The following is a 230,686-nucleotide window of genomic DNA, read 5'->3' as shown; positions in this document are numbered from 1 at the left end:
CTCTTGCTTTTTACTGGTTCCTGAGAGGTTATCAACAGGCAGTAATAGTGGATGCATTGGCGTAACCGACATCAACATCCGGTTAGCAACAACCTTTAAGTCAGGCCGTACTTGCGCCAGCACTTTGATTAGTGCCAGTGCATCTAAAGAGCCAATAGGGTGGTTTGCGACGATCACCACCGGACCTTCGCTTGGGATATGCTCTATTTGCTTTGGTTTAAAGCGAGCGTCAAAATCTAACTCATCGAGCACTTGTTCAACAAACTCGAGCCCCTGCAAATGGGGGTAGGTGTCAGCAAACGCGACAAACTCTTGCTCATGCAAGAGATAACCAAGCCCTTTTTTTACTAAACCTTTTACCTTTGGGGAGTTTTCAAGTTGTGGAAGATTTGCTTCAATGACTTTATCTACACTGATCATTTTTCATCACCTGTTGGCGCTTTTTTGCAAGAGTAAAAACTATTAATGACAAGCATGTTGCATTGGTATGTCATTTATTTTGCAGTGATAGCGTGTAGCGAGAATAAAGGAACAATATGGCTTTACTTATTTGTGTTACTGGTCGTAATAATGACAAGTTAGTTGCTAAGTTAGCAGCACTGTTGCCGCAGCAAACCTTGCTTGAATGGCCCGTTGATGATGTTAGCTTATTAAAGGAGGTCGAGTTTGTGCTGGCATGGAATGCGCCAGAGACGTTATGGTCACAGCTTCCTAATTTAAAAGTAGTGCATTCCTACGGTGCCGGTGTTGATAGCATTCCGATGCAGCTATTACCACCACATGTAGAAGTTGCGCGTATCGTTGACCCAAATTTAGCGGATGATATGGCTGAATATGTATTAGGCCAACTATTAAGCCATAAGCTTAGAGTTAGAGAGTACGGGGATAACCAATCTCAGCAAATATGGAAGCCAAGGCGCGCAAGAGCAGGTCGCACGGTTGGTATTATGGGGATGGGGCAACTTGGCCTTGCGGTCGCGCATAAGCTACACGTAAATGGATTTAACATCAAAGGTTGGTCCGGCTCTGCAAAACAACTCGACAATATTGAGCACTTCAGTGGGCAAGATGAGCTAGCTGCTTTTCTTTCAGGTATTGATTATCTTGTGTGCCTGCTACCATTGACTGAACATACCAAGGGGATATTGAACGCCAAGCTGTTTGCACTCGCGCCAGATCATTGCGTACTCATTAATGTTGCAAGAGGTGGTCATCTTAACGAGACGGATTTACTCAATGCGCTAGCGGCTGAGACGTTTGGCGGAGCTATTTTAGACGTATTTGACACTGAGCCGCTCCCTACATCACATGCCTTTTGGCAGCAGCCAAACATTAGTATTACTCCCCATGTTGCTGCATTAACCAGTTTAAATACGGCTGCTGAGCAAATTGCTAACAACTATTTAGCCATGCAGGAGGGCAAAACACTTGTTCATTTAGTTCAGAAAAAGCAGGGTTACTAATTGATTACATGGTTGTAATTAACCACAGAGCAAGGTGTAAAGAGAATAGTGTAAACTACTGTATAAAAAAACATCTTGAGTGTTTATGAATGATGCATTAATTTAACAAAAAAACAATAATAAAAAGGTCTAACCCATGAAGCAAAGTCAAGGTGGCGCGAAATTATCACTTGTTGTGGTTTCGGTTATTTTGTTAGGTGTATCGGCTTGGTTTAATCAAGCTAGTGCAAGTGAACTTCAGGGGACGACACCCACCGCAAATAGCAAATAAGCCGAGTGTTACTCGGCTTTTTGTTTTTTTAACGTTTAGCGTGACGCTCTCTATTTTCATGTTTTTTCTCTTCGCTCTTTCTTAGTAGTACGTAAGTAGAGCCGCTACCACCATGGCATTTTAGTGCAGAGTGAAATGCCAACACTTGCGGCATTTCTTGCAGCCATTTATTTGTATAGCTTTTCAGTACAGCGGGAAAGGGTTTACTGTTTAAACCGATACCATGCCTTAATAACAACACTCGGATGCTTTTTGCATGGCAATCGGTAACAAAGTCAAACAAGGCTTTACGGGCATCATGAAAGGGTTTGCCATGTAAGTCTAAGGTAGCATCAACTTGGTATTTACCTAATCTGAGATTTTTGTATACACCATCTTGGACGCCACTTTTTTTATAGGCGAGTAGATCGTGTGGATCTAATAGATCGACGTACTCTGTAGATAAGTAATTAGGATCAAACTCAAGTTCTTGCTCGGCGGCCTCGCGTTTTGCGAGTTGCGAAATAGTAGGTTCGTTTTTGTGACGGCGTAATTCTGCTTTTTTGTCTTGGGCGAGCGGAGTGACGTCGCCCATTGAAGCTAAAAATAGCTCTTCATCAGTCATGGCCATACTGCTTCTCCATTAACAAGCAATGATGGCCATGATTTTAGCGCACCGAAGTGAAATAGGGAACTAGTCGCTGGGAACTAGTCGCTAGGAACTAGTGAACTTCCAGCTGACCAAAGGTATAGACTTTGAATAGATAAAAAGTATTTATCAAAATCAAGCTAAGGTTAGAAATTACACTGGTGTTCATCAGATCAAGGCTAAACGAGATAAAAAGTACGCCACATGCGCACACAGCAGCTACTCTTAGTAGCGTTTTATGGTTAATAAAAAAGGCACCAAAACCTAAAGTAAGTAATATTAAGTTAAGTAGCCAGTCGAGCTCGTTTGCCATTGTCTGTTTGGTTCTCCAAATGCGTTTAAAGGATCGCCATTATGGTGATCATTTATGCTTCATTCAACTGATAAATTTTATGATTTTCACATTAGAAATTTTAATGGATTAATGGTGGCTGAATACTTATGTAGCAGCGCTTGCATAAGTCGTTACAAATACCCAGACGCACTTTTTATTTCTTTGCGAATAGTCTCAGCTATAGTTAAGTATCTTCATGATTATCATAAACAAGTTGATGAATCAGCGCAGATTAAGAAATGCATACCTATACTTACTTACATATGTACAAACCTAAGAGAGTTCCGCATAAGGCGATAATAAAAAGCCGTAGGCGACAAAAATAATTAAGGAAAGGCAATGAAAATGCTCAAGTACTACCTGTTTGCAAGTCTCTGTTTAGCCGCACTTACGATCCACAGTATTGGATCTTGGCTAATGTTGCCGCTTGCGTGGTTTACCGTCTCTATTTCTTTAGTTACTTTTGCTTATGCAACCAACTATCCGCACATATTTAGAAAGCACGGTACAGGCAAAATTCCTTGGTATATAACCTGGCTATTTTGGCCTTACTTAGGCTGTGTACATTTATACAATGCAATTGAAAGAGGTAGAGATGTTGTTGATGCATTTCAGCCGCTTACAGATAATTTATTTGTTGCTTGTCGGTTATTTCCAAGCGATGTGGATATGCTTAAGGCGGAAGGGATTGAAGCTATTTTAGACGTAACTGCTGAGTTCGATGGGTTAAACTGGTCTGCAGAACAGCAAGGCTTACACTACCTCAATATTCCAGTGCTAGATCATCAAGCGCCTACCTCAGAGCAGTTAGCGCATGGCATGGCATGGATAGCGGCGCAGCACGAGCTAAAGCGAAAGGTTGTGGTGCATTGTGCGTTAGGTCGAGGACGCTCAGTGTTCTTTTGTACTGCTTATTTACTCGCGACCAACCCCGATTATACCGTCCGAGAAGCACTCGAAAAAATTCAAAACCGCCGTGAAACGGCAAGGTTAAACAAGCATCAGCTAAAAGGGCTGACAAAGCTACATCACAGTCAAAACTTTACCCATAGTGAGCAGGCGGCGTTAGTTATTAACCCTGTATCAGGATCAGGTAAATGGTTTACCTATGAAAATGACATTGTGGGTATGCTGACGGAAAAATATAACTTATCGATTCACTTTACAGAGAAAGAGACAGATGTTGCAGCTTTGGCTAAACAGATCATGTCTGATAAACAGCCAAATATCATCATCGCAGGGGGCGGTGATGGCACATTAGCAAGTGTTGCTCATGGTGTTCATCAACACGATGTACTGTTTGGTATATTGCCTTTAGGTACTGCAAATTCCTTAGCGACCGTGTTACTCGGTTCATTGTCAAAAATAGATCCCATTAACCGTGCCTGTGAAGCAATTTTAGCGGGTAAAACTAAGCCTATTGATATAATGAACTGTAATGGCCGCACCGCGCTTTTAGCGGCAGCCGTTGGCTTTGGTCAGGAAATGATAGAAAAGGCTGGGCGTGAAGAAAAGAATAACTCGGGGCAATTAGCCTATATTCGAGGCCTTTGGCAGGCGGTAAGTGAGAATAAGCCCCTTAATTTTAGAGTGAGCTTTGATGGCGCTGAGCAATCTCAAATAGAATGTGTTAGTCTGGTTGTAGCGAATGCAGCACCAAAAACCACAATTCTTGCTCAAGGTCATGGAGAGCCAATCTATGACGATGGCAAACTAGATATTACGATTTTACCGGTTGAGCCGGATGGTGCGCAGAATCTTACGGTAGCCGAACTTATTTTACCTAAATTAGACGGCAAACCTTCTAATATTCGCACCGAGCAGTGCGAAAAGATAAACATAGAATTTGAGCAAGAACAACACTTTGCACTAGATGGTGAAGTGCTTAGTGCAAAAAGTATTGAAATAGTGATCCAGAAACACGCACTGAACGTAATGGTTCCGAATTAGGTATTTCTCGGTCATTCATTAGTGTGTAGTGTGTGAGATAAAAATCAAAAGTGGAAACACTATTGGAGTATTGAGAGAGGGACTCAATTGAAAACCGTTTTATTAGTAGATGATGATCATGATTTTGCAGAGCTGGCCTGTCGCATTGTCGAATACTTAGGCCATGACGCGTGTTTAGCGAATGACTTAGCGTCGGCCAGACAATGGCTAGAAACACAAAGTTTTGATCATATCTTTCTTGATTTTATGCTGCCAGATGGCAGTGGTTTACATTTAGTTGATGAAATCAGAGCAGCAGGGATCCGTACACCAATAACTATGGTTACGGGACATCCATCAGTAAAGTCAGCATTGTCGCAGCTTTGTCATGATGGGTTAAATTATCTCACTAAACCAGTTGATGCAGACGATTTTAGAAACGCATTAAGCCCTTCTAAGAACAAAGCCAAGCGAACCGAGAGTCAAGCACATTTTGGTGTGTTGCTGGGCGAGTCTACCAAAATGAAACATCTATATAAGATGATAGAGCGCGTTGCGGGTACTGATGCTAATGTGATGTTGATGGGGGAAAGCGGTGTAGGTAAAGAAATGTTTGCCCGCGCAATTCACAATGCCAGCACAGTGACAGGGGACTTGGTTAACGTAAACTGTGGTGCAATTCCGAAAGACTTGATCGGTAGCGAACTATTCGGTCACGAAAAAGGCGCGTTTACGGGAGCAAATGCTCAAAAAGTCGGAGTATTTGAACAAGCAGAAAATGGCACTTTGTTTTTAGATGAATTAACCGAAATGCCAATAGAGCAACAGCCAAACTTGTTACGTGTACTTGAAACGCATACGGTGACACGGGTCGGTGGCACAAAGCCGATAAAAGTAAACTGTCGGGTAATATCAGCGACTAACCGTAGCGTTGAAGATATTGCTACCAATGATGTACTGCGAGAAGACATTTATTTCCGATTGGCGGTATTTCCAATCCATATTCCACCGCTGAGAGAGAGAAAAGAAGACATTCCATTACTCGCCGAGCATTTTCTCCAGGGTTTGAATAAAAAAGGTAATAGTCAGTATGTAATTAAGGCGGCAGATATGAGCCGCTTGGTTGAATATGATTGGCCCGGTAATGTACGTGAACTCAAACACACAATCCATCGTGCCTATATTATGGCGGATCACGATGACCATAGCTTAGTATTTGATGCGAACTTCGCCTCACCATTCGCACAGGCGAAACGCATGGTGGAGCATGCGCAGTTAAATCGCGCTTCAATTCCACCACAGGTGGGCACGTCAAGCAGAGCAAATGCGATTCAAGTACCAACGCCTGAAATGAAGCCAGGTAAAACGATTGAAGAAGTAGAAAGAGAATTGATCTATCAAACGTTAGAATCAGTAGAAGGAAATAAGACGCTGGCCGCGCGAATGCTTGGGATCAGTACAAAAACGCTCTACAACCGTTTAAACGCCTATGAGGGAGAAACACTATCATAATTTCGGGGAGGAACAATGACACAACATGATCAAGGTACGCTCGCGAAGTTAGTGCATGACGCACGCAAGCCTTTGAATCAAATTTCAATGAATTCAGAGTTGATTAAACTTATCGCTGAACAACCTGATTCTCAACAACAGATAATCGAGATAGCAAATACGATTATTAAAGCAACCAAAGAGTGTAGCGAGCTGTTACAGACGCTGGTGGAGCAAGGAAATGATGAGTGAACAATGAGTCCAAGTTTAGTTATTTTATGAACTTAAGTAATAAACTTAACTTTATCTGGTTTGCGGTTGTTGTGAGTGTTGGCCTTGTAGCGTCCAATGCCCTAATCGGTTTTAACAATGTTAAAGAATTAAACCAAGTTCAAGAGAGTATCCGAAACACCAGCGAAGTAATGATGTCTCTGGATCAGCTGCATATTGCGATGTTAAATGCGGAGGCAGGACAACGAGCATTTTTAATCTCAAATAAAGAAAGCGATTTAGCACCTTTTATAAAAGCATTGCAAAACCTTGATGAGAGCATAGCTAAAGTTGGTCAGAATCACTCTGAAAGCGATGTACAGCAGCAAAAAATTAATCGTTATATCGAAGGGGTAAAAGCGCGATTTAAAACTTTGCAAAGTACGGTGATTGTTGCACGTAATACCGATACAGGTAATGAAGCTTTATTACTTGACCGAGCTGCGGACTCTGGAGGGGATCTACGAGAAGAGTTCACTCAGATCATGGCCGCAGAAGTGGACATCCGGACTATTCAGCTGAATCAGTTAAAACGTGTCCGCAAAGAAGCGCAAGTTAATATCGTTGTATTTACTTTGCTGAGCGCCGTGATGATTTTTGCTATTTTGCTACTTTTGGTCGTCAATCTACGCAGCGCAAAGAAAGCAAAGAGCGAGTTAGAAAAAGCAAACGATCATTTAGAAGAAAAGGTGCAAGCGCGTACCGAAGCACTAGAACATTACGCTGAAGAGCTAAACCGTAGTAACCGGGAGCTCGAAGACTTTGCGTTTGTTGCCTCTCACGACCTGCAAGAACCACTAAGAAAGATCCGCGCTTTTGGTGATCGCATCGAAAAGAATTATGGCGAGCACCTTGATGACAAGGGCAAGGATTATTTGGCTCGAATGACGAGTGCCGCACAGCGGATGTCAACGCTTATCACTGACTTGCTTGAGTTATCCCGAGTTACCACCAGAGCAAAGCCTTTTGAAGAACAGGATCTCAACCAAGTTTTACAGTTTGTGTTGGACGATTTAGAAATTGCAGTTCATGACAGTAGTGCGAGCGTAAACTCGGACGTGTTACCGACAATAAAATGTGATGCTAGTCAAATACACCAGCTGTTTTTAAATCTACTTTCCAATGCTATTAAATTCAGAGTAGAAGGGCGCGATCCGATTATTACAATCGCGGTTGAAAGCAGCCAATTGATGAGTCAAGATGCTTATACTTTTGTGGTAGAAGATAATGGCGTTGGCTTTGATGCTGAATATGCTGAGAAAATATTCTCGCCTTTTCAACGACTACATGACAGAAAAAAATATGCTGGTACTGGCATTGGTTTAACCGTGTGTAGACGTATTGTTGAGCGACACGGCGGAACGATTTCAGCGACCAGTGAAGATGGTAAGGGTGCTAAATTCACGATCACATTACTCGCTGAACCAACACCAATTATTCAGGAACTGAAGAATGAACTATAAAAAAACTCAGCCAATCCATATTTTGATGGCGGATGATGACGAAGATGATCGCTTGTTGGCTCAAGACGCTTTAGAAGAAAGCCGAGTACTCAATGCATTTCAGTTTGTTAAGGACGGGGTTGAGCTTTTGGAATATTTGAGAAATGAGGGAGAGTTTACTGATAAACAACGATATCCAAGACCGAACCTCATTTTACTTGACCTGAATATGCCAAGAATGGATGGTAGAGAAGCGTTACAAGAAATCAAAAAAGATCCAATACTACGTTCTATACCCGTGGTTATCTTAACTACTTCCAAAGAGGAAGAAGACAAACTGAGAGGGTATGACTCAGGCGCTGCATCTTATATTACTAAGCCCGTGGATTTTGATGGTTTAGTTGATTTGATGAAACATTTAGGCAAGTACTGGATTGAAATAGTAGAGCTGCCAAATTAATCCCATAGCGCTTGTGCAAACAAGCGCTACCTCACCGCAAGTCGTCCTATACTTGTTTCAACATAACGTGACGACCCAAACGAATTAATATCACTTCATTTGTGGAGGCTAGTATGACAAAGGAGTCGGTCAGTGAAGTCAATGTGCTGCTCATTGAAGATGACGAAGACGATTATATTTTAACCTTAGATTATTTACAGTCTATTCCTAACTTTAAATTTAATCTCGTTTGGCAAAGCCAATACCATCAAGCGCTAGAAGCACTGGAGAGTAATGGCTTCGATCTCTGCTTATTGGATTATCAATTAGGCCCACAAACCGGTTTGAGCGTGTTAAAAGAAGCCAGAGCAAGACAGGTTCATACGCCGATAATCATGCTGACGGGGCAATCAGATGAAGTGTTAGATAACGAAGCCCTAAAAGCGGGTGCTGAAGACTTCGTGCTTAAGTCAGAAATAAGCAGCGCTCGATTTATTCGTTCCATTCGCTATGCTTTGGCACGCAAAGAACTTGAACGTGAACGCCTGGAGCGATTGCGAGTCGAGTCTGACAGTCGAGCAAAAGACCGCTTTTTGGCACATTTAAGCCATGAGTTGAGAACGCCGTTAACGTCTATTCTAGGTTACACCAATCTCCTCTTATCTCGGGAAGAGTTGCAGAATGTTAAGCCCGAGCTTTCTATAATCAATAACAATAGCGAGCACTTACTTAACTTATTAAATGATGTACTCGACCTATCCAAGCTAAATGAAAATCGGTTACAGCTAAATAAACAAAGCACGTGTTTGAATAGCTTTCTAAGTGATTTATATAGTCTGTTTAAAATGGCCGCAGCCAAGAAAGGCTTGAGTTTTAGCATTGAAGCTAAAACACCACTTCCTCAAGATGTAAAGGTTGATAAAACACGACTAAAACAGGTACTTATCAACATTATTTATAATGCAATTAAGTTCACAAGCTCCGGTTTCGTGAAGGTTGAGATCACGTTACAAGCTGATGCAAAACTTGAGTTCAAGGTGATTGATACAGGTATTGGTATTCCTTGCGAGAAGCTTAAACGTATATTTAAACCTTTTGAACAAGTACAAAACGTCACAACGCGCACGGATGAAGGTGCTGGTCTTGGTTTAGCTATTAGCTCTGCACTCATTAAACTGATGGGAGGCGAGCTTGCGGTTGAGTCAACCTTGGGAGAGGGGAGTGAGTTTGGTTTTAGTATTGATCTTGGTGCTATCGATGAAATGACTCTGGCGCCATTGATGCTAGATAAAACCCAAAATGCGACCGATAACTCGCTTCCACCTGATTTGCAAGGGCATATCCTTATCGTTGAAGACATTAGTGAGATCCAGATGTTGTTGCGCACCCTGATTGGTCAAACCGGCGCAACCGCTGAAATTGCGGGCGATGGCATTGAAGCGCTTGCGATGCTTAAGGATGATCCAGATAAGTATGACTTAGTCTTTATGGACTTGCACATGCCAAGAATGGATGGTCGAGACACTATTGTTGCGCTCAGAGAGCGTGGTATTGACTTACCTGTTGTCGCACTAACAGCGGCCGCTCAAAAAGGCACAAAAGAAGAATTAATGGCGCTTGGCTTTAGCGATATGATGAGCAAGCCTGTTAATGTCTCTGAGTTAGGAGAATATTTAGCTCACTACTTGAGTGACGAGTTGGCAACATCTAGCGATGATGTGGCGCAAACTACCGGTACTTTGCGGTTTTTAGTGGTAGAAGACGACGCAGATACACGCAACCTGCTTAAGCTGTTACTTAATTCACTGCAAGTGAATGTGGTTACGGCAGAGTGCGCGCAAACTTGTTGGCAGCATTTTGTTGGTCCTGAGCGCTTTGACACGATTTTACTGGATATAGGTCTGCCCGATAAGTCTGGGCTTACGCTTGCGCGAGAGATTAAAGCACAAGATCCTAATCAGCATATCGTGATTGCAAGTGGTTTTGATCCAGAGCCGGAAAAATTGGCCGAGTCACAAGTAGATGACGTGTTGTTAAAGCCTATAACACTGGTGGATCTGAAAGAAATTAAAGAAAAGCTGGTTTAGATAAGAACCAAAGAATAGCGCACGGAATTAAATGATACCTTGCGCTATTCTTTGTAGAAGTACGATTTTTCTTAGTGCACCAAACTTGCCATATTTAGCGCTGAGTGCGCCAAACATAAACATGAAGCCCAACCCTTGAGGAGAGCTAATCGCGCCGGTAAATACTTTTTTGGCTTTCACTTGGGTAAGGTGATTAAAATGTCTAGCGGTAATGAGCTTTTTCTTCTCTATCACCACTTCTTGGTGCAACTTATCAGTGATGAATTCAGCGAGCTTCGTCATTACTGGCCTCCTGCTTCGCAACTGAAGTATAAAACCCAGACGTCAGGTCATTTATGCTGTTGTTAAAGAGCTTTAGCCCGGTGACGATCAGGTAATAAATCATTGCGATATTGATAGTAAGTACAATACCGGCAGAAATAAACCAGCTTAGGCCTGCGTAGGTTAAGGCGTAAGCAAATAACACGTGCAAGCTGCCCCATACCATTGCCGTTAAAATTAAAGAAAACAGAATTAACCCGAGCGCGATACATAAAGTTTTTAAATTAGCTCTGAACTTCGCACCTAATAGGTTAATTTGTGCTTCAGCGATTTGCTGATAACTGTCGAATAATAGAGACACAGAATCTTTAAGCTCAGCGAGCGCAGGCGTGCGCTCGTGAGCTGCTGCTTGACGGTCTCTTACTTGAGCTTGGTCTTGCATGATTACTTATTCCTTAACAGCATAGTTGCCAACATACCGAGTGAAAATGCGATACCAGCCGTTTTTACTGGGTTTTCCGTTGCATACTTTTTCACACCAGATGTATTCCACGCACGTTCCCACTCTTTACGCTTGGCACCAATGGCTTCGCTTGAGTTATGACCTTTTTCACGCAGCGAGGTTTCAGTGCGAGATGCTGAAGCGTGCAGTGAATCTACTGACGCATGTAATGTATCTGCAATTTGATCCGTAACTGGGTGACTAGAATCATGGCCATTTGACTGTGGTTTTGCTGTGTTACTTGTCTGTGTTTGGTTTGCTTGGTTACTCATAAACTACTCCTTATTCGTTTAGTTCACTGTATTCGTTGCAAACCCTTTGCCAACTTAAAAATTTAGTAATATCAGTCTATTACCTTTGTCTCATGTTTTGTGTCGGTAGATGCGATACGAAGAGTGTAAATGTTACATAGCAGAACCTACAGGGTGTGGAGTTTAAAAAAGTGACAGATTTCATTTCTAGTAGTGAATGGCAAATATTACATCTAGAGGTTTTCTATCTTTAAGTTCTGTTTTCTACAAATAAAGGAATAGCGAGAATGCACTCACATTATTCAATATGGGAGCCATACGCTGAAAACAAAAAAGGCGCTACCAAGTGGTAGCGCCAAAACCAGACTCTTGTGAAAGAGCCAGGACTGAGTCAAAGGGGAAATAATTGGGAGGCTATAGAGCCAAAACTACTGTTTAAAATTGATACTCGATCGAGACTGCTGCTACGTCCATATCTGGGTCGATATCGTCCTCAAGTTCGTAGCGCGTATATTCTAAACGCATGTTAATGTTTTCGTTTAGGTGGAACTCTACACCAGCACCATAAAGCCAGTCGCCACCTTCAAGGTTAGATGAAACACGACCTACAGCTGGAATATCAGCATAGATATCTGCATAGATATCTGCATCCCATTCAAGCCAACCACCTTTTGCGTAAACTGAAAAGTATTCGTTTAATGGGGCTGAGAGACGTGTAGATAAAGAAATACCGTCGATTTCAGCAGAGTTGTCAATGTCACTTGCTTCGTCGAAGTTTTCATAGGCAAGTTCAAAGCTCCAATATGGATTGATTTTTGTACCTACATACGCTTTTAACATAGACGAGTCATCGTCGAACGAGGTGTCGTTCTCACGATCTTCCCACTGAAAAGAGTATTGGCCGTAACCGATACCTGTATAAATTTTATAATCTTCTAGTCCAAAATCAGACTCCGCGTGAGCAGCGGTAGATGCAAGACCTAGAGAAGCTAGTAGCGCAGCGGCAATAGTTAATTGTTTCATCTTTACTCCTTAAATCAATATAAATATGGGAGGGGGGAGTGCCCCCTCAAATCAAAACTGCTTATGATTTTTTAGTAACGCGAAGGTTATCTTTTACATCTTTAACGTCATTGGCGTTTTTCGCGATTTGCACAGCAAGTTTGCGCTCAGCTTCGCTACCAACATGGCCGTTTAGTGTTACGACTAAACCTTCCACATCAACATCGATGTCAGTACCATCTACATCTGTGTCAAACAGGTAGCGAGACTTAATTACTGTTGCGATTTTTGCGTCAGTAAAGCCGCTATCGCTTTCGTAGTTACGCTCTTTTTTGCGTTCATCTGACATATCAACGATAGTCAGGTCGTTTTTCACTTCTTTTACGCCATCGATACCTAGTACCAGTTCTTCAGCTAGCTTTTTGTCTACTGAGTGTTCAACTTTACCAGTTAGCACTACAACGCCATTTTTCACATCTGTGTTAATGTCAAAGTTGTTCAGCTCACCGTTGAAAAGTAGCGTTGCTTCTGCTTTACCGTCTATCCAAGCATCGCTTGCTTCTTTTTCCCAAGAATTATCAGCAGCAAAAGCTGAAGCAGTAGTAAGTGAAGATACAAGTACAGTTGCAATTAATGTCTTTTTCATAATTAAACTCCTTTAATTTCGTAGTCGAATTACCTATTGCAGCTGTTGTGCCATGTTGTAAGTTACTGAATTTTATGTGTTTTTATTTTATTGGTAAGTTTTAAGGAAGAATTTACCGAGAAAATGTTTACATTACTTTGTAATAATTACCTTTTTCATGAATGGCTAATTAATATCAGTAGGAATGATTACTGCATTCGATCGTTGTTGCGTACTTATATAGGAGTTAGTAATTATGAATTTAGAAAAGTTTTGGACGTTAATTAATGATAAGTTAATCTCTTGGCTTGAATCCGGTGTGCAGTTACTACCGAATATGATCCTAGCCTTAATGATACTAATATTCTTTACAGCGCTGGCTAAAATGTCATCTATTTGGTTTTCTAAAGCGATTAAAAAAGCAATAAAGACAGAACAAGTTGCTTCTCTTATTAGTTCCATATTTAAAGTCTCTATTATTGCCATTGGGATTTTCTTCGCTTTAGATATAGTAAAACTATCAGGTGCCGTAATGTCATTGTTGGCTGGGGCGGGGATCATTGGCCTTGCTATTGGCTTTGCATTCCAAGACATGACTGAGAACCTCATCGCTGGATTTGTGATGGGAGTCAGAAAGCCCTTTATGGTCGGTGACATTATCAGAACCAAGGATTGCTTTGGCACGGTAAGCAAAATCAATTTGAGAAATACTTTGGTGGAAAATTTTTATGGCCAGCTGTCTTATATTCCCAACAAAATTCTCTTTAAGAATGAGTTACAAAACTACACCAAGCTTGGTAAGCGAAGAATAGAAGTACCAGTTGGTATCTCATATGCGGATGACCCAGAACAAGCCCGCGAGGTGATTGTTGAGGCCATTAATAAGCTTGATTTCGTAGTAAACCAAAAAGAAACGGATGTCTATGCTGAGTCTTTTGGTGATAGTTCTATCAATCTATTAGTGTGGTTTTGGATAGACTACCCAGCGGATCCCGGCTTTATGGTGGTCAGGCACCAAGCAATTTGTACAATTAGCCGTGTTTTAGCTGATAACGATATCTTAATTCCTTTCCCTATTAGGACGATGGATTTCAATGCAAAAGGCAGTACGACCTTAAGTGCGCAATTATCACAGGAATAATTTACATCTAGTTTGTAATATTTTCACCGCTCTGAAAGTTCTTATATTAAAAATCCTTGTAAAATAATGGTTTATAATTTGGCATTTAATCTGCATTAACGAAAAGGACAGAAATAATATTTGCAAAATGCACTTATTAAATATTTAAGCGAAAGGAGTTATTTATGGCAGATTCAAATTACGACATGGAGCCGGTAAAAGAGCTCATTAAAGTATTAAATGGTGGTGTAGATTTTTACACCGAAGCTAAGAAGAAGCTAGATAATATCGAATTAAACCGCGTATTTGACCAAATGATTGTAGATAAAGCGCAAGCAATCTCGGATCTACAACCATTTGTTCTTATCGACGAGGGTGAAATAGAGACTGATTCAGCACTTAGCATCGACATTCGTGAATCGTACACCAAGTTGGTTAGTATGGTGAGCACCGACAAAGAGCACACCTATATTTCTCAGCTAGAAGAAGTGGAAGACAAAGTGTTGAGCAAGCTTGATAAAGCGCTAAGCAAAGATCTTCCACCTAAATGCAAGAGTGTATTACTGCAAATCCAAACCAGAATGCAAGCTTGTCACGATCAAATGAAGCAGTTGCAAGAGCTAACTGCCTAAGGAGAATGTTATGTTGAGTTGGGCTGTAATGTTTTTATTCCTAGCACTTGTCGCAGCCGTGTTAGGTTTCACCGGAATCGCGGGCGCTGCGGCAGGTATGGCGAAAATTCTATTCTTTGTGTTTATCGCCTTTATGATTATTTCGTTTATTTTTGGCAAAGCACGAGCTCCCAGGTAAAAGGGATTTAACGTACTAAAACGGTTTTAGGAGATAGATTATGAAATCAGCAATTACATTAGCGAAAGCATTTGGTTTTGTTTCAATTTTAGCACTTTTTGGCTGTAGTGAAGGCCCAGCGGAAGATGCGGGTGAGCGTTTCGATGAAACGGTTCAGGAAGTGGAAAACAGTGTAGAAGATGCCTGTGAAGATGTAAAAGAGAACCTGAACGCTGAAAACGAAGAGTGTTAAGTAGAAACAATTTCGACGTGGAATGTAAGAGGAGAAGCTGATAAAAGCTTCTCCTCTTTTTTGTAATAGGTTTAAAAATCAATACTCTAAAAAGGTGAGACATAGTAAAGAAATATGATGCACATCAAGACCACGCTGCTTAATCTGCAATTAATATTGTAATCTACGAACTTTGAGTAATACTTTATTTCTATGTTTACTCAATAAAAATCAGATTATGCTAAATAGGGTTTCAGTTAAAAGCAGATTGTTGTCGCTTTCGGGCATACCTGCGGTGTTTTTTATTCTTGCAACCATCTTCACAATCGGAACATTATCAAACCTTATCAATTACATTGACCGTATTTATGACGACAGAGTTGTACCGCTTAGACAAATAAAAGTGGTGTCAGATAACTATGCGGTGGTTATTGTGGATACGTTTCACAAGTTACGAGGCCATCAACTATCCAATGGTGCTGCGTTAAAGCAAATCGACGAAGCTAAGAAAATTGCGGAAAAAGAATGGCGACAATATTTATCGACCGATTTGACAAATGAAGAACGGGAACTTGTCAAACAGGTTGAGGCTGCAGAGCTTACCGTTAAACAGTTGTTGGCTAATTACACCAGCAGAGTAAATGCCAATACATTTGAGGAAATTCCCTACGATAAATTTGTCCATGACCTTTACTCCGTATTTGACCCATTAAGTGAAAGTTATTCTGCGTTGATTGAATTACAGCTTGCCGAAGCAAGCTCTCTGAGAGATAAAGGTCGCTCAGAAGCCAGTGCGACAAAAACGGCGATGATTATCTCTTCTGTTGTTATTGTGATCGTAATGGTACTAATTGGCATGTTGATATTTAGGTCAATTAATGAACCGCTCAGCCGCTTACGTATGCGTATTGGTAATATTGCAAGGGATGCAGATTTAACACAACGAGTAGTTGTTGAGGGGCAAGATGAGTTAAGCCAGATAGGGAATGACTTCAATACCATGGTGTCTAGCTTACATGAGCTAGTTACCAATCTAGTCACAATCGTGAATAGCCTTTCTTCGACCTCTAACGAGTTGAATGGTATCAGTCAATCGATTGCGGGTACTTCACAAGAGCAAGAGCAGCAAACAGTGATGATTGCAACTGCAGCAACAGAAATGAGCAGTGCGATACAAGAAGTGGCACATAATGCGATGAATACCGCGAACAAAGCTGAGATGTCCGGTAAGCTTGCGAAACAAGGAATGGATGTTATTTCGCAAAATATTCAGGCCATTGAGCGCCTTGCTAGTGAAGTAGGAGATAATGCGCAGCTAATTAAAGCGTTGAACGATCAGTCTAATGAAATCAACCAAGTGGTGTTAATGATCCAAGGTGTGGCTGAGCAAACAAACCTTTTGGCGTTAAACGCTGCAATAGAAGCTGCGAGAGCTGGGGAATCAGGCCGAGGTTTTGCGGTTGTTGCCGACGAAGTCAGGCAATTGGCACATAATACGCAAAAAGCCACGGAATCTATCCGAGATATGATCAGTAAGTTACAGGGCATGGCACAAAACGCAGTATCGTCGATGGAGAACGCGCAATCAAGTGCTGCTGCGGGGGTAGATAGGGCCAATGAGTCAGCTCAAATAATGACCGATATTGATAAGGCGGTGGATGAAATCGTTGGTATGAATATTCAGGTTTCAACGGCGACAGAAGAACAAACAACGGTGGTTGCGGAAATCAGTGAAAATATTAATGATTTCAGTAGCAGCATTTCTGAAATTACCCGAAATGCGCAAAGTAATGCCGATGTAAGTAACGACTTAGAAGCGTTGGCCGAGCAGCTAAATAGCCAAGTGCTAGTGTTTAAAGTTTAATGGTACCCATTTGGTAATTAACTTGAGATGTTCTGCTCTAAAGCTAGAAAACACGGTTAAGCTGCTTGATATGGGATAGGAAAGAGCGGGTTTCTAGTCAGAAGCCCGCACTATATTTTAGGCATTTTTCTGTGGCGGCTAAGTTTTAAAGGAATTGTTAACCCTATCACGCCACAGCATTTGCATAGTGCTTTACGTTAAAACAGATATTCCATACTTAAATTGTATGCTCTAGGCTCGCTGTACTTTTTCGGCACGAAACCGTATGTATCGTAATAGCTTTCATCTGTGAGATTACTGATATTCAGTTTAACGCTCAGCTGGCTAGAGAATTGATATTTGACGTGCGCATTTAGCAAAAGCTGGCTATCTTGCTCTGCGCGCACTGCGCCCCGACGACCACCTGCTGGAAGTCCAAGGTCAACACCCGGGACGTTTAAAATATCGACTTTTCTGTCCGTATCCCAAGTTGCATTTAGGCCTAAACGCCAAGCCCCATAAGTATACCTGGTGCTTGCATTGAGCGTTTGTCTTGGCGCATACAAATTAATATCTTCGCCATGCTCATCGACAACATCAAAATCACTGTACCCAAGGTTTACTTGCCAATCATCTGTCAGCTTTGCTTCTAATTCAACTTCAAATCCATCGGCTTCAGCACCATCAACAGGTCGATACCTAGCAGGTCTTTCGTCTGCATATTCGGGAATAACAACACCGAAGTCCTCTTTTAAACTATCAAAGTAAGCGACGTTTAGACGTAGTTTGTCATCCCAAAGTGTGGTTTTGATGCCGACTTCTAAGTTCTGGGCGGTGATTGGTGCTAATTGATTTAAATTGGCATCCACTTTATCCAGTTGCGGCTCATAAGCATCGGTATAACTTGCATACGTGCTGATCTGGTCATTGAGATCATAAACCAGTCCCAAGTATAAGCTCTCACCGGTTTCTTCACCTTTATCGCTTGAGAACCCGCTCCAAGCAAAGTCACGCTCATTGGTACGTTCATAATCAAAAAATTTGACACCAAGAATGGCGTGAAGGGCATCCGTTAACGTTAACTTACTGCTAAGGGCAATGCTCTGTTCTTTCGTCGTTTTGTCCCAATAGCCAATGAATTGCTTATCTGTCGCGGTTAAATGAGCGGCCGGATGAAGGTTATTAATCGATTGAAGTGGATAAAATATTGTTCTCGCGTTTTCATCGAGTTCTTCGAAGCGATCGTCAGTGGACTCAAAATCTGCATTTAAATAGGTGATATTTACCTGATGTGCGCGGTCAAATAATTCAAACCGACCAACCAGTCCCAAAATGAAATTAGTCCCATCAACTGTTTCAATCCAGCGTCTGTCACCGCCTTGAAGGCCAAGGCCTGTTTCTTTGTCTGGGTTTCCACTAAAGTAGGTTAAAGTAATGTCAGCTTCTGTTTTGCTGTATTGTGCGCCAAAGTTAAGCTCCCAATCTAAATTGATTTGGTGAGATAATTTTAAATGGTAACTTTGGTGGGTATTGCCGTTGTAACTGTCTGGTGAAGATAAATTTGTTTTCTTGTCTATTTCAACGGAACTACCATCAGAGTAAAAAATTGGTAATCCCCAGGGTGATAGTGTCAGTTCATTGTCTTGGTAATGAACACTAAACGAGGCTTCGGTATCTTCGGAGAAATAATGATGCAATTGGGTGTATGCAACGATCTTATTACTATTTTCTTTGTCGACAAAGCTATCTCTTTCCTCATAGGCAAGAATAACTCGTCCGGCCAATGCTTCATCTTTCGTTAGGGAGCCTGTTGCATCTATGTGTGTACGCACTTTATTCCAAGAGCCAATCTCGGCACCAACTTCAACAAATCCACCTCGGTCTGGTTGTTTTGTGATGACATTTAATGTTGCCGATGGTTGTCCTGCACCCGCCATTAACCCCGCAGCGCCCCGAAGAACCTCTACTCTGTCATAGACAATAGTGTCTAAGCGACTCTCTTGTGGTCCAGCAATTGAGGTCGGTAAGCCATCTTTAACCAATGCATTGACGAGATACCCACGAGAAGTAAACTCAGTATTATCACCCGCTCCAAATTTGTATCTTGAGATGCCTGTTGCCTGTACCATGATGTCCTCAAGATCATTCAGTTCGAAGTCTTCTATGTAATCGTGGCTTAACACGGTAACAGACTGGGGGGTTTCTTTAATGGTAAGGTCAAGTCCTGTGGGACCCGAGTTACGCTTGATTGGCTTGCCTACAACACTGATCCGTTCAATATTGTCGCGCTCGGCTTTTGCTGCCGCATTTGGAGAAAAATAAAGGAGTGATAACATCAGAGCTAGTGCTGTAGATTGATGCGCTTTGGTTTGCATGGGTGTTTCCTTTCCTAAATTGTTTTTTCGTCACAAGAGATAAAGATGAAAGTTCCTATGAAATGTAGGAGCTATTTTTCTGAGATTGAACCAAGCTCTTGAATAGTTCTAACTGAAAACAGAAATTATTTTCAATTCTAAATGATAATTCTTTTTGTTACCATAAGGGGTAATGCAAAAAATGAATTATTGCCAAAATAATGGCTTACTCGAATCTCAGATTTGTTAGGTTCTGATTGTTAGATTGGGTGTCAATTAGGTTGGATAGCGCTGTCACAGGGCTTATCTATGTTTGAATATTAATACAAGGCAAGGAAGTGAAGTCGTTTTATGTCTTCGCTATTAGGTGGTCCATGACGGCAAAACAATGGTTCAACTGGCATAGTTTGAGTGGCGTGTGGTTTGGGGTGTTGCTGTTCATAATATGTTGGACTGGCGCGTTTGCGAGTATTGCCCACGAACTAGATTGGCTATTCAACGACCAGGTGAGGGCAGTAGAGGGCCAATCAAACATAAGCTTAGCAGCAGCTTACGAGATGGTACAAAAGGCGTATCCTGACGCCCGAATAGGGATTGCCTTTACAGGTCCTGATACTTATTTTGCGCATGACATCGTGATGCGAATGCCTGATAGTCCATGGCAACATGTTTATGTCGATCCGTATTCAGGAATTATCCTAGGTGAAAGTAGTTTTTTTAATATTCAGCGTTTTTTTCGTGATTTCCATATGCATTTTTTCGGCGTATTTGACAGCATCATTTCATACTATCTTGTGCTTATCTTTGCAGTTCCGTTGTGTATTTCGACCGTGAGTGCGCATTATGTATATCGCGGCTGGTGGAAAAAGTTATTTGCATTTACGTTTAGCGGGGATGCACGTGCCAAGATGGCAAGTGTGCATAAAATAAGTGGGGCGTGGGGCTTATGGCTTGCGGTTGTTATTTCGCTCACGAGTATCTGGTATCTATTTGAGTTTGTTCGCATGGATATGGTCGATGGTAAAACAGCTTTTACTGATGTTGGGGATTTTGCCGTTAATCCTTTGGCCGAACTGCCGCGACAGGATAAACCACAATTGTCGGTTGTGGAATTATTCGCAATAGTAAAAGCGGCGAGGCCTGACCTTGAGGTGAAAGCCATTCGCTATTCTGGAGGTTATTTTTATGCTGAAGGGCAATCGCAGGATTGGATAGTTCGGGATAGGGCAAACAAGATCTATGTTAACCCTTACACGGGGGAAGTTGTTTATAGCCAAACGGCATCGAGCCAAGGGCTGTATTGGCGCTTATCCGATACCGCGGACCCCCTACATTTTGGCAACTTTGTAGGGATATGGGGGAAAATACTGTGGTTTATATTTGGGATTGTACTTTCATTTTTGGTTCTCAGTGGTACTTACATGTATATTAAGCGGCAATTTAAATTGCGTCGCAAAGATGAATGCCGAGGTGTCGTGGTATCACTAGTGTTGGGTTTCGGATTGCTCTTATGTATTTGCTTTTACGCGCAACACACTATTGCGGGTTATGGTATGGCAGGAAAGTGGCCGGAGTTACCGACTGCTTCATTTACTTTTTTAGTAAGCTGGGTGTCACTCACTTGCTTGATTATCTTGTTTTGGAGCGCCGCTCTGCTCAATTTATGCCTGAAGCATCGGGGGGGGTCGTGATTGCTGCAGACCAAAAAAAACCTCGCAGCTGCGAGGTTTCTTCACTCATGAAACTGTGATTAAACAACACCACGAGGTAAGCGGCAGTCGTGATCTTTTGCTGCTAGTTCAGCAATCCACTGTTCTTCCGCTTTGAAGCCTTCTTCGTTTTCTGTAACGATAGTAAAGCTCGCTGATTTTACAGCTGCAGCCTTAGGCGCTTTCTTAGTCGTTTTCGCTTTTTTGGCAGGCGCCTGCGTTTTATCACTTGCTACAGCTGACCCTGAAGTTAGCTCTTCGGTTAATTCGGCTACCTCAGCAAGACGCATGTTTTTGCCACCATCGATGCTATACCAACCTGGCTTTGCAGTGATCTCAGGCTTTTTGCCATGTGCAGCTTCGTACGCAGCTTCGAAAGCGCTTAGTACTTCAGTTTTATCTAGTTTACTCATCGTAGATCCTAGTCGTGTTGTACGCGGATACGCGGGTTAAGATTAAACTCTATTTATACCCATATTTGCGCAAATTTTCAATTTTTTACGTTTTTCAGCGCTAATTTATCGAACTTTAGCCTGATTTTGGTGTCTTTTTCGGCGCTTAAAGTGCCTCAGGGTCAATAACACGACGGATCGTGATCCACATACTTCCAAGCTGTTCATGCCAAATCCGAGTGACTACTTCTAAGGCCTTATGGTTTGGAATAAATTGTCTGCTCGGTGGGTATTGCTTGAAGTTATAAAACTCCGTCGGTGCAGCGAACACTTCTATGCCTTGTGCTTCAAATAGGTTTTTTGCTCGCTGTATGTGCGAAGCCGATGTGACCAATGCGACGTCATAATCGACTAGTAAAGGTGCTAGCATTTTTGCTTCGTCCGCGGTGTCTTTGGCATTGGGGTTTTGCTTAATACGTGTAGCGGAAATACCTAGGCTCTGTGCGGTTCTTGCCATGAGTCCCGCGCTTGTTGCATGGCCATAGCCGTAACCAGAGACATACAGCTGAGCCTTTGGGTAAATATTAGCAAGTCTTACGCCTTCAACTAGTCTGGCTAGACCGCAGCTGCCAAGTTGGGCGTTGCTGGGGAGAGATTTATCTGGGTATAAATCACAGCCAAGTACCACGATTTTATCTATATTGTTGTGCTTGCTTGGATTGAATGCGGCGAGAGTGCCTGTATCCCACTCAATAATATGTTGTGCGACATAAGGAGTCGATAACGCCCATGTCGTGAGTAAGACGAACCAGCTTGCGATATACGGCCCTTTGCGTGTTTTGGCGATAAAAAACATGAGCCCCATAAGTGCAACCAAAGATAACGGTAACGGCATCAGAAGTTGACCGATAACCTTTTTGACTTCAAACATTTAAACATGCCCTAGATTAAGATAAGCCTAACGCAATGCTAGCATGAGATGGGAGTTGTAGAAATGTCTAACAGTTAGGGCTCAAAAAAGAGCCCAGTCATCTATCTTGCAGTGGTTTTTCGGCAAGTATTGAGGAAATGACGATAAACAGGGTTATCTTTCATGCTTTTCTTCATTGCTAAATACATTGGACGATTTAGCCCAAGTGCGCCTAGAGGAATCGATTTAATTAGCCCTTGGCTCTCATAAGGTGTCACTAACCAGTCTGGTAATGCCGCAACCCCCATGCCTGCACTTACCAGTTGGAAGATTAATAAACCTTGATCGACGGTTTTTAGCGTACCGTCAAAGCGTGCATTTTGAATAAAATGCTTAAATATGTCTTGACGCTCGCGAGGAATAGGGTAAGAAATGATGGTTTCATCTTTTAGGTCGAGTGCTGTGACATAGGCCTTCTTGGCCAATTCGTGATCTGGTGCAACGATTAACTTTAACTTAAAGTCAAATAGGTGTGCGTATTCCAGTTGCTCTGGTTCGCGAATGTCTGAGGTAAGTACTAAGTCCAGCTCATCTTCAATAAGGTCAGGAATTGCGTCGTAGCTAAAGCCACGTTCGTAATCGACTTTAATGTCAGGCCAAAAGGTATTGAATTCTTTAATTGTTGGCAGCAACCAGTGAAAACAGGCATGACATTCCACGCTTAATCTGAGTTGCGAGATAGGCTGATTAAGGCTTTCCTTCAAACGACACTTTGTTGCTTCAACTTTAGGTAAAACATCGTTGGCAAGTTCCAATAATAACATCCCTTGAGGGGTAAAACGTACCGGCTGCGTTTTGCGCTCAAAGAGTTGGCAGTCAAGTTTGCTCTCAAGATCTTTGATCTGATGTGATAAAGCTGATTGAGTCAGGAATAGCTCTCGTGCTGTATTCACAAGAGAACCAGTTTCTTTCAAGGTGGAGATAGTCTTTAGGTGCTTTATATCAATCATTATCAACAATTCTCATATTTGAAGTGAGCAAATCTCAGCATTACTCAATATTACGATTCTATTTAGTTATTATCAATGTCTAGACGTCTAAATACCTACGGTGAATTGTTCAAAAATTCACAAATCCACTATAACACTAAAAATGACAGCGTTGTCACTACTTCTGTAAAAATTTTGCAAAAAATTACAATTTAATTTTATTCATATGAAATCTGAGAAAGCATCAATTGTTGTTTTTGATCATGAGAATTATATTTTGGACATCCATACATCTAGACGGAATTAAAATCATGGCATTAACACATAACTTGGGTTTTCCACGCGTAGGCAAAAAGCGTGAACTTAAATTTGCAGTAGAACGCTATTGGTCAGGCGACTTAACACAAGTCGAATTAATCGCGGAAGGAAAACGCATTCGTGCAGAAAACTGGGCATTGCAAGCTGACGCTGGTGTTGACCTTCTCCCTGTAGGCGATTTTGCTTGGTATGATCACGTGTTGAATATTTCATTGCTTGTCGGCGCTATTCCTAGTCGTCATAAAAATGATGAGTCGGTAAATCTCGATACTTTGTTTCGGATTGGCAGAGGGCGAGCACCTAGCGGCTGTGCGTGTGCTGCAAGTGAAATGACGAAATGGTTCAACACCAATTATCATTACATCGTCCCCGAGTTAACTCAAACGCAGGAATTTTCCCTAACTTGGACGGAGTTGTTTACTCAAGTAGAAGAAGCACAATTACTTGGCTACCAAGCAAAGCCCGTATTGATCGGCCCGGTAACCTATCTCTACTTAGCTAAATGCGTTGGTCAAGAGTTCGATAAATTGGCTTTATTAGATAAGTTATTGATTGTATATCAGCAGGTACTCGGCAAGCTTGCTGAGCAAGGCGTTGAGTGGGTACAAATTGATGAACCTATTTTAGCATTGGAAATCGATGATGCTTATCGCAACGCGCTGCGCCGGAGTTTTGATGCGTTGAGCGGCCAAGGAGTAAAAGTGTTGTTGGCCAGTTATTTTGACTCCGTACAAGCGCATGTTGAAGATATCCGGTCTTACCCTGTAGAAGGCGTACATTTTGACTGCGTAACGGCAAACTACGACTTGGCTGCGTTAGAGAAAGTAGTTGGAAAGGATAGCGTACTGTCTCTCGGGGTTGTGAATGGTCGTAACATTTGGCGCTCGGATCTTGAAGGTGTATATCAGCAACTTGCTCTGGTTCATGAACGTCGTGGTAATAATCTCTGGCTTGCTCCTTCATGCTCATTATTACATACGCCAGTCGACTTAGATCAAGAGCAAAAGCTTGACAGTGAGTTAAAGTCTTGGCTCGCATTTGCCAAACAAAAAGGGCAAGAGCTGGCATTATTGAAAAATGCATTGGAGCAGCGTGATATTACCCAGTTGGTCGAATATTCTAAGCCTGTAAAAGCGCGTTTGACCTCTACTCGGGTGAATAATAATGAGGTGCAGCAGCGTGTTTCAACGCTTACAGCAAAAGACGGTCAACGCAATAGTGAATTCGCAACCAGAATTAAAAAACAAGCACAGTCGCTAAATTTACCCTTATTGCCAACCACAACGATAGGCTCTTTCCCACAAACCCAAGCGATCCGTAAGGCACGACGTGATTATAAAGCGGGTACGTTGAGTGTTGATGCTTATCAAAGCCAGATGGAAGCGGAGATCCGTTATGCCGTTGAAGAACAAGAAGCGCTTAACTTAGATGTGCTGGTTCATGGCGAAGCAGAGCGCAATGATATGGTTGAGTACTTTGGTGAATTACTCGAAGGTTTTGCCTTTACTCAGTTTGGTTGGGTGCAAAGTTATGGTTCGCGCTGTGTTAAGCCCCCTGTGATCTGGGGTGATGTCTCGCGTGCGGCACCAATGACAGTTAATTGGACGAGTTATGCACAGAGCTTAACCAAAAAACCGATGAAGGGCATGCTAACAGGACCTGTGACTATTTTATTTTGGTCGTTTGTCAGAGATGACTTAGACAAGCAGAGCATCGCGAATCAAATCGCATTAGCACTGAGAGATGAAGTGGTAGATTTGCAAAATGCAGGGATTAAGGTGATCCAAATCGATGAACCTGCATTTAGAGAGGGGATGCCACTCAAAGCCAGTCAGTGGCAAACCTACTTAGCGTGGGCGGCGTATGCGTTTAGGGTATCTGCAAGTGGTGTGAATGACGAAACACAGATCCATACGCATATGTGTTATTCGGAGTTTAACGATATTATCGCCGCCATAGCGGATATGGATGCGGACGTGATCACAATTGAAACGTCACGTTCAAATATGACCTTACTTGACGCCTTTGAAGATTTTGACTACCCCAATGACATCGGACCTGGTGTTTATGATATTCACACGCCAAACGTCCCTGAGGTGGCATGGATAAAAGATTTAATTCACAAAGCAGCGAAGAAAATCCCGGTAGAAAGATTATGGGTGAATCCAGATTGTGGGCTAAAAACCCGAGCATGGCCAGAAACCCGAGCTGCACTTGAGAATATGGTGACAGCAACTAAGGAGCTTAGAAGCGAATTAGGGGAAAGTTAATCTAAACCAGTCTAAATACCTCACTGTTTATAAACAATGAGGTATTTGCTAGGGCCTGTTGACCTTTGCTGTTTGATTTTTGTTCTTCTGAGTGTGTTTTGGTCGCGACGCTCGACTTGCCGCCTAGTAATCTAGGCAAAAGTTGAGCAACAATGAACAAAGCGCACTCAGATGAACCCAAAGGGCAGCGCTTGATTAGCATTTCTTCTGTGTAGCCCCACAAGGATGTGGGGTAAGGTGACTTTGCAGGAGCACAAAGTCTTTATCGCCAGACTTACATAGAATGACTATGCTACGCTGGCTCTGTCTTGTATAAATACCAATCAAACTGCTGCAAAAACAAACTTGAAAGATCAACAGGCCCTAGTTTCTACTCAGTAAAAATGCCATCGCTTGATCTGCGGCTAATGGTTTAGAAACAATATAGCCTTGACCAAACTGACAGCCTTTTTGCTTTAATAGCTGCCACTGGGTTTCGAGCTCGATACCTTCAGCGACAACGGTTAGGTTAAGTGATTGTGCAAGTTTCAAAATCGCATCAACTAGCGGGTTTTCTCTTTCAGTTAGTTGGTCAATAAAGCTCTTATCAATTTTAAGCACATGAATGGGGAGCTGGTGCAAATAACCTAAAGCAGAGTAACCAGTACCAAAGTCGTCAAGATAAAGCTTCACTCCAAGGGATTCTAATCCTTGAATAATTTTGGTTGCGAGGGCGAGGTTTGCTATCAATCCAGATTCTGTGATTTCCAAACATAAAGAGCCAGGTGCAAGCTCATAATGATGATAAAGTTGCTGGATCGTATCAACGAACTCTAAGCTTGCGAAATGTCGCGACGAAACATTTACCGTAACACGAGTCTTCGGCAGCTTTTGCGCTTTCCAGCGTTTGAGTTGTTTGGCTGCTAATTCCAACAAATGTAAGTCAAGCTCAATGATCTGTCCGGTTTGCTCTGCAATTGGAATAAAAGCATCTGGAGAAACGAGCCCGTTTTTGGGGTGAAACCAACGGACAAGGGCTTCAAAGCTCACAATAGCGCCAGTCGTGAGAGAAAATATCGGTTGATAATACAGCGCAAATTCATTGTTTTTTATGCCATGTTGCAGATCATTTTCAATATCGGCTTGCTGTTTCAGGCGCTTGCGCATGGCATTATTAAAATAGCAGACTTGACCCCGACCCGAAGATTTTGCTTCGTACATGGCGGCATCTGCTTGCTGAAGTAAATTAATTGCGCTATCGGACTCGTTATCAGTGAACGCAACGCCAATACTGCCAGACGCTTGCAGAACATGACCATCTATATGAAGGGGCTTGGTTATAGCCGTGGTGATCCTATCAAGCAGCAGAGTGACTTGTTGCCTGTCTTGGACATTTTCCATAAAAATCGCAAACTCATCACCCCCGAGCCGTGCAAAGGTATCGGTTTTGCGAATACAGCCATTTATCATCTCGACAATAGCAATCAAGAAATGGTCGCCAACATCGTGGCCAAGTGAGTCATTAATGCTTTTAAATCTGTCTAAATCGAGATAGATCAGGCAGTGCAAATTAGAGGACTCCACTCGCGCTAGTCTCAAAATGGCATGTTTGATCCGCTCTAATAATAAATAACGATTGGCAAGGCCCGTTAAATCGTCGTGCAAGGCTCGATGTTCTAGCGCCTGCCTTGAAAGCTGCCGGTCTATGGCCATGCTGACTTGACGACTTATATAAGTCAAAATAGATAAATCATGATTCACGAAAGCTTGGTCGTTATTGTAGCTTTGCAGCACAATCACGCCCTGATATTGATCATTAACCAAAAATGGTACGCCTAACCAAGAGCGTGGCGAGCGACCCACCATTTTAAAGTCCCCCCGCGTGATATGCATTCTAAATTGATCGTTATCACACAGCAGTGGTCGTTGATTCTTCAGAATATAGTAGGATGCAGTATGCTTAATCTGATCTTTTGATACTTTTTGGTGTGCATTACATTTTTCGCCTCCCTCAATCAAATAATCGATTTCTAAAATATCCTGTTGAGTATCATAAAGGCCGATAAAGAAATTCTCGGCGCAAAGCTGAGAGGCAATGATTTTATATAAGTCATCATAAAAAGCTTCAAGGTTCTCAAAGCGGTAAGTAATATTCGCAATTTTAAGCAGGGACTTTTCTAAATTCTGTGCTTGGTGTAACTGGGCAATCGTGGTTTGGAGGTTTTCTAAGGTGCGTAACTGATGGATTTTGGCACTGAGCAGATGTGCGACCGTCGATAATATTTGTAAATGCGCGGAGGTAAAATAATCAGCCTCTGGATGCTCACAGTCAATCACACCGATTAAGTGGTCGTCATACTCAAGTGGTACACAAAGCTCTGACATCGCTGGACGTAAATCTGCAATATACATAGGATGAGCGGCGACGTTTCCAGAAATAAAGGGCTCTCTAGTCGTTGCGACTTGCCCGGTAATACCTGAACCAATTTTTATCTTAGTTTGTTCAACACGATAATCCCCATTAGCATGGGAAACGCCCATACTCGCAGCGACTTCTAGATACTCTTGATAAGGATCAGCGAGATAGATAACACAATCTACAAACCCCAGTCGATTAACGACCTGTGTTGTAACGTATTCAAATAATTCGTCAAGTTTGGTTAGATGCAGCAGCGAGGAAGAAAACTGGTTAATGATGCTAAGCTGCTCAGTTTTTGATTCTAATTTTTGGTTCTCAGATAGCATACATATTTCTCATGAAAAGATGCTACTAAGTTAACTTAAATTGTACATATTTACCAATATTGTGAAAAATGAAAACGAGCTAAAAGTAAACTTACAAAATGAAATAATCTGCGGTTGGCCTGAAAAACTTTACTAACACCCATGTGCAGCCTATGATCGGGCAAATTCAGCAGTGGAAGAGAGCAATGACGAGCAAACAAACGCTAACGATTACACGACCAGATGATTGGCATGTACACCTACGTGATGGTGATGTCTTGGTCGACACGGTAAGAGATATTAGTCGCTACATGGGCCGCGCGATTATCATGCCAAACCTTGTACCACCAGCAACTTGCACAGAGACTGCTTTGGCTTATCGTGACCGCATTATGGCCGCTAATCCTCAAGGTAACTTTCAGCCTCTAATGGTGTTATATCTTACGGATAACACGACTCCTGAAGAAATCAAAAAAGCGAAAGCAACTGGTCATATTGTTGCTGCTAAGTTGTATCCAGCCGGTGCAACGACAAACTCAGCATCGGGTGTAACGGATATTGAAAATGTATATCCAGCGCTCGAAGCGATGCAAGAAGTTGGCATGTTACTACTCGTGCACGGTGAAGTGACGGACTCTTCTATTGATATTTTTGATAGAGAAAAAGTATTCCTTGAGACGAAACTAGCCAAAGTCGTTGATAACTTCCCGACGTTAAAAATTGTACTCGAACATATCACAACAAAAGACGCAGTTGATTTTGTTAATCAAGCGCCTGACAACGTTGCTGCAACTATCACAGCTCATCATTTGCTTTATAACCGCAATCATATGTTGGCTGGTGGCATTCGTCCTCACTATTATTGCTTGCCTATCTTAAAGCGTAATACGCATCAACAGGCGTTAATTGAAGCGGCGACAAGCGGAAGTAAAAAATTCTTCTTGGGCACAGACTCAGCCCCTCATGCGAAAGATAAAAAAGAAGCTGCATGTGGCTGTGCCGGTGCATACACTGCACATGCCGCAATTGAGCTATATGCAGAGGCATTTGAAGATGCGAATGCGCTTGATAAGTTAGAAGGTTTTGCGAGTCACTTTGGTCCGGACTTTTATGACTTACCGCGCAATACGGATACCATTACGCTGACTAAGTCTCCATGGCAAGTGCCTGATACATATAAATTAGGTGAAGGGACGGTCGTGCCAATTAAAGCTGGGTCGACAATTGATTGGAAAGTTGAATAAGATTTAAACAAAATGTAATTAAATCTTCTTAATTCTAACTAAAAAGCGCCATTATGGCGCTTTTTTAGTAACAAAATTAAAATTCATAGAATACAATTTGTTTTTTATTAATTTTAATATAGTATTCAATATAAATATTAAAACTAAGCTTAATTGAGAGAGTATCAATGCGTGAGATCAAGTCTTTTATTAAAAATGCAAGCTACGGTGATTTGGAAAAAGCATTAGAGCTTATTCAAAAAGCACTGGACGAGCAAAAGGAACAACAGCAGGCTAAAGAAGAAGTATTGGCTATGCTGAAAGAAAAAGGACTTACGCTTGATGATTTAGTAGGCTCTACGCCAGCTGACCGTCGTTCTAAAGTAAAAGCAAAATACCGTATTGAAAAAGACGGTGAAGTAATTGAGTGGACTGGCCGTGGTAAAACACCTAAAGTATTCCAAGGTGTTAACCTAGATGATTATCTAATCTAACAATACTTTATTATGAAGGTTGTTCGGTATTGAACAGCTTTTTAAAATAGCCTAAATAAAAGGCGTATCTTATGGATACGCCTTTTTTGACTTAATTATTTATATCCTGAGGTGCTTATTTACGTTTTAAGACCTTACCAACAAGAAGCGGTACAAAATACGCTGAATCACTTTCGCAAATCAAGCGAGTCAGCTGTCATTGTGTTACCTACAGGCGCCGGAAAGAGTCTCGTGATTGCTGAGCTTGCACGACTTGCGAAGCACAAAATATTAGTATTGACTCATGTTAAAGAGCTCGTAGAGCAAAATGCACAAAAATATAAAAGCTATGGATTACAAGCGAGTATATTTTCTGCTGGATTAAAAGAAAAGTCGTTACAGCACCAGGTGACTTTTGCCAGTGTGCAGTCATTGTCTCGAAACTTATCACAACTCAATCAATTTTATTCATTAGTTATCATTGACGAATGTCACCGAGTGAGTGGGGAAGATAATAGTCAGTATCAGCAAATTTTAAACCAACTGGCTCAGTTTAATCCTGAACTAAAGTTACTGGGCTTAACAGCAACGCCTTATCGATTGGGGATGGGGTGGATATATCATAAGCATTATCACGGTTTTGTTAGAGGAAAAGCTGAATCACCATTTAAGCAGTGTATTTACGAATTACCACTTAGATATATGATAAAAAATTCGTATCTGACGCCGCCTAATAAAATTGATCCTGCCGTTGAGAATTATGATTTTTCTAGTTTAAGTACAGATTCATTTGGACGTTATTCAGAATCTGATATGAATACATTATTACAAGCACAAACCCGTGCAACAAAGAGCATTATCACTCATTTATTGGCGCTCAGTGAAAATAGGGCGGGAGTAATGATTTTTGCCGCGACGGTTATGCATGCAAAAGAAATTCTTGGCTATTTACCCACGCAATATAGTGCGCTGATCACGGGTGAAACCAAATCTGCCGTGAGAGATGCACTTATCGTCCAGTTCAAAAATAGAGAAATTAAGTATTTGGTTAATGTTTCTGTGCTGACTACCGGGTTTGACGCGCCCCATGTTGATGTTATCGCTATCTTGAGACCCACGGAGTCCGTGAGCCTCTATCAGCAGATTGTAGGCAGAGGACTTAGGTTAGACGAAAACAAAGAAGACTGTTTTGTCATTGATTATGCAGGCAACGACTTTGATTTATTTGCACCTGAAGTGGGCAGTAAAAAGCCAAACTCAGACAATGAGCCCGTACAGGTGTTATGTCCAGGTTGTGGCTTTGCCAATATTTTCTGGGGCAAGGTAGACGAGCAAGGCAAGCTTATTGAGCATTTTGGTAGGCGCTGTCAGGGATTGCTTGAAGACGATGAAGGTCACTCGCAGCAATGTGATTATCGTTTTAAGTTTAAAGAGTGTGAGCAATGCGGTGCAGAAAATGATATTGCTGCAAGGCAATGCCATCAGTGCGGCGGAATAATGGCAGACCCAGATGATAAGTTGCGTGCAGCACTGAATTTAAAACATGCAATGGTGCTGCGCTGCAGCGGACTATGTGGCGAAGTGCTCAGTGGCAATAAATTAAAAATTACTTACTTTGATGAGGATGGGGCAAGTTGTAGTGAAGTCTATGACTTTTCTAATCAAAAGAGTCTATTTATATTCCACCAGCAATTTGCAAAGCGGCGAAAATCTACGTCGGCACCTGCAAAATGGCAGTCAGCTGAAGAAGTGATAGATACAGATTTGATTGCACCGGATTTCGTGATTGCTAAATTACACAAGAAGTTTGGTTGGCAGGTTTCTGAAAAGTTGTTTGATTATCAAGGTAGCTACAGAAAGGCTGACAAAAGTTAGCCTTTCTGTATAAAAATCGGATTTTCTGTGGCAGTTTATTCTTTCGAGGCCATTAAGCCCCAGCCGTCACCATATCCTTCATAACCATTGGCTATGCTTTCAAGGTATTGCTCCGTCTGACTCAGTAGCTCGTGCATCGGGACCATAGTCACCGTGGTGATCACTTCCCAAACACCAGTGTCAGGACATTGTTGTAACTGGGTTTTCGGTGCTAATTCGTCTTTCTCAATCGCACCAATGAAGCGCTTAGCATCATCAGCTTGCTCGAAAAGAATATAAAAATCGATATTCTGCATTTGCGTCAGATCAACGCCAGCAGCGGCAATCTCAGCTAGAAGCTCACCGTTATCATCATTTGGGAATTGCATAATTTCACTCTGCAGGTTCAATTGCTGCTATTGTCCGTCATCTTCAAGAAAATAAAAAGGATGAATGTAAATAAATGTGCGATAAAACCCACTGCGTTACAACAAAATACACCCTATGTTCAGCTTAAGCTCAGTAAAATTGCACTTTCTCTGAAAAGTCGTTTTACAGTATCCATTTTCACAAGCACAATGGCGTTATCGATGCCCATAAGTCGCGATATTTAGGTCGTTTTATTTTAATGAAGCCGTATTTCTCTTGTTTAACACTAGCGCTTTTTTTGTGCTGCTTTTCCTCGTTTAACGCAGGTGCTGAGTCTCGTCCTGCATCAGTAACAATCTCCAACATTGAAGTCAAAGTCGAAAACGGCGATGTAGAAGACAACATCACTGGTTTTTTAAAATCTTACAAAGGTAAGCCAAAAGTCCCTCGGGTGATGAAAGAGGTGCGTGCGGACATACGTCGCGCTTTGCATGCTTTAGGTTATTATCATTTTGATATTCAACTCAGTGGAGAAGGGCAAAACGTCATAGCCGAAGTCAAACTTGAAGCACCTCTGAAATGGAAAGATATTAATATTGAGCTTGTGGGTGCGGGTAGGGACAATGCGGATTTAGTTTCGCTTATCAAAGATGTACCGATCCAAGTTGGCAAGCAAGTCAATCATAGTGATTATCAGGCAACGAAAAGTCGCTTTGAAAGCGAGCTACTAGAACTTGGATATTTTGATTATCAATGGCAAGAGTCCAAATTGCTTGTTCACAAAGCGAATCGCTATGCTGGCGTGCGACTGCTGCTCAACACTGGTAAACGTTATCAATTTGGTGACCTTGCTATTGAGGGAAACACCAAAGCGGCTAACTATATACGTTCGCTAAGCCCATTTTCGAAAGGGCAGCCGTTTGAAGCGAGCCTCTTGTCCGATTTTAATCTGTCTTTAAATGCCACTCCTTATTTTAGTGCGATAAAGGTTTATCCGCTGTTAAAGGACCGGACGAGCGATCAGATCCCAGTTCGGGTGAGTGTTGAAGACAAACCCGCAAATAGCTTTGAAGTGGGTGCTGGCTACAGTGATGATGTGGGGGCAAAAACCCGTTTTAAGTGGACTAAACCTTGGATCACCGAGGATGGTCATTCCTTTGAGTCCAATCTGAGGTTGTCGCAAAAGCAACAAGATATCACTGCCAGTTATACCATTCCCGTAGACAATCCTAACGACGATTTGTGGCGTGTGTTAGGCGGTTATAAGGTGCAGGATGAAGTAACGGAAGGGATCAACAGTCGGATTTGGAACGTACAGGTACAGCGACAATGGCTAACGGATGACGAGTGGGTGAGAACGGCGTTTTTGAAACGTGAACACGAAACTACGGAACAGCTAGGCGAAAAACAACGCACGGAAATGTTGATCCCAGGTATTAGCTACTTAAAGAAAGAAAGTAAAGGTGGCGCGTTACCTTATTGGGGGAACGAGCGCCTGATCTCCATTGAAGCTGCAGCAGATTCTGTACTATCGTCTGCAAATATGTTGAAAGTGAGATGGAACAATGAATGGCTAAGAAGCTTTGAAACCAAGCATTTATTTTTTGGTCGCTTAGACTTAGGGGCGATCGTGACAAAGGATATTGACCAAATTCCGTTTACCCACCGTTTCCTTGCTGGAGGAGATCAAAGCATCCGTGGTTTTGCCTATGAATCCATCGGTCCTCGCGATGACGAAGGGCGCATACTTGGCGGCAGATATTTAGCCACAGGCACAGTGGAATATAACTATCAATTCCACCCAAGTTGGCGAGCCGCTTTGTTTGTTGATGCAGGTACTGCAACGAACGATTTCTCGGACGCTTGGGAAGTTGGAGCTGGGTTTGGTTTTCGTTATTTAACCCCCGTTGGTCCAATCCGGCTCGATCATGCTTGGGGGCTGACCAAAGAAAGTAAAAGCACCCGTCTTAGTATTGTTATAGGACCTGAAATCTAATGCAGTTCAGAAGCTTAAGAATCAAAATCATTACTGCCATTATTAGCCTATTTTTACTGTTGGTTTGTTTATGTTTTACCTTGCCGGGGCAACAGTTGCTGGTTTGGGTAGCGAATAAAACGGTTTCAGGGTTAGCAATCGATGGCTTAGACAAGCGCTTATTATCTGGCGCCAATCTTACGTTGCGTTATCACAATGACGATATCGATATTCGCCTTAGAGACACCAAAGTCACTGTTGAGTGGTTGACCTGTGCCAGCGTTTGCATTGCGCTAGATGCAAAAGCGATAGCGATTGTACAAAAGCAGAAAAGTGTCAGCGAAGCGGAAACTACGGAAAGTGGCCAAGTTGAGTTACCACTGCCAATTGCAATAAAACGTGCGCAAGTTCAGCAATTTTCGTTGGAAACGCCGGATATTACTGTGCAATTGCAAGGCTTAGACACGCAGCTTTCAGGTTCTGGTTCACATTTTAATGTCCCTTTTTTGCTGTTAGACAGTGTGAAGTTGACCACAAAGGCAACCGATCAGCCCGTGTCTGCAAAATCGCCAGCACCACTTAATGCATTAGCGCCACTCCAACTACCTAAGATAGACCTGCCGCTAACCGCTGAGCTCGGCGAGTTAAAGATTAACAACCTCGCGATAGATGAGCAGACGCTTGAGAATATCAAGCTTTCTCATGCTGTAGTGGCTGAAAATGTGGACGTGGAGCAGGTTCAGCTTAACTATCAAGAATGGTTTATATCAGCAGCGGCAGAAGTCTTGCTTAACGACTGGACGATTGATCTTAGGTCAACCTTGAGTGCGCCACAGGGGTTAGCCAGTTTAACACTGGCGGGTCGCCCTCACGATCTTACGCTTACTTTGAATAGTGAGGGAATGGCGTTTGCAAAACTGCAAGCCCATGCGGATTTGACAGCGACAAACTGGCCTTTTGAGTTACAGGGTCAAATAGATAAATTAGTTATTCCTTCAGAGCCCACGACTTTAAAAGGTGCCACACTAGGCTTGAGCGGGGATGTCTCAAAATACCATTTGTCAGGCTCAATCGCTGTTAATACTGTGCAATTTGGTGATGTTACCGCGACACTTGAAGGGCAAGGTGGACTACAAGCGTTTACACTCGCTAAAGCAAAGCTTCAGCTAGAAAAGGCGCAAGCGCAAATAGCAGGACAAGTGAACTGGTCGCAAGGGGTGAAGGGTAAAGTGGACGGGGACTTTTCTCAGCTACCAGTCGATAGATTGCTAGGGCTAGTGCAATACGATGCTGGCCTGACGGAAAACGATATGCTGGCAGGGCAGTTCGCGCTTGATTTTGTGAGTCAAGGTGAGCAGTGGCAGGTTAATGTTGAGCGCTTTAAGCTCGATGGTAAAGTAGCTGGTGCCCCGCTTAATGCGGACGTTAAGGTCGTTGTGGATGAGAGCCTACTAGGTGAGTTTAGCCACGCACGCCTGAATTATGGCAAAAATAGCCTGACGGTAAGCGGTGAGCTTGGTCAGCAGTTAGATCTCGATATTGACTTTCAGTTTGAGCAAGCGGCAAATACGCTTATTCCAGCTGACTTAAAGGGCAGTGGTGAAATCTTTATTCAGGGCGACCACCTTAAGCCGAGGATTCAGACCGATATTAAGTTTGACTCGGTGCGCTACCAAAATATTGCACTACATGGCTTAACGACGAAAGGCACGGTTGATATTGCCAATGAAGTGACTGGGCAAATTAAACTGGCACTAGACCGTTTGATTGTTGACTCTGAAATGGTTGAAGACATTCGTTTAGCTATGAAAGGCAACCAGCAGCAACATAACGCGACATTGGATATTCGTGATAAACGAGTGGTTGCAAGCTTTGAAGTCAATGGCAAGATGCAACAGTCAACCTGGCAGGGAGAATTATCGTCTGGTGAGGTAACTTCTCAAGGGCAAACAATTGCATTGCAAAGTCCTGCCGCAATCGTGATCAGTGATGTCAGTCAGCGCATTGCAAAGCAGTGTTGGCAGATGGGTGATACCGATTTGTGTTTTGCAGCCGAGCAACAAGGCACACAAGGGCAGGCCGATGTTAAACTGGAGAAATTGGCACTGGCTAAACTACAAACTTGGTTGCCAGCAGAGCTCAAAATAACAGGTGAAACTCAGGCCGTGGCTAAACTTGCGTGGCAAAATGGCCAAGTAACGCGAGCCGATGGCGAGCTGAACATTGTTGATGCCGGCGTTACGACTCATGGGCAAACATTTTCAATTTCTGAATTTAAAGCGTTACTAAAAACCAATAACAAGCAAATCCACGCTGATTGGCGCATGACCTCCGATACCTTAGGTAAGTTCAGTGGTGATACACGCGTGCCGCTAGATAAACAATCCCCACAATTAGCTGGTAATGTAAAAATAGAGTCAATTGAGCTGGCTAAGTTGTCAGCGCTACTAAACCGAGTAACGGAACAAAGTTTTGACCTGCAAGGGGAAGTGTTAGGGGATATAAATATCTCAGGCAGCCTCGCAGCCCCTGAAGTGAACGGTAAACTAACCGCTCAGCGCTTATTTATGTCTTCGGACTCTTTGCCTGTGGAAATCGATAAAGGTCACATCAATCTTGATTTTAATACCACTTCCGCTCAACTAGAGGCTGAGTTAACTGCAGCAAAAGGCGGCAAGGTGGCACTCACTGGCGAAGCCTATTGGTCGCCCGAGCTCTCTGCTGAAATCAAAATAAAGGGCGAAAATATTTATGTGCAACCAGACTCACAGATTGAACTAACCGCAAGCCCGGATTTAACACTTGCCTATAAAGATAAGATTGCGCGAGTACTTGGAGAAATTGTGGTGCCGTTTGGCCGAGTAAACATTGAATCTCTGCCTGAGGGAGTCACCTCACCAAGCGATGATGAGGTCATTGTTGATGCCAAGGTGCAAAAGCAGATGTCGGTGCCAATTCAACATGAAATAGACTTAAAACTGACCGTTAAAGATAATTTTAGGGTGAAGGCGCTTGGGCTAGATAGCTTTGTTACCGGTGCAATCGAAATTGATAAGCAAGTTGAGTCGCCAATGTTAGCAACGGGTGAGTTGCAATTGCGAGAGGGGAAATACCGTGCATTTGGCCAAGACTTGTTGATCCGCACAGGACAAATTGGCTTCAATGGCGCATTAGATAAACCTTATTTGAACATTCGAGCTATTCGAAATCCAGCGACAACCGCCAATGATGTAATAGCGGGTGTTGAGCTCACGGGCAATATTGCTAAGCCGCGTTTGACTGTGTTTTCAGAGCCTGCAATGGACCAAGCCAAGGCGTTGTCATACCTACTTAACGGTCAGCCTTTAGGGGAATCAGAAACCTCTAACAATGCGCTACTTACACAGTTTTTACTCTCACAGGGAATTGACCGCAGTGAAGGATTCTTTAGTAAGGCGGGGGAATCGCTTGGACTTTCGGATGTTAACCTATCAGCAAAAGGCAGTGGTGACGATACACAAGTTGAGGTGTCAGGCTATATCACTCCCAATGTTCAGGTCAGTTATCGTGTTGGGGTATTTGAGTCTATTAATGAAATTGCGCTGCGTTATCGTGTTTTTTCGAAGTTTTATGTTGAAGCCACGAGCGGTTTGTACAACAGTATAGACTTCTTATACAAGTTTGATTGGGATGACAAATGAAACTGCTCTGGCTCGCTCTAGGTTTTGTGATATTTCCTCTCAAAGCACAAGAAACGACGGAAATTAGAATTAGCGCAGGTGCCGATCCGTACATTATAGAGTTGCTTACTTTAGCTCTGTCTTACCAGATAGAGTCAGCGAGGCTCGTATCAGTGAGAAGTATTCCTTCGCAAGACAGAGCGGTGCGCCTACTTGGAGAAAAAGGGGGACTGGATGTCAGTTGGTTAGTGACTAACTCACAGCGCGAAAAGGCCGCGAGCGCAATTCGCATTCCCCTAGTGAAAGGGATTTTGGGTTATCGCATTCCTTTAGTGCATAAACATAATCAAGCCTTACTGAGTGGAGTGCGCTACATTGGCGACTTGCGCCGAGTTACTTTTGGTTTACGCAGAGATTGGCCTGACCATCAGATTTTTGAGCGTAATGGCCTCAGTGTGACTTCTTTCTCACAAGAAGACAGTGGTTACGACATGCTGTTGAAAAAACGTTTTGATGTGCTACCAAGCGATTTAGTGAGTATTGAAGCTGCACTGAGTGACACGGACTTGGTCGCAGATCAGCACGTGGTGTTTTACTACCCTTCGGCGGTATACTTTTTTGTTTCTCACGACAACCCGTTGCTCCATAGCCAAATTGAAAAAGGACTCAAAAGCGCACTGCAAGATGGCCGATTTGAGGCGTTATTCTTAAAACACTTTTCCGCTCGTCTTGAAAAGCTAGATCTTAAAAACAAAACAGTCATAGAATTAGACAATCCAAACCTGCCACCCAGTGCGCCGTTGGAGGTGCCATTTTATTGGTATAAACAAGGAAAATAAGAATGAAAAAAACCTTACTACTTATTGCGCTTGCCATAAGTACATCCCCTGTCTTAGCAAAACCTTATACAAAGTCACCATCGGAAGTCGTTGCTGAGGCCAAAAGCAGCGACTGGCAGCAGTTGGACCCTGAAAATATTCTTAAAATAGAACTACAAACAGGGCCGGTCTATATCGCGCTTAACCCTGAACTTGCGCCCAATCATGTGGCAAATATTAAAGCGTTAGCGCGAGAAGGATTTTACACTAATTTGAGTATGTATCGGTTTGTGGAAAACTTTGTGGCCCAAGGCGGCGATATGTCGGACAAGAAAATGCCACAAAAAGGAAAAAAAGCGATTGCCGCCGAGTTTTTTCATCACACGGATTCAACCTTGAAGATCACGTCGCTAGATGCTGTGGACGGCTACGCGCCACGTACCGGGTTTTTAAATGGTTTTGCCGTAGGACAAAATGAAGCTGGAACCAAAACCTGGATGACACACTGCGTTGGTTCGTTTGCCATGGCTAGAACTAACGATACTAACAGTGGTGGTACTGAGTTTTACATCACGTTGACGCCGCAGCGATACCTAGACAAAAACACCACCGTATTTGGACAGTTGTTATCGGGAATGGAGCATGTTCAGCACCTAGATCGTAAACCTGTTGCTGGACAAGCGTTCAATGTTATCAAAGGCATTACGGTACTTGCTGATGTAAAAGGTGCGCCTTCGTTTAAAAGGCTAAAGACAAATACGCCGATTTTTGAGTCGCTAATTGCTGCGCGTAAAAATAGAGCGGGAGATTGGTTTGTTGATACGCCAAATCACACCGACATATGTTCGGTCCCCGTCCCAGTTGAAATGGAAGACGTGACAGGGGAATAAATAACCTGAGCTGCGGATAATTAATGCCTTTCTAGCAGCTAGTTTTAGCGCTAACTGCGTTGAATTCACTTCCAATAGCCAGCTATTGGTGCGTAAATTCGCCTTGTTTTCCCTAAAACTCTCTGGCTAGACAAGGAAGAAACTAAGTTTTGCTTTAGCAACAATGAGTTGGAACATTCCTTATCCAAACCTCAGGTTAAATAGCAATACTTAGATGTGATAAAAAGCCAAGCCATGTGAGAACATGGCTTTTTACGTTTTACTGTCGGTTAGTTCTTACCGTATACGGAGTTTGATCTTGTTCACTCGAACGATATGGGTTGATATCTAACCCGCCACGGCGAGTATAGCGCGCATAAACCGATAATTTTTCAGGGCTAAAGGTGCGCCAAAGCTCACAGTAAATACGCTCAACACATTGCTCATGGAACTCGTTGTGGTCACGGAATGAGATCAGGTACTTAAGCAGCGATTCTCGGTCGATTTGCTTACCACGGTAACTTATCACCACGCTTGCCCAGTCTGGCTGTGAGGTGATCAAGCAATTTGACTTGAGTAAGTGGCTGTGAAGCGTCTCGTCAACCACATCCTCAGAGGCAAGTTGTAGTAAGTCACTGTTTGGTGTGTAGCTATCAACTTCAATATCCAGCTCGTCGATACACTCACCAGGGAGGCGCGAGAAAGGAATACAATCGAATTCGTCTGCGCCAAATAATGTCACGCTAACTTGGCTATTTGATGCCGTGGAAAGATCCGCAGCTAGCGTTTGGCGTACGGTTTCCATCGTATCAAAGCGACTTTGGTTAAAGCTATTCAAGTAAAGTTTGAACGATTTCGACTCAATGATATGTGAGCTTTGGCAAGGAAACACAAAAGTGGCAACCGCAACTTGAGGTTTACCTTTGTTATTGAGCCAAGACAATTCGTAGCCTGTCCAGGTATCTTCACCTTTGAATGGTAAAGCGGACTCATCAACATTGATTTGGTCACGATTGAGTTTACGTGCAATGGGGTGCAGCAGGCTTGGAGTATAAACACTGGCGTATTCTGTGGTTTTACCAAGCACAGAAGATTGCAGCTCTGGCGAGTTACTGTAGTCTGTCATGTTAATTCAAATCTCGTTACAATGCGGTCATTATAACGAATGTTCACCTCGGGATTAATAGCAATTTGCTTAATTACACGAAACAAGTATTCAGCCCGCAGTGAGAAAAATAAAGAGAGCTTTATATATGACTCAGCCCGTAAATATGGCGCGCTTGCATCAAGCCTATGTAGATTATCATCAACAGACCTTTAAAAATTTACCGAGCACCGAGCACGATGAAAGTTGGCCGAGCCCATGTGAGCAGGGTGAGCCGAACAAGCTTAACGAGATAAAATGGCTAGCGGTAGAGCGCTCGCCAGCGGGACATTTAAATGATTTAGCCAGAGCGTTGGAAACGCAATTTCCTGACGGATTGAACGGACTGTATGGTGACTTCTTCGCTGGTAATATCGTGGCATTCATAGAGGGTAAGCAAATTGAGCTATTGCAAGTATGGAACGAAGATGACTTCGAGCGCTTGCAGCAAAATATCACCGGCCATATTTTAATGAAGCGCAGGCTCAAACAACCTGAAACCGTGTTTATTGGCTTAACAGAAGCAGATGACTTATTGGTGTCGGTCGATATCGCTACGGGTCAAGTTGGGTTAGAGTTTGTCGGTAAGAAGCAGCATCATGTTTTGGCTGATTCTATCGCAGAGTTTGTGGAAAAACTGACAGTCAACTACCCAATATAGCTAATTGATATAAAGGAGCTTGCGCTCCTTATTGAAAGTCCCACGAAATATTCGAGACCAATTGGCAAGTTTCGCAGCGAAAGTCGAAAAGGCCGAACCAAGGCTCTTCAAGTAACCAGTCTCCCTGGCAGCTTGGGCATTTTCTTGCTTTTTCTGCGGCGAGGTTTTCGCCGCCAACACGATACAGATAATAGTAAACCGGTTTTTTTGTGAGAAAGCGAATACGTTTGCTCAAATCCATGCCACGTCTAAACAAATCGCTACTCGTACTGGAAATTTCTTCCAATGCAGCAAATTCGCAGCGAGTCGCGCCATTGATCTGTATTTGATCGCAGGCTTGCCAATCTTCTTTCCATTTGATCAGTGCTTTATAATCACCGTTGGCAATAGCTGGGATTTTATATAAAGGCACTGGTAAAAAGTCGTCGCCACAATACAGTGGACTACAAGTGTGCACGTATGTGGTGTAGAGAATGTAGCTTGACGGTTCATGACAGGCATCAGCGCTGTTGGCATGTATATCTTGCCCAAAAACTTTGACCTTAGGTGCAAGCAAGCCTGATTGCTGTAGCTGGTCAATCGCAAACTTCACAAAAGGACTATGGTTTAATGGGTGCAAAGCGTCTTCTTCTGGACACATCACACGAGTAACGAAATAGCCATCTTTAAGTACAGTTGGAAATTCGTCACCAATGATTTGACCATTAAAGCGAAGCGCGTTGACCACACGGTTAATGGCCTGCTCGGCAGCATCTAAGGTGGTTTCCTCATAGCAATCAAAAGTTAAGTCGACAACAAACACTACGACTTCTCCAATAAGGCAATGAGCTTATCAAGCTTAGCTTCAATTCTATCTAATTGGCTTTGTGAACTTGCTTTGACGACCTCTTCAACCTCTTGAAAGTGATCAATACAGGTAGGGTCTTGTTTGTACGCAGCAATGCCTGAGATGACGTCTGGCATTGCGACGCTTTGAGTTAATTTGCTTTTTGTTAGCGCGACGGTTGGAGTCTTTCCACTATCGACTAATTTTTTGATAGCTCTGGCAACAGCAGGGTGCATAGAGGTTCCTAAACGCCTAAATCATAGGAGTGGATCATAGCACCAAGTTACGCAAGGAGCGATTGCTTTAGCTATCTTAACATCGCATCTAGTTCGTCAATGATTTCACTCCAATCGGCGTCCTCTTTCAGTGATTCTTCAATAAAGTGACGCTGTCCTTCATTCCAAAATGGTGCTTGGCTTAACAGCATATCGTCAGGAAGGCGGTGTTGTTTGACAAACCCTTCAATCGCCTTGGGATTGTTGTCGAGTCCAAGTTGGGCAAATAAAGTACTCATAGTGTGGCGACTAGTATCCATTTCGTTCTCCCTCGTTTGCTTGAATTTTACTCACTAACTATAGTAAAGGTGGTTGTAAAACCTTTAGCAAGTCATCATCGATAAAAACCATAATGACTAATGCGATGATAAATATACCTGTCCACGACTGAATAAATTGTGACTTGTATCAATATCTATCACAAGCGAGTAGCCGTACATTATTAAAGTACACAGAAAAAATTCTGAGGTTTTGATATTAAGTAGTATTTCGGCATGATTATCAGAAGCTTGGGGCAATAACAATAAGGAACCGTGATGTCAGTAGAAACTTCTCAACATGAATTAATAGTTAGATATTTAAATCCAGAAGATATCAATGTAGCCGCGAGTGTGTTGTATCAGGCTTACCACGATGATCCGCTACTCAAACAGGTATTGGAGGCAAAACAAGAAGCAATTTTTGAAAAAAAACTCAGAGCCTTAATACGAGAAGAGTTGTCGGCATTTGGCCAAACGGGTCAGCCTATGGTGGGGTTATATCATCAAGATAGATTGGTCGCGGTAGCATGCGTTATTGCAAATGGCGATGAATTGGACGCAAATCGGCAATGGCATTGGCGATTACGACTCATGATGAGTGCGGGATATTTGCAAACGCAGCAGCTTATCGATAAAGAAAAGTCGATTAGACAAGCGTTGCAAACGCAAGAGCCGTGTCACTTTTTATCCCTAATTGCCGTTGACCCACATGTTCAAGGGCTTGGCTATGGTCACTATTTACTCACCGCGCTGGATGATTTAATTGCACAAAGTGAAGAAACGAAAGGGATGGCAGTATTTATTACTAAGCCAGAACACGCGCAGTTTTTTTCGGGTCACGGTTATCAAGTTTTACAAAAGATGGCGTTTAGCTCAGTAGAAGGCACATTGTTATTTAAGAGCAAATAGCAACAATGGAAATTACCCTGTGAGATATCTCCTACGAGAATGTGGGTTAAGGCGCTTTGTAGTACCGAATTTGTAGTGTTATTTTTGCTTATCTTGTTGTTTTTAAATGAATTGTTTTACTTTTCTTTTAAATGACAGCAAAAAGATTGTTCCTAGCTATCTAACAAAAATGCTCAATCCCCGTAAACTTAACAATGTAAGGAAACACAAGAGCAGGAGCTCAGCGTCAAAGGATAAGGAATTTGACAACAAGAGAAGGATGTATTGCATAAGGCAAGGAAGAGCAGGAACTCGAGGAAGCGAGTGTGAAGCGGAGCTTCACTAGGGATAAGGAGACACATGGAGTGTCAAGGAGCGCGGGAAGCGTAGTGGAGCAAGGAAGAGTAAATAGGGATGAGCAAGGCTCTAGGATGAAGGAGCGCAATCTGGATGGTTGCGAAGTGGATGGGTTACACTGGACGTAACAATGTATAGGGAGCACATAGGGAATATGTGAAGCGGAGCCAAGATGGCGTAGGAGTGCGGGAAGCGAAGTGGAGGCCAAGGGGGCTAAAATGGAGATGCACTGGAAGTGCTAATGGATGACACAAGGATGAGAGCCGGGTAAGTCGGAGTACATACCCGTTCAGGGGAAGAAGAATTGGCGGATTGCTTTTGGGTTGTAAAGCAGAGGGATTGGATACCTCTTGGGATAATCGTCAGGATTGAGGCGCAGCAGATAGGCTAGCGCCTTAGTTTTTTGTGGCGTGTGTAAATTTGATATTTATTTTCCTATTAACTTAGTTGAAGCTTTCAAAACTTTCCGCTTGCAGTTTCATTATTACCTTTCGATCTCATTGCTAGATTATTCCACTCTCATTTTAGTCTTATTTTTTAGTGCACGATGTTGGCGCAATAGCTAAGGAAAAAGAAATGGAATGGTATCTAACAGTATTAAAAAGATATTCCGATTTTAGTGGACGTTCAAGACGCAAAGAATATTGGATGTTTATCTTGATAAATGCGTTGATAGGCTTTGCAATTGGGATTGTCGACGGGCTTTTTGGAACCCTGTTTTTGACAGGTATCTATTATTTGACGGTTTTAGTACCGACGGTTGCCGTATCTATTCGTCGTCTTCACGATACTGGCCGCTCGGGCTGGTGGCTGCTAGTGAGCTTCGTGCCTATTGTCGGTTTATTAGTGATGATATATTTTACCACTATGGATAGTGAGGTTGGTGAAAACGACTACGGACCAAGCGTTAAAGGATATGTTTAAAATAGTCGTACTATAAATTCAGAGTAGGCACTTGTATTCATATGAATTTAAGTGCCTACTTTCGCACTCACCGAATTAACTTGCGATTTTATAGGCGGGCAATTCTTTTTTGACTAATCGTTCATTTTCTAAGTAAAGCTTACCTTGATAGGCTGACTCGCCATCTGAACTAAACTCAAACATAAATTGGCTTTTTATTCCAAGTTTACCGTCTTTTAATACCCCAAAGCGGCGCTTAATACAGGCAACACTTAACAGTTGCACTTGCAAACTTTCAGCTTGATGCTGTGCATGCCTATTTGCCGCTTCTGCGATCTGGCGGCTATACCAAAATAGCGCGATAACAGATGAAACGATGATAAAAAGCCAAAGCGTTGTCATTTAAGAAAATAACCTTCCAATTGCACGAGACAGAGTTTCACTGCGATTTTCTGCTCTAATAATCCCTAAAACATGTGGGCGTAACATAGGTATTGCAACTAAGTCTGCGAAAATACTGCTGAAAAGTCCATCGATTTGATTATTCTCAGCGGCTTTTTCCATATAGGTAAAGAGCCTTTGCTGGTCGGTTAGTGTCTCCCAAGCTCGCCCGGCAATCGTGAGTAAGCAATCTGCATCTGATCCCAACTCGGATGCTAAAATGGCGTCTACGGCATGTGCGATGAGACCAAGCGCGTGACTTCCCGACATTGCACGTAAATTAGTGACGACGGCGTCCTTATCTTGCTGTTGGCATGCATGGGTTAAAGCGGCTAAAAAGTCTTCGGTTTGAGATGTTGAGATGGTAACGTGTTCAAGCATTGCGGCTAATGGTGTCTTAACTTCTGCTGGCAAAACAGACCAGGCCAGTTGCAGGTTGCTCGCGTTATGACCGTGGTCTAGACGTAGGGCAAAGTCAGCAATACCTTGTAGTGCTATTTCTTGCCAGCGCTCGAACCCAAGCTTGCCCGAAAAGTAGAGTTCGGCGTGCTCGTAATATTGAGAAGCCGGACGATTAAGCTCACGCTTTAATAGCGCATTGAACGCAGCGAGTTTGTTCGCATTTGGCGTGAAGACATAAGGGTTGTTATCAAGTTTCCCTTGAGCAGCTTCACCCGTGAGTTGTGTACCTAATGCCTCGAGTACCATGGAGGCAAAGTGATCACGGCTGGCGATAATGAGCTTGCTTTGCTCATCCAGTGGAAATTTTAAAAACCAAACATAAGGATCAACTGTCGCCTCATTATCCCAAAATTGAATTGCCATGATGGCATGACCACCAAGCGGATAAGGATAAGGGACTTGAGTATTCTCGATTTGCGCAAACTGCTTCTTATCTATTTTTGTGATACGTCGACCCAGATCATAGACTCGCCACTGCGTACCGGCGTTTGTTAGTAATTCACCTAAAGTTGAAATTTGCGCTGTCATGAATGCTCTATATGTTACTTATATTTTCAATAGCGGCAATTATAGCTACTTTTGGGTGCGCTGATAAGCCTATGAAAAAGGTGCACTTGAGAGAATTGGCTAGCTCCTAAATAATGCAAATTGCTATAATGTAAAAAATTGAGAAAGAGACGGAACCGATGAACTCGGAATTATTGATTCAGTTAGACGAACTAGAGGCTTGTTTAAAAGCAACGGGTCTTTGGCAAGACGAGCCACTTTCGGCTAAGGCACTTACCTCAACAGAGCCATTTTGTTGCGATACGATGACCTTCGCGCAGTGGTTGCAATTTGTATTCTTGGGCAAAATGCGAGCAATGGTAGAAAGTGGTGAAGCATTACCGGAAAATATGGCGATTGCGCCAATGGCTGAAATGGTGCTGAGTGAACACCTTTATTTTAATGCGGTGCATCAGTGCTTAAAAAACCTTGATAATACAATTGCAAAGAGCGCGTAATGCTTGAGATCTTATATCAAGATGCGCATTATGTAGCGATAAATAAGCCGTCAGGGTTATTGGTTCATCGCTCATTTTTGGATAAGCGAGAAACACAATTTGCGATGCAAATGCTGCGTGATCAACTTGGTCAACATGTTTTCCCAGTTCACCGTTTAGATAGACCAACATCAGGCGTGCTGCTGTTTGCGCTAAGCTCTGAGGCCGCACGAGACATGAATGAAGTCTTTATTAGCGGTAATATTCAAAAACGCTATTTAGCGCTTGTTCGCGGATTTGCTCCTGAATCTAGATTCGTCGACAGACCACTCAAAGAAGAACTTGATAAAATTGCTGATAAGTTTGCCTGTCAGGATAAAGCTCCGCAGGAAGCGCAAACACAGATAAATTGTTTATTGCAGGGTAGCTTGCCAATTCATTTTGGTAAGTATCCAAGTATCCGCTACTCGTTGGTGGAGTGCTTTCCTAAAACGGGTAGAAAACACCAAATCAGGCGCCATCTCAACTATTTAGCACATCCGATTATTGGTGATGTCAATCACGGTGATAACAAACACAACCACTTTTTTGTCGATCATTTTGGCTTACGTCGATTGATGTTATTTGCAACTAAATTGGAATTTGTACATCCTTATACCAACACGACGATTTCAATTACCGCGGATTTGGGGGAGGAAGCACTGGCTGTCTTCGCTCAGCTCGGCTGGTCAGACAACGAGAAGGATTATAAATAATGGCAAAAGTTTCCATTTTTGTGGGAAGTATGTACGGCAATGCTGAAAACTTGGCAAACGACAGTGCTGAGTTTTTGAACAAATCGGGTCATGAGGCAAGTGTTATTGAACCAGCTTCCATCGCTGATGTAGCGCAAGCTGAAAACATCTTATTTATTTCTTCTACCACCGGCTCTGGTGATATTCCCGATAACTTGTTGCCTTTATTTTTGCAAATGCAAAGCGAATTTCCGATGCTAACGGGCAAGAAAGTAGCGGTCATCGCATTGGGGGATTCTAGTTATGGTGATACCTATTGTGGTGCTGGAAAGCAAATTGATGCCCTGATTGAAGAGTTGAACGCCACTCGAGCACAACCGCGCTTAGACATCGATGCATGTGAATATTTTGAGCCTTGGGAGCCTGCTGAGCCTTGGCTTCAAGCATTGGCAAAAAACCTTTAGGTTTTATCTTCTGTTCAGCATTACCTTTCAATTTACGCGGCTTAATAGGTCGCGTTACCTGCTTAAATAGCAAACTCATCGGCATAGTCATAGTAACCAAAAAACATAAATATTTACATTCCGGTTACGTTGTGTGACATTAGTCTTGGTTGTATGAAAATTGACCAATATTATAAAGTTCAAAATAATGAAAAGGAAAAAATAATGATTAAACCGATTCTATTTGCTGTATCTGCTATTTTTGCCACCGCGATGTCGTCTAATGCTACCGCATTCGAAGAAATTTACCTTGAATGTTACAAAAATGGTGAGTTGTTATGGGCTGACTCTTTTACTGATTATCGAGACGCGGATAACGCATCGAGAATTTGCAGGAGAATTGGTGGTACGCCAATAATGTATTAACGATATCAGTTCTTTATGAAATTTCCTTTAATTAGTACTGAAGTCTAACCAAATTTTTGGGTTTAAATCAGCTGTAAGCGACGTTGAAACACTGTGTATTTAAACGATAGTACTGTCGTAATTTTTAAGGAAAAGTGAGTAAAAAGTGCTGCTTTAATATGTAAAAACCCAATATCATCACTGATATTGGGTTTTTATTTTTAAACTTTATTTCTTAGCGCTAAACACGTTTAGTCTGAACTTTCAGTTTTAACTTCTGACCAGGCTGCAGGTACTTCTGTCCAGTCAGGTTGTTCCATTTGACTATTTCATTCACGCTAACGTTAAATTTAGTGGCGATACGTGCTAGTGAATCGCCTTTACGCACTTTATATGTGATTGTGCGCTCGGTGTTGACGAGGACGGTTTGAGTCGCTGCCTTTTCAGCTTTAAAGACGGTAAGCTTTTGTCCAAGGCGCAAAACGGCGTTGGTTTTTAACTTATTCCAGCTAGCTAATTGCTTAACCGTCACATCGTATTCGCGGCTGATATCCCACAATGTATCACCTGATTTTACTGTGTGGTTGAGCTTTTTCTTAGTTACTTTGTTGGCGTCAAGGCGCACTTCTGGTGGTAAGTGTTCACTTTGCAATTCGCCATCACTGAGTGGTACCAGTAACTTCTGACCAACACGGATCATATTGCCATCAATACTATTGAGTGAGCGAATAGCACCTACGCTGGTATTAAACTTTGTCGCAACGACCGACAGGCTATCTCCTTTTTGCACCGTATAATATTGCCAACGAAGCCTATCTTTTACTTCAGTTTTAGCTAATTTCTCTTGAAAAGCGTCAACCTTTTCCATGGGTAATAATAACTGGTGTGGACCATCTGGATCGGTGGCCCAACGGTTAAATCCTGGATTTAGGCGATAGAGTTCAGTTAAGGATATATCAGCCATTTCAGCGGCAAGCGCTAAATCAATTTGTGACCCTACTTCAACGGTATCAACAACTTGGGCATTGATGATAGGCTGCCACGCGACCCTAAACTCATCTGATCGTTTTAAGAGGTCGGATAAGGCAAGTAATTTAGGCACATACGCGGTGGTTTCGCGAGGTAAATCGAGAGACCAAAAATCGGTAGGCAAATGCTTTTTACGATTTTTGCGGATTGCATTGAGCAACCTGCCTTCACCTGAGTTGTAAGCTGCAATTGCGTTTAACCAATCGCCTTCCAGGGTTTTATGGAGATAGGTGAGATAATCAAGTGCCGCTTGCGTTGAAGCGATAATATCGCGACGACCGTCATACCACCAATTTTGTTTAAGGTTAAAGCGTTCACCGGTTTGTGGCATAAACTGCCAAATACCGGAAGCGGTACGGTGTGAATAGCCAAATGGATCGAATGCACTTTCCACGATAGGTAACAATGCGATTTCAACAGGCATATTGCGCTTCTCTACTTCTTCAACAATATAGTAGAGGTAAGGCTCTGCACGTTTTGCGATACGGTCTAAATAGGCTTGGTGACGTTGATAGTAATTACGTTCGGCGACAACCGGTCTATTTTGTGGTACTTCGATAGATAACTGATAACGGATCCGCTCCCATACGTCATCAAATACAGGCACAGCATCTTCATCTTCGTCTTGCCATGAGGTACTGAGTGTTTGAGAGATATCATAAGGGCTCGCGTGATCTAAGTTGGCCTGTTTCACTTGTTCAGTTGCAGTTTCCAATGGTGTTTCTTGCGTGATTTCACAACCACTTAATATTGCTGATGATGCAACAATAAAGGCGAGCTTTTTCATAAATGCGTTCTTTTGCTTGGGGGTTCGGACAAAAACTCGGCAATATTACCGAGTTTGTATCAGCATTTAAAGCTTCTTTATTATTTTATTTCGACTTCCTAAAAATCGTTAGATATGCTTATCTTTGGCTGTGTCGCAAAGAAAATGGATAATTTATTCAATACTTCCCATGCAAGTACGGCAAAAAAGCGTCATTTTTGCGTTACATTAGGTCACTATTGAATATTTTAGAAGTTATCCTTCCATTTTCTCAGTGCACTAAAGCGAGCTTCTGGTGTATTTTCTGGCGCGATAAATTGCGTTGGTACTTGGGTGAGAATGGCTTCATTTGCGGCTCGCACAAACGGATTGATTGCTTTTTGTTGCTCAATAGTTGTAGGTACTGTGCGCTCGTTATTGGCACGTAATGATTTTGCTTGTTGGTGATACTGGGTTAGTGCTTGGTTGGTGGGCTCTACAGCCTCAGCAAAAGCAAGATTCGCGAGCGTGTACTCGTGTGTGCAATACACTTTACATGTGTCAGGTAGGGTGAGTAGCTTTTCAAAGGAGCGCCACATTTGACTTGGTGTTCCCTCAAAAAGCCTGCCGCAGCCTGCATTGAATAAGGTATCCCCCGTAAAAGCCAGCTCATCATTTACATAACAGATATGGTCTAACGTGTGTCCTGGGGTGGCGATAATGTTCAGCGTGGTATCAAAAAGTGTGATCTTATCGTGTTCACTAAGGCCATGAGTAATGCCTTTATATTTACCATTTTTAGGCCCGTAGACTGTTAAGCTAGGAAAATGTAATAAAAGCGGGGCAATGCCATCAGTATGATCCCAATGGTGATGGGTAACTAATATGCCTTGGAGTGTTAAATCAAATTTGGCGAGGTAATCTAAAACAGGTTGTTCGTCACCTGGGTCAACTACCCAACAGTTTGAACTTAGAGGGTCTTTTATCACCCAGATATAATTGTCATCAAATGCTTTGATTGCATCGACTTGCACCATAACGCAATGCTCTATAAAGTGATTAATAACACCAGTATAACGAGCTTAGTAAATGAAACCAGCGTTAAGTTTTTTACAAGGACCCAAACCCGATGAGTGGCAAGACTTTCCTCACGGTGAATATTTAAAAGTGGGGATCCAAAAACGACTGGATGAATGGCTACCAAGAATGTTTGGTTACCACATGCTAAAACTCGGCTGTTTGAGCGGTCAAATGAATACCTCTGCCAGCCCGATTAAGCATCAAGTTTGTGTTGCCCCACAAGGTAAACATGTCGGGGTATTTGCTGAAATTGACGAGCTACCTTTTTACGAAAGCTCAGTCGATGCTTGTATTTTAAGCCAGTGTTTAGAATATCATTCTGATCCGCATCATATTCTACGCGAAGCCCATCGCACACTTATTCCCGGTGGTTATATTGTGATCTCAGGTTTTAATCCCTTTAGTTTATGTGGTGTGGCGCAAATGCTTCCCTTTAGTAAAGAAAAACTACCTTGGTCAGGGCGCTTCTTTACTCCATCGCGGGTGAAGGATTGGCTAGATTTACTCGGGTTTGAGATTGTTGGTGACGAGCGCTTTATCTATGCGTCTTTAGCGCGAGGCTCGAGGCTTTCTCGTTTTGCGCCATGGCGCCGCTTTTGTCGTCATTACTTAAAGCCGATGGGAAGCGTGTATATGTTGGTGGCAAGAAAGCGGGTGATGCCGCTCACTCCAATCAAACCCAAGTGGCATGTAAAGCCTAAGTGGACACCCGCTGTTAAAGGGGCTGGACTCAGGCAAACCTGTCAAGATAAAGATTAGCTTTGTGACTTAAGGTAACCATTGATGGAGTAGGTACAGGAACGCTGTTCCTAGAGGCGTATTAAATACTGGCTTCGTAACCTTCATCTACAAGTAGATTTGAACCTGAAGCCGCTTCACGCGCTAAGTCATCAACAAGCTCATTGTATTTATTTCCAGCGTGGCCTTTTACCCAGCGCCATTGGATCGTATGTCGGCTGGTGGCAGCGTCCAGTCTTTGCCATAAATCGACATTTTTTACCGGTTGTTTGGCTGCGGTTTTCCAATTGCGCTTTTTCCAATTTTCAAGCCAAGACTCAATGCCTTGTTTAACATATTGGCTGTCGGTATACAGAATAATATCGCAGGGACGCTTTAATGTTTCGAGTGCAACAATGGCTGCAAGCATTTCCATTCTGTTATTGGTTGTGAGTTTATACCCTGCACTCATTTCTTTTTCATGTCCTTGATAGGAGAGGTAAACACCATAACCACCTGGACCTGGATTGCCTAAACACGAGCCATCGGTATAAATCTCTACGGTTTTTTGCACTGAATTGCCTATTTTTATGTAAAATGTGCGAATAGGGCAAAATAATAGCAAAGTTAAGCGGGCAACGATATGCACACACGGCAAATAGTACTGGATACAGAAACCACAGGTATTGATCCTAAAGCAGGGCACAGGATTATTGAAATTGGTTGTGTTGAGCTGGTCAATCGCAGACTAACGGGGAATAACTTCCACGTATATATTAACCCTCAGCGCGACATTGAAGAAGAAGCCATTGATGTTCATGGTATCACCAACGAATTTTTACGTGATAAACCTTTTTTCCATCAAATTGCGCAAGAGTTTTTTGACTACATTAAAGGAGCTGAGCTTGTCATTCATAACGCGCCGTTCGACGTCGGCTTTATGGACCATGAGTTTGCTAAGTTAAACCAAGGCTTTCCGGCGACCCATGACTATTGCCAAGTGCTAGATACTTTGGTGATGGCAAGGGATCTTCATCCGGGCCAGAAGAACAGCCTAGATGCGCTTTGCCGTCGCTACGATATCGATAACTCAAAGCGTACGCTGCACGGCGCTTTACTGGATTCTGAGATCCTTGCTGATGTTTACCTGTCGATGACGGGAGGCCAAAAAAAGCTGAATTTGGCGAATCAAAATAAAGGTGATCAGGCTAACTCAGCCGGTGGCATTATTCGTTTAGACAGTAATCGTCCTGCACTTAAAGTTTTACGTGCTTCTGCCGATGAAGAACAAGCACATACAGAACGTTTAGAGCTTGTAAACAAAGCTTGTGGACAAAGTCTGTGGCAGCAATAATGAATATAATCGGTATCGTTGGGGTGGAATAGACGCTTAACTAGGGGCTTTATCCCAAAAAAAGATCACTCAGGCCATCAACGCAATGTGTAGGGTTAATGCATGAATCTAAAACAGCTTATCTTGGGGTTTGTACTGCTAGTAAGTACGGTTGTTGGCGCTCAAACACCACAGATAACGATGTTGCAGCGGGACGGTAAGGTAAATGAAATCCCTCTTTTAGATAACCGTTTTCGCATTGATTATAATATTGAAGAGATCACTTTACTGTTTTTTCGCGCTCCTGGCGCTCCCGCCGTGGTACTTGTGAAGCCTGATGGTAGTAAATATTATGCGACCAGTTCGCTGGATAATGATGCACTGCAATGGTACGACGAAGTCAGTTATGACTTGATCATTCTAAAGAACCCAACGCCAGGCCCTTGGCAAGTCATCGGACAGATCCAAAAAAATAGCCGCATAATGGTGCTTGGTGACATTGAGCTCGAAGTTGAAGCTTTGCCCCCGCTATTATTCCGTGGTGAAGTGTTGAAGGTAACAGGGCGCGTGACTAATGATGGCAAACAGATAGATGTGGGTTACTTCCGGGATGTTGTGACTTTGTATGTGGAGTTCTCTAGTACCAATAACGATGAATATGCCAACTTTGGTGCAGGTACGCAAAGCGTGACCGACTTTAAAGATGATGGCCGAGAGTTTGATGAAAGACCCTTGGATGGAATTTTTACTGGTGAGTTTAAATTAAACTTTCCAGCGGGAGAGTGGCAGCCTGAATTCTTCATTGAAACGCCCATTCTAAAAAGGAGAGTGATCAAATCACCTATTGTTATCGCTGAGCCGCCATTCAACTTTGAATTGATGCTAGCGGGTGAAAACGAGCTTGAACATGGCCTTACTATTACGATAGACGACACGGTTGTGAAACCTGAGACCATATTGCTACAGGGCAAAATTTTCTACCCTAATGGTGAAGAGCAGATGTTTACCTTAGATGCAGAAGAGCGGCTTTATCGTCAGCTGCCAATCAAGAATTATGATTGGGGGCGTTATAGTGTAGAAATCTCCGCATTTGGTGAAAATATCAATGGCCGTGAGTTTATGGCAACGCTGCCAAATTACAATTTTGAAATTGAAAGACCCATTGAAAAAGTGCCTGAATTGGAAGCCGCTGCGTTACCAGCAGTGAAACAACCTGAGCCAGAACCAGAGCCGACAATAAGCACAGCGCTATTAGTCAGTATTATTGTTGCTGGTAACTTAGTTGTATTATTGCTCGGTTGGTTAGCCATTCGTATTCTGGTGCAAAAAAAGCCAATTAGACTAAAAGTACCAATGCCAAAGAATCCATTTAAGAAAACCGAAGAAGTCATTGATCTTGATGATTTAGGACCATCTGAAAATAACGCAGCAGGGAATGGTTCAAAAAATGACAAATCAGGTGATATTTTGAACCTTTCAATGAAAGATAACTAAAAAACACGGTTTTTTTTCAAAAAACGGTTGACTCATGAGGGGGTCATTCGTATTATTCACGCCGCTGTCAGGGAGCACACCTTACAGCAAACACTGCAAGAATATGACGCGGAGTGGTAGTTCAGTTGGTTAGAATACCGGCCTGTCACGCCGGGGGTCGCGGGTTCGAGTCCCGTCCACTCCGCCAAATTTCTTCGTAGTATCAATAAGTCGCGCTGGAGTGGTAGTTCAGTTGGTTAGAATACCGGCCTGTCACGCCGGGGGTCGCGGGTTCGAGTCCCGTCCACTCCGCCAATACTTATTACAAACGTGCATTTGCTTCTTATGGAGTGGTAGTTCAGTTGGTTAGAATACCGGCCTGTCACGCCGGGGGTCGCGGGTTCGAGTCCCGTCCACTCCGCCAACACTTCGAAGCAAAAAATGCGAATACTCAGTGGAGTGGTAGTTCAGTTGGTTAGAATACCGGCCTGTCACGCCGGGGGTCGCGGGTTCGAGTCCCGTCCACTCCGCCAATGTATCGCATAACTATATTCAAGCTTTATGACAGCTTGTTTACTCGCTGGAGTGGTAGTTCAGTTGGTTAGAATACCGGCCTGTCACGCCGGGGGTCGCGGGTTCGAGTCCCGTCCACTCCGCCAACACTAAAACGAGTAAAATAATGTCATTAAGATATCTCTGCGGAGTGGTAGTTCAGTTGGTTAGAATACCGGCCTGTCACGCCGGGGGTCGCGGGTTCGAGTCCCGTCCACTCCGCCATTTAAGATATCTTGCAAATCTATCACTGCGGAGTGGTAGTTCAGTTGGTTAGAATACCGGCCTGTCACGCCGGGGGTCGCGGGTTCGAGTCCCGTCCACTCCGCCAGTTTGCATTTTCTTCTAAGCAAGCTTCCTTTACAAAAATCAAAATACCAAAAAGCTCATTTACCGTTAGTCTTCCCTTTGTCATCACTATCAAGTAAGTTATTTTTCAACATCAGCTTATAATAATGTCGTTATAACTTTGCCAGTTGCAGCGAAGTGGTAGTTCAGTTGGTTAGCTGTTGACTAAGAGAAAGCGGTCTGTTGCGGCGGTTCGACGCTTCGATTCGAGTCCCGACTACTGGGCCAGTTTTCATTTTCTCTTCTTAGCAGTCTTCCTTTTGTCATCACAATCAAGTCACTTATTTTTCAGCATAAGCTTATAATAATGTCGTCATAACTTTGCCCGTTGCAGCAAAGTGGTAGTTCAGTTGGTTAGCTGTTACCTAAGTGGGTAGCATTCTGCTAGGTCAAAAGACGGTTATCTACGCGCCACACTCATTGTTTTACGTCTCAGTTCTTGTCGCCTTTTATACAAATAGACTAGGGCCTGTTGACCTTTGCTGTTTGATTTTTGTTCTTCTGAGTGTGTTTTGGTCGCGACGCTCGACTTGCCGCCTAGTAATCTAGGCAAAAGTTGAGCAACAATGAACAAAGCGCACTCAGATGAACCCAAAGGGCAGCGCTTGATTAGCATTTCTTCTGTGTTGCCCCACAAGGATGTGGGGTAAGGTGACTTTGCAGGAGCACAAAGTCTTTATCGCCAGACTTACATAGAATGACTATGCTACGCTGGCTCTGTCTTGTATAAATACCAATCAAACTGCTGCAAAACAAACTTGAAAGATCAACAGGCCCTAGTTGTAGACCTCATTTCTCCTAAGCAAAACACGATTAACTTAAAGCGCAAACTATGGTTATTTTTAACTCGCCTCTTTTCTAGCGATCTACTTGCGATCTGCCTTTATTTAAATATACTGTATATATAAACAGTGTCTGGTGATATATGGCGAATTATATAGATCTTCTTGAACGTAAAAACCTGCTTTGGCGTGGACGTGGACAGGCCTTGCAGCATGATGTCGTCAGTACTCGCTTTGCTGCACTTGATGATTTACTGTGCGGTGGTTGGCCGCAACAAGGTGTGATTGGTGTTAAAACTGCAATGGGAATAGGAGAGTTAAGGTTGATATTGCCCCATTTTGTGGATGATAACCGTTTGAAGGTATTAATTAATCCTCCAGGGCAAATACATGCCGCGGCATTGCATTATTTATCGTTAGATCTGAGTGAATTTATGATATTGCAGCCACCAAGTGAAAAAGAAGCACTGTGGGCTGCGGAACAATGTGTAAAAAGTGGTGCGTGTAGTGCGCTTGTACTTTGGCACGAAGCGCTTTCTATTGCTGCTGTAAAGCGTTTGCAGTTAGGTGCACAGGCGGGAGATTGTAGGTTATTTGCTTTGTACCAAGCGCAGTACGCCCAGACTTTACCATTTACACTTTCAGTGGTTTTACAAGCACAGCACAGCGGCTTGGATGTGATAGTAAAGAAGCACAAGGGGCACTTTGCACATCGCAGTCTTAAACTAGAGAATCCCCACTATTGGCCAGAGCTTGAAAAGCCGAATCTACCTCATGTTAGCGATAATATAGTTGCATTTTCGGGCTATGAGCGGCGTTTAACGAGCTAGTTATGTGGTTATATCTCTATTTTCCTATGCTGCAACTAGAGGGAATGACAAAGCAAACGGTTTCCGGTGATTTTGTTACACCCGTTGTTATTATTGATGGCCGCAAAAACCAGATAGTGCAGTTAAATGATGCAGCGCAGCAGCGAGGTATAAAAATAGGAATGGGCCTTGGGACTGCTTGTGCATTGTGTACACAGCTTCATGTTTTGCCCTACGACGACTTGCTAGAAAGACAGCAGCTATTAGAAATTGCCAATATGCTTTATCAAGTAAGTGCAGATATTGTAATCGATGAACCTAATGGCCTTGTGCTTAAAGTCGATTCTATGCTGTCGCTCTATCATGATTTGCCAAGTTACTGGCAAGTAATATCTGGACAATTAGCGCAGCTTGGCAAGAGTTATTATTACGGCATGGGTGAGTCCACAATAATGGCTAAACTCTTGGCGCGAGAGTATTGCAATGCGCTTGTGTTAACTCCGTGCCAAAAGCGTCATTACTTGGGGAAAATAGGACTAACACGTACAAGTCTAGACAGTCGGGTGGTTGAGCTGCTTGCTCGCACCGGAGTTAAAAACGTGGCGCAGTTAGAGCTGTTTGCACTCAGTGAGCTGGCTAAACGTTTTGATACTGAACTCGTACATTATGTCGGCTGCTTGTTTGGAAAACTAAAGGAAACCCTTAACTATTACCAACCTGCGGAAACCTTTGAGCTTACTGCACCTTTACTTTACGAAGTCGAAGTAATGGCTTGGTTAGAAAAGCCAATCGAGCATTTGCTATCGCGTTTAGCATTATTCCTACAGCAACGTAACTTAGTAACTCGAACGCTTTATTTTACCTTAGCACTTCGAGATAAAGAGGCTTTAGAGATCACATTAAACAGCGCGGAGCCTGAATATAAGGCAGAAAATTGGCAGCGCCTGTTAAACCTCAAGCTAGAATCCATAACCTTAGATGCACCCGTACAAAGTGTTTCACTCAAAGCTGATGCACTAGAAACGCAGCATGTCACAATAAAAGATCTCTTCTCAACGCAGCAAAGTGCGATGTCTGCGCAAGGACTGCGGGCTATTCTATGTGCTAAGCTCGGTGAGCAGGCTGTGCAATATCTACAACTTACAGGCGATCCTCGTCCTGAAAAGGCCAGCACTTATAGCCACGAGCCACATTTCACGACACTCAAGAGTAAATTAAGACCTACCATTCTATTTCCGAAGCCACAGCCTTTATGTGAAAGAGTCAATATTATTTCTGGTCCAGAGCGTATCGCTTCGGGGTGGTGGGACGGTGAGCCGGTCCAGCGAGACTATTTTATTGTACAAAATGAACAAGCGCAGCGGTTATGGGTATTTCGAGAGCAAAATAATCATTGGTATATTCATGGAGTATTTAGCTAATGTCTTATGCCGAGCTTTTTTGCCAGAGCAACTTTTCGTTTTTGACTGGCGCATCGCGACCAGAAGAGTTGGTCAAACAAGCAGATTTTTTAGGTTATAGCGCAATAGCCATTACTGACGAATGCTCTTTGGCTGGTATTGTCCGTGCCCATGCTTACATTCGTGATCATAAACTCAAGATAAAACTGATAGTTGGGAGTTTGCTAAAGTACAACAATATTGAATTGGTTGCTCTTTGTCCTTGCCAGCTCGCTTATACAGAGTTATGTCGAGTGATCAGTAATGCTCGCCAGCGAACGGAGAAGGGACAATATCAGCTTAGTGAGTGGGATATTATGTCGCTTAAGCATGTTTTATTGTTGTGGTTGCCAAAGGGGAACAATCAAGATGTTCAAGCATTGCAATGGCTGTGTAAATACCACCAAAATAGAATATGGATTGGCTACCGACGTAACTTGAGTGCAGAAGATGTACATTACTTTACCCATTGTGTAAAGCTGTCAAAAGCGTACCAAATACCTATTTGCGCTGTTGGCGGGGTGCTTATGCACTGTTCATCTAGGCTTGCGCTACAGCATACACTGACAGCCATTCGACAGAATCGTGTGATAAGCGAGATCCCTGAGAAAATGATTAGTAATAGCGAGTCGGCACTTAGAGCTATCTCTAAGCTTAATAAGTTGTTTTCACCTACCTTTCTTGAAGAAAGTGTCAATATCGCGAAGCGATGTGTATTTAATTTAGACGCATTGCATTATCAGTATCCTCAGGAGTTAGTGCCTACAGGATTTACTCCAATGGCTTATTTACGTGCGTTGGTCGAAAAGGGTAAGCAAGTTCGCTTTTCTGATGGCGTGCCGCCAGATATAGAAGCCATTATTGATAAAGAGCTAGCGCTTATTGAAGCGCTTGATTATCCGTTTTTCTTTATCACTATTCATGACATTGTGATGTATGCAAAACAGCATCAAATCTTATACCAAGGGCGAGGCTCAGCCGCTAACTCTGTGGTCTGCTATTGCTTAGAGATAACCGCGGTTGACCCTCGGCAAGTGGGTGTATTGTTCGAGCGTTTTATTAGTAAAGAGCGTAATGAGCCACCCGATATAGATGTGGATTTTGAACACCAACGTCGTGAAGAGGTGATCCAATATATCTACAAGAAATATGGCCGTAAACGCGCAGCATTAGCAGCAACGGTGATCACGTATCGTTTAAAAAGTGCCATGCGTGATGTTGGCAAAGCCTTGGGCATTGAAATGGCGCAAATAGAGTACTTTATTAAGCATCTCAATCGCCGTGATAAAGGACTTAACTGGCAGGCCCAATTAGTGGAGCTAGGGTTAGAGCCAAACTCATTAAAAGGTCAGCACTTTATTCAGTTGGTTAATGACATTATGGGGTTTCCAAGGCATTTATCGCAGCATGTTGGTGGTTTTGTTATCTCAGAAAGTCCATTACATGAATTAGTGCCCGTAGAAAATGCAGCTATGCCAGAGCGCACAATTATTCAATGGGATAAAGATGACCTTGAAACCCTTAAGTTACTCAAAGTCGATATCTTGGCCTTGGGTATGCTAAGCGCTATCCGTAAGTGCTTTGGTTATATTGCAGCGCATACGAAGCGAAACCTGGATCTTGCCCAATTGACTCGTATGCAAGACGACCCTTTGGTCTATAAGATGTTGCAAAAAGGGGATAGTGTTGGCGTGTTTCAAGTAGAGTCTCGCGCACAAATGAGTATGTTGCCAAGGCTGAAACCCGCGAATTACTACGACTTAGTGATCCAAATAGCAATTGTACGTCCCGGCCCTATTCAAGGGGATATGGTGCATCCATTTTTAAAGCGACGGGATGGTGAAGAGCAAGTGACTTATCCATCCGAAGCGGTTAAATCGGTATTAGAGAGGACCATGGGGGTTCCCATTTTCCAAGAACAAGTAATAAAACTGGCTATGGTTGCAGCTGGGTTCACTGGAGGAGAAGCAGATAGCCTACGCCGAGCCATGGCATCATGGAAGAAAACCGGAGAGCTGATGCAGTTTAGAGAAAAGCTTATTCGAGGTATGCTGGCTCGGGGCTATGAAGCACAATTTGCTGAGCGGATTTTTGAGCAGATCTGCGGTTTTGGTGAATATGGCTTTCCTGAAAGCCACTCAGCTTCTTTTGCTGTGCTGGCTTATGCCTCTGCGTGGTTGAAATACTACTACCCCGCAATGTTTTATACCGCTCTACTTAATAGTTTACCAATGGGGTTTTATTCGGCTTCACAGCTGTTGCAAGATGCATCAAGGCATAAGGTTAGCATTTTACCTATCTGTGTTAACCAGTCCGATTACGAACATCAAGTCGTACAAGAGCCAAGACAAGCAACGTTTGCGATCCGTTTAGGACTTCGGCTTATAAAAGGGTTAAGTGAAGAAGAAGCACTGCAATTATTACAATGCAGACCTCAAGAGGGGTTTGGTAAAATCGTGCAGTTACAACAAGCTGGTATTACCAACAGTACTATTGAAAAGTTGATTTCCGCAGATGCTTTACATCACTTTGTGGATAGCCGTTATGCTGCTAGGTGGTCGCTTGCAGATCACAGTAAAACCTTGCCACTATTCAGTGATATTGAAGAGAAAGAGTCGCAATATAGTCACTTTAGCGCCACAGAGTTCGAAAACTTACAGGAAGATTATAATAGCACTAAGGTCTCTTTACGCACTCACCCAATCAAGCAACTTGAGCAAGCAAAGCTTATAGTCCGAACGGTTAAGGCTAATGAACTGCTTTATCGACCGCATAAATCGTTAGTAACAGTGATAGGATTGGTGACAGGGAAGCAAGCCCCGGGTACCGCAAAAGGCGTGACTTTTTTTACTTTGGAAGACGAAACAGGCAACATCAATGTGATTGTGTGGTCTGGTACTGCTCGAGCACAAAAACAAGCCTATATGGGCTCACAGCTATTAGAAATAAAGGGTATAGTAGAGAAAGAGGGTGAAGTGGTACATGTTATTGCTGGTAGGTTAATCGATAGAAGTGAGTTGTTAGAAGCGATGATAATTAAGGCTCGCGCTTTTCATTAATTATACTACGACAGAGCCGAAGTTCGTTGATTCACGGTGATATTGTGTAGCTCTAGATTATTTTTAATGGTTAACTAAGGGTTTTAACTTTTTGTTTGTTCTGTTACTTTAATGGGGCCTTAGGTTGGCTAAGGGAAACGTAAAAGGATATTATTGTGAAAAAATTATCACTTAAAGTTGCAAAATTAAAAAACCTATCGACTGATAAGCAAATTCCAAAAGCACAAACGCCTCACATTGGAGGTGGAACAGGTGTGGTAAAGGATCCGATTACAGATAACTGTACTAAAATTTGTACTTCAGCATGTAGCTGGCGTGGCTGTAATTAACTAATCTGCCTAACAAAGTAAAATGCCTCAATAATGAGGCATTTTTAGTGAAGTTCTAACCGCTTATTAACTCCATCATGGCCGCTATAAAGCCTTCTTGCTTGATTATTTGGTACTTTTGACAGGTGTCTGGGTTTTTCAAATCGTGGCATAGGTATAGTGTATTGCGCTCAAGCGCTGGCTTTGGATGTAAATTTGAGTCAAATAGCACAGGATCAATACCAGGAAGACCCGGCCAATATACACTACTAGCCACAAGTCCTAATTTCTCATAAGTAATCAGTTGTGGTTTTGGCAAGACAACAAATAGTATTCCAATGACTGCAAGAGTTATCCACTTACCTTTTCCCTTAGGTCTATCATTATCTGTAGCAGTTTGTGCTTGCTGTGCTTGTGCGGTTTGCTGAGCCTTCATCGCTGCAATTTGTTGTGGTGATGGTCGACGGTTTTTTGTTGTACTAGTGCGTTTCTTTTGGTTGGACTGTACTTGACCTAAAAGCGATTGTTTTTTTGATGGTTTTGCCATGCTTTAAGTAGCCTTTTAGTTGCAGGTCTCTATAATGCTTCTATGCTAAGTATAATAGCTTATTTTTACACTACAGCCTACGGGAAAGGACTATGGATCAAAATATCTCTATTTTAATCGTCGATGATGTAGGGACAGTTCGCAGCTTTTTACATCAAACCTTAATGCACTTAGGCATTGATCATGTAAGAGAAGCCTCCACTGCAACGCAGTGTGTAAAGTCATGTGAAGAGCAACATTTTGATATTGTCTTTTTAGATATTGAGCTGCCCGATGGTGATGGTAAAGAGTTAATTGCAACCCTAAATGAAATAAACCCGAATATTAATGTCGTTATGGTGTCGGCACACTCAACGGTAGACAATGTTAAAGATGCTATTGAGCGTGGTGCTAAAGGTTTTGTTGTTAAGCCATTTTCGCCGAAGAAAATCGCGGCTATGCTGAAGAAGTTTTACCCAGATTTAGAATTGGTTTAAAACGGCACTGATTTTATCTTTTGATACCAAAGTATATAAATTACAGACATAAAAAAACCGACATAATGTCGGTTTTTTCAATCCAGCAACAAATTAAAGTGCTTTGATCTTAGCAACTAAACGGCTCTTATGACGAGCAGCTTTGTTTTTGTGGATTAGACCTTTAGTTGCGTAACGGTCTAGGATAGGTGCAGCAACAGCGAATGCTTGAGTTGCAGCTTCTTTATCACCAGCTTCAATTGCAGCGATTACTTTTTTGAAGTATGTACGCATCATTGAACGACGGCTTGCGTTGTGCTTACGACGCTTTTCGCTAGTGATAGCGCGTTTTTTTGCAGACTTGATGTTAGCCAAGGTTTGCTCCTAACAATCTTAAAATAAGCTTAATTTAAAGGCCGAGGAATATGCCTGTTTTAATCGCAAAAGTCAATATAAATTAACAAGCGCGGCCTAATGTTCAACACCCAAGACTCGACTTGGGCTATTCTCAATTCTTAACCTGTACAAATCAAAACGTTGCTATGCGACATTTTTACTTTTATAGCAGGCAAGTAAACCCGTAATATCCCAAGTTGCACTAATAATTTGCAAAGCGTGGCTTCACAAAGTGCCTTGAAAATCTCAGGTCTGAACCAAAGTAAACAGTCAAATTTCACAAGGTGAAACAGGCCTACCAAGGTTAATGGCGCGTATTGTATCAAAGCTGAAAGGGCACGCCTAGTGCTAAATGCACAACGACTGTGGCATAATCTGCCGCGATTCACTGAATTTAGGAGTTAAGGTGGCAAAAGGGTTATTTAAATCGGGTATGATTGTCAGTGCCATGACTATGATTTCGCGGGTTCTGGGGCTAGTTCGAGATGCCGTCGTGGCAAACCTATTAGGCGCAGGATTGGCCGCCGATGTCTTTTTATTCGCCAACCGGATCCCTAATTTTTTACGTAGGTTATTTGCAGAAGGCGCGTTTGCTCAGGCGTTTGTTCCTGTACTTTCAGAAATTAAAGAAAAGCATGGAGACGATAGAGTAAGATTATTCGTTGCACAAGCCGCTGGGACACTCGGGACCGTATTACTTATTGTTACTATTTTAGGGGTGATAGGCTCGCCTGTGATCGCCGCATTATTTGGCACAAGCTGGTTTCTCGACTGGTGGCAAGGTGGTGCAGATGCCGAAAAATTTGTGCTTGCAAGCGCACTATTAAAGCTCACTTTTCCTTACTTATTTTTTGTTTCATTAGTTGCACTTAGCGGTGCGGTACTGAATGTTTATAATCGCTTTGCCGCAGCGGCCTTTACGCCAGTTTTACTCAACGTGTCGATTATTGGCTGCGCTATTTTTCTCCATGATAAGTTTGCACAAGGTGCGTACGCTCTAGCACTCGGTGTATTTATTGGTGGTATTGTTCAACTATTATTCCAGATCCCATTCTTGCTGCGCTTAAAAGTCTTGAGTCGCCCTCAATTTGCATGGCGAAGCCCTGAAATAACCAAAGTCAGAACATTAATGATCCCTGCATTATTTGGTGTTTCTGTTAGCCAAATTAACTTACTACTGGACACCGTCATTGCCTCTTTTCTCGTGACGGGATCGATTGCTTGGCTTTATTATTCAGACAGATTAATTGAATTTCCACTCGGCCTATTTGGTATCGGTATTGCGACCGTGATACTGCCTGCACTTTCTAAATTACACGCAGGAGAAAAAAGTGAAGATTTTCAGAAAACTCTAGATTGGGGTGTCCGTTTTGTCATCTTCTTGGGGTTACCTGCGATGCTAGGGCTGATGGTGACAAGCCCACTTATCATTTCTGTATTATTTGGCCATGGTGAGTTTGTTTCTCAAAATGCAGACAATATAGAAAAAGTCAGCTTAGGTGTTGCTGCATATTCCGTCGGTTTGCTAAGTTTTATGCTAATAAAAGTGCTCGCTCCGGGGTTTTATGCGAGACAAGACATAAAAACGCCAGTTCGTATAGGTATCATTTCGATGGTACTGAATATGGTGTTTAATCTGCTTTTAGCTCCTTTTATTGGCTATATCGGCCTTGCATTAGCAACTTCATTGTCAGCGTCATGTAACGCATTTTTACTTTATCGACATTTGTCAAAGCAAGGGGTGTATCAGCTAAGCACATTTTCGTTTGGCTTTACTTTAAGGTGCTTTATTTCAGCGGTTGTGATGGCTGTATGTGTATACTTTCTCGGCGCACGCTTTGAATGGCTAGAGTGGGGACTGATGGAGCAGGTGCTATTACTTTGCGGATTATTAGTAACTGCGATGGTGAGCTATTTTAGTTTACTATTTATACTAGGGGTAAGATTGAGCACAATCCGAGATGCTTGATTCGCATTTTTAAGCAACTTGGGTATAATCGGGCTCTTTGATATTTGCTGCACAAAGGCACGGCACTATGCAACTAATCCGAGGGATCCATAATATTCGACCACATCATTTTGGTTGTGTGTTGACGATTGGAAACTTTGACGGGGTTCATCTTGGACATGTAGAGGTTTTGAAGGGGCTGATTAGCGACGCAAAACACTATCAACTTCCAAGTACAGTGATGTTATTTGAACCGCAGCCCTTGGAGTTTTTTGCCAAAGATAAAGCACCGGCTAGGCTGACGCGATTACGTGATAAGCTAGTCCTGTTGCAAGAGCTTGGCATAGAGCGAGTCATTTGCGTCAACTTTAATCGCAAGTTTGCCTCGCAAGATGCAGAGCAATTTATCAAAGAAGTCCTAGTGACAAAGCTTGGAACCAAGGCGCTCACGGTCGGCGATGACTTTCGTTTTGGCCGTGAACGTGCTGGTGATTTTGCAATGCTAAAACGAGTGGGCGAACCGCTAGGTATGCAAGTAAAAGACACGGCAAGTTTTCGCAAGCAAGATTGTCGTGTAAGTAGCACATTGATCCGCACGGCACTTGCGGCTGGTGATTTGCGTCAAGCACATGATATGTTGGGCCATACCTATGCCATTTCAGGCCGTGTTATTCACGGTTGGAAGAAAGGCAGAGAGCTTGGTTTCCATACTGCAAATATTGCCTTAAAACGCCAAGTGAGCCCTGTGCGCGGTGTGTATGCGGTCAAAGCGACTGTGAATCACAAAACACATTATGGTGTAGCAAATGTTGGCACTAAGCCAACCCTAAACGGAACGAAAGCCCTTTTAGAGGTGCATCTGTTTAATTTTAATGAGACCATCTACGGTCAGTTTATGAAAGTGGAGCTAATTGAAAAGCTTCGCGATGAGCAAAAATTCGAAACATTGTCGCAGTTAACAGAACAAATCAGTCGTGATGTTAGCAATGCAAAACAGTGTTTTTCTTTAACGTAGCCGATACGGAAAGTAGGATAAATGAGCGACTACAAACATACTTTAAATCTACCGGAAACTGAGTTTCCGATGCGTGGTAATTTGGCGCAACGCGAACCAAAGATGCTGAAAAAATGGTATGAAGAAGACCTATACGGTCAAATTCGCATTGCGAAAAAAGGTAAAAAGCCATTTATTTTGCATGACGGTCCTCCGTATGCAAATGGTGATATTCACCTAGGTCACTCAGTAAACAAAATCCTAAAAGATATTATTATTAAGTCAAAAACGCTTTCTGATTTTGATGCGCCTTATGTACCTGGTTGGGACTGTCATGGTCTTCCAATTGAGCTACAAGTGGAAAAGAAAGTAGGCAAACCAGGTAAGAAAGTATCGGCTGCTGAATTCCGTGAAAAGTGCCGCGACTATGCTAAAAAGCAAGTTGATGGCCAAAAAACAGATTTCAAACGCCTTGGTGTGTTAGGTGACTGGGATAAGCCATACTTAACCATGAACTTTGATTTTGAAGCCAATGCTATTCGTGTGCTTGGTCGTATTATCAAAAATGGTCACCTGCACAAAGGTGCAAAGCCAGTTCACTGGTGTACGGATTGTGGTTCAGCACTTGCAGAAGCAGAAGTTGAATACCAAGACAAACAATCGCCAGCAATCGACGTAAAGTTTGTGTTTGCTGATCAAGCGGCAATCATTAGTGCGTTTGGCTTGGCCGAAGGCCATGAAGGCAAAGGCGAAGTAAGTACCGCAATTTGGACTACAACGCCTTGGACATTGCCTGCAAACCGCGCCGTGGCAGTACACGGTGCGCTAGAGTATGCACTGGTACAAATTGAAGATGAAGGTCAAGAGCAGCGTATTGTGCTTGGTTCTGAATTAGTCAAAGACGCTGTTGATCGTTTTGGATTCAAGCACTTCCACGTACTAGGTTACGCGAAAGGCGCTGCGCTTGAGAATCTGCGCGTTGCACACCCATTCTTAGATTTCGATGTGCCTGTTATTTTAGGTGAGCACGTAACAACAGACTCAGGTACTGGTATCGTTCACACAGCACCTGGTCACGGTCAAGAAGACTTTGCAGCGGGTCAGGCTTACGGTCTAGAAGTTGCAAACCCGGTTGGTGCAAATGGTGTTTATCTACCAGATACGCCGATTTTTGCAGGTCAGCACGTACTTAAAGCAAATGACAGCATCATTGAGTTATTAACTGAGAAAGGTGTGTTGTTCCGCCATAAGGCATTAACGCATAGTTATCCGCATTGCTGGCGTCACAAAACTCCTATTATTTTCCGTGCGACGCCACAATGGTTCGTCAGCATGGATCAGGCTAACCTACGTGCTGATTCACTGAATGAAATCAAAAAGACAGAATGGTTACCAGAGTGGGGTGAAAGCCGCATCGCAAACATGGTTGAAGGTCGCCCTGACTGGTGTATTTCACGTCAGCGTACTTGGGGTGTACCAATCGCGTTATTTGTCGATAAAGACACTGGCAGCCTACATCCTGAAACGGAAGCCCTTATTGAAGCCGTTGCTAAATTAGTGGAAGAAAAGGGTATTCAGGCGTGGTACGACTTAGAGCCTAGCGTGCTGTTAAGTGAAGCAGATGCTCAACAGTACGTAAAAGTACAAGATACACTAGACGTATGGTTTGACTCAGGTGTAACACATGCTTGTGTTGTTGATGCACGCGAAGATTTAACAGGTCCTGCAGATCTTTACCTTGAAGGCTCGGATCAGCACCGTGGTTGGTTTATGTCATCAATGATGACTTCAGTTGCTATCAACGGCCATGCACCATATAAGCAAGTGTTAACGCACGGCTTCACGGTCGATGAAAAAGGCCATAAGATGTCTAAGTCATTAGGCAACGTGATCTCGCCGCAAGACATTATGAACAAGCTAGGCGCAGATATTTTACGTTTATGGGTAGCTTCTACTGATTATTCGGCTGAAATGACCGTGTCAGATGAAATCTTTAAGCGCTCAGCTGACCGTTATCGTCGTATTCGTAACACAAGTCGTTACCTACTTGCGAACCTAAGCGGCTTCGATCCAAAAACGGATTTAGTAGCAATTGAAGATATGGTTGAGCTAGATCGCTGGATTGTTGCGCGTGCTGCGCAGCTACAATCTGAGATCAAAACAGCGTACGACAAGTACCAAATGCTTCAAGTAACACAAAAGCTGATGAACTTCTGTACTGGTGAATTGGGCTCGTTCTATCTAGACGTTATCAAAGACCGTCAGTACACCGCGAAAAGTGATAGCCATGCCCGTCGTTCTTGTCAATCAGCGCTTTATCATATCGCTGAAGCGATGACACGTTGGATGGCGCCAATCATGAGCTTTACTGCACAAGAAATCTGGGAAGTATTACCAGGTGAGCGCGGCCAGTTTGTATTCACGGATACTTGGTATGATGCAATTGAAGGGGCGACAGAAGGTTCGTTGAATAACGAATACTGGCAAAACCTACTGGCAGTGCGTGATGAAGTAAACCGTGTACTCGAGAATGCACGTAAAGAAGAAGTGATCGGTGCGACGCTACAGGCTGAAGTAACGCTATATACTGGCGGTGACTTAGCTGAGCAGCTCAATGCCATTGGCGACGAATTGCGCTTCGTTTTACTGACTTCAAAAGCAACGGTAGAAGTAGTCAACAGCAAACCAGAAAATGCCATTTCATCAGAAATTGATGGTTTATACATTAGTGTAGCGGCAACATCGGCTAAAAAGTGTGATCGTTGTTGGCACTATACCGACGACGTAGGTACGGATGAGCAACATGCAGACATCTGTGGCCGTTGTATTAGTAACGTTGAAGGTGACGGCGAGCAACGTCAATTCGCCTAGGAGTAAAACGTGACACAAACTACACAGAAAAGTGGTCTGGTGTGGTTGTGGCTTAGTCTACTGCTTTTTGCAGTAGACTACTTCACCAAAGCACTGGTTATGGCTGAAATGGAACTCTATGAGTCCATTGATATTTTGCCTATTTTCAATCTCACCTATATGCATAACTATGGTGCGGCTTTTAGCTTCCTAAGTGAAGCAGGTGGCTGGCAGCGTTACTTTTTAAGTGGTATCGCCGTGGCGATTAGCACTTTACTGATTTTTTGGCTACGTAAATTGCCGGCATCAAATTGGAAGTTGGGATTGGCCTATGCAATGGTATTAGGTGGTGCTGTAGGAAATTTATACGACCGTATCATTCATGGTTACGTGATTGACTTCCTACATTTCTATTATCAGGATTGGCATTATCCAGCGTTTAATGTGGCAGACATGGCGATTGTCGGCGGTGCTGCACTATTAATTTTCGATGCCTTTACCAGTGGCGATAAACCACAGGAGAAAAATGCGTGAGTGAGCAACTAATTGGAGCAAAGTCTGAAGTCTTGTTCCATTTTTCAATCAAGTTATCAGACGGTTCAGCAGCAGATTCTACCAAAGTTCATAATAAACCCGCTAAGCTATTTATGGGTGATGGCAGCCTGACGGAAAATTTTGAAAAGTGTTTGCTTGGGTTAAAAGCAGGCGATGAAAAATCTTTTGAGCTAGAGCCAGAAGACGCGTTTGGACAACCAAACCCTGATAACATCTATTATGTTGATAGAAGCAAGTTTGGTGCAGAAACCCCCGCTCAAGTAGGTAGCATCATTGCATTTACGCAACCTGATGGTACTGACTTACCTGGATTGATCCGAGAAGTAGCCGGCGACTCGGTAACTGTCGATTTCAATCACCCGCTTGCAGGCCAAAAAGTAACGTTTGAAGTTGAAATTCTTGAGGTAAATAACTAATGGATATCTTGCTGGCAAACCCGAGAGGATTCTGTGCAGGTGTAGATAGAGCGATCAGCATTGTTGAGCGTGCACTCGATATTTTCGAAGCGCCTATTTACGTTCGCCATGAAGTTGTTCATAACAAATACGTTGTTGATGGCCTGAAGTCTCGTGGTGCGGTATTCGTTGAAGAGCTAAATGAAGTGCCAGACGACAGTATTGTTATTTTCAGCGCGCATGGTGTTTCTCAGCAAGTACGCAATGAAGCGAAGCGCCGAGAGTTAAAAGTCTTTGATGCAACTTGTCCGTTAGTGACAAAGGTGCATATGGAAGTGACGCGTGCTAGCCGCAGAGGTACTGAGTGTATTTTGATTGGGCACCATGGGCACCCTGAAGTTGAGGGTACTATGGGTCAGTATGACAATCCGAATGGTGGTATTTATCTCGTTGAAAAACCAGAGGATGTAGCAGCACTCGAAGTGAAAGATGCTGACAATGTGTTCTATTGCAGTCAAACAACATTATCGGTAGATGACACTGCGGATGTAATTGACGCACTGCGTAGCAAGTTTCCGAACATCAGTGGTCCTCGAAAAGATGATATTTGTTATGCTACGCAAAACCGCCAAGATGCAGTTCGCGACTTAGCGGACAAAGTTGATTTATTGCTTGTGGTGGGTGCGAAAAATAGTTCTAACTCTAACCGCTTAAGAGAACTTGCGGATAAAATGGGCACTAAGGCATTTCTTATCGATGATGCCTCTTCCATCGAAGAAACTTGGTTCGATGGGGTTGCAAAGGTAGGTGTAACTGCCGGCGCATCTGCACCTGAAGTGTTGGTTCAACAGGTTATCACTCGACTTAAAGAACTTGGTGGGGAAACGGTAGTTGAGAACCCTGGACAAGAAGAAAATGTCGTGTTTGCCGTACCAGTAGAACTCAGATAAGAGAGTTAGCACGATGACACCGCGTATCAGGTTGTTGTCTGCACTATTGAGTGAGCGAGGTGTGCTAGCATTGCTAGTTGCCTCGCAAATCCTAGCCTTTTTATATACGCTGATTTCCGCGACTGCGTTTTGGCAATCCCTTGGATTAAGCAGCTTATTTATTCATTTCACTGCCTTTTTATCACTTGCCGTGATAGCGATTGTGCGCCACGCTGTTGAGAAGCGCTCAGATCTAGTTGAAGCAGGTATTCTCATTTCTGTCTTCGTGCTTTGTACTGTTGTCACTAGTACGGCTTTTCCCTATGGTTTTACACTGCTCGGTTGGATTGATGAGGCAAAAATTGAATTGAGCTTATGGCGTAACATCGCAATATGTCTTTGCATTATCACACTTTTCGCGCATTTCTTAGCTATCTTTACCGATAATATTCGTAAGGTGAAAGCGCTATCTCAAGCGGAGCTTGAAGCGTTACATGCGAGAATTCGGCCGCACTTTTTATATAACTCACTCAATACCGTGGCCGAATTGACTCATATCGATCCAAATGCAGCAGAAAAGTCAGCATTAGCCCTTGCCGATTTATCTCGCGCTGCGATGTCCACACAAAATATTGTTCCGCTGGAAAGTGAAATATCTTTATGCAAAGCGTATTTAGCACTTGAGCAGTGGCGCTTTGCAGAGCGTTTGAGGGTAGAGTGGGAGTTAGACAATGTCTTGGGAGATGTTTTGATCCCTGCGTTGATATTACAGCCATTGGTGGAGAACGCGGTTAGCCATGGGGTAGAGCCAAACCCAAATGGAGCGGATATTCGTATTTATATTCACTGTAGTAAACGCACCTTAGCGGTGGTAATTTTTAACAGCTATGACGCAAAATTAAAGCCGACGCACCAAGGACATGGCATTGGGATAAGTAACATCAGACGCCGCTTGGCTTTACACTACAATCAGCCCATTGATTTTAAAACTGAAGCCAGTCAAGATAGCTATACCGTCAGTTTTTCGCTACCGCTATGAAAACAGTAATATCTTACCTTATTGTGGATGATGAGCCGTTGGCAAGAGCTCGCGTTAAGCGATTAATGCAAAAGCACGTAGGCTTTCGTTGTATCGGTGAAGTTGACTGCGCTGACGGTGTGGAAGCGCTACTAAAGCAGGAGTCTGTGCAGCTAATTTTTCTTGATATTTCGATGCCGGGTCAGTCAGGTGTTGAGCTTGCGAGCCAATTACGCCTGCAATTTCCGAGGATGAAAATCGTGTTTCTAACAGCGCATCCGGAATATGCGTTAGAAGCATTTGAACTGCACGCCAATGGTTATCTAGTGAAGCCACTAGATAGTGATAAGCTAGATGCTTTATTAACTACTATCTTTCCGAGTATGGAGACGCTAGGCTATTACGTTGGCAGTGAGTTGCGTTACGTTCAGGTTTCGGATGTTATTGTTGCCGAGGCGGATGAAAAATATACGCGAGTAACCTTGAATTCCGGCCTACAAGCACTAATTGACATATCACTCAAGTCACTGTTAGATAAGTTTCCAACACATTTTATTCAAATCCATCGCAGTACATTAGTTAAGCGAACAGAAATTTCTGCTTTAGAACTACATGAACAAAAGCACTACGTTTGCCTCAAGTCGCTGCCCAATCGCTATGAAGTTAGCCGTAGAGCTTACACCCAACTAAAAACATTATTTTGAGTGTTAAGCGGTGAATAAACCGTTTATCGCCTCAATAGACCTTTCATACTATCCCATATTGAGTTTCAAAGACGACGGCTTACACTGAGGCTAGGACAATTGAATTCTGGTTGAGATATGCATATTTCGCTAAAGCAACATGGCTTCACACTGTTAGAAGTGCTTATTGCGTTTATGATTTTAAGCTTTGGACTGCTTGGTGCTGTGGCATTACAAGCAAAAGCTAAACAAGCAAGTTTTGATTCTATGCAGCGAGCCGCTGCGGTAGAGCTTGCCAGTGACATCATGCACAGAATAAGAACAAATGATGCGGCAAATATAACCACACTTTACGATGTTGACTTTAATAGCACCGAAGATGTACAGGCAAACACCACGTGTTATACACAGCGCTGTAATGCAGAAACGCTTGCGAAAACAGATATTGCTAATTGGCGTCAAGCGATAAGAGCAAGGGAAAATACGGGTTCGTTGGATAACGCGATTGTGTGTATTAATCCAACCGCAGGTGCCACTCCATCTGGGGTAAATGTGCAGGTTATTGTCACTTGGCGAGGGCGTCAGGCAATGACCGCTTTGGAAAATAATCCAGCAGCCGGGTGTGGTGTTGAAGACGATAGACGGCGTGCAGTTGTAATGGAAACTTTTGTCTTGTTAAGGAGTCAGCCGTGAACAAAATCCGAGGTTTTACATTGTTAGAACTCATGATCGCCATGTTTATCGGCGTATTGTTGTTAGGCGGCGTCATTGCTACTTATGTCGGTATGAAAGCGACGACCAACGACACCATGAGTATTGGAGAGCTACAAGAGAAAGGACGTTTAGCGCTTTCCATTATGCGGCGGGATATCGAGCAAGTTGGCTTTTGGGGGACTTTTTACGATCAAGGTTTCACGGATGATAATCAAGCCGCTCCAGCTAACCCAGGAAGTGACTGCTCTGGTGGGATAAACAATGGTAGTTTTCCGAACAATGAGCCTGCTAATTTCAGGCCTATTTGGGCAACATTCACAACAAATGCAACGGCAATGGGATGCATAACTAAAGCTCGACCACAATCAGAAGTGTTACAGGTGAAGTTTCTGGAAGGGAGTCCTGTAGAGGTAACAGGTCTTGTGCCAGACGCAGGTGCTATCCAATCAACTAGGTATTATTTTATTGCACAGCAAGAGCAAGCCGAATTTATTGCAGGTGGCAATGTTGGCAACATGCCAAGCGTGAATGCGACACTTTGGCCATATAGTCACCATGTATATTATGTGAGTGAAGAGCAGCAGGTAATTAATAATCGTACTATTACTATCCCCGTTCTAAGAAGGCAAAGGCTACATGTAAACGGTGGTATGAAGGATGAATTAGTGATCGAAGGCGTTGAACAAATTCGTTTTGTTTTTGGTTTAGATACCAATTTTGACGGCCGAGTGGATAGATATAGAAATACAACAAATATGTCCGATGCTGACTGGGGCGCTACAAGAGGCATCTTATCCCTACAGCTGTTTGTATTGGTAAGGGTGCTAGAACCGGATGTTGACTTTGGGGTACAGTCGCGATCTTACGTATTAGGGAATGACCCTAATAAAAGGACGTTGACTTATAACGATGCCATTAGACGTACCGTATTTTCAACCACAATATCAATGTACAACATGGGAGGCTCAGCATGGGAAATGTAAAGCAACGGGGTGTAGTACTGATCATGGCGATGGTCATGGTAGTCGCCATAATGGCGGTTGCAGTAACGTTAATGAGTACCAGTACGTTGGATATAAAAATGACCCATGCCGTCATGGAACGAGAAGAAGCTGAAAGCTTACTCTTTGGTGAAATGCAAAGATTAATTCAGCAAGAGCAGCCGCGTCCGGACAATATTTTTTTGCGTTCAAGGCAGCAGTTAGCAGACGAAGGCACAACAGTACAAACGCCTAATGGCCTACAAGCCACTGTGACTAACCTAAATAATGGTGAGCTAGAGCTGTTTTGTCCACGTCAATACGACTATACAGAGGGGTTTGTGTGCAACATGACGGAAGTCGAAGCCACTGTGGAATATGGTGATAGGGGACGTCACAACGTCACCATAGTGATGGGAATTGGTCAGGAAATTGTGAGCGTTTCAAATTAACAGCCTTTTTCGAGTAACTGATATGAATAAGTTAATATACACGATAGTTGCATTAATAGCGCTATCACAAACCGCTCAAGCGGAAGACATTGAGCTTTATGTTAAACATAATGTTTCTACTCGTGAGCAACCTCGGGTACTGATGCTGTTCGATACATCAGGCAGTATGGCGTGGGACTCTCAAAATGGTAAGGCGTGTTATGAGCGTTATTCATATCGTGTTTGGAATGGCTGGTACTATGAAACGCGATACGGCTACCGAGAAACAGAGTGTTTTAATGGCAGTAACTGTTATCAAGCGAACCAATATAATCAAGCGGTTCAGGGCTGCGCGGATAGCCGCCTAAAAGTTGCAAAAAACGCCATGCGCAGTTTAGTTAATGATAATGACGATATTAGGTTTGGCTTATCTCGGCTTTATTCAGCAAGTGGGGGCTATATTCTAAACGGCATCGGCAGCACTCGCAGCGATATTGTGGATAAGATCAACGCATTGCCTGCAAATGGCTCGACACCATTGTCAGAAACGCTTTGGGAGTTATATAACTATCTTAAAGGTGGCGGCGTATATTGGGGCACTAATGGCGGAAACGATAGGGATAAAGGGATTGAACGTGGGAGCAACTATATTTCTGCGTTTACCCCCGTGCGTGGCGAAGAAGAGCGGTGTGATACGTCAATCAACTTAATTTTAATGACGGATGGCGACCCTACCAGTGATACTGACTCTAACACAAGTATCGTTAATGAATATTACTCAGTGTACGGCGCCTACCCTAATTATTTCGACATTAATGAAGGCTCTGGTGTTACCAAAAACTATTTACCAGCTTTGGCCAAAACAATGCGCGGTACGTCTCAAATTAAAGTTGACTTATATCCTTCTACTCCAGATGAACATGACTTTGCGCGAGTCTTTACGATCGGCTTTGGTAACGGTATGTCTAATACAGGTAAAGAGTTGCTTGCGGAAACTGCTAAGGAAGGAGGGGGGCAATACCTGCACGCCAATACCGCAAATGAACTGTCGGATGTACTCAAAACCACGATTACCAATATCAGAAATGTGAGTGCAAGTTTTAGTTCACCAACGGTGTCCGCCAATGCTGAAGATCAAACCCAAACAGGTGATGCACTTTATTACACTCAGTTTAAACCAGAGACACATACTCGCTGGCGTGGCAACCTGAAAAAGCTTAAGTTTGTGGGCACAGAGATAGTAGGTCAGGAACTGACTAAAGCGATAAATGATAAAGGTGCGATTGATAGCAATATCACAACATATTGGTCGCAAGCGGAATCAAAAGATGGCAACAATATTGAAAAAGGAGGAGTTAACTATGCGCTTGAAAATCAGGTTACTAGAAAAGTACTGTCTGATTTTGGTGGCGGTGATTTAGTTGATTTCACCTACAATAACGCCGAAAGTGCCTATGGTAATTTAACTAAACTTGCCACAGCAATGGAGTTAAGCGGTGCAAGTAAAAGTGAGATACAAAGTATTTTTAATTGGGCGATAGGTCAAGACGTCGACGATGATGATGATGACGGTTTGAGATCTGAAAGAAGGCCAGACATATTCGCCGATCCCCTACACTCAAAGCCTGCAACGGTCGACTATGGCAATGGCGATATTCGCGTGCTCATTGGCACCAACGCCGGCATGCTTCATATGTTTAAAGATCAAGGTAATAGCGTAACTGAAAGCTGGGCATTTATCCCAGGTTCTTTATTACCTATCCTGAATCCAGTCAAAACACGTAAAGCAGAAACGAAACTGTATGGCTTAGATGGACCTATTACTGTGTACTTTCACGATGTGAATAAAAATCGTAAGGTGGAAGCGGGTGATAAGGTTTGGGCCTTTGTGGGAATGCGCCGCGGCGGCAATAAATACTATGGCTTTGATATTACCAATCCAGATTCACCCAAACTATTGTGGGGTGGGCCTATTTCCGGTGATTCAAACAAGTTTAAGAACTTGGGGCAAACGTGGTCCAAGCCCGTGGTGACTTTCATTGAAAAGCAAAAGGATAGACCGGTATTGGTTTTTGCAGCAGGATACAATACCAATAAAGACAATGTTTCGCGTAGCGATGATAATGATAAAGGCGTAGGGATTTACATGGTTGATATCATGTCAAACAATGCTGATATCGTTTGGTCGCTCACTGGAGATGCGTTTAAAGGTAAGCACAGTATTGTTGCGGAGCCAACGTTAACGGACTCAGATTACGATGGCTATATTGATAGAATTTATTTAGCGGATACCGCAGGGAGTATCTGGAGAATTGATATACCCGGTCCAAACCCATCTGATAGTACTGAGCCTTGGACTCATTTTGAGTTGGCGCGTTTGGGGAGTAGCTTTGCTGATGAGGATAGACGCTTTTTTTATCGTCCAAATATTGCTCGTACTTTTTATAGTAAGGTAACAGAGACTAGATATAACGGGAATTTGATTAAAGAGCGCAGAGATACGCCGTTTGATGCCATTGTTATTGGTAGTGGTAATCGCTCTAAGCCGACAGATTCAAGCGTGACTGACTATCTTTTCATGATTAGGGACATACATACGAAGACTCAGTCATTTGTAAATGACATTCCAGACCCTATATTAATTTCTGATTTAATGGAAATGAAGAACGATCCATTTGGGAATGCTGTAGACAATATTGACGACTTTATTGAACTAGAAGTAGAGCTGGCTAAGTTTAATGGCTGGAAGTATCAGTTATCAGGGGGCGAAAAGTCGCTCTCTGGAGCTACTGTTATTGGAGGAGTCGCATACTTTACTTCATTTACACCAGCAGATCAGACAACCCAACAATGCACATTAACAGGTGGTAAAGGGCAGCTTTACATGTTCCATTTACATTATGGTACAGGTAAAACTTATGTTACTTCACAGGATTTACCGGATACGCCGACTCTAGTTGTACGCAAAGATGAAAAGGGCAAAAGAGTTCCTTATATCGCAGGCCCTGGGATTATAGCTGATGGCAGCAATCCATTTATACCGCCGGGAATACCAGGGGAACCAGTGCCAGTTGTGGGAGATGACGACAAGGTTATTATCTTTAAAAATAAAACTTCGGGTATCAGAACAAGACAACTTTACATTTATAAGAGGGAAGATAGTGATGAGAAGAAATAGTACCCTAGACAAAGCAATATCAGGTTTTACCTTGATAGAAGTAATGATAGTGGTGGTGATCATCGGTATTCTCTCTGCGATTGCGTACCCTAATTACACTGAGTATGTGAGAAGAGGGGCAAGGGCTGATGCCATGACTTTGTTACTTGATGCCGCGAATAAGCAAGAGCAGTTTTTTGTTGATAATAGAGTTTACAGCGATAATCTAGCGGCAATCGGTGTAGCGACGGCAACGGAAAATGGTTATTTCAATGTAACACTTGAAAACGTTACTGCAGATACCTTTAGAATCGTTGCAACAGCCGTAGCAGGGCCGGTTCGAGGCGATGAACAGTGCCCAGCTTTAACTATTGATGAACTTGGGGTTCGTGGTGTTACTGGGACGACGGATCAAGACGCTATAGATAGGTGCTGGGAACGTTAATTTTCGGGGGGGGGGAGTAGCTAACTCCCCTTTGTATTCATACTAACTATCCCCGAGCTTAGGTTATTTAACCTGAGGTTTGGATAAGGAATGAGCTAATTCATTGTTTTTAATATTACATTAAATTATTTCCCTATCTAGCCAGAAAGTTTTGGGATTAACACCGCTTCCGCGTCCTGCTCTCGCTAAGGTACCTACATCCTGTAGGCAAGGCGAATTTACGTACCAATAGCGGGCTATTGGAAGTGAATTCAACGCTGTTAGCGCAAAAACTGGCTGCTAGAAAGGCATTAATTATCCGAAGCTTAGGTTATTTACTTTTGACACTCATCAGTATCTTTTAGAGTGCTTCTCCCAGTATAGCTAACTGACAACGACAACCCCACGGTAGAACTTGCGTTACAATAGACAAAAGTACCGTTATAGAGTCCCGCGAGATGGCCAAAGCGGCGAAATATAATGGCGTTTCTTGGGTAGGTGAGCTTGTCACCTGAGTCTACTGCGTCCACAACCGCTAATTTATAATCATCGCCTGAAAACTCACCTTGAGGGTGGTAGTCGATAAAAACCGTTAACTGAGTGTGCCATTCTTTGTCGTCGCAGCGATTGTTTTTCAGTGGGCATAAAGTAACGGTTGCACCACTTGCAACGGCCTGAATGCGAGCAAAATTAATGGCTCGTCGCAACGCTTCTAGTTTTATTTTTGGTTTATCAAACTGAAATAAAGTCGTAAGACTGGGAAGAGAAAATAAACTGACGATGGTGATAATCGCCAAACACACTAAAGATTCCAATAGGGAAAAACCCATATGACGATGCATATCCTTTGCCTCGTTTTATATTTTCTTTAAGCCTAGTCGTTTATATATTAAAGGCAAGATTGGAACTTTGAGATATTTTGCGCATCAGTACTTTTGTGGTTATCCACAGGTATCTGTTGTATTTCCTCGATATAATGCTGTGCCAGCAGTTGAAACACTCAACTGCTGATTGTTGTCGTCACTACCTGGACAATAGGTAAAATTGCCAGCGTTTGAACCACTTAAGAGTCCACTTGAATCAAACCTTAGACGATTGTCACCAGAAAATACCATAGTGTCGTTATCGTCTACGACCTCCATCGTTCTATGGATAGTATCACCATTACTAAATGTGCCATTTTTATCACTATCAACAAACACGCTAATTCTGTTCGTTGCCCAATTATCTTGGCAAGTAAATGAACTCCTAGCTTGAATATTGGCTGGGGGAGCTGGGCATAAAATGACAATTTCGTCTGCGGCGGTTGCTTTTACACGAGCAAAAGCGATATTGCGCTGTAATTCTTGTAAGAAGGACTCTGCTCGGTTGCGTTGCAGCAGGTTGCCATCAAAGCTAAATGAAATGGCCAATACGATAGCCAATATAGCGATGGTTATCATCAGTTCTAGTAGATTGAATCCTGCTGATTGTTTCATTACCGCCTCACAACCAAAAAGTAATAATTTATGATTAATATTATTGCGTGAAATCACTTCAACTTTCAATGTCTTTGTTTGCCTTGGGCAAGCGGATTGTCTAAAATCGACGCTATACCAAAGGAATCGAGATAGTCATGAAGAAAATAGAAGCAATAATTAAACCGTTTAAACTTGATGATGTCCGAGAAGCGCTTTCGGATGTGGGGATCACAGGTATGACGGTATGTGAAGTAAAAGGTTTTGGTCGTCAGAAAGGCCATACTGAGTTATATCGCGGTGCTGAATATATGGTAGATTTCTTGCCTAAAGTAAAGCTTGATATTGTTACCGCAGATGAAGACGTTGACAGAGCCATTGAAGTTATCCTAAAAACTGCGCAAACGGGCAAAATTGGTGACGGTAAAATCTTTGTGACCGATGTTGAGCGTGTGGTTCGGATCCGTACAGGTGAAGAGGACGAAGAAGCGATTTAATACGCTGTTAAGTCAAATGCTTACCTTTTAAGGCTGCTTACCTTCTATTATGGGCAGCCTAATTCCTTCCTTATTACAACTACAATCAAATAAAATACGCTGACGGCTGATGTCTATGTACAGGAAACAAGTATTTTTTACTGCTGTAGAATGCTTGAAGGCGAGCACTGCTGGGAGAGAAGTCACGACATCGGTGATATCGTGACTTAGCACTCTATTTATTTGTTACGTGCGTTAACCGATTTGGCTTTTTTCACGTTATCTGCAAGGTCTGGCAGGCCGAGTTTGCGGTAGCTTTTTTCCATAATGTCAAAAGCTTGGGTCAGATAACTACTTTGAGAGTAGTGCTCTACTACATATTTACCACGGTTTGCTGCGGCAAGATATGCTTCACGCTCGAAGTAATATTCAGCGACTCTCAGTTCGTAACGAGCCATTTTGTTTAGTAACCATACTAAGCGTTTTTTAGCCTCTGGTGCATACGGACTGTTTGGATAGTTTTTAACTAACGTGGTTAAATCCTGAAAAGCAACGCGGGTGCGATTGGCATCGCGGTCGGCTCTGTCGACACCAAAATATTCTTGGAATGCGTTTTCGTCAGCTTTAATACTTACCAGGCCTCGCATGTAGTACATGTAGTCTAGGTCTTTATGATTTGGATTTAAGCGAATAAAACGATCAATAGTGGCAAGAGCTTGGTCAGTGTTACCTGTTTGATAATATGCATAGACTAAGTCCATTTGAACTTGTCTTGCATAAGGGCCAAACGGGTAACGAGCATTAATCGCGCCCAATAATTCAATGGCGCGGGCATATAAACCGGAATCTAATGTTTGTTTAGCATCTTCATAAAGCGCTTGGGCGGATTTGTTTGGTACGCGTTCAATATCTTCTTGTTCTGGTGCGGATGAACAGGCTGCCAAACCCAAAACAGACGCGGCTAACGCCAGCCTAAAGGCGTGTGTCCTTAAGTTTTTAATCATTTTATTTTACTACCTTTGTTTTCTTCGGCTAGGCCAACTCGGCAAAACCGAGTAAACTATGCATTAATTACGATTCTAACCCAGTCGAGCACGGCTTGCACTGGTAAATTAGGTAAAGTTTCAGATGTCAGAGCAAATTTCCCTCCAAGCGGAGGTTCCAGTCGAACTCGGTGGTAAACGTCTAGACCAAATATTGGCGCAATTGTTCCCGGATTTTTCTCGTTCAAGAATAAAAACTTGGATCCTTGAAGATAAAGTCACCGTAGATGGTGAAGTATTCAACACCCCTCGTGAAAAGTTACTTGGTGGTGAAAGTGTCGCTATCGAGACGGTTATAGAAGCACAACGTGAATACGAAGCGCAAGATATAGAGTTAGACATTGTTTACGAAGATGATGACATTCTTGTGATAAACAAGCCGATGGGGCTGGTGGTTCACCCCGGTGCCGGTAACCCAGATGGCACTGTGTTAAATGCTCTGCTGCACCATCATCCAGAAATCATTAACGTGCCTCGTGCTGGTATCGTACACCGTCTAGACAAAGACACTACTGGTCTAATGGTCGTGGCGAAAACTATTCAAGCACAAACGCACTTGGTGAAGAATCTACAAGCGCGTGAAAACTTCACACGTGAATACGAAGCTGTCTGTAATGGCACGATGACGGCAGGTGGCATGATTGAAAAGCCAATCGGTCGTCACGCAACCAAGCGTACACATATGGCAGTCCATGAGATGGGTAAGCCAGCTATCACTCATTACCGTGTTGCTGAAAAGTTTCGAGCACACACGCGCCTGCGCCTGCGCCTAGAAACCGGTAGAACGCACCAAATTCGTGTACACATGGCGTATTTGAATCACCCACTAATTGGCGATCAGCTCTATGGCGGCCGTCCTCGTCCACCAAGAAATGCGACTCAAGGATTAACCGAGCAATTAAGAGAGTTTAAACGTCAGGCATTGCATGCGATAAAACTGAGTATCGCTCACCCGATTACTGGCGAGAAGATGACATGGGAAGCGCCTGTGCCTGAAGATATGATTAAATTGGTGGCAGCGCTCAGAGAAGATACCAAAGAAAACCCGGATTTAACGTTATAAGATGCAACTTGCTCAGTGGCCATTAACCCAATTCGTTGGGACATTATCAACAACGCGCAAGGGCGGTGTTTCTGCACCGCCGTATGACAGCTTTAACCTAGCCTTTCATGTTGGTGATAATGCTGAACATGTAGCCGAAAATCGCCGAATTTTACACGGCTATGTGGCCAACCCGATTGTATGGCTTGAGCAAGTGCATGGCGCAGAAGTGGTGGTGGTCGACGAGCAGTTTGAAATCGCGCAGGTCCATCACGCCGATGCCTTATACACTCGATTGCGTCAAACACCACTGGCTATCATGACAGCAGACTGCTTACCCATTCTGCTTGCATCAAAAGATGGTGAAGAGGTGGCCGCTATCCATGGTGGTTGGAAGCCTCTCGCTGCTGGAATTATCTCGCAAACACTGGCTAAGTTTAACTGTGCACCTGAAGAGATCTGTGTATGGTTTGGCCCTGCGATTGGGCCTAGTGCATTCGAGGTGGGTGAAGACGTAGTACAGGCTTTTGAGGCGCAACGAAATACGGCATTTGTTGCTAAAAAAGACGGTAAATATCTTGCGGATATTTTCAAGCTTGCACAATCGTTATTACGCGAGCAAGGTGTAAAGGATTTTTACGGCGATAAACACTGTACAGTAACTATGTCCGAGCAGTATTTTTCCTATCGTAGAGACAAAACAACGGGCCGTATGGCAACTTTGATTTGGCGCAAATAATCAGGGTAAATTATTACTTTTACGCTTGATCTTCGTTCAGTTAATACCCATAAATAAGGTAATTCGATATTTTATATGGGTAAATAAATCATGCGTTTAGATAGATTTACAAGCAAATTCCAAGCTGCGCTTTCCGATGCGCAGTCATTAGCGCTTGGGCGCGATCACCAATTTATTGAACCTGTTCATTTAATGTATGCTTTGCTCCAACAGAGCGGCTCGAGTGTGCGCGCATTATTAGCACAAGCAGGTGTGAGCGCCGACGAGCTTAATACTAAGTTGTCACAAGCCATTGAAAAGCTATTTAAAGTAGAAGGTGTAGGTGGTGATGTACAGCTTTCAAATAACCTTATTTCACTGATCAATCTGTGTGATAAATATGCACAAAAGCGTAAAGATAAATATATCTCCAGCGAGTTATTTGTTTTTGCTGCGTGCGAAGATAAAGGCCCATTAGGCGAGATTTTCAAAGCGCTTAACATCACCCAGCCAAAGATCGAGCAAGCCATTAAGGCTATTCGAGGGGGTCAAAAAGTGGATGACCCTAATGCCGAAGACACTCGCCAAGCTCTTGAGAAATTTACCATCGATCTCACTGAGCGTGCTGAGCAAGGCAAGCTTGATCCGGTTATTGGTCGTGACGACGAAATCCGCCGCACTATTCAAGTACTACAGCGCCGTACTAAAAACAACCCTGTACTTATCGGTGAACCGGGCGTTGGTAAAACCGCCATCGTTGAGGGGCTCGCGCAGCGTATTATCAACGGTGAAGTTCCTGAAGGCTTGAAAAGTAAGCGCGTACTATCGCTAGATATGGGAGCATTGGTGGCGGGAGCCAAATACCGTGGTGAATTTGAAGAGCGCCTAAAGTCGGTATTAAACGAGCTGGCTAAAGAAGAAGGCCAAGTTATTCTCTTTATTGATGAAATCCATACCATGGTAGGGGCGGGTAAAACCGACGGTGCGATGGATGCGGGCAACATGCTAAAACCCGCACTTGCACGTGGTGAGCTTCACTGTGTAGGGGCGACCACGCTTGATGAGTATCGTCAGTATATTGAAAAGGACGCGGCACTTGAGCGTCGTTTCCAAAAAGTATTTGTTGCAGAGCCAACCGTAGAGGACACCATCGCGATCCTACGTGGCTTAAAAGAGCGTTACGAATTGCACCACTCGGTGGATATTACCGATCCTGCGATTGTCGCTGCGGCTAATTTATCACATCGTTATATCTCAGATCGGCAGCTTCCAGATAAAGCTATCGATTTGATAGACGAAGCAGGGTCTTCAATTCGGCTGCAAATTGACTCAAAGCCGGAGCAATTAGACAGACTAGAGCGCCGTATTATCCAACTAAAATTGGAAGATAACGCGCTGGCAAAAGAGAAAGATGAAGCGAGTCAAAAGCGTCGTACTGAGATGCAAACGCTCATCAATGAATTAGAAGCTGAGTATCGAGAGCTTGATGAAGTGTGGAATGCCGAAAAAGCCTCACTACAAGGCACACAAGTGATTAAGGCTGAGCTTGAGCAAGCGCGTTTAGATCTAGAAGTCGCGCGTCGAGCAAGTGATTTGCAACGTATGTCCGAACTACAATACGGTCGGATCCCTGAGCTTGAGCGAAAGCTAGACCTTGCTTCTCAGGCTGAAATGCAGGAAATGAGCCTTTTAAAAAATCAGGTTGGTGAAGATGAAATTGCAGAAATTTTATCTCGCTGGACTGGGATCCCGGTAGCAAAAATGCTTCAAGGTGAGCGTGAAAAGTTACTGCAAATGGAAGACGAGCTCCATAAAAAAGTGATTGGGCAAGACGAAGCCGTTAATGCGGTTGCCAACGCTATCCGTCGCTCACGAGCTGGGCTTGCAGACCCAAATCGCCCAATTGGTTCGTTCTTGTTCTTAGGTCCAACAGGGGTTGGTAAAACGGAGCTGACCAAAGCGTTAGCCAACTTTATGTTTGATACGGAAGATGCCATGGTGCGCATTGATATGTCCGAGTTTATGGAAAAACACTCAGTTGCGCGCTTGGTTGGTGCACCTCCTGGTTATGTCGGCTACGAAGAAGGTGGCTATTTGACAGAAGCGGTAAGGCGTCGTCCTTATTCTGTGATTTTACTTGATGAAGTGGAAAAGGCGCATCCAGATGTATTTAACATCTTATTGCAGGTCTTGGACGATGGTCGCTTGACTGATGGTCAAGGTCGCACGGTTGATTTTAAAAACGCGGTGATCATCATGACCTCGAATTTAGGGTCGGATGTCATTCAAGAGCAAGCAGGAAATAACGACTACGCGACACTCAAGGAGCGCGTTATGGCTGTGCTCGCTAGTCAGTTTAGACCTGAATTTATTAACCGCATTGATGAAACTGTGGTGTTCCACCCGCTTATCAATGAACATATTAAAGAAATTGCGAGTATTCAATTAGACAGATTGAGTAAACGCTTAACTGAAAAAGGCTTTGCGCTTGAGCTCAGTGACGCCGCGCTTGATAAAATCGCTGCAAGCGGATTTGATCCTGTATATGGTGCCCGTCCTCTAAAACGAGCCGTGCAACAATACATTGAAAACCCGTTGGCGCAGGACTTGTTACAAGGTAAGTTTGTGACTGGCGATACCATTAAAGTCGAGGTTGTCGACGACCAGATAGTGTTCAATCACTAATGTAGCTAAACGCTCTTACAGTCATACTGTAAGAGCGTTTTTCCTTCACATACTGTAAATTTCTTCAAACTCCTTACCCTTTCGCGTATTCTACAAAGATAACAAACTGTCTTCTAAGAACGCCACATATGATAAATAACTCAACCACTTACGGTATCTACGAATTTGGTGATAGCAATCAGCTGTGTAGTACCACCATTTCTTTGCCAGCACTTACTTCAGGCCTAGTGCGCATAAAAGTAAACAGTACCAGCATAAATCCTATTGAAGTGAAAACCAGACAAGGCCTTGGTTATGTTGCAGCGCAAAAAAGCGCAGATGCCTTTTTGCCGCTCGGATATGATCTGTATGGTGAGGTGGTTGAGGTTTATGGCCCAGATAATCAATTTAAAGTAGGCGACCTTGTCATCGGTATGATTGGGTTTGCAAGTAACCCCGGAACCTATAGTGATTATGTGGTGGCGCTTGAGTCAGAGCTCATCAAGATTTCTTTGCAAGAAAATCCAGATATTGCAGGTCTTTGTCTTGCGGGTCTTACGGCAAAACAAGCGCTAGATAAATTTTCGAATCATAATCGTCCACTCTATGTATTGGCACCAACTGGTGGCGTGGGGCATTTAGCAATTCAACTAGCACAGCTCCAAGGGCGAAAAGTCATCGCTGTCTCGACCCGCCCTGAGCACGAATTGCTGTCGAAGCTCAAGGTAACGGCCATTAGTTATAACGAATTTTATCAGCACCAAGTTGAGTGCGATTTACTGGACTTAATTGGTGGCGATATTGCATTACAGTGTGTCGACTCGATGAAGCCGGATTCGCACCTAGTGACTATTCCCAGCGTCACCAAAGAAATCGTCTGTGAGCGAGCCACGACAAGGGGTATAAGGGCTGAGGGGATGTTGGTTGCGAGTAATTTAGGCGATCTTAAATATTTGTATCAGGCGTACCAAGCTGGCAAAATCAGCATAAATGTAAGTCATTACTTTGCGATGGCGGATATTGCGCAGGCTCACCACTGTATGGAAAGTGGTAAGCATGTTGGCAAAGTTATTATTAAGGCCTAAGTGTACTAAAAGTAGCCATATTTAAATTGATTGCTCGGTTTAAATCACTCATTTAATGAATACACTTGGTATAATTTGGTTTCGACCCCATAAACTTGAAATTGGCCTGTAGGTTCGAGGAAGAATTTTTGAAACAATTAGACTTAAACACTAAGCTGGACTTATTGTCTAACGGCGCGCATCGCGGCGTTTTCAAAGGTATCAAAAGAGGTATCGAACGTGAGGCATTGCGGATCCAAGGGTCGGGAAAAATAGCGAAAACACCGCATCCAGAAAAGACGGGCCACGCACTGACCAATGGTCATATCACCACTGATTTTTCTGAGTCGCTACTCGAATTTATCACCCCTGTGAGTGAAGACCCACAAGAGACATTAGCGCAACTTTCTGATCTACAGAAGTTTACTTTGGCGAATATGGGTGATGAGTTACTGTGGCCTTTGTCGATGCCATGCTTTATTGAGGACGAAGAAGATATCGTCCTAGCGCAGTTTGGCACTTCTAATATCGGCAAAATGAAAACGCTATATCGTGAAGGGCTAAAAAACCGTTATGGCAGCATGATGCAGGCCATTGCGGGTGTGCACTTCAATATTTCGTTTCCAGAGTCCGTTTGGCAAAGTCTGCAAGTGATGTCTGAAGATGATAACCCTCAACAATCATTTATCTCCCAGCAGTATTTAGGCCTAATTCGTAATTTCAAACGTGAAATGTGGCTGATAAGCTACCTGTTTGGTGCATCTCCTGCGCTTTGTCCGTCATTTTTGCAAGGCAAAAAGAGCGACTTGCCATTTAGTAAACTAGAAAATGGCTCCATCTACCTTGAATATGGCACGGCGCTTAGACTGGGTGATTTAGGTTATACCAATAGCGCACAAAGCTCGCTTAAGGTGATGTATAACGATCTGGATGAATATATTGCGGGCTTGCGACAAGCCATTCGTTGTCGCTCCGACTTATATCATGAAATTCCAGATTATCGAGCAGCAGATCCAAAACAGCTGAATCGCAACATTTTACAAATTGAAAATGAGTTCTACTCGCCAATTAGACCAAAGCGCAATGCCAAGTCTGGTGAAACGCCGACTCAGGCACTTGAACGTGGTGGTATCGAATATATCGAAATTCGTGCGCTGGATGTTAACCCATTCGAGCATACCGGTGTCAGTCTTGAGCAAATCCACTTCCTCGATGTGTTCTTAACCTATTGTTTGCTAAAGCCAAGCCCTGAGCTTTCGTTTGAAGCGCAGAAGCTCGCTGGTAAGAATTTACATCAGGTGGTTAACCAAGGTCGCTGCACAGCACTTGAACTGAGTAAAGCGGGTGAGCCTGTGAGTGTGAAGCAGTGGGGCACAGAGATTTTTACAGACTTACTCAAAGTCGCAAAAATGTTAGATGCGAGTACCGAAAAATCAGTTTATGTGGCAACAGTGGAAAAATTAATGTTGTCAATTGAAACACCTGCACTTACTTTTTCTGGGCAGTTGCTATCTCAACTGAAGAGTCGTACCTTAGAACAAGGCTCAATGGGCATTGAACTTGCGAAAAAATATAAGCAACTTCATCAAGATATCAAATACGGTTATTACGATGAAGATACGCTGAAGTCATTTGCACGTCAGTCTTTCGAAGATGAGGCTGCGGTTAGAGCTGCGGATACGGTAGACTTCACGGCTTTCCTTGACGATTATTTTTCAAGGGCATAATGCACAAGGCATAAAAAAGCGCAGCCATAAGGCTGCGCAAATAAATTTCAGGGATGAAACAATGCTAAACTGCTGCATTCATAAGTTCAGACCAATGCAAATTGTAAAAGTTCATTAGGTTTCGAAAAAAATGCAAAAAAAATTAATTTTAATTAGCCTCGTCGCTGTTTTATCCGGATGTGCTACTGCACCACCTAAACAACCTCATGATATTTGTAAGATTTTTGAGGAAAAAGAAGATTGGTACTATGACGCTCGTGATGCTCAAGAAAAGTGGGGCTCACCAAAGCATGTACTGATGAGCATGATGTATCAAGAAAGTTCTTTTCGGCATGATGCGGCTCCGCCTATGGAGTATTTCCTGTGGTTTATTCCTGTTGGCAGAGTGAGCTCTGCTTATGGCTACTCTCAAGCCAAAACTCCGACCTGGTCTGATTATATTCGTGAAACTGGAAACTCAGGTGCAGATCGCGATGACTTTGAAGACGCCATCGACTTTATGGCTTGGTTCGTATACAAAACTCACAAGGTAAACGGCGTGTCTAAATGGGACGCTTACGCACAATACCTCAATTATCATGAAGGCTGGGGCGGTTATCGTCGTGGTACTTATAAAAATAAGAAATGGTTAATGCAAGTCGCAAATAAGGTAAAGCATCGTGCTGCGCGCTATGCCGTTCAACTTAAACGCTGTGAAGATGATTTAGATAAGAACTGGTTCGAGAGAATTTTTTCTTGAGTAAATTGCGGTGTTACTTTCAACACCGCAATTGAGTTTAGTTTTACTTACTTAAGAGTTATACCAATTAGACTTAATGCTTGCTCAATTTGAAGGATCAAATCTGACGCTAACTGCGTTAAAAATTTCTCACTTAGAACAACTAAATAACCTGAGCTGCGGATAATTAATGCCTTTCTAGCAGCCAGCTTTAGCGCTAACTGCGTTGATTTCACTTCCAATAGCCAGCTATTGGAAGTGAATTCGCCTTGTTTTCCCTAAAACTCTCTGGCTAGACAAGGAGAAAACTAAGTTGTGCTTTAGCAACAATGAGTTGGAACATTCCTTATCCAAACCTCAGGTTAAATAGTAAAATTTTTGCCTTGTTATCGACAAGATTTTCTTGCCTCAAAATAGACCACTTAATTAAGCTAATTGGTATTAGAAGAAATTTTCACCATCTTGATCATGTTTTCTTTGATCTCAATGACTTCCATCTTATAACCAGAAATCGTTAAGCCAAGAGGCGCATCTGGAATATCTTCAAGGTGTTCAACAATCAGGCCGCTCAGGGTTTTAGGACCTTCGGTAGGTAAGTCCCAACTCATTTCTTTATTTAAGTCACGCACGTTTACACTGCCGTCAACCATAACTGAGCCATCTCGCTGCATGTTTACGTCTTCGCTCGGCGCGCGCGTCTGCGTGGTGGTAAAGTCACCTACGACTTCTTCAAGAATATCTTCAAGTGTAACCAGACCTTGAATGTCACCATACTCGTCAACAACAAGACCAATACGCTCTTTGGCTTCTTGGAATTTGATCAGCTGTGTATTGAGCGAGGTATTCTCTGGTACATAGTAAATCTCTCTTACCGCACGCAGTAGTGACGGCTTATCAAACTGCTCTTTTGTCAGTAGGCGTAGCGCATCACGAGCGTGAATAAAACCAACCGCATCATCAATTTGGTCACGGTAAAGTAGCACTCGGGTGTGCTGCGCATTCGTGAGCTGGCGAGCAATATCTTTCCACTCGTCATTGATATCTATCGCATTGATTTCACTGCGTGGGATCATAATGTCTTCTACGGTCACGTGATCCAGGTCTAAGATAGAAGTGAGCATGTTTTGGTGGTTTGAGGGCAACATAGCGCTTGACTCATTTACCACGGTTTTTAATTCTTCTTTACTTAGGCTGTGCTCCTCAATCTCTTGTGGTGTGATCCCGACCAAACGTAACATACCATTGGTGATCCAGTTGGTCGCAACAACCAAAGGAAACAAGACCTTCAACAACACTTTTAGGATAACAGAGCTTGGAAACGCGACTTTCTCAGGGTATAAAGCTGCGAGAGTCTTAGGTGTAACTTCAGCGAAGATAAGGACCACGAGTGTGAGGCCAAAAGTAGCTACTGCGATACCCATATCGCCATACAGGCGTAATCCAATGATGGTTGCAACTTGTGCAGCGGCAATATTGACGAGGTTATTTCCGATCAGGATCAGACCAATCAGTCTATCAGGACGGTTAAGGAGGTTACTTACACGCTTCGCACCACGGTGATTCTCTTTTTCAAGATGGCGTAGACGAATACGGTTGATTGACATGATACCGGTTTCTGAACTAGAAAAATAAGCCGACATCAAAATGAGCACGCCGAGTATGATAAACAAGGCGCTGGTCGATATGTCTTCCAACAGTGGATCCCTTTTTTACTTACGAAAGAGTATTAAGCGTTAGTGAGTTACGATAGTCAAGTTAAAGTTTAAAACCTGCCTAAAATCACTTCTTGTATAAAGCGACTACCAAAGTAACCTAAAGTCACGATGCCAGAAGCCGCTATGATTGAAATCACCACAGACTTACCGCGCCAGCCGAACTGCTTATGCCCAAAGGCGACGACGACATAAATAAGCCATGCAACGATAGATAAAATGGTTTTGTGAATAGTCTCTTTGGCGAACATACCGTCTAAAAAGTAAAAACCGGATGCCAATGCCAGCGTTAATAAACCTGTGCCTACAAATAACAGTTGATAAAGCTGCCTTTCCACTTGCATAAGTGGCGGTAGATGGCTCGTCATAATCGCCAAATCCCGCTGTTTTAGACGTTTATCAATAAACATAAATTGAATGGCGTAGAGCGTGGCGATGATAAGTACGCAGTAAGCCAACAAAGAAAGTGAAATATGTAAAACGAGGCCAACATCTATATTTATCGTATGCATAATAATGTGGTGTGGAATAAATAGGCTTGCTAATAACAAAATAGCCGCGAAGCCATACACCACGGGTAGCAATAATGTTGCAGGGAAGCGTAAAGATACGGTCGTTACAGAAACAACGATAACCCAACAGGTTAACAAGGCAACGTTGACGGTACTGAGATCTTGTCCTTGATGCGTAAACACTGAATTCACCAATACTAGCATATGAGTTAAAATGGCGACGGTGCTTAATATTAAGGTTTTCTTTTGATCTGGACCTTGTTTGTCAAATAAGCGCGATAAAACATGGCTGGTGGCCATGATGTAAAAGAGACAGGCGATTAATGACAAGCTAATAATCAACATAAAAATAAGTGCCTAATTTTTGCTTTCCTTTTTTAGCTATTGTATTTAAAGCCTATCCGCTTGCATAGGGTTTTATTTCAATCCGTTAACTTATTCTTATTTTCGTTCAACGAAAGCGTAAAAAGCAGAACAATCGGCTTGAATACTGTATTAGTGGCTCGCATATCAGTATAATGCCCGACAATTTCGAGATTTTGGAACCGATACATGTTTGAAAACCTCCAAGAGCGTTTAGGAAAAACGCTTAAAAACATCAGTGGCCGTGGTCGACTAACTGAAGACAATATTAAAGAAACACTCCGTGAAGTACGCATGGCATTGCTTGAGGCTGACGTTGCCTTGCCAGTTGTGCGCGACTTTGTAAAACAAGTAAAAGAACGCGCGGTTGGTGTAGAAGTCACAAAGAGTCTGAGCCCAGGCCAGGTTTTCATCAAGATTGTTCGTGAAGAACTTGAAAGGTCGATGGGTGAGGCCAACGAAGAGCTGAACCTAAACGCGCAGCCGCCAGCTGTTGTGATGATGGCCGGTCTTCAAGGTGCGGGTAAAACCACCAGCGTTGGTAAGCTAGCTAAATTCCTTAAAGAGCGCAAAAAGAAATCTGTGTTGGTGGTGAGTGCTGACGTTTATCGTCCTGCGGCTATCAAACAGCTTGAAACGTTAGCAGCAGAAGTTGACGTTGAGTTCTTCCCCAGTGATATTTCACAAAAGCCAGTAGATATTGCAACGGGTGCTATTTCTCACGCGAAGAAAAAGTTCATTGATGTGGTACTTGTGGATACCGCAGGTCGTTTGCACGTAGATGCAGACATGATGGACGAAATCAAAGATTTACACGCGGCGATTAATCCAATTGAAACCTTATTTGTCGTTGACTCAATGACAGGTCAGGATGCTGCAAATACAGCAAAAGCATTCGATGAAGCGCTGCCACTCAGCGGTGTTATCTTAACCAAGACGGACGGTGATGCGCGCGGTGGTGCGGCGTTGTCTATTCGTCATATTACTGGTAAACCCATTAAGTTTATCGGTGTGGGTGAAAGAACCGATGCCTTAGAGCCATTCCACCCTGACCGTGTTGCATCTCGAATTCTAGGTATGGGCGACGTACTGTCGCTTATTGAAGAAGTCGAAATGAAAGTCGATAAAGACAAAGCCCAAAAAGTGGCTGAGAAAGTCTTTAAAGGCGACGGTTTTACACTGGAAGATTTTGCTGAGCAGCTGCGCCAGATGAAAAACATGGGCGGTATGATGTCGATGATGGAAAAGCTGCCTGGTATGTCGAACTTGCCGGATGCGGTAAAAGGTCAAGTAAATGATAAGACCTTTAACCAAATGGAAGCTATCATAAGCTCAATGACGCCAAAAGAGCGTGCACGTCCTGAAATCATCAAAGGCTCGCGTAAAAAGCGTATCGCTGCGGGTTCTGGTACGCAAGTACAAGACATTAATAAGTTGCTGAAGCAATTTACCCAAATGCAGAAGATGATGAAGAAGATGAAAGGCAAAGGCGGCATGATGAAAATGATGAAGAATATGAAAGGCATGATGCCGCCGGGCATGTTCGGTGGCGGTGGGCCTAAGTTCTAAATCAAACAAAAATATCCCATCCTAAAATTGGTTGACGGTTTTAAGAGGCCAGTGATTTTGTCATTGGCCTTTTCAATTTGCTCTCGACCACGGCTGATGTAAACCTATGCTGTAGTCGCCGTGAGGTCGTTTAACTCCCTCCTTTTTGTTTTTCTAACATACTTAATCTAAGTACCAAATATTTTTGACACTCATCAGTCGTTGGACTAGCCTCAATCTGTCGTTTTAGCTCAGTTAACCATCGAGCTATAATGAGTGGCGTTCAGTGGCAGAATAGTGCCACCCGTGAGTTTCTTTCTACATTTATGAAGCAGACCGACAGCGGCGGCAGGTAGTGTTGACTTACACTGCGTATTACGACAACAGCGATTGTCGATAGTGAGTATTCTAAAAGTCTATCGTTTTATGTGTGCGCTTGTGGTCTATCACTACAAGGAGCAAGTCATGTCAAATCAACCAACAGATATTGAAAAACTCGTTTTTGCCGTGGAGATATTCGCAAATGCTGGTTCTAAAAATCCAGGCGCCAGCGATGAGTCTCTGTACCACACCATCTCCAACTCATTAAAAGAAATACCATTTATTGATGTCGACATAGTATGGGGACCTCATGCTCAAATGATGCCCAATGGTGAGGCATTTAACACGATGTACGTTGCACGGGTGAGTGGAACTGATCAGTATATAGTAGCAATAGCAGGTACTAATGGTAAATCATTATTTGATTGGATTTTCCAAGACTTTAATGTTGCCATCACAACCCCTTGGATTTTCGCCCCCAATGTTAAAGGGGCCGAAATTTCAGCGGCTACGGCATTAGGTTTAGCGATGCTGAATGTTATGATCCCGCAGGGGAATGTCCCAGGTAGCGGTATCCCTTTAATGCACTTTTTACGCGATACGGCTAAGTCGCCTTGTGGCATTACGGTCGCGGGGCATAGCAAAGGTGGTGCGCTTGCTCCCACTGTCGCCTTGATGCTGCGAGATCTGCAAGGTAAAGCACTACTGTGGGATCCGGCGTGTAACGCCACTGTCAAAACGATGGGTACGGCTGGCCCAACAGCGGGCAACGATGTCTTTGCCGCTCATTCTAATCAGCAGCTTCCAAATGGCAGCCTATCAGACGATAAAGCGGTGAGTGTGCGCTTTGCAAATAGTTTAGATATCGTTCCTCATGCGTGGGCTGAAAGTAGCTTGGAGGAGATTAAGACAATTTATGGAAGTGAAATTTCAAGCCGGATTGTTGATGGTTTAATTGATTTTGCAAAAGAACTTGCCAATCGTACAAACTACACGCAACTAGCACCAAGTGACCCTCCATTTGCAGGACAGCTCAATAGCAGTATCATTAGTTCAGAGAATTCTGACTTTGTGAATTTCTTACAGCAAGCTGCATATCAACATGTAAACAGCTATCTAGAGTATTTTCAAATCCCCATACCTGCGCAGCAAGCAGGGCTACAGCATCTACTCAGTGAGCCCGCAATTGGAGAGCAGCTCAAGCAAACGATAGAGAGTATGGGGGAACGAGTTCACGGTAAGCTTGAGGTTGAAGCAACGTCCTCTACATTACCTTTATTAGGAGATGTTAGCACGGCTGAAGGGCAGCAGAAGGCGATAAAAACTTTGATTGCAGAAATGGATAAGCTACAGCAACCAATGGAATAACTGAATTCGTTTCTACGCCACATTTTAGTTTATTATCAAGGCGCTCAAGGGTGACAATCGCGTCGCTGTTGGGCATTTATCTAATTCGAACTTGCATTGCGCTGAAAAATGCGTAAAATGCCCGAGCTTCCCGTAATGGGAAGTACAAACTTATTAATGAAAACAGTCAATCTATGTAGAGGACGGTATGGTAACTATTCGTTTGCAACGTGGCGGCGCTAAAAAGCGTCCATTCTATCAAATCGTGGTTGCGGATAGCCGTTTCTCGCGTGACGGTCGTTTCATCGAGAAGGTAGGTTTCTTTAACCCTATCGCTGCAGGTCAGGAAGAAAAAGTACGTTTAGATTTATCTCGTGTTGATCACTGGGTAGGTCAAGGTGCAGCTCTTTCAGATCGTGTTGCGAAGCTGGTTAAAGACGCTCGTAAAGCGGCTTAATAGGCGTAAGTGTAACCATGAGTCAAAGTAAAACCTCGACAATCGTTGTTGGTAAGCTTGGTGCTCCTTATGGCATCAAGGGTTGGCTTAAGGTGCATTCATTTACTGACGATCCCCAAGGGATCTTCGATTTCAGCCCATGGTTGATAGGGCAACAAGGTAAATGGCAAAACCTTGAAGTGAGCGACTGGCGTCGTCACAACAAGGGATATATCGCTAAATTTGCACAGGTAAACGACAGAGACGAAGCAGTGGCTTATACCAATGCTGAAATCGCTGTTTATGCTGAGCAGCTTCCTGAATTACCTGAAGGGGAGTTTTATTGGCGAGATCTCATCGGCATGTCAGTAGTAACCGATAAAGGTTACGACTTAGGCATAGTTGATGACTTGATGGAGACTGGTTCAAATGACGTTTTGGTTGTGAAAGCAAACAAAAAAGATGCATTTGGCCAATCGGAAAGATTAATTCCATTCTTAACAGACTCTGTTATTTCGGATATTAATCATGACGAGAGAAAAATTACGGTAGATTGGGATCCAGCGTTTTAATGAGCGATCAGCAAAAGCTATGGGTTGGAGTAGTTTCACTTTTTCCTGACATGTTTGATGCGATAACTCAGCAAGGCGTAACGGGTCGAGCTGTGAAAAACGGCTTGATTGAGTTTAATTGTTGGAACCCGAGAGACTACGCCACTGATAAACATAGAACCGTGGATGACCGCCCTTATGGTGGTGGCCCGGGAATGTTAATGATGGTTGAGCCTCTCAAAAAAGCTATTCTTGATGCCAAAGCGGCAGCAGGAGAAGGCGCTAAAGTAATTTATATGTCCCCTCAAGGGCGAAAGCTAGATCAACAAGGTGCGACTGAATTGGCGCACTCTGAAAAGTTGATTTTAGTAGCGGGTCGTTATGAAGGTATTGATGAGCGGATCATCGAGTCTTATATAGACGAAGAGTGGTCCATCGGCGATTTTATACTGAGCGGTGGTGAGTTACCTGCCATGACATTAATCGATGCAGTTGCACGATTAGTGCCTGGCGTACTAGGTCACAACCAATCAGCTGAACAAGATTCATTTTCGGATGGCTTGTTAGATTGTCCTCATTATACCCGGCCGGAAACATTGGATGATAAACAGGTGCCTGCTGTATTACTCAGCGGAAACCACCAAGAAATAGCCAAATGGCGCTTAAAGCAGTCTTTGGGTAGAACTTGGCAACGTCGTCCTGACTTGTTGCGTAACCTAGCTCTGACTGAGGAGCAGGCGGCATTACTTGCTGAATTTCAGCAAGAGAATGGCCAAGCTTGTGGCTAGAAGACAGTTACACCTAGGAATGTGAGAAATAAAATGGCAAAAGTAAACCAAAATATTATTAAAGAGCTTGAAGCTGAACAGCTTAAGCAAGACGTACCTGCGTTCGGCGCTGGTGATACAGTAGTTGTACAGGTACGCGTAAAAGAAGGTAACAAAGAGCGTCTACAGGCCTTTGAAGGTGTTGTAATCGCTAAGCGTAACCGTGGTCTACACTCATCTTTCACTGTTCGTAAGATTTCAAGCGGTGAAGGTGTTGAGCGTGTATTCCAAACGCACAGCCCTCTTATCAGCAGCGTAGCAGTTAAGCGTCGTGGTGCGGTTCGTCGCGCTAAGCTTTACTACCTACGTGAGCGTTCTGGTAAATCTGCACGTATTAAAGAGAAACTTAACTAATACGTCGCATTTATCAAATGCAGATAAAACAGGCCGCTTTATGCGGCCTGTTTTGGTTTTATCCCTCTCATTATTTCCATTCTGTGAATACTCACTGACATCTCAGGCGTCTTGTCACGATATTTTCATGGTTGCTTACTTTTAAAGCGGCGTACTTCTTGTTAGACTCGGTGTATTATTTAATTTACTACTGTATATATAAGTTTACATCATGAATGGGGATAACGATTTAGAAGCAATACGCGTTGCAATAGATGATTGCGATAGCGAGCTTGTCGCGCTACTTGCAAAGCGCAAAGCATTGACCGAGCAGGTTGGAAAAATAAAACAGCAAAAGGGCGCACCGCTACACGTGCCGAAGCGCGAAGCTGAGTTGATCAAAGCCCGGCGCGCAGAAGCTGATGCCAAAGGGGTAAACCCTGATTTAGTCGAAGATATTCTGCGTCGTATGATGCGAGAAGCCTACGAAAACCAGCAAAGTGAACTCGCCTGTGCTGCACCAAAAATGTCGCCGGTCGTTATTGTCGGCGGCCAAGGTGCCATGGGTAAATTGTTTGCGAAACAGTTTAGGCGCTCAGGCTACGAGGTACGCATTTTAGACAAAGACAATCAATCACAGGCTACTGAGCTACTGAGTGATGCTAAGTTAGTATTGGTGAGCGTTCCTATCAATGCCTTTGAGCAGGTTGTTAATGCGCTACCAACGCTGCCTGATGACTGTATTCTTGCTGATATTACCTCTGTGAAGCAAGCCCCGCTCAAAGTACTAATGAACAAGCACAACGGCCCTGTGGTCGGTCTACACCCTATGTTTGGTCCAGATATATCTCATTGGGTTAAGCAAACTGTTGTGGTGTGCGAAGGACGTATGCCAAAGCAATGTGAAGGATTAATCAAGCAACTAAAGATCTGGGGCAGCCAGTTAGTACCGATGGATGCTAAAAAACACGACCAATCCATGCAGATCATTCAGGTGATGCGCCACTTAACTACGTTTGTATATGGTCAGTTTTTATCTAAACAGTGCCATTCATTAAAAGAGCTAAGAAGCTGCTCATCGCCTATCTACCAATTAGAGCTGATGATGGTTGGGCGACTATTTGCGCAATCCCCTGAACTTTATTCAGATATTATGCTCGCGCAATTTAATGATGTAGAAGGGTTATTGGCAAGCTATCAAGATACCTTTGAGCAGACATTGGCCAAGCTACAACAAGGCGATAAAGAAGGTCTAATGCAATCTTTCTCACAAGCCAAACATTATTTCTCAGAAAGTGCGAAACACTTCCTATCACAAAGCCGAGGCCTGCTTAACAAAGCCAATGACGCTAAAGTGTTGGATTATGAGGAAAGTATTTAGCGTCTATCTAGATATGCCTACTGCATCACAGTGCAAATAGTGTTGTGGGAGTGGCTTTACGCCACGATTTTACGTAGGTCGCCATTTATGGCGACAAATAACTTCGATGCTGATAAAGAAGAAATTTGTTCCAATCCCTAGCCTGACAAAGCGAAGTATCAAATAACACCCGTTACTATCTGCATCAATGCTGATAAGGCAACTTCAAATTTGAGTGGTGCGCTGTAAATGTGGTATGAAATAATTCTGAATGAATACGCAAGTGTCTTATTCACTTGCGTTTAATATATTCACTCAACTTTTAAAAGGTAAAGTTATGGCTCGGTTTCTTGTCACCTGCTTTCTCATCAATGGTAGTGTCAGGCCAGTTAATACAATCAACATACCTGCCAGTTGAATCCCTGTTACACTTTGCCCCATCAGCAAAGAAACCAGAGCTGCGAACACTGGCACTAAATTAAAGTACAATGAGGCATTGGCAGAACCAAGTATCTTCACTCCATTGTTCCAACACAAATATCCAACAACAGTGCCAAACACACCTATGTACAGCATGCTCATTAATAACGGCCAGGTTAGTGCAATCAGCTCTTTTACTGGGTGTACTTTTGCCTGAAACCCACTTGCAACAGATAGCCCAATTAGACCAGCAGCCATGGTAAGCAAAGAAAATTCCAGCGGCGGCAGCCACCCCGATACCTTGGAACCACACACGGTATAACCTGACCAAGCAAGCATGCCCAGCATAATAGTGATATCTCCATGATTAAGCTGTAAGTTCAAAAGGCTCCTCAGGTCACCGTTTACCACAACCAGCAATACACCGCCAAAAGCGACCATCAGCTGCAAAAGCTGAACTCGGGCTATCAGTGTTTTGTTCAGTAACGCAGCCATCAGGGTCGTTACTATGGGACTGAGTGCCATGATTAACGCGCCATTGGTTGCCGAGGTATGAGACAGCCCCGAGAACAACGCCAAATTCAGACCGCCCACGCCTATCACACCTATAACGCCAAGTATGAGATACCTGCTTAACGATAGAGGTATCATGCGCATTCGGGTCAGACGAATAAAAATAAACAGGCTGATCAGCGCGATAGCAAAGCGCCAGATTGACAGCGAAAGTCCGGACATGTGCAGTAAAATGTCTTTGGCAACGGGAAAAACACTACCCCAACAAAATACGCAGATCAGCATCATCACTGTGGTTCGAATTGGTGTACTCATATACCCTTACTTTTCATTGACTTATTGAGCTGCTAGTTTATATTTTCCATTTAAGGTAAAAAATACCGTTTTTTGAGACTTTAAATTCCATTAATGAAAAATAACTATTCATTAGACGATATGCGCTTATTCTGGGTTGTGACACAACACGGTAGCTTTAGTCAGGCGGCGCAAAGCCTGAACATGCCTGTTTCAACTCTGAGTAGGCGAATCAAACAGCTGGAAAACACCCTCGGACTGAGGCTGCTAAACCGCGATGCTCATCGTGTAACATTGACTGGCAGCGGGACACAGTATGCCAAGCGTTGTGGGCCTTTGCTAAGTGAGTTACAAGACATCAGTGATGCCTTATCGGCGCAAAGGCACGAAGCACACGGCTGCATTCGTATCTCGGCTCCAAGCAACCTCGCTCAACACCAGCTTGCCCATATCTTTAGTGCCTTTTTACACGCGTATCCCGGAATTAAAATTGAGTTATCACTGTCGAACAGAAATATCGATATCGAGGGGGAGCATATCGACATTGCATTTCGGGCCAGCGAGCATTTCCCCCAGGATTGGATAGCTAGGCCACTGGGGTCCGTGGAATCCATAATTTGTGCCAGTCCGGACATGCCACTTGGGAGCGATATAGTGCATCCCGAACAATTACTTGATTTACCTGTGATCCTTAGTAACCCGGTGCGAACCTGGAAGTTGCACAATCAACAAAGTGGCGAGCAGTTTAGTTACACACCCGGCGCAATGGTCCGTCTGGAAGCGGACGACTTGAACGTAGTTTCACAAGCCGTCATGGATGGGCTGGGTATTGGTTTTATTCCCCGCTTTATAGCGCAACACCTGATAGCCCAGAGCCAGATGATTCAATTGGTTAGTGATTGGGCCGGTCAGTCAAGAAGGTTAATGATGCTCTATCACGACCGCATTAATATACCGTACAGGTTACGCTTATTTATAGATTACATGCTTGAACACTACGGCTCAATCAATCCAAAATTGAGAGAAACATAGCTGATGCTTCCATATATATTTTTGTGGATGCCAATGTGGTGCGGTTTGTGAAAGCAGCTTTAAGCCACGATTTTATGAGGTCGCCATTTATGGCGACAAATAACTTCGATGCTGATAATGCAGCTCTAAGCTTAAGGTGGGTGTCAGCGATTTCGCACAAATAGTATTGTGGGAGTGGCTTTACGCCACGATTTTATGTAGGTCGCCATTTATGGCGACAAATAACCTTGCGACATATGAAGTTGAGCATGTTTTAATGCGATAACTAAACACTATGTGTACTTAACGAGCCAACAGAAGACCCGGATAGATCACCCCTCGCATATAGCAAGTGATTTGTGTGTTGAAATTGTAACATTTGGCTGGTAGCTTACTAAAATTATTAAATAATTTTAGTTTGATAATTGTCGTTTTTTTACTTGAAAATAAGTGAGATACTCGAGATTTCAAGCTAATGGGCTGTTATTTTCCTGAGGAAGTTTATTATCAGCAAACTACTTGAGAGAGTATTAATTCCGTTTGTTGGGGTTCTACTTTTGTTTTGCTTTAGTTGGTTTTTATTATATGAAAAGCCACTTTATGCATTAGGTTTTGGTGGCGTATTTGTATTGTTTTGTGCCGAACATGTTTTCAATTTTTTTAGTCGAACAAAGGTACATGGTATTCAAAATCTATCAGGTACAGTATTTCAAAGGCCTGTATCGCTATTGCTGTCAGTTTCTATTTTGCTTTGCTTATATTTTGTATTCGGCAAATAACAAGCTGTTTATGAAGTGGACGTCTAAAGCTTGGCTAGCGCTCATTCTTCGCTAGTGTAGTCAGCTTAACCCGTCACATAATAGGGCGTTTACCATTTTCCACTCTCGCACCATTACAGCAGTCAGGTTTGATTAACCCTAAAGCTCAAACCTGACAGTGACTATTAGCTATTTCAGATAAACATATTCCCGCTTGTTACTCACTCAGTATCTTATCTAAATTCGCTTTTGAGTGGGCGACGCTCTCTAGTGGTGTTAGGCCGCTTGGGTATTCTTCTTGTTCGATGACCAGCCACTGTGTGCCGCCGTGTTGCTGCATGGTCTGGATGAGCGCTTTCCAAGGGTAGTGGTTTTCGCCAATGATTGGGCTTTTGTCATCTCCTTGATGAGTACGTATTTTGATATGTGTCGATACGGTTCTTCCTTCATATCGCTTAACATAATCACTGGGTGATTTACCTGCGTAATTCACCCAGCCGACATCGAGCTGCAGTGGGAAATCGCTTGGGGTGTTGGTGGCGATATAATCCCAAAATGTGCTATTAGCGTATGGGTTAAATTCCTTTTCATGATTATGGAATCCGATCTTCATATCATAACGTTTGGCGATTTGATGTACTTGGTTAAGCTGTTTTACAAATGCTTGCACTTGGTTTTTATCCCATGCCCTTTCATCCCAAGGAATAAAGAGCGTGGATACGTCTAAGGTTTTGTAAAAGAGTAGGGTACTTGCTCGTTTTTCTTCAGCTAATGCGTCAAAGCCGATGTGTGCGCTGCTCGCAACTAAGCCGAGCTCTGCAAGTCTTTGTTTTAATTTGCTTGGATTATCGGCATAGCTGCCAAAGTTTCCAGCAAATTCAACGCCATCAAATCCCATGCTAGCGAGTGCTTGCAAGGTGCCGTCGAAGTCTCTTGCCAATTCATCTTTTACCGACCACAGTTGAACGCTAACGGGCAAAGACTGAAGGGAAGGCTGTGCATACAGTGGCGAGATAAAAATTAAAGCAATGAACAGCATTACTTGCTTTAATCGGTTGGTGTTTTCAACAAACATGATCTACTCCTAAAGAAAAAGCAGAGCTAGACTCTGCTTCGGTTAGTCATAACAAAATGACTCAAGGGTTAGTCGCGGTACGCATACTGGCTTAGTCCAAGCTCTGCGAGTACGCCATCTAGATGTGCTTTGGCTTCAGCAGTAGGCCCAGGATAATCACCTGCAATTGGCACATTGCCCAGATAACCTATGTCTTGACAGCCCTCAGGTGTGCAGAAGTAAGCGCCGAGAACGAGATCTTTAAAGCGCAAGAATGCTTTACCTATACGCTGAAATTGCTCTGGTGTTTGTGCATTAAAATAAGCAATATCATCCATAATTTTACTTTGCTGCGTTGCGCTAAGTTGTAAAAATGGCTTTTTAAAGCGCAAAGTCGACTCATCGTCAATCCAAGCAAGTGCATGGAGTATTGTCACTCTGTCTTTTTGTTGTCCGTGATACGGTGCGCTTACCCATTCATCGATCACACTCGGTACTTGTACTTCAGAAGCCGATGGATGATTTCCTTCCTTTGGCACAATAAAATCAGCTAGTACTGCAACTAACGTGAGCTGCGCTTCGGTAAGAGTGAGCGGCCAAGGTGACTCTGGTGGCATGATCATGTTTGGATCGGTGCCATACCCTTGAGCGCTAACTGGCTGTATTTCAATATCTGGCCAGTGCCCAGCTGCAGCCGTTTCACCTTCAATAGCCTTACTGCAACCAGCGGTGAGTGTTACCGCTGAGCCAGCTGCAAGCAAGCCTAACCACTTTAATGACTCGCGACGTGTCATGCCTGAAATATATTTATAAGAATCAACGCGATCAGGTGTATTCATTACAGTACTCCTTTATCAATCTGTTCAGCCAACCAAGTCGAGTTGCGCATTGCTAACGTCATAATAGTTAACGTACAGTTTTTATGAGGGTTAGACGCAAAGACACCGGCATCCATCACAAATAGATTGTCACAGTCCCATGTTTGGCCCCACTGATTCGTTACCGACTCTTTTGCTGAGCTGCCCATTCTTGTCGTGCCGACCTCATGAATGATCTCACCACCTTTTGAAATGGCTTTTTCCGCAGGCGGTAGCTCGCCCACTTCGGCACCCATGTTCTCAAGGATCTGTTTAGCGGTTTTGAGACCATGCTCGATTTGCTTAAGTTCTCTGTCAGACCATTTGAAATGGAACTTAGCAACCGGGATCCCCCATTTATCTTTGACGTTTTCGTCAATTTCCATGTAAGAATCTTTGTTCGGTAGCATTTCTCCACGCAGTGCAAATCCAACATAGGAACCATAAGCGTCACGCACTTGTTGCTTTAACTTGGGGCCATAACCTTGTTTATTGCCAGATACACCAGAGCCCGGTTGATTAAAGCCGCTGCTAATTTCAAAGTGGTAGCCGCGCGGGAAATTAAGCTCACCTTTCTCATGGGCTTTATGTCCCCACCAAGGAATAAAAAGGTGGTTTCCGGTATGGCCGTCTTCGTTATAACGCGGGCGACCTTTTAACGCAGGGATTTGTGCACCAAGCCAAGCGCCGGTAGAGTCCATTAGATTACGACCTACCTGACCACTAGAGTTTGCAAGTCCCTTGGGATGTTTTGCATGTTTAGAATTAAGCAAAATACGTGCAGATTCACAGGCGCTGGCCGCCAAAATCACCACATCTGCATTGAGAGCATGTTCTTGTGCAGACTTTTTATCGACGTAAGTCACACCAGTTACTTTGCCATCTTCATTCACCGCCACTGACTTCACCATGGCATCGGTGATCACTTCAAGGTTTCCAGTCGCTTTGGCCATCGGAATAAGCGAAGTTGTGGTTTGGAATGCCGCGCCTATTGAGCAACCATGGCCACAAGGTGTGGCGTAAAAACACGCTAAGCGGTCGTCTTTATTACGAGTCAGCACAGCTCTGTGCATTGGAACCGCTGGGATCCCCATTTTTTTCGCGGCAGCAGCAACCAATAATTCGGGTACTCTTGGTGTTGGTGGTGGCTGTAACACGCCAGGCGCAGAAGGGGGCATGTCATCCAAGCCAGTATTGGTACCACAGATCCCAACTATTTCTTCTGTTTTGTCATACCAAGGCGCAATGTCTTGATATTCAAACGGCCAATCAGCGCCATGTCCATCGCGGCTTTTGCCCTTAAAGTCATGCTCACTGAAACGTAGCGAGTAGCGACCCCAGTGGTTGGTGCGGCCACCGAGCATACGTGCACGCCACCAATAAAAATCGGTGTTTTCTGCGCGTGTGTATGGTTCATCTGGCACTTGCCAACCGCCATCAATCGTCGCGTCGTAAAAACCAAAGTTCTTATCCTTATTGCCAGCGCCCATGAGTGGGGCTTCGCTATTACGACGGAACATTGGGCTTTCTGTTTTTGGGTCGTAATTTCTGCCAGCTTCTAACAATAAAACTTTGTGGCCTAGCTTGGTGAGTGTATAAGCGGCCATTGCGCCACCGGCACCCGAGCCAACGACCAATACTTTATGATCAAATGTTGCCATGGTTACAGCTCCTTGATCTTAATGTTTTTAAACCAGACTTTGTCGCCGTGATCTTGCAGGCCGATGTGGCCTTTTTTACCTTCAGCAAACCCTTGCCATGTTGCAAATTTACTATTCTTAACCAAAGCATTCCAAGTGGTGCTGCCAATCACGATACTCGTCGTGCTTACACCATTTTGCCAAACTTGTAGGTGGCTATCTTGCAGCTTAATACGAACTTGGTTCCAAGCTTCAGCAGGTTTATGTGCCGTACTTGGCGCGGCGAACAGGTCATAAATAGAACCTGCAAGATGAGAGTCTATTTTATTGTCTGGGTGTTCTTTGTTATCTAGAATTTGGATTTCTGGGGCGTGGGAGTAAATTGCACCGCCTTTTTCATCCGCCAATACAAAAATCCCACTGTTACCTTTTTTAGAAATCTTCCAATCGAGCTGGAGCTCAAAATTCTGATACTGTTTTTTGGTCAGAATATCGCCGCCCCCACCTTGGGTAAGTGTCATCGCGCCGTCCTCAACTTGCCACTGGCTATTTAGGCCATCACTTTTAAAGTTGCGCCATTGCGACATATCTTTGCCATCGAAAAGCAGTTGCCATCCAACTTGTTGTTCTTGCGGGCTCAATTGGTTGTCAGTTGTACTAGCGCAAGCCGCACAACTAACGGCCAATGCCAGCGTTAGTATTTTTATAGAGTTGAGCATATTGGAACCTCGTCTGTTCACTTTTTACTTGTTGCTACTTAATACAAAGGGTATTACGCGTATTTCTCAACGCGTTTATTTTTATTGATATAAAGGTAAAGGCCGATAAAAGCGGCTATGAGAATAGCTGGGAATAACAGGATATTTTCAAGCACCGCTTGACCTGCAACTAGTTCTGATTGCTGCGCAGTTAAGTTCGCCGCTTGGGCTTCGAGTCGCGCCGAATCAATCCAACTACCAATTACTGGATTCCACATGCTGACAGCGAACATCCCCGCACCGCCCATTAAAGACATACCAAGTGCGCCCGTTTTTGGGGTATATTCTGCAATGCAGCCCAGCATGGTTGGCCAAAAATAAGTGACACCCAAGGCAAATAATATTGCAGCCAAGTAGATTGCTGACCCTTGTGCTTGGCTCATCATGAAAATCCCAGCGGTTGCTAATACCGCAGAGCCGAGTAACACGCCTGTTGGGTTAAAGCGGTGGACTATTGGACCGGCAAAGAAGCGACCTAATGCCATTAAGCCTGTGATCAGCGCAAGGATCATCATAGGTGAGGCGCCTGACGCACCCAGTATGCGTTCAATCCACTGTTGTGTACCAAGTTCGGTTGTTGCTGTTAAGGTCATACAGCAAATTAAAAATAGGTAGAGTGGAGAAAGCAGGTGCTTGAGATTGCTGGTGGTAGAATGATCTGTGCGGTCAAATTCAGGAAACTGTGACTTGACCATCATCGCTCCGTAAATCAGCGTTGGAATTAATATCAAAGCAACTTGCCATTGCCAATTAAAGCCTGATGCAGTCATAGCATTCGATGCCAGCGCACCAATCACAATGCCGCCAGGAAACCAGACATGGAATCGGTTGAGCATGGTCGTGGTGTTTTTTGGATACATTTCGGCAATCAGTGGATTACAGCCAGCTTCCACTGAACCATTCGCAAAGCCGATTAAAAACGTCGAGATCAGCAGTAACCAAAAACCGTCAGCGGTAATGGTTAAAACCAACCCAGCAAAGTGGCAGATAAAGGCGAGGGCAACTAACTTTTTAGCGCCAATGGCGTTGTAGATTGCGCCACCTAACATGGTTGCGACGGGAAAGCCCAGAAATGCCATGGCGTTAACCCAACCAAGTTCTGTATCTGAGAGTCCAAACTGCTCACCTAATTGCCCCAAAATGCCTGCGCGAATAGCGAACGTCATTGATGTGACGACCAGTGCAAGGCAACAGAGCTGAAACACGGTCCGATTATGATTATTATTATTCATGGTCGTAGTCCTGTTTATTTTATGCCGAGGATTTGATTATTGCGTTCGGTATCGGTGCTACTTCCTGCAAAATCATCGAAGGCTTTTTCGGTTGGTCTTATCAAGTGCTGTTTGATAAATTCAGCACCTTCTTTGGCCCCATCTTCAGGGTGCTTGATACAGCATTCCCATTCCAATACAGCCCAACCATCAAAACCGTACTGTGTTAACTTACTAAATATTTTCTTAAAGTCGACCTGTCCGTCACCTAATGAACGGAACCGTCCTGGCCGTTGTTGCCATCCTTGGTATCCGCCGTAAACACCGCAGCGGCCATTGGGGATAAATTCGGCATCTTTTACATGGAACGCTTTGATACGTTCATGATAGATGTCGATAAATGCCAAGTAGTCCAATTGCTGTAAAACAAAGTGACTTGGATCGTAAAGAATATTGGCTCGCGGGTGATTATTCGTCGCCGCTAAAAAGCGTTCAAAAGTCACGCCATCGTGTAGATCTTCACCCGGGTGAAGCTCATAGCACACATCCACGCCAACCTCGTCAAAGCGGTTTAAAATAGGCAACCAGCGTTTTGCAAGCTCCTCAAATCCTTGTTCCACTAAGCCATTTGGGCGTTGTGGCCACGGATAAAAAGTATGCCAGAGCAAGGCGCCAGAAAAGCTGGCGTGACTGGTTAGCCCAAGCTTAGCACTGGCACTGGCCGCTAGCATTAGCTGCTCTGTTGCCCACTCCATACGAGCCTGAGGCGAGCCATGCACTTTTGCTGGTGCAAAGCCGTCAAACATTTGGTCATAAGCTGGATGCACCGCCACTAATTGACCCTGCAAATGGGTTGATAGCTCTGAAATAGTAAGGCCATGCTCTGCGGCAATACCAGTGATCTCGTCGCAATAATCTTGGCTTTCAGCGGCTTTTTGCAGATCGAACAGTCGCTGTTCCCAACTTGGTAGCTGAATACCTTTATAACCTAGGTTACTTGCCCACTGGCAAATACTATTAAAATTGTCAAATGGCGCCTCGTCCGAGACAAACTGCGCGAGAAAAATAGCGGGTCCTTTAATTTGCTTCATTCTTATTTTATCCAATAGTAAAGGGGTGCCACTTAGTGTCTTTTGCACTAGCTGCGACCGCGTTTTCAATAAATGCCATGCCACGGACTGCAGCGTTAATACTTGGCACGTCAAATTCTTCGTGTTGCACATTGGCTTGCTGCTGGTGTGCACGAATAAGGTTGGCGAAGTTAAGGTAGATATTTGCAAATGCTTCCAGATATCCCTCAGGGTGACCGGCTGGCACACGGGTTGCGCTAATGGCTGCTTGGCTAAGTGAGCCCACTCCTGTGCGGATCAACTGAGCTGGAGTATTTGCCGCACGTAACCACAAACTATTAGGTTCCATTTGCGACCATTCGATACTGGCTTTGTCACCATAGATTTTTAAGGTGAGATTATTTTCTTCGCCTAGTGCTATTTGGCTTGCCATCAACACGCCCTTAGCACCGTTGCCAAAGCGCAGTAACACTGTGCCGTCATCGTCGAGCTGTCGGCCGGACACAACCGTGTTTAAATCCGCACAAAGCGCCTCAATCTCCAAGCCACTCACATATTCGGCAAGGTTCGCTGCGTGTACACCGATATCGCCCATACAACAACTCACGCCAGACTTGCTTGCATCTAGCCGCCAGCTGGCTTGCTTGCTGTTTTCGTCATCAGCACTTGCAAGCCATCCTTGACTGTATTCAACGACGACTTTGCGTATTTTGCCAAGTTCGCCGTTTGCGATGCGGTGGCGTGCTTCTTTCACCATCGGGTAGCCGGTATAGGTGTGTGTTAATCCGTACAAGCAATTGCTCTTCTGAAGCTGTGTTTGTAGACGCAAGGCCTCAGATAAATTGAGCGTTGCAGGCTTATCACTCAAGACGTGAAAGCCGTGTTCGATAGCGGCTGTGGCAATCGGAAAATGCAAATGGTTTGGGGTCACGATGGCAACAAAGTGGATGCGCTCCGGCTCTGGTAGTTCCGCCTCTTGTTGCAAGAGTGTTTGGTAGCTAGCATAGCAACGTGCAGGGTTAAGCCCGAGCTGCTGCCCCATTGCTAGGCTTTTGTTTGATTGGGCGCTAAATGCGCCTGCAACAAGTTCAATTTGACCATCTAAACGCGCGGCTATGCGGTGCACTGCACCTATGAAAGCGCCTTCTCCACCACCGATCATGGCCATGCGGATTTTGTTATTATCCATCGTTTAGCTCCGTCGAGTTATCGAGGTAAGTTAATCTGATGTTATTGATAATAGGTAACAGTGGCGCCAAAGTGATAATAAAAATTCGGTTGACAATGCAACAAAATCGGCGTTTAAAATAAATTATTATAATTATAAAAAGGCGGTAAATAGGGCAATGGAAGAGCAAACAATATTGAATAAAGCTGGCGTAAATCAATTGATTGCAGCATTTGATCTGATCCCAGATATCCTCTTTTGGGTCAAAGATACAAAAAGTAGAATAGTGCATGCGAACCAACACTTTGTTGAACATCAGGGCTATAAAACCCTAGATCAAATCTTACTGAAAACCGATTTTGACTTTTCACCGCAACACTTGGCATTCCAATACGTTAACGATGATAAACGAGTGATGGAAGGCTTTATCGTGACGGATAGATTAGAACTCAACCAAACCGAAAATGGGGAATTGGCATGGTTTTCCACGTCAAAAAAAGTGTTACTTGACGGCGAAAATGCGATTATGGGCACTTATGGTGTTACGCGACATCTAGCGAAAACGTCAAAGGCGTTGTCTCACGTAAGAGCCATTGAAGCGCCCGTTGAATTTATTCGGGCACATTACCATCGTCATATTTGTATCGAAGAATTGGCGGAACTTGCTCACCTGTCGGTAAGCGCACTGGAACGCAGATTTAAGAAGCATTTAGCCAAAACCCCGAATCAATTTATCAACGAAGTGAGATTGGAAAATGCCCGTAAATTATTGGTCGAAACACGCTTACCAGTATCACAAGTCGCTTATCAGTGTGGCTTTTCAGAGCCAAGTTATTTTAGCAAGCAGTTTCGTCGTTTATTTGGTGAAATCCCGTCGCAATTACGTAAAGAGTTAACGTCGAGCGAGCGTTAACGCTGCGACTTCTGGTGGTAATGCTGGTGTCACCAGCGCATTTGCGTACTCGGCAGCTAACCATGGGCGTATAGGCATAGCAATGCCCCCAACTAGCGCGACTTTCTGTGCCCCTAAGCTCTGCAAATGCCGGACATAACGCTCAATAAACCGTGCCGCGCTACTTAAGATTTGCTCAGCATAGGGATCGTTTGGCGTAGCAAAAACATGTTGAGCAAACTGGGCAAAATACTGGGGAGTGGCGTTTAGCGTGAGTTTGACTAGCTGTTCGGTACTGTGGCAATTCATGGCAGCCAAAAATGATTCAATCATCAGACTGCTAGGGGACAGTGTATCAAGCACCTCGATGGCATGTTTCACTAAACTCAAACCGATCCAACTGCCACTTGCACCATCACTGAGTAATAATCCGTGGCCACCGAACTCCCTAAATTGTCCATGCGTCACCAGGCCCGCGCAAAATCCGGTGCCAAGAATAATTACACCGCCATCTTGGTGTTGATGCGCACCAAGGCAAGCTATGTGTGCATCGGTTGAAAATTGAAAACGGGCAAAAGGGGAACGCCATTGCTGCATCGCCTCACAAGCCGTCGTGACATTCGCGCCGGCAAGTCCTGCAAAAGCACTGATGTTAGCAATATCGTGATGGGGGATTTTTGCATTTGTCAGCGCTGTCATTGTTGCGCTCAACATTGACTCTTGGGCCTGATGTATTGATGTTGCTATGTTTGCAGGGCCGCTGGTGGCCTCGGCAAGGAGCTGTCCATGTTGATCCACGAGGCGAACTTTACATTTCGTACCGCCACCATCAATCCCTAAAAATAGCTTCGATGCTGTCATTGTATTGCCTTTTCTGATCCGGTGAGTATTGCATTAACTAGCCTTGGGCAAACTTCATCGCCATGGTGCACGCCAGAGTGAGTATGTAGAGAGAGTGGACCAAATTCACTTAAAAGCCAAAGATCCGCCGCGTTTTTCGTGTTGACCCCTCCACCGATCACAACTTCGATTTCAGCATTGAGTTTTTTCAGTAAGGCAATGAGCTGACTGGTACCAAACACTGCGCCTTTGCCACTTTGCCATGTATTGCCGGCGCTTAAGACCCGCTCAACGCCTAACTCTAGCAGCGTCTCGGCTGCCTGCTGCCAGTTTGCAGCGGCGTCAAAGGCGCGATGAAAGGTGACAGAAAGGCCTAAGGATTTTGCCGTGGCAATGAGTGCTCGACAATGGTCAGTCGCTATCTCTTGATTGTCGTCGATAAAACCAAGCGCAATACCGGTTGCGCCCGCGCAAGCAATGCCATCTATCCCTTTTTGTAACTGATATAGCATGGTGTCATCAATAAAAAAATGCGGTGCTTGGCGTAACATCACAATACATTCGCCAAAGCTTGGTAAATACTGGGCAACTGCCGCTATCGCCGTCGGGTTTGGGGTCAAGCCACCGCAACTCAGTACACCACAGAGTTCTATCCTTGTTGCCCCAGATGCAAAAGCAATTTGTGTATTTCGCTGCAACAAATGAGGATTATCGCTGCTGAGGCATATTTCCAAGTTTTTACCTGAATAGTTTGCCGAATTCATATTTCACTCTTGAAGTTGAATAATTTTAAAGTTTAAAATGCTTGGTTTTGAATATTTAATTAGTTCAATAAAAACATTTGGTTACACATATTTGGAACGTTTTTAAATTGCCTAATATAGAAACTAATAATGAGTTTTTATGTTAATCAGACTATAAACCAAGGAAATTGAAATTGGATCTTTTTTTGACCTAAACGCCGATTTTGTCTTAGTGCAAACCGAAATTCTATTATCACTTTTTGTAGAGCGCTCCTATTCTGAACGAGTGTTTCACAAACCATTAACCCCTATAGGGAAACAAAAAAGGGTCGTCACAAAGTCATGCGTCATGGAGCAGCAAGGGACGTCGTGGCTTTACAAATTATAAAAAACTTGGAGATAGGAATGGCCAATAATAATAACAGACGCCATGTGACAGGAAGGTCACGGCAATTTAGCAAGTCTGCACTGGTCCTCGCTATGTTATCAGCTACTAACTGGGCAATGGCTGAAGAAACCGAAAAAGAGGAAGCGCAGGAAATCGAAACAATTGAGGTGCGCGGGATCCGCGCATCCATGGCCGAAAACTTGGCGATTAAGCGTTTATCAAACGCGATTGTGGATGCCATTACAGCGGAAGACATCGGCAAGTTTCCCGATAAAAATGTGGCGGATTCACTGCAACGCGTACCCGGTGTGGTGATTTCTCGTAGTGGTGGGGAAGGGGAAAACGTCAGTATTCGTGGCCTTTCCTCTGATCTTACTTTTACGCAGTTAAACGGCAATTTTATCGCTTCTTCTCCGGGCTCGCCGTCGCGCTCTTTTAGTTACTCTTTGTTGCCTTCTACCATGGTGCAATCGGTTGAAGTGTTTAAGTCTTCTGAGGCGCGTTTAGATGAAGGTGGGGTCGGCGGCACGGTTATTCTTCACAGCCGTAAACCACTGGATATGGAGGCAAATTCTGGGGCGTTGAATGTTGAATATACCTACGCTGATGTGACTGAAGAGTACGAGCCTAATTTTAGCGGCGTTTATTCTTGGAAGAACGAAGAAGAAACCTTTGGCTTGCTAGTTGGTTATACCAAACAAGACCGCACCAACCGCTCTTTAGGCGGTGATATGTCGGGCGGTGGCGGTTGGCGTTGGGCAACAAGTTCAGACTTGCCAGCAACGGACACGGCGGGCAATGTGATTGCCGATAGTACACGTCGATTTGCAGCGTTAGAAGATGCTTATGGCAACGTCTATGACGGTGTTTGGGCACCGCAAGTTGCAGGTGTTGGGGTAACCAAAGAAAAACGTGAACGTCAGGGGTTACAAGCCACCATTCAATGGCGTCCAATAGATGATTTATCTTTAACATTCAATCATTTTCATTTTGAGCTTGGGCAAAACCGCACCACGTCACAAATGTGGATCCCAGAGTGGAAATACAACCCAGATTATCTTACCGGTATTACCCTAGACGAAACCGGTACGATTGTGACTGGCATGGACTTTACCAGTGGCGCTGGTGGCACTGAAGGGAATCTTGAATTCCCCTGGATCATTGGTAGTTATACGGTAGAAAAAGATACCTCGGATACCTACGACTTTGCCTTTGAATATGCTGGTGATTTATATGATTTGCGCGGTAAATTTGGTCACACTGAAGCCAGCGGTGGCCCTTCAGAATCTTGGAGCGCGGCATATAAAAGCGGCCAACCTGCGAGTCGCAGCGATTCCGGGCAGGTTGAAAACGCCGCTTCATTTGCAGGGTGGCGATTAGGTGACAGAGTGTCGTTATACGCTGATCCCGCTTTGTTGTCTAACCTTCAGGCTGGTATTGCTGGCGATCCCGATCCGGGTTCGACAGGTTCAAGCTTTGTCGTCAGTGACTTAGAAGAGGACTATGCTCAGTTAGACCTTGATTATCGCATCGGGTACGGCATCGTTGATACGCTGCGCGTCGGTGCTAAATATCGTAAAGCGACACTGCATCGCGAAACCAACAACACCTTCTTCATTACTCAAGATGGGGCTGACAGAATTGCCAGTGGCGAGCTAGATCCATTTAGTCAAGGTGCCATTGATGAGGTGTCTTATCAGTGGATTGGGGGTATGCCAAAACTGGAGGATATTTTGAATGCAACGTCTGAACAAAATATCCCAGGCGGTTTTGAAGTGAATGCGATGCCCACGATCAATTGGGATCGATACCGCGAAATCGTGACCAGTGAATATGTTAAGCACACGCGCCGTGAGCCTGATTTTGTGTTCGACATAGAAGAAGAGATCATGGCCGCCTATCTACAGGCCGATTTTTCTTTTGGAGATTTTAGAGGAAACATCGGGGTACGCTATGTCGAGACTGAAACGCAGATTATGTCGTCGGATAAAATTAACTACTTTTTAGATGACATTGATGATGTCACCGAAGAGGATATTTTAGGTGATGAACGTCTCATTGATGTTGAAGCCACCACCATGCGTACCGTAACCGACTCGCAATTTTTACCTAGTTTCAATATTGTCTGGGATGCCAGCGACAATCTTGTCATACGTGGTGCTATCGCCAAAACGATGTCTCGAGCTCCGTTCAACGACATGGGTGCGCCAGAGCAGCTGACCTTTATCTCTCAAGAATGGGCTGACGATAGACTAGAGTTTAGAGGTAACCCTGTGGAGCCAGGGTGGCGCGGCTCAGGTGGTAACAAAGCGCTAAAACCATTTGAATCGGTACAGATGGATTTATCTGCGGAGTATTATTATGGCGAAGGATCTGCGGTTGGCATTGCGGTATTCAACAAAGACGTAGATAACTTTATCGTGCCCTTGATCATTACCTCAGTAAGGCCGTTTGAGGGCTTTAATAACCCTTTTACCGGCGTTGAAATTGTGCCGCCGGGTGATATTACCGTCACGCCGTTTACCACCACCGCCAATGGTACAAACGCGACTTCTCGGGGAGTAGAGCTGTTTGCACAACATGCATTCGATAATGGCTTTGGTCTCAACGTTAACTACACCCTAAACGATACCAATCAGGCAGACATTAGCGTAGACGGTGAAAAGGTCGGTGAGTCTGCGCTTGTTGGCAGTGCCGATAATCAATTTAACTTCTCCGCCTATTACGAGAATGACACCTTTAGTGTCAGAGCGTCATATAACCGCCGAGGAGAAACCGCTCTGGGGCTTGCGGACGGGCTCACGGTATATCAGGAACCATACCAACAAGTTGATGTGAACGCTTCTTATAACTTGATGGAAAACCTGATCCTAACCGCGTCTGTGATCAACCTAACCAAAGAAGAACCGAGAACCTTTTATGGTGAAGATTCTAAAGCGAGATTGCGCAGCAGCAGCTACACCGGCCAGCGCTACTATGCCGGGATCACCTATCGATTTTAACTTTGGCGATAACCATAAAGTAATGCAAACAGGGTGAAGTCGTGTCAGTACAACGAGAAACAATATCACGGCTTATCACCTGCTTGTGGTGCGTTTATATCAACCTAGTCACACGAGTTGGTTGATATGTAAGAAGGGATAAATATGAAAACGTTAAATAAAATAAGAAATGCGATCCCGCTCATTGCCGTTAGCAGTTTATTGGCTGCATGTGGCGGCGGGAGCGATGACCCAAAAGTTGAAGAAGTGCCAGTAACCCCTGCTGTGACGACGGCAGAAGTATCAGGTTCAGTGATAAAAGGCGCGTTGAGCCAAGCCCGCATTTCGGTGACGGCGCTCAATGGCTCTAGCATGATGATGGATGAGAACTCGGCAACCAGTCAATCGGGGGAGTTGTTTATAGAACTGACGGGTAAAGCCGGGTTTGGCATTAATTCCACCATTAAAGTGACCGCCACAACGAGCGAAGGCTCGCAGATGCGCTGCGACGCCAGTCGCTGTGGTTCTGTAGGAATTGGGGAGCAGGTAAGTGGCGAGTATATTGCTGGTGTGACTTTGGCTACCTTAAGTCATGTCGCCGTACCGTTTGGTTCAAATGCCGATGGCAGTGCTGATGCGACCTTACAAATCAACGCCTTGACGACACTAGCAACCATGCTGGTGGAGCAGCAAATTGCTGAGGGGCGTAATGTCTCTACTCCCGAATTAATGGCATTGGCAAAAGTGGAGATGTCTGCGTTATTGCTTCGAGCCCTTGGCTGGCAAACCGGGAACACCAATGTTTTTGAGTTACCTGTGGTTAGCGCTGATCAATTAACGAATTTTGAATTAGGGGAAACTTGCACAACCTCTGACACTGGTGAGCAAAATTGCGAGATGACATATGTTTCCGAAAGTGTGCAAAAGCTTTCTCTATTCAATGCTGCATTTGCACAGTTCGACGAGCAAGGCTCTTTGCAGGGCGTCTTAAGCAACTCTGCTAGCAATCTTAGCGCCGCACTTGGCGGTGATGAAGTTGCACTTGAAGCGCTTCGATTGCCAATTTACAACGCGCTTCAAGCTCACCCATTAACTGCGCAGCTAGGCCTCAGTGCCGATAGTATTATGGACTTAGCGTTACCATTATTTGATGAGCCGGTATCCACGGGACCCATGCAGCAAGTCGTGACATCAGGTGCCGCTATCACAGCAAGAAATGCTATTGGTGAAGCCGAGAGTGCAGACAAAGCGTTTGATGGCGATCCACAAACTAAATGGCTTGACCACAATGATTGGCAGGGGCCACCTACTGAGGAAGCGCCATCTTGGATCCAGGTGGATTTTCCCACTCAACAAGCAATTAGCGGTGTTTACATTACCAGTGCTAATGATGCCCCAGAGCGAGACCCTGAAAACTTCTCTTTATTAGCTTCTAACGATGAGGGCGCGAGTTGGGTTAATTTGGGTAATGTGGTCGGGGCGTCGTTTGAAGCGCGCTTTGAACGTCAAGGCTTTGTATTTGGCAATGCGCAAAAGTATACAAGCTACCGAATTGCAGTGACAAAGAACAAAAATAACGATGGCTTACTGCAAATTGGAGAAATTCAATTTGTTGGGCCGGTTTATCCGAGCGTTGACCATACGGATACTGAGACGTTTGCGGTCACGGCAAGCAACAGTATCGGTGAGGAGGAAAACCAAGATAAGGCATTTGATAACGACCCAACCACTAAGTGGCTAGATCATAATGATTGGCAAGGCCCACCTACCGTCGAAGTGCCTTCATGGATCCAAGTAGATTTTAATGAGGCTGTGGCGGTTAATCAGCTTGCGATAACGAGCGCCAATGATGCACCAGAGCGAGATCCTGAGAACTTTGCTTTGTTTGGCTCTAACGATAACGGGGTTACATGGCAGCAGTTGAGTAATTGGGTTGGTGAGTCTTTTGAAGCGCGAGGGGAGCGCCAAAGCTTTGTGGTAGCGAATCAATTGCCATACCAAAGCTATCGTCTTGAGATAACCAAGAACAAAAATAATGATGGCTTGATGCAGCTTGCTGAGATTGAATTAATCGGTCCAGAAATCTCTGGATTAGATCATGCACAAGTACAAGGTGCGAGTTACTCGGCGCGTTTTAGCATTAGTGATTCAGAGGGCGCAGCGCAAGCATTTGATAAAAATGTTGAGACTAAATGGCTCGATCACAACGACTGGCAGGGGCCACCCACTGTTGAAAATCCAGCTTGGGTTCAAGTTAGCTTGCCGCAAGCGCAAGCGGTAAATACTTTGTACATTACCAGCGCCAATGATGCGCCGGAGCGTGACCCTGAAAACTTCCAACTCTTAGCATCTCACGATGGGGAAGTGTGGCAAGTATTAAATACTTGGGTAGGGGAATCGTTTGAATCGCGTTTTGAACGTCGTGCCTTCGCGTTTGCTAATGGTTTGGCTTACTCACATTATCGCTTGTCTATCAGTAAAAATGCGAATAATGACGGATTAGTGCAAATAGCTGAAATTGAACTCGCTGGACCTCAGTATGCACTTGAAGATTTGTCTGACATGGCTGGAACAAGCTTTACCGCGCGTAATCGTATTGGAGATGCGGAAAGTGAACAAAAGGCGTTTGATAATGATATCGAGACAAAATGGCTAGATCACAATGAGTGGCAAGGCCCGCCAACAGAGGAATCACCATCTTGGATCCAAGCTGATTTTACTACGCCACAGATTGTGAGTGGTTTGGCAATCACCAGTGCCAATGATGCACCAGAGCGCGACCCCGAAAACTTCCAGTTACTGGGTTCTAATGATGGCGGTGATACGTGGATAGAAGTCGCGGTTTGGGTGGGTGAGAGCTGGGATGAGCGCTTACAACGAAGAGCGTTTACTTTCTCCAATGCTTTTGCCTATAGCAGTTATCGTCTAAATATTAGCAAAAATGCGAATAACGATGGTTTAGTACAGATCTCAGAAATCGAGCTCCTAGGCCTTAGCGGAGAATAATCTGAGTTAAATAAATCTCAACCAAAAAAAGCCAGAATGCAACTTGCGCTCTGGCTTTTTATTTTTCTCAATGAGAGTGACTTAGTATGATCTATTATAATACATCTACGGCTTGCAAAGACTCGCTTTGGTAGCAGCCCAGTAAGCGTACAAACTGGGTATGATCTTTTAATTCTTCAAGTGCTACTTGGACTTGTGAGTCTGCAATATTGGCAAGCAAATCTACATAAAAGACTTCTTCCCAAGGGTTACCAGGTACTGGGCGTGACTCTAACTTAACCATATTGATATTGTGCTGTTTAAATATCATCAGCGCGTCAGCAAGTGAGCCTACTTGCTGTTTGGTGGCCATAATTAAACTGGTTTTCGTTGGGATTTGAGTAGACACTTGAAGTGCTTTTCTTGCTACTACAATAAAGCGGCTATGGTTTTCGGTCTGATTCGCAAGACCAGACTTCACCACTTCTAGACCCATATTCTTACCAGCTTGTGCAGAGCCAATCGCGGCACTGTTTGGGTGTTCTGCTGCTTGTTTTAATGCACTAGAGGTCGAGTCGCAAGTTTCATGCTGAATATCCCCAAGACCTTGCATAAAACGGCTGCACTGGGCAAAAGGTTGGGGGTGCGCATAAATTTTGTCGATCGCTTGTAATTCTGTGTCTGGCAAAGCTAGGAGACAATGCTCTACGGTATGCGTTACTTCGCCCACAATAGATACTTGCGCATGTTGCAATAAATCAAAGACCTCGTTGATACTGCCGGAACTGGTATTTTCAATAGGTAAAATACCAAAGTCAGCCTGGCCTTTTTCTACCTGCTCGGTGATTCGCTCAAAGCTTTGGCAACCCATTTCCACAAGCTTACCGGGACGACGGCTGAAGTATTTATGACAAGCAAGCTGGCTATAAGAGCCTTGTCCACCCAAGTAGGCAACGCGGTGTGTATCACCTACTGCATCGGGGTTTAAGTTCTTTTGCAGCATGGCTTGTTGGTTTAATACAGAGTCTTCTAAGATAGTTTGGAAAACGCTGTTTATATAAAAGGCATCAAGACCCAGAGATTTACCATATCGGATCAGTTTCTCCAGCAGTGCCTGCTCACGTGCTTCATCACGGATAGGTTTGTTGTTGGCAATCTTATATTCCAGCACGCCATGACTAATGCGACGTCGCTTTGCCAGTAAAATCAGTAATTCCGAATCTATCTCATTGATATCATGCCTAAGGGCATCTAATGTATTTTGTGTCATAGGTCCTCACTCCCATTTAGCCAAAAAAAAAGCCTCCCGAAGTTGGGAGGCTTAGCTATTCTTTTTCACTCGCGAACAGTCAAGCCTCTTCACCTAAAGAAGCTAAAAAAGAAATATGTGTTGCTGTTGCGTGTGATGAAATTCATTTATTCAAACCTTACTTTGAAACTGAATACATTATTAGCATAGAACTAAACGAGAAAACAAGTACTACTTTGGACGTATTGGCAAAAACCTAAGTTATTTAGTAGATAAGTGCCCAATCTCAGTGAGTTAAGTACGTTAATCAAACGTAACTTATTGGCGAGTCGAAAAATATTCTGGTATATTCAGGCAACACCACCACTGTAAATAAAAGAATAGGTTAACTTGTGGGCAATCGTCGTCCCCCATCAAGATATGGTGCAAGCTCTTTAAGTGTAAAGCTGTCGATGTTGATTTCGGCCGTGTGTTTGATCGCGGGCGTTTTTGCTGCAGCATTGATGCTAAAATCTGAAGAAAAGCAGTTGATCTATGAAGAGTATGATGAGCTTAAGCGTTTTAGTGCGCAGGTGAACAATCAGTTCTCAAATTACCTCGATCTTAAAGCCAACTTGGCCGAACAAGCCAATTCAGTGGTTTCCAAACACTTACTTTACGGTGTTCAAGATTTATCTGGCGCACAAGCGAGTGTCGACAAGCGTGGCGAAAACTTAGCGAGTACAGCCAAAAATGGCCTTTCTGCAGCTATGTATACTGGCGATTTAAAATTGCAGTCAGTGCAAAAGTTATTTTCTGAATCTGAATTGCTTTGGAATATTCTTGCGCCCCCACTGTTACAGGATTTCTTTAATTTTTACCTCTCTACAAAAGACGGATTTGTCCGTGTTGCGCCTCCTAATGCCCTATTAGCGAAAGACCCTAGGCTGGTAAATAATCAGCTTCATAACTTGCCTGTTTTACATGCTGAACAAAACCCAACGAGGGAAGCGGTATGGTCGGGCGTGTATTTTGATAGGGTTTGGAACAAATGGGTGGTCAGTATTTTGGTGCCTTTATACTTACATGACAAATACCTTGGGTTAACGGGTAGCGATATAGAGTTGACCACCTTACTCGAAAAACTACCTAAATCTGACCATCAGCAAGGTTTCATCGTTTTTGATAAACAGGGTCGATTATTGGCAGCTCCCGGCCTGTTTAAAACCACCGCTGCGACTGGGCAGCTATTGGACCACAACAAGCTACCGGAAGATTTGAGTAAAATAGTACAAACTGCACTTATTACTAAGCTGCCAAATATCCAAGATGAATTTAGATATAAAGACAACTGGCATATTATGCACGTGACCCATATTGCCAATTTAGATTGGTACATTGGGATCTATAAAAAGCGGGCGTCGGCTATCTCGGCCATTGAAGAGCTTAAAGTTAAGTTCTTCGGTTTGTTTATTTTGTATGCCATTTTTGTTGCGATATTACTGCATCAGGTTCTATATCAATTAGTACTCAAACGTATCAATGCGCTCGTTAAAGCAGTGAAGGGATTTGGTCGAGGGCAGTGGGATACGCCAACCTTGCCGCATACCGATGACGAAATAGGTCAATTGAACGCGTCATTTAATGACATGAGTGTTGAGATAAAACAACTTGTAAATGGCCTAAATCAACGTATTACAGAAAAGGAAATCGCTGAAAAGGCGGCAAACCGTTTGTCAAAAGCTGTGGCTTTCTCTGGTACCGGCGTTGTATTGACCAATGAGCATTTTCAAATTGAGTACGTCAATCCAAAAATGCAGGAAATGACGGGCTATGATGAACAGCATTTTATTGGCTCTCCGCTTTTGAGTATTATTTCAAAAGACATGGCAATTCTCATTGATGATATCGATATTGACTTGCGCAGCCGCAATCATTGGCGCGGAGATACCATGTTGGCGGGTAACAGAGAGGCACCTATTTGGGTCAGTTTGAGTGTGTCACCGATCCGTGAAGAAGGCGGTGCAATTTCAAGTTATGTCGCCTCAGCCCAAGATATTTCGTTTGTAAAAGAAAGCCAGCGTAAAATGGAAGAATTGGCTTACTTTGATACCTTAACTGGCCTTGCCAACCGAACGTTTTTCAGGATGCAGTTACGTAAATCCATGGCGCTTGCCGAACGTGGTCATTATGCCTTTGCTCTATTTTACTTTGACTTAGATGAGTTTAAACGCATCAATGATACTTTGGGACATGACGCGGGTGACCGCTTATTGCTTGAAGTCGCGACGAGATTGAAAAAGCGGCTCCGTGCAGAAGATACCATTGCCAGATTGGGTGGGGATGAGTTTGCGGTGTTACTCAGTGGCATCAATGAGCGAGAAAATGCCATGGAAGTTGCCAATATCATTCAAAAGACACTGGCAGAACCAATAAAACTGGGGAATAACGAAGTGATCGTCAGTGCAAGTATTGGCATAACGATGGCTCCGTTTGACAGTAAAGAAGAGGAGCAGCTGCTTAAACATGCAGATTTGGCAATGTATCAGGCCAAAGCAAAAGGGCGGAACACTTACCATTTCTATAGCCAAGATTTAGACGAAGCCGCTAATGAGCGCCTATATATAGAAAACGAGCTGCGTATAGCAATTAAAGCGCAACAATTTACTTTGCATTATCAACCACAAGTGAACAGTGAAAGTGGAGAAGTTGTAGGCTATGAAGCACTTATTCGCTGGTTCCACCCAAGCGAAGGAACTATTCCGCCAAGTAAGTTTATTCCAATTGCTGAAGCGACAGGCCTAATCGTAGAGCTTGGTGCATGGGTGCTAGAAGAAGCATGCCATTTTTCTCGTCGTTTAAAAGCCGCGGGCAAGATTGCCAACGTATCCATCAACCTTTCTGCGAGACAGTTTAAAGACACACAATTGATCAGTACGCTGTCAGATATTATTGACAGAACTGAAATGGAGCCGACTCTACTACACCTTGAACTTACCGAGAGTATGTTGATGGGAGACGTGGAAGCGGCAATCATACAACTTAGAGATATCAAAGCCCTTGGCGTTTCACTGTCTATTGATGACTTTGGTACAGGCTATTCGTCTTTAAGTTATATTAAGCGTTTCCCAGTTGATATACTTAAAATCGACCGCTCCTTTGTGAAGGATATCCCTGAAGATCCGAATGATATGGAAATCACCGCAGCTATCATTGCGATGGCGCAAAAATTAAATTTGCAGGTTATTGCTGAAGGGGTGGAAACTGAGGCTCAGATGACGTTCTTGGCGAAAAATAACTGCTATATTGTACAAGGTTATTACTACAGCCCGCCGTTGAGTGAAGCAGAGATTTTGCGGTTTGCCCCTGCGGTATAGCGGCTCAGCCCCAAAGCATGGGGCTGAAAATAATAAGTGCCTAACCGCCTGCGATTTTCACTTTGAAGCCTTGGCCTTCTAATAATTGCTTAAGCTTTTCTCTGTCATCGCCTTGAATTTCAATAACGCCTTCTTTAACTGCACCACCTTGACCCATTTTTGATTTAAGCGTTTTTGCCAATTTCTTTAGATCATGCTGTTCATTATCGATGCCAACGACAAGCATAACGCCTTTGCCTTTGCGCCCTTTAGTTTGTCTTTCAATACGAACGGCGCCGTCTTTAAAAACTTTCCCTTGAACTTCTTGCTTTGGCTCTTTGGTGTCAATACGGCCTACATCTGTGGAGTACACAAGTCTTGATTCTGACATTGATTCTGGTCCTCTTGCGGGTTCTTTGCAGAGATCATAGCAAAAAGCAGATTAGATGTTTTTTATTTTTTGCTAAATGGTTTTTAAGCGTTATATTTAAATTGGTGAGGGGAAACAAATCAAAATAATTTAGGAGCTTAATGATGAGCTTGAGTAAAAACGCTTCTGCTGACGGTAAGACATTAACCATTCAGATTAGGGGCAAGTTCGACTTTAATTTGGTGCAATCGTTTCGTCAGGCGTATGCGGAGGTGAATGATCAAACCGAAAAGGTTGTTGTTGACCTGCGTGAAACCGACTATATGGACAGCTCCGCTTTGGGTATGCTGTTAAATATGAAAAAAACACTAGGAAGCTCAGTTTCCAGCATTCAAATTAGTAATTGTCGTCCACAACTTAAGAAAATCCTCCAGATCTCTCGTTTTGATAAGAAGTTTGATATTGACTGATCGCCGATAGATTAGCCCCTCATGAATATCTTGGTAGTCGACGATCAGGTATTAAACTGTAAGCTGCTTAAGGCAATGCTTGAGCAACAATTTTATACCGTTTTTTGTGCGCACAATGGTCGTGATGCATTAAAAATTCTCGAAAGTCAGGACATCGACATCGTGCTGCTAGACGTTGTCATGCCCGTAATGGATGGCTTTGAGGCTGCCCCCAAAATAAAGCAATATGCGGGTGAGGTATATCTCCCCATCATCTTTATCACCGCACTTGAAGATCAAAGTAGCTTTGAAAAATGTCTCGCTGTTGGAGGTGATGACTTTATTCATAAGCCGTTTGATAAAGTCATTTTATCAGCCAAAATCAAAGCGCATGCGAGGACACGTAGGCTCAGCCAACAAAGCAACGAACAGCGTCGGCAACTGGAATATCACTATAACCAAATAGAGCGAGAGCACGAGATTGTTGAACACATCTTTAGTAATGCGCTTGCACAACAATCTGAATATCCTGAGATTTGTGAATACCACTTGTCACCCGCGTCAATGTTTAATGGCGATATGTTTTTAATGGCCAAGAGCCCAATGGGTGGCTTTTATTGTTTACTGGGTGATTTTACTGGTCATGGTTTAGCAGCTGCGGTCGGCGCGCTTCCCGCATCGCGCATTTTCTACACTATGGTGCAAAAGGGGATGGCGGTTGGTGATATAGCCGTTGAGCTCAATACCGCCCTTAATGAGTTATTACCCGGCCACATGTTTTGCGCAGCAGCTATCATTGAATTGAGCAGCTCAGGGAAAAGTGTTTCTGCTTGGCTTGGTGGTTTGCCAGATTTATATCTGATTGACCAAAATGGTAGCCTTATTAAAACCATTGAGAGCCAGCATATGGCGCTTGGTATTCTAGAAGTCGATGAGTTTGAACGTAACCTGCTGCATTTTGAAGTTAGCCCCGACCAACGCCTCGTAATGGCGACAGACGGTATCATTGAGTCTGAGTCTGAGCGGGGGGAAATGTATGGCGAACGACGGTTAAAGCGCTTGCTGGCGAGCCGGCAGCATATTTCCACGGATCAAATTATCTCTGAAGTTCGCGAGTTTTCTGGCAATACGGAGCAACAAGATGACTTAAGCATCGCGATTATTAATTGTGTTGCCAGCGAGTCAATTGTTTCTGCGCCTAACCATTATTCAAGTTTGCCGTTTAATATTTCGTTATCTTTAGATGCCAAGCAGATGAAAACGACAGATCCGGTACTTGAGCTGGTGGATTTGCTTAGTGAAGTTGACGGTATTTCGGCACATCGCTCTAACATCTTCTTACTACTCTCAGAGGCCTACAATAATTCTTTAGATCACGGTGTGCTGGGGTTAGATTCTGGGATTAAAAACAAAGAAGATGGCTTTTTTGAGTTCTATAGTCTGCGAGAGAGTGTTTTGAAGGAGCTAAAAGAAGCGCTCATTATTATTTCTGTGCGCTACAGCCCTGAAGAGCTAAAGTTATACTTCAACATTTGTGATTCAGGTAATGGTTTTGAATCAAGCGAACGCAATAAAGCGCAGCAAGAGCATAGCCACGGAAGAGGTGTTAGCTTACTTAACGAGATTGCCCAAAGCGTTAGCTACAACAGTGCTGGAAATGAAGTAGAAATGATTTATTCACTCACCTCTAAATCGGTCTAAATTCCACTCAAGTGTATGTCACCTCAGCTTTAGATTCAGTGTCTACTGGTATTGCTTTATGTACCTGTTTTTTAGTGTTGGCAAGGTTTAAAGAGCATGGTAAAGTTGCATTAACTTTAGATGTTTAGATGGCTAAAATGTCAGATTATATTTCATTGAGCGGATTATCTATCTCCCGCGAGTTGCTTTTGCTGCAATTAGAAAAACTAGATGCTTATATTGAGAAAAATTCAAGCCCTGCTGTGTGGTCATATCAGATCCCTGAGCTTGGGGAAGAAGGCGCTTGTAGCTTGTTTGGTCACCTTCAGGAAGCACCTTTTTTATTGAGTGACTACGTTGAAAAGAACATTGTGAATGAGCAATCGCTTGCCAAGCTGCAAACAATAGTGTCAGCGGTAGTTGAATTTACAGCTGTTGATTGGTTTGGCATATACCAAGCAAGAGCGACAAATGAAGGGAAACAACTTCTCAAATTAGCGTACTCTGGCGCGCCGAGTAGACCGCTATTCCCAATAACGGAGGCTTTTGCTGCTACTTCAAATAATATCCAAACGGTATTGAGTGCTAAAGCTCGAGTGATTAATGACATCCCTCAATATGTCGCCAGTGGAGGAGAGTACTACACTTGCGATCCAAAGGTGAAAGCAGAAACCTGTATGCCATTATTCGATGATGCTCAAAATTGTATTGGAATTATTGATGCAGAAGCGTTTTCTGAGTCATTTTTCAACGAAGAAATTTTAGCATTGCTTGCAGCTGCATGTACGAGAATTCCTGACTATTTACCCGAATAATTATCGGAATAGTCCGGCTGTAAACTTGACGCCTTTGTGGTGCTGCCAAGTTTACAAAAATGAATAAAATTCTAGATAAATATGGTAACTGAGATGCAAGTCTCTATGTTACCATCAAGTCTACTGGAATCGGGCGTCAGCCGCTCGAGTTTGCATTAATTAAAATAAAAGAGATAAGCCATGTTCTCAGAGCTAAAACCACTTCCAACAGATCCTATTTTAGGCCTGATGGCCGCTTATAAACAGGACACTAACCCAAACAAAATTGACCTTGGTGTAGGTGTTTATAAGGACGAGCAGGGAAACACGCCGGTACTTAGAGCGGTTAAAAAAGCGGAAGCGTTTCGTTTAGAAAACGAAACGACAAAATCTTATATTGGTTTGGCTGGTAACTTAGACTTCTGTCAAAAGATGGAAACACTGTTACTTGGAGAGCATAGTACATTATTGGCAAATCGCGTACGTACGGCGCAAGCACCTGGTGGTACTGGCGCATTACGTGTTGCAGCAGAATTTATTAAACGTTGCAACACCAATGCAACTGTTTGGGTTACGACTCCAACTTGGGCAAACCACATCAGCCTATTTGAAGCAGCTGGTCTAACAGTTAAAGAGTATCCTTACTACGACTACGAAAACAAAGGGTTGTTGTTTGATGAGATGATCAATGCGCTGAAGCAAGTACCTAAAGGTGATGTAGTACTACTTCATGCATGTTGTCATAACCCAAGTGGTATGGACTTAGATCAAGCGCAATGGAAAGTGGTTGCTGAACTTGCGAAAGAGCAAGGCTTTACGCCATTAATTGATATTGCATACCAAGGTTTTGGTACCAGCCTTGAAGAAGATGCACAAGGCCTTAGAACGGTTGCGGATACAGTTGATGAAATGATCATCTGTTCATCTTGCTCTAAAAACTTTGGTTTATACCGCGAGCGTATCGGTGCGTGTTCAATCATTGCAAAAGACAGTGCAACTGCTGATGTTTCAAACTCAGTATTACTTAGCGTTGTTCGTAGTATCTATTCAATGCCACCAGCACACGGTGCTGATATTGTAAATACCATTCTAAGCAGTACTGAACTTACGCAAATGTGGTACGACGAACTTGACGAAATGCGCGGTCGTATCAATGGTCTACGTACGTTAATCAAAGAAAGCCTAGCTGAAAAAGGTGTTGAGCAAGACTTCTCGTTCATTGACCGTCAGCACGGTATGTTCTCTTTCTTGGGTATTAATAAAGAGCAAATTGACAGACTACGCACTGAATATGCTATCTATATGGTAGGCTCTAGCCGCGTTAACGTAGCTGGCGTAAGCAAAGACAATATTGACTACTTTGCTGACGCAGTGGCAAGCGTGATTAAATAATACCACGCTACACAGCACAAAATAAAAAACCGCAAAAGTTGCGGTTTTTTATTTTCAGCCTAAACCACCCACTGAAGTAAGTGGTTATTATCATTAGGCTTGCTTAATTTTGGTCACTTTATCTGGATCTGACGCTTTTTCGTTTTCAGATTTGTTTTTGGTATTGGCTTTTGGTGCTACTTTGCCACCTTTTAACACAGACACAAAGTCATCTTTTTGTTTTGCAATTTCAAGCGCTAGGGATTCAACTTGTTGTTCACTCAGCGGCACGTCAACTTTCGTTAGCATGTCTTCCAATGCTTCAGCTACATCTAGCATCTTATCATAAGCATCAGCTTCTTTTTTAGACGTGAAAGTCATACGCTCGACTCCATTTCTTTCAACAACATATTTGATGATAACGGCCATGGTTATTCCCCTAGTCACTGTTTTTTTATACAGTAAATCGAATCGAGGGATTAAGCAAGTTATTTTGAAAATTTTTCAAGTGCTGTTGAGTGAAGCAGAATTAATTAAATTCATTAAAAACAAAAGTTTAATGTTTATTTGGATTTTTGAAAGAATGAATGTTTTTTGACAAAGTCAATGTTCCAATCTTTATTTAAAAAGCTTCTGCAATCACTCACCGAGGTGAATGCAGTAAGCTTTGGATACTTTTTACGCACAAGGAGTGTATATATGTTCAATAAACCCACCATACTTTCTATTTTATTGGCGTTAGGTTTAAGCTGTTCAAGCGTGCTCGCAAAACCTGCGGAGCAAGCAAAGTCAGTCTCTCAAACACAGCAGCAAAGTGCTGTACTCGATATTAATTCCGCTGACGCTTCGGCGCTTTCAAGTTTACCAGGGATTGGTATTCGTAAAGCTGAAGCCATCGTAGAGTACCGTAAGAAAATGGGGCGCTTTAAAACAACAACGGAGTTGCTGGAAGTAAAAGGAATTGGGAAAGGAATATTGGCAAAACTGGAGGGGAAAATTAGAGTCTAGTCGTAGTTATTGTGTGCGAGCTTAGTTGCTCGCACACAGGTAGATTGAAGATCAGGGCTTATTCGAGGCGTTAAACTCAGCGATTGCCTGAGCTAACTTGGGTTTGCCAAACTGTATTTCCAGTGGTGTGGTCAGTAGCGGATAAATTAATCCTGCTACCAATAAGACAGGTAATAACAACCAGCCTTCAAATACGACCAATGAGGCAAAAAACGGTGTGAGCAGTAGCAACTTGGCTATTCTTAACACAACCTTTGTTTTTGCATCAAGGTGGCTAAGTGCAAGACGCAAAATCATCTGCTTGTCACGTAATTTAAACGCTCTCAGTTGCTCAATTTGGCTTAACCTAAAATGCATGAATGTGATATCTCAACTTCTTTTGGTAACGTGGAAAAATAAGAAAAGAATAAATGCAACGCTATAAAATGCAAAGATAATTTCCATCCATCCAGGCATAGATAATCCTGCAAAAGACCAATCTATGTTGCCGCAGTCACCCGTCGCAGCAAAAAAGCTTGGTAGCCATTCATGAAGCGGCATAAACGCAGGAAAGTTTGGTACAAAGTCACAGGTAAAAGCAAATGGATCCGTTGTGGTTTGCATGCTGATATGTTCACGGGCGATAAAATAACCCCAAATGCTGCCTACGCCCCACGAAACAAATGCCAGACTACGCAGTGCGAAAGAGCGAGGAGAAATCATACCGATTAAACCAGCTGCTAATAACCCCAACATAGCAAAACGCTGATAGATGCACATAATACAGGGCTCTAAACCCATACCGTATTGGAAATACAGTGCAACGGCTTCAAAAATAGCAGCGGATAGTGCTAGCAATCCCCAAGATTGCCTAGAGAGATGAAAAGATGAAATCTTCATTATAGAGAAACCCTTTTTGTTTTATTATGCTTTATCTGGCCGCGTTAGAGCAACCTTACTTCGCAGTGTGTGCTATCTTTGCGACGATTTTTCGACTCTTGTTACCTGCAGAAGTTCGAAAATATCAAAATAGACCACTTGATTAAGTCAATAGAGGTGAGACCGACATTATCAGTATTTCTATTCTGACGTATTTACTCATTCACTTTTCTCGAGGGCATCGATATGAAAAGTAGCACGCTCAATGGCGGAGCCATGTAAGATAACGTATTCAATATCGTTGTAAGCCGCGACTGACTGCAAAGGGTTGCTATTTAAAAGTAATAGATTTGCTACTTTCCCAGCAGCGATACTGCCGTACTGGTTGTCTATTGCAAATGCTTTCGCATTATTAATGGTAGCAGCAGATAGCAAGCTAACGAGGCCTACTCCGGCTTGATCCATCATCGTTAACTCTTGATAAGTCGATAAGCCAGGTTGCGAGACATAAGTTGGTGCGGGTGGCGTATCTGAGCCAAGCAGCAAGGTTGCGCCATTTTTATATAGATAATTTAGTGCTCGTTGCCCTTGAGAGAAAACTTGCTCAAGTTTAGCCACCTTTTGTTGATTACTTATTTCACCCCAGCCTTGCCCCATTTCTCGAGAAAACCAGCGACCAGGTTCACTTTGATACCAAGCAATTTGAGACGGAGGTAATACGGTACGATATTCAGACGAGAAGGTGAAAGTGTTGTCAGTCACTTTCGCCAGAGCATTCATCACATTTAATGTGGCTTGATAGGCGATGTCTTTTTCGATGATGGTATCCAGCACAGCTTTTACATTGGTTGGCAGTTCGCTTTCGCTAGGGGCTGTATTTGGCGCTAACCAGTTCCAAAGTCCATGCGCCATAACGTTGATATTGGCATCTACAGCAAGTTGTTGCATATCAATGGCATTCGCATGTGCCATTACGGGTAACTTCAATGAGTTTGCGGACTCGACTAATTGTTTGGCAGTTTCTTGGTTAATAAGCGGTATAGCACTGTTTTCTCCGAAGCCATCTTCAAAGTACAGTTTGGCACAAGTTGCACCGTCAGATTTCATTCGCGTTAAGGGTTGATCTCCTTGGTGAGCATGTGCTTGAGATGGCGTTAGCTCATGAGCAGGATCGCTGTGTTGCGCAGCAAAGTAGGGTTTATGTTGATGTAGCTTTGAGTAACTAAGGCCTTCTGCGTTGTACCCTTGGTAAACTGGCATTGCGCCACAAAAGTAGGCATCGGGTGCGGGGCCATTTGCTGTAAATTCGGTCATGCCGGTTGCAGTGTTTGACGGGTCAATAACTTGCGTGACGCCATAGTAAAGATAATTAGCGCCTTGCCGTTGTAAAAATGCTGCCTGCATTTGGCGAGCTCTAGGAGAAGTGTTAAGCAATCCCGGCATTGTTTTTAGGTGGACATGGCTATCGGTTAACCCTGGTATGAGGTATTGACCATGAGCATCAATAACCTTTGCTGCATCCGGTTTTTGACTTGAGTCAGAGACTTGTATAATTTTGCCGTCTTGGATGGTGAGCCAATGATTGGAAATGATATTGACTTGGTGCTTATCAATAGGATTTAAAATGGTAGCATTGTCGATACGAAGGTCCACTGCTGCAAATAATGCATGAGAAGACAGGGCGCAACAGGCCGCAAATATTAATGTTTGTTTTTTCATAATGAAAACCAGTTAGTGTCGTATTAGATGCCTTCGAGCATAACTGGCGAGATACTTTGTGTTTTAATTTTCATATAAATTAACTCTGAAATTTTTCTTAATTTAATTAAAACTATAGTAATCAATAATATAAGGTGTTCTTGGGTTGAAAAATTTGCTTTTGGGAAATTGGCTTGTTGTGCCTAGATTGAACCAGATTGTGGAGTATCCGGCTGGCCGTGAATATACCGTCACCCCAAAAGTGATGAAATTACTGTTGGTGCTGATCGATGCGAAACCTGAGCCTCTGAGTATTGATACCCTCGTCGAGTTAGTTTGGCACCCGAAGGTGGTGTCTGACAATTCGGTCTATCAAGCTGTTGCGCAGTTAAGAAAGATTTTAAACACAGATCCGCAATACGAAGAATATATAGAAAGAATATCAGCTCAAGGCTACCGCATTCATCCAAACATTGCGCTTAGAGAGCATAAAGTGGCTGTGATGCCAGTGAGCAAAAAGCGAATTTGGCTGCTTGGTGTCACCATTACGTTGCTCGCTCTAATCGCTTTTTTTGCTTTTTATATTCAAACTGATCAAAAGCACAAGACACAAAACAACCCATATTTTGATGAGATCACTCTTGCCACACACCTATCCCAAAGTACAGCAGTGGAAGAGTTAGCGCGAGCGAAAACGATTTATCAACAAGTGTTATCTAAACAAAGTGATAATGTCGAGGCACTCAGTGGCTTGTGCAATGTCTTTATGGGGCTAAGTGTATATGGCGCGGTGTCAGAGTATGAATCGCTTGCTTTGTGTCGGCCATTGTTAGAAAAGGCACGGATCTTAGATGATACAAATATTGAAGTGATAACCTCTCTAGCACGCTTTGCGGTGATGGAGAGTGAAATTGAGCAAGCACAGGATTATTTTAAGCGCGGATTTGAGCTCTCAACCAAGCATGCTCGCCTATGGCATTGGTATGGTCGATTTCTTCGGGACCAACACAAAATACCCGATGCAATTGCTGCGCATAAACAAGCGTATCAGTTAGCACCAAACGATGCGGTTATTATCCGAGGATTAGCCTATGCCTATTTGAATTTTAGAGAGTTAGTGCTCGCTCGAAAATATTTTGATCGTAGCGTTGCCGTTGCTCCCCACACTAAAAACAATCCGCTCTATGCGCTAGACTTTTATCCGCTTAACCAGAATAGGGCAAGCCAATATTTGCTGTGGTACCAAAACAATCACATCAGTCATAGTAAATTGTACCCCGCGCAGCAATTGAGCCACATATTAGTGTTATTGAGTTTAGGGCGAGCAGAAGAAGCTGGGAAGCAATATCAGCAAGCCGCCAATTTAGGTTCAATTTCTACAGCATTTAGACTCTATGTTGAAGCCGGGATCGCATGGCGACAAGGTGATGTAGAAAAGGCTGAAGGACTCTTAAAGCAGCGATACGAGCTAGACTCAAAGGGTAATCATTATGTGATGCCTTATATTCTGGCTTTACTTGCACGGCAGAAAGTACAACCCGCGCTAACACTTTTTGAACAGCATTTTGCTGATATCGCGGCGCTTAAATTGCCAGAGGCAGGCAATGTAGGGCAATACCTTACTTATGCACTGATGCTGAAACGTACAGGTGAACAAAGCAAGCTCAAGCGAGTAACACAGTTGTTGGCACAATACCTTAATCAAGGAAATCAGCTAGATGCAGCTTTATCACCTTACTGGTTCGCACTTAACAATGAAGCAGCAGAAACACAACAAGCACTGGCGCAGCTGCTCAATACTGGCTGGTTACCCGACTACAATGATAGTTTTTTTGCTACGGATCTTTATCTCGCTTTGACATCAGACCACGAATTTAAACAAGCATGGCTGAATAAGCTTAAAAGCAGACAGAACGAGCTCTAATACGTTTGGTTACTCAGGCATAAAGCTCGCTCTGTGATTTAAAAGTAGGGAGCGAATTTCTCTGGGGGCTTTCAATATGTGCAATACTGCTATTGATTATGCTTTTCACACATTAAAACTTCATCGCAGAATGGCAAACTACATGCCTTATAATTTGCGGTCAGAAAAATTACTAAACCGTTTGGGTTTTTGTAAAAGAAGGGTTGGCGCATGAGTACCTTAAAATTGCCGGTAAATGGGAAGATCATATACTTACCCCTCTCACGAGGAATCAGTGTGCATCACATTGCAAGTAGCGTGCGAAGCGCTGTTACGCATTTTTGTGTAAGCTCCGCCTTTCTATACAAAAATACTTCACTACAATTTACCACTGTTGCGGCGTAATAAACATAAAACAATATGAGCAATCAACAACATTGGCAAAGGAAGTGGAGAGAAGTATTAGGAGAGTCGACTGACTCAATGCCTGATATCAGGGAGGATTATGCTCTTCATTTCGACATATGGAAACTAGATGATGAAAAGCTCGAAGCCTGCTTTTCAATATTTCCAAATGGCAAGCGAATACTTAAAAGAGTGAAAGAAGTCCGAAATCTACAGATACTGATGATGAAACACTCTTAAGCAAGCTAAATCAACTCAATGAAAATATAGAGATTGTGCTTCAAGCATTCGGCGATCAAGCACTTATTGAGTTAAATAGAGAAAAGTCTTGCACTGAGAAATGTCGTGTTTATCGAGGCAGTGAAACGCTAAGGTGTGAAGTGTTTAAAAATGCGGATCCACCCACCATATATTTAGATGATGCACTGTCTGAAATTATCAAGAAACACTGTGGTGGAGAAGGTTACGAAGCACTTTTCTTTTTAAGTGAGCCGCTATACCAATTGGCTGGTTGCGATTATACCGTTTCGCATTGGATAGCATGGGCAATGGTAGAAAACGAATACGATACCGATCCGTACTACGAAGCATTTGAGTTATACAAAATGAAAGCAGAGGCAGGATGGTCTGATGAGGAGCAATTTGTTTACATTAACAGCTCAGTGTTGAGCGAAGATGATCCCGTTATGGCCAAGTCTATATCGCCTTAAGTGAGTTCGAAGCCTCACACCGCGTAACAATCTCACCTGCATTAAACATGGCTATTTTCAGCTAGGGTGATTTGTAGCTTGTTAGTTGAGCTTCATCTGGTACAATCAGTGGATTAACAAGCACAACCTGCCAATCAAGGCATTGATGTAATAATAAAGTGGTGTGAGATGAGAATTTTCAAAGCCAAGAGCCCAGCTGGATTTGCTGAAGAATATATTGTTGAGTCAATTTGGAACGGCGAATTCCCTCCGGGATCCATTCTACCTGCTGAGCGTGAGCTTTCTGAACTCATTGGTGTAACAAGAACAACACTGCGCGAAGTATTACAAAGGCTAGCTCGAGATGGCTGGTTGACTATCCAACACGGTAAGCCAACCCGAGTAAATAACTTTTGGGAAACGTCAGGGCTTAATATTTTAGAAACCTTAGCGCGTCTCGATGAAGACAAGATGCCTGAGCTGACCGATCAGCTGCTGTCAGCGCGTACCAATATTAGTGCTATCTATACGCGTGCGGCGATAAAATTCAATCCGCAGCGTGTTATCGATATTTTGTCTAAGCATGAAGAGCTAGAAGACACCGCAGAAGCGTTTGCCGATTATGACTACCAAGTTCACCATGAGCTGGCAGGTGCTGGGCAAAACAAAATTTATGTGCTTATTTTAAATGGCTTCAGAGGGTTATACTCAAAAATTGGTTGCCATTACTTTTCTGATTCAAGAACACGAGGACTGGCGAGACAGTTCTATGCAGATTTAACCAAACTGGCAGAAAATCAAGAACACGATGGTGCTATTTCATTGATGCGTAAGTATGGTCACCAATCGGGTGAAATTTGGCAGCAGATCCGCGGCGATATGCCAGAAAATATCATGGACTAATGTCCACTGAGTGATAGACATCTTAAAAAGGCTTCTTCGTGAAGCCTTTTTTGATCTCCGAATGGCATTTTGAGCGGAGGCATTTTTGTCTCATCGAATTTATAGATTGGTGCTATCGGTAAATTCGATTGTTAATTATGGCGCTTGCCAAATACACTAGGCGCAGTTTTTGGCGGTGAGAATGACAAAGAGACTTTGGTTATGAATTTAGCTAGGGTTGTTTTTTCATAAGCACGCCACAATATTATGAACAAGATATTTTGGTCTCGACACGAGATACCAAGATAAGATTGGAAATAAACCTAACTATTGGAGATAAAAATGGGTGTATTAGTAGGCCGCAAGGCACCAGACTTTACAGCAGCAGCAGTACTAGGTAACGGTGAGATCGTAGATAGCTACAACCTGCACGAGCGTATTAAAGGTAAAAAAGCGGTTGTTTTCTTTTACCCACTAGACTTCACGTTTGTTTGTCCTTCAGAGCTAATCGCGTTCGACAAGCGTTACGAAGAGTTCCAAAAGCGTGGTGTTGAAGTGATCGGTGTTTCTATCGATTCTCAATTCTCACACAACGCATGGCGTAACACTCCAGTAAACGAAGGCGGTATCGGTCAAGTTAAATACGATCTAATCGCTGATGTTAAGCACGAAATCTGTCAAGCATACGACGTTGAACACCCAGAAGCTGGTGTTGCTTTCCGTGGTTCTTTCCTAATCGATGCTGAAGGTAATGTACGTCACCAAGTAGTTAACGACCTACCACTAGGCCGTAACATCGACGAAATGCTTCGCATGGTTGATGCACTAGCATTCCACGAAGAGCACGGTGAAGTATGTCCAGCTGGTTGGACTGAAGGTAAAGCAGGTATGGATGCAAGCCCTGAAGGTGTTGCTAAGTTCCTATCTGAAAACGAAGGCGCACTATAATTTAGTGTCGACTTTATGATATCTCGCTGATATCAAAAAGAAACCCGCCAATTGGCGGGTTTTTTAATGGCTACTGATACCTCAATAGCTTTCTCAGGGTAAAACTTTGACTACTCGGCTACCTTGCCTACTTTAGCAAGTGCCATGCTAGTTAAAGTTGATAAACTGACCCAGTGATTTTATCAGTTGAATGCTCAGGTAAGCGGCAAATAAACTGATCACGGGAGTTGCGAGCAGACTCAGAAATTCGAGTTCATTAATCATTAGTCTCTTCCTTTTTTTCTTGCTCGTTGTTATTGGTTGTTTGAAACGCTTTCTCTAAAGACTGTTTGGTCTCAATTTTTATTTCTTCCAGATTCGCTTTGATTGACTCAGTGATAGCTTGCGTTACTTTGGTTTTTACTTCTTGAAGTAATGAAGCATCAATTTCTGCAGCTGTTGTTGTCATGCTTGCTGTAAACAGTAAAGTGGTCATGGTGATTTTCGCTAAAGTAGTCATAATAAGTTTCCTTGTAATTTGTTAGTCGCAATAACTATTACAAAGGTTGTGCCAAAATGAATTTAATTTTTATGTTATTGATTTTTATGTGTTTTAATTTTTTATTGGCATAGGGGAGTTAATGGGGTGGTGAATTTGACCAGTGCAGGATGGGTGAAATGGCTAAGATTTAGTTAAATTTATTAAGGCTGGATTAAGCGAAGTAAGAAAGGATGAAGAACAATGTTTGGGCCGAATTAACGGCCAAAGTTAGGGTCATCAGGTAAATCAACCAAGATTAATACAGCCCCTTTACCGCCATATTCTAAAGGTGCTTGGTGCATCGCCAGTATATCTGGATGCTGGACAAGATACTGCGGTACTTTATGTTTAAGCACACGTTCACCAATTCCATGCACCACGCACGCACAAGCAATATGCTGCTTCTTACAAGCATGAATTAATGCTGCTAGTTCTTGTTTTACCGTTTCTTTATTTAGCCCGTGTAAATCTAGGATGAGTTCGGGCGCGTAGTCACCACGCCTTAGCTGCTTTGCTAAATAGCGATCAGCTCCGGGCTTTACGAAATTGATGGTTCCCGAGGTATCAATATCAGGAATATACTCGTCAGAAAAGTAAAACTCAGATTGCTGCTGCTTGACTTGTTGCTTCAGCTCAATGCTCTGAATTTTTTTCTTTTGTTTGAGCTGCACCTGATCTTGTTTGAGGGGTTTCACACCATTCAAAGACTCACGAAACATCGCGAAATCGTCATTTAGGTCAGCATTAGTGTTAGATTCTCTGTTCATGAGGACATTTTAAATAAAAAAAGCATAAAAACCTAGCTTAAAAACCGCTACAATAGCGCCATATAGTTTGATCTTTAGAGAGTCATCATGACGGAAATGTCGCAACCACTTATTACCGAAGAAATGGCCGTTGAAGCCTTTCAAGACTTACATACCATTCAGGACTGGGTACGCTGGACAGCGAGCCAGTTTGTGAGTAACGAGGTATTTTTTGGTCATGGTACGGATAATCCTTGGGACGAAGCTGTCAGTTTGGTGCTTCCGGTGCTGCATATGCCAATTGATGCCCCCAAAGAAATCATGCATGCGCGTATGACGCAAAGTGAAAAAGCGCATCTGATAGAGTTTATCAAAGCACGTATCGAGCAGCGTATTCCCGTCGCCTACTTAACCAATCAAGCTTGGTTTGCTGGTATGCCGTTTTATGTTGATGAGCGCGTATTAGTACCACGCTCACCATTTGCAGAGTTAATCGCAAAACATTTTTCCCCCTGGGTAGCTGCACCAAATAAAGTAACGCGTATTTTAGATATGTGTACGGGCTCTGGTTGTATTGCGATTGCATTGGCCAAAGCATTTGAGCGCGCACAAGTAGACGCGGTAGATATTTCTTTTGAAGCCTTAGAAGTGGCTGATCACAATATCAATCAGCATATGATGCAAGACAGAGTCTTTGCTATCCAATCTGATGTATTTAGTGGTGTACCGGGTCAAAAGTACGATTTAATCGTAGCGAACCCTCCTTATGTTGATGCAGAAGATATGTCAGATCTGCCAGAGGAGTTCCATCATGAGCCAGAGCTTGGCTTGGCGTCAGGAGAAGATGGCCTTGATGTGACCCGCACACTACTGGCAGAAGCGGCCGATCATCTAAATGATGATGGTTTGTTATTTGTCGAAGTTGGCAATTCTATGGTACATATGGAGCAGCAATTTCCTGAAGCGCCATTTACTTGGTTAGACTTTGAGCATGGTGGTTTAGGGGTCTTTGTCGTATCCAAACAACAACTATTGGAATACTTTAAAAACTGATAGGGAGCCAATGCTCTCTATCGTCTATTTAGGAATGAGGAAAAACGATGGCAGGCAATAGCATTGGCCAATTATTTAAGGTGTCGACCTTTGGTGAAAGCCATGGCGCCGCGCTTGGTGGCGTGGTGGATGGTGTACCACCAGGGCTTGAGATCACTGAAGCTGATTTACAAATCGATTTAGATAGACGTAAACCAGGTCAAAGCCGCTACACAACACAGCGCCGAGAGGGCGATGAGATAAAAATTCTCTCGGGTGTGTTTGAAGGCAAGACCACAGGTACGAGCATTGGATTGTTGATTGAAAATACCGACCAACGTTCAAAAGATTACTCAAACATCAAAGACTTGTTCCGTCCGGGTCACGGCGACTATACCTATTGGCACAAATACGGACATAGAGATTATCGCGGTGGTGGTAGGTCGTCGGCACGTGAAACCGCCATTCGAGTTGCAGCAGGTGCAATCGCGAAAAAATATCTCAAGCAAGTCCATGGCATCGAAATCAATGCCTGTCTTTCTCAATTAGGCCCGATTAAAGCCGAGCATTATGATTGGTCAGCCGTTGAAACCAATCCATTTTTCTTTCCCGATGAATCTAAGCTAGAAGCGCTAGATGAATATATGCGTACGCTGAAAAAAGAAGGAGATTCAGTCGGCGCAAAGGTAAAAGTCGTGGCGAAAAATGTGCCTGTTGGTTTAGGTGAGCCAGTGTTTGATCGTTTGGATGCTGAGATAGCGCACTCCTTGATGAGCATTAATGCCGTAAAAGGCGTAGAGATTGGTGATGGCTTTGATGTGGTTGAGCAAAAGGGCTCTGAGCATAGAGATGAGCTAACGCCACAGGGATTTACCTCTAATCATGCCGGCGGCGTTTTAGCGGGTATTTCTACAGGGCAAGATATTATCGCATCAATTGCGCTAAAACCGACATCAAGTATCTCGGTACCGGGGCAGAGTATTGATACCCACAACCAACCACAAGAAGTTGTGACGAAGGGTCGCCATGATCCTTGTGTTGGTATTCGTGCCATTCCAATAGCAGAAGCCATGTTGGCTATTACGCTCATGGATCACTTATTACGTCACCGAGGTCAAAACCAAGACGTCAATTTGCCGCACAAGCCAATTCCTGGTCATATCTAGCCAGTAGCGAGTAAGCTAATTTTGGCACAGTGATTGCTTTTCTTGGACAAATCAAGGAGAGCAATCATGATCACTTACCAAACCCACTCCGCAATTCGTACCACTGAGTCCGTTTCAGAGCAGCAAAGCCTTGCCCAAACTAAACGAGCTAATACCGCTGCGCAGGAGCAAGACTATGTCGCGGCTGCTAACATCGCAGCTCAATCATCCCCTGTACTCGATAATAAAGCCGACGATCGATATAAATATGAAGTGGTGGAGCGTAATCAGTCATTTCTCGAAAAAATGAGAGAAGCGGTAATGTTTAGCCGCTTAGGGGCAAATAAAGAGAAAATAGACGAATTAAAAGAGAAAATGGCAGAACTTGAAAAGCTTGCGGCTGAGGGAAAAATTTCACCTGAAGAATTAGAAGAGCGGATGGCCGCCTTACAAGAAGCGATGAGAGAAGCGGTAACTCAGGAAGAAAACAAAGCGAACAAGGACACGCTAATGAGTTAGTGAGGCTTAAAATAATAAAAGCCTCAACAGAGGCTTTTATTATAGCTATAAACTAACAGCGTTTAGCTGTGATATTTTTCACACGCTTCTAGCGTATTTTCGATTAAGCTTGCGACGGTCATTGGGCCCACACCACCTGGCACTGGGGTAATAAAGCTCGCATTTTGTTCTGCGATGTCGTATTGCACGTCACCTACTAGTTTGCCTGATTCTAAGCGATTAATGCCTACATCGATGACAATCGCGCCTTCTTTAACCCAGTCGCCCGGAATAAACTCAGGTTTACCGACCGCCACAACCAGTAGATCGGCACGACGCACATGGGTTTCGAGGTCTTGCGTAAATTTATGGCAAACGGTTGTAGTACAACCAGCAAGTAGCAGCTCTAGTGACATAGGGCGACCAACGATGTTTGAAGCACCAACCACAACAGCATGCATGCCTTTATAACGCACACCGGTAGAGTCGAGTAGGGTGATGATCCCTTTTGGCGTACAAGGTCTCAGTGCTGGCATTCTTTGGGCTAGACGACCTACGTTATATGGGTGAAAGCCGTCGACGTCTTTATGAGGATCAATACGCTCTAATACTTTTTCTGCGTCTAGGCCTTCAGGTAGCGGCAATTGTACTAAGATCCCATCAACTTCAGGATCTGCATTAAGCTCATCAACAAGCGCAAGTAATTGCTCTTCGCTTGTATCACCTGGTAAGTCGAAAGATTTAGAAACAAATCCGACTTCTTCACAGGCTTTACGCTTTGAACCAACATAAACTTGGCTCGCAGGATCCTGGCCTACTAATACCACAGCCAAGCCAGGCGCTCTTAGACCTTGCGCTAGTCTGTCTTGAACTCGTTGTGCAACAGTAGAACGAACTTGTTTCGCGATAGCTTTGCCATCAATGATGTTTGCCGTCATGATTGACCTATATTAAGGGTTAAAAAACTTGAACGATGATAGAGCCTTTAAATTCTTCTATACAAGCACTTTCATGTATTGATGAAATGATTGCTTAATAGAGATGAAAAATGGGGTCGCTCTATTTATATGTCCCTTTAGTTATTACAAAGGAGGACATTTGCCCGCTATTTTCTCAAAAAACAGCCAGTCCGCCAAGTTTGCATTGCGTAAAAGCAAAGGTTTTCATGATCTGTTCTACAAGAAGTGTTCAAAAATTGTTTAAGTCAGCTGTTTTATCAACAATTTGTGGCAAAATTAGGCAGTTGAAACAAAAACTAAAAAAAATATTTGACCTACTTCGGGCAAATCACTATTATGCACCCCGTTGCCAACGAGGACTCACCGATAAAAAGGTTCTTAGTTCTCCAAGGTCACAGTCGGCGATTAGCGCAGCTTGGTAGCGCACTTGGTTTGGGTCCAAGGGGTCGCAGGTTCAAATCCTGCATCGCCGACCACTTTTAAAATAAGAAAGTAGCATGAAGATGTTTACGAGTTTGCGCCCTTAGCTCAGCTGGATAGAGCAACGCCCTTCTAAGGCGTCGGTCGAAGGTTCGAATCCTTCAGGGTGCGCCATCTTATTTTAATCCACATGTAGTGGCGGCTGTAGCTCAGTTGGTAGAGCCCTGGATTGTGATTCCGGTTGTCGTGGGTTCAAGTCCCATCAGTCGCCCCATCTACATGCCTAAATTAGTCGGCGATTAGCGCAGCTTGGTAGCGCACTTGGTTTGGGTCCAAGGGGTCGCAGGTTCAAATCCTGCATCGCCGACCACTTCTACAAAATATATATGTTCGGCGATTAGCGCAGCTTGGTAGCGCACTTGGTTTGGGTCCAAGGGGTCGCAGGTTCAAATCCTGCATCGCCGACCACTTTCTCTCTAGTATCTCAGTCATTTATTTCAAATTTACTAACTTTTAATCAATTAGCACCAATATGCCTATTTATTTAACCTGATTGCTCGACTCCGTCGTTGAATAGGTTATAATGCCGCGTCTATTAATTAACGTAGTGCCCGTAGGGCAGGCAACAAGCGTCACATGCAACGGAGAGTTTGGCAATTTAGCCGAAGGCCCATAAAAAGCATGATGGTTGTCTTGTTAGTAAGGAAGGCGCTTTGTCGCCCAAAAATGAAGATTGAGGTAAATCATGCAAGTTTCTGTTGAGACGACTCAAGGCCTTGAGCGCCGTCTGACCATCACCGTTCCTGCAGAGAACGTTGAGACTGAAGTTAAAAAACGCCTACAACAACTGTCAAGAACACAGCGTATCGATGGCTTCCGCCCTGGTAAGGTTCCAGTGTCAATCATCACTAAGCGTTACGGCGCAGCTGTACGTCAAGAAGTTGCTGGCGATCTGATGCAGCGTAACTATATCGAAGCAATCATTGCTGAGAAAATCAACCCTGCAGGCGCACCATCTTTTGCTCCTAAGTCACTAGAAGCTGGTAAAGATCTAGAATTCGATGCAACTTTTGAAGTATACCCAGAAGTTGAACTTAAAGATCTAGACAAAATCGCGGTTGAGAAGCCTGCAGTTTCTGTAACGGATGAAGACCTAGCGAACATGCTTGAAACGCTTCGTAAGCAACACGCTTCTTGGACTGAGAGCGATGCTGTAGCTGGCGAAAAAGACCGTGTAACGGTTGATTTCGTTGGTACAATCGACGGTGAAGAGTTCGAAGGCGGTAAAGCTGAAGACTTCCCTCTAGAGCTTGGTCAAGGTCGTATGATCCCAGGTTTTGAAGACGGTATCGTTGGTAAAAAAGCAGGTGAGGAAGTTGTTTCTGACGTAACTTTCCCTGAAGAATACCACGCTGAAAACCTAAAAGGTAAAGCGGCTCAATTCACAATCACTGTGAAGAAAGTTGAAGTTCAAGAGCTTCCTGAACTAACTGACGAGTTCGCAACTAAGTTTGGTGTTGCTGAAGGCGGCGTTGACGCACTTAAAGAAGAAGTTAAGAAGAACATGGAGCGTGAGCTAAACCAAGCGGTTAAAGCGAACGTGAAAGATCAAGCTATCAAAGGTCTTCTAGAAACTAACGAAGTTGAAGTGCCAAAAGCACTAATCGACCAAGAAATCGATGCACTTCGTCAACAAGCTGCACAACGTTTTGGTGGCAACGCACAAAACATGCCTGAGCTTCCAGCTGAGCTATTCCACGAGCAAGCAGTAACTCGCGTGAAAACTGGCCTACTACTAGGTGAAGTGATCAAAGCGAACGACATCAAAGTTGATGAAGATAAAGTTGCTGAACTAATCGACACAGTTGCTTCTGCATACGAAGATCCAAGTGAAGTAGTGGCATACTACAAAGCAAACGATCAACTAATGCAGCAAATGCGCAACGTTGCGATGGAAGAGCTAGCAGTTGAAGCAGTACTTGCTGCTGCATCTGTTTCTGATGTTGAAAAGTCATTCGACGACATCATGAATCCACAGGCTGCTCAATAAGTCTTTGAAGAAATCATTGACTTACAGCTAAGCTGAAGTTTAAATGGCTCGAGTTACTCTAATAGAGAATTCGGGCCATTTTTGTTTTTAGGCCTTGATATTGAAGCATTAAGTACTTATATCTTGAGGCATGGCTTATTTTATTAGCTATACTTATTTTACGAGTCAGGTTTCGTTGAGTATTACTGCTACAGTTATATCTACTCGTTTCAATTCGCTCAAAGAAGTATTAGCCTAAACACCGATCACAGAATGTTTTTATGGACCGCGCTAAGTCCAATAAAGTTGCTGCGAATAGGCAATAGATTCTGTGCTAATAAGGAATAAGAAAACATGAATGATGGTATGATCGATCCAATCAATGCGTTAGTACCTATGGTCGTGGAGCAAACGGCTAAAGGCGAGCGTTCTTATGATATTTACTCACGACTGCTAAAAGACCGTATTATTTTCTTAACTGGTCAAGTCGAAGACCATATGGCCAATCTAATCGTGGCGCAGATGCTGTTCTTGGAATCAGAAAGCCCTGACAAAGATATATTCCTGTATATCAACTCGCCAGGTGGTTCTGTGACCGCTGGAATGTCAATCTACGACACGATGAATTTTATCAAGCCTGACGTTAGTACGGTTTGTGTTGGTCAAGCTGCGAGTATGGGGGCATTTTTGCTATCTGGCGGTGCTAAAGGTAAACGTTATTGCTTACCTAATTCTCGTGTGATGATCCACCAACCTTTAGGTGGCTTCCAAGGTCAGGCTTCTGATTTTGAAATTCATGCCCGCGAAATCTTAGCGATAAAAGAGAAATTAAATCGCTTAATGGCGGAACACACCGGTCAGCCTTATGATGTGGTTGCGCATGACACAGATAGAGACAACTTTATGACTGCAGATCAAGCGCTAGAATATGGCCTGATTGATGCAGTTCACTCTCGTCGAGAGCTTAAGTGATTATGAATTAGCCGATGAGTTGAATTCATCGGCTTCTACTGTGCCAAAGCCAAATTTCTTTGGTATAGTTAAAAGAAATACGATGTTATCTAGAGATAACAGCAATTGAATGAGGTAGCTGAATGTCAGACACTCCAACAGACGGCGATAAGAATAGCAAGCTACTCTACTGCTCATTTTGCGGTAAGAGCCAGCATGAAGTTCGTAAGTTAATTGCCGGTCCATCTGTCTATATATGTGACGAGTGCGTTGAACTTTGTAACGACATCATTAGGGAAGAAATCAAAGATATTGCGCCTAAGCATGACGCGTCTGATAAATTACCTGTGCCAAAAGAGATCAGAAATCACTTAGATGATTATGTGATAGGTCAAGACCACGCTAAAAAAGTCTTGTCTGTTGCGGTTTATAATCACTATAAGCGCCTGCGTAACCAAGGCGGCAAGGGTGATGTAGAACTTGGCAAGAGTAATATTCTACTAATTGGTCCAACGGGTAGTGGTAAAACCCTTCTAGCAGAAACGCTTGCACGTTTACTTGATGTTCCATTCACAATGGCAGATGCAACGACATTAACCGAAGCCGGTTATGTGGGTGAAGATGTTGAAAACATCATTCAAAAGCTTCTGCAAAAATGTGATTACGACGTTGAGAAAGCACAGCGTGGTATTGTTTATATCGATGAAATCGACAAAATTTCAAGAAAATCTGACAATCCATCGATTACCCGTGATGTGTCAGGTGAAGGTGTACAACAAGCACTACTAAAATTGATTGAAGGTACGGTTGCATCTGTTCCACCACAAGGTGGTAGAAAGCACCCGCAACAAGAGTTTTTACAAGTAGATACTTCTAAGATCTTGTTTATTTGTGGTGGTGCGTTTGCAGGCTTAGATAAAGTCATCGAACAGCGCAGTACAAAAAATACTGGAATTGGCTTTGGTGCTGAAGTTAAATCTAAAGACTCTGAGCGCTCATTAAGCGAAACGTTTAAAGACGTAGAGCCTGAAGATTTAGTTAAGTACGGCTTAATTCCTGAATTTATTGGTCGTTTGCCCGTAGTTGCAACTTTGACCGAACTGGACGAAGAAGCACTAATTGAAATTCTAAATGAGCCGAAGAATGCACTCACTAAGCAATACGCGGCGCTATTTAAGATGGAAGGTGTTGACCTTGAATTCCGTGAAGATGCGCTACGAGCGATTGCTCATAAAGCGATGGAGCGTAAAACGGGTGCCCGTGGTCTGCGTTCGATCGTCGAAGGCGTATTGCTTGATACTATGTATGAGCTTCCTTCACTAGAAGAAGTGAGTAAAGTCGTCATTGATGAAACGGTGATCAAAGGCGAATCAGACCCTATTATGATTTACGAAAATAACGGTAAAGAAAAAGCGGCGTCTGAATAGCTCAGTATGAGATTGAAAAAAGGAGCCTAGCGCTCCTTTTTATTTCTTAGTCCACATCAGATAGAAACCAATATAGTCAAATTGTTATAACAATAAAGGGCAATAGTGAGGCAAGTTTTTAGGGGGAATTTTTTATACATTCCACCACGATAAATTGAGTGTCAAAACTAAGCTTTTTATCCGTTAAATTGATCTCTACTTGATGCGGATTACTATAAACTATTGAACTTTATCTGCGTTATCCCCATATAGCTCAGTATTCCCAAAATTAATTGAAGTGCGAAGAGAACATAATGACGCTTGAAAGAACGGATCGAGTAGAAATTCCAGTGCTAGCGCTACGCGATGTAGTGGTGTATCCGCATATGGTGATCCCGCTGTTTGTAGGTCGAGAAAAATCAATAAAATGCCTAGAAGCTGCGATGGACAATGACAAGCAAATCTTTTTAGTTGCGCAAAAAGACGCCTCAGTTGATGACCCAAGCACTGATGATGTCTATCAGACTGGTACCATTGCAACGGTACTACAGTTACTCAAACTACCTGATGGCACAGTGAAAGTGCTAGTTGAAGGTACTCAACGCGCAAAAATAGATGAGTTTCTAATTACAGACGAATATTTCTTGGCGCAAGCTCAGTACATTCCATCTCAGGATGTGGATGAGCAAGAGCAAGACATATTAGTTCGCAGCGCAATTAGCCAGTTCGAAGGCTATGTGAAGCTAAATAAAAAGATCCCACCAGAAGTACTAACTTCAGTATCGGGTATCGATGAAGCTGCACGCTTAGCGGATACGATGGCTGCTCATATGCCAATTAAAGTACCTGAAAAACAAAAGGTGCTAGAAATTGACGACGTGACTGAGCGTCTCGAATATTTGATGGCGTTGATGGAAGGCGAGATTGACCTACTTCAAGTAGAGAAAAAGATCCGCTCACGCGTTAAAAAGCAAATGGAGAAATCCCAACGAGAGTACTATCTGAATGAGCAAATGAAAGCTATTCAGAAAGAGCTTGGTGAGCTGGATGATGTACCTGACGAATTTGAAGCCCTGAAAAAGCGTATTAGCGAAGCGAATATGCCGCAAGAAGCGGCAGAAAAAGCACTTTCAGAGCTTAACAAACTTAAAATGATGTCACCTATGTCTGCGGAAGCGACGGTTGTACGCTCGTACATTGAGACGATGATCAATGTACCTTGGAAAAAGCGCTCAAAGGTGAAAAAAGACCTAGCTGGTGCACAAAAGATACTCGATGCCGATCATTATGGTCTTGAGAAAGTGAAAGACCGCATTATCGAATATCTAGCGGTACAGCAGCGCACCAATAAGCTTAAAGGTCCTATCTTATGCTTAGTCGGCCCTCCGGGCGTTGGTAAAACCAGTTTAGGTCAATCTATCGCGCGTTCGACTGGCCGTAAGTACGTACGTATGGCGCTCGGTGGCGTGCGCGACGAAGCTGAAATTCGTGGTCACAGAAGAACTTATATTGGCTCAATGCCGGGAAAATTGATCCAAAGCATGTCGAAAGTTGGCGTAAAGAACCCGCTTTTCTTGTTGGATGAAATCGATAAGATGTCATCGGATATGCGCGGCGACCCTGCATCGGCTCTACTAGAAGTGTTAGATCCAGAGCAAAATAGCAACTTTGCAGACCACTATTTAGAAGTGGACTACGATCTGTCTGATGTTATGTTTGTTGCGACTTCTAATAGCTTTAACATTCCAGGTCCATTATTAGACCGTATGGAAGTCATTCGTCTTGCTGGTTACACCGAGGACGAAAAGCTAAATATTGCCAAGCAGCACTTAATTCCAAAGCAAGTGAAACGCAATGGATTAAAAGAGTCTGAAATCAATATAGAAGACAGCGCGATCATTGGTATTATCCGCTACTACACGCGTGAAGCGGGTGTCCGTAATCTAGAGCGCGAAGTATCTAAGTTGTGCAGAAAAGCAGTTAAGAACATCTTGCTAGATAAAAATGTTAAGCAAGTTGTGATTAACCAAGAAAACCTTGAAGACTTCTTAGGTGTACAACGTCACGACTACGGCAAGGCGGAAGACGGCGATAGAGTTGGTCAAGTTACCGGTCTTGCATGGACAGAAGTCGGGGGTGACTTACTCACTATCGAATGTGCGGCAGTACCAGGTAAAGGCAAACTTGCTTACACCGGGTCGCTGGGCGATGTGATGCAAGAGTCAATTCAGGCGGCAATGACGGTTGTGCGCAACCGTGCTGACAAACTACGCATAAATGACGATTTTTACGAGAAACGTGATATTCATGTTCACGTTCCTGAAGGTGCAACACCGAAAGACGGTCCGAGCGCCGGTATTGCGATGGTAACGGGCTTAGTATCAAGCCTTACTGGTAATCCAGTACGTGCAGATGTTGCGATGACAGGTGAAATTACCTTGCGTGGTGAAGTTCTGCCTATCGGTGGTCTGAAAGAGAAATTATTGGCAGCGCACCGTGGTGGAATTAAACGAGTTTTAATACCGAAAAAGAACGAGCGTGACTTAAAGGAAATTCCTGAGAATGTTCTTGAAGGGCTTGATATTCATGCGGTGTCATGGATTGATGAGGTATTATCACTGGCGTTAGCGCACCCAATAGACAGTTTTAGTGTGGAATCGCAAAAAAACTAAGAAAAAAGCCAAAAAATTGAGTGAAAAGGCTTTTCAAATCTAAAAGGTGTGTTAAGTTAGGCACTGTATTCAAGCCTACTGGTTCGGAAGCCCCGTAATCACTAGGCTTGAGAAAGATTTCGAGAATTAGAGAGTCGCTGTGATGTCTCTAAATGAATAGCAAAAGTTACCAGTAAGAAGTAACTTTTGACAATAACTATGGAAGAGGATGATATTGTGAATAAATCTCAATTAATCGATCAAATCGCAGCTGATGCTGACATTTCTAAAGCGGCTGCTGGTCGTGCGCTAGATTCATTCATTGAGTCTGTAACGGGTGCACTAAAAGACGGTGACTCTGTTGCACTTGTAGGTTTTGGTACTTTCTCAGTGCGCGAGCGTGCTGCACGTTCTGGTCGTAACCCACAAACTGGTGAGACTATTCAAATCGCAGCAGCTAACATCCCATCTTTCAAAGCGGGTAAAGCGCTTAAAGACGCAGTAAACTAATTCAATTTGAATTAGGCGGTGCAGAGTCATCGCGAACTGCTTCAAGATAAAAGGCGTATCTGCTAAGATACGCTTTTTTTATACCATCACTAATCTGATTGGTGTAATGCTTAACCCAAATCTAGCAAACACAAAGTGCTTAGGTGCTTTGACTTAGATAAGAGAAACAATAAATGCTTGAAAAGATCAGAGAAGGCTCGCAAGGCCCGGCGGCTAAAATCGTATTAGGTTTAGTCATCTTATCTTTTGCGTTAGCAGGGATCGGTGGTTACCTAGGTCAAACCACAGAGCAGCCTGTCGCAGAAGTGAACGGAGTAAAGATTTCACAAACTAAGTTTTCTCGTGCTTACTCAAATGAACGTGCACGACTAGAGCAACAGTTTGGCGAATACTTTGCACAGATTGCAGCCGATCCTAATTATATGGCGCAAATTCGCCAAGGTGTTGTTGACCAATTAGTACAACAAGAATTACAAACCCAACTAGCTAAAGAGCTTGGTCTTCGTGTAAGCGATGAGCAGGTTAAAAAAGCGATTGTTGAAATGCCATATTTTCAAATTGGTGGAGAATTCAGTAACGACCGTTACTTACAAGTTATCCGTCAAATGAACTTCCAGCCAGATAGCTTCCGCGAATATCTTCGTGACGAGATGACTCGTGCGCAGCTAATCTCAGCGGTGGCAGGCACTGATTTTGTATTGAAAAACGAACTTCAGCAATCTATTGCGCTACAGCAACAAACTCGTGCTATCGACTATGCGGTATTAAGCAAAGAGTTGGTGAAAGATGAAGTATCAGTGTCAGATGAAGAAGTTCAAAACTATTACGATTTGAATCAAACTCAGTTCCAAGCTCCAGAATTGGTGGCGGTTAACTATATCGAGCTAAAAGCTGAAGATTTAGCGCCTGCAGAGCCAGTGACTGAGGAAGCGTTAAAAACGTATTACGAAGAGCAAAAAAACCAATATCTTGAACCTGAAAGACGCCGCGTGTCACACATTCTTGTTGATGCAAGCGAAGATGCTGAAGCTGCTAAACAAAAAGCAGATGAAATTCTGGCTGAATTGAATAACGGTGCTGATTTTGCCGTTGTTGCAGAAGAAAAATCTGACGACGTGGTGAGCGCTGAGCTTGGCGGTGATCTAGATTGGATTGAAAGAGACATGATGGATCCGGCGTTTGAAGATGCAGCATTTGCGCTGGCCGCGGTAGGTGATGTATCTGAAGTGGTTGAATCTGAGTTTGGTTTCCATATTATCAAGCTAACAGACATTCAGCGCCAACAGGCACAATCTTTTGAAGACGTAAAAGACGACCTTCGTGCAGAGCTTGAAAGAGCAGCTAAGATTGATGCGTTCTATCAAAAGCAAACTCGTGTAGCTGAACTTGCTTTTGAAATGGCTGACTCGCTACAAGACGCTGCTGAAGCCGCTGGTGTTGAGATCAAATCAACAGAACTGGTAAGTCGTAACGCGCTTCCTGAGCCACTGAATTCACCAGCGATAAGCAATACTATCTTCACGCCAGAGCTGCTAGAAGACCGCGTAAACTCAGAAGTGTTGGAAGTTGCACCAGAGCATATCGTGGTGGTTCGTGTTGCTGAGCATAAAGCGGCAGCGACTAAGCCACTTGAGGAAGTCAGCGCGCAGATCAAAACGCAGTTGAGCAATGAAAAAGCGTCGACATTAATTGCAGAGAAAGCACAGTCACTATTTGAGCAACTACAAGGTGGTTCTACTTTAGCTGAGATTGCCAAAGCACAAAGTATCGAAGTGAAGAGCGTGTCTGAGCTTAAGCGTCGTAGCTACGACGTACCACCAGCTATTGCAGCTGAAGCATTTAAATTGCCTCAGCCGGGTGTGGCAGAGGCAGAATCTGCACTTGTAGAGCTTGGTAATGGCGACTCGGCATTTGTGGTACTGAAGTCAGTTACCACGCCTGAAGTTGATGGCAAGGTTGATGCGCAGCAGAAGCAGTCAATCACCGCTTCTTACGCAAACAAAAACTATCTTGAGCTACTAGCAGCGCTTGAAGCTAAGTCTGAAGTAAAAAGACCACAACTTCAGGTCACAGAGCAGCAATAATCGTTTTTAGATAGAAGAAAGGCGCCAACACGGCGCCTTTTTTGTGTTTTTGGCCTCTTATTATGGTGCTTTTTTGTTAAGTTTTGTTTATTTAAAGGTTTTTAATTTATGGCTGGTTAATTTCAAATAATAAATTCTTTATTGTTCCTTTATTGACAAATATTGTTCCCCTATTTAGTATGTTCGATTTTGGGAACAATGTGTATAAAATAGGAACTTTATGAAATATAGATATAGTGCATGGATTGTAGCCTTATTGCTATCAGTATCGGGTTGTAACAGTGATAGTAAGACTGTTATAGAGTTACCTGTAGAGGGAGGTCAAGGAGATAACACTTCAACTGACAATAATGGAACTAATACTGATAACTCCTCGGATACTGATAATTCAGATAAAGATAATACCAATACCGACGATTCAGATTCAGATAATGCTAATTCTAATAATCCCGTAAAAGAAACAAAGGAAGAGGTAATTAAGCGTATTCTGAGTGCACAAGGAGCAGATAGTACTACCTCTCTTGCTTTAAAAGACTTTGAAATTGCTGAATTTGGATGTGTAACTGCGGCAAATCTATCTGTAATTCAGGGATATTTTAATACGACACAAGATGAATTACAGTTGGCGGCTCTCAAACATCGATTATGCAAAGTTGTTGAGCTTTTTGAATTAGATAGTAAATCTTTACTCACACCGAACAGACTGAAGGAAGTTGGGCTTCGGGGCTTATTTTTTGAAGATGGTAAACTGGATCAGTGGGCATATGACGAGCTGATTTTAGCGATACCAGAGAGCCACTTTGAGTATGCTGCGCTTCAGGAGGCAGTTGAGGACTTCCATCATAATCAAAGCTCTGTTTGGCCTAAACAGATTAATATTTCTTTTGACGATGGTGGCGCATTAAACTCTATCCATGACCACCTTGATCTATTTGATAAATATAACGCAACATTTACCTATTATGTTAGCCATTACTCCACTATTGATCATTCAAAAGTGGCTGATATAGAAAACCGAGGTCACGAAATCGGTCATCATGGAGTAATTCATCGTCATGCGAAGATTTACTCCGAAGAAAATGGTGTTCAGAAGTGGATAGCAGACGATATCACACCACAACTTGACGCAATGAGAAGAGATGGCTTGACAGTAACGTCTTATGCGTACCCATTCGGAGCTTATACAAAAGAAACCGATCGTGAAATCAAGAAATATTTTACTCATGTACGTAAGTTTGCTTCTTGGTCTTCTGTTATTTATAGAGGTGAACGCAGTGATAGACCAATCACAACAGGATTATCTATGGACTCACACCGCTTTGACTTGGACAAAATCCAGAATGCGATTGATACCTTAAAAGGTGGTGAGACGCTATACTTAGCAACGCATGTCATTGGCAAAACTGGGAATGAGTGGTATATCACTCCCGAGAATCTTGAAAAGGTATTGGCTTATGCAAGTGCGAAAGGTTTAAAGTTTTGTCATACCAGTGAGTGTATGAATTTTAAGGGTAACACGACTAATTAATCTGAACTTTAAAAACAATAAGTTAGTTCATTCCTTATCCAAACCTAAGGTTAACTAAAACGGTGATTGAATAGGGCGGTCAATATTATAGCCGCCCTGATATTCAAAATAGAGTTAATACGGCCCTTGCTACGGCCTGCGAAGACTGATAATTCTGCCCCGTCACTATGCGGCTATCTACTTTGATAAAAGACGCATCCCGCTCTCCATACACAAAACTCCCTCCAAGCTCTTCCACTTTAGGCTGAATTTGAAAAGGAAAATGCTTGAAATACTCTCTATCTGGATTTTCAAATGCGGTAGGGTAACCGGTGATTTGCTTTCCTTTGATGAGATACTCGCCATTTTTCAAGCGCAAATTAACGATACCTGCTGTACCATGGCATACGGCGGCAACAACACCTTGGTTTTGTTCATATATATGCATAGCAATACGCTGTAGAGTAGGGTTTTCCGCTACTTCATACATGGCATTGCTGCCGCCAACATAATAGATTGCAGCATATTGGCTAGGGTCGACTTCAGCTGGGCGCATTGTGTTGCTGAGCGCATACATATAGTCAGGTTGGTAAAGGTACTTTTTATGTTCGCCGTTTGAAGTATTTATATAGCTCAGGTTTAACGCGCCACCTTGTGTGCTGACGAAATCAACAATTAGTCCTGCTTGAGTAAATACGTCATAGGCACTGAATAGCTCTTCGAAGCTCGTGCCAGCTGGCAGCTTGCTATCGCCATGAAAGGCTTTGCTTGATGAGACAACGAGCACTCGGCGACCTAAGTTCGTTACTTGCTCGGAAGTTAGCGTGGTTTGCTGCGCCGATTTACTGATGATTTTCCATGTGCCAGCTATTTTCTTTAGGAGTAGGTGATCGATGTACTGCACGTTTGACTTCAATATATCAATACGGATTTTGGCCTGTGCAAGGTGGTCATTCACGCTGATATTTAGAATTTTGGTGCGTCTGCCAGTGTCTTTTTTCGAGCCTTTATACCAACTCAAATACTCTTTCAACGGGACTTGCCACATCGCTTGGTCTGACTTTTCTAAAATAAGTATCGCATCGGGATGAAACGCTTTTCTTATCACTTTAGGCTGGTTGTTCGCGGTGCCACTGATGTAGTGGTTTAATGTAGCGGTAATTTTAGCGGTCTCATCCTCAAAAGCGATGGCGATGCTGGTTTGGATAAGTAGTAAAAATAACAATGGTACTAGTTTTGATAGGGCCATAAGTTTCTCCTGTTCTGATTCAGAAGAAATATAAACTTATTTAATTAAAGCAGTCACCTAGAGTATATTTTAGGAGTCTGAGAGTATGTTTTCGGAGTGCTTAAAGTTATTTGGAGAGTAGCCTGTGAGCTTCTTAAATGCGGCAAAAAATGTGGATGCAGAATTAAAACCACACTCCAGTGCAAGGTGTTCTAGCGGCATGTTGGTGCTCGAAAGCAAGTGTTTCGCATATTCAACTCTCAAGCCATTGAGATATTGTTTAAAGTTACAATGATAATGGCGATTTACTATTTGCGATAATTTGTTGTGGCTCGTGCCTAATCGTTTGGCTAATCGGGGTAGCGTTAAATCCGGCTCAGTAAATAGCTTGCTTTCTGACATTAGCGACTCCAGTTTGGCTATGAGCTGATTGTACTCCTCGTCGCTTATGTGCGTATTGGCATATTTCTTTTCATTAGCAGATGGTTTTCGTAGTAATTTGGGTGCGAAAAGGATGCTTAAATAGAGCACAAAGCTGAAGGTGAGTGCTCCTGTGATGTAAGAAGTGAATGACGAAAAGAAATACGCGGCCCAAATGAGCCAGCAACCGCAGATAACAACCATAGATAGATGAAACTCGGCGTTGTTATTGGCGCTTTTGGCCGTAGCTAGACGATAAAAAGTATAAGAACTTATCAGTAAATAACCTAGCCAAAAATAGGATGTGCCTTTGTAACCCCACGTTTGCCAAATTTCAGGGTGAAGCTGATAGGGCATGAATATACCAAATCCAATAATAAAACCGCTTAATGCCAAAAAGTGTATTGTTAGATAACGATTTTTGGTTTTACTGTAGCTTGCAAGTACAAAATTAAGCAGGCAGGGGCCAAGCAAAAAGTAGGCACTCAAACCTATTTGCAGGATCGTTTTATCGAGCTCTGGGTTAAAGTAAAAAAGGACTGATTTACCAATTCGAATACAAAGTAAAATGAGGAGCATCGACACCCAGCGTAGTGCCTTTGCCTCCTGAAATTTTACTAGCAGTAGGGCGCTGAGAATAAAGCCGTTAAATACTCCAACAAGTGAGAAGAAAAATAACAGATGGGCACTAAAATCCATTTCTCATTCCCTCGCGAAATTAAGCTGACAGCAGCTTTTGCATGGTTTTAGATTTTGGCGTATTGAACACACACTCCGTTTCGCCATATTCGACAACTCTGCCGCGATTTAATACCAAAATTTCATCACTCATATGGCGAACCAAACTCAAATGATGTGTGATAAGCACATACGCAAGTCCCGTTGCTGCTTGTAGCTCTAGCAGCAGATTTACGGTTTGTGCACGTACGGACGGGTCTAATGATGACAGCGCTTCATCTAGTACCAGCACTTTAGGGTCTAAAATAAGGGCTCTCGCTAAGGCAACCCGCTGTAATTGTCCGCCACTAAACATATGAGGATAATAGTCTATGTGTTCGCCAAGTAGCCCGACTCGGCTGAGTGTGATGCGAATTTTCTTATAACGCTGTTCTTCGGTGAGTTCAGTATTGTATTGCAGGCAATCATCAAGCATATCCCCAATGGTGAGACCCGGGTTGAGCGAGCGAGTTGGGTCTTGAAAAATAAGGCGAATAGTACGGCAGTCATGATTGCGAATACCAGCGTCTTCTACAATTTGACCATTTAGTAATATTTGTCCAGAGTCTGCCATGTCGGCACCGGCAAGTACTTTGGCGAGCGTACTTTTACCAGAGCCAGTCTCGCCTATGATTGCGAGGGTTTGTCCGGGAGCAAGCGCAAACGACACATCTCTGAGTACCTGCAACGAACGGCGTCTGAACAGCCCTTGACGAGAAGTGTAGGACTTGTTTAAAGACTGTACTTTTAAGACGGGTTGCATTTTTGCTTCACCTTAATTAACGGAAAGTGGCAAGCGTAACTATGACCATGCGAGCGACTTTGCCTTGGCGTGACGACACATTCTTTTTGCGCTTGGGGGCATCTCGGCCCCAAGCGGCATCCTATGGGTAAATGCTGTAATGGAGGAATAGTGCCTTTCAAGGCATAAAATGCTTCTTTATGGCCGAGTCCTTGACCAAAGTCAGGTAAACTCTTAACCAGCGCCTGGGTGTAGGGATGCAATGGCTGTTTAAAAATAGCCTGAGTAGGGCCTGCTTCAACCATCTGTCCGCAGTAGAGCACATGCATTGCATGAGACCAGTCGGAGATCTCTTCCAGCTCATGCGAAATCATTAATATCGACATGTTCTTAAGCTGGTTTAATGCCTTGAGCAATCGAAATACTTGCGCGCGGGCGGTACTCTCAAGTGCGGTGGTAGGCTCATCGGCAATAAGTAATTTAGGGCTTCTGGCGATGGCCATCGCAATCATGATCTTTTGGCACATCCCCTCAGAAAGTTCATGTGGGTAACTGCTGCAGATCTTTTTATCGTCTCGGATCCCAGCTTTGTGCAATAGTGCTCGAACCTTTTCTTTTCGTGCTTTTCTACGACCAAAAAAGCCACCTTTTAAGACGCTATCGGGAATAGACTCCGCGACTTGGTCGAAAATAGTGGCGGTTGGGTCAAGGCTTCGACTTGGCTCTTGGTAAATCATCGCAATATCTTGGCTGACGAGCTTTCTGCGCTTTTCTGAAGATAAACGCATAAGGTCAACACCACGCCAGTGCATGCGATCTGCGGTTACTGTCCAACGCTGATTGAGCACCCCCACAATGGCCTTGGCGATTAGACTTTTACCAGAGCCAGACTCACCGACAAGTGCATGCACTTCGCCTTCTTTAAGGCTAAGGTTGACCTTATCAACCGCGCGAATAACACCGTCTTCGGTACGTAGTTCAATGGTGAGGTTCTTAATGTCTAGTAATTGCATTAATCTGCCTTACGTTGTTTCAGCGCTTCACGCAGTCCATCACCAACCAAGTTGGTAGACAGTACTGCCAAAAAGAGCAATACACCTGGGAGGCCTACAGTCCAAGGCGCGAGATAAATTAAACTTAAGTTTTCTTGGAGGATAGCACCCCATTCGGTAGATGGAGGCTGCGCACCGAGCTTTAAGAAACCAAGTGCGGCAATATCTAAAATAGCAGTCGACAGCGCCATGGTGAAGATAACCACGATATGCTCGTAAATGTTAGGCAGTATGCCACGGACGAGCAGTTTCCAGCGTGTTGCACCATCAAGCTTAAAGGCAATGATATAGTCTTTACTAAGCTCAGTGACCACTAAGTTTCTAATCGAGTGGATGTATTGTGGCAATAGCGCGAAGATGATCGCCCACACCGTATTCATCAAACCTGGCCCTAATATAGCAATGATGATAATGGCCAGCAGTAACGAAGGAATGGCGAGCGTAATATCCAATAAGTGATTAAGAAAGCTGGATTTTAAGCCTCGACTGGCGCCAGCAAGCGTACCAAGTACGACGCCGAGTGCCGTGGTAACCAAGGCCGCAATGATAGATAAACCAAAGGTGAAGGTTGCTCCGTTCATTAAGCGCGATAAGATGTCTCGCCCTAAATCATCTGTACCGAGTATAAAGCGCACATCGCCATCATCATGCCAAGAAGGTGGCAGCAACAGGGCATCAGCATGCTGCTGGTTAACACCATAGGGCGCGATCAACGGTGCTGTTAAAGCCAATACCGTAAGGGCAACAAACAGCCACAAACCCACAAGCGCAACGTGATTTGAGCGGAATTTACGCCATAATCTAAATAAAGGTGAGCGATTAGACTCTTCGGTAAATAGATTAAACTTTGCCATGAGCCTGATTCCTTGCGAGCGGGTCGAGTATCGAGTGAATAAAATCAGACAACATGTTGGCAATGATAACGAAGAAAGACACCGCGAGCAGTCCCCCTTGAATAGCTGGGAAATCACGTTGATAGATGCTTTCAATTAACCATCGACCGATCCCAGGCCAAGAGAATATCACCTCAGTGATCATCGCAAGTGTGATGAGCGTGCTAAATTGGAGACCAATTTGTTTTATCACTGGTAGCAGCGCATTTCTCAGCGCGTGGTGAATGATAAGCTGGCTGCGATTAAGGCCTTTTGCTCTAGCCGTTTTAATATAGTTCTGGTCGAGGACTTCGAGCATAGAATCGCGAGTAAAGCGGATCAAAACTGTCGTTGGGTACATAGCCAGCACAACGGTTGGTAGCGCTAAATGATGAAGTGCATCCCAAAATGCGGCACCGCCATAGGGGAAACCTTCGAGGTAAATATCAATCAGAATAAAATGAGTAACGGGCTGTATTTCATAAAGTAAGCCAATTCTACCGGACATAGGAAAAAGCCCTAGACCCAGACAAAATGCCATAATGAGCAGCAGGGCTAACCAAAAAACTGGAATGGAAAATCCCATCAAGCTTAATGAGTTAATGAGCTTATCTGGCCACTTTTTATGATAAGCGCTGGCTATTACTCCACTTGGTACACCAATAATGACTGCAACCGTCAAAGCATATAAACACAGCTCAAGCGTTGCTGGAAATAGATGTTTCACATGAGAAAGCACGGGCTGGCCCGACGATAAAGATAAACCCCAGTCGCCTTCAAACATACGAGCCATAAACGCGCCGTATTGTACAAAGATATTTTCTTCAATACGGTATTTTTCAACTAGCACCTGCGTTTGGGCATAACTTGAGTTGACTTCGCCACTGAAGTTAGTGATCAACTCACCAGGAAACAGGTAATTGAGGGCGAAAGTAAATATCGTTAGGGTAAACAACATAAAGCAAAGCAAGCTCAGTCGTCGATAAGCATATTTTGCGAACATGTTAGTCTCTCCTTGCCTCAGCGAGCGAAATACCACCAAATGGACGTAGTGAGACGCCCTTGATATCAGAGCTAGTTGCTTGGAACCTTAGCCCGTGAGCAATAGGAACGAGAGGCAGTTGCTCAATGACCATTTTTTGTGCTTGCTGATAATAGAATTTTCTTTCTTCCATATCGTTGGTGTCTAACGCTTGGGTGAGCAATAGGTCAAACTCCGGATTACACCAGTTGGAAGGGTTTTTGCCGCTAAATGTTGCAGTACAGCTTAATAATGGGCTGAAAAAATTGTCTGGATCAGGCGTATCTGCTGCCCAGCCTAATAACACACTATCGTGCTCATGGCGGCCAACGCGTTCAATAAAGGTATTCCATTCGTACTCCACGATTCTGGCATTGACGCCAATATCACGTAAATCACGTTGAATAAGCTCAGCCATTTTCCGCGCGTTAGGATTGTAAATTCGCGACACCGGCATGGCCCATAAGGTCATGGAAAAACCGCCCTCAAGACCAGCCTGTTTCAAATACTCTTTGGCTTTTTCAGGGTCATATGTTGGCATTTTTTGCTGCGCTTCAAATGCCCATGAAGAAGGGGGAAGCATCGAGCGGGCTAAAATTCCATTGTTGTAAAATACCGCTTGCATGATTTTTTCAAAATCTATGCTGTGCGCCAGCGCTTTGCGGACCAACGGATTATCAAATGGTGGCTTTTCGGTGTTGAATGCCCAGTAGCCTATATTCAGATTTGCGGCCTTTTCAACTTCTATGTCTTTTCTTTGCTCAAGCACGGTGAGCTGGGTAGCACTGGGGTGCGCCGTAATATCACATTCTTTAGTTAGCATTTTTGCGATGCGGCTAGTGCCATTGGTGGTGATATCGTAGACCAATTGTTCCATGTATACCGGGTGTTTCCAGTAATGCTCATGGCGATAATATCGGATCAGGTTATCACGTAAAAATTCACGGTACTTATACGGACCTGTGCCTACGGGCTTTTGATCAAAATCTTGCTTATGTTCAAGCTCTATAAGCTGATCGGCATATTCTTTAGAAAGAATGACAGCGAAGTCTGTGGCGATATTGGATAAAAAGCTACTTTCCGCGTTGAACAGATCAAAGCGAACGGTATGTTCATCCACTTTTTTTACTTGGCGGATCAGTTGGTCGAGTCCAATACTTTGAAAATAAGGATAATTTGCATCACCAACAAAGTGGTACGGATTGTAAACATCAAATAAACGGTTAAATGAGAATACCACATCATCGGCATTCATTTTTCTTGTTGGTGTGAAGTAGAGGGTATCGTGAAATTGGACATCATCCCTCAGGGTAAAAGTGAAAGATTTACCGTCTTTGCTGACCTGCCAAGACGTTGCCAACTCAGGTAAGAATTCGCCGCTTTCAGGATCAATACTGATCAAGGTGTCATAAAGCTGATTGGCAATAATATCAATCGTAGACCCTGTTGTGGTCACTTGTGGATTAAATGACACAGGGTTCGCTTCTGCACAATATACTAAGCCTTGTGACTTATCATTCACTTTATTTGGCGTCTGATCCGTACAGCCAAATAAAGCGGTACACAGCACACCAAAAAACAATTTACGCACCACTATGCCTCTTGTTTTTGGTTTTGGTCCAGTAGGTTGTATTTTTTCAAATAACCTCTTAGTTGATGATACGTCAAACCAAGGTTTTGTGCAGTTTTCTTTTGATTAAATTGACTAAATTCAAGTGCTTTTTGCAGCATTGTGATTTCATAGTCGTTGGAAAGCGATTTTAAATCACAAGGGAAGTCGAATTCGAGGGCAGGATCTGCCTGTTGTTCGTTACTCGGCTGTGCCACAGGCAAAGGCTCAACTTTATGAGTGGTTGAAGTTGTTGGCTGGGCATTTGGCGCTTTGATCCGTTGACTCGGCCTAAATGGGCTAGCAAAGGGGTCAAACACAATATCATGAACCGGAATTTGGTCATTGCCATGACGATATAAACTACGTTCAACTACATTTTTGAGCTCACGGATATTACCGGGCCACGGGTAATCAAGCAGTTTCTCGATGGCTTTGCGGGTAAAGCCGCTAAATAACTCCCATCCTAAATCCCGAGCCATATTTATCGCAAAATGTTCGGCCAATAAAAAGATGTCTTCTTTTCTTGCTCTTAATGGCGGTAAGGTGATGACGTCAAATGCGAGGCGGTCCAATAAGTCGTGTCTGAACTCTCCAGCATCGGCAAGAGTGGGGAGATCTTCATTGGTAGCGCATACCAGTCGAGTATCTACTTTTACGGTTTGCTTGCCGCCAACTCGCTCGAACTCACCGTATTCAATTACACGCAAGAGCTTTTCTTGCACCATTGCAGAGGTATTAGCTAACTCATCCAAAAACAGTGTGCCACTGTTAGCGCGTTCAAATCGACCTTCATGACGCTTGCTTGCACCAGTAAAGGCACCACTTTCGTGACCAAATAATTCACTCTCTAAAAGGTTTTCGTTTAGGGCTGCGCAGTTTAGTTTGACGTATTCCTGATCCCACCGCTCTGAGAGATAATGCAAACGCGCCGCAATTAACTCTTTACCTGTGCCACGCTCGCCAATAATAAGCACGGGCTTTTCTAAAGGAGCAAGCTGTGAAACCTTGTCTAGCACAGCTAAAAAGCTGTCAGATTGGCCTAATAAATTATCCTGTTGGCGAAAACGGCTCATATTGCCTAACTCTTAGTGGTTTTTACTAATAACTAGTGTATTTCAAAAAAAGAGATAACTAAAGGCTTTTTAAAAATAAAATAACCTTATGATTTTATTGTGTTTTTAAATTTGTTAAAGTTGGCAAGCTATTTGATACATAGACAGTAAGCAATTTAGCTATTAACCAAAGAGGTAACCACTATGGGAATTTTTTCTCGTTTTGCAGACATAGTGAATTCTAATATCAATGCTATTTTGGATAAAGCCGAAGATCCAGAAAAAATGGTTCGCCTAATTATCCAAGAAATGGAAGATACACTAGTCGAAGTAAGATCGACCTCAGCAAAAACACTCGCTGAGAAAAAGGAGTTAACACGCCGTCTAGATCAGCTAAAAGCACAGGTAGATGATTGGCAAACCAAAGCAGAGCTTGCACTAAGTAAAGAACGTGAAGATTTAGCACGTGCTGCTTTACTTGAAAAGCAAAAGTCTGCGGAGGATGTTGCAGCCCTAGAAAAAGAGCTAGAGCATGTAGACACACATATTGAAAAGCTGCAGCAAGAAGTCAGTACATTACAAGATAAATTGGCCGACGCAAAAGCGCGCCAAAAAGCGATTGTACTACGCCAGCGCTCAGCAGAATCTCGTTTAGAGGTGAAAAAGGCACTCGACAGCAGTAAAGTAGATGATGCCCTAAATCGCTTTGAGCGTTATGAGAGCAAAATCGATGGCCTGGAGTCACAAATCGAATCTTACGATCTAGGTAAGAAATCTTTAGCGGATGAGATTGCTGATCTGCAAAAGAACGAAAAGATTGACGATGAGCTTGAACAGCTGAAAAAGAAAATGGCTGAAAAGTGAAAATAGTCGCACCTACTGTCAGGGTAGGTGCTAACCAACTACAATAATAACAGCCAGGTTGAAGGCAGGAGAAGATTATGTTTGACGCAGAAGTTTTGATGGCTCCGTTGATTATTTTTATGGTCATCGTGGCACCACTTTGGTTAATTTTGCACTACCGTAGCAAAAAGCAGGTAAGCCAAGGGTTAAGTGAACACGAGCATCGTCAGCTTATCGAATTAGCCAGCAAGGCAGAAAAAATGGCAGATCGTGTTGAAACGTTAGAAGCTTTACTTGATCAAGAGTCACCACAATGGAGACGCAAGTTATGAGTAGACTAAAGCGAGAGCTATATCGTGACCCAAGTCGCGGCAAGGTAGCCGGAGTATGCGCAGGTCTTAGCGATTATTTCAACATGGAGTTATGGCTTGTTAGGATCTTATTCATCACGGCCGTGCTATTATCAGGTGGTCCATTATTTATCGTCGTGTATGTGGCATGTTGGTTTATTTTAGATAAACGTGAAGTGACACCAAATCGTTCACCTGATGCGAAAGATGAAGATAAAGTATCGGTGAAGTTTAAGGTGTGGCAAAAAGGCGAGCCGCCAAGGCAGGCACTTTATGACCTAAAAGACAGATTATCACGACTTGATGGTCGCATTCAGAACATGGAACGCTACGTAACTTCCCCTGAATTTACGGTTAGCAGAGAAATTGACAAGCTATAAGGCGGTATTGGCCGCCTTGGCATTTTCTTGAGGGGCACTTTTCTACTTATGACTACGTCACGTTTTCGAACCCCATCTTCCCTAGATAAGTTAAAACAACAAGCAAAAAAAACGCTCCACCGCTCTTTTGATAAGCATATCAAGCTTGCCGTAACCGGGTTTAGTGGCAGCGGAAAAACCGCATTTATCACGGCGCTTATCAAGCATCTGACTACTCAAACGAGCACCGACAACTTACCGTTTTTAGATGTTGTGAGTGAAGGTCGTCTTGTTGCGTGTCGTCCTGAGCCGCAGAAGGCACTGGCGGTACCAACTTTTGACTATCAGCAAGCAATAACTTGTTTGTTGGAAGAGCCGCCAACATGGCCTGCGTCAACCAAACGTATCAACACCTTAACACTGGCGTTTAGGTATCATAGTGAACGCGGACTCAAACAGCACTTAGCGCAAACCCATACACTATACCTTGAACTATATGATTACCCAGGTGAGTGGTTAATGGACTTGCCACTGCTTAAAATGACTTTTCCCGAGTGGTGTGAGCAGCAATTTGCATTATTAAATAAGCCTAAATACCGGCCATTTGCACAAACGTTTTTACAGCTCCTCGAGCAGTTTGATGGAACGGAAGCGGTGGATGAAAGTAAGCTGAAAATGCTTGCACAAAGTTACCATGCGCTTTTAGCGCAGCTGCAGCGGGATACTCGTTTATCTAACCTGCAACCTGGCCGAGCGTTGATCCCTGGTGACCTTGAGGGAGCGCCAATATTGCTGTTTTTCCCGGTACAAGTTCACCCAAACGACATTACCGATCATTCACAATATCAACAGCTTGTGGAGCGTTTTGAAGCCTACAAAAAGCAAGTCGTCGCACCTTTTTACAAAGATTACTTTTGTCAGTTTGACCGCCAAGTCGTGTTAGTTGATCTATTGGGTAGCTTAAGTGATGGCTATGACACACTGAAGGAGCAAGAAGTTGCGTTAAAGCAGATCCTCGCCATGTTTTCTCATGGTAAAAGTGGCTTTTTGTCTCGTTTATTTAACCCAAAAATAGATAAGGTACTATTTGCCGCCAACAAATGTGATGGCGTCTTGAACGAGCAGCAGACCAATTTGACAAGGTTGTTAAATGAAATGCTGGTGGACAGTGCCAATGAGCTTCGCTTCAACGGGGTAACCGTGGATACGATGTCTCTTTCTTCGGTGAGAAGTGTTGAGTCAAGGGCGGTGAAAGAGGGGACGCAACATGTACAATGTATCTATGGCAAGCCGGTCGGCGAGCAGCAGTTTATCAACTATGTACCACCAACCCCGCCTGATCACGTTCCAAAAGCGCAGGCTTGGCCCCAAAGTGGGTTTGAGTTTTTAGCGTTTGAACCGCTACCTGCGAGGCAAGGAAACTTATCGCATATCAGGCTTGATCATGCTTTGCAGTTCTTAATTGGAGATAAATTAAGGTGACAGATCAGACAAAATCTTACCAAGGCTCGGGTAGGCGCTTAAACATCGATACTGAACGCCAAGATGAGTCTCAACATTTGGGTGGTGAAGGCAAAGTTCTCGGCAACGAGCTGGTTGTGAGTGAAAGCCTTGATGCTGTGCCTGAACCCGAGTTACCGAAAATTGAACGTATTTACGAATCGCCTTGGCGATTTGGGTTTAAGCAGTGCTTTTTGCTTGCGCTATTAATACTTATCATTGTGGAAGCAGCACTGACCTTGATAGAGAGCTATGAGCAAAATATTCTGCTGTTTAGTCTATACACCACCGTATTGTCTCTTGGTTTATTGGCGCTATTTAAATTCTTATTTTCAGAAGTCATCGCACTTAGCAAGCTTAAACAACATCAGCAAATTAAGCATGATGCCCAGCGCTTATTACAGAGTGACCAAATTGGCGAGGCGCGAGCTTGGCTTGCACCACTATTAAAAGCGCATCCAGAGCAAAAGGTTGCCGCATTTGAAGAGGCATTACAGCCTCACCATACAGACAAAGAAGTCATCACTTTATATGAAAAAACCTTGCTCCGAGGCCAAGATGCTGAAGCTAAAAAGCTAATTCAAGAGCATGCGACAACATCGGCGCTCTTAGTTGCTTTAAGTCCACTTGCACTTGTGGATATGCTGGCGGTGCTTTGGCGCGGAGTCGTGCTGGTGGAAAAGATCAGCAAACATTATGGTATTCGATTAGCGTATCGCAGCCGTATCACCTTGTACAAAATGCTGTTGAAGCAAATGGTGTTTGTTGGCGCAAGTGAACTGGTAAGCGACCTTGCTGCGACCAGTGTGGGGGCTGAATTACTCGGCAAGCTTTCTACCCGTTCAGCACAGGGCCTGAGTGCTGGGATATTTACAGCTCGTTTGGGCTATAAGGCGATGGAACTTTGTCGACCATTACCACGTTTGGAGCACAAACAAAGTCTTTTGAAAAATGCGATTAGCTCAGTCGTAGATGTGCTATTAAGGCGTAGCAAAAAAGATTAAACGGCAACAATTTTATACACCTCTTTAAGTAAAACTGGCTAGTCACAGTAAGTGAACTAGCCGTCTCCCCATCTGGCATGCTTGTCTATTTTTCTAAACTGCCCTACATATTGGTTATTACACAAAAACGACGCTAATCAATTCACTACCATGTTTATTTGGTTGGCAATAATAAAATCAGCAGGCAAGTATGAAAAAATTAAGAGATGACAGTCAGTGTATTCACGGACCCAATCATTTTGATGACCCACATGGGGCGTTAACCGCTCCTTTGTATCAAACTTCAACATTCCACTTTAAAGACGCAGCGCAAGGAGCCGCACGGTTCGCCGGTGAAGAGCCCGGCTATATCTATACTCGCTTAGGCAACCCTACGACGCGAGAGCTAGAAGAAAAAGTAGCTCGACTCGAGGGAATGGAAGATGCTGCGGCGACCGCCACTGGTATGGGGGCTGTGTCTGCATCGGTGCTGAGCTTTTTGCAGCAAGGCGACCATATGATTGCATCAAGCGCATTATATGGCTGTAGCTTCGCACTATTTGCGCATATGTTGCCTAAATTCGGTATTGAGGTGTCATTTGTAGACTTAACCGATGAGCACGCGTTACGTGATGCGGTACAGGAAAATACAAAACTATTGTTTGCCGAAACGCCGATCAACCCCAACATGACGGTATTAGATCTGAAAATGTTAGGGGAGATCGCTAAACAGCACGAGCTCTTGTTTGTCGTTGACAATACCTTTATGACGCCGCTTTTACAAAAGCCTGTGAATTATGGTGCTGATCTTATTGTGCACAGCGCAACCAAGTATCTAAATGGTCATGGGGATGTGGTAGCAGGGCTCGTGTGCGGTTCAAAAGAGCACATAGAACTTATCAAATTAACCGTGTTAAAAGACATTGGCGCTACAATCAGTCCTCATGATGCTTGGTTAATCAATCGAGGGTTGAAAACCTTAGCTTTGCGTGTACAGCGCCACTGTCAAAGCGCACAAACGGTAGCAGAGTTCCTAGAAGCGCACCCTAAAGTGAATAAAGTCTACTACCCTGGTTTACCTTCGCATCCTGGTTACCAATTTCTAGGTGAACAAATGAAAGGGGCTGGTGGGGTAATTGCTTTTGAAATCAACGGCTCGCTAGAGCAGGGTGAACAATTTATCAATGCGACTGAGCTGTGTACGTTAGCGGTAAGTCTAGGTGATCCGGAAACGCTCATTCAACATCCGGCATCAATGACACACTCTCCTTATACACAAGAGGAAAGGTTAGCTGCGGGAATTTCTGATGGACTAATTCGGATTTCAGTGGGGCTTGAAGACGTAGAAGACATTATTGACGATCTTAAGCAGGCGTTTGATAAAATATAGCTGTAAGTTAATTTTTACAAAGGGGCTGGGTTTGGCCCCTTTTTATTATGTGTGTAATTTTAATTTTACAAGCGTGTATTTCATAGTTTACGAAAATGCTTGTTGTGCGAAATGTGATAAACGTGCTCACTATTAAACTTTCCTTCACTTTTACTTAGTATCAAAGTCACAAGTTGAAGCGCTCCGAACCATCAACAGGACGGCAATTGAAATTGCAAGATCATAAACTCGGGGTGAAGTAAGTGAGAATGTAAAATGGCTAAAGCAAGTAAATATGTATCTAAGCAGCCAGATGAAAATGGCGTTATTGCTTGGACAGATGAAGAGAATCAAATTTGGTCAGAGTTAGTTGCACGTCAGCTAGCGTGTATCGAAGGCAAAGCCTGTGATGAATATTTGGCGGGCCTTGAGAAAATTAACTTACCAAAAGACCGCATTCCACAACTAAGTGAGTTAAACGAAGCACTAGCGAAAGAAACGGGTTGGCAGGTAGCACCAGTGCCGGCATTGATTGATTTCGATGAGTTCTTTCGATTACTTGCCAACAAACAGTTTCCTGTAGCGACCTTTATTCGCTCAAGAGAAGAGTTTGATTACTTGCAAGAACCAGATATCTTCCATGAGATTTTTGGCCATTGTGCAATGCTAACGAATCCAGCATTCGCCGAGTTTACACACAAGTATGGTCAGCTAGGCTATGCCGCTGAAAAGAAAGATCGCGTCTACCTTGCGCGCTTATACTGGTTTACCGTCGAATTCGGTTTGATGCAAACCGAGCAAGGTTTGCGTATCTACGGTGGCGGTGTGCTATCAAGCCCAGGTGAGACTCAATATGTTTACTCCGACAAACCAGAAATTAATCCGCTTAAAGTGTTAGATGTGTTACGTACACCTTATCGCATCGACATTATGCAACCTGTTTACTATACAATTAACTCAATCAACGACTTATTTGAGATCTCTAAAATGGATATCATGTCGCAGGTTGAACAAGCAAAAGAGCTTGGGTTATTTGAACCTAAGTTTCCGCCAAAAGAAAAACTAGCAAGTTAAGGAATTATCAATGTCTGATTTAAGTGCACAAAAATGTGAAGCGTGTCGTGCGGATGCGCCTAAAGTATCAGATGAAGAACTAGCGGTTCTAATCAAACAGATCCCTGATTGGGTACCTGAAGTACGCGATGGTATTATGCAGCTTGAGCGTGTTTACAAGTTTAAAAACTTTAAACAAGCAATTGCGTTCACAAACAAGGTGGGTGATATGGCTGAAGAAGAAGGCCATCACCCAGGTCTACTTACCGAATGGGGTAAAGTGACGGTAACGTGGTGGAGCCATTCTATTAAAGGTCTTCATAAAAACGATTTTATCTGTGCCGCTAAAACCGACGAAGTATTCGCACAGTAGGTCGACATTTATGCCGACAAATATCGGTAAATAGCGACAAATATCGACAACCCCATGTCATATTTCGACCTACAAAATAAAAACGGCGCTAAACAAGCGCCGTTTTTATTCATCATTTAGGATAAAAGCCAAGAAAAGGTTTGTCTTTTCATTTTCCAACCAAATACAACTAGCGTTAGCAGAAATAGATTAATCTATTTCTTATCTCGCCCTCAGGTTACGTAAACGTAGGGCTAATTATGCCATTAGTCCACAAGATAGCGGTTGCAGCAAGAATGATGACTAACAGCACTAGGCCACAAGTCACAACCGAGCTGGCATAAATAAACCCACGCTCTTCAGGAATATGCATAAGAATAGGCACGCCCGTATAAAGCAGGTAAACGGAGTACGCCAGTGCAACCATCCCAACCGATACGACAAACCAAAGCTCAGGATAAAATGCCGCAAAAGCCGACATAAACATTGGCGTTGCCGTGTAGGCCGATAACTCTAGAGTCTGTGTATAGGTCGGTGTTGAGCCAAAAGTGATGGCCATCCAGTGGGCGAGATACGCCAGAATAAAGACGCCTGCAATTAATGCGCAGTACATTGCAACACCAATTAATATTGCCGACTCATGAGTTAAATAGACAGCATCCCCAGTACCAACACTCCAGCCTAAGTAGACTGAAGAATAGTACCCCATAATGCTTGGGATCAGCGCAACAAGTGCAATATGTGACAAACTGTAAAACATGCTTTCGTGACGGTTATCGATTGTTTGCCACTCTTCGTGCGGGTGAGCATATAAGCCCCAAAGATGATTAAAGATCATAGTTAGCCCCTCAAATATAGGTTTGTACTATTTTTGTACAATTCAATTAAGTTATGAGAGATGAGTTAATTTTTGTCAAGAAAATGTAGTTGAATAGCAATATTACTATTTTCAGAATAGTCTAAAACTTCTTGGGGAATAGCCTTGTGGTGCACCTTGCAGCGAGAAGTTATGATAAAATGGCGCAAACACATTAGTCTTTTGTTGTTATGTTAGAAAAGTACACAGATTTACTTACGCCTATTAACCAATTTTTAGGCTGTGAAACCCCGCAAGCTTGGATTGAAAAAGCAAAGCAAAGCGAGCACTTACCATTATTGCTTATCGATCATATGCATTGTGAGTTAAAAGCGGCGCAAAGTGCGGCCTTCTTAATTCGCAAATATGCAATAGATGATGCGTCTGCAAAAACATTGTTAAGTTGGTTGCAACCTTACGAAGATTTTATTTATCGCAGTATTGGTGATGGCGAGTTTTCAGGCAGTAAAAATGAATTGATCGGTGAGCTAACTGCACGACCTGAATATGCTTACAATCAAGATATTTTGAGTAAGATGGTGAGGCTTATCAAAGAAGAGCTACATCACTTTGAACAGGTGCTAGAAATCATAAGGGCACGTGATATTCCTGTTGAGTACGTACAAGCATCTCGCTATGCGTCTGGAATGATCAAACACATTCGCACTTATGAACCCGCAGCCCTGGTTGATAAACTGATCATTGGTGCTTACATTGAGGCTCGTTCATGTGAACGTTTCGCCAAACTTGCGCCACACTTAGATCAAGAAATTGCTAAGTTTTATGTGTCGCTATTGCGCTCAGAAGCCAGACATTATCAAGACTATATTGATTTAGCGCATCAAGTGGCCAACGCAACCGCTCCTAAGCGCTGTGACGTAGCTGGGCGTGTTCAACTATTTCAGCAAGTAGAAAACGAGCTTATCAGCTCACCGGACCCCGATTTCAAGTTTCACTCAGGTGCGCCTATTTAAGCACTAAATTTATTCAAAAGGGTGGCAAAGGAGCTGCTGTTTGCCACTGTCATCAACGACGATATATGAGCTTTGTGAATACCAATCGCCAAGTACAGTACGTACCTTACCATCTTGGTAGGTGTGCACTTTTGGTCTGTGGGTGTGGCCGTGGATCATATTGTCTACGCCATGTTTTGCGAACATTTCAGCCACTGCTTCTTCGGTGACATCTAGAATCTCAAGGGGCTTGCCTTTTTGGTTTTCAATACTCTTACGCCTTGCATTTGCAGCAACTCTGCGACGATACCAAAGTGGCATAGCAAGCATCAATCTTGGCCACCACCAACCGCGGCTCTTCTTACGAAACTTTTGATAGGCTTCGTCTTGTGTACACATCTCATCGCCGTGCAAAATCACCGTTGGTGTGCCGTATAGATCTATCACCGCTTGTTCAGGTAACAAAGTCATTTGGCATTCGTCAGCAAAGGCTTGTTTGATTAAAAAATCACGGTTACCGTGAATAAAAAAGACTTGAATGCCAAGGTGACTCAAGCTTCGCAGTTTTTGTGCAATACTCAGGGCGTAGGGGTCTTTTTCATCGTCTCCAATCCACACTTCAAAAAAATCACCCAGAATATATAAAGCGTCGACATCGGCGGTCATGTGATGGTCGAGAAAAGCGAAAAAAGCGGCGGTGATATCAGTGCGGTGCTCGGTTAAATGCAAGTCGGCGATAAAATAGGTTTTACCCATGGGACCTCAAAACTAATAAGGCCAGCATAAATACTGGCCTTGAATAAAAAGTAGGATATTACTCAGCAACGTATGCTTTTTCGATGATCACATCTTCAAGCGGTACGTCTTGGTGGAAACCAGAAGAACCAGTAGCAACACCTTTAATCTTATTTACTACGTCCATGCCTTCAACAACTTCACCGAATACACAGTAACCCCAACCTTGCGATGTTTCGCTAGAGAAGTTAAGGAAGTCATTGTCGTTAACATTGATAAAAAATTGTGCAGTTGCAGAGTGTGGATCTGGCGTACGTGCCATTGCTAGAGTACCCACTTTGTTTGCAACACCGTTGTTTGCTTCGTTTTTGATCGGTGCTTCAACTGGTTTTTGTTCCATACCCGATGCGAATCCGCCACCTTGAACCATAAAACCGTCGATTACACGGTGGAAAATAGTACCGTTATAAAACTCGCTGTTTACGTAGTTTAGGAAGTTAGCTACCGTTTCAGGCGCTTTGTCAGCGAAAAGATTAATACGGATTTCGCCGTGATTTGTTTCTAAAACAACCATGTTAGTGTCCATCGTGTTGAATGATAAAACCCTATTTTATATCAACTGGGCTTTTGTGAAAAAGCATTCCTTAAAAATCAGCGTAAAAAATCAAAAAACTGCCGTAATTCGTTATTAAAATCTAGAGGCGCTGCTATGCAGGTGGTATGATTAAAAGCACTTTTGTTAAAAAATGAACCGTACTTAGGAAGAAAACTACATGTTGCAGATTTTCAACACACTCACTCGCCAAAAAGCCCCTTTTAAACCGCTCAAAGAAGGCAAGGTTGATATGTACGTGTGTGGTATCACTATCTATGATTTCTGTCATGTAGGACACGCACGCACTTACGTTTCATTTGACGTAATGAACCGTTATTTACGTTATTTAGGTTATGACGTCACGTATGTGCGTAATATTACTGACGTGGATGACAAAATCATTAAACGCGCCGCGGAAAACAAAGAGTCGATTAATGATCTAACCGTTCGCATGACCAAAGCCATGCATGAAGACTTTACTGCGTTGAATATGCTACCTGCGGATATTGAGCCGACGGTAACAGGGCATATGGACGAAATCATCGAGATGATCGCGCGCTTGATTGAAAAAGGCCATGCTTACGTTGCGAAGGACGGGGATGTATTGTTTGATGTTTCAACGTTTGAGCAATATGGTCAGTTATCTCAGCAAGATTTAGAAATGCTACAAGCGGGTGCACGCGTTGAAGTAGCGCAAGACAAAGATGATCCACTTGACTTTGTATTGTGGAAAAAAGCCAAAGCGGGTGAGCCTGCGTGGCAATCTCCGTGGGGCGAAGGTCGTCCAGGTTGGCACATTGAGTGTAGCGCAATGAGTTCAAAGCATTTGGGTGAATTTTTTGATATTCACGGTGGGGGTTCAGATCTGCAATTCCCGCACCATGAAAACGAGATTGCCCAATCTTGCTGCGCAAATAACGGCCGTTATGTGAACACCTGGATCCACACCGGCATGGTACAAGTTAACAAAGAGAAAATGTCTAAGTCTCTTGGCAATTTCTTTACCGTACGTGAAGTGCTAAAAGCCTTTGATAGAGAAACAGTACGCTATTTCTTGATCAATGGTCATTATCGTAGCCAGCTAAACTACTCACAAGAAAACCTTGAACAAGCACGTTCGTCGCTTGAGCGTATTTACACTGCGCTACGTGGCGTTGAGCTGGTGGAGGTCGAACTTAAAGGTAATGCTTACGTTGAACGTTTTGAGACAGCAATGAACGACGACTTCAACACGCCAGAAGCACTGCCAGTGATTTTTGAATTATCAAAAGAAGTGAATCGCTTAAAAGATAGTGACGCAAAAGCTGCTGGTGAGCACGCGTTTATTCTTGTGAAACTAGCGGAAGTCTTAGGTATTGCGCAGCAAGACCCTGAATCTTTCTTACAGGGCGAACAAGACGACGACGAAGTAGCGCAAATTGAAGCATTGATTGAAAAGCGCCGCAGCGCTCGTGAAAATAAAGATTGGGCTGCAGCGGATGAAGCGCGTGATGCGCTAACTGCTTTAGGCGTTGTGTTAGAAGATAGCGCGGGCAAAACAACTTGGCGTAAAGCTTAACCTTCTTGGTACCAACAAAATACGCAAATAAAAAATGCCTTCATATCAAGCGATGTGAAGGCATTTTTTATTTAATAACGTTACTATTATTTTTATGGCGTTAATGTTGCCTTAAACTCAGGCGCTTTGCGTGCATTAGTCAACTGTTCGAAAGCATAGGCAAGCTTGATTAATTTCGCTTCGCTATAAGCCTCAGCGAAGAAAGAAATACCCAGCGGTAGCTCGTGATGAAAACCCATCGGTACGGTAATGCTTGGATATCCTGCAATCGCGGCGGGAGATGACGAGGAGGCGGAGAAATTATCACCGTTAATGATATCGATACTCCAAGCTGGGGTATTCGTTGGTGCGATAAATGCGTCAAGGCGATGTTCTTGCATTATTTTATCAATGCCTTGTTGACGGGCAAATTCTTTAACCAAAGCTTGGGCTTCTTGATATCGGTGCTCAGTGATATCGCCTTTCTTTGCAGCTTCCTCTATCAAATATTGATCAAAGTATTTAATGGTGGAGGGATGTTGCTGGTTGAATTGGATGAGCTGGTTTAGGTTTTTTACTTTTACCTGCTCTGGTGTCGTGGCAAGGTAAGCATTAAGATCATGCTTAAAGTCATAGAGCAAAATATCCAATTCAGCGGAGCCTAAAGCTTCCAGCTCAGGTAAGTCTAACCCTTCAATTATTTCTGCGCCATTTGCTTTCATGGTCGCAACGGCTTTTGCAAATACCGCTTGCACTGCAGGTGGAAATTGACCTACATGACTGGTGATAGCAATTCGTTTGCCATTGAAACTGGCAGTATTTAAGCCTTGGGTAAAGTCAATCGGCTGTTTTGCATCGATAACGATAGCATTGAGTAACAAAGCGGCACCCATCACCGATTTTGCCATAGGGCCAGCGCTATCTTGGCTATGACTGATAGGAACAATGCCTTCACCTGAAATCAAACCGACAGTCGGTTTAATACCTACAACACCATTATGTGCTGAAGGACAAACAATAGAACCGTCAGTTTCCGTGCCAATAGCGAGCAGTGCAAGACCTGCGGAGACGGCAACAGCAGAGCCTGAACTTGAGCCACATGGTGTTCTGTCTAACACATACGGGTTTTTGGTTTGACCCCCAAGCGTGCTGTAGCCGCTCGAGCTGAAACTTGATTTAAAGTTTGCCCATTCACTTAAATTGGCTTTGCCAAGGATGATAGCGCCGGCTTGTTCTAACTGGATGATAAGTGGTGCCGCTTGGGTTTTGACGTTGTGTTGCAATGCGAGCGCACCTGCAGTTGTTGCCATTGGCGCTCTGGTGTCGATATTATCTTTAACAATAACTGGCAGGCCATGAAGTGGCCCTCGGTATTTTCCCGCGCGTAGTTCGGCATCAAGCTTTTTAGCGTCTTGTAAAGCGTTGGGATTGAGCGTGATCACTGCATTGAGCATAGGGCCACTGTCGTCAAGTTGTGAAATCCTTTTTAAATAAAACTCAGTGAGTTGCGTTGCTGATAAAGTTCGATTTTGTATTTTGGTTTGTGCTTCGAGCGTGGTAAGGTCCGCAAGCGATTGACTATAAGCTGGCAACGCAAGCGCGATACAAGTGGTTAAAGCGAGTAGGGATTTTTTCATGACGTATTTTACCAATCCGCAGTAGTATTATTGTTATTTATTTGTCCTTTATTTAGTCACGAGCCCTGTAAAAGGTCAAGCGAGTAGCCTAAACAAAGCATGATTTAGGCGTCTTTAAAACTTGTATTTTTGCTGCTAGCCACACACACTTAACTTCACGAGATAACAAAAAATATAACCATGATAAAAGCACCAATAGATATAGAAGTTGATATTCCGTGGCTTGACCAAAAGCTATTTTCATTAGGTAAATTTTCATTAGAGGTGGGAGAAGCACTCTCATTTATCGCGGTGATCGTTGCGACTTTGGTGATCTCCAAGATCCTACGACTAGCATTTAATCGTCTCGCGTCAAGACAAGGGGTGATCCAGCATACCTCAGCCTATGTGATAGGCAGGATCATTCACTACATCGTATTATTTATTGGTCTTATTATTGCGCTGACGGCCTTAGGAATAGAGATCACTGAGTTGGCGCTTGTTGCCAGTGCACTCGGCGTTGGGATTGGCTTGGGCCTACAAGGTCTAGTGAATAACTTTGTCTCTGGTCTGGTATTACTGCTAGAGAAAACCGTCAAAGTTGGGGACTTTGTTGAGCTGACCAACGGGGTGGTGGGAGAAGTCATCGCCATTCACATGCGCTCAACTTGGATCCGTACAAATGACAACGTCGACCTGCTTATTCCAAACTCGGAAATGGTGTCAAATACAATTACCAATTGGACAATGTCGGATAAATATCGTCGTTTCCGTATTCCTTTTTCGGTGGCCTACGGCAGCGACAAAGAGAAGGTGAAGCGTGCCGCATTGGAAGCGGCCAAAAATGTCCAATATACCTTGAATACGCCGGGGCGAGAAGCAACGGTATGGATGACAGGGTTTGGTGATAGTAGCTTGAATTTCACGCTAGGAGTTTGGGTGCAACCTGAGCAGGTAAAGCGACCAACAGCGCTGGTTTCTGATTACCTCTGGGCTATCGATGATGCCTTTCGAAAATATCAAATCGAGATCCCGTTTCCACAGCGCGATCTTCATTTACGCAGTGGCTTTTCTATGGAAAAGCCTGATGAAAACTGAGGGTAGAATAACGGCTAGCACCCTAGCCGTTATTGAGTTTACTCACTGAATGATTTTAACCACTCGTTGCGGGAATGGAATTTCTATTTCCGCATTTTTAATCGCGGCAAACACCGTTTTATTCACTTCTAATTTAGTTTCGATAAGTGAAGTCGTAGGCACCCAGTAGCGGTAACTCAATATCACTGCACTGTCGGCAAATTCCTCAATCCCCACCTGAGGCTTAGGGTCTTGACTGACCTTAGCATTATCAGCGAGTACCTGATTGATAAGTGTTAATGCGCCTTGATAATCAGCATCATAAGCTATTCCTATTTCACCTTTAACCAGAGAGTTTGCAAATGAGTTATGGAGAATTTCTCCCACCACATGTTTATTCGGGATAGTGATCTCTACTTTGTCTTCGTTGATGAGCGTGGTATGTCCAAGCTCAATCATTTTAACTTGGCCGTTAACCCCTTTGATGCTGATGGTATCGCCAATCACAAATGGGCGGGTAGCAATGATGGCAAGCCCAGCGCCATAGTTTGCCAGCATACCTTGCAGTGCAAGACCAGCACCTAGAGACGCGGCACCGATGGCGGCGACAAATGGTGTGATACTGATGCCAACCTTGCCAAGAGAAATAATCACAAACATGGCAATGATAAGCACCTTGATCACATTGCCAATAAAGTTGGTTAAAGCAGGATCGATATTGTGTTTTAGCATCAAGTTTTCAGTCGCTTTAGACAGCTTTCTTGATAACCACAAACCGAGAAGGAAGATGAATATCGCAGCGAGCAATTGGAAACTGTACGTCACCAGATACTCTCGAATAATGTTGTAATAGTGTTCTATTTGCTCGATTTCTTGATTGATCACAGTCGTATCCCGAGTTATTAAATTAGAGTAGCCAACCAATGATAAAACAAAGGCACCCAAAGTGCAGTTATCATGGCGGTAATTGTCATCGCTGCTGAAGCAAAAGCCCCAGCCATGGGGTGATGCTCTATCGCTGCGGCTGTGCCTATTGCATGGCAAGCAACACCAAGCGCGGTGCCTTTCGCTTGCATATGGTCAACTTTACACCAGTGCAAAATATGTAGTCCAAACACGCCACCAAATACACCAATTAGTATCACCATAATCGCTGCAATAGCGGGGATCCCCCGAGATAATCACTAATGAGTAAGGTGATTGGTGTTGTAACCGACAGGGCCGCCATTGAAGCTGAGAGCTGCGGATCGGCTGCAAAAAACTGGCAGATAAGAAAAGCGCTTAACGTAGACAGTGAAACACCCAACCAACTGGTTAAGCACAATGCAAAAAATACCGGTTTAATTTGGTGAAATTGTTTATACAAGGGGTAAGCGAGTGCAACGACCGCTGGCTCTAACAAGTAATGAATTGGTAGCGTTGCTTGTTGATATACCTTGTAGTCGAACTTAGTGAATAGTAGAAATGCCGAAATGACCAAAATGCAGATCAGCACAGGGTTTAATATCGGTAAGGAGATGCGCTGATATAGTTTGCGTGCACTAAAAAATAGCAGCACAGTGAGCGCTGACGCCATAATTATATTAATCACGAAACTTGATGCTCTTAACGATAGGGCTTAACAATACAAGACTTATTGTTGGAACACCAACTAGCAATAACAGCAGCATAAGCCAGTGGGATTGAAACAAACTGAGATGCTCTACCAAGCCCACTCCCGCTGGAATGAAAAACAGCGCCATGTATTTTAAGATGGGCTCTGCTGCGGGGGCTAACCATTCTACTTTAATGATTTTTGTGGCAAGGAGTATGACAAGAAACACCATGCCAAGTAGGGCGGCTGGGATCTGTAAAGCACTAAGCTGAATAATCCATTTAGCGCTGAAGAGACACGCCAAAATGATGGCAAAGCCTAGTGCAAATCGTAATATCAACTTCGCTCTGTGTACCATTAAATGTAAATCCTCAGCGCTGCAATGGCCTAGCTGTATGATGCCTAATTGTACGCTCTCGTATTGCGATGACCATTATACTTTGGGCAAATGGGCTTTAAATCTGACGTTACCACTTCATGCGAGGCAAAAATGGCTTTTTATTCTCATCAGCTACAGAGGCATTCTTCATCGCAATTTTGGTATTTTTGGCTGCGAGCAATTTGATTTGTGACCATGTTTCTAACCATAGCAGTTTACGGGCGGGCTGGTTGTAGGCTCGATTATACACTTTCTTAATTGCTGCAATGGCATCTGGCGAGCGTGCGCTAAATTGAGTGAGTAATTCTGAGAGTCTAGCGTCAACATCATCACAGAGTTCGGTAATGAGACCGTCCTTTAGTGCTTGCTGGGCATCTATTCGCTGTGCATGGACTGTCATCAGCAGTGCCTTATCCTTGTTCATTGTGGCAGGTAAAAGTAAGCTGCCGCCCATGTCAGGGCAGAGTCCCCATTTGGCTTCCATAATGGCAAGCTGCGCACTGTTATCGGCTAAACGAATGTCCGCACCTAATGCAATGTGACAGCCACCACCTAGACAATTGCCTGTGATCTTGGCGATAACAGGAACAGGTAAAGCTTGCCAGCCGAGTACGACTCTTTGTGCTAAGTTAGCATTACCAGGTAACCATTTTTTAAGTAGCTTGATGATCCCAAAAGGTTTATTCAGCACGCTTTTTACATCTAGACCGGCACAAAAATGTGCGCCTTCACCTTGGATAACGACAGCTCTAATTGATTTGCTATTTCTAATTTTCTTTATTGCATTATCTAAACCAACAAACATTTCAACAGACAGCGCGTTTTGTTTTTCTGGTCGAGATAGGGTCACAAATGCGATGTTGTTCGCTTCGGAAAATGAAATCATGATGAGATGCTCCCTGCGGGTTTTATGCGATAGTTTTAGAGTAATAACTTAAAAGCGGTGTGACATTCAACTTTTACCGATAATTTGTTCGTCATTTAGCGTTATTTTCTGTTTGATTATCGCGACTAAGTATTTATGTTTTACCTCATTTTGCTATCATTGCGCCAATTTTAAAACAACAGGCTAGCGTCCATGACAGCGAGACTTTGTAGCATCGAAGAAGCCACTCACCAAGCATATGATATCTTCCTTGAGTTGGCCCCGGATAATCTTGAAGAACACGATATTAATATGTTCAACGAACATCGCGAAGATCGAGGTTTCATTGAAGAAAGTGAGCCGGATGAGAGTTGGTCGAGCATCACTGCGTATGAACAAGAAGCAGAGCCAGAGCACTTCGTTCAGGTTTTGGTTGGTATCGAGTTTGATGACTCGGATCAGGTGTACGCAAAAATTTTGATTAGCAGAGATTTAGACGCACCGTTTTGTCATATCATTTGGAAGCAATAACCGGAAAGTAGTTATCAGTGCCGTTTTTTAGAACTTTCACTTTATTTGCAATTGGCTTGGTTTCGTTACCAAGCTTAGCTACGGATCCATTCGAAGATTTTCACGAATATGGTAAAATGCCCGATGACGAAATTCATCAAAAACACAAGGGCGAGATGCTGTACGGTGACGTTGAATTTGGTTTTATCGTTAACAAAGGTAATACGCAAAACACGTCATTTAAGTTAAAAAGTAATCTCTACCAAGATTTCCCCAAGTGGCGTAATCAATTTAAATTTAATGGCCTTTATCGCCGCGAGCAAAATACAGAAACAGACGTCGAAGATGTCTCAGCGTCGCGCTACTTTGGCTCTGCGCAAGGTAACTACAAGCTAGGGGACGATAACGCTTCGTTCTTTATGTACGGCGACTATGAGCGTGACAGGTTTAATGGCAAGGAATACACCACGACATTTGCGCTAGGTTATGGCAATCGTGTATATGAGGGACGAAAGAACACGGTAGATATTGACATCGGTCCCGGTATGTCTATCTCTCGTGTGGATAACGAAATCGAGCTTGAGCCGGAAGAAGATAGAACGGAGCAAGGCCAGCTTTTGCGTATGGCATTGCAGTGGGAAAGAAACGTGTCAAAGCGCACCCGCTTTAATCAAGACGTCAGTTTTGAGCAATCGCTGTCAGGTTTAAACTCCCGATTGTTTGCTGAGTCCGCGCTAGTTACACAAGTGATTGGCGGGATTGCGCTGAAGTTTGCGTTTATTTACCGTTATAATTCGCAGCCAGAAAATGAAAAAGAAAAGGTAGACACTGAACTTGGTGCTACATTAGTTTACAGCTTTGATTAAGAAGACTATCGATGTATAAAAATACACAGTTTGCATGGGTTATATGGCTGTTTCTAGCCTTTATCGCCAGTTTTACCATATTGGCAATTTTCCTAACAGGTAGCAATCTTGCCTTTGTTAGCTTTTTGGTGATCCTCGCGCTTGTTGCGTTTATTTTTTATGGCTTAACCATTCAAGTGAACCAAGAACAACAGACGTTAAGCTGGTGGTTTGGACCGTCGGTCGCCAAAATGACCTTAAAGTTTGACGATATCGATTATGTTCAGCCTGTGACTAATTCTCTACGTCATGGTATTGGCATGCGGATCAGCACAGACGGTTGGGTATACACAGTTGCTGGATTCAAGGCGCTCGAAGTGGTGATGAAGGACGGTACTAAATATCGCTTAGGTACAAATGACCAAGCCAACTTGGTTACGGCAATGGAAAGTAAACTTAAACAAGAAAAAAGCGCTGAATGATCAGCGCTTTCTATTAGTAACTCGACTAATCTTAGTGGTCGTGACCACAACCGCCTTCGCCATGAACATGGCCGTGGGCAACTTCTTCAGCTGTAGCTTCACGTACTTCAAGCACTTCAACGTCAAAGTTCAGCGTGATCCCAGAAAGCGGGTGGTTCGCGTCAACAATGACTTCTTCGTCTTCGATACCAATAATCACAACGATTTGGTCGCCCTCGTCGGTGGTAGCTCTAAATTGCATACCCACTTCGATTTCCATGTCTTCAAACATTGATTTAGGAACGGCTTGAGTCAGTTCGTCAAAGCGCTCACCATAACCTTCTTGTGGCTCGATGGTCACACTGAAAGTGTCACCAGCTTGTTTGCCTTGTAGGGCATCATCAAGACCTGGGATCAGATAGCCTGAGCCAAGCATTGCTATTACAGGCTCATCATCAAATGTGCTATCAATCGTGTTGTTGTCTTTGTCTTGAACTGAGTAGTGGATTGTCACTACCGAGTTAGGGCCAATAATCATATAAGATCCCGTTAGTTGTCTTCTAAAGAATAAGGTAGAGGTTGAATAGTAAGACTCACCTCTGGTGAATTTTTTGCTCTTAGCACCGCGTCTTGTGGTGTGTCATTTGGCATCACAGCCAGCGCATAATAACGGCCGCTGTTAGCATCAAAGGTTTGTTGAATAACCTTGCCGCCACGACGCCAGTTGTCTTCAATCTGCAGTTCAATGTCTGCCTCTTCGATGCGCTCTGAAGCGATGCCTGTCACTATGTACATGGCACGTTTGTTTTTACCAAGATAGCGCATTCGAGCTACGGTTTCTTGACCAGTATAGCAACCTTTCTTAAAGCTGATCCCGTTAAGGGCTTGAAGGTTAACCATTTGTGGTACAAATTCGTCCACGTGTTCTGCATCAAGGCTTGGCTCTCCTGCTAAAATGCTGGCCGCAATAAACGGTGCTGGATTGCTTTGTTGTTCCACGTCCGCGGGTAAATCTGCGCCTTCGAACGCGATGAAAACAAAGCGCTCGTCTGCGAGTTTTAGCAGCTTGCCGTTGGCAACATCAATAGCGCTTGCGTCAGACGAAAGCTCAACGCCAAAGGCAGTAGCAAGCGCTTTACTGTCTTGAGTCATTAAGCCAAAGACTTCGCAGTCAGCAAAGTCAATGTCAACTTTGGCAAAAACGCCGTACTTTTTTAGCTCACGAAGTGATGCTTCAGCTTCGGCTACACCAGCAAGCATTAAGTAGTCGTCTTGATAGCGAGTTAAGCGCGACACAGACCAAAGTTTGCCTTTAGGGCTACAATGCCCAGACCACATAAAATTATCTTCTTTGATAAGGTTAATGTCTTGAGTAACCTGACCGTGCAAATAGCTAAGTTTATCTTGTCCTGAAATGCGAATAACCTTGAACGGAAGCGCATAAGCACGAGCAATTGACATAATGTTGATCCCTATTAAAGTGTTTTCGTAATGTTACCGTAAAATCATAAGTGGAGATAGGGACGGACGATTTCAATGTGCCATTTCTATAAGTTTTATGGCATATGTCCTGCACAGTGGGTATAATTTTCTCAATAGTTTATGAGGGGTTAATCAGTTTATGGTTGAGTTACTGCCTAAAGCTCGAGTTAAATGGGCTTGCCGTCGTGGCATGTTAGAGCTGGACGTTATTTTAGAGCCGTTTGTTGAGCAGGCTTATGACGCGCTATCCGACGAAGGTAAGTACGTGTTTCAGCGTCTAGTTACCTGTGAGGATCCAGATTTATTCGCTTGGTTTATGGGTCATGAAGAATGTCCAGATCCAGAGCTAAAACGCATGGTTAAGTTAATCCTTGATCGGATCCGCGTATAGAATCGACTTTCAACACAATCTTCAGAACCACACCTTCTTTGTGGTTCTTTTTTCTTGCCTCGCTTTTATCCTTTTTCTGCTGTTTCCTGCGCTGTGGTGGTTAGTCGCAATCGTATTCGCCGTGACGGGTTATTGCAGTTGGCAAACTGTTCTGTCTCGTACACCAAAGGCGGGTGCTGTACTCATGCTCCCAAAAGAAAACTTCATTGAAATACAGTCGCAAACGATAAATTGCAAAGGGCAGCTTATTGGTGCGACCATATGGTTTGATAGTCAAATAGCGCTAAAAATCATGGATGCGAACCAAGCTAAGCAGCAGATATTTTTGACTCGACAGGCAATACCAGAAGCGGACTGGCGTTTACTTTGTCGCACTGCGCTGCAAGCCAAGTAGAAACAGCGACCAGAGCATGGCGATAAAAATCAGCACATGCTCGATATTCAAATATTATTATTTTGTCGGTGACAAAACGGTCGGTGTGGAGTTTTCAGCCATGTCTGGAAAGTCAATGGTATAGTGCAGTCCACGACTTTCTTTACGTTCTAACGCGCTGCGAATAATCAGTTCAGCTACTTGTACTAAGTTACGTAATTCAAGCAGGTTGTTACTCACTCTAAAGTTGGCGTAATAATCGTGGATCTCTTGCTGCAATAACTCAACGCGGCGTAGCGCACGTTCTAACCGTTTAGTAGAGCGAACAATGCCAACATAATCCCACATAAACAATCTAAGTTCATGCCAGTTGTGGGTGATCACTACTTCTTCATCCGAGTCGCTGACACGGCTTTCATCCCAATCTGGTAACTTAGATGGCTCAGGACGATTATCGATTTTAGCTAAAATATCTTTTGCGGCTGCGTGGGCAAACACAATGCATTCTAATAACGAGTTACTCGCCATGCGGTTTGCGCCGTGTAGACCTGTGTAAGCCACTTCGCCGATTGCATATAAATTGTCGATGTCAGTACGACCGTTAAAGTCAGTCATAACACCACCGCAGGTATAATGCGCCGCTGGCACTACGGGGATTGGCTCTTTGGTGATATCTAAACCAACACTTAGGCACTTAGCATAAATCGTAGGGAAGTGCTCAATGATGAACTCTTTGTCTTTATGTGAGATATCCAGATAGACGCAATTTGCGCCCAATCGTTTCATCTCATAGTCAATGGCACGGGCGACTACATCGCGAGGAGCGAGTTCTTCGCGCTCATCGAAGTCAGGCATAAAGCGTGTGCCGTCAGGACGTTTAAGCAGCGCGCCTTCACCGCGCATGGCTTCGGTTATTAAAAAGTTTTGTAGCTCAGGGTGGTATAAGCTGGTTGGATGAAATTGGTTAAACTCCATGTTGGTCACACGACAACCCGCACGCCACGCCATTGCGATGCCGTCACCCGAAGAAACATCTGGATTTGAGGTATACAAGTAAACTTTACTTGCGCCACCCGTTGCTAAAGCGACAAACTTAGCCGATATGCTCTCAACTCTATCCGCTTTGCGGTTGTATACATAAACACCTTTGATATCGCTTGAGTCGCCATGTTTATCTTTGATGAGATCGATGGCGTTGTATTGCTCAAGTATATTAATTTTTGGGTGTAACTGCACTTGGCTAATTAATGTGGTTTGAACGGCTTTACCCGTTGCATCAGCTGCGTGCAATATACGGCGATGTGAATGCCCACCTTCGCGGGTTAAATGAAAGCGCTCTTTCCCTTTGCTATCCACTTCCATATCAAATGGTACGCCTTGTTCAATCAGCCACTTCAAGCAATTTTTTGCATTTGAGGCGGTGTAGTGCACCGCATCGCGGTCACATAAACCAGCGCCTGCCGCAAGCGTGTCTTCGACATGTGATTCAATACTGTCATGTTTCTTATCGAATACTGCGGCAATGCCACCTTGAGCATAAAGTGTGGAGCCTTCTTTTAACGCCCCTTTGCTTATCACGGTAACTTTACAGTGGTTTGCCAAAGAGAGCGCAAGAGAGAGTCCAGCAGCGCCACTACCAATAATGACTACATCAGTATTGTGGTGAGTCGTATTTTTCATATTCGAAGATCTTTACTGTTTTTGCGTTTAATTCTGCTATTTATACCACATCTGCTATCATAGAAGGCAGAGAGTTTGTTCCGTTTAATGAGAATCATTTAGAACATTTTGTGTGACTGCTAATGGAATAATGCTAAAAAGCAGCCAAGAACTAGTACGCAAAGATGGATGAATTCGTTTATTTTAAAAAAAAATACAAAAAAACAGAACTTTTTATTCAGTACTAAGTCAGAGTAGCTGTGAATGATGGCAACTAGATACGATTTAGAAAAGCAAAAAGAGGAGTACCGGCTCGAATGAGCGAGCAGGATTTAGATCTAGATATAGTTAAACGCGTTCAACAGGGAGATAAAAACGCATTCAACCTGTTAGTTGCCAAGTATCAAAATAAAGTCGCAGCGCTGATTTCTCGTTATGTAGCGAATCAAGGCGATGTGGCAGATGTGGCACAGGAAACGTTCATTAAAGCTTATCGAGCGTTGCCTAACTTTAGGGGCGAGAGCGCATTTTATACTTGGTTGTATAGAATCGCGGTTAACTGTTCAAAAAATTATTTGGTGGCGCTTGGTCGAAAGCCGCCAGCAAACGACGTAGATGCGGAAGAAGCCGAGTTTTATGATGGTGCAGACCAATTAAGATCGAACGCTTCACCGGAAAATCTATTGTTAAGCGACGAAGTGAAAGCAGTGATTTTCAAAACTATCGAGCGCTTGCCTGACGATTTAAAAACCGCAATTACTTTGCGTGAAATCGAAGGCATGAGCTACGAGGAAATCGCTGTCATTATGGATTGTCCGGTAGGTACAGTTCGTTCGAGAATTTTTCGCGCAAGGGAAGCGATAGATAACAATTTGAACCCATTAATAGGTGAGTCTTAATATGGCACAAGCTGAAAAACAAGTGACAGAAGATTTAACGACATCGCAAATTTTTGACGGTGATCTGTCACTCAACGCTGAAACTGATGTTCGTTTAGACGATCAAAAGTTTGCTCGGTATGCCTTGATTGGTGATGTAATGCGTAGTCAAAAGCAAGACACACCTTGCATTGATATCACCAGCAGCTTTGCAGCGGCACTTGAACAAGAGCAAACGTATAGTGAGCCGGCCGTTGAGCAAGTGAAAAAAGAAACGACGCCAAAGAGCAATGTGATTGAGCTAAGTGCATGGCGTAAGCCGTTTGCACAAGTGGCTATCGCGGCAAGTGTGTCATTGTTTGCTGTGCTTGGGGTTAATACGCTAAGCTCTGACGCGACTTTACCTGCGGGTGATACGTTACAGTTGCAATCTACTCCTTTTGCTGGAGGCGTTTCTCCTGTGAGCTTATCAACTGAGCCTGCGCTTGAATCAGCGGCTAAAGGCATTAGAGAGTTACAGCAGCAACGTATTGGTGCATTGGTGCTAGAGCATCAAAGACAGTCACGCATGGCGTATGCGCTGCAGCAATCTGGTGAAAACAACACCGCTGAAAAGCAAGAGGAAAAAGAGTAATAAATGAGAGCACTGTTAGTTGTAGTAAGTGTATTTTTCTCTAGTTGGCTGTGGGCAAATGAAAGCGTATCAGCCAAACAACTGCTAAAAGACATGGCCGAAGCGGTGCATCATAGAAACTTTGATGCATCGTTTGTCGTGGTGAAAGGAAAATCTATGGAGCCTTACCGTTGGCTTCATGGTAACCAAGATGGGACTGAATTTGAGCTTTTAAGTTTGCTCAATGGTGCTGGACTTGAAATGATCCGCATTGGTGACAAAGTGACTTATTTTGAACCAAAGTCTGAGCCTTACACCATCCAAACAGATTCGATAGCAGGTCCTATTCCCGAAGTTTTATTCAAAAATATCGACAGCCTCAAAGAAAGCTATGATTTTGTTTTAGGGGGTAAAGGTCGGATCGTTGACAGACCTGCTCAGCTTGTCAGGTTAGAAGCAAAGGATGACGCTAAATACAACTATTGGTTGTGGATCGATACCGAGTCATCTCTGTTGCTAAAATCCGCTTACGTAAACCAACAAGGCGAATTGTTAGAGCAGCTTCAGCTTACCCATATCAGCGTGACTGAAACCCCAGCCGAACAATTGTTAGAACTTTCACAAAAGCAGTTTCCTGAAGCCGTATCTGGGTTGTTGAAGACACTTGAGAATGGCACAAAAAACAATTGGCAAATTGGTTGGTTACCTCAGGGCTTCGAGCTGCTAAAATCTGACAGACATAAGTTAGATTTAAACAATGAGCTGGCAGACTACTACTTGTTTTCCGACGGCCTTGTTGATATTTCGGTATTTGTACAACGTCCTTTACCGGGCCAGCGCCCAAGTGGAGCGCTCTCGTCAGGTGCAACAACGGTGTATGTACACAACACAGGTGCGTTTGACGTATCCGTAGTTGGAAATATTCCAGCAATGACCGCAAAAGCAATCGCTGAGTCTGTGAAAAGACCTTTATGATAGAACAAACTCTGACAGTTGCCGCCATCAAAGGCGCAACTGTCTACTTAGAAGCGCAGCCAAAACCCGCTTGTGAAGGCTGTAACGGCAAATGCGGCTCCCAAGTATTCGCCAAACTCTTTGGCACCCACAAAAAACAATTCCCTGTAGATTTGACGGAATCCGTCGAAATTGGCCAAAAAATTAAGTTGGCATTAGACGACTCTAATGTGGTGAAACATGCGTTTTATGTTTACATGATGCCATTGCTTTTTGCTTTTGCCGGCATGTTTATCGCGGCCCTCGTACTTGGTCTCAATGAACCTTTGCAGATATTTATTGCATTTACGAGTGCAGCACTCGGTTTATTTTTCGCCAGAGTCCAAGGGGATAAACTCAAACATCAGGTAAAAGTGATAAAAATTTACCCAATTAGCCTACCAATAACGCAAATAGATGGTGATTGTACTAAATAAAATGTAAAATCGAGGCCTTAATCTCTATTTGTGACTAACAGAAGTATTGAATCCAGTATATGAAGCATATCCGTAACTTTTCTATTATTGCCCACATTGACCATGGAAAATCGACGCTATCAGACCGCTTAATCCAAGTTTGTGGAGGTTTAACAGACCGCGAAATGCAGCAGCAGGTACTGGATTCGATGGACATCGAACGTGAGCGCGGTATTACCATCAAAGCACAGAGTGTAACGCTTAACTATCAAGCAAAAGATGGTGAAACCTACCAGCTAAACTTTATCGACACACCGGGACACGTTGACTTCACTTATGAAGTGTCGCGCTCTCTTGCCGCTTGTGAAGGTGCGCTATTGGTTGTTGACGCGGGTCAAGGTGTAGAAGCACAAACTCTAGCGAACTGTTACACCGCACTTGAGATGGACTTGGAAGTTATTCCAGTACTAAACAAAATTGACTTACCACAGGCTGATCCACTTCGCGTTGCCGAAGAAATTGAAGATATCGTTGGTATTGAAGCATTAGAAGCGGTTCGCTGTAGTGCGAAAACGGGGATCGGCATTGATGAAGTGCTCGAAGTGATCGTACGTGATATTCCGCCACCAGAAGGTGAGCCAAATGCGCCACTACAGGCACTGATTATCGATTCATGGTTTGACCCGTACCAAGGCGTAGTGTCATTGGTACGTATTAAAAACGGTGAATTAAGAGCGGGCGAGAAGATCAAGATCATGTCTACAGAGCAAGCTCACCAAGTAGATAAGGTTGGTATCTTTACACCGAAGCAGACTAATACCGGGGTGTTGAGAACGGGTGAAGTAGGTTTTGTTATCGCAGGTATCAAAGACATCCATGGTGCACCAGTTGGTGATACCATTACCATGGCTCGTGATTCTGCAACAGACCGTTTGCCTGGTTTCCAAAAGGTGAAGCCTCAGGTATACGCGGGAATGTTCCCAATTTCATCTGATGACTACGAAAATTTCCGCGATGCGCTTAATAAATTGAGCCTCAACGATGCATCACTATTCTTCGAGCCTGAAAACTCAACAGCACTAGGCTTTGGTTTCCGTTGTGGCTTCCTTGGTATGCTCCACATGGAAATTATTCAAGAGCGCCTTGAACGTGAATACGACATGGATCTGATCACCACGGCACCAACGGTAATCTATGAAGTAGAAACTAAGCACGGTGTGGTGAAAATCGATAATCCATCGGATTTACCGCCAGTAAACGACATTATTGAAATTCGTGAACCAATCGTTGAAGCAAATATTCTCGTTCCGCAAGAGTATTTAGGAAACGTGATCACGCTGTGTGTTGAAAAGCGTGGTATGCAGACCAAGATGACCTATCACGGTAAGCAAGTTGCGTTAACCTATGAACTGCCGATGTCGGAAGTGGTAATGGACTTCTTTGATAAGTTGAAGTCTACCAGCCGTGGTTTTGCATCACTCGATTACAACTTCAAGCGTTTTGAAGCATCAGACATGGTGCGTGTGGATATTCTGATTAATGGCGACCGCGTTGATGCGCTTGCAATAATTGTTCACCGCGATGGTTCACAAACGCGTGGCCGTCAGTTAGCTGAAGCGCTGAGAGAATTGATCCCTCGCCAAATGTTTGATATTGCTATTCAAGCTGCAATTGGTAATCACGTCATTGCGCGTAGTACAGTTAAGCAGTTACGTAAAAACGTAATCGCAAAATGTTATGGTGGTGACGTGAGCCGTAAGAAAAAGCTACTGCAAAAGCAAAAAGAAGGTAAGAAGCGTATGAAGCAACTTGGTAACGTTGAAGTGCCACAAGACGCATTCTTAGCAATATTGAAAGTAGGTAAGTAACAGGAAATACAAATGGCAGGTTATTTTTCAATTTTATTGGTGCTACTCACGGTCGGTTCTGGCCTTATTTGGTTGATCGATCATTTGGTGTATGCACCAAAAAGACAAGCTAGGCTTGCTATTGCGCAAGGTGCGTCTGACACTCAGTTGGATGCCGACATCATTGCGGAAATAGCACCTGAACCTGCCATTGTTGAAAACGCGAAATCAATTTTTCCTATGATTGCCGCGATCACGATTTTCCGTTCGTTTATTTTTGAACCGTTTCAAATTCCATCAGGCTCAATGATGCCAACCTTATTGGATGGCGATTTTATTCTAGTGGAAAAATATGCTTATGGGATTAAAGACCCTGTGTGGCGTAGCAAAATCGTTGAAACGGGTACACCTGAGCGCGGTGATATTGCGGTGTTCAAGTTTCCGCTAGACGAGCGTATTGATTTCATCAAGCGTATTGTTGGTTTACCGGGTGACCATATTGTTTATCGCAATCGTCAGCTTTACATTAAACCTAAGTGTGAAGACGGGCAGAGCGAAGCAAACGGGTTGACGTGTGGCGAATATAACAAGATTGATGTAGATATTGTAAATCGTGATGAGTTTACGCAAGGCCCAATGCAGTTAGTGCGTCTAACCGAGCATTTGCCAAACGTAGAACATGATATTTTAATTAATCCTGAAGTGTTAGAGTTAACAGATCGCTACTATCAACAACCTGGTACTCGCCGCGATGAGTGGGTAGTACCAGAGGGAAGTTATTTTGCGATGGGTGATAACCGTAATAACAGCCAAGATAGTCGTATGTGGGGTTTTGTACCTGATGAAAACTTGGTTGGAAGAGCGGTATTTATTTGGTTAAGTTTTGATTTTGATAATGGCCCAGACAGCATTTTGCCAGGGTGGGTTCCAACTGGTGTTCGTTTTGAACGCCTAGGTAGTATTCAGTAAAAATGAAAAGAAACGTAGAAGAACTTTATAATAAAATAGGGTACAACTTCTCTGATAAGGCGCTGCTTGAGCAGGCTTTGACGCATCGCAGTCACAAAGGCCAGCACAACGAGCGTCTCGAATTTTTGGGTGACTCTATTTTAAGCTTTGTGATTGCAAATGCTTTGTATCACAAGTTTCCAAAAGCGCGTGAAGGTGATTTAAGCCGCATGCGCTCAACGTTAGTGCGTGGTCAAACGCTGGCGGAATTCGGTGTGGAATTCGCGCTAGGTGATTATCTGCGCCTAGGTCCAGGTGAGCTGAAGAGCGGCGGGTTTCGCCGTGAGTCAACGCTCGCAGATGCAGTAGAAGCCATTATTGGTGCCGTTTTCTTAGACTCTGACATCGATGTGTGTAGAGATTTGGTACTAAGTTGGTACGAATCGCGCTTAACTGCGATTTCACCTGGTCATAACCAAAAAGACCCGAAGACGCTGCTGCAGGAGTATCTACAAGCTCGAAAATTACCTTTACCGGGCTACACTGTAATAGATACCAAAGGGCAAGCTCACAACCAAACATTCACGGTCGAATGTATAGTGGAAGGGATGGAAAGTATAATTTCAGTAGGCAGCTCGCGACGTAAAGCTGAGCAAAAAGCTGCCGAAAAAGCGCTTAAGATATTAAAGAATGACGCTTGATACACATTGCGGCATGATTGCCATTGTCGGTAGACCTAACGTAGGTAAATCGACACTATTAAATAAATTGGTTGAGCAAAAGGTAAGTATTACCTCGCGTAAGCCACAAACTACTCGTCACCGCATCATGGGGATCCATACAGAGGGTAACTATCAGGCGGTGTATGTTGATACGCCAGGACTTCATATTGAAGAAAAGCGTGCAATTAACCGCTTAATGAACCGAGCAGCGTCAAGCTCAATCGGCGATGTTGAACTGGTTATTTTTGTCGTTGAAGGGACGCATTGGACGCCTGATGACGAAATGGTACTGACCAAAGTTAAAGACAGCGGTCGTCCTATCTTGGTGGTGATGAATAAAACTGATCAGGTAAAAGATAAAGACTTGTTGATGCCACATATTCAGTGGTTGAGTGAACAGGGTGATTTTATCGGGATCGTACCTATCTCTGCGAAGCAAGGTAAGAACGTTGATATGATCAGAGAAGAAGTGCACAAGCGTTTACCTGCATGTGAATTCTATTTCCCTGAAGATTACGTTACCGATCGCTCAATGCGTTTTATGGCGGCAGAGATCGTGCGTGAAAAACTGATGCGCTTTATGGGCGATGAGCTACCGTACTCGGTGACGGTTGAGATCGAACAGTTTAAGTGGCAAGACAACGGTGTTTGGCAGATAAACGCGTTGATCCTTGTTGAGCGCGAATCGCAAAAACGCATGGTGATCGGCAACAAAGGCGAAAAGCTCAAAGTTATCGGTCGCGAAGCGCGTAAAGATCTTGAAAACATGCTAGACAACAAAGTCTATCTCGAATGCTGGGTTAAAGTGAAATCTGGTTGGGCAGACGACGAACGTGCTCTTCGTAGCTTAGGGTACGGAGAAGACTGATTGGATAGCGACTTTCGACAGGCCTATCTGTTACATCGCAGACCTTACAGCGATTCTCAGGTACTGCTTGACGTGCTGGTCGAAGGCGTTGGACAACTCAAAATGCTTGCCCGAGTAAAGGGCAAGCAATCCCTCAAACATAATGCCCAGTTGCGGCCATTTTCATTACTTTTACTGCAATATGCAGGAAGATACGATTTTAAATACGTAAACCGTTTTGAACCCACAGACAATCAAATCCAACTCGTTGGGCGGCAGTTATATTGCGGCTTGTATCTCAATGAGCTAACGCAACGCGTGGTACCAACGAACGAACCGCTAGAGCAGATCTTTTCGCTCTATCAGCTACATTTAATGCGTTTGGCCCAAGATGAAGATGTGGAACCTATCTTACGCAGCTTTGAATTGCAATTGTTAGGTGAGCTTGGTTTAGGGGTGGAACTGGAATTTGACGCAGAAGGTAATCCAGTGCGGCCAAAAGCCGCGTATAAGTACGTATCTGAGTACGGTTTTATTGCAGTCGGTCGTGAACCTGATACGATACCGGGCAGTATGTTATTGGCCATTGCCAATCAAGATTTCCAAGACCTTGCCGTGAGAAGGGCGGCTAAGCTATTAACACGAAAATTAATGGCACCGCTGGTTGGTAAGCAAGGGCTGAAAAGTAGAGAACTATTTATTTCAAAGAAATAATACCAATTTAATCAAAAGTATAAATCGGTAAATTGGTATTGCGGTAATAAGTGGGTGATCCACTTGCTACGTCATATTATCAAGGGATAAACGATGAAAGATATTTTACTCGGCGTCAACGTAGACCATATTGCAACGCTTCGTCAGGCGCGTGGCACTAGCTATCCTGATCCTGCACATGCAGCTGCAGTAGCTGAGCACGCAGGTGCCGACGGCATTACTATTCACTTGCGTGAAGACCGTCGCCATATTCAAGATCGTGATGTTTATGTGATGGCAAAAACCATCCAAACACGTATGAATTTAGAAATCGCAGTAACTGACGAAATGCTCGACATCGCTTGCGAAGTAAAACCTGAATATGTTTGCCTAGTGCCAGAAAAACGCGAAGAGTTAACCACGGAAGGTGGCTTAGACGTTGCGGGTAATCTAGATAGGATCACAGCGGCAACTCAGCGCCTAGCTGATTCAGGTATCAAAGTAAGCTTGTTCATCGACGCGGATAAAAAGCAGCTAGATGCTGCAAAGCAAACCGGTGCCCCTTACATTGAGATCCACACCGGTGCTTATGCTGATGCTGAGAACGACACCGAAATGAGCGCCGAGCTTGAGCGCATTCGTGAGGGCGTTCAGTATGCTCATGGCCTAGGTCTTATCGTCAATGCTGGCCATGGTTTGCATTACCATAACGTTAAACCGATTGCACAAATGCCAGAAATCTACGAACTTAACATTGGTCATGCCATTGTTGCTCGAGCAGCAATTGATGGGCTGGAAAAGGCAGTACGAGATATGAAGCGTTTGATGTTAGAGGCGAGACAAGCATAACGCTTAGTGGTAAAGAAAACGAAAGGGCTGTGCAGCCCTTTCTTTTTGCCTTGTAATTGAGTTAATACAATTGGTATCAAAATGAAAAAAATGGTGTTGGTCTTTGCAAGTTGTGCCCTTGCATCACAATTTAGCGAAGCGACAGAGAACAACGAATTTGAAATCATCACTACTACGGCATCTAGGTTGGCTGAGACCGCAGGAGAGCGCCCTGTAAGCCTCTCTTTGCTCACAGAAGCTCAATTAGATGATATAGGCGTCACACATATCGAAAAGGCGTTGAGGCTCGTTGCTGGCGCAAATATACAACATGGTAATGGTCAAGAGTATCTACCTGCATTGCGCTCACCAGTGCTATCTGGTGCAGGCGCATGTGGTGGCATTTTAATGGCTGAAGATGGTATTGCACTCAGAGCCGCAGGTTTTTGTAATATTAATGAACTCTTTGAATCGCACTTTGAAGCGGCAGAGCGTGTTGAAGTGCTAAAAGGGCCAAATAGCGTGCTGTATGGCTCCAATGCGGTGCACGGAGTGGTTAATGTGATCACTTCAAACAGCATTCAAAAGACACCTAGGGTAGCATTAGATATCGGCTCCTATGGTTATAGCCGAACTCGGATACAAGCTGGCGATAAAGCCCTTGGCTTGGGCGCAGCGTTAACCCTTACAAAAGATACGGGTTATCGTGACGACGAAAGCGTCGAGCAACAAAAGTTGAGCGTCAAACATCAATATGAAGGCGAGAAGATTGGTATCGTATCTGGGATGACATACACCCACTTAGATCAGCAAACTGCGGGTTATATAACAGGAGTGGACAGCTATAAAAATAAGCAATTGGCAAAGCAAAGCGAAAACCCTGAAGCATTTAGAAAGGCTGAGTCATTTAGAGCTTGGACAGAAATAACCGGGCACTTTGATGATAGCAACACCGTGCTGATAAAACCTTATGTACGCTGGCAAGAGATGGAGTTTGTTAAGCATTTCTTGCCGGGTAAGCCGTTTGAAGAAAATGGTCAAACTGGTGTGGGGCTGCAAACGCTTATACACACTGAGTTAAGTGACTCAATACAACTAGATTGGGGAATGGATGCAGAATATACCCAAGGCGAGATGTTGCAGTATCAGCCTACGCCGACAGAAGGCTCTGCATTTTTACGCTCGACTATTCCCACAGGAAAACACTACGACTATGAGGTAGATGCAAGGCAACTCGCGCCTTTTGCAAATCTCAGTTGGCGACAGGGTAACTGGTTAGTTGAACTGGGCGGTCGTTTTGAGTCAATGAAATACGATTATCGCAACTTTTTGCCTACTGGGCGTACCAAAGAAGATGGTTCGGTGTGTGCAATGGGAGGATGCCGTTATAGTCGCCCAGCCAGTGGCAAAGATAGCTTTGCTTATTTTTCACCAAAATTTGGCCTAAGCTATGCGTTTACTGAGCGGCATATTGCCTATGCTAACGTGTCTCAAGGCTATCGCGCACCACAAACTGCTGAGCTTTACCAATTGCAGCGAGCGCAGCTAAAAGCATCACTAGAGGAAGAAAAGGCGGACAATATCGAGCTTGGCCTAAAAGGGAGTGCAGATAGTCTTGGCTATCAGGTCGCGATTTATGACATGGAAAAAGAAAATTTAATCTTCCGAGATAGTGACTTTTTCTATATCAACGATGGTCGCTCAAGACACCGAGGTGTGGAGTTGGAGCTGAGTTATTCATTCACAGCACATTGGCAACTAGATCTCGCCGCAACGCGTGCTAAGCATACCTATGAACAAGATAATATTCTTGGTGGCATCAATATTAACGGCAACGATCTAGATTCAGCACCAAGGAACGTCATTAACGCCCAATTACACTGGCAAGCACTGGATAACCTCAGTTGGTCTTTAGCTTGGCATCATGTAGGAGAGTATTTTACTGACCCCGAAAATCTTCATCGTTATTCTGGTCACGATTTACTGAGTTTACGAGGAAAGTGGCAGGTAAATCCGCATTTGGCGTTGACAGTGAGAGTGAAAAATCTAACCGACGAACATTATGCTGAGCGTGCCGATTATACTTCATTTAGTGGTGAAAGGTACTTTCCTGGAAGACCAAGAAACATTCTGGTTTCACTGGACTACCGCTGGTAATACATGAATAAGGGAGCAGAAAGCTCCCTTTGTGAAACTATCGTGATATTTAGTCGTCTAGTGAGCGAAGTAGTGCATTGATCCCAACTTTTTCGCGGGTTTGCTGATCTACCTTTTTCACAATAATTGCTGCGTATAGGCTATGAGAGCCATCTTTGCTTGGTAGCGATCCTGGTACTACCACCGCACCAGCTGGTACGCGACCATAATGGGTTTCGCCTGTTTCACGGTCGTAAATACGAGTACTTTGTGAAATATAGACACCCATGGAGATAACCGCGCCTTCTTCAACAATCACACCTTCGACGATCTCAGAACGTGCGCCGATGAAACAGTTATCTTCAATAATCGTTGGATTGGCTTGTAACGGCTCTAATACGCCACCAATGCCCACACCGCCAGATAGGTGTACGTTTTTACCGATCTGTGCACACGAGCCTACAGTTGCCCAAGTGTCTACCATAGTGCCTTCATCAACATATGCACCAATATTAACGTAAGATGGCATAAGTACCACGTTCTTACCGACAAAACTGCCTTGACGCGCTACCGCGTTTGGTACTACACGCATACCACCTTGTTGGAACTGCTCTGGCGTATAGTCTGAGAATTTTAATGGTACTTTGTCGTAAAACTGGTTAACGCCATCGCTCATTGGTTGGTTGTCACGAATTCTAAAAGACAGGAGTACCGCCTTTTTCAACCATTGATGTACAACCCACTCACCACTAATTTTTTCAGCAACACGCGCTGCACCTGAATCTAGCATTTCCAATGCGTTGACAATCGCTTGTTTTACTTCGTCTGATACCGTGGTTGGAGTGATGGTATCGCGGTTTTCCCACGCGGTTTCAATAGTCGTTTTTAAATCAGACATAAATTCCTCGTTAATCTGTTTCAGCATTTAATTTTTTGAGTAGGGCGCGATGAAGCTCAGCTTTTTGTACTTCATCTAGAGCCTTGTAATCTTTGTTTGAGACGACGAAAAAGTCTTCTGCGCGTTCGCCGACGGTTGTAATGCGCGCGGCATGAATATGTAGTGAATAGGCCTGAAATACCTCAGCAATTTTAGTCAGTAATCCTGGAATATCAATGGCCTGAATTTCAATTAGGCTGCGATCGTCGCGTGCGTGCGGGCGCAGTATAATTTTCGGTTTGATATTAAAGTCTTTAAACTTTTGTGAGCGGTTTTTCTTAACCCGGATCTTTCTTTTTGGATCTTTTAGTAAAGTTTCCAAGCCTTTTCTGATCCCCGCTGCACGGCCGGTGCTGAGTGGGTCGCCATTCACTTCTAGGATAACAAAACTAAAGACAACATAGCCATCTTTAGTGGTCATGACCTGAGCATGCTGGATCTGTGCTTTTTTAGAACCAATTACACTGACCAGTTTGGCGAATAACGCAGATTCATAAGGACTGTATACGAATACTTGTGTTCCGCCATGCATGGGCTTGTCAGAGACGATCACGCTTGGCTGACTTAAATCATCAGACTGTAATAAGTGTTCAGTATGCCAAGAGATCTGCTGTTCACTAAAGGCAGTAAAATAATTGGCCTTAAAGCGTGACCAAATAAGGTCAATGTACTCTTCGAAGTAGCCCAAATTAATCAGCCGTTGCTTGGCTTGGCGTTTCTTATCACGGATCTGATCGCGCATATCCATTGGGTTCTCAAGACCCAAGCGCAATGCCCGTTGAGTATGCAAATACAGTTCGCGTAAGAGGGTGTTTTTCCAGTCATTCCAGAGGTTGTCGTTGGTGGCACGAATGTCGGCAACCGTTAAGCAATAGAGATAATCTAGCTGACGTTCGTTTTTCACTTTTTGTGCAAATTCAGCAATAACATCTGGATCGTTAATATCTTTACGCTGGGCTGTGACAGACATCAGGAGGTGATTTTGCACCAGCCAAGCTACTAATTTAGCGTCGGAAGCGGTAAAGCCGTGCATTTTGGTAAATGCCATGGCGTCAACGGCACCAAGCTCGGAATGGTCGCCACCTCGACCTTTGGCAATATCGTGAAAGATCCCAGCTAAGTAGAGTAGCTCTGGTTTGTCCATGCGGGCAACAATCTCAGAACAAATCGGGAATTCACTAATATGCTCTTTATCGAAATAGCGGTAGATGTTATTGATGAGTTTATGGGTATGCTCATCTACCGTGTAGGCGTGAAACAGATCGAACTGCATTTGACCAAAAATATTACGCCACTGCGGTAAATAGGCAGCGATGATCCCGTGTTTGTGCATCAGAGTAAAGGCTCGTCCCATGCCATTAGGGTGTTTCAATAACCTTAGAAAAGCATCACGACAGCCTGCGTAATCTTGCAGATCGCCTAATAGCCGGCGTCTGACTTGGCGCATAGTACGTATGGTACTTGGGTCAATCTGATTAATTTTAGGGTTGTCTGCAATATGTTCAAAGAGGACAAACAAATTCTCTCGACGGAAAAAGACAGAGGGGTTCTTAACGCGAATTTTATTGCCAATACGCTCAAAGTTTCTGTCGAGTGGCACGGCTTCTTGTTCTAACTGCTCGGGAAGAATACTTTGTTCGAAGTAGGAGAGCAGCATCTGGTTCATTTCGCGCACTCGGCTCATGATCCTAAATAAGCGTTTCATCATACGCTCAACCGAAGCTTTACCTTCAGAGCCAAAACCGAGGAGCTCTGCGGCATGTGGTTGATGGTCAAACAATAAGCGGTTCTCACTGCGACCCGCGGCCAAATGTAGCGCAAAGCGAATGTTCCACAGGTTTTCGATGCACTCTAATAGTTCTTGATATTCTTCATGGGTCAAATAACCGTGATTGATTAACTCTTCCAAAGTTTCAGCGCGGAAGTGCTTTTTAGCGACCCAAAAAATGGTTTGCAGGTCGCGCAGGCCACCGGGGTTTTCTTTAATATTAGGCTCAAGGTTATAGGCGGTACCATGGCATTTTTTATGGCGAATATTCTGCTCATTGACCTTGGCGATAAAAAAGTCACTAGATTGCCAAATTGGGGTTTCAACGATATGTCGTTTGAGGTGTTCATACTCAATATGGTTACCACAAATGAGGCGGCTTTCCAGCAGGCTTGTGGCAAAGTGAACGTCATTTTGTTTTTGTTCTAGGACTTGTTCATGGGTTCTTACGCTATGACCAATATCTAGACCTAAATCCCATAAATAAGTGACAAAACGCTCTAAACAGCTGGTCACTTCTTCACAGGGAACGGATTTGGTTAGCACCAAAAAATCGATATCAGAGAACGGGTGTAACTCACCACGGCCATAACCACCAATGGCGATTAACGACAAGTCTGGTTGGTGCGCCAGTCCGGTTTCATTAAACAGTTTAATCAACAAGCGGTCGATAAATTCGGCTCGAGAATTAATTAGATTTCTAACGGGTTGCTTGGCAAATTGATTGCTTAACCATTTGTAGAAAAAAGCAAGACAATCACGGTAATCGGTAAGTTCTTGTGCTTCGTCAAGAAGCGTCTTCACTTTGTTCGGTAATGCCACTTAGGATCCTGTGTCATGCGCGCAAAAACAGTAGAGTCCTGTTTTACACTAAATAAATAAGAATTGCGAGTGACGGGGAGGTGAAGGGTCAAGGATTGGGCAACTAGCATCGCGTGTAACTGATATCTAAACACAAAGGAGTTGTAACCGCTGTAGCGTGAGTTGTGCAATAAAAAAGCCAGCAATCTGGCTGGCTTTGATAAATGGTTTTTGCAATTAAGCTGAATGCGTAATAACGCGGTCTATCGTCTCGTCATTGCGTAGCGTTAAGATCTCAACGCCATTATCTGTGACAAGCAGCGTGTGTTCCCACTGCGCCGAAAGACTACGGTCTTTGGTAACGACAGTCCACTCATCTTTTAGTAGCTTACATTGGCGCTTACCCGCGTTAACCATAGGCTCGATAGTCAAACACATACCAGCTTTAAGCACTTCGCCAGTACCTGGTTTGCCGTAGTGCATTACTTGTGGCTCTTCATGGAATTCTTTACCAATGCCGTGACCACAATATTCACGCACGATAGAGTAGTTAAAGCCTTCTGCATACTTTTGAATTGCAGCGCCAATATCACCCAAACGCACGCCCGGTTTTACCATTTTTATCGCAAGGTATAGACTTTCTTGCGTGATTTCGCTTAAGCGCTTACCTTGGATAGTTGGTGTCCCGACGTAAAACATTTTTGACGTATCACCATGATAACCATCTTTGATAACAGTGATGTCGATATTGATAATGTCGCCCTCTTTTAGCGGTTTATCGTTTGGGATACCATGACAGATAACGTGGTTAACAGAGGTACAAATAGACTTCGGAAAGCCGTGATAATTTAGCGGTGCAGGAACAGCACCTTGCTCATCAACAATGTAGTTGTGACAAATGGTGTTTAATTCGTCGGTGGTCACCCCTGGCTTAACATACGGCTCGATCATTTCCAGTACTTCCGCGGCTAAACGCCCGGCAACACGCATTTTTTCGATTTCTTCAGGGGTTTTGATCACTGCACTCATTTAGACTCCAAGTCAATTTAGATGAACATTTATTATGCACAAATTTTACGCATAAGATTGAGTTAATTCTTTATATATGGTATAAAGCGCGCCGTCTTTTTACAAATAATTCTTCCTCACACGATGAGATTGAATGTTTGTAGTTAAGACAACACACTTATTAATATTAACACACACACATATCGACACATACACTTGGGTGCATGCAGTTATAAAAACTTCGTGTTGGTGCTATGGGATATGTGGAGGCCTAACCCTAACTTTTAGAGGAAATATACAATGGCAAACGTTTCAATGCGCGATATGCTTCAAGCTGGTGTTCACTTCGGTCACCAAGCACGTTACTGGAACCCTAAGATGAAGCCGTTCATCTTCGGTGCACGTAACCGCGTTCATATCATCAACCTAGAAAAAACTGTTCCTATGTTCAACGATGCACTTAAGTTCTTACAGAACGTAGCATCTAACAAAGGCAAAATCCTTTTCGTAGGTACTAAGCGCGCTGCAAGCGAAGCAGTTAAAGAAGCGGCTATCCAAAGTGAGCAGTTCTACGTAAATCACCGTTGGTTAGGTGGTATGTTGACTAACTGGAAAACAGTTCGTCAATCAATCAAGCGTCTTAAAGAGCTTGAGACTCAAAGCCAAGACGGTACTTTCGAGAAGCTTACTAAGAAAGAAGCGCTAATGCTTACTCGTGAAATGCAAAAGCTTGAAAAAGGCCTTGGCGGTATCAAAGATATGGGCGGTCTTCCAGACGCTATCTTCGTTATCGACGCTGACCACGAGCACATCGCTATCCGTGAAGCTAACAACCTAGGTATCCCAGTAGTATCTGTTGTTGATACTAACTCAAACCCAGATGGTGTTGATTTCATCATCCCAGGTAACGACGACGCTATCCGTGCAATCCAGCTATACACTGGTGCAGTAGCGACTGCTATCACTGAAGGTCGTGAAAGCAACATCGTTGCTCAAGCAGAAAACGACGACTTCGTTGAAGCTGAGTAATTACCTGATTAGGTATTAGCTGTCATCAAGTCTTCATCAAATTATTGATGAAGACTTGATATTCTTTATAAGCGATTAACTGCTTATCCCGTTGTTTGCCAAGCAGACCTTGAAAGATAACGGATTTTTATCAAATTGAGGCGAGCTGTACTTGATTTGATATTCAGCCAACCTAAGGTTGGTTTTATCAAGAACTGAATTCAGATTTGAGGATATTCTAATGGCTGTAACTGCTGCCCTAGTAAAAGAACTTCGTGAGCGCACTGGCGCTGGCATGATGGATTGTAAAAAAGCACTGACAGAAACTGGCGGTGATATCGATCAAGCAATCGAAAACATGCGTAAAAGTGGTGCTGCTAAAGCTGCTAAAAAAGCAGGCAACATCGCTGCTGAAGGTACAATCATCATCAAGCAAGGCGAAGGTTTTGCTGCACTAGTAGAAGTTAACTGTCAAACTGACTTCGTAGCAAAAGATGCAAGCTTCCTTGCATTTGCTAACGAAATTGCTGACGCAGCTGTAGCTGAGCAACTAACTATCGAAGACTTACAAGCTAAGTTTGAAGAGACTCGTGTTGCACTAGTAGCTAAAATCGGTGAGAACATGAACATCCGTCGTGTTTCTTACATCCAAGGTGACAAGCTAGTTGCTTACCGTCACGGCGAGCGTATCGGTGTTGTTGTAGCTGGTGATGCTGACGAAGAAACACTTAAGCACGTTGCAATGCACGTTGCTGCTTCTAAGCCAGACTACCTAAACCCAGAAGACGTACCTGCTGAAGTAGTTGAAAAAGAAAAAGCGGTTCAAGTTGAAATCGCAATGAACGAAGGTAAGCCAGCTGAAATCGCTGAGAAGATGGTTGTTGGTCGTATGAAGAAGTTCACTGGTGAGATCTCTCTTACTGGTCAAGCTTTCATCATGGAACCTAAGAAATCAGTGGGTGACTACCTTAAAGAGAAGAATGCATCTGTTTCTTCATTCGTTCGCCTAGAAGTAGGTGAAGGTATCGAGAAGAAAGAAGAAGACTTCGCAGCAGAAGTTGCAGCACAAATCGCTGCAGCAAAAGGCCAGTAATCACTTATTGTGATGCCTAATGACGTAAAAGCTGACATTAGCTTTGCGTCATTGCTGAAAATTCTCTAAAATAACCGCGCATTTATGTCTAGCATAAGCGCGGTTATTTTTTACCTCACTTTTAATTGGCCCGGATATTATGACTATCAATAAAAAACCTGTTTTTAGACGCGTTCTTTTAAAGCTTAGTGGTGAAGCTTTAATGGGAGATGAAGGCTTTGGTATCGATCCAAAAGTATTGGATCGTATGGCACAAGAAATCAAAGAGTTAGTAGAGCTCGACGTAGAAGTGGGTTTGGTTATCGGTGGCGGTAACTTCTTACGTGGTGGTTCACTTGCAGAAGCGGGCATGAACCGAGTTGTGGGCGACCACATGGGCATGCTAGCGACCGTCATGAATGGCCTTGCGATGCGTGATGCGCTGCACCGTGCTTTTGTAAACGCACGTTTGATGTCTGCTATCCCGCTAAATGGTGTGTGTGATGCGTACAATTGGGCGGAAGCAATTAGCCTATTAAAATCTGGCCGTGTTGTTATTTTCTCTGCAGGTACGGGCAACCCATTCTTTACCACGGACTCAGCAGCATGTTTGCGCGGTATCGAGATTGAAGCGGATACCGTGATTAAAGCCACTAAGGTTGAAGGGGTATTTAGTGACGATCCAGTGAAAAACCCAGATGCTACGCTGTACCGCACGTTAACTTACAACGAAGTTATCGACAAAGAATTGAAAGTGATGGATTTAGCTGCATTTACATTGGCACGTGACCACAATATGCCAATCAGCGTATTCAACATGAATAAACCGGGTGCATTGAAAAATGTCATCATGGGTGAAGAGGAAGGTACCCTTATCTCTTCTCAAGCAGCAGAATAATCTGACGACTATTTCAGCAACTCGCAGTTAAGTAGCGAATCTCTAAATTGCGAGTATAATCTGGCATAACAAGAACAGACTAGGAAAGTATTGTGATCGAAGATATTAAAAAAGACGCTCAAGAGCGCATGAAAAAAAGTGTGGCTGCACTTGGAAGCCAGCTTTCTAAAATCCGCACAGGTCGTGCACACCCTGCGCTACTAGATGGTATTTCTGTTTCTTACTACGGTGCAGATACACCGTTAAACCAAGTAGCAAACGTAACGACGGAAGACTCTCGTACACTGGCTATCAGCGTATTCGACAAATCGCTTGCACAAGCGGTAGAAAAAGCAATCATGTCTTCTGACTTGGGCCTAAACCCAATGTCAGCAGGTACTGTGATCCGTGTTCCACTTCCTCCATTAACTGAAGAGCGTCGTAAAGATCTTATCAAGATCGTACGTGGTGAGGTTGAAGGTGGTCGCGTTGCAGTACGTAACATTCGCCGTGATGCAAACGGTGATATTAAATCATTGCTAAAAGACAAAGAAATTTCTGAAGACGAAGCACGCCAAGCTGAAGATGATATCCAAAAATTGACTGACAAGTTCATCAAAGAAATGGATACTCAACTAAGTGCGAAAGAAGCAGAGTTGATGGAAATCTAAATGTCTTTATCCTAGCGTTTATATTTACGCACTGTTTACGTATTGTAGAAATTTCTGCTTTGTTTCTGAGCAGTTAGCGTTTTTTTGGCTAGGTACACTGACAAATTTATTAGGTTTGAAGCGCCGCCTAGGGTATACTAGGCGGCGTTTTTTTTCACTTAAATTGGAATTATGGTTTTAGAAGCAGAGGTTATTTCGCAGCAATCATTGCCAAAACATGTTGCGATAATAATGGATGGCAACGGTCGTTGGGCTCAAGCTCGCAGGCGTCCTCGCGCCTTCGGACACAAGAAGGGCGTAGATTCGGTTCGTAGTGCTGTACAATTCTGTTCCAAGTTAGGTATAGAGTCTCTGACGCTATTTGCCTTTAGTAGTGAAAACTGGCGTAGACCAGAAGATGAAGTCAGCACGTTAATGGAATTATTTATTTATGTGCTGTCTAAAGAAGTTAAAAAATTACATAAGAACAACGTAAAGCTAACCATTATTGGCGATCTTTCTCGTTTTCCTGACAGCCTCCAAAAGCGTGTTCATGAAGCTCAAACATTGACCCAGGACAATACAGGGCTTAACTTAAACATTGCAGCAAATTACGGTGGACGTTGGGATATCACACAGGCAGCACAACACCTCGCAAAACAAGTTGCAGCAGGTGAATTGCACCCAAGTGATATAACCGAAGATGCCTTGACAGAGCAGATGACGATGGCCGATCAAGCGAATCTCGACTTGCTGATCAGAACGGGAGGCGACTTCCGCATCAGTAACTTCTTGCTATGGCAAGCTGCATATGCCGAACTCTATTTTACCGACACGCTTTGGCCTGATTTTGACGAGCAAGCATTCTCTGAAGCCATTGCTTGTTACGTGTCTAGAGAGCGACGCTTCGGATGCACAGGAGAGCAGATAAAGCAGCTCCTCGCAGAGAAAGACGCAACAAGTTAAGGGTTCAAATTTGTTAAAACAACGTATTCTAACGTCAGCGGTGCTTGCACCTCTGGCTCTACTTTTGGTGTTTTATACACCGCTGGCAATGTTTAGTACGATTGCCGCACTAATCGTTTTGCTTGGTGCATGGGAGTGGTCGGCGCTTGCGGGCCTATGTCAAAAGCGTCAGCGTTTTACTTTCGTTGGCGTTATGGCGGTGTTAATTCTATTGCTTAACACCCATTGGCCGATACAGGATTTATGGCAGCAAGGGCGCTTAGTCGCTGATGCCAATTATGTATTTACGCTCGCTTTTGCGTGGTGGTTGGTCGCTACTTTCTTGGTGGTGAAATACCCACGAGCAGCTCGTGCTTGGAATGAAGGGATCATGATGCGCTCCATCGCCGGTGTACTGACGCTAGTCCCGCTGTGGCTTGCGTTAAACGTGATGCGTAGTGCCGGATACGAAGATGGCGAGCACATAGGCTCAGTCCTTATCATGGTGGTATTGGGCATAGTGTGGAGCGCGGACATTGGCGCTTACTTCGCTGGAAAGAATTTAGGTAAGCATAAGCTTATGCCTAAAGTGAGCCCTAATAAAACGATTGAAGGTCTTGTTGGTGGCGTGATCACCGCAGTTGTTTTTGTGTTAGTGTTTTGTCACTTCGCCGCAATTGATCTCAATATGTGGCCAATTTACGCTGCAATGACCATTATTATCGCGCTATTTTCTGCCGTTGGTGATTTGCTTGAAAGTATGTTTAAGCGCGAAGTAGGTCTTAAAGATTCAGGCCGTTGTTTGCCAGGTCACGGCGGTATCCTAGATCGCATTGATAGCTTAACGGCTGCGGCACCCATTTTTGCTTTTTGCTACGCTTGGACGGTTGTGCTATGAGCGAGCAAAACTTGGTAGTACTAGGAGCGACAGGCTCTATTGGACTATCAACCTTAGATGTCGTTAGCCGCAATAAAGAACAATATCGTGTATTTGCCTTAGTCGCAGGGCAAAACGCGGAAAAGATGGCTGAGCTTTGTTTACGTCATCAGCCTAAATACGCGGTTATGAGCTCTGAGCACGCAGCTCAGCAACTTTCTCAACGTTTGGCGGGCACTACCACTGAAGTACTCCATGGCGTTGAAGCAATGGCCGAGATGGCTCGTCACGTAGATGTGGATATCGTGATGTCCGCAATCGTTGGTGCAGCAGGGTTGTTACCGACACTAGCGGCAGTCGAGGCGGGTAAAAAAGTGCTGCTGGCGAACAAAGAGTCGTTAGTAATGAGTGGCCAGCTGTTTATGGATAAAGTAAAAGCGCATGGTGCGACTTTACTCCCTATCGACAGTGAACATAATGCTATTTACCAGTGCCTACCAACGACCATTCAAACGGGACAATCTTCAAACCTAAGTCACAGCGGTGTTAGTAAGATTTTATTAACCGGTTCTGGTGGACCTTTCTTGCAGCGTTCATTGGCTACCTTAGCTTCAGTAACGGTGGAAGAAGCGGTTGCGCATCCTAATTGGTCTATGGGCAGAAAAATCTCTGTCGACTCTGCGACCATGATGAATAAAGGGCTAGAGTTTATTGAAGCGAAGTGGTTATTTAACTGCTCGGCTGACGATATTGAAGTGGTGATCCACCCACAAAGTATGATCCACTCAATGGTGCAGTATCGCGACGGCTCGGTGCTCGCACAAATGGGGCAGCCAGACATGCGAACGCCGATTGCATATGGGCTTGCCTATCCTGAAAGAATTGACGCCGGTGTAGAGCCATTAGATTTTTCTCAGATTGTCGATTTCACTTTTACCAAACCAGATTTTAACCGTTATCCCAACCTCAAATTAGCGATTGACGCATGTCGTAGTGGTCAGGCTGCAACAACAACAGTGAATGCTGCAAATGAAATCGCTGTTGCGGCATTTTTAGAGGGTAAGATAGGGTTTTGCGATATCTATCGAGTCAATGCCTTAACGCTTGAGCAAAGTGAGCTAAGCGTATTAGAATCCGTTGAGTCTATTATGGAAACAGACCGAACGGCCCGCCACCGAGCGCAGCAAATTATCGCCACATTGAGGTAACTATGTTTGAATTTTTCTGGCACTTAGGCTCATTTATTCTTGCTTTAGGGATTTTAGTTACCGTTCATGAATATGGCCATTTTTGGGTTGCCAGAAAAGCCGGCGTTAAGGTCTTACGTTTTTCTATTGGTTTTGGTAAGCCTTTAGTCAAGTGGTATGACAAACATCAAACCGAATACGTTATTGCCGCAATTCCACTTGGCGGCTATGTCAAAATGCTTGATGAACGCGTTGATGATGTGCCAGAGCAGGAGCGCCACCTTGCCTTCAATAATAAGCCAGTACTTTCTCGTATCGCTGTGGTAGCTGCAGGCCCCATTGCAAACTTTTTGTTTGCCATTGTCGCGTTAGCGGCAATGTATATGGTAGGGGTTCAATCAGTAAAACCCGTCGTTGGAGCTGTGACACCAACCAGTATTGCGGCAGATGCTGGATTTCAATCAGGTGACCATATCATTGCACTGAATGATGAGTTAGTGCACTCATGGCAAGACGTCACGTTTGAATTGATGGCGCATTTAGGTGAACCATCTCTGGTTGCCAAAGTACAAGATGAAAAAGGTAGTTTGGCGATCCGTACGCTACGGTTGAGCGATTGGAAACTGGAAAAGCAAGATGAAGCGCCACTGACCTCGGTTGGCATTACACCATATAGACCGCCGCTGACGCTGCAGCTCGGTTATATCGAAGAAGGTGCAGCTGCCGACAAAGGTGGCTTACAAGTAGAAGACACGCTGGTTGCGATAAATGGTGACAAATTGGCATCGTGGCAACAGCTGGTGAGCCGAGTTCAAAAATCTGCAAATCAAGCCATAAGCATTGATATTCTGCGCGATGGTCAGCCACAAACCCTAACGATAACACCTCAGGCAAAAACTTCACCAGAAGGTGTTGTACAAGGCTATTTGGGCGTTGTGCCTGTGATGGAAAAATGGCCAAATGGTTATATTGAAACTAGACAATACGGCATCCTAGATAGTATGGTGCTTGGCATTCGTAAAACTTACGACTTGATTGCCTTAAGTTTCGACATGATCGGCAACTTAATCACGGGCCAAGTCTCGGTAAAAAACTTAAGCGGGCCTGTGGGGATCGCGGTTAGTGCCGGAAATAGTGTTAGTTACGGGTTAGTTGCATTTTTAGGCTTCTTAGCGCTTATCAGCGTGAATTTAGGAGTTTTTAACTTATTACCGCTCCCTGTCCTAGATGGTGGGCATTTAATGTATTACTTAATTGAACTAATTCGCAGAAAACCAGTCTCTGAAAAGACACAAGAGTTTGGGTTTAAGATTGGAGCGGCGCTTCTTCTTGCCTTAACGTTTTTTGCACTATTTAATGATGTTTCTCGGCTTTAAGCCGTGCGGTGCTAAAAAGCGCACATTATATGCAATTTAAATGTTTGCATTTTTGTTCAAGCATACAACGGATAACATAATACAAAAGCTGTAACGTTTGAATGTTGTGATGTAATGGGCCTTAGCGTATCGCGCCAAAATTGTTGTAAAGGATAAAGATAATAAAATGCCTATAAAAAAACACATTGCAGTAACCAGTTTACTGGGCGCTAGTTTTGCTGCCTTAGGGCAAAACTCCTTTATCGTAGAAGATTTAAAAGTAGAAGGGCTGCAGCGCGTTGCACTAGGTGCTGCATTGACACATATTCCGATCAACGTTGGTGACAATGTCGATCAGTTTACTATTTCACGCACAATCAAGGCGCTGTATAAGTCTGGCCACTTTGACAACATTGCGGTATTCCGTGATGGTAATCAGATTATTTTTAAGGTTAAAGAACGTCCAACTATCAGCTCAATCGAATTCGATGGTAACAAAGACATCAAAGACGAGCAGCTAAACGAGAGTTTAGAACAGCAAAATATTCGCCAAGGTGAGCCGTTAGACAGAACGGTACTTGATAGTATCGAAAAAGGCTTAACGGAATTCTTCCACAGTATTGGTAAATACAACGCTAAGGTTGAGGTGAGCATTGTTGAATTGCCACGTAACCGTGTGAAGCTGATGCTGAAGTTTGAAGAGGGTGATGCTGCTTCTGTACGTCAAATTAACCTCGTTGGTAATGAGCTGTTCTCGGACGAAGAACTTCTTAACCTAATTGAATCTCAGCAGGACTTACCTTGGTGGCGCTTCCTCTCTAATGACCGTTATCAAAAACAAACCATTGAAGGCGATTTAGAAAAGATCCGCAGTTTTTACCTAGACCGTGGTTATTTACGTTTTAACATCGATTCAACGCAGGTTTCAGTAAGCCCAGAACGTGAATCAGTTTATGTTACGGCGAACATCACCGAAGGTGAAAAATATACCGTTAAAGGGTTTGATTTCATTGGTGACTTATTAGGTCGTGAAGACTTAATTAAAGGCATAGTGCCACTTCGTGCTGGTGAGCTTTACAACGGCTCAGTTGTAACGGCAACGGAAGATTTCATTAAGAGTTATTTGGCGCGTTTTGGTTACGCCAATGCAGAAGTACGAACCGTCCCAGAAATCGATGATGAAAACAAAGAAGTACAATTAACACTATCTGTTGATCCTGGAAAGCGTGTATATGTACGTCGTATTGTGGTGAATGGTAACCAAAATACAGCCGACGAGGTGTTACGTCGTGAAATGACGCAGCTTGAAGGTGCGTGGTTGTCTAACCAAAACCTAGAGCGTTCAAAGCTTCAAATTCAACGTTTGCCATATATGGAATCGGTAGAGTTTGAAGTCAAGCCAATTCCTGGTGTTGAAGATCAGGTTGATGTTGACTTTAAAGTAAAAGAACAGCCAGCAGGTAGTTTCCAAGCGGGTGTTGCTTATGGTTCTTATGCGGGCCTTCAGTTTAACATTGGTGTCAGTGAGTCTAACTTCTTAGGATCTGGTAACCAAGTTGCTTTCAATATCAACACTTCGCGTGGTTCAGAACGTTATAGTGTGTCCTACACTGACCCTTACTTCACGCCTGACGGTGTGTCGCAAGGCAGCAGTATCTTCTACAGTAAGTTCGATGCGAGTGAGTTTGGTATCGTAGATTATAAATCGACCAGCTATGGTCTCGGTACTAACTTTGGTTTCCCAATTAATGCGATTAACCGTGTTAACTTTGGTATTCGTTGGATTGAAGAAAGCCTTTCGCAAATTTCGGACTTTGAGCAAACACGAGTACTTCGTGAGAGCTTCTTAAACGAAAGCGATCCAAATGCCGATTATGACTTTACTAAATATGAGTTAAGTGCAGGTTGGTCACGTGTAACGGTAAACCGTGGTATGTTCCCAACTGCAGGTTCTCGTCAAAGCTTGAACTTAAGTATTACTACACCAAACTCAGATCTTAATTTCTTCAAGATCAATTACGATTCACGTTTTTACTGGCCAATCAGTAATGACCATCGTTGGGTATTCTCAGCGAGAGCGGGTTTAGGCTATGGTAATGGTTATGGTGAGACCAATGGCTTTGAGCAAGTGTTGCCATTCCAAGAGTTCTTCCGTATTTCAGAGCAAGAACTACGTGGTTTTGACCGAAACACGATTCTACCTCGAGCGGTACAGCGTGCGCCTAAGTGTATTCCGGGCACACCTAAACCAGATGGTACAGCAGGTAGCTGTATTGGCGGCGATCAGCAATTTGATACGCTAAATCTAGGTGGTCGTATCGGTGGTAACGCAAAAGCACTAGCAGGTCTTGAGCTTATCGTACCAACGCCATTCCTAGACGAAGAAAACACGAGTTCAGTAAGAACGAGCTTCTTCGTCGATGCGGCAAACGTTTGGGATACTGAGTTTGATGTAGACCGTTATAACAACTTGCCAGAAGATCAATACAATCTACTTTCTGATTTCTCTGATCCATCAAGGTTCAGAGTATCAACGGGTTTATCGATTCAGTGGATCTCGCCTATGGGACCTATGTTGATCAGTTTCGCTTACCCACTCAAAAAAGAAGAAGAAGACGATACGAAGACGATCAGCTTCAATATCAGTAATACATTCTAAGGAGTTTTATTGTGAAAAAATTTATTAAATCATCAACACTAGCCATGACAGCAGCACTAATGATGGGTGCTTCAGGTAGCGCATTTGCACACAAAGTAGGCATCGTAGACATGCAGGAAGTGTATAAGCAAATTCCACAAATGGCGAAAATTGAACAGACACTACAAGCTGAGTTCGCTGAGCGTCGTCAAGAACTTGAAAAAATTCAAGGTGACATTCGTTTCGAAGCTGAAAAATTTAAGCGCGAAGCAACGACAATGAGTGAAGAGCAAAAAGAAGCGCTTCGTGAAAAGATCCAAGGCATGCAAAAGACACTTGCTGAAAAAGGTCGTCCACTAGAGCAAGAAATTAAAGTTCGTCAAAACCAAGAGCTTGCTAAAGTACAAAAACTAATCGTAGATGCGATTGAGTCTGTTGCTAAAAAAGGTAAGTTTGACGAAGTTAAAGTAAAAGATACGACAATTTACTTCAACCCTGATAAAGTAGCCGACCTTTCTGAAGAAGTGGTAAAAGCGGTTAGCAATAAGTAATGACAAAACTTCACACCTTATCTCAACTTGCTGAGTATCTAGGTGCTCAGCTGCAAGGTGATGGCGATAAATCAATTCGAAATATCGCCACTCTCGCACAGGCAAAAGACGACCAAATCGCGTTTTTAGCCAACAGCAAATACCGTGGTCAGCTTGAAAGCACGACTGCGGGGGTCGTGATCTTGAGTGAAAAAGACGCGGATTATTTTGCGGGTAATAAACTCATTATCGCAGATCCTTATGTAGCCTATGCAAAACTTGCACAGAAGCTAGACTCAACACCTAGTGCAGCATCAGGAGTTCATCGTACAGCAGTTATCTCTGATACCGCAACACTGGGTGCAAACGTCAGTGTGGGTGCGAATGCTGTAATTGAAGATGGCGCTGTGATTGGTGATGATGTTGAGATAGGGCCAGGCTGTTTCATTGGAAAACATGCCAAAATAGGCGCAAAGACTAAACTCTGGGCAAACGTAACCGTCTATCATGAAGTACAGATAGGCGAACAATGTCTATTCCAGTCTGGTGCCGTAATAGGAAGTGATGGTTTTGGCTACGCCAACGAGAAAGGCGAGTGGGTTAAAATCCCTCAAGTTGGCACCGTAATTATTGGCGACCGTGTCGAAGTTGGCGCGAGTACTTCTATTGATAGAGGTGCGCTAGAAGACACCATTATTCATAGCAACGTCATTTTAGATAACCAGATCCAAATTGCCCATAACGTCGAGGTTGGTTACGGTACAGCCATCGCAGGCTGCACGGTACTGGCGGGCAGTGTTAAAATCGGCAAGTACTGCCAAATTGGCGGCATGACAGCAATCAATGGTCACAACGAAATTTGTGATGGGGTTGTCATTACTGGTATGAGTATGGTTACTAAAGGAATTACTGAGCCAGGGATCTATTCTTCTGGTTTACCTCACCAAACGAATAAAGAGTGGCGTAAGTCTATTGCACACTTACGCAATTTATCTGACTTTAAGTCGCGCCTGAAGGCACTTGAGCTGCTGACAGCACAGCTTAAAGATACTGATGTAGAATAAGGAAGCTATTTTGGCTAACGAATTAAACAGCTTTGATATCCAAGAGATTTTAAAACTTCTTCCGCACCGCTACCCAATGTTGCTTGTTGACAAAGTGGTAGATTTTAAGCCTGGTGAATATCTTCACGCGATTAAAAACGTGACGATTAATGAGCCTATTTTCACGGGTCACTTCCCTGAGCAACCTATTTTCCCAGGTGTGTTGATCCTAGAAGCGATGGCTCAGGCAACAGGTTTACTTGGTTTTAAAACGGTCGAGAATCGCAGCGAGAATGAACTATACTTATTTGCGGCGATTGATAATGCACGTTTCAAACAACCTGTTTTACCGGGTGACACGATGCATTTGCACGTTAAGTTCGAAAAAGAGCGTCGTAACATCTGGAAATTCAGTGCTGAAGCTAAAGTAGAAGGCAAAACTGTGTGTTCAGCTGAAATTATGTGTGCTAGAAGAGAGTTTTAATGGCTATTCATCCTACCGCAATTATCGAATCAGGCGCGCGTCTAGGCGAGAATGTTTCTGTAGGCCCTTATAGTTATATTGGCAATGACGTAGTCATTGGTGATAACTGTAAGATTGAATCACATGTTGTGATCAAAGGCCCTTCTGAGATTGGTTCAGGCAATCACATTTTCCAATTCGCGTCAGTAGGGGAAGCCTGCCAAGATAAAAAGTACAAGGATGAACCAACCAAGCTAATTATTGGTGATAACAACGTTATTCGTGAGTGTGCGACTATCCATCGTGGCACAATTCAAGACGAAGGGATCACTCGAATTGGTAGCAACAACCTATTTATGGCTTACACCCATGTGGCACACGACGCAGTCATTGGCAGCAATGTGATTTTCGCTAACAATGCAAGTGTAGCCGGACATGTACATATTGGTGACTGGGTTATCCTTGCGGGTAATTCAGGTGTACATCAATTTTGTAAAGTGGGTTCACATGCCTTTATTGGTATGTACTCGGGTGTGAACCAAGACGTGCCGCCTTTTGTTACAACGACCGGCACGCCAGCGAGACCCGTTGCAATTAATACTGAAGGTTTAAAGCGTCGCGGCTTTGAGTCTGATGAAATCATGGCTACAAGACGTGCATACAAAACGTTGTTCCGTAAGGGGCTGCGTTTAGAAGATGCGTTAGAAGCGCTAAAAGAAGATGCTTCTGAGTTCGCAGCAGTTCAGCAAATGATTGATTTTATTGCGACTTCTAATCGTGGTTTGATCCGCTAAACTTGAACCGCAATACAGGTTATACTTACGCCATACATTTTGTATGGCGTTTTTTTATACTGAAAAATAACAATGGCTAACGAAAAAAATATCACCATTGGCGTGGTCGCAGGAGAGTTATCGGGCGATATACTCGGTGCTGGCCTCATAAACGCGCTAAAACTTCATTACCCCAATGCCAATTTTGTCGGGATCGGTGGTCCTAAAATGCAACAAGCGGGTTGTAAAAGCCTGTTTGACATGGATGAACTCGCTGTTATGGGACTAGTCGAAGTGCTTGGTCGCTTACCTCGCTTGCTAAAAATTAAAAAGCAGTTGGTGAATTACTTTATTGATAATCCACCCGATGTATTCATCGGTATCGATGCGCCGGATTTTAATTTGCGTGTTGAAAAACCGTTGAAAGCGGCAGGAATTAAAACCATTCAGTATGTAAGCCCGAGTGTGTGGGCGTGGCGTCAAAAACGCATCCATAAGATTGCCGAGGCGACTAACCTAGTGCTGTCTTTGCTGCCGTTCGAAAAAGCCTTTTATGATAAACATGAAGTGCCTTGTACATTTGTGGGCCATACGCTAGCGGATGAAATTCCACTTGAGCCAGATACCGCAGGTGCGCGTGCACAGCTGAACTTAAGTCAAGATGATACGGTTTTAGCACTGCTACCTGGTAGTAGGGGCTCTGAAGTTGGCTTATTGAGCCGCACTTATCTTGCCACTGCAAAAAAATTAGTCGATAAAATTCCTAACTTAAAAATAGTTGTGCCTTTGGTAAACGAGAAGCGCAGAGCACAATTTTTGGAAGCCTTGAACGAAGTCGCGCCGGAATTGAACCCAATTATGCTTGACGGCCAGTCAGCACTGGCAATGCAAGCTGCGGATACCGTTTTACTGGCCTCAGGAACTGCCACACTTGAGGCGATGCTATATAAAAAGCCAATGGTAGTAGGGTATAAGCTAAATCCTAAGAGTTATTGGATTTTTAATACCTTTTTTACCTTTAACATCAAATACTTTGCCTTGCCGAATTTATTGGCTGACGCACCGCTTGTGCCTGAGTTTTTACAGGCAGAGTGTAATCCTGACGCACTTGCTGATGCACTTTTCCCGATGTTAAAAGGCAATAATAGTAAGCTTGTTAGAAAGTTTTACGAGATACATGAGAACATTCGCCTAAATGCCAGCAAACAAGCGGCTCAGGCTGTAATGGAGTTAATAGATGCAAATTGAACGTCCTGATGTGCAGTATATTGCAGGCGTTGACGAGGTAGGACGTGGCCCGTTGGTGGGTGACGTTGTTACCGCTGCCGTCATTTTAGATCCAACCAAACCAATAATAGGGTTAACCGACTCGAAAAAACTGTCAGAGAAAAAGCGCATTGCATTGGCAGAAGAGATAAAAGAAAAGGCATTATGTTACTGCATTGCGAGAGCGTCAGTTGCAGAAATTGATGATTTGAATATTCTTCACGCAACAATGCTGGCGATGACACGCGCAGTTGAAGGATTGGAAATTCAACCTGATCATGTATTTGTTGATGGAAATCGTTTACCTAAGCTAAGTGTTGCGGCAACCGCAGTTGTAAAAGGGGATAGCCTAGTTGCCGAGATAAGTGCGGCATCTATATTGGCGAAAGTCACCCGAGACAATGAGATGTTAGCACTCGATGCGGAATATCCTGAGTTTGGTTTTGCAGGCCACAAAGGTTATCCAACCAAAGCCCACTTTGCCGCGCTCGAAGCACATGGGGTTACTCCGCATCACCGTACAAGCTTTAAGCCTGTGCAACGAATTTTGGCCGAGAAGGAGTAAGCATGCCAGCCCCGCAGTTTGTCCATTTGCGTGTACACAGTGACTTCTCAATGGTGGATGGTCTAGCGAAGACCAAACCAATTGTGGCAAGGGCCGAAGAGCTTGCAATGCCTGCGCTTGCCATCACCGATCAAATGAACTTATGTGGTTTGGTGCGTTTTTATGGTGGCGCACACGGGGCAGGGATTAAGCCAATAATTGGTGCGGATTTTTGGCTGAAGTCAGATCAATTTCCCGATGAACCAAGCCGAATTCTCGTTCTCGCTAAGAACAATCAAGGGTATAAAAACTTAACCTTGTTGATCTCCGATGCCTATCTTCGTGGTCATGTATTCCATCGCCCTGTTATTGATAAAGAATGGCTCGCAAAATACAAAGAAGGGCTGATCCTTATCTCCGGCGCGAAAGATGGCGATTTAGGTAAAGCCATCTTAAAAGGCAATCCTAAGCTAATTGAAGAAACGCTGGCGTTTTACGAGCAACATTTTAGCGACCATTTTTATATTGAGCTGCAACGCACCGCACGTGCACAAGAAGAAGAATATCTCCATGGTGCTGTGGAGGTCGCGGCTGCGCGTAATATACCGGTTGTGGCGACGAATGAAGTGGTGTTTTTACATGAAAAAGACTTTGATGCCCATGAAATTCGTGTTGCTATTCACGATGGTTATACATTAGAAGACAAAAATCGACCAAAACGCTTTTCTAAAGAGCAATATTTAAAGACTTCAGAGCAAATGCAAGCGCTCTTTAGTGACATTCCAGAAGCTTTAGAAAACACCGTAGAAATCGCTAAGCGCTGTAACGTGACGGTACAGCTTGGCACCTACTTCCTACCAGATTATCCAACGGGCGATCTGGCGATTGAAGATTTCTTGGTAAAAGTATCGCGAGATGGTCTAGAAGAACGGTTGCAGTTCTTATTCCCTGATGAAAATGATCGTAAAGAAAAGCGTGGTGAGTATGACGACCGTCTACAGGTTGAACTCGACGTTATCAACCAAATGGGATTCCCTGGTTACTTCTTAATCGTAATGGAGTTCATTCAGTGGAGTAAGGATAACGGCATCCCTGTCGGTCCTGGTCGTGGTTCCGGTGCCGGCTCTTTGGTGGCATATGCGCTTAAGATCACGGATCTTGACCCACTTGAATTCGATCTCCTATTCGAACGATTCCTTAACCCCGAGCGGGTTTCGATGCCAGACTTTGACGTCGACTTCTGTATGGATAGACGAGACGAGGTAATTGACCACGTTGCTAAACTGTATGGTCGAGACGCCGTGTCTCAGATCATCACCTTTGGTACGATGGCGGCAAAAGCGGTAATTCGAGACGTTGGTCGTGTGCTTGGTCACCCTTATGGCTTCGTAGATAGGATCTCCAAGCTTGTACCTGGCGACCCCGGTATGACACTTGCGAAAGCGTTTGATGTTGAACCTCGCTTGCCTGAAGCTTACGATAGCGATGAAGAAGTTCGTGAACTGATTGATAAATGTCGCATTCTTGAAGGCTGTACGCGTAACGCGGGTAAACACGCCGGTGGTGTTGTTATCTCGCCTACCACCATTACCGACTTTGCAGCACTGTATTGCGACGAAGAAGGTAAGTTCCCAGTTACCCAGTTTGATAAGAACGACGTAGAAACCGCAGGTCTGGTTAAGTTTGACTTCCTCGGTCTAAGAACGCTAACCATTTTGCAATGGGCGCTCGACATGGCGAACGAACGCCTTGGCAGAGAAAGTCGTGAGCCGATTGATATCGCTGCGATCCCATTGGATGACCCTGCAAGTTTTAAAGTGTTACTAGACGCACAAACAACTGCGGTATTCCAGCTGGAATCTCGTGGTATGAAAGACTTGATCCGTCGCTTGAAGCCAGACTGTTTCGAAGACATGATCGCACTGGTTGCGCTATTCCGTCCGGGTCCTTTGCAATCGGGCATGGTAGATAACTTTATCGACCGTAAGCATGGTCGTGAAGAAGTATCGTATCCAGATGCACAATACCAGCATGAAAGTCTACAACCTATACTAGAACCGACCTACGGGATCATCCTTTACCAAGAACAGGTAATGCAGATAGCGCAGGTGCTTGCAGGTTATAGCCTAGGTGGCGCTGACTTGCTTCGTCGTGCGATGGGTAAGAAAAAGCCTGAAGAAATGGCGAAGCAACGTGCAACGTTCGAAGATGGTGCCAAAGATAATGGCGTCGAAGGCGAACTTGCGATGAAAATCTTCGACTTGGTAGAAAAGTTCGCGGGTTACGGCTTTAACAAGTCACACTCCGCAGCCTACGCGTTAGTGTCGTACCAAACGCTATGGATGAAGACCCATTTCCCTGCCGAGTTTATGGCGGCGGTAATGTCAGCGGATATGGATAACACTGACAAAATCGTAACCTTGGTAGATGAATGCGAAAACATGAAGTTGACGCTGCTACCACCAGACGTGAATGCCGGTGTCTACAAATTTGCTGTAAATCGTCAAGGTGAGATCGTCTATGGTATAGGTGCGATAAAAGGCGTGGGTGAAGGTCCAGTTGAAGCGATCCTTGAAGCGCGAGCCCAAGGGGGAGAATTTAAAGATTTATTCGACTTCTGTGCCAGAGTTGATTTAAAGCGTCTAAATAAACGCGTGATTGAAAAGCTAATATACGCGGGAGCGCTTGATAAGCTTGGTCCTGACAGAGATCAGCCAGGGCGCGCGACTTTACTGGCAAGCTTAAAGGATGCCATGAAGTCGGCAGAGCAGCATCACAAAGCCGAATCACTTGGACAGAGCGACTTATTTGGTTTGCTTGCGGTTGAGCCCGAAGAGGTTGAACAAGCCTTTATCAAAGCTACGCCGCTTAGCGATAAAGAATGGTTAAATGGGGAAAAAGAAACCTTAGGTCTTTATCTAACAGGCCACCCAATTAATCAATACCGCAAAGAATTAAAATATTATACCTCTGGTAAGTTAGTTGACTTACAACCCGGTAATCGTGATACGGTAGCAACCGCGGCGGGACTGGTTATCAATGCTCGTACCTTGATAAACAAAAAAGGAGCGCGTTGGGGACTTATCACTTTAGATGACAAAAGTGCCCGAATTGATGTACGCTTATTTCCTGAACAGTTTGAAATGTACCAAGAAATGCTGCAAATTAACCAAATCTTGGTAATATCTGGACAGGTCAGCTTTGATAACTTCTCTGGTGGCATTACAATGACCGCAAGAGAAATCTCTACCATTGCTCAGGCGCGAGAAAAGCGTATTAGTGCAATAAAAATGACGCTAAATATGGCTCAAATTGACGCGAACTTCTTTGATAATTTCAAAAAAGTGCTAGAACCATATAAATTTGGAACGTGTCCGGTAAAAATTAAATATCAGCGTCCTGATGCATTAGCAGAGTTAACATTAGGAACACAATGGTGTGTGACGCCAAGTGATGAGCTTTTAACTCGTTTATCACTGCTGGCGGCGCAGGAATTAGAATTAGAATTTAACTAAACAGGTAGTTTAGAGCATGAGCCTCAATTATCTTGAATTTGAACTTCCAATCGCTGAATTGGAAGCAAAGATCAAAGAATTACAAAACGTTAGCCGCTCTGGCGATTTAGATCTTAGCCTTGAAGAAGAGATCAGCCGCTTAAAAGACAAAAATGTTGAGCAAACAAAGAAAATTTTCGACGGTTTAGGCGCTTGGCAAGTGTCTCAATTAGCACGTCATCCGCTTCGTCCATATACTCGCGATTATATTGAACGCATTTTTACCGAGTTTGACGAGTTTGCGGGCGACCGTACTTTTGCTAACGATCCGGCTATTCTTGGTGGTGTTGCGCGTCTTGACGACAAGCCAGTAATGATTATCGGTCAGCAAAAAGGTCGTGATACGGCTGAAAAAATCAAACGTAACTTTGGTATGCCAAAGCCAGAAGGTTATCGTAAAGCATTGCGCTTAATGGAAATGGCTGAACGCTTTAAGATGCCAATCATCACCTTTATCGATACACCGGGAGCTTATCCGGGCGTAGGCGCTGAAGAGCGCGGTCAAAGTGAAGCGATTGCACGTAACCTTAAGGTGATGGCTGCGCTCAAAGTACCAACCATTTGTACCGTAATTGGTGAAGGCGGCTCTGGTGGCGCATTGGCCATCGGGGTAGGTGACAGAGTAAACATGCTGCAATACAGCACGTATTCGGTAATTTCACCTGAAGGGTGTGCTTCTATTCTTTGGAAGAGTGCAGACAAAGCTTCACTTGCAGCAGAAGCTATGGGTGTATCAGCCTCTCGCGTAAAAGAGCTGGATCTTATCAATAACATCATTGAAGAGCCGCTAGGTGGCGCACACCGTAACTACGATGCGATGGCGAAAAACCTGAAAGTGCAGCTTAAACGTGACTTGGCTGATCTTGAAGCGCTAAGCACCGAAGAGATGTTAGATCAGCGTTATAAGCGCCTGATGTCATTTGGTTATTGTTAATACGGGTTTCTGCTCGTATTGATATCAATGCTAATTTAAGTTAAAAAGCCGCTATTGAGCGGCTTTTTTATTGATTGTAGAAAACATGATTAATAGTCGGGTTTACCAACAAGTAGAGTCAAGTTTAAAGCTATTGAGCTCCGGCCTTGACGCCAAAGGGTTGTGCATTGCCTTATCTGGTGGTGTGGATTCGGTTGTGTTGCTCCATCTTTGTCGAGAATATGCAAATAAGCAAAACATTGCACTCCAGGCGGTTTATGTTAATCATGGCTTGTCTGGGTACGCATCGCAGTGGCAGCAATTTTGCCAATCACTTTGTGAAACACTTAATGTTCCCTTTGTTGCAAAACAGGTTTCGATTACTCGGAAAGCCCGCACTAGCCTTGAAGCGCAAGCACGCGAAGCTCGCTATCAAGCATTAGATGACGCGGCCAAAGCAGGTTTTGCAATCGTGCTTGGACAACATGCCGATGACCAAGTAGAAACTTTCTTACTGAGATTAAAGCGCGGCTCAGGATTACTCGGGCTTGGAGCGATGAGAGCGACAACTCAGCTGGCATCTGGGCGCTATTGTATTCGTCCGTTACTTGCCGTTAGTCGCAGTGACATTGAAGCATTTGCACGGCAGTTTGGTCTTGAGCATATTACTGATGAGTCCAACGCCGACGATGCGTTTGACCGTAACTTTTTACGCAATCAGGTGATCCCGTTACTTACCTCTCGATTCAATGGTTTTGTCGCTAACACACTGCGCAGTATTGATATTTTACAGCGCCAACAAACCATAATTGATGAGGTCAGTGAAGAAGACTTGCAAAAGTGTCGTTGTCGGGTGGCGCTAAATATCACGGCTTTACAAGGGCTCTCTTGTGCAAGAAGAGATAATGTCATCAGACTGTGGTTATCAAAGCAGGGCATAGAGATGCCGAGTCAAAAACAGTTGGATGAAATCGTACAACAGGCGTTTTCATCACGCCAAGACAGTCAACTTGAAATTCGTTTTAAGCAAGGCGCAGTGAGGCGTTATCGTGATGCACTTTATTGGGTAACGGAAAGTAGCCAAAAGCATGATATTGAGACCGTTAACCTCAACGAACTCAGCGGGCAAAGTACACCTGTTGCTATACAGACGGGTAAGGGGATCCGCAAACCTTTCACGGACGAAATCGTTAGCATTCGCTACGGCAGACTTAAAGATAAAATCAAACCACAGGGCAAACCTGGCTCTAATACCTTGAAACATTGGCTAAAAGATTTACATATTCCAAGCTGGGAGCGTGATTCTATTGCGGTTGTTTATTACAATGATACACCGGTGGCGGTGAACGGACTGTTTGTGAGTGCCGAGCACGCAGAGGATAATGGCATTATTTGGGTAGTAAAAGATGACTGAAAGTAAAAAGATTGGCCAACAGTTAGCGCAAAAAGCGCCTTATGCGGTGGTGTTCACTGCGGTGGTGTTTATCGTACTCTTTATGTCGAGTGAAGTGGTGTGGCTGAATCAAATATTTGCTTCGGCATCAGGCATTATCAGTATTGTGTTTTTACTATTGTATTGGCATGGTAAGGGCGGAATGTATTTTATTCTTGGCTTACTTGCGCCAATGCTTGCGGTGATGTTTTCAGAGTTACCCGATTTCCTTGCGCTTGCATGGGTAATAAATGGATTTTTTAACGGTGCGGCACTTGCCCTGATGGCCTACCTATACTTAGGAAAAGATGCTCAGCGTTAACGCATAACACTGAGCAAAAGGGGGAAGTGGTTTTTTATACTGCGCGCGCGCAGTTTCGTCCGGCTGCTTTGGCGCGGTATAAGCCGCTATCCGAGCGAGCAAATATGTTGTCGGCGGTATCATGGCTCGATGCCAGCGTAAAGCCAATGCTCGTAGTCACCGTATATTTAGCCATCATGCTCGACTTTCTTACGGCTTCCATAATTCTTTCTGCGATCACTTTGTTGGTGGTAAACGCAGGGTCGTCAATTAAGATAGCGAACTCATCACCACCGAATCTAAATACCGAATCAGTTGCGCGTGTTGAGGTTTGCAAAATACGTGAAAACTCAACCAACACTTCATCACCGGCTTTATGACCATGAACATCATTCACTTGCTTAAAGTTGTCTAAATCTAAAAGCATTAAGCTGAAATTACGATGTTGACGACGACATCGTTCAAGCTTTTCTTCTAAGTTGTCTGCAAACTGGCTGCGATTGTACAGTCCCGTTAGTGAGTCTTTGGTTGCTAATTGCAACACGCGGTTATACATCAAAGCGTTACGCATTGGGTAAATTAAACAGGCGTGTAATTTTGACAATTTTGCCTTGATAACTTCACTAAATGGAAACTCACTGAAATACACCAGCTGGCCTAAGTGCTCTTTTTCGAGCTCAAGATCAAACGTACTAGCTGGGAATTGGCTATCGCTGTCCTTCATCTGAAAGACGCCAAGGCTACAATGGAACTGGAGTCCCGAAATTTTTGAAATTCTTGCCACATGCTCCGCGTAAATAGTCAACAGCTCTTCAATGTTGAGTGTTGTCTGAAGTTTATCGACTAATCGCGCGTAGTGTTCACCGCCTTGCGTACTATACTGTTCAGAATTGAACGGCAAGTAATCGCCTCTGGTCGGCAATCTTTGTGTCAAAATATGGACATTTTCCATATTTCTTCCCCTTAAATACAACAATACATGATTAATATGCGAACTTTATGCCAAAAATTTAAACTGGCTTAAAAACAAACGCTTGCTATATTTAAGAGAAAGAAAAAGAAATCCACCTATATTCCCCGTCAATTTTTCGCTCAGGAGGCAGATTGCAAAGTATCTTCGCGCAGGTTTTTGCCTTGCTGTTATGTGCTGTGATTTTAGTCTGGTCCTTTAAGCGGATTGGCTTGCCGCCTATTCTGGCTTATTTACTCACTGGAGTCATTGCGGGCAGTCACGGCATTGGATGGATGAGTGACAGCCAAGAAATCCACTTTATGGCCGAGCTTGGGATCGTGTTCTTACTGTTCAGTTTAGGGCTTGAATTTTCCGTGCCAAAATTAATGGCAATGCGAAACGTAGTATTCGGCTTAGGGAGTTTACAGGTCATTGTGACCACGATCATTGGTATGTTATTGTTGCGTTTTATGCAATATGAGTGGGTGGGTGCATTTGTGATTGCGAGCCTCATTGCACTCTCTTCTACGGCAGTTGTGGTTAAGCTGTTAAAAGAGCTGGGGATGCTCAACACACGCCATGGTCAGCTCGGTATTGGCATGTTGTTATTCCAAGATATTGCCGTTGTGCCGCTGCTCATCGCGTTTCCACTTATTTCCTCTGCGAGTAATTCGGAGCTGGCGTCAGCGCTACTTTTTGCGTTTGCAAAGGGGGCGGTTGTGTGTTTGGTTTTATGGGCAATAGGTAAGTGGTTACTACCTAGAGTATTTAACGAAATCGCATTAGTAAGAACAGATGAGCTCTTTGTTTTATCTACCTTGGTTGTAGCCCTGTGCGCGGGCTCGCTCACTTATGCATTCGGGCTTTCAATGGCGCTCGGCGCATTTTTAGCGGGCATGATGCTAGGGGAAAGCCAATATCGGCATCAGCTTGAGGCAGAAATTAGACCATTTCGAGATATTCTAATGGGACTCTTTTTTGTCACAGTGGGTATGCAGCTAAATATTCCTTATGTGCTCAACCAGTTTATTTATATTGTTGCAGCACTTGCCGCGGTGCTTGTGATCAAAGTGTTGATCATCGTTGGCGTTGCGCAGTTAATGGGTGAGCGTAAAAAAGATGCTTGGGGCGCTGGTATTTTGATCTGGCAAATGGGTGAATTTGGCTTTGTGTTACTCGCGCTTGCCAGTAAACATCAGTTGTTGGATCAAAATGCGGTGTCCTTCTTGATCACGCTTGGCGTGTTGTCTATGGCGTTAACGCCTTATCTTATTAGTAAAACCGCGCATATTCTCAATATCTTGGGAATAGAAAAAGACTGGCAACCCGAAGCGCCAAGTGGTTATAACGCGGCTGATTTAAAAAATCATGTTGTGATTTTTGGTTATGCGCGTGTTGGTCAAACTATCGCACGATTTTTACGTCCAGAGGCTATTCCTTATATTGCGGTAGAGCGCAACCCGCAAATTGTACAAGACGCACAAATTGCGGGTGAGCCCGTGCTATTTGGTCATGCGGCACAAAAAACGTTGTTAAAGTCAGCAAATATTGATAAAGCGCGCTTGGTAATTATTACCTTTGATGACTTTGAACAGACGCAGGTGGTTGTTGACGCCATTCGTCGGCGTACCCATGAAGTGAAGATCTTGGTACGCATGAAAGATGACAGCTACATGGAGCAATTAAAAGCCATGGGCGTCGCAGAAGTTGTGCCAGAAACTTTAGAAGCAAGTTTGATGCTGGTTTCTCATGTGTTGTACATGTCTGGCGTGCCAATGCGCAGGATTTTTCGTCGCGTCAGTAAAGAGCGAGAAAATCGTTATCCGTATTTACATGGTTTTTTTGCAGGAGACAGCAGTGATCTGCATGAAGTCACGGGCGAGCGGTTAGAATATCTGCATGCTATTGCTTTGCCTGACCATGCATTTGCTGTTAACAAGTCAATTGCTGAGCTTGAGCTCAACGTTAAGCGCGTCGATATTACTGCGCTAAGACGCGACGGCGAAGAAATTGCTCAACCAGATGAGCAAACCGTTTTACGCGTTAATGATGTTTTGCTGTTAAAGGGGAAACCCCGCCGCGTTGAACGTGCGGAGCAGTTTTTACTCGATGGCCTGCCGTAATAACGTTTTTTAAATTTATGCTTTTTTAACAGATCGCCGCGTAAAGCGTCTCCTACAACACAAAGTAGGAGCAGATTTACCCTGCGATCTTGTGTGTTGTTTTTGTTGTTACTGCTCGTCGCGTAAAGCGTCTCCTACAACACAAAGTAGGAGCAGGTTCATCCTGCGATCTTGTGCGCTGTTCTGTTTTTGTTGTTACAGATCGCCGCGTAAAGCGTCTCCTACAACACAAAGTAGGAGCAGGTTCACCCTGCGATCTTTTATGCTTTTACTACCTGTCGAGCTTGCTCAATAAATGCTGCTTAACGGTGGGCCATTCTGAGGCGATAATTGAATACACAACGGTGTCTCTTAGCTCGCCGTTTCTACCTATCTGGTGGCTGCGCAAGATACCATCGAGCTTGGCGCCAAGCCGCTCAATGGCATTGCGAGAGGCATGATTAAAAAAGTGGGTTCTAAATTCAACGGCAATGGCGTCAAAATCTTCAAAAAGTTGCTGTAACAGCAAAAACTTACACTCCGTGTTAACCGCTGTTCGACGTACTTTATCGCTGTACCATGTATAGCCTAGCATGGCACGGCGATTGGCTATATCTGCATTGTAATAGCGGGTGGTTCCCACGATTTCGTTGCTGCTATTTAGCCTTACCGCATAGGCAAGGTTGCCTTCAGATCCTTGGCTTATCGCAGTGTTAACATAGTGCTCCATATCCTCTGGATTAGGTACATTGGCATACCAAAGCTTCCAAGCTTCACCATCTTTTACTGCCTGTTGCAGCGCATTAATATGTGTTGTTGATAATGGTTCAAGGGTGACATGGTGTCCTATCAGTGGTTTATCAGTTGGCCACATGCGTTACTACTTCCTTATTTTGAGTATTTTGATGGTATCTTGTTTTGCAAGAGATACGGCTAAGTGATTTGCGTCTGTCACAAAAGCCAAGGCCGATATATTGGCTAAGGGATTGGTCAAATCATCAAAAGTTGCGATATATGTAAGTTTGCCCGTTGCGGTAACGCTAAACTCTGCAATACCAGAGCTACTCTCAGAGGCTGCGAACAACCTTTTGCCATCAGCAGCAAGTAACAAGGTGGAGACACCGTTAAGTGGCTTGCCAACTTGGTTTGCATCAATGGTTTGGAGCAAATGATATTGACCATTTTGTTGACGCTCAAAGGCTAAAATGCTGTTACTGCCCGCCGCTGCAACATAAAAAACAGTGAAATCTGAGCTAGCAACCAAGGCTTGTGGTTTACTGAGTGCGAGCAGGTTAGTGTCGTTTTTAACGATGCGCTGCTTAACAGTATAAGTACCTTTTGTCTGTTGCCACAGCGTAATGACATCACCTTCATAACCTGCAACGATAAGCGCGTTAGCCTCTTTACTTACTAGCACATCCACAGGCCCACCCATGTCAGTTTTCTCAGCGCTATCAATAGGGCCTAGCCACGTCACGCTATTTGTGGGAGTGATCCTAAAAGCAGTGACCGTATTGCTTTTATAACTTGGGATAAATGCATAGCGCTTGTCGCCACTTAAGCTAATTTTCCAAGGTGCAAACAAGCTAAGGGTGTCATGAGCTGAGGCATTTTTGGTTGGATCAAACACCACTTTGTAAGACACTTCGTCAGAAAATGTTTGCACAAGGTTAAACTTACCCGTTTTATCTTTTGCAAACACATTTAATGCACCATCGTAAAAGCTAGTGTTAAGAATGAGGTTGCTATTTACGAATACCGCATCGGATGCGCCAGTCAGTAAAAGTGGATGCGCGTCGCTCGATTGAAAGAGTTGATCTTGGACTAGCTGCTTATGTGCATCAAGCGTAAATGTAACCACTGCGTTATCGTCGCCACTTACTGCAACGGCCTGCGTACCTTGGCGATTAAAACGCAGCTGCCTTGGATTATCTAAGCCGCTAAACCCAGCGGTGTTATTTTGGATGGTTTGAACAACGTCGAACGTTTGGTTGTGTGCGCTAAATGAAATTGACCCAAGTGCGATAAGCAGAAGTGCACTTATAGTAGGTTTATACATCTTTTTCACTACCTATTTTTATTATTGTAAATCTTATTTGAGTTCCAAAAACTCTCTCATTTCGTCCAAGCGGTTCATGCCGTCTTCAAATCCAAGCTCAATAAGTTTTTGTGTATAAGTACGCTCAAACAGCAAGTAACTCGTTAAACTCGACGGAGAATGTTTTTTAACCCCCATGGTTCTGAGTAACAGCTTGATTGCCAATGGCATATCTTCGTAATAATGATCTGCGACTTCATTAAAATTAACCGTTGGCTTGATAAGCATATGATCTACTCGCCTAAGCTCTTTGTGCTTTTCTCTGGCCGGTAGCAAGCTTACCGTACGGTTGACGCGGTCGAGCCGTTCGATGTCTGAATTTAAGGTATCGCTAAACACACTGTCTAGCAGGTGACCGGCGACCACAGACATTCCCGGAAAATGCGGTTCATAACCGAGCGGCTGTGGTAGTTTAGGCTGCTCAACACCAATCACAAAGATTTTATCCGCACCTAAATGAATGGCAGGGCTAAGCGGAGAGAGCTGATGGATAGAGCCATCACCATAGTAATGATGCTTAACGCGCACGCTTGGAAACACCATAGGTATAGCCGAACTTGCCATGAGTAAGTCGAGCGAAATTGTGCCCGGAACGCCTTCGCGCTTTGAGCGCTGCCAAGGTTCAGCATTGTTCGCCTGATAAAACGCCACTGATTTACCAGTAGAATAGCTCGAAACCGTAATCGCGATGGCATCAAGATAATGGCGGTGTAGATTGTGATCGATGCGATTTAAATCAAGTACATTGGCCAGCAGCTTTCGAAGCGGCGAGTTATTTAACAAGCTGGCTGGTGGCTGATTAAGGTATTGCGCTTGAAAGCTGCGCATCATATTGGCAAATAAATGGCCGTATGCACCAGTAAACGAGCTTTTGTACACCATGTCGGTGCTAAAGTTCTTCCAAATATATTCCACTTTTTTCACCGCGAGGTGAAAGCAAGATGCGTAACAGGCAATCCCCGCCGAGTTAATTGCACCGGCAGAGGTACCAGTAATGATTTCAAAAGGGAGGGGAGAAGTACGAGGCATACTTTGCGCAAGCGCCTTTAATACCCCAACTTGATAAGCGGCCCTTGCACCACCTCCAGTCAGTAGTAAGGCTATTTTTTTATCACTCGTTCTATGCTTTCTCAAAAGAGGCCATCCTGCTGTTAAATTTGCTTAATTTAAATTTGGTCTTTTTATGCGTTATTTATCTTTGTTGAAGTTGTAATGCTTTAGGTGCAAAGAGTTGATAACTCCAGTAAATGCGTTATTTTTAGTAGTAAAGTGCCACTTTGCCCTCAAGCCGCTTATAGGTTGTATTATTTATTCTAGTTGAACCTAGCTAAAACCCAAGTTGTCTGAGTGCACATACCCGCGCAACATATTAGGCTATTATTTTGAAATTTAAGCACTAAAGCGCTATGGTGGCACAAACAAATTTTAACAAACTAGCGGTTTAATTTAGTCGCTAATTGGCACGATTTTGTATTTAATAAAGTGGCAATTTAGCTTAACTTCAATGTACTGAACTTAAGTTCGGTGCTCAAGTATTTTTATTAAGATCAAATGTTTGAACAAGGTGTAGCCAGAGTTTGCACCACAACGCATTTTTTTAGGGTTTCAGCGCGCATTAAGTTATTAGTCAAGTATTTGGTGATAGTTTTACATTAACGCGTATCAACAATGACGAAGAGGGAGTCCCCATGTCAGAGAATCATCAAGAAGGTAATAAAAGACCTTCTAACAGCCAGTTGTTATTTGCCGCGGTAGTTGTACTAGCGTTGATTATTGTGGCTGTGTTTGTGCTAGCACAAAAAGACACTCCATCGACGGAAAACCAAAAGGTCAAACAAGATATTGTTGTGCCTGAACAAACCGAAACGCCACTGGTCAATACCGCAAGAGAAACACCACCTGAACAAGTGGTTGAACCTGAAGTAACCTTGCCACCGCAACGAGAGCAAATCGAGCCAGAGCAAGTAGAGCCAGTTGAACCTGAAGTAACACTACCGCCGCTTTCACAAAGTGATACAGAAATTAAAGAAGCGGTATCGAACTATCTTTCTAATCAAGCGGTAAAATTGCTGGCAGACGATGACGTGATCCGCCGTACGGTGGTTTATGTAGATAACCTAGCAAAGGGTAAAGTGGCAGAAAATCACGCACCAGTGGTAAAGCCGCAAGATGGCTTTAGCGTAATTGATGACGACATTATTATTACCGATCCTAACAGCTACGAGCGTTACACACCTTATGTCGCCATGTTCGACACCATGAGCACCGCGCAAGTGGTTAGATTATACGACCAATACAAACCATTGTTTGAAGAAGCATACGAAGAAATAGGCTACGAAGGAGATGCATTCAACGGCACGTTAACTGACGCAATCGACGAGTTGTTGGCAACACCCATTCCAGATACCGCACTGCCTTTGGTAAAAGACTCAGTTACCTATAAATATGCTTATGCAGAATGGGAGCAACTTTCTCCAGCGCAAAAACAGTTTTTAAGAATGGGCCCTGAAAACATGAAGAAAGTGAAAAAGCGCCTAGAAGAAATCAAAATAGCGTTGAACAAATAAGCGCATAGTCTCATAAAACCCATAAAAGCTTGGCAAACTGTTTAAACATCACCCAGTTAGCCAAGCTTTTTGACTTTTCCCTTGCATCCCCCTGCAATCTTCGAGATAATTCTACCCGCGCCAAACAAGGCCCTCAATGGTAGTCTTATTGGTCCTCTCGCAACAATAGTACGTGAATCTGGTCAGGTCGGGAACGAAGCAGCCACAGCGTATGACTTGTGTGCCGGGATGTGGCTGGTAAGACTGCCACCCAAACCTCCATATTGTTGTTTGAAGTGTAAGTCTGCAAATTTGTAGTAAAATCCCGCATAAAAATTGAAATATAACCCTGCATAGCCTACTTTTAAATCGTCTCACATATTCGGTGATGGTTATGATAAGGCACAAAATAAGTCGCTCCAGAGTCAAAAATCTAGTCAAGTTCGCAAGTCAAAAGAATAAAGCTACTTGCTTAGTGGAATCATTCTTAGAGTTCGATGCGTGCTTTCACTTTGAATACTCTCGTGAAATAAAAGCCTTTGAGGCTCAACCGTTAGTATTTGGATATGAATTCAATGGCAAGGTTTGCGGGTACACTCCTGATTTTTTGATAACGCATCATAAGAAGCCGCAGAAACTTATTGAAGTTAAACCCTATAGTAAAATATCAAATTCTGAATTTAGGGCACGCTTTGCGCAAAAACAGTTAGTTGCCAAAGAACAATTAGGCATTGAACTGATATTAGTTACCGATAAACAAATTCGTGTTTACCCAACATTAGATAATTTAAAGTTGCTTCATCGCTATTCGGGGTTTCAGTCTTTAACCGACCTTCAGCTTTCCATTATTCAGTTACTTAATCAGTGTCGAAAGCTTACTATTCAAAATTTGGTAACGACCCTAAAAGCCTCCATCGGTGAGGTTCTCGCCTCGGTATATCGTTTATTGTCTTTAGGCAGTGTTAATTCAGACTTAAACACAGAACTTACTTTAGAATCGGTGATTTGGGCTGATGGAGTTTGAAGACGAGTTTAACTTTGAGGAAGCACCGCAAAAGCTAGCAGAAACCGCTAAACCGGAAGAGCCTAACCCTCAACCTCGTGATTTAGAGTCACTGCCCAAGGAAGTGCAGGCAGCTACACTTGCTCGACTTAAATACCTTAAGTGGCTTAAACAGCGTTTAATTGGTGGTTGGACACAAAAAAATTTAGCGCCACTACTTGCTGAAATACCTGAATTTCAAGGGCAAGAAAAACCAAAGTGGCGTACAGTTGCTGGTTGGCACGCGGACTATATAAAAGCCGAAGAAGACATTCATGCACTGATCCCAAAACACCACCGAAAGGGCAACCGCCAAGCTCGCACCGACACAGACAAATTCTTTGAGCTAGCTCTAACTCGTTATTTAACCAGAGAAATGCCGTCTGTTGCGTCAGCATATCGATACTATTGCGACCAAATCGTTTTAGAGAATGACAAAGTGTTAGGTGAGCCACTAAAACCACTTACCTATAAAGCGTTTAAAAACCGAATTGATAACCTACCTCAGTATGAAGTGATGGTTGATCGCTATGGCAAACGCTTAGCCGATATTGAATACAACAAAGTGATGAGCCATAAAAGGCCCACTAGAGTGCTTGAACGAGTTGAGATAGACCATACTCCAATGCACTTGATTTTATTGGATGATGAAATCAATGTACCGTTGGGAAGACCAACCTTAACCTTGCTAATTGATGTTTACAGCCACTGCGTTGTTGGTTTTTACCTAGGTTTTCAAAACCCAAGTTACGACGCAGTACGAAGAGCAATTTGCCACGCGATGAAACCCAAGGATTACATTAAAGAACAATACCCAGATATAGTTAATGACTGGCCTTGCTGTGGCAAGATCGAAACATTAGTGACAGACGGCGGCACAGAGTTTTGGTCTAGTTCTCTGGAGCTTGCATGCGAAGAAGTCGGCATAAACATTA

Annotated in this window: 215 protein-coding genes, 12 tRNA genes, 1 other RNA gene and 1 pseudogene (2 of these 229 running past the window's edge); 152 read left to right on the top strand and 77 right to left on the bottom strand. The window is 43.6% G+C overall.

All coding sequences use genetic code 11. The annotated features are described in order from the left end of the window. A protein-coding gene (gene olsF, locus CTT31_RS12630) for a bifunctional ornithine lipid synthase OlsF (RefSeq protein ID WP_039496858.1) crosses the window boundary here: on the bottom strand, positions 1-420 show its 5' portion. 1,302 nt of this gene lie to the left of the window's left edge; only the first 420 of its 1,722 coding nucleotides appear in the window; it begins with the start codon at positions 418-420; its stop codon lies off the left edge, out of view. A gap of 116 nt (positions 421-536) precedes the next feature. On the opposite strand from olsF, the gene CTT31_RS12625 reads away from it, so the two are divergent. Then, complete coding sequence (locus tag CTT31_RS12625) at positions 537-1,463, top strand: 2-hydroxyacid dehydrogenase (protein ID WP_039496859.1); 927 nt, start codon at positions 537-539, stop codon at positions 1,461-1,463. A gap of 136 nt (positions 1,464-1,599) precedes the next feature. Beyond that, complete coding sequence (locus CTT31_RS12620; protein ID WP_010378895.1) at positions 1,600-1,734, top strand: hypothetical protein; 135 nt, start codon at positions 1,600-1,602, stop codon at positions 1,732-1,734. 28 nt (positions 1,735-1,762) lie between these two features. Here CTT31_RS12620 and smrA read toward each other — a convergent pair whose 3' ends face one another. Further along, complete coding sequence (gene smrA / locus CTT31_RS12615) at positions 1,763-2,344, bottom strand: DNA endonuclease SmrA (protein ID WP_039496860.1); 582 nt, start codon at positions 2,342-2,344, stop codon at positions 1,763-1,765. A gap of 91 nt (positions 2,345-2,435) precedes the next feature. Continuing rightward, positions 2,436-2,675 (bottom strand): hypothetical protein, encoded by a 240-nt coding sequence (locus tag CTT31_RS12610; protein ID WP_010378899.1) that lies wholly within the window; start codon positions 2,673-2,675, stop codon positions 2,436-2,438. Positions 2,676-3,035: 360 nt separating this feature from the next. Here CTT31_RS12610 and CTT31_RS12605 point away from each other — a divergent pair, with 360 nt between their 5' ends. The 6 genes from CTT31_RS12605 to CTT31_RS12580 all read left to right on the top strand — a co-directional run bounded on the left by CTT31_RS12605 (position 3,036) and on the right by CTT31_RS12580 (position 10,354). Then, positions 3,036-4,646, top strand: coding sequence for a diacylglycerol kinase family protein (locus tag CTT31_RS12605; RefSeq protein ID WP_039496862.1), 1,611 nt, complete (start codon positions 3,036-3,038; stop codon positions 4,644-4,646). A gap of 87 nt (positions 4,647-4,733) precedes the next feature. Next, positions 4,734-6,137 carry a sigma-54-dependent transcriptional regulator gene (locus tag CTT31_RS12600; RefSeq protein WP_260491373.1) on the top strand — a complete coding sequence of 468 codons (1,404 nt, stop codon included), beginning with the start codon at positions 4,734-4,736 and terminating at the stop codon, positions 6,135-6,137. Positions 6,138-6,152: 15 nt separating this feature from the next. Next, positions 6,153-6,368 carry a histidine kinase gene (locus tag CTT31_RS12595; RefSeq protein WP_010378905.1) on the top strand — a complete coding sequence of 72 codons (216 nt, stop codon included), beginning with the start codon at positions 6,153-6,155 and terminating at the stop codon, positions 6,366-6,368. Beyond that, positions 6,365-7,849 (top strand): sensor histidine kinase, encoded by a 1,485-nt coding sequence (locus CTT31_RS12590; protein WP_039496867.1) that lies wholly within the window; start codon positions 6,365-6,367, stop codon positions 7,847-7,849. The genes CTT31_RS12595 and CTT31_RS12590 overlap by 4 nt, the downstream gene beginning before the upstream one ends. Next, positions 7,839-8,288, top strand: coding sequence for a response regulator (locus CTT31_RS12585; protein WP_010378908.1), 450 nt, complete (start codon positions 7,839-7,841; stop codon positions 8,286-8,288). The genes CTT31_RS12590 and CTT31_RS12585 overlap by 11 nt, the downstream gene beginning before the upstream one ends. A 113-nt stretch (positions 8,289-8,401) precedes the next feature. Next, positions 8,402-10,354 (top strand): response regulator, encoded by a 1,953-nt coding sequence (locus CTT31_RS12580; RefSeq protein WP_260491371.1) that lies wholly within the window; start codon positions 8,402-8,404, stop codon positions 10,352-10,354. 27 nt (positions 10,355-10,381) lie between these two features. Here the strand turns inward: CTT31_RS12580 and CTT31_RS12575 are convergent, their stop codons facing one another. The 5 genes from CTT31_RS12575 to CTT31_RS12555 all read right to left on the bottom strand — a co-directional run bounded on the left by CTT31_RS12575 (position 10,382) and on the right by CTT31_RS12555 (position 13,016). After that, positions 10,382-10,636: a hypothetical protein gene (locus CTT31_RS12575; RefSeq protein ID WP_010378914.1), complete on the bottom strand. Its 255-nt coding sequence runs from the start codon at positions 10,634-10,636 to the stop codon at positions 10,382-10,384. Continuing rightward, positions 10,620-11,057, bottom strand: coding sequence for a phage holin family protein (locus tag CTT31_RS12570; protein WP_039496874.1), 438 nt, complete (start codon positions 11,055-11,057; stop codon positions 10,620-10,622). Before CTT31_RS12570 ends, CTT31_RS12575 begins: the two co-directional genes overlap by 17 nt. Positions 11,058-11,059: 2 nt before the next feature. Continuing rightward, positions 11,060-11,389, bottom strand: a complete 330-nt coding sequence (locus CTT31_RS12565) for a hypothetical protein (RefSeq protein WP_130125970.1) — start codon at positions 11,387-11,389, stop codon at positions 11,060-11,062. A gap of 414 nt (positions 11,390-11,803) precedes the next feature. Continuing rightward, positions 11,804-12,391, bottom strand: a complete 588-nt coding sequence (locus tag CTT31_RS12560) for an outer membrane beta-barrel protein (RefSeq protein WP_260491370.1) — start codon at positions 12,389-12,391, stop codon at positions 11,804-11,806. Between the two features lie 61 nt (positions 12,392-12,452). Further along, positions 12,453-13,016 (bottom strand): BON domain-containing protein, encoded by a 564-nt coding sequence (locus tag CTT31_RS12555; RefSeq protein ID WP_010378923.1) that lies wholly within the window; start codon positions 13,014-13,016, stop codon positions 12,453-12,455. Between the two features lie 235 nt (positions 13,017-13,251). On the opposite strand from CTT31_RS12555, the gene CTT31_RS12550 reads away from it, so the two are divergent. The 5 genes from CTT31_RS12550 to CTT31_RS12530 all read left to right on the top strand — a co-directional run bounded on the left by CTT31_RS12550 (position 13,252) and on the right by CTT31_RS12530 (position 17,000). Further along, a complete protein-coding gene (locus tag CTT31_RS12550; RefSeq protein ID WP_260491369.1) occupies positions 13,252-14,136 on the top strand; it encodes a mechanosensitive ion channel family protein in 885 nt (294 codons plus the stop codon). 164 nt (positions 14,137-14,300) lie between these two features. Beyond that, entirely contained in the window at positions 14,301-14,747 is a 447-nt protein-coding gene (locus CTT31_RS12545; protein WP_039496879.1) for a PA2169 family four-helix-bundle protein, read from the top strand. A 10-nt stretch (positions 14,748-14,757) separates the two neighbouring features. Then, positions 14,758-14,925: a DUF1328 domain-containing protein gene (locus CTT31_RS12540; protein WP_010378934.1), complete on the top strand. Its 168-nt coding sequence runs from the start codon at positions 14,758-14,760 to the stop codon at positions 14,923-14,925. Between the two features lie 40 nt (positions 14,926-14,965). Beyond that, positions 14,966-15,157 carry a hypothetical protein gene (locus CTT31_RS12535; protein WP_010378936.1) on the top strand — a complete coding sequence of 64 codons (192 nt, stop codon included), beginning with the start codon at positions 14,966-14,968 and terminating at the stop codon, positions 15,155-15,157. Positions 15,158-15,374: 217 nt separating this feature from the next. Further along, on the top strand, positions 15,375-17,000 hold the full coding sequence (locus CTT31_RS12530) for a methyl-accepting chemotaxis protein (RefSeq protein ID WP_211858109.1): 1,626 nt from the start codon (positions 15,375-15,377) through the stop codon (positions 16,998-17,000). Positions 17,001-17,197: 197 nt separating this feature from the next. Here CTT31_RS12530 and CTT31_RS12525 read toward each other — a convergent pair whose 3' ends face one another. Further along, a complete protein-coding gene (locus CTT31_RS12525; protein WP_260491368.1) occupies positions 17,198-19,354 on the bottom strand; it encodes a TonB-dependent siderophore receptor in 2,157 nt (718 codons plus the stop codon). A 353-nt stretch (positions 19,355-19,707) separates the two neighbouring features. On the opposite strand from CTT31_RS12525, the gene CTT31_RS12520 reads away from it, so the two are divergent. Then, positions 19,708-21,024: a PepSY-associated TM helix domain-containing protein gene (locus CTT31_RS12520; protein WP_260491367.1), complete on the top strand. Its 1,317-nt coding sequence runs from the start codon at positions 19,708-19,710 to the stop codon at positions 21,022-21,024. Between the two features lie 59 nt (positions 21,025-21,083). On the opposite strand, the gene CTT31_RS12515 is transcribed toward CTT31_RS12520, so the two are convergent. The 3 genes from CTT31_RS12515 to CTT31_RS12505 all read right to left on the bottom strand — a co-directional run bounded on the left by CTT31_RS12515 (position 21,084) and on the right by CTT31_RS12505 (position 23,354). Continuing rightward, complete coding sequence (locus CTT31_RS12515) at positions 21,084-21,455, bottom strand: hypothetical protein (RefSeq protein WP_069020194.1); 372 nt, start codon at positions 21,453-21,455, stop codon at positions 21,084-21,086. Between the two features lie 145 nt (positions 21,456-21,600). Continuing rightward, positions 21,601-22,365, bottom strand: a complete 765-nt coding sequence (locus CTT31_RS12510; protein WP_260491366.1) for a YdcF family protein — start codon at positions 22,363-22,365, stop codon at positions 21,601-21,603. 101 nt (positions 22,366-22,466) lie between these two features. Continuing rightward, positions 22,467-23,354: a LysR substrate-binding domain-containing protein gene (locus tag CTT31_RS12505; protein WP_010370874.1), complete on the bottom strand. Its 888-nt coding sequence runs from the start codon at positions 23,352-23,354 to the stop codon at positions 22,467-22,469. A 290-nt stretch (positions 23,355-23,644) separates the two neighbouring features. Here CTT31_RS12505 and metE point away from each other — a divergent pair, with 290 nt between their 5' ends. Continuing rightward, complete coding sequence (gene metE / locus CTT31_RS12500) at positions 23,645-25,921, top strand: 5-methyltetrahydropteroyltriglutamate--homocysteine S-methyltransferase (protein ID WP_370649617.1); 2,277 nt, start codon at positions 23,645-23,647, stop codon at positions 25,919-25,921. A 1-nt stretch (position 25,922) separates the two neighbouring features. Here the strand turns inward: metE and CTT31_RS23565 are convergent, their stop codons facing one another. Next, on the bottom strand, positions 25,923-26,123 hold the full coding sequence (locus tag CTT31_RS23565) for a hypothetical protein (protein WP_312026952.1): 201 nt from the start codon (positions 26,121-26,123) through the stop codon (positions 25,923-25,925). Positions 26,124-26,284: 161 nt separating this feature from the next. Next, a complete protein-coding gene (locus tag CTT31_RS12495) occupies positions 26,285-28,645 on the bottom strand; it encodes a bifunctional diguanylate cyclase/phosphodiesterase (protein WP_260491365.1) in 2,361 nt (786 codons plus the stop codon). A gap of 185 nt (positions 28,646-28,830) precedes the next feature. Between CTT31_RS12495 and pyrC the strand changes: the two genes are divergently transcribed. The 3 genes from pyrC (at position 28,831) to CTT31_RS12480 (ending at position 32,195) form a co-directional block, all read left to right on the top strand. Further along, entirely contained in the window at positions 28,831-29,868 is a 1,038-nt protein-coding gene (gene pyrC, locus CTT31_RS12490) for a dihydroorotase (RefSeq protein WP_130163700.1), read from the top strand. 167 nt (positions 29,869-30,035) lie between these two features. Next, positions 30,036-30,341: an H-NS histone family protein gene (locus CTT31_RS12485; protein ID WP_039496899.1), complete on the top strand. Its 306-nt coding sequence runs from the start codon at positions 30,036-30,038 to the stop codon at positions 30,339-30,341. Between the two features lie 111 nt (positions 30,342-30,452). Beyond that, entirely contained in the window at positions 30,453-32,195 is a 1,743-nt protein-coding gene (locus tag CTT31_RS12480) for a DEAD/DEAH box helicase family protein (RefSeq protein WP_260491364.1), read from the top strand. Between the two features lie 35 nt (positions 32,196-32,230). Here CTT31_RS12480 and CTT31_RS12475 read toward each other — a convergent pair whose 3' ends face one another. Continuing rightward, complete coding sequence (locus CTT31_RS12475) at positions 32,231-32,563, bottom strand: ribonuclease E inhibitor RraB (RefSeq protein WP_260491363.1); 333 nt, start codon at positions 32,561-32,563, stop codon at positions 32,231-32,233. A gap of 239 nt (positions 32,564-32,802) precedes the next feature. On the opposite strand from CTT31_RS12475, the gene CTT31_RS12470 reads away from it, so the two are divergent. The 4 genes from CTT31_RS12470 to CTT31_RS12455 are packed head-to-tail and all read left to right on the top strand — an operon-like array spanning position 32,803 to position 39,885. After that, complete coding sequence (locus tag CTT31_RS12470; RefSeq protein WP_211858098.1) at positions 32,803-34,539, top strand: autotransporter assembly complex protein TamA; 1,737 nt, start codon at positions 32,803-32,805, stop codon at positions 34,537-34,539. Beyond that, positions 34,539-38,198: an autotransporter assembly complex protein TamB gene (gene tamB / locus CTT31_RS12465; RefSeq protein ID WP_260491362.1), complete on the top strand. Its 3,660-nt coding sequence runs from the start codon at positions 34,539-34,541 to the stop codon at positions 38,196-38,198. The genes CTT31_RS12470 and tamB overlap by 1 nt, the downstream gene beginning before the upstream one ends. Continuing rightward, entirely contained in the window at positions 38,195-39,016 is an 822-nt protein-coding gene (locus CTT31_RS12460) for a transporter substrate-binding domain-containing protein (RefSeq protein WP_260491361.1), read from the top strand. The genes tamB and CTT31_RS12460 overlap by 4 nt, the downstream gene beginning before the upstream one ends. A gap of 2 nt (positions 39,017-39,018) precedes the next feature. Then, entirely contained in the window at positions 39,019-39,885 is an 867-nt protein-coding gene (locus tag CTT31_RS12455) for a peptidylprolyl isomerase (protein WP_211858092.1), read from the top strand. Between the two features lie 259 nt (positions 39,886-40,144). On the opposite strand, the gene queF is transcribed toward CTT31_RS12455, so the two are convergent. Continuing rightward, positions 40,145-40,990, bottom strand: coding sequence for an NADPH-dependent 7-cyano-7-deazaguanine reductase QueF (queF, locus tag CTT31_RS12450; protein ID WP_211858090.1), 846 nt, complete (start codon positions 40,988-40,990; stop codon positions 40,145-40,147). A 127-nt stretch (positions 40,991-41,117) separates the two neighbouring features. Here queF and syd point away from each other — a divergent pair, with 127 nt between their 5' ends. Continuing rightward, complete coding sequence (gene syd / locus CTT31_RS12445) at positions 41,118-41,669, top strand: SecY-interacting protein (protein ID WP_211858088.1); 552 nt, start codon at positions 41,118-41,120, stop codon at positions 41,667-41,669. A gap of 28 nt (positions 41,670-41,697) precedes the next feature. Here the strand turns inward: syd and CTT31_RS12440 are convergent, their stop codons facing one another. The 3 genes from CTT31_RS12440 to CTT31_RS12430 form a co-directional block, all read right to left on the bottom strand. Beyond that, a complete protein-coding gene (locus CTT31_RS12440) occupies positions 41,698-42,471 on the bottom strand; it encodes a Zn-ribbon-containing protein (protein ID WP_039496912.1) in 774 nt (257 codons plus the stop codon). Beyond that, positions 42,471-42,731, bottom strand: a complete 261-nt coding sequence (locus tag CTT31_RS12435; protein ID WP_010370912.1) for a hypothetical protein — start codon at positions 42,729-42,731, stop codon at positions 42,471-42,473. Before CTT31_RS12435 ends, CTT31_RS12440 begins: the two co-directional genes overlap by 1 nt. 71 nt (positions 42,732-42,802) lie before the next feature. Further along, a complete protein-coding gene (locus CTT31_RS12430; protein ID WP_010370914.1) occupies positions 42,803-43,030 on the bottom strand; it encodes a DUF2789 domain-containing protein in 228 nt (75 codons plus the stop codon). Positions 43,031-43,306: 276 nt separating this feature from the next. Between CTT31_RS12430 and CTT31_RS12425 the strand changes: the two genes are divergently transcribed. Together CTT31_RS12425 and CTT31_RS12420 are read left to right on the top strand one after the other, a co-directional pair. Continuing rightward, entirely contained in the window at positions 43,307-43,939 is a 633-nt protein-coding gene (locus CTT31_RS12425; RefSeq protein WP_211858085.1) for a nucleotidyl transferase family protein, read from the top strand. Positions 43,940-44,851: 912 nt separating this feature from the next. Continuing rightward, on the top strand, positions 44,852-45,199 hold the full coding sequence (locus CTT31_RS12420) for a DUF805 domain-containing protein (protein WP_039496917.1): 348 nt from the start codon (positions 44,852-44,854) through the stop codon (positions 45,197-45,199). A 75-nt stretch (positions 45,200-45,274) separates the two neighbouring features. On the opposite strand, the gene CTT31_RS12415 is transcribed toward CTT31_RS12420, so the two are convergent. Together CTT31_RS12415 and CTT31_RS12410 are read right to left on the bottom strand one after the other, a co-directional pair. Continuing rightward, positions 45,275-45,580 carry a DUF3301 domain-containing protein gene (locus CTT31_RS12415; RefSeq protein WP_039496919.1) on the bottom strand — a complete coding sequence of 102 codons (306 nt, stop codon included), beginning with the start codon at positions 45,578-45,580 and terminating at the stop codon, positions 45,275-45,277. Then, positions 45,581-46,609: a DUF3549 family protein gene (locus CTT31_RS12410; protein WP_211858083.1), complete on the bottom strand. Its 1,029-nt coding sequence runs from the start codon at positions 46,607-46,609 to the stop codon at positions 45,581-45,583. It lies immediately after the preceding gene. Between the two features lie 158 nt (positions 46,610-46,767). Here CTT31_RS12410 and CTT31_RS12405 point away from each other — a divergent pair, with 158 nt between their 5' ends. The 4 genes from CTT31_RS12405 to CTT31_RS12390 all read left to right on the top strand — a co-directional run bounded on the left by CTT31_RS12405 (position 46,768) and on the right by CTT31_RS12390 (position 48,667). Beyond that, positions 46,768-47,085 (top strand): YqcC family protein, encoded by a 318-nt coding sequence (locus CTT31_RS12405; protein ID WP_211858081.1) that lies wholly within the window; start codon positions 46,768-46,770, stop codon positions 47,083-47,085. Further along, on the top strand, positions 47,085-47,819 hold the full coding sequence (gene truC, locus CTT31_RS12400; protein ID WP_211858079.1) for a tRNA pseudouridine(65) synthase TruC: 735 nt from the start codon (positions 47,085-47,087) through the stop codon (positions 47,817-47,819). Before CTT31_RS12405 ends, truC begins: the two co-directional genes overlap by 1 nt. Then, positions 47,819-48,262 (top strand): flavodoxin, encoded by a 444-nt coding sequence (locus tag CTT31_RS12395; protein ID WP_211858077.1) that lies wholly within the window; start codon positions 47,819-47,821, stop codon positions 48,260-48,262. The genes truC and CTT31_RS12395 overlap by 1 nt, the downstream gene beginning before the upstream one ends. A 204-nt stretch (positions 48,263-48,466) precedes the next feature. After that, the gene (locus CTT31_RS12390; protein ID WP_039496929.1) at positions 48,467-48,667 is read left to right on the top strand and encodes a hypothetical protein; all 201 of its coding nucleotides are present in this window, start codon (positions 48,467-48,469) and stop codon (positions 48,665-48,667) included. Between the two features lie 220 nt (positions 48,668-48,887). Here CTT31_RS12390 and CTT31_RS12385 read toward each other — a convergent pair whose 3' ends face one another. Beyond that, entirely contained in the window at positions 48,888-50,462 is a 1,575-nt protein-coding gene (locus CTT31_RS12385; protein ID WP_260491360.1) for a LysM peptidoglycan-binding domain-containing protein, read from the bottom strand. Positions 50,463-50,689: 227 nt separating this feature from the next. Then, positions 50,690-51,457 carry a hydroxyacylglutathione hydrolase gene (gloB, locus tag CTT31_RS12380; protein ID WP_211858072.1) on the bottom strand — a complete coding sequence of 256 codons (768 nt, stop codon included), beginning with the start codon at positions 51,455-51,457 and terminating at the stop codon, positions 50,690-50,692. A gap of 52 nt (positions 51,458-51,509) precedes the next feature. Here gloB and CTT31_RS12375 point away from each other — a divergent pair, with 52 nt between their 5' ends. Then, positions 51,510-52,259 carry a class I SAM-dependent methyltransferase gene (locus tag CTT31_RS12375; RefSeq protein WP_211858070.1) on the top strand — a complete coding sequence of 250 codons (750 nt, stop codon included), beginning with the start codon at positions 51,510-51,512 and terminating at the stop codon, positions 52,257-52,259. A 61-nt stretch (positions 52,260-52,320) separates the two neighbouring features. Here the strand turns inward: CTT31_RS12375 and rnhA are convergent, their stop codons facing one another. After that, complete coding sequence (rnhA, locus tag CTT31_RS12370; protein WP_260491359.1) at positions 52,321-52,791, bottom strand: ribonuclease HI; 471 nt, start codon at positions 52,789-52,791, stop codon at positions 52,321-52,323. Positions 52,792-52,860: 69 nt separating this feature from the next. Here rnhA and dnaQ point away from each other — a divergent pair, with 69 nt between their 5' ends. From dnaQ to CTT31_RS12325, 9 genes are all read left to right on the top strand, one after another. Beyond that, positions 52,861-53,571: a DNA polymerase III subunit epsilon gene (dnaQ, locus tag CTT31_RS12365; RefSeq protein WP_010370953.1), complete on the top strand. Its 711-nt coding sequence runs from the start codon at positions 52,861-52,863 to the stop codon at positions 53,569-53,571. Between the two features lie 102 nt (positions 53,572-53,673). Further along, positions 53,674-55,044: a TIGR03503 family protein gene (locus CTT31_RS12360; RefSeq protein WP_211858065.1), complete on the top strand. Its 1,371-nt coding sequence runs from the start codon at positions 53,674-53,676 to the stop codon at positions 55,042-55,044. A 110-nt stretch (positions 55,045-55,154) separates the two neighbouring features. After that, a tRNA-Asp gene (locus CTT31_RS12355) sits at positions 55,155-55,231 on the top strand. A 30-nt stretch (positions 55,232-55,261) separates the two neighbouring features. Continuing rightward, a tRNA-Asp gene (locus tag CTT31_RS12350) sits at positions 55,262-55,338 on the top strand. Between the two features lie 32 nt (positions 55,339-55,370). Further along, positions 55,371-55,447, top strand: a tRNA-Asp gene (locus CTT31_RS12345). Positions 55,448-55,479: 32 nt separating this feature from the next. Further along, positions 55,480-55,556: transfer RNA gene (locus CTT31_RS12340), tRNA-Asp, on the top strand. Between the two features lie 49 nt (positions 55,557-55,605). After that, positions 55,606-55,682 (top strand) — tRNA-Asp (locus CTT31_RS12335). Between the two features lie 41 nt (positions 55,683-55,723). After that, a tRNA-Asp gene (locus CTT31_RS12330) sits at positions 55,724-55,800 on the top strand. Positions 55,801-55,829: 29 nt separating this feature from the next. Then, a tRNA-Asp gene (locus tag CTT31_RS12325) sits at positions 55,830-55,906 on the top strand. Positions 55,907-56,323: 417 nt separating this feature from the next. Here CTT31_RS12325 and CTT31_RS23560 read toward each other — a convergent pair. Beyond that, positions 56,324-56,539 (bottom strand): hypothetical protein, encoded by a 216-nt coding sequence (locus CTT31_RS23560; protein ID WP_084204346.1) that lies wholly within the window; start codon positions 56,537-56,539, stop codon positions 56,324-56,326. Positions 56,540-56,848: 309 nt separating this feature from the next. Here CTT31_RS23560 and imuA point away from each other — a divergent pair, with 309 nt between their 5' ends. From imuA to CTT31_RS12305, 4 genes are all read left to right on the top strand, one after another. Continuing rightward, positions 56,849-57,535 (top strand): translesion DNA synthesis-associated protein ImuA, encoded by a 687-nt coding sequence (imuA, locus tag CTT31_RS12320; protein ID WP_260491358.1) that lies wholly within the window; start codon positions 56,849-56,851, stop codon positions 57,533-57,535. A gap of 2 nt (positions 57,536-57,537) precedes the next feature. Further along, positions 57,538-58,935, top strand: a complete 1,398-nt coding sequence (locus CTT31_RS12315) for a Y-family DNA polymerase (protein ID WP_260491357.1) — start codon at positions 57,538-57,540, stop codon at positions 58,933-58,935. Then, the gene (locus CTT31_RS12310; protein WP_260491356.1) at positions 58,935-62,012 is read left to right on the top strand and encodes an error-prone DNA polymerase; all 3,078 of its coding nucleotides are present in this window, start codon (positions 58,935-58,937) and stop codon (positions 62,010-62,012) included. The genes CTT31_RS12315 and CTT31_RS12310 overlap by 1 nt, the downstream gene beginning before the upstream one ends. 155 nt (positions 62,013-62,167) lie before the next feature. Next, positions 62,168-62,341: a hypothetical protein gene (locus tag CTT31_RS12305; protein WP_175401314.1), complete on the top strand. Its 174-nt coding sequence runs from the start codon at positions 62,168-62,170 to the stop codon at positions 62,339-62,341. A 55-nt stretch (positions 62,342-62,396) separates the two neighbouring features. Here CTT31_RS12305 and CTT31_RS12300 read toward each other — a convergent pair whose 3' ends face one another. Further along, positions 62,397-62,867, bottom strand: coding sequence for a hypothetical protein (locus CTT31_RS12300; protein ID WP_039496944.1), 471 nt, complete (start codon positions 62,865-62,867; stop codon positions 62,397-62,399). Between the two features lie 92 nt (positions 62,868-62,959). Here CTT31_RS12300 and CTT31_RS12295 point away from each other — a divergent pair, with 92 nt between their 5' ends. Then, positions 62,960-63,343, top strand: coding sequence for a response regulator (locus tag CTT31_RS12295; RefSeq protein ID WP_010370975.1), 384 nt, complete (start codon positions 62,960-62,962; stop codon positions 63,341-63,343). 93 nt (positions 63,344-63,436) lie between these two features. Here CTT31_RS12295 and rpsT read toward each other — a convergent pair whose 3' ends face one another. Next, positions 63,437-63,697 (bottom strand): 30S ribosomal protein S20, encoded by a 261-nt coding sequence (gene rpsT / locus CTT31_RS12290; RefSeq protein WP_010370978.1) that lies wholly within the window; start codon positions 63,695-63,697, stop codon positions 63,437-63,439. Positions 63,698-64,124: 427 nt separating this feature from the next. Between rpsT and murJ the strand changes: the two genes are divergently transcribed. The 13 genes from murJ (at position 64,125) to CTT31_RS12225 (ending at position 78,817) form a co-directional block, all read left to right on the top strand. Then, positions 64,125-65,687, top strand: a complete 1,563-nt coding sequence (gene murJ, locus CTT31_RS12285; RefSeq protein ID WP_260491355.1) for a murein biosynthesis integral membrane protein MurJ — start codon at positions 64,125-64,127, stop codon at positions 65,685-65,687. Between the two features lie 67 nt (positions 65,688-65,754). Beyond that, positions 65,755-66,681, top strand: a complete 927-nt coding sequence (gene ribF / locus CTT31_RS12280) for a bifunctional riboflavin kinase/FAD synthetase (RefSeq protein WP_010370985.1) — start codon at positions 65,755-65,757, stop codon at positions 66,679-66,681. Positions 66,682-66,702: 21 nt separating this feature from the next. Then, on the top strand, positions 66,703-69,531 hold the full coding sequence (gene ileS, locus CTT31_RS12275) for an isoleucine--tRNA ligase (protein ID WP_260491354.1): 2,829 nt from the start codon (positions 66,703-66,705) through the stop codon (positions 69,529-69,531). A 9-nt stretch (positions 69,532-69,540) separates the two neighbouring features. After that, complete coding sequence (gene lspA / locus CTT31_RS12270; protein WP_039496949.1) at positions 69,541-70,044, top strand: signal peptidase II; 504 nt, start codon at positions 69,541-69,543, stop codon at positions 70,042-70,044. Continuing rightward, the gene (gene fkpB / locus CTT31_RS12265; RefSeq protein WP_010370993.1) at positions 70,041-70,481 is read left to right on the top strand and encodes an FKBP-type peptidyl-prolyl cis-trans isomerase; all 441 of its coding nucleotides are present in this window, start codon (positions 70,041-70,043) and stop codon (positions 70,479-70,481) included. Before lspA ends, fkpB begins: the two co-directional genes overlap by 4 nt. After that, a complete protein-coding gene (ispH, locus tag CTT31_RS12260; protein WP_039496951.1) occupies positions 70,481-71,410 on the top strand; it encodes a 4-hydroxy-3-methylbut-2-enyl diphosphate reductase in 930 nt (309 codons plus the stop codon). The genes fkpB and ispH overlap by 1 nt, the downstream gene beginning before the upstream one ends. A gap of 13 nt (positions 71,411-71,423) precedes the next feature. Continuing rightward, positions 71,424-72,428 carry a sensor histidine kinase gene (locus CTT31_RS12255; RefSeq protein WP_211858053.1) on the top strand — a complete coding sequence of 335 codons (1,005 nt, stop codon included), beginning with the start codon at positions 71,424-71,426 and terminating at the stop codon, positions 72,426-72,428. Further along, on the top strand, positions 72,425-73,111 hold the full coding sequence (locus CTT31_RS12250; protein ID WP_211858051.1) for a LytR/AlgR family response regulator transcription factor: 687 nt from the start codon (positions 72,425-72,427) through the stop codon (positions 73,109-73,111). The genes CTT31_RS12255 and CTT31_RS12250 overlap by 4 nt, the downstream gene beginning before the upstream one ends. A 117-nt stretch (positions 73,112-73,228) precedes the next feature. Continuing rightward, positions 73,229-73,783: a type IV pilus modification protein PilV gene (gene pilV / locus CTT31_RS12245; RefSeq protein ID WP_045990204.1), complete on the top strand. Its 555-nt coding sequence runs from the start codon at positions 73,229-73,231 to the stop codon at positions 73,781-73,783. Then, positions 73,780-74,787 (top strand): PilW family protein, encoded by a 1,008-nt coding sequence (locus tag CTT31_RS12240; protein ID WP_130125991.1) that lies wholly within the window; start codon positions 73,780-73,782, stop codon positions 74,785-74,787. The genes pilV and CTT31_RS12240 overlap by 4 nt, the downstream gene beginning before the upstream one ends. Beyond that, entirely contained in the window at positions 74,775-75,236 is a 462-nt protein-coding gene (locus tag CTT31_RS12235; protein ID WP_039496960.1) for a type IV fimbrial biogenesis protein PilX, read from the top strand. Before CTT31_RS12240 ends, CTT31_RS12235 begins: the two co-directional genes overlap by 13 nt. Positions 75,237-75,258: 22 nt before the next feature. Beyond that, the gene (locus tag CTT31_RS12230) at positions 75,259-78,393 is read left to right on the top strand and encodes a pilus assembly protein (RefSeq protein ID WP_260491353.1); all 3,135 of its coding nucleotides are present in this window, start codon (positions 75,259-75,261) and stop codon (positions 78,391-78,393) included. Then, entirely contained in the window at positions 78,380-78,817 is a 438-nt protein-coding gene (locus CTT31_RS12225; protein ID WP_039496964.1) for a type IV pilin protein, read from the top strand. The genes CTT31_RS12230 and CTT31_RS12225 overlap by 14 nt, the downstream gene beginning before the upstream one ends. A 314-nt stretch (positions 78,818-79,131) precedes the next feature. Here CTT31_RS12225 and CTT31_RS12220 read toward each other — a convergent pair whose 3' ends face one another. Further along, positions 79,132-79,638, bottom strand: coding sequence for a GspH/FimT family pseudopilin (locus CTT31_RS12220; RefSeq protein ID WP_249122408.1), 507 nt, complete (start codon positions 79,636-79,638; stop codon positions 79,132-79,134). A gap of 99 nt (positions 79,639-79,737) precedes the next feature. Continuing rightward, complete coding sequence (locus CTT31_RS12215) at positions 79,738-80,274, bottom strand: GspH/FimT family pseudopilin (protein ID WP_245008175.1); 537 nt, start codon at positions 80,272-80,274, stop codon at positions 79,738-79,740. Positions 80,275-80,411: 137 nt separating this feature from the next. Between CTT31_RS12215 and glnB the strand changes: the two genes are divergently transcribed. Next, positions 80,412-80,750, top strand: coding sequence for a nitrogen regulatory protein P-II (glnB, locus tag CTT31_RS12210; RefSeq protein ID WP_010371023.1), 339 nt, complete (start codon positions 80,412-80,414; stop codon positions 80,748-80,750). A 218-nt stretch (positions 80,751-80,968) separates the two neighbouring features. On the opposite strand, the gene CTT31_RS12205 is transcribed toward glnB, so the two are convergent. Continuing rightward, complete coding sequence (locus tag CTT31_RS12205; protein ID WP_010371025.1) at positions 80,969-81,733, bottom strand: outer membrane protein assembly factor BamD; 765 nt, start codon at positions 81,731-81,733, stop codon at positions 80,969-80,971. Between the two features lie 124 nt (positions 81,734-81,857). Between CTT31_RS12205 and rluD the strand changes: the two genes are divergently transcribed. From rluD to CTT31_RS12175, 6 genes are all read left to right on the top strand, one after another. After that, entirely contained in the window at positions 81,858-82,835 is a 978-nt protein-coding gene (gene rluD, locus CTT31_RS12200; protein ID WP_010371027.1) for a 23S rRNA pseudouridine(1911/1915/1917) synthase RluD, read from the top strand. Between the two features lies 1 nt (position 82,836). Next, positions 82,837-83,553 carry a peptidoglycan editing factor PgeF gene (pgeF, locus tag CTT31_RS12195; protein ID WP_260491352.1) on the top strand — a complete coding sequence of 239 codons (717 nt, stop codon included), beginning with the start codon at positions 82,837-82,839 and terminating at the stop codon, positions 83,551-83,553. 90 nt (positions 83,554-83,643) lie between these two features. Next, entirely contained in the window at positions 83,644-86,217 is a 2,574-nt protein-coding gene (gene clpB / locus CTT31_RS12190; RefSeq protein WP_010606680.1) for an ATP-dependent chaperone ClpB, read from the top strand. Between the two features lie 128 nt (positions 86,218-86,345). Continuing rightward, a complete protein-coding gene (locus tag CTT31_RS12185) occupies positions 86,346-87,281 on the top strand; it encodes an NADP-dependent oxidoreductase (RefSeq protein ID WP_260491351.1) in 936 nt (311 codons plus the stop codon). Positions 87,282-87,409: 128 nt separating this feature from the next. Next, a complete protein-coding gene (gene gshA / locus CTT31_RS12180; protein WP_260491350.1) occupies positions 87,410-88,987 on the top strand; it encodes a glutamate--cysteine ligase in 1,578 nt (525 codons plus the stop codon). Between the two features lie 130 nt (positions 88,988-89,117). Continuing rightward, a complete protein-coding gene (locus CTT31_RS12175; protein ID WP_010606683.1) occupies positions 89,118-89,726 on the top strand; it encodes a transglycosylase SLT domain-containing protein in 609 nt (202 codons plus the stop codon). A 410-nt stretch (positions 89,727-90,136) separates the two neighbouring features. Here CTT31_RS12175 and CTT31_RS12170 read toward each other — a convergent pair whose 3' ends face one another. Then, positions 90,137-91,399: an HlyC/CorC family transporter gene (locus tag CTT31_RS12170; RefSeq protein ID WP_010606684.1), complete on the bottom strand. Its 1,263-nt coding sequence runs from the start codon at positions 91,397-91,399 to the stop codon at positions 90,137-90,139. Positions 91,400-91,467: 68 nt separating this feature from the next. Next, positions 91,468-92,274 carry a cytochrome C assembly family protein gene (locus tag CTT31_RS12165; protein WP_017216167.1) on the bottom strand — a complete coding sequence of 269 codons (807 nt, stop codon included), beginning with the start codon at positions 92,272-92,274 and terminating at the stop codon, positions 91,468-91,470. A 207-nt stretch (positions 92,275-92,481) separates the two neighbouring features. Between CTT31_RS12165 and ffh the strand changes: the two genes are divergently transcribed. The 7 genes from ffh to tyrA all read left to right on the top strand — a co-directional run bounded on the left by ffh (position 92,482) and on the right by tyrA (position 99,036). Then, positions 92,482-93,861 (top strand): signal recognition particle protein, encoded by a 1,380-nt coding sequence (ffh, locus tag CTT31_RS12160; RefSeq protein WP_260491349.1) that lies wholly within the window; start codon positions 92,482-92,484, stop codon positions 93,859-93,861. 444 nt (positions 93,862-94,305) lie between these two features. Continuing rightward, complete coding sequence (locus CTT31_RS12155; RefSeq protein WP_260491348.1) at positions 94,306-95,529, top strand: lipase family protein; 1,224 nt, start codon at positions 94,306-94,308, stop codon at positions 95,527-95,529. Between the two features lie 187 nt (positions 95,530-95,716). Continuing rightward, entirely contained in the window at positions 95,717-95,965 is a 249-nt protein-coding gene (rpsP, locus tag CTT31_RS12150; RefSeq protein ID WP_010371051.1) for a 30S ribosomal protein S16, read from the top strand. 17 nt (positions 95,966-95,982) lie between these two features. Beyond that, positions 95,983-96,516: a ribosome maturation factor RimM gene (gene rimM / locus CTT31_RS12145; RefSeq protein WP_010371053.1), complete on the top strand. Its 534-nt coding sequence runs from the start codon at positions 95,983-95,985 to the stop codon at positions 96,514-96,516. Continuing rightward, complete coding sequence (trmD, locus tag CTT31_RS12140; protein WP_010371055.1) at positions 96,516-97,283, top strand: tRNA (guanosine(37)-N1)-methyltransferase TrmD; 768 nt, start codon at positions 96,516-96,518, stop codon at positions 97,281-97,283. Before rimM ends, trmD begins: the two co-directional genes overlap by 1 nt. A 33-nt stretch (positions 97,284-97,316) precedes the next feature. Further along, positions 97,317-97,676 (top strand): 50S ribosomal protein L19, encoded by a 360-nt coding sequence (gene rplS / locus CTT31_RS12135; RefSeq protein ID WP_017216162.1) that lies wholly within the window; start codon positions 97,317-97,319, stop codon positions 97,674-97,676. Positions 97,677-97,887: 211 nt separating this feature from the next. Next, positions 97,888-99,036, top strand: a complete 1,149-nt coding sequence (gene tyrA / locus CTT31_RS12130) for a bifunctional chorismate mutase/prephenate dehydrogenase (RefSeq protein ID WP_260491347.1) — start codon at positions 97,888-97,890, stop codon at positions 99,034-99,036. Between the two features lie 294 nt (positions 99,037-99,330). Here the strand turns inward: tyrA and CTT31_RS12125 are convergent, their stop codons facing one another. Beyond that, positions 99,331-100,263, bottom strand: a complete 933-nt coding sequence (locus CTT31_RS12125) for a DMT family transporter (protein WP_260491346.1) — start codon at positions 100,261-100,263, stop codon at positions 99,331-99,333. 93 nt (positions 100,264-100,356) lie between these two features. Between CTT31_RS12125 and CTT31_RS12120 the strand changes: the two genes are divergently transcribed. Continuing rightward, the gene (locus CTT31_RS12120; protein ID WP_260491345.1) at positions 100,357-101,274 is read left to right on the top strand and encodes a LysR family transcriptional regulator; all 918 of its coding nucleotides are present in this window, start codon (positions 100,357-100,359) and stop codon (positions 101,272-101,274) included. 954 nt (positions 101,275-102,228) lie between these two features. Here CTT31_RS12120 and CTT31_RS12115 read toward each other — a convergent pair. The 7 genes from CTT31_RS12115 to CTT31_RS12085 form a co-directional block, all read right to left on the bottom strand. Beyond that, positions 102,229-103,086 carry a sugar phosphate isomerase/epimerase family protein gene (locus tag CTT31_RS12115; RefSeq protein ID WP_260491344.1) on the bottom strand — a complete coding sequence of 286 codons (858 nt, stop codon included), beginning with the start codon at positions 103,084-103,086 and terminating at the stop codon, positions 102,229-102,231. A gap of 68 nt (positions 103,087-103,154) precedes the next feature. Beyond that, positions 103,155-103,904: a gluconate 2-dehydrogenase subunit 3 family protein gene (locus CTT31_RS12110; protein ID WP_211858021.1), complete on the bottom strand. Its 750-nt coding sequence runs from the start codon at positions 103,902-103,904 to the stop codon at positions 103,155-103,157. After that, entirely contained in the window at positions 103,904-105,583 is a 1,680-nt protein-coding gene (locus CTT31_RS12105) for a GMC family oxidoreductase (protein WP_260491343.1), read from the bottom strand. Before CTT31_RS12105 ends, CTT31_RS12110 begins: the two co-directional genes overlap by 1 nt. Positions 105,584-105,585: 2 nt before the next feature. Further along, positions 105,586-106,281 (bottom strand): 3-keto-disaccharide hydrolase, encoded by a 696-nt coding sequence (locus CTT31_RS12100; protein WP_260491342.1) that lies wholly within the window; start codon positions 106,279-106,281, stop codon positions 105,586-105,588. A 53-nt stretch (positions 106,282-106,334) separates the two neighbouring features. Beyond that, positions 106,335-107,552 carry an MFS transporter gene (locus tag CTT31_RS12095; RefSeq protein WP_260491341.1) on the bottom strand — a complete coding sequence of 406 codons (1,218 nt, stop codon included), beginning with the start codon at positions 107,550-107,552 and terminating at the stop codon, positions 106,335-106,337. A 14-nt stretch (positions 107,553-107,566) separates the two neighbouring features. Next, positions 107,567-108,622: a sugar phosphate isomerase/epimerase family protein gene (locus CTT31_RS12090; RefSeq protein WP_211858017.1), complete on the bottom strand. Its 1,056-nt coding sequence runs from the start codon at positions 108,620-108,622 to the stop codon at positions 107,567-107,569. A 7-nt stretch (positions 108,623-108,629) separates the two neighbouring features. Beyond that, a complete protein-coding gene (locus tag CTT31_RS12085; RefSeq protein WP_260491340.1) occupies positions 108,630-109,790 on the bottom strand; it encodes a Gfo/Idh/MocA family protein in 1,161 nt (386 codons plus the stop codon). A gap of 157 nt (positions 109,791-109,947) precedes the next feature. Between CTT31_RS12085 and CTT31_RS12080 the strand changes: the two genes are divergently transcribed. Further along, positions 109,948-110,682 (top strand): AraC family transcriptional regulator, encoded by a 735-nt coding sequence (locus CTT31_RS12080; protein WP_069018568.1) that lies wholly within the window; start codon positions 109,948-109,950, stop codon positions 110,680-110,682. On the opposite strand, the gene CTT31_RS12075 is transcribed toward CTT31_RS12080, so the two are convergent. Together CTT31_RS12075 and CTT31_RS12070 are read right to left on the bottom strand one after the other, a co-directional pair. Further along, complete coding sequence (locus tag CTT31_RS12075; protein ID WP_260491339.1) at positions 110,662-111,522, bottom strand: glucosamine kinase nucleotide-binding domain-containing protein; 861 nt, start codon at positions 111,520-111,522, stop codon at positions 110,662-110,664. The two genes, CTT31_RS12080 and CTT31_RS12075, sit on opposite strands and share 21 nt — an antisense overlap. Then, positions 111,519-112,265 carry a copper homeostasis protein CutC gene (locus CTT31_RS12070; RefSeq protein WP_260491338.1) on the bottom strand — a complete coding sequence of 249 codons (747 nt, stop codon included), beginning with the start codon at positions 112,263-112,265 and terminating at the stop codon, positions 111,519-111,521. Before CTT31_RS12070 ends, CTT31_RS12075 begins: the two co-directional genes overlap by 4 nt. 384 nt (positions 112,266-112,649) lie before the next feature. Here CTT31_RS12070 and CTT31_RS12065 point away from each other — a divergent pair, with 384 nt between their 5' ends. Together CTT31_RS12065 and CTT31_RS12060 are read left to right on the top strand one after the other, a co-directional pair. Beyond that, a complete protein-coding gene (locus CTT31_RS12065) occupies positions 112,650-115,634 on the top strand; it encodes a TonB-dependent receptor (RefSeq protein WP_260491337.1) in 2,985 nt (994 codons plus the stop codon). 144 nt (positions 115,635-115,778) lie between these two features. Next, positions 115,779-118,619 carry a discoidin domain-containing protein gene (locus tag CTT31_RS12060; protein ID WP_260491336.1) on the top strand — a complete coding sequence of 947 codons (2,841 nt, stop codon included), beginning with the start codon at positions 115,779-115,781 and terminating at the stop codon, positions 118,617-118,619. 94 nt (positions 118,620-118,713) lie between these two features. Here CTT31_RS12060 and CTT31_RS12055 read toward each other — a convergent pair whose 3' ends face one another. Then, on the bottom strand, positions 118,714-119,868 hold the full coding sequence (locus CTT31_RS12055; protein WP_260491335.1) for a chorismate mutase: 1,155 nt from the start codon (positions 119,866-119,868) through the stop codon (positions 118,714-118,716). Between the two features lie 371 nt (positions 119,869-120,239). Between CTT31_RS12055 and CTT31_RS12050 the strand changes: the two genes are divergently transcribed. Then, a complete protein-coding gene (locus tag CTT31_RS12050; RefSeq protein WP_260491334.1) occupies positions 120,240-123,203 on the top strand; it encodes a bifunctional diguanylate cyclase/phosphodiesterase in 2,964 nt (987 codons plus the stop codon). 40 nt (positions 123,204-123,243) lie between these two features. Here the strand turns inward: CTT31_RS12050 and CTT31_RS12045 are convergent, their stop codons facing one another. Then, positions 123,244-123,573, bottom strand: a complete 330-nt coding sequence (locus tag CTT31_RS12045) for an SUI1 family translation initiation factor (protein ID WP_039497034.1) — start codon at positions 123,571-123,573, stop codon at positions 123,244-123,246. Positions 123,574-123,716: 143 nt separating this feature from the next. Here CTT31_RS12045 and CTT31_RS12040 point away from each other — a divergent pair, with 143 nt between their 5' ends. The 4 genes from CTT31_RS12040 to CTT31_RS12025 all read left to right on the top strand — a co-directional run bounded on the left by CTT31_RS12040 (position 123,717) and on the right by CTT31_RS12025 (position 127,867). Then, positions 123,717-124,022, top strand: coding sequence for an STAS domain-containing protein (locus CTT31_RS12040; RefSeq protein ID WP_010371095.1), 306 nt, complete (start codon positions 123,717-123,719; stop codon positions 124,020-124,022). A gap of 21 nt (positions 124,023-124,043) precedes the next feature. Continuing rightward, a complete protein-coding gene (locus CTT31_RS12035; protein ID WP_260491333.1) occupies positions 124,044-125,702 on the top strand; it encodes a fused response regulator/phosphatase in 1,659 nt (552 codons plus the stop codon). A gap of 128 nt (positions 125,703-125,830) precedes the next feature. Further along, on the top strand, positions 125,831-126,496 hold the full coding sequence (locus CTT31_RS12030) for a GAF domain-containing protein (RefSeq protein WP_211858001.1): 666 nt from the start codon (positions 125,831-125,833) through the stop codon (positions 126,494-126,496). 180 nt (positions 126,497-126,676) lie between these two features. Further along, positions 126,677-127,867 carry an amino acid aminotransferase gene (locus CTT31_RS12025; RefSeq protein WP_260491331.1) on the top strand — a complete coding sequence of 397 codons (1,191 nt, stop codon included), beginning with the start codon at positions 126,677-126,679 and terminating at the stop codon, positions 127,865-127,867. 93 nt (positions 127,868-127,960) lie between these two features. Here CTT31_RS12025 and CTT31_RS12020 read toward each other — a convergent pair whose 3' ends face one another. Further along, positions 127,961-128,275 carry a YebG family protein gene (locus CTT31_RS12020; RefSeq protein WP_010606713.1) on the bottom strand — a complete coding sequence of 105 codons (315 nt, stop codon included), beginning with the start codon at positions 128,273-128,275 and terminating at the stop codon, positions 127,961-127,963. Positions 128,276-128,545: 270 nt separating this feature from the next. On the opposite strand from CTT31_RS12020, the gene CTT31_RS12015 reads away from it, so the two are divergent. Further along, the gene (locus tag CTT31_RS12015) at positions 128,546-128,854 is read left to right on the top strand and encodes a ComEA family DNA-binding protein (RefSeq protein WP_010371108.1); all 309 of its coding nucleotides are present in this window, start codon (positions 128,546-128,548) and stop codon (positions 128,852-128,854) included. Between the two features lie 51 nt (positions 128,855-128,905). On the opposite strand, the gene CTT31_RS12010 is transcribed toward CTT31_RS12015, so the two are convergent. The 3 genes from CTT31_RS12010 to CTT31_RS12000 form a co-directional block, all read right to left on the bottom strand. Further along, positions 128,906-129,211, bottom strand: coding sequence for a hypothetical protein (locus tag CTT31_RS12010; RefSeq protein ID WP_017216140.1), 306 nt, complete (start codon positions 129,209-129,211; stop codon positions 128,906-128,908). Between the two features lie 12 nt (positions 129,212-129,223). Further along, entirely contained in the window at positions 129,224-129,733 is a 510-nt protein-coding gene (gene dsbB / locus CTT31_RS12005) for a disulfide bond formation protein DsbB (protein ID WP_017216139.1), read from the bottom strand. Positions 129,734-129,931: 198 nt separating this feature from the next. Beyond that, positions 129,932-131,431: an amidohydrolase family protein gene (locus CTT31_RS12000; RefSeq protein WP_260491330.1), complete on the bottom strand. Its 1,500-nt coding sequence runs from the start codon at positions 131,429-131,431 to the stop codon at positions 129,932-129,934. Positions 131,432-131,576: 145 nt separating this feature from the next. Here CTT31_RS12000 and CTT31_RS11995 point away from each other — a divergent pair, with 145 nt between their 5' ends. The 5 genes from CTT31_RS11995 to CTT31_RS11975 all read left to right on the top strand — a co-directional run bounded on the left by CTT31_RS11995 (position 131,577) and on the right by CTT31_RS11975 (position 136,237). Beyond that, positions 131,577-133,334, top strand: a complete 1,758-nt coding sequence (locus tag CTT31_RS11995) for a winged helix-turn-helix domain-containing protein (protein WP_260491328.1) — start codon at positions 131,577-131,579, stop codon at positions 133,332-133,334. 76 nt (positions 133,335-133,410) lie between these two features. Next, positions 133,411-133,548: a GNAT family N-acetyltransferase gene (locus CTT31_RS23615; RefSeq protein ID WP_331708017.1), complete on the top strand. Its 138-nt coding sequence runs from the start codon at positions 133,411-133,413 to the stop codon at positions 133,546-133,548. Between the two features lie 445 nt (positions 133,549-133,993). Continuing rightward, entirely contained in the window at positions 133,994-134,428 is a 435-nt protein-coding gene (locus CTT31_RS11985; RefSeq protein WP_260491327.1) for a hypothetical protein, read from the top strand. 168 nt (positions 134,429-134,596) lie between these two features. Continuing rightward, entirely contained in the window at positions 134,597-135,310 is a 714-nt protein-coding gene (gene fadR / locus CTT31_RS11980; RefSeq protein WP_010371123.1) for a fatty acid metabolism transcriptional regulator FadR, read from the top strand. A gap of 321 nt (positions 135,311-135,631) precedes the next feature. Continuing rightward, positions 135,632-136,237 carry a peroxiredoxin gene (locus CTT31_RS11975; protein ID WP_010371125.1) on the top strand — a complete coding sequence of 202 codons (606 nt, stop codon included), beginning with the start codon at positions 135,632-135,634 and terminating at the stop codon, positions 136,235-136,237. Positions 136,238-136,493: 256 nt separating this feature from the next. On the opposite strand, the gene CTT31_RS11970 is transcribed toward CTT31_RS11975, so the two are convergent. Then, positions 136,494-136,736, bottom strand: coding sequence for a hypothetical protein (locus CTT31_RS11970; protein ID WP_045990797.1), 243 nt, complete (start codon positions 136,734-136,736; stop codon positions 136,494-136,496). Positions 136,737-136,972: 236 nt separating this feature from the next. Then, complete coding sequence (gene smrB, locus CTT31_RS11965) at positions 136,973-137,524, bottom strand: endonuclease SmrB (RefSeq protein ID WP_010371129.1); 552 nt, start codon at positions 137,522-137,524, stop codon at positions 136,973-136,975. A gap of 96 nt (positions 137,525-137,620) precedes the next feature. Here smrB and prmB point away from each other — a divergent pair, with 96 nt between their 5' ends. The 3 genes from prmB to CTT31_RS11950 all read left to right on the top strand — a co-directional run bounded on the left by prmB (position 137,621) and on the right by CTT31_RS11950 (position 140,199). Further along, entirely contained in the window at positions 137,621-138,556 is a 936-nt protein-coding gene (gene prmB, locus CTT31_RS11960) for a 50S ribosomal protein L3 N(5)-glutamine methyltransferase (protein ID WP_211860050.1), read from the top strand. Between the two features lie 47 nt (positions 138,557-138,603). Beyond that, positions 138,604-139,701, top strand: coding sequence for a chorismate synthase (gene aroC, locus CTT31_RS11955; RefSeq protein WP_039497056.1), 1,098 nt, complete (start codon positions 138,604-138,606; stop codon positions 139,699-139,701). Between the two features lie 66 nt (positions 139,702-139,767). Then, positions 139,768-140,199: a hypothetical protein gene (locus CTT31_RS11950; protein ID WP_260491325.1), complete on the top strand. Its 432-nt coding sequence runs from the start codon at positions 139,768-139,770 to the stop codon at positions 140,197-140,199. 62 nt (positions 140,200-140,261) lie between these two features. Here the strand turns inward: CTT31_RS11950 and folD are convergent, their stop codons facing one another. Next, complete coding sequence (folD, locus tag CTT31_RS11945) at positions 140,262-141,116, bottom strand: bifunctional methylenetetrahydrofolate dehydrogenase/methenyltetrahydrofolate cyclohydrolase FolD (protein ID WP_010371140.1); 855 nt, start codon at positions 141,114-141,116, stop codon at positions 140,262-140,264. A gap of 420 nt (positions 141,117-141,536) precedes the next feature. On the opposite strand from folD, the gene CTT31_RS11940 reads away from it, so the two are divergent. From CTT31_RS11940 to CTT31_RS11885, 12 genes are all read left to right on the top strand, one after another. Continuing rightward, positions 141,537-141,613: transfer RNA gene (locus CTT31_RS11940), tRNA-Pro, on the top strand. 41 nt (positions 141,614-141,654) lie between these two features. Next, a tRNA-Arg gene (locus CTT31_RS11935) sits at positions 141,655-141,731 on the top strand. 24 nt (positions 141,732-141,755) lie between these two features. Next, positions 141,756-141,831 (top strand) — tRNA-His (locus tag CTT31_RS11930). Between the two features lie 19 nt (positions 141,832-141,850). Beyond that, positions 141,851-141,927: transfer RNA gene (locus CTT31_RS11925), tRNA-Pro, on the top strand. Between the two features lie 21 nt (positions 141,928-141,948). Then, positions 141,949-142,025: transfer RNA gene (locus CTT31_RS11920), tRNA-Pro, on the top strand. Between the two features lie 277 nt (positions 142,026-142,302). After that, entirely contained in the window at positions 142,303-143,607 is a 1,305-nt protein-coding gene (gene tig, locus CTT31_RS11915) for a trigger factor (protein ID WP_260491324.1), read from the top strand. 333 nt (positions 143,608-143,940) lie between these two features. After that, entirely contained in the window at positions 143,941-144,558 is a 618-nt protein-coding gene (clpP, locus tag CTT31_RS11910; RefSeq protein ID WP_010371147.1) for an ATP-dependent Clp endopeptidase proteolytic subunit ClpP, read from the top strand. Positions 144,559-144,680: 122 nt separating this feature from the next. Beyond that, a complete protein-coding gene (clpX, locus tag CTT31_RS11905; protein WP_010606725.1) occupies positions 144,681-145,964 on the top strand; it encodes an ATP-dependent protease ATP-binding subunit ClpX in 1,284 nt (427 codons plus the stop codon). A 293-nt stretch (positions 145,965-146,257) separates the two neighbouring features. Continuing rightward, the gene (gene lon / locus CTT31_RS11900; protein ID WP_211857996.1) at positions 146,258-148,615 is read left to right on the top strand and encodes an endopeptidase La; all 2,358 of its coding nucleotides are present in this window, start codon (positions 146,258-146,260) and stop codon (positions 148,613-148,615) included. Positions 148,616-148,831: 216 nt separating this feature from the next. Then, positions 148,832-149,104, top strand: coding sequence for a nucleoid-associated protein HU-beta (hupB, locus tag CTT31_RS11895; RefSeq protein WP_010371157.1), 273 nt, complete (start codon positions 148,832-148,834; stop codon positions 149,102-149,104). Positions 149,105-149,277: 173 nt separating this feature from the next. Continuing rightward, positions 149,278-151,188, top strand: coding sequence for a SurA N-terminal domain-containing protein (locus CTT31_RS11890; RefSeq protein WP_211857995.1), 1,911 nt, complete (start codon positions 149,278-149,280; stop codon positions 151,186-151,188). Between the two features lie 220 nt (positions 151,189-151,408). Next, positions 151,409-152,716: a polysaccharide deacetylase family protein gene (locus tag CTT31_RS11885; RefSeq protein ID WP_211857994.1), complete on the top strand. Its 1,308-nt coding sequence runs from the start codon at positions 151,409-151,411 to the stop codon at positions 152,714-152,716. A 103-nt stretch (positions 152,717-152,819) separates the two neighbouring features. On the opposite strand, the gene CTT31_RS11880 is transcribed toward CTT31_RS11885, so the two are convergent. The 8 genes from CTT31_RS11880 to pspF form a co-directional block, all read right to left on the bottom strand. Next, on the bottom strand, positions 152,820-153,944 hold the full coding sequence (locus tag CTT31_RS11880) for a nuclear transport factor 2 family protein (RefSeq protein WP_211857993.1): 1,125 nt from the start codon (positions 153,942-153,944) through the stop codon (positions 152,820-152,822). A gap of 69 nt (positions 153,945-154,013) precedes the next feature. Next, positions 154,014-155,042 carry a helix-turn-helix domain-containing protein gene (locus CTT31_RS11875; RefSeq protein WP_211857991.1) on the bottom strand — a complete coding sequence of 343 codons (1,029 nt, stop codon included), beginning with the start codon at positions 155,040-155,042 and terminating at the stop codon, positions 154,014-154,016. 19 nt (positions 155,043-155,061) lie between these two features. Then, complete coding sequence (locus tag CTT31_RS11870; RefSeq protein ID WP_069018590.1) at positions 155,062-155,823, bottom strand: ATP-binding cassette domain-containing protein; 762 nt, start codon at positions 155,821-155,823, stop codon at positions 155,062-155,064. Beyond that, positions 155,808-156,815 carry a peptide ABC transporter ATP-binding protein gene (locus CTT31_RS11865; protein ID WP_010606731.1) on the bottom strand — a complete coding sequence of 336 codons (1,008 nt, stop codon included), beginning with the start codon at positions 156,813-156,815 and terminating at the stop codon, positions 155,808-155,810. Before CTT31_RS11865 ends, CTT31_RS11870 begins: the two co-directional genes overlap by 16 nt. Continuing rightward, positions 156,815-157,708 (bottom strand): ABC transporter permease subunit, encoded by an 894-nt coding sequence (locus CTT31_RS11860; RefSeq protein ID WP_039497078.1) that lies wholly within the window; start codon positions 157,706-157,708, stop codon positions 156,815-156,817. Before CTT31_RS11860 ends, CTT31_RS11865 begins: the two co-directional genes overlap by 1 nt. Then, on the bottom strand, positions 157,695-158,729 hold the full coding sequence (locus tag CTT31_RS11855; protein ID WP_039497080.1) for an ABC transporter permease: 1,035 nt from the start codon (positions 158,727-158,729) through the stop codon (positions 157,695-157,697). Before CTT31_RS11855 ends, CTT31_RS11860 begins: the two co-directional genes overlap by 14 nt. 1 nt (position 158,730) lies before the next feature. Further along, complete coding sequence (locus CTT31_RS11850) at positions 158,731-160,338, bottom strand: ABC transporter substrate-binding protein (protein WP_370649616.1); 1,608 nt, start codon at positions 160,336-160,338, stop codon at positions 158,731-158,733. A gap of 2 nt (positions 160,339-160,340) precedes the next feature. Beyond that, the gene (gene pspF, locus CTT31_RS11845; RefSeq protein WP_260491321.1) at positions 160,341-161,432 is read right to left on the bottom strand and encodes a phage shock protein operon transcriptional activator; all 1,092 of its coding nucleotides are present in this window, start codon (positions 161,430-161,432) and stop codon (positions 160,341-160,343) included. A 183-nt stretch (positions 161,433-161,615) separates the two neighbouring features. Between pspF and pspA the strand changes: the two genes are divergently transcribed. The 8 genes from pspA (at position 161,616) to CTT31_RS11805 (ending at position 168,241) form a co-directional block, all read left to right on the top strand. Next, positions 161,616-162,275 (top strand): phage shock protein PspA, encoded by a 660-nt coding sequence (gene pspA / locus CTT31_RS11840; RefSeq protein ID WP_010371188.1) that lies wholly within the window; start codon positions 161,616-161,618, stop codon positions 162,273-162,275. A gap of 77 nt (positions 162,276-162,352) precedes the next feature. After that, positions 162,353-162,586, top strand: coding sequence for an envelope stress response membrane protein PspB (pspB, locus tag CTT31_RS11835; protein ID WP_010371190.1), 234 nt, complete (start codon positions 162,353-162,355; stop codon positions 162,584-162,586). Beyond that, positions 162,583-162,984, top strand: a complete 402-nt coding sequence (gene pspC, locus CTT31_RS11830; RefSeq protein WP_010371193.1) for an envelope stress response membrane protein PspC — start codon at positions 162,583-162,585, stop codon at positions 162,982-162,984. Before pspB ends, pspC begins: the two co-directional genes overlap by 4 nt. 48 nt (positions 162,985-163,032) lie before the next feature. Continuing rightward, positions 163,033-164,445, top strand: coding sequence for a YcjX family GTP-binding protein (locus tag CTT31_RS11825; protein WP_260491320.1), 1,413 nt, complete (start codon positions 163,033-163,035; stop codon positions 164,443-164,445). Next, complete coding sequence (locus CTT31_RS11820; protein ID WP_211857984.1) at positions 164,442-165,467, top strand: TIGR01620 family protein; 1,026 nt, start codon at positions 164,442-164,444, stop codon at positions 165,465-165,467. The genes CTT31_RS11825 and CTT31_RS11820 overlap by 4 nt, the downstream gene beginning before the upstream one ends. A gap of 190 nt (positions 165,468-165,657) precedes the next feature. After that, positions 165,658-166,836 carry a trans-sulfuration enzyme family protein gene (locus tag CTT31_RS11815; protein ID WP_211857983.1) on the top strand — a complete coding sequence of 393 codons (1,179 nt, stop codon included), beginning with the start codon at positions 165,658-165,660 and terminating at the stop codon, positions 166,834-166,836. Positions 166,837-167,091: 255 nt separating this feature from the next. After that, entirely contained in the window at positions 167,092-167,889 is a 798-nt protein-coding gene (gene phhA / locus CTT31_RS11810; protein ID WP_010371198.1) for a phenylalanine 4-monooxygenase, read from the top strand. Positions 167,890-167,899: 10 nt separating this feature from the next. After that, on the top strand, positions 167,900-168,241 hold the full coding sequence (locus CTT31_RS11805) for a 4a-hydroxytetrahydrobiopterin dehydratase (protein ID WP_017216111.1): 342 nt from the start codon (positions 167,900-167,902) through the stop codon (positions 168,239-168,241). 217 nt (positions 168,242-168,458) lie between these two features. Here the strand turns inward: CTT31_RS11805 and CTT31_RS11800 are convergent, their stop codons facing one another. Further along, positions 168,459-169,058: a Yip1 family protein gene (locus tag CTT31_RS11800; RefSeq protein WP_010606742.1), complete on the bottom strand. Its 600-nt coding sequence runs from the start codon at positions 169,056-169,058 to the stop codon at positions 168,459-168,461. 209 nt (positions 169,059-169,267) lie between these two features. On the opposite strand from CTT31_RS11800, the gene miaE reads away from it, so the two are divergent. Next, positions 169,268-170,050, top strand: coding sequence for a tRNA isopentenyl-2-thiomethyl-A-37 hydroxylase MiaE (gene miaE / locus CTT31_RS11795; protein WP_211857981.1), 783 nt, complete (start codon positions 169,268-169,270; stop codon positions 170,048-170,050). 9 nt (positions 170,051-170,059) lie between these two features. Here the strand turns inward: miaE and CTT31_RS11790 are convergent, their stop codons facing one another. Both CTT31_RS11790 and CTT31_RS11785 read right to left on the bottom strand, forming a co-directional pair. Then, positions 170,060-170,785 (bottom strand): UDP-2,3-diacylglucosamine diphosphatase, encoded by a 726-nt coding sequence (locus CTT31_RS11790; protein ID WP_260491319.1) that lies wholly within the window; start codon positions 170,783-170,785, stop codon positions 170,060-170,062. A 58-nt stretch (positions 170,786-170,843) separates the two neighbouring features. Then, positions 170,844-171,338 carry a peptidylprolyl isomerase gene (locus tag CTT31_RS11785; RefSeq protein WP_010371206.1) on the bottom strand — a complete coding sequence of 165 codons (495 nt, stop codon included), beginning with the start codon at positions 171,336-171,338 and terminating at the stop codon, positions 170,844-170,846. A gap of 199 nt (positions 171,339-171,537) precedes the next feature. Here CTT31_RS11785 and cysS point away from each other — a divergent pair, with 199 nt between their 5' ends. Then, on the top strand, positions 171,538-172,917 hold the full coding sequence (gene cysS / locus CTT31_RS11780; protein WP_039497102.1) for a cysteine--tRNA ligase: 1,380 nt from the start codon (positions 171,538-171,540) through the stop codon (positions 172,915-172,917). Positions 172,918-173,009: 92 nt separating this feature from the next. On the opposite strand, the gene CTT31_RS11775 is transcribed toward cysS, so the two are convergent. Continuing rightward, complete coding sequence (locus CTT31_RS11775; RefSeq protein ID WP_211857977.1) at positions 173,010-174,533, bottom strand: amidase; 1,524 nt, start codon at positions 174,531-174,533, stop codon at positions 173,010-173,012. 180 nt (positions 174,534-174,713) lie between these two features. Here CTT31_RS11775 and CTT31_RS11770 point away from each other — a divergent pair, with 180 nt between their 5' ends. Beyond that, complete coding sequence (locus CTT31_RS11770; protein WP_010606748.1) at positions 174,714-175,610, top strand: mechanosensitive ion channel family protein; 897 nt, start codon at positions 174,714-174,716, stop codon at positions 175,608-175,610. Positions 175,611-175,652: 42 nt separating this feature from the next. Here the strand turns inward: CTT31_RS11770 and CTT31_RS11765 are convergent, their stop codons facing one another. The 4 genes and pseudogenes from CTT31_RS11765 to CTT31_RS11750 form a co-directional block, all read right to left on the bottom strand. Further along, positions 175,653-176,474, bottom strand: a complete 822-nt coding sequence (locus CTT31_RS11765; RefSeq protein ID WP_211857975.1) for a mechanosensitive ion channel family protein — start codon at positions 176,472-176,474, stop codon at positions 175,653-175,655. 17 nt (positions 176,475-176,491) lie between these two features. Continuing rightward, positions 176,492-177,165, bottom strand: a pseudogene (locus tag CTT31_RS11760) (LrgB family protein). 7 nt (positions 177,166-177,172) lie between these two features. Next, positions 177,173-177,541: a CidA/LrgA family protein gene (locus CTT31_RS11755; protein ID WP_010371242.1), complete on the bottom strand. Its 369-nt coding sequence runs from the start codon at positions 177,539-177,541 to the stop codon at positions 177,173-177,175. A 109-nt stretch (positions 177,542-177,650) separates the two neighbouring features. After that, complete coding sequence (locus tag CTT31_RS11750; RefSeq protein WP_211857971.1) at positions 177,651-178,448, bottom strand: crotonase/enoyl-CoA hydratase family protein; 798 nt, start codon at positions 178,446-178,448, stop codon at positions 177,651-177,653. Between the two features lie 192 nt (positions 178,449-178,640). Between CTT31_RS11750 and CTT31_RS11745 the strand changes: the two genes are divergently transcribed. The 3 genes from CTT31_RS11745 to CTT31_RS11735 are packed head-to-tail and all read left to right on the top strand — an operon-like array spanning position 178,641 to position 180,264. Beyond that, complete coding sequence (locus CTT31_RS11745) at positions 178,641-178,958, top strand: DUF440 family protein (protein WP_010371248.1); 318 nt, start codon at positions 178,641-178,643, stop codon at positions 178,956-178,958. A 17-nt stretch (positions 178,959-178,975) separates the two neighbouring features. Then, positions 178,976-179,803 carry a DUF481 domain-containing protein gene (locus CTT31_RS11740; RefSeq protein ID WP_045989853.1) on the top strand — a complete coding sequence of 276 codons (828 nt, stop codon included), beginning with the start codon at positions 178,976-178,978 and terminating at the stop codon, positions 179,801-179,803. An 11-nt stretch (positions 179,804-179,814) separates the two neighbouring features. Next, on the top strand, positions 179,815-180,264 hold the full coding sequence (locus CTT31_RS11735; RefSeq protein WP_017216102.1) for a hypothetical protein: 450 nt from the start codon (positions 179,815-179,817) through the stop codon (positions 180,262-180,264). 31 nt (positions 180,265-180,295) lie between these two features. On the opposite strand, the gene CTT31_RS11730 is transcribed toward CTT31_RS11735, so the two are convergent. Beyond that, positions 180,296-180,781, bottom strand: coding sequence for an FKBP-type peptidyl-prolyl cis-trans isomerase (locus CTT31_RS11730; RefSeq protein ID WP_010371256.1), 486 nt, complete (start codon positions 180,779-180,781; stop codon positions 180,296-180,298). Between the two features lie 11 nt (positions 180,782-180,792). Continuing rightward, a complete protein-coding gene (gene ygfZ / locus CTT31_RS11725) occupies positions 180,793-181,704 on the bottom strand; it encodes a tRNA-modifying protein YgfZ (protein ID WP_260491318.1) in 912 nt (303 codons plus the stop codon). A 160-nt stretch (positions 181,705-181,864) separates the two neighbouring features. On the opposite strand from ygfZ, the gene CTT31_RS11720 reads away from it, so the two are divergent. Both CTT31_RS11720 and CTT31_RS23555 read left to right on the top strand, forming a co-directional pair. After that, positions 181,865-182,116, top strand: coding sequence for an FAD assembly factor SdhE (locus CTT31_RS11720; RefSeq protein ID WP_010371260.1), 252 nt, complete (start codon positions 181,865-181,867; stop codon positions 182,114-182,116). Between the two features lie 40 nt (positions 182,117-182,156). Then, positions 182,157-182,510: a protein YgfX gene (locus CTT31_RS23555; protein WP_312026951.1), complete on the top strand. Its 354-nt coding sequence runs from the start codon at positions 182,157-182,159 to the stop codon at positions 182,508-182,510. Between the two features lie 57 nt (positions 182,511-182,567). On the opposite strand, the gene nadB is transcribed toward CTT31_RS23555, so the two are convergent. After that, complete coding sequence (gene nadB / locus CTT31_RS11710; RefSeq protein ID WP_260491316.1) at positions 182,568-184,169, bottom strand: L-aspartate oxidase; 1,602 nt, start codon at positions 184,167-184,169, stop codon at positions 182,568-182,570. Positions 184,170-184,465: 296 nt separating this feature from the next. On the opposite strand from nadB, the gene rpoE reads away from it, so the two are divergent. The 11 genes from rpoE to CTT31_RS11655 all read left to right on the top strand — a co-directional run bounded on the left by rpoE (position 184,466) and on the right by CTT31_RS11655 (position 195,090). Continuing rightward, on the top strand, positions 184,466-185,047 hold the full coding sequence (rpoE, locus tag CTT31_RS11705; RefSeq protein WP_010371267.1) for an RNA polymerase sigma factor RpoE: 582 nt from the start codon (positions 184,466-184,468) through the stop codon (positions 185,045-185,047). Position 185,048: 1 nt separating this feature from the next. Continuing rightward, complete coding sequence (locus CTT31_RS11700) at positions 185,049-185,660, top strand: sigma-E factor negative regulatory protein (protein ID WP_260491315.1); 612 nt, start codon at positions 185,049-185,051, stop codon at positions 185,658-185,660. A 3-nt stretch (positions 185,661-185,663) separates the two neighbouring features. Beyond that, on the top strand, positions 185,664-186,614 hold the full coding sequence (locus CTT31_RS11695; RefSeq protein WP_010371273.1) for a MucB/RseB C-terminal domain-containing protein: 951 nt from the start codon (positions 185,664-185,666) through the stop codon (positions 186,612-186,614). Next, complete coding sequence (locus tag CTT31_RS11690) at positions 186,611-187,069, top strand: SoxR reducing system RseC family protein (protein ID WP_260491314.1); 459 nt, start codon at positions 186,611-186,613, stop codon at positions 187,067-187,069. The genes CTT31_RS11695 and CTT31_RS11690 overlap by 4 nt, the downstream gene beginning before the upstream one ends. A gap of 59 nt (positions 187,070-187,128) precedes the next feature. Then, on the top strand, positions 187,129-188,916 hold the full coding sequence (gene lepA, locus CTT31_RS11685; RefSeq protein WP_017216097.1) for a translation elongation factor 4: 1,788 nt from the start codon (positions 187,129-187,131) through the stop codon (positions 188,914-188,916). Positions 188,917-188,928: 12 nt separating this feature from the next. Beyond that, positions 188,929-189,864: a signal peptidase I gene (gene lepB / locus CTT31_RS11680; protein WP_010371286.1), complete on the top strand. Its 936-nt coding sequence runs from the start codon at positions 188,929-188,931 to the stop codon at positions 189,862-189,864. Positions 189,865-189,866: 2 nt separating this feature from the next. Continuing rightward, positions 189,867-190,544: a ribonuclease III gene (gene rnc, locus CTT31_RS11675; protein ID WP_010371291.1), complete on the top strand. Its 678-nt coding sequence runs from the start codon at positions 189,867-189,869 to the stop codon at positions 190,542-190,544. Next, positions 190,534-191,433, top strand: a complete 900-nt coding sequence (gene era, locus CTT31_RS11670) for a GTPase Era (RefSeq protein WP_045989845.1) — start codon at positions 190,534-190,536, stop codon at positions 191,431-191,433. The genes rnc and era overlap by 11 nt, the downstream gene beginning before the upstream one ends. Next, positions 191,434-192,126 (top strand): DNA repair protein RecO, encoded by a 693-nt coding sequence (gene recO / locus CTT31_RS11665; RefSeq protein WP_260491313.1) that lies wholly within the window; start codon positions 191,434-191,436, stop codon positions 192,124-192,126. It abuts the gene before it with no gap. Positions 192,127-192,219: 93 nt separating this feature from the next. Next, positions 192,220-192,954 (top strand): pyridoxine 5'-phosphate synthase, encoded by a 735-nt coding sequence (gene pdxJ, locus CTT31_RS11660; RefSeq protein ID WP_211857962.1) that lies wholly within the window; start codon positions 192,220-192,222, stop codon positions 192,952-192,954. Between the two features lie 81 nt (positions 192,955-193,035). Next, a complete protein-coding gene (locus tag CTT31_RS11655; protein WP_260491312.1) occupies positions 193,036-195,090 on the top strand; it encodes a TonB-dependent receptor in 2,055 nt (684 codons plus the stop codon). A 49-nt stretch (positions 195,091-195,139) separates the two neighbouring features. Here the strand turns inward: CTT31_RS11655 and dapD are convergent, their stop codons facing one another. The 3 genes from dapD to map all read right to left on the bottom strand — a co-directional run bounded on the left by dapD (position 195,140) and on the right by map (position 199,604). Beyond that, positions 195,140-195,967, bottom strand: a complete 828-nt coding sequence (dapD, locus tag CTT31_RS11650) for a 2,3,4,5-tetrahydropyridine-2,6-dicarboxylate N-succinyltransferase (RefSeq protein ID WP_039497128.1) — start codon at positions 195,965-195,967, stop codon at positions 195,140-195,142. A gap of 10 nt (positions 195,968-195,977) precedes the next feature. Next, entirely contained in the window at positions 195,978-198,596 is a 2,619-nt protein-coding gene (gene glnD, locus CTT31_RS11645) for a [protein-PII] uridylyltransferase (protein ID WP_130163785.1), read from the bottom strand. A gap of 216 nt (positions 198,597-198,812) precedes the next feature. Then, a complete protein-coding gene (gene map, locus CTT31_RS11640) occupies positions 198,813-199,604 on the bottom strand; it encodes a type I methionyl aminopeptidase (protein WP_039497131.1) in 792 nt (263 codons plus the stop codon). A 279-nt stretch (positions 199,605-199,883) separates the two neighbouring features. Here map and rpsB point away from each other — a divergent pair, with 279 nt between their 5' ends. The 19 genes from rpsB (at position 199,884) to CTT31_RS11545 (ending at position 221,032) form a co-directional block, all read left to right on the top strand. Further along, positions 199,884-200,612, top strand: a complete 729-nt coding sequence (gene rpsB, locus CTT31_RS11635; protein WP_010371318.1) for a 30S ribosomal protein S2 — start codon at positions 199,884-199,886, stop codon at positions 200,610-200,612. Between the two features lie 220 nt (positions 200,613-200,832). After that, positions 200,833-201,684 (top strand): translation elongation factor Ts, encoded by an 852-nt coding sequence (gene tsf, locus CTT31_RS11630; RefSeq protein ID WP_010371321.1) that lies wholly within the window; start codon positions 200,833-200,835, stop codon positions 201,682-201,684. 139 nt (positions 201,685-201,823) lie between these two features. After that, positions 201,824-202,561: a UMP kinase gene (gene pyrH / locus CTT31_RS11625; protein WP_010371324.1), complete on the top strand. Its 738-nt coding sequence runs from the start codon at positions 201,824-201,826 to the stop codon at positions 202,559-202,561. 92 nt (positions 202,562-202,653) lie between these two features. Next, positions 202,654-203,211: a ribosome recycling factor gene (frr, locus tag CTT31_RS11620; RefSeq protein WP_010371327.1), complete on the top strand. Its 558-nt coding sequence runs from the start codon at positions 202,654-202,656 to the stop codon at positions 203,209-203,211. A 171-nt stretch (positions 203,212-203,382) separates the two neighbouring features. Continuing rightward, a complete protein-coding gene (locus tag CTT31_RS11615; protein WP_211857956.1) occupies positions 203,383-204,156 on the top strand; it encodes an isoprenyl transferase in 774 nt (257 codons plus the stop codon). Positions 204,157-204,166: 10 nt separating this feature from the next. Further along, complete coding sequence (locus CTT31_RS11610) at positions 204,167-205,033, top strand: phosphatidate cytidylyltransferase (RefSeq protein ID WP_017216091.1); 867 nt, start codon at positions 204,167-204,169, stop codon at positions 205,031-205,033. Then, on the top strand, positions 205,030-206,220 hold the full coding sequence (gene ispC, locus CTT31_RS11605; RefSeq protein ID WP_130163786.1) for a 1-deoxy-D-xylulose-5-phosphate reductoisomerase: 1,191 nt from the start codon (positions 205,030-205,032) through the stop codon (positions 206,218-206,220). Before CTT31_RS11610 ends, ispC begins: the two co-directional genes overlap by 4 nt. Positions 206,221-206,222: 2 nt before the next feature. Next, positions 206,223-207,575: a sigma E protease regulator RseP gene (rseP, locus tag CTT31_RS11600; protein WP_211857954.1), complete on the top strand. Its 1,353-nt coding sequence runs from the start codon at positions 206,223-206,225 to the stop codon at positions 207,573-207,575. Between the two features lie 166 nt (positions 207,576-207,741). Then, complete coding sequence (bamA, locus tag CTT31_RS11595) at positions 207,742-210,213, top strand: outer membrane protein assembly factor BamA (RefSeq protein ID WP_211857952.1); 2,472 nt, start codon at positions 207,742-207,744, stop codon at positions 210,211-210,213. Positions 210,214-210,224: 11 nt separating this feature from the next. After that, a complete protein-coding gene (locus CTT31_RS11590) occupies positions 210,225-210,743 on the top strand; it encodes an OmpH/Skp family outer membrane protein (RefSeq protein ID WP_010371344.1) in 519 nt (172 codons plus the stop codon). Then, on the top strand, positions 210,743-211,786 hold the full coding sequence (gene lpxD, locus CTT31_RS11585) for a UDP-3-O-(3-hydroxymyristoyl)glucosamine N-acyltransferase (RefSeq protein WP_211857950.1): 1,044 nt from the start codon (positions 210,743-210,745) through the stop codon (positions 211,784-211,786). Before CTT31_RS11590 ends, lpxD begins: the two co-directional genes overlap by 1 nt. 10 nt (positions 211,787-211,796) lie before the next feature. After that, complete coding sequence (gene fabZ / locus CTT31_RS11580; RefSeq protein WP_010371351.1) at positions 211,797-212,249, top strand: 3-hydroxyacyl-ACP dehydratase FabZ; 453 nt, start codon at positions 211,797-211,799, stop codon at positions 212,247-212,249. Beyond that, complete coding sequence (gene lpxA / locus CTT31_RS11575) at positions 212,249-213,022, top strand: acyl-ACP--UDP-N-acetylglucosamine O-acyltransferase (protein WP_017216085.1); 774 nt, start codon at positions 212,249-212,251, stop codon at positions 213,020-213,022. The genes fabZ and lpxA overlap by 1 nt, the downstream gene beginning before the upstream one ends. Positions 213,023-213,094: 72 nt before the next feature. After that, entirely contained in the window at positions 213,095-214,249 is a 1,155-nt protein-coding gene (gene lpxB / locus CTT31_RS11570; RefSeq protein ID WP_010371362.1) for a lipid-A-disaccharide synthase, read from the top strand. Further along, a complete protein-coding gene (gene rnhB, locus CTT31_RS11565) occupies positions 214,239-214,832 on the top strand; it encodes a ribonuclease HII (protein ID WP_260491311.1) in 594 nt (197 codons plus the stop codon). The genes lpxB and rnhB overlap by 11 nt, the downstream gene beginning before the upstream one ends. Before the next feature lie 2 nt (positions 214,833-214,834). After that, the gene (gene dnaE / locus CTT31_RS11560; protein WP_069018614.1) at positions 214,835-218,326 is read left to right on the top strand and encodes a DNA polymerase III subunit alpha; all 3,492 of its coding nucleotides are present in this window, start codon (positions 214,835-214,837) and stop codon (positions 218,324-218,326) included. Positions 218,327-218,342: 16 nt separating this feature from the next. Further along, positions 218,343-219,299, top strand: a complete 957-nt coding sequence (gene accA, locus CTT31_RS11555; protein ID WP_010371368.1) for an acetyl-CoA carboxylase carboxyl transferase subunit alpha — start codon at positions 218,343-218,345, stop codon at positions 219,297-219,299. Positions 219,300-219,384: 85 nt separating this feature from the next. After that, the gene (gene tilS / locus CTT31_RS11550; RefSeq protein ID WP_260491310.1) at positions 219,385-220,692 is read left to right on the top strand and encodes a tRNA lysidine(34) synthetase TilS; all 1,308 of its coding nucleotides are present in this window, start codon (positions 219,385-219,387) and stop codon (positions 220,690-220,692) included. Further along, a complete protein-coding gene (locus CTT31_RS11545) occupies positions 220,685-221,032 on the top strand; it encodes a hypothetical protein (protein ID WP_039497156.1) in 348 nt (115 codons plus the stop codon). Before tilS ends, CTT31_RS11545 begins: the two co-directional genes overlap by 8 nt. Positions 221,033-221,066: 34 nt before the next feature. On the opposite strand, the gene CTT31_RS11540 is transcribed toward CTT31_RS11545, so the two are convergent. Beyond that, positions 221,067-221,963, bottom strand: coding sequence for a GGDEF domain-containing protein (locus CTT31_RS11540; RefSeq protein ID WP_260491309.1), 897 nt, complete (start codon positions 221,961-221,963; stop codon positions 221,067-221,069). A gap of 152 nt (positions 221,964-222,115) precedes the next feature. On the opposite strand from CTT31_RS11540, the gene CTT31_RS11535 reads away from it, so the two are divergent. Beyond that, positions 222,116-224,086: a monovalent cation:proton antiporter family protein gene (locus tag CTT31_RS11535; protein WP_260491308.1), complete on the top strand. Its 1,971-nt coding sequence runs from the start codon at positions 222,116-222,118 to the stop codon at positions 224,084-224,086. 271 nt (positions 224,087-224,357) lie between these two features. On the opposite strand, the gene CTT31_RS11530 is transcribed toward CTT31_RS11535, so the two are convergent. From CTT31_RS11530 to CTT31_RS11520, 3 genes are read right to left on the bottom strand one after another with little or no spacing between them, the layout of a single operon-like run. Further along, on the bottom strand, positions 224,358-224,939 hold the full coding sequence (locus CTT31_RS11530; protein WP_211857944.1) for a GNAT family N-acetyltransferase: 582 nt from the start codon (positions 224,937-224,939) through the stop codon (positions 224,358-224,360). A 6-nt stretch (positions 224,940-224,945) separates the two neighbouring features. Next, the gene (locus CTT31_RS11525; protein ID WP_260491307.1) at positions 224,946-226,124 is read right to left on the bottom strand and encodes a lactonase family protein; all 1,179 of its coding nucleotides are present in this window, start codon (positions 226,122-226,124) and stop codon (positions 224,946-224,948) included. Positions 226,125-226,157: 33 nt separating this feature from the next. Continuing rightward, positions 226,158-227,297, bottom strand: a complete 1,140-nt coding sequence (locus CTT31_RS11520; RefSeq protein ID WP_045964207.1) for a patatin-like phospholipase family protein — start codon at positions 227,295-227,297, stop codon at positions 226,158-226,160. 554 nt (positions 227,298-227,851) lie between these two features. On the opposite strand from CTT31_RS11520, the gene CTT31_RS11515 reads away from it, so the two are divergent. The 4 genes from CTT31_RS11515 to CTT31_RS11500 all read left to right on the top strand — a co-directional run. Next, the gene (locus CTT31_RS11515) at positions 227,852-228,730 is read left to right on the top strand and encodes a DUF3014 domain-containing protein (protein ID WP_010371393.1); all 879 of its coding nucleotides are present in this window, start codon (positions 227,852-227,854) and stop codon (positions 228,728-228,730) included. Between the two features lie 146 nt (positions 228,731-228,876). Continuing rightward, positions 228,877-228,973: signal recognition particle sRNA small type (ffs, locus tag CTT31_RS11510), an RNA gene on the top strand. 211 nt (positions 228,974-229,184) lie between these two features. Next, the gene (locus tag CTT31_RS11505) at positions 229,185-229,733 is read left to right on the top strand and encodes a TnsA endonuclease N-terminal domain-containing protein (protein WP_260491306.1); all 549 of its coding nucleotides are present in this window, start codon (positions 229,185-229,187) and stop codon (positions 229,731-229,733) included. Continuing rightward, positions 229,723-230,686: the 5' portion of an integrase catalytic domain-containing protein gene (locus CTT31_RS11500; RefSeq protein WP_260491305.1), read on the top strand. Its footprint extends 878 nt past the window's final position; the window shows 964 of its 1,842 coding nt (coding positions 1-964); its start codon is at positions 229,723-229,725; its stop codon lies off the right edge, out of view. Before CTT31_RS11505 ends, CTT31_RS11500 begins: the two co-directional genes overlap by 11 nt.

The organism is Pseudoalteromonas maricaloris (assembly GCF_024746855.1).
Taxonomy (GTDB): domain Bacteria; phylum Pseudomonadota; class Gammaproteobacteria; order Enterobacterales; family Alteromonadaceae; genus Pseudoalteromonas; species Pseudoalteromonas maricaloris.
Note: the sequence above shows the minus strand (reverse complement) of the source record. Positions and strands in the feature narration are given on the sequence as shown.

Bases quoted from the DNA above. Each gene is read 5' to 3' on its own strand.
- CTT31_RS12625 (WP_039496859.1), top strand. From the start codon at position 537: ATGGCTTTACTTATTTGTGTTACTGGTCGTAATAATGACAAGTTAGTT.
- CTT31_RS12620 (WP_010378895.1), top strand. From the start codon at position 1,600: ATGAAGCAAAGTCAAGGTGGCGCGAAATTATCACTTGTTGTGGTTTCG.
- smrA (WP_039496860.1), bottom strand. From the start codon at position 2,344: ATGGCCATGACTGATGAAGAGCTATTTTTAGCTTCAATGGGCGACGTC.
- CTT31_RS12610 (WP_010378899.1), bottom strand. From the start codon at position 2,675: ATGGCAAACGAGCTCGACTGGCTACTTAACTTAATATTACTTACTTTA.
- CTT31_RS12605 (WP_039496862.1), top strand. From the start codon at position 3,036: ATGAAAATGCTCAAGTACTACCTGTTTGCAAGTCTCTGTTTAGCCGCA.
- CTT31_RS12595 (WP_010378905.1), top strand. From the start codon at position 6,153: ATGACACAACATGATCAAGGTACGCTCGCGAAGTTAGTGCATGACGCA.
- CTT31_RS12585 (WP_010378908.1), top strand. From the start codon at position 7,839: ATGAACTATAAAAAAACTCAGCCAATCCATATTTTGATGGCGGATGAT.
- CTT31_RS12580 (WP_260491371.1), top strand. From the start codon at position 8,402: ATGACAAAGGAGTCGGTCAGTGAAGTCAATGTGCTGCTCATTGAAGAT.
- CTT31_RS12575 (WP_010378914.1), bottom strand. From the start codon at position 10,636: ATGACGAAGCTCGCTGAATTCATCACTGATAAGTTGCACCAAGAAGTG.
- CTT31_RS12570 (WP_039496874.1), bottom strand. From the start codon at position 11,057: ATGCAAGACCAAGCTCAAGTAAGAGACCGTCAAGCAGCAGCTCACGAG.
- CTT31_RS12565 (WP_130125970.1), bottom strand. From the start codon at position 11,389: ATGAGTAACCAAGCAAACCAAACACAGACAAGTAACACAGCAAAACCA.
- CTT31_RS12560 (WP_260491370.1), bottom strand. From the start codon at position 12,391: ATGAAACAATTAACTATTGCCGCTGCGCTACTAGCTTCTCTAGGTCTT.
- CTT31_RS12555 (WP_010378923.1), bottom strand. From the start codon at position 13,016: ATGAAAAAGACATTAATTGCAACTGTACTTGTATCTTCACTTACTACT.
- CTT31_RS12550 (WP_260491369.1), top strand. From the start codon at position 13,252: ATGAATTTAGAAAAGTTTTGGACGTTAATTAATGATAAGTTAATCTCT.
- CTT31_RS12545 (WP_039496879.1), top strand. From the start codon at position 14,301: ATGGCAGATTCAAATTACGACATGGAGCCGGTAAAAGAGCTCATTAAA.
- CTT31_RS12540 (WP_010378934.1), top strand. From the start codon at position 14,758: ATGTTGAGTTGGGCTGTAATGTTTTTATTCCTAGCACTTGTCGCAGCC.
- CTT31_RS12535 (WP_010378936.1), top strand. From the start codon at position 14,966: ATGAAATCAGCAATTACATTAGCGAAAGCATTTGGTTTTGTTTCAATT.
- CTT31_RS12530 (WP_211858109.1), top strand. From the start codon at position 15,375: ATGCTAAATAGGGTTTCAGTTAAAAGCAGATTGTTGTCGCTTTCGGGC.
- CTT31_RS12525 (WP_260491368.1), bottom strand. From the start codon at position 19,354: ATGCAAACCAAAGCGCATCAATCTACAGCACTAGCTCTGATGTTATCA.
- CTT31_RS12520 (WP_260491367.1), top strand. From the start codon at position 19,708: ATGACGGCAAAACAATGGTTCAACTGGCATAGTTTGAGTGGCGTGTGG.
- CTT31_RS12515 (WP_069020194.1), bottom strand. From the start codon at position 21,455: ATGAGTAAACTAGATAAAACTGAAGTACTAAGCGCTTTCGAAGCTGCG.
- CTT31_RS12510 (WP_260491366.1), bottom strand. From the start codon at position 22,365: ATGTTTGAAGTCAAAAAGGTTATCGGTCAACTTCTGATGCCGTTACCG.
- CTT31_RS12505 (WP_010370874.1), bottom strand. From the start codon at position 23,354: ATGATTGATATAAAGCACCTAAAGACTATCTCCACCTTGAAAGAAACT.
- metE (WP_370649617.1), top strand. From the start codon at position 23,645: ATGGCATTAACACATAACTTGGGTTTTCCACGCGTAGGCAAAAAGCGT.
- CTT31_RS23565 (WP_312026952.1), bottom strand. From the start codon at position 26,123: ATGCTAATCAAGCGCTGCCCTTTGGGTTCATCTGAGTGCGCTTTGTTC.
- CTT31_RS12495 (WP_260491365.1), bottom strand. From the start codon at position 28,645: ATGCTATCTGAGAACCAAAAATTAGAATCAAAAACTGAGCAGCTTAGC.
- pyrC (WP_130163700.1), top strand. From the start codon at position 28,831: ATGACGAGCAAACAAACGCTAACGATTACACGACCAGATGATTGGCAT.
- CTT31_RS12485 (WP_039496899.1), top strand. From the start codon at position 30,036: ATGCGTGAGATCAAGTCTTTTATTAAAAATGCAAGCTACGGTGATTTG.
- CTT31_RS12475 (WP_260491363.1), bottom strand. From the start codon at position 32,563: ATGCAATTCCCAAATGATGATAACGGTGAGCTTCTAGCTGAGATTGCC.
- CTT31_RS12470 (WP_211858098.1), top strand. From the start codon at position 32,803: ATGAAGCCGTATTTCTCTTGTTTAACACTAGCGCTTTTTTTGTGCTGC.
- tamB (WP_260491362.1), top strand. From the start codon at position 34,539: ATGCAGTTCAGAAGCTTAAGAATCAAAATCATTACTGCCATTATTAGC.
- CTT31_RS12460 (WP_260491361.1), top strand. From the start codon at position 38,195: ATGAAACTGCTCTGGCTCGCTCTAGGTTTTGTGATATTTCCTCTCAAA.
- CTT31_RS12455 (WP_211858092.1), top strand. From the start codon at position 39,019: ATGAAAAAAACCTTACTACTTATTGCGCTTGCCATAAGTACATCCCCT.
- queF (WP_211858090.1), bottom strand. From the start codon at position 40,990: ATGACAGACTACAGTAACTCGCCAGAGCTGCAATCTTCTGTGCTTGGT.
- syd (WP_211858088.1), top strand. From the start codon at position 41,118: ATGACTCAGCCCGTAAATATGGCGCGCTTGCATCAAGCCTATGTAGAT.
- CTT31_RS12435 (WP_010370912.1), bottom strand. From the start codon at position 42,731: ATGCACCCTGCTGTTGCCAGAGCTATCAAAAAATTAGTCGATAGTGGA.
- CTT31_RS12430 (WP_010370914.1), bottom strand. From the start codon at position 43,030: ATGGATACTAGTCGCCACACTATGAGTACTTTATTTGCCCAACTTGGA.
- CTT31_RS12425 (WP_211858085.1), top strand. From the start codon at position 43,307: ATGTCAGTAGAAACTTCTCAACATGAATTAATAGTTAGATATTTAAAT.
- CTT31_RS12420 (WP_039496917.1), top strand. From the start codon at position 44,852: ATGGAATGGTATCTAACAGTATTAAAAAGATATTCCGATTTTAGTGGA.
- CTT31_RS12415 (WP_039496919.1), bottom strand. From the start codon at position 45,580: ATGACAACGCTTTGGCTTTTTATCATCGTTTCATCTGTTATCGCGCTA.
- CTT31_RS12410 (WP_211858083.1), bottom strand. From the start codon at position 46,609: ATGACAGCGCAAATTTCAACTTTAGGTGAATTACTAACAAACGCCGGT.
- CTT31_RS12405 (WP_211858081.1), top strand. From the start codon at position 46,768: ATGAACTCGGAATTATTGATTCAGTTAGACGAACTAGAGGCTTGTTTA.
- truC (WP_211858079.1), top strand. From the start codon at position 47,085: ATGCTTGAGATCTTATATCAAGATGCGCATTATGTAGCGATAAATAAG.
- CTT31_RS12395 (WP_211858077.1), top strand. From the start codon at position 47,819: ATGGCAAAAGTTTCCATTTTTGTGGGAAGTATGTACGGCAATGCTGAA.
- CTT31_RS12390 (WP_039496929.1), top strand. From the start codon at position 48,467: ATGATTAAACCGATTCTATTTGCTGTATCTGCTATTTTTGCCACCGCG.
- CTT31_RS12385 (WP_260491360.1), bottom strand. From the start codon at position 50,462: ATGAAAAAGCTCGCCTTTATTGTTGCATCATCAGCAATATTAAGTGGT.
- gloB (WP_211858072.1), bottom strand. From the start codon at position 51,457: ATGGTGCAAGTCGATGCAATCAAAGCATTTGATGACAATTATATCTGG.
- CTT31_RS12375 (WP_211858070.1), top strand. From the start codon at position 51,510: ATGAAACCAGCGTTAAGTTTTTTACAAGGACCCAAACCCGATGAGTGG.
- dnaQ (WP_010370953.1), top strand. From the start codon at position 52,861: ATGCACACACGGCAAATAGTACTGGATACAGAAACCACAGGTATTGAT.
- CTT31_RS12360 (WP_211858065.1), top strand. From the start codon at position 53,674: ATGAATCTAAAACAGCTTATCTTGGGGTTTGTACTGCTAGTAAGTACG.
- CTT31_RS23560 (WP_084204346.1), bottom strand. From the start codon at position 56,539: ATGCTAATCAAGCGCTGCCCTTTGGGTTCATCTGAGTGCGCTTTGTTC.
- imuA (WP_260491358.1), top strand. From the start codon at position 56,849: ATGGCGAATTATATAGATCTTCTTGAACGTAAAAACCTGCTTTGGCGT.
- CTT31_RS12315 (WP_260491357.1), top strand. From the start codon at position 57,538: ATGTGGTTATATCTCTATTTTCCTATGCTGCAACTAGAGGGAATGACA.
- CTT31_RS12310 (WP_260491356.1), top strand. From the start codon at position 58,935: ATGTCTTATGCCGAGCTTTTTTGCCAGAGCAACTTTTCGTTTTTGACT.
- CTT31_RS12300 (WP_039496944.1), bottom strand. From the start codon at position 62,867: ATGGCAAAACCATCAAAAAAACAATCGCTTTTAGGTCAAGTACAGTCC.
- CTT31_RS12295 (WP_010370975.1), top strand. From the start codon at position 62,960: ATGGATCAAAATATCTCTATTTTAATCGTCGATGATGTAGGGACAGTT.
- ribF (WP_010370985.1), top strand. From the start codon at position 65,755: ATGCAACTAATCCGAGGGATCCATAATATTCGACCACATCATTTTGGT.
- ileS (WP_260491354.1), top strand. From the start codon at position 66,703: ATGAGCGACTACAAACATACTTTAAATCTACCGGAAACTGAGTTTCCG.
- ispH (WP_039496951.1), top strand. From the start codon at position 70,481: ATGGATATCTTGCTGGCAAACCCGAGAGGATTCTGTGCAGGTGTAGAT.
- CTT31_RS12255 (WP_211858053.1), top strand. From the start codon at position 71,424: ATGACACCGCGTATCAGGTTGTTGTCTGCACTATTGAGTGAGCGAGGT.
- CTT31_RS12250 (WP_211858051.1), top strand. From the start codon at position 72,425: ATGAAAACAGTAATATCTTACCTTATTGTGGATGATGAGCCGTTGGCA.
- pilV (WP_045990204.1), top strand. From the start codon at position 73,229: ATGCATATTTCGCTAAAGCAACATGGCTTCACACTGTTAGAAGTGCTT.
- CTT31_RS12235 (WP_039496960.1), top strand. From the start codon at position 74,775: ATGGGAAATGTAAAGCAACGGGGTGTAGTACTGATCATGGCGATGGTC.
- CTT31_RS12230 (WP_260491353.1), top strand. From the start codon at position 75,259: ATGAATAAGTTAATATACACGATAGTTGCATTAATAGCGCTATCACAA.
- CTT31_RS12225 (WP_039496964.1), top strand. From the start codon at position 78,380: ATGAGAAGAAATAGTACCCTAGACAAAGCAATATCAGGTTTTACCTTG.
- CTT31_RS12220 (WP_249122408.1), bottom strand. From the start codon at position 79,638: ATGCATCGTCATATGGGTTTTTCCCTATTGGAATCTTTAGTGTGTTTG.
- CTT31_RS12215 (WP_245008175.1), bottom strand. From the start codon at position 80,274: ATGAAACAATCAGCAGGATTCAATCTACTAGAACTGATGATAACCATC.
- glnB (WP_010371023.1), top strand. From the start codon at position 80,412: ATGAAGAAAATAGAAGCAATAATTAAACCGTTTAAACTTGATGATGTC.
- CTT31_RS12205 (WP_010371025.1), bottom strand. From the start codon at position 81,733: ATGATTAAAAACTTAAGGACACACGCCTTTAGGCTGGCGTTAGCCGCG.
- rluD (WP_010371027.1), top strand. From the start codon at position 81,858: ATGTCAGAGCAAATTTCCCTCCAAGCGGAGGTTCCAGTCGAACTCGGT.
- pgeF (WP_260491352.1), top strand. From the start codon at position 82,837: ATGCAACTTGCTCAGTGGCCATTAACCCAATTCGTTGGGACATTATCA.
- clpB (WP_010606680.1), top strand. From the start codon at position 83,644: ATGCGTTTAGATAGATTTACAAGCAAATTCCAAGCTGCGCTTTCCGAT.
- CTT31_RS12185 (WP_260491351.1), top strand. From the start codon at position 86,346: ATGATAAATAACTCAACCACTTACGGTATCTACGAATTTGGTGATAGC.
- CTT31_RS12175 (WP_010606683.1), top strand. From the start codon at position 89,118: ATGCAAAAAAAATTAATTTTAATTAGCCTCGTCGCTGTTTTATCCGGA.
- CTT31_RS12165 (WP_017216167.1), bottom strand. From the start codon at position 92,274: ATGTTGATTATTAGCTTGTCATTAATCGCCTGTCTCTTTTACATCATG.
- ffh (WP_260491349.1), top strand. From the start codon at position 92,482: ATGTTTGAAAACCTCCAAGAGCGTTTAGGAAAAACGCTTAAAAACATC.
- CTT31_RS12155 (WP_260491348.1), top strand. From the start codon at position 94,306: ATGTCAAATCAACCAACAGATATTGAAAAACTCGTTTTTGCCGTGGAG.
- rpsP (WP_010371051.1), top strand. From the start codon at position 95,717: ATGGTAACTATTCGTTTGCAACGTGGCGGCGCTAAAAAGCGTCCATTC.
- rimM (WP_010371053.1), top strand. From the start codon at position 95,983: ATGAGTCAAAGTAAAACCTCGACAATCGTTGTTGGTAAGCTTGGTGCT.
- trmD (WP_010371055.1), top strand. From the start codon at position 96,516: ATGAGCGATCAGCAAAAGCTATGGGTTGGAGTAGTTTCACTTTTTCCT.
- rplS (WP_017216162.1), top strand. From the start codon at position 97,317: ATGGCAAAAGTAAACCAAAATATTATTAAAGAGCTTGAAGCTGAACAG.
- tyrA (WP_260491347.1), top strand. From the start codon at position 97,888: ATGAATGGGGATAACGATTTAGAAGCAATACGCGTTGCAATAGATGAT.
- CTT31_RS12125 (WP_260491346.1), bottom strand. From the start codon at position 100,263: ATGAGTACACCAATTCGAACCACAGTGATGATGCTGATCTGCGTATTT.
- CTT31_RS12120 (WP_260491345.1), top strand. From the start codon at position 100,357: ATGAAAAATAACTATTCATTAGACGATATGCGCTTATTCTGGGTTGTG.
- CTT31_RS12115 (WP_260491344.1), bottom strand. From the start codon at position 103,086: ATGTTTGTTGAAAACACCAACCGATTAAAGCAAGTAATGCTGTTCATT.
- CTT31_RS12110 (WP_211858021.1), bottom strand. From the start codon at position 103,904: ATGAATACACCTGATCGCGTTGATTCTTATAAATATATTTCAGGCATG.
- CTT31_RS12105 (WP_260491343.1), bottom strand. From the start codon at position 105,583: ATGGCAACATTTGATCATAAAGTATTGGTCGTTGGCTCGGGTGCCGGT.
- CTT31_RS12100 (WP_260491342.1), bottom strand. From the start codon at position 106,281: ATGCTCAACTCTATAAAAATACTAACGCTGGCATTGGCCGTTAGTTGT.
- CTT31_RS12095 (WP_260491341.1), bottom strand. From the start codon at position 107,552: ATGAATAATAATAATCATAATCGGACCGTGTTTCAGCTCTGTTGCCTT.
- CTT31_RS12090 (WP_211858017.1), bottom strand. From the start codon at position 108,622: ATGAAGCAAATTAAAGGACCCGCTATTTTTCTCGCGCAGTTTGTCTCG.
- CTT31_RS12085 (WP_260491340.1), bottom strand. From the start codon at position 109,790: ATGGATAATAACAAAATCCGCATGGCCATGATCGGTGGTGGAGAAGGC.
- CTT31_RS12080 (WP_069018568.1), top strand. From the start codon at position 109,948: ATGGAAGAGCAAACAATATTGAATAAAGCTGGCGTAAATCAATTGATT.
- CTT31_RS12075 (WP_260491339.1), bottom strand. From the start codon at position 111,522: ATGACAGCATCGAAGCTATTTTTAGGGATTGATGGTGGCGGTACGAAA.
- CTT31_RS12070 (WP_260491338.1), bottom strand. From the start codon at position 112,265: ATGAATTCGGCAAACTATTCAGGTAAAAACTTGGAAATATGCCTCAGC.
- CTT31_RS12065 (WP_260491337.1), top strand. From the start codon at position 112,650: ATGGCCAATAATAATAACAGACGCCATGTGACAGGAAGGTCACGGCAA.
- CTT31_RS12060 (WP_260491336.1), top strand. From the start codon at position 115,779: ATGAAAACGTTAAATAAAATAAGAAATGCGATCCCGCTCATTGCCGTT.
- CTT31_RS12055 (WP_260491335.1), bottom strand. From the start codon at position 119,868: ATGACACAAAATACATTAGATGCCCTTAGGCATGATATCAATGAGATA.
- CTT31_RS12045 (WP_039497034.1), bottom strand. From the start codon at position 123,573: ATGTCAGAATCAAGACTTGTGTACTCCACAGATGTAGGCCGTATTGAC.
- CTT31_RS12040 (WP_010371095.1), top strand. From the start codon at position 123,717: ATGAGCTTGAGTAAAAACGCTTCTGCTGACGGTAAGACATTAACCATT.
- CTT31_RS12035 (WP_260491333.1), top strand. From the start codon at position 124,044: ATGAATATCTTGGTAGTCGACGATCAGGTATTAAACTGTAAGCTGCTT.
- CTT31_RS12030 (WP_211858001.1), top strand. From the start codon at position 125,831: ATGGCTAAAATGTCAGATTATATTTCATTGAGCGGATTATCTATCTCC.
- CTT31_RS12025 (WP_260491331.1), top strand. From the start codon at position 126,677: ATGTTCTCAGAGCTAAAACCACTTCCAACAGATCCTATTTTAGGCCTG.
- CTT31_RS12020 (WP_010606713.1), bottom strand. From the start codon at position 128,275: ATGGCCGTTATCATCAAATATGTTGTTGAAAGAAATGGAGTCGAGCGT.
- CTT31_RS12015 (WP_010371108.1), top strand. From the start codon at position 128,546: ATGTTCAATAAACCCACCATACTTTCTATTTTATTGGCGTTAGGTTTA.
- CTT31_RS12010 (WP_017216140.1), bottom strand. From the start codon at position 129,211: ATGCATTTTAGGTTAAGCCAAATTGAGCAACTGAGAGCGTTTAAATTA.
- dsbB (WP_017216139.1), bottom strand. From the start codon at position 129,733: ATGAAGATTTCATCTTTTCATCTCTCTAGGCAATCTTGGGGATTGCTA.
- CTT31_RS12000 (WP_260491330.1), bottom strand. From the start codon at position 131,431: ATGAAAAAACAAACATTAATATTTGCGGCCTGTTGCGCCCTGTCTTCT.
- CTT31_RS23615 (WP_331708017.1), top strand. From the start codon at position 133,411: ATGTGCAATACTGCTATTGATTATGCTTTTCACACATTAAAACTTCAT.
- fadR (WP_010371123.1), top strand. From the start codon at position 134,597: ATGAGAATTTTCAAAGCCAAGAGCCCAGCTGGATTTGCTGAAGAATAT.
- CTT31_RS11975 (WP_010371125.1), top strand. From the start codon at position 135,632: ATGGGTGTATTAGTAGGCCGCAAGGCACCAGACTTTACAGCAGCAGCA.
- CTT31_RS11970 (WP_045990797.1), bottom strand. From the start codon at position 136,736: ATGACTACTTTAGCGAAAATCACCATGACCACTTTACTGTTTACAGCA.
- smrB (WP_010371129.1), bottom strand. From the start codon at position 137,524: ATGAACAGAGAATCTAACACTAATGCTGACCTAAATGACGATTTCGCG.
- prmB (WP_211860050.1), top strand. From the start codon at position 137,621: ATGTCGCAACCACTTATTACCGAAGAAATGGCCGTTGAAGCCTTTCAA.
- aroC (WP_039497056.1), top strand. From the start codon at position 138,604: ATGGCAGGCAATAGCATTGGCCAATTATTTAAGGTGTCGACCTTTGGT.
- CTT31_RS11950 (WP_260491325.1), top strand. From the start codon at position 139,768: ATGATCACTTACCAAACCCACTCCGCAATTCGTACCACTGAGTCCGTT.
- folD (WP_010371140.1), bottom strand. From the start codon at position 141,116: ATGACGGCAAACATCATTGATGGCAAAGCTATCGCGAAACAAGTTCGT.
- tig (WP_260491324.1), top strand. From the start codon at position 142,303: ATGCAAGTTTCTGTTGAGACGACTCAAGGCCTTGAGCGCCGTCTGACC.
- clpP (WP_010371147.1), top strand. From the start codon at position 143,941: ATGAATGATGGTATGATCGATCCAATCAATGCGTTAGTACCTATGGTC.
- clpX (WP_010606725.1), top strand. From the start codon at position 144,681: ATGTCAGACACTCCAACAGACGGCGATAAGAATAGCAAGCTACTCTAC.
- lon (WP_211857996.1), top strand. From the start codon at position 146,258: ATGACGCTTGAAAGAACGGATCGAGTAGAAATTCCAGTGCTAGCGCTA.
- CTT31_RS11890 (WP_211857995.1), top strand. From the start codon at position 149,278: ATGCTTGAAAAGATCAGAGAAGGCTCGCAAGGCCCGGCGGCTAAAATC.
- CTT31_RS11885 (WP_211857994.1), top strand. From the start codon at position 151,409: ATGAAATATAGATATAGTGCATGGATTGTAGCCTTATTGCTATCAGTA.
- CTT31_RS11880 (WP_211857993.1), bottom strand. From the start codon at position 153,944: ATGGCCCTATCAAAACTAGTACCATTGTTATTTTTACTACTTATCCAA.
- CTT31_RS11875 (WP_211857991.1), bottom strand. From the start codon at position 155,042: ATGGATTTTAGTGCCCATCTGTTATTTTTCTTCTCACTTGTTGGAGTA.
- CTT31_RS11870 (WP_069018590.1), bottom strand. From the start codon at position 155,823: ATGCAACCCGTCTTAAAAGTACAGTCTTTAAACAAGTCCTACACTTCT.
- CTT31_RS11865 (WP_010606731.1), bottom strand. From the start codon at position 156,815: ATGCAATTACTAGACATTAAGAACCTCACCATTGAACTACGTACCGAA.
- CTT31_RS11860 (WP_039497078.1), bottom strand. From the start codon at position 157,708: ATGGCAAAGTTTAATCTATTTACCGAAGAGTCTAATCGCTCACCTTTA.
- CTT31_RS11855 (WP_039497080.1), bottom strand. From the start codon at position 158,729: ATGTTCGCAAAATATGCTTATCGACGACTGAGCTTGCTTTGCTTTATG.
- pspF (WP_260491321.1), bottom strand. From the start codon at position 161,432: ATGAGCCGTTTTCGCCAACAGGATAATTTATTAGGCCAATCTGACAGC.
- pspA (WP_010371188.1), top strand. From the start codon at position 161,616: ATGGGAATTTTTTCTCGTTTTGCAGACATAGTGAATTCTAATATCAAT.
- pspB (WP_010371190.1), top strand. From the start codon at position 162,353: ATGTTTGACGCAGAAGTTTTGATGGCTCCGTTGATTATTTTTATGGTC.
- pspC (WP_010371193.1), top strand. From the start codon at position 162,583: ATGAGTAGACTAAAGCGAGAGCTATATCGTGACCCAAGTCGCGGCAAG.
- CTT31_RS11825 (WP_260491320.1), top strand. From the start codon at position 163,033: ATGACTACGTCACGTTTTCGAACCCCATCTTCCCTAGATAAGTTAAAA.
- CTT31_RS11815 (WP_211857983.1), top strand. From the start codon at position 165,658: ATGAAAAAATTAAGAGATGACAGTCAGTGTATTCACGGACCCAATCAT.
- phhA (WP_010371198.1), top strand. From the start codon at position 167,092: ATGGCTAAAGCAAGTAAATATGTATCTAAGCAGCCAGATGAAAATGGC.
- CTT31_RS11805 (WP_017216111.1), top strand. From the start codon at position 167,900: ATGTCTGATTTAAGTGCACAAAAATGTGAAGCGTGTCGTGCGGATGCG.
- CTT31_RS11800 (WP_010606742.1), bottom strand. From the start codon at position 169,058: ATGATCTTTAATCATCTTTGGGGCTTATATGCTCACCCGCACGAAGAG.
- miaE (WP_211857981.1), top strand. From the start codon at position 169,268: ATGTTAGAAAAGTACACAGATTTACTTACGCCTATTAACCAATTTTTA.
- CTT31_RS11790 (WP_260491319.1), bottom strand. From the start codon at position 170,785: ATGGGTAAAACCTATTTTATCGCCGACTTGCATTTAACCGAGCACCGC.
- CTT31_RS11785 (WP_010371206.1), bottom strand. From the start codon at position 171,338: ATGGTTGTTTTAGAAACAAATCACGGCGAAATCCGTATTAATCTTTTC.
- cysS (WP_039497102.1), top strand. From the start codon at position 171,538: ATGTTGCAGATTTTCAACACACTCACTCGCCAAAAAGCCCCTTTTAAA.
- CTT31_RS11775 (WP_211857977.1), bottom strand. From the start codon at position 174,533: ATGAAAAAATCCCTACTCGCTTTAACCACTTGTATCGCGCTTGCGTTG.
- CTT31_RS11770 (WP_010606748.1), top strand. From the start codon at position 174,714: ATGATAAAAGCACCAATAGATATAGAAGTTGATATTCCGTGGCTTGAC.
- CTT31_RS11755 (WP_010371242.1), bottom strand. From the start codon at position 177,541: ATGGTACACAGAGCGAAGTTGATATTACGATTTGCACTAGGCTTTGCC.
- CTT31_RS11750 (WP_211857971.1), bottom strand. From the start codon at position 178,448: ATGATTTCATTTTCCGAAGCGAACAACATCGCATTTGTGACCCTATCT.
- CTT31_RS11745 (WP_010371248.1), top strand. From the start codon at position 178,641: ATGACAGCGAGACTTTGTAGCATCGAAGAAGCCACTCACCAAGCATAT.
- CTT31_RS11735 (WP_017216102.1), top strand. From the start codon at position 179,815: ATGTATAAAAATACACAGTTTGCATGGGTTATATGGCTGTTTCTAGCC.
- CTT31_RS11730 (WP_010371256.1), bottom strand. From the start codon at position 180,781: ATGATTATTGGCCCTAACTCGGTAGTGACAATCCACTACTCAGTTCAA.
- ygfZ (WP_260491318.1), bottom strand. From the start codon at position 181,704: ATGTCAATTGCTCGTGCTTATGCGCTTCCGTTCAAGGTTATTCGCATT.
- CTT31_RS11720 (WP_010371260.1), top strand. From the start codon at position 181,865: ATGGTTGAGTTACTGCCTAAAGCTCGAGTTAAATGGGCTTGCCGTCGT.
- nadB (WP_260491316.1), bottom strand. From the start codon at position 184,169: ATGAAAAATACGACTCACCACAATACTGATGTAGTCATTATTGGTAGT.
- rpoE (WP_010371267.1), top strand. From the start codon at position 184,466: ATGAGCGAGCAGGATTTAGATCTAGATATAGTTAAACGCGTTCAACAG.
- CTT31_RS11700 (WP_260491315.1), top strand. From the start codon at position 185,049: ATGGCACAAGCTGAAAAACAAGTGACAGAAGATTTAACGACATCGCAA.
- CTT31_RS11695 (WP_010371273.1), top strand. From the start codon at position 185,664: ATGAGAGCACTGTTAGTTGTAGTAAGTGTATTTTTCTCTAGTTGGCTG.
- CTT31_RS11690 (WP_260491314.1), top strand. From the start codon at position 186,611: ATGATAGAACAAACTCTGACAGTTGCCGCCATCAAAGGCGCAACTGTC.
- lepA (WP_017216097.1), top strand. From the start codon at position 187,129: ATGAAGCATATCCGTAACTTTTCTATTATTGCCCACATTGACCATGGA.
- lepB (WP_010371286.1), top strand. From the start codon at position 188,929: ATGGCAGGTTATTTTTCAATTTTATTGGTGCTACTCACGGTCGGTTCT.
- rnc (WP_010371291.1), top strand. From the start codon at position 189,867: ATGAAAAGAAACGTAGAAGAACTTTATAATAAAATAGGGTACAACTTC.
- era (WP_045989845.1), top strand. From the start codon at position 190,534: ATGACGCTTGATACACATTGCGGCATGATTGCCATTGTCGGTAGACCT.
- pdxJ (WP_211857962.1), top strand. From the start codon at position 192,220: ATGAAAGATATTTTACTCGGCGTCAACGTAGACCATATTGCAACGCTT.
- CTT31_RS11655 (WP_260491312.1), top strand. From the start codon at position 193,036: ATGAAAAAAATGGTGTTGGTCTTTGCAAGTTGTGCCCTTGCATCACAA.
- dapD (WP_039497128.1), bottom strand. From the start codon at position 195,967: ATGTCTGATTTAAAAACGACTATTGAAACCGCGTGGGAAAACCGCGAT.
- map (WP_039497131.1), bottom strand. From the start codon at position 199,604: ATGAGTGCAGTGATCAAAACCCCTGAAGAAATCGAAAAAATGCGTGTT.
- rpsB (WP_010371318.1), top strand. From the start codon at position 199,884: ATGGCAAACGTTTCAATGCGCGATATGCTTCAAGCTGGTGTTCACTTC.
- tsf (WP_010371321.1), top strand. From the start codon at position 200,833: ATGGCTGTAACTGCTGCCCTAGTAAAAGAACTTCGTGAGCGCACTGGC.
- pyrH (WP_010371324.1), top strand. From the start codon at position 201,824: ATGACTATCAATAAAAAACCTGTTTTTAGACGCGTTCTTTTAAAGCTT.
- CTT31_RS11615 (WP_211857956.1), top strand. From the start codon at position 203,383: ATGGTTTTAGAAGCAGAGGTTATTTCGCAGCAATCATTGCCAAAACAT.
- ispC (WP_130163786.1), top strand. From the start codon at position 205,030: ATGAGCGAGCAAAACTTGGTAGTACTAGGAGCGACAGGCTCTATTGGA.
- rseP (WP_211857954.1), top strand. From the start codon at position 206,223: ATGTTTGAATTTTTCTGGCACTTAGGCTCATTTATTCTTGCTTTAGGG.
- bamA (WP_211857952.1), top strand. From the start codon at position 207,742: ATGCCTATAAAAAAACACATTGCAGTAACCAGTTTACTGGGCGCTAGT.
- lpxD (WP_211857950.1), top strand. From the start codon at position 210,743: ATGACAAAACTTCACACCTTATCTCAACTTGCTGAGTATCTAGGTGCT.
- lpxA (WP_017216085.1), top strand. From the start codon at position 212,249: ATGGCTATTCATCCTACCGCAATTATCGAATCAGGCGCGCGTCTAGGC.
- lpxB (WP_010371362.1), top strand. From the start codon at position 213,095: ATGGCTAACGAAAAAAATATCACCATTGGCGTGGTCGCAGGAGAGTTA.
- rnhB (WP_260491311.1), top strand. From the start codon at position 214,239: ATGCAAATTGAACGTCCTGATGTGCAGTATATTGCAGGCGTTGACGAG.
- dnaE (WP_069018614.1), top strand. From the start codon at position 214,835: ATGCCAGCCCCGCAGTTTGTCCATTTGCGTGTACACAGTGACTTCTCA.
- accA (WP_010371368.1), top strand. From the start codon at position 218,343: ATGAGCCTCAATTATCTTGAATTTGAACTTCCAATCGCTGAATTGGAA.
- tilS (WP_260491310.1), top strand. From the start codon at position 219,385: ATGATTAATAGTCGGGTTTACCAACAAGTAGAGTCAAGTTTAAAGCTA.
- CTT31_RS11545 (WP_039497156.1), top strand. From the start codon at position 220,685: ATGACTGAAAGTAAAAAGATTGGCCAACAGTTAGCGCAAAAAGCGCCT.
- CTT31_RS11540 (WP_260491309.1), bottom strand. From the start codon at position 221,963: ATGGAAAATGTCCATATTTTGACACAAAGATTGCCGACCAGAGGCGAT.
- CTT31_RS11530 (WP_211857944.1), bottom strand. From the start codon at position 224,939: ATGTGGCCAACTGATAAACCACTGATAGGACACCATGTCACCCTTGAA.
- CTT31_RS11525 (WP_260491307.1), bottom strand. From the start codon at position 226,124: ATGTATAAACCTACTATAAGTGCACTTCTGCTTATCGCACTTGGGTCA.
- CTT31_RS11515 (WP_010371393.1), top strand. From the start codon at position 227,852: ATGTCAGAGAATCATCAAGAAGGTAATAAAAGACCTTCTAACAGCCAG.